Source organism: Paenibacillus sp. J22P143 (assembly GCF_059692035.1).
The window spans coordinates 1-230,686 of the sequence record NZ_JCAUAQ010000003.1 but is presented as its reverse complement, the minus strand read 5'-3'; the positions used below and the strand labels follow the sequence as shown (position 1 = coordinate 230,686).

Below are 230,686 nucleotides of genomic sequence, written 5' to 3'. Positions count from 1 at the left end.
CCAGAGCAAAAAGCGCTTTTTGAGAAAATAACGGCTTTTAAAAAGGGAGACGACTTGCAATGGGCTACTTACCGTCAAGCCGGTCCGACAGAATCCGCGTTCGAGGTGTTGGCGGGTTATAAGGATAAGTTGTTGACGACAGGTTACCTAGGAGCCAATACACCAACAATGGTCGAGAAGCAGGGTGTTTTGGATAAGTTGCAAAATGAAACGTTTACGAAAATTATTATGGGTGCTGCACCAGTAGACGAGTTTGATAAATTCGTTGAGCAATGGAAAAAATTAGGCGGCGATAAAATCACGCAAGAAGTCAATGCCGTGAGCGCAAAATTAAAATAAAACAGGATACAGAAGAGAGAGGGGAGTGCTGCTCTCCTCTCTCTTTATACTAAATACCAAAAATAATTGACCAACGTAAGGAAGGTGCCGTGATGCGTAAAAGGTGGAGACGGGAGCTTCCGCTGCATGCGATGATTTTACCCAGTTTCATTTTAGCCGTACTTTTTAGTTACATTCCTATGGTTGGCGTCGTTATTGCGTTTCAAAAATTTACGCATATACGCGGGAATGGACTCCTGGGTTTTTTCGGAAATAAGTGGATTGGTCTTCAAAACTTTCAATATATTTTTGAGCTGCCAGATACGCTCCAGGCTATTCAGAACACGGTCATTATAGCAGTACTTAAAATTTGTACAGGACTTGTCGTACCTATCGTTATTGCGCTTTTATTGAATGAAATTCGAATATCTTCAATTAAACGCGGCGTTCAAACGCTCATCTATTTGCCTCACTTTTTATCGTGGGTTATTTTAGGCGGGATTTTAATTGATATTTTGTCTCCCGAATCAGGAATAGTGAATCAACTGCTACGGTATATGGGGATTGAACCTATCTTTTTTTTAGGAGACAATCATTGGTTCCGAAGCGTACTGATCGTGTCGGATGTATGGAAGGAATTCGGATTCAGCACAATCGTCTACTTGGCGGCGATTACGAGTGTAAACCCTGCTCTATATGAAGCGGCAGTCATCGATGGGGCATCGCGTTGGAAGCAAACGATAAACATTACACTTCCTACCATATTCCCAATCGTTATCTTAATGCTGACATTGAGTTTAGGAAATGTGCTCAATGCGGGATTCGATCAAGTTTTTACGCTGTACAACTCAACGGTTTACGAGACTGGCGATATTTTGGATACGCTTGTCTATCGAACTGGCGTAGTCAGTGCGCAATATAGTGTCGCAACTGCGATGGGGCTGTTTAAATCTGTCGTGTCCTTGATCTTTATCAGTGTTTCATATTGGTTCGCGTATCGTTTTTCTAATTATCGTATTTTTTAGGGGGGGACCCTCATGTTTCATCGACCTTCGATTCGCTATCGGTTGTTCAGTATAAGCAACTACGTGTTCTTAATATGCGTGTCGCTGCTGTGCCTTGCGCCAGTGGTTCATGTGTTAGCTATTTCCTTCAGCACTAGCAGTGCCGCTTCCGCTGGATTGGTGAAGCTGTGGCCCGTTCAATTCACGCTTGCTTCCTATTCGTTTATTCTGGAAAATTCTCAATTTTTAAAATCCTTCGTCATTTCGATTCAGCGAGCAATTTTGGGTGTATCGATCAGTGTGGCATTATCTATCTTGCTTGCTTACCCACTGTCGAAGGAAGTAAAAGATTTTCGTTTTCGTACGGTGTACGCATGGTTTTTTGTGTTTACGATTCTATTCGGAGGCGGGCTTATTCCGTGGTTTATGACCATTCAAATGTTAGGCTTGATGAACTCCATTTGGGGACTGGTGCTGCCGGGAGCCGTGCAAGTATTCAATTCCATTTTACTGCTTAATTTTTTTAGGGGCTTGCCAAAGGAACTGGAAGAATCGGCTTTCATGGACGGCGCATCCCACTGGACGGCACTGTGGCGAATTATTGTTCCAATCTCAATGCCTGCCTTGGCTACAATTTTGTTGTTTTCATTCGTCAATCAATGGAACTCTTGGTTCGACGGGCTGCTGATTATGAATACGCCGGATAAATATCCACTGGCAACCTATTTGCAAACGATCATTATTAAACCTGATTTTGCCAAAATCAGCATGATGCAAGCAAAGCATTTGTCTGAAATATCAGATCGGACAACGAAAGCGGCACAAATCATTATCGGCTCATTGCCGATTTTATTGGTCTATCCTTTTTTGCAAAAGTTTTTTGTAAAAGGGATTGTGGTTGGAAGTGTTAAGGAGTAATCGACATAACTTGATAGGCTCAAATGCTGAAAGGGGTTCATTACATGCAAAAGATGGCTCGTAAGTGGCAGATTTATGCCATTCATCATTCCCATACCGATATTGGCTATACGGAAAGACAAGAAAGAATAGAGCAATTTCATGTTGATTTTATTCGACAGGCGCTGCGAATCGCAACACAAATTCGAGCGGGACAAAAGGAAGAATGGAAAGGCTTTAAATGGACTTGCGAAACATTCTGGGCTGTCGAGCGATTTTTGGAGGTAGCAAGTGAGCAGGAGAAGCTTGACTTCGCAGAAGCTATTCGCAATGGCGATATTGAGCTGTCAGGAACGTACTTGAACATGACGGAATTGGCGGATTATGACTTGCTGAAAGCAATCCATGCCAAAGCTGCAGCATATGGACGCTCTATCGGTCATCGTGTGGATTCGGCGATGACAGCTGATATTAACGGCTATAGCTGGGGTTACGGTCAAAGCTTACTGGACGCAGGCGTTCAACATTTGTTTTCGTGCATTCATACGCATCATGGCATGTTTGCCTTGGGACGCAAGCAAACGCCCTTTTGGTGGGAGACGCCGAAGGGAGAAAAGCTGCTAGTCTGGAACGGGGACCATTATTTTCTTGGCAATGAGCTTGGCATATGCCCAGATGCAGTAGGCAGCTACATTATTCGCGATGAGTTTCATACACCAAGCATCGTCAACAATCATGATGAAATTATGGCTGCTCGAATCGAACGGTATCTGACTCTGCTTGAGTCGGAGGATTATCCGTATGACTTTGTCCCGGTGACGCTTTCGGGTCTGGCGACTGACAATGGCGCGCCGAACGGAGCGATTATGGATGTGATTGGCAGATGGAATGCGGAATATGGGGAGCAAGTTCAAATTCAGATGGTGACCCTGAGCGAATTTTTCAGCCAACTCAAAGAGCATAGCGCCGATATTCCCGTATATGCAGGAGACTGGCCGGATTGGTGGTCTGATGGCGCTGGTTCGACGCCAATGCAAACACAAATTTTCAAAGATAGCCAACGCACGCTACGCAAAATCAAGCGTCTTGACCCAAATCAGGAAATTGTCAACCGTAAGGAGCTTGATGAGATTGAGTATCAGCTTGCGATGTATGCCGAGCATACGTGGGGATTTCATAGCTCAATTGGTCAGCCATGGCATTGGAACGTTCAAATGTTAGAAGTACGCAAGCTTGCATATGCGGCGAATGGGAGCCGACTCGCTCATTCAGCATTAGATAAAGTGCGTGACGCCAAGGGCGGTTCGCTGTTATACCCAGGACGGCCATTCCGTTATCGTGTGGTAAATACGGAACTTCAGTCTTCCCGTCAGCTTGTTGAATTCGAATGGGACGGATTTGAGAACGAGCGTTTCAAAGATGGGGTTGAAGTAATCGATGAATGCACGTTGCAGGCCGTTCCTCATCAACTGGGCTATCAGAAGGCGACGATCGAAGTCAGTCTGGCTCCCGGAGAGCAAAAACAATATGCGCTCCGACCAGCAAAGCCGTCCAAGGCGAAGACGACGGACAACTTCAAGCTGTTGGCTGTCGATTCGGTCAACGATGTTGAAGATATGTATGATAGCAGCACTGCAAAGGAGCTTGTTGCTGTCACGCAGCATTCCATCACATCACCATTCGTATATATAAGCTGGAATGAGGCGGAAGGAATCGTCTCTTGGATAAACAAGGAAACAGGCAAAGAGCTTATACGTAATGATAAAAAACATGGAGCGTTCACACCTGTCTATGAAAAAACACCTGTAGCCGATCCGAAAAATCAAGGGAATATGTATACGTCAAGGAACCAAATGGGCAGAAATCGCAAGGGCATCAATGTCAAACGCTCATCTGGATGCATCGTGAAAGTGAAGACAGTTGAGACAGGACCTCTATTCGGTATTGTAGAACTGCAGTTCGAACTCCCGGGCACGAGCTATTACTCATTGTTTATCAAGGTGTATGCAACGATGAACCGCGTCGATGTCGCAGTGCGTTTACACAAAGATTCCGTCTGGGAGGCGGAAAATGTATACTTGTCAATCCCGTTTTCAGCCGGAAACGAAATGGATGAGACACTTTGGTTGGAAAAATCGGGCGGATCCGTTCGTCCGTGGGTGGATCAGATTCCAGGCACTCTTCTTGATTTTACGTGCATCCAGGAAGGGATGGCATTTGTAGGAAACAGCGGTTCACTTATAATCGCTACACCGGATACACCGCTTATTCAACTTGGTTCACTCGAATATGGTAAGCGATACCTTCATACCCAGCAGCCAAAAGAGCTGAAGCCGGAACTTTACGTATGGGCGATGACAAATTACTGGGAAACCAATTTTAAAGCTACGCTTGGTGGATTCTACGAATTCCGTTATTGTCTGGAATGGAGCAAAGAGATAACTGTCGCTGAGAAAGCGATCGAACATTGCCATACGCTGAGCGCAGGGCTTACATCATGGCGAATTGGGGAGTGAACAAGAAGTGAGCACAATTAACAAAGTACACGTTATTTTTAAAACACATCTGGATATCGGCTTTACGCATATGGCGCAGGACGTCATCGATCGGTATATGAATGGCTTTATTCCGCAAGCCTTGGACATGGCGGAAAAACTCGCGCATGAAGAGGGGCCGGTCAAGTTCGTATGGACGACAGGCTCATGGCTGATACGGCATTTTTTGAATACAGCTTCGGATCTGATGCGCGAGCGTATGGAGGAAGGAATTCGTCAAGGTCGAATCGCTTGGCACGGTCTGCCGTTTACGACTCATACGGAGATCATGGATGAAAAATTGTTTGAGTTAGGTCTGTCGTTTTCACGTGAACTAGATCAGAAATTCGGGCGAAAGACGATTGCTGCCAAAATGACAGACGTTCCTGGACATACGATCGCCATGGTTCCTTTATTAGCGAGAAATGGCATTCAATATTTGCATTTAGGTGTCAATGTGGTTTCCAAAAATCCGAAAGTCCCCAAAATATTCTTGTGGAAAGCCGCGGATGGCTCGGAAATTATAGTAAATTATGCCGACGCCTACGGCAAGCCTTTTCAAATGGAAGGATTGGAGGATGCGCTGTACTTTGCGCACACAGGTGATAATGACGGACCTTCTTCTTTGGAAGAGGTGCGTGCGCTTTATGCGAAGCTGCAACTTGAGTATCCCGAAGCGGAAATTATTGCTTCAACACTGGATCATTTTGCCGAAAAGCTGCAAGCGATTAAACATCGTTTGCCTGTGATCTGCGAAGAAATCGGTGACAGCTGGATTCACGGCATAGCCTCCGATCCTTGGAAGATTGCTCGCTACAGAGAGCTATTGCGTTTATGCGATAAATGGCTTCATTCAGGGGAAATTGATGCAGATAGCGACACATATGTCAGATTTTGTGAGCGCTTGATGCTTATTCCGGAGCATACGTGGGGCTTGAATGCTTCCGTCTATCTCGTTGACTTCACTAACTATTCGCCATCTGATCTCGCTGCTGCAAGGGAGCGGGATCAGATCGATGACGCGAAATGGAAGAAGTTCGACTATTTACGTCAGCTTGCGATCCCTGTCCGCTCTTTTAGCTACTATGAGAGCTCGTGGAAAGAACAGCGTGACTATATCGAGCAGGCGATTACTGCCTTGCCCAACCATTTGGCAAAAGAAGCTACCGCAGCATTGGCATGTCTACAACCGAATGAACTGAGTTTTTCAGATGAGAGCGCTCATCTCTTGCAGATCGGCGAAAGCTGTGACGTTGGGATTTTTCAGGCTGCTTTCGCTGCTGATGGCTCTATCTGCGCGTTAACGGATAGAACCGGTAAAGTATGGGCGGATGAAGAGCATCGATTGGGAAGCTTTCATTATGAAACTTTTAGTAAGGAATGCTATGATCGATATTTTAAAGAGTATGTAACCAATTTACATATTCATCATAGTTGGGCAGACAACGATCTTGGGAAGCCAGGCATTGAGTATGTCCAACCGAGACCAGAGCATCGGCTTTTTAAGGCGAGAGCTAGGAAAATCGTCTTGGAAAGACAGGGCGAATGTGACGTTGTCATCGCGGACTTACAGCTGCCCGAATACGTTTGTGAGCATCACGGTGCTCCTCGTCAAGTGGCTGTCGTTTACAGGTTTCATAGAGACAATCCACATATCGAGGTTGAGCTGCAGTGGCAAGATAAGCAAGCTTGCCGCCTGCCCGAAGCCAGTTGGTTTTCTTTCGTCCCGCTAGTTGACAACCCGAATATTTGGGAAATGGATAAATTGGGTCGCAGAATATCGCCTCTGTTTGTAGTCAAGGATGGCAATCGAAATATGCACGGTGTCAACTCGGGACTGTACTACGCAGGCGCGGACGGGTCAGCTGTGATCGAGACGTTAGATGCGCCTTTGGTATGCCCAGGAAGCAACAAAATTTTGCAGTTCGACAATATATACGCTCCATTGGAAGACGGATTTCATTTCAACTTGCACAACAACTTGTGGGGAACGAATTTCGTCATGTGGTTTGATGACGATATGAAGTACCGATTCCGGCTTACATTGCAGTCGAATGGCTGTTGAAAAGGAGAGGACGCACAAGTATGAGCGATTTGAACATAGAGGAAATTCTGCAGACTGCACCATCTGAAGCCGAGGTAGTGGAGGAAGGTGTTCACAATTACAGCAGTGAGTCGAAGTGGGTGAAGCCAGATAATCCGATTACTTTGGAACGCCTAGAGTGGTTCAAGGATCAAAAATTGGCTCTCATGATGCACTGGGGGCCATATTCACAAATTGGCATGGTTGAGTCGTGGATACTGAGTGATGAGGATGGAGATTGGGCTCGTCATGATGTGGATTGGACAAACGATTACGAGGAAATGAAACGCGAATATTTCGGATTGGACCGTACGTTCAATCCGTTCCGATTTCAGCCGGAAGTGTGGGCGGACATCGCTGCCGAGGGCGGGTTCAAGTATTTGATATTTACGACCAAACACCATGACGGCTTCTGCATGTGGGATACGCATACGACGGATTATCGAATCACCGGGCAAGACACGCCGTTTCATGCACACCGCTACGCCGACATTTGCAAGCATGTGTTTGATGCTTTTCGCGACAGAGGGCTGGCGATTGCTGCTTATTTCTCCAAAGCGGATTGGCATTCGCCTTATTACTGGGCTCCCGGTATGGAGCGTGGCCGCCAAACGTGGCGGGGACCCTCCTATTGCCCTGAAGATTACCCGTGGTTATGGGAAAAATTCGTGGATTTCACTCATGAACAGATTATGGAGCTGATGACCCGTTACGGCCGAATCGATGTGTTGTGGCTGGATGCAGGCTGGGTGAGAGACGGCGGTCGCGTGAAGCAGGACATTCGGCTGGGTGAAGTTGTGGAGCGTGCTCGGATAACTCAGCCGTGGCTGTTGTCTGCAGATCGCACGGTAGGAGGACCCTATGAAAATTATGTGACGCCGGAGCAGACCATTCCAAAACGTCCGTTGAGCGTTCCGTGGGAAAGCTGCATCACGATCGGCACTTCCTTCTCTTTCAAATATGAGGATCAGTACAAGTCAGCACGGGAGCTGGTCCATATCTTAATGGAGGTTGTTTCCAAGGGCGGGAATTTGGCTCTGAACGTAGGGCCTCAGCCCGATGGCAGATTGCCTGCCGGAGCCGTCAAAAGCATCAAAGAGCTCGGAGCATGGATGAAGGTTTACGGAGAGGCGGTTTACGGAACACGCATCTGTGCGCCGTACTTTACTGGCTCTTGTGCGTTCACAACTAAGGAAGATACCGTATACTGCGCTTATTTATACCCGAGTCAGGATACAGTTGTTGGCGAAGTTGTTCATATTCCTTATGCAGAGCCTGTGACGGGCATTGAGCTTGTCGGAATCGAAGGTCATTTGGAATATGTATGCACGAAAGAGGGGATCGCAGTCACTCTTCCTGCCAGTGAAGTGAATAGGGAAGCCCCGATTACCCACGTATTTCGTCTTCGGAAGAAAGGCTGAAGCATAATGAGACATAAGGATGCGTCGCAGCCGCCTAAGGAACGGGCATTAAGTCTTATAGCTTTGATGTCGGCCGAAGAAAAAGTCGGCCAGCTTCTGCAGCCCTTCGGATGGAAATTCTATGATCCTAATTTTCCCTATGAGGGCGAATGACCAGATGCCTCCACAGTGAAGGCCGGATGAAGTTGTCATTAACGAAAAATAACGCTTGAAGGATGGATGAAGGTTATGAAAATCGGTCTTAGCACTTATAGTTTGTTAAACGCTCTCAATTCAGGAGAAATGACCGTTCTCGATATCATAACTTGGATTGCAGATAATGGCGGAGAGCATATGGAAATCGTGCCGTACGGCTTCACGCTTGTTGACAACTTAGACCTTGCCGATGAGGTCAGGGTAAAAGCCAAGGAAGCAGGCATTGAACTATCCAATTATTCCATGCCCGCCAATTTAGTCCAGCCTTCAGAAGAGGCTTTTCAACTTGAGATTGAGCGGGTCAAGCGGCATGTGGATCTCATCGCACGCATGGATATGAAGCATATGCGCCATGACGTAACTGCATTTTCCCTTCCGAAAGAGCATATGGGCATTGACTGGTTCGAACAAAATCTGGAGTCAATGATTCGGGGCAGTCGTCTGATCGCCGACTATGCGGCGTCCTTTGGCATTACGACGACGATCGAAAATCACGGCTTCAGCGTGCAAGCGAGCGATCGCGTGCAGCGCGTCCTGCAAGCCGTTGATCGTCCGAATTTTCGTACGACGCTGGATATCGGCAATTTCATGTGCGTGGATGAGTCCTCCATTATTGGCGTGATGAACAATCTGCCTTATGCCTCGCTCATTCATTTCAAAGATTTTTATTTCCGGTCTTACGATCAAAAACCGGGTGAGGAAGGATGGTTCCTGACGTCGCACGGCAATTATTTGCGCGGTGCCATCGTAGGTCATGGCGATATTGACTTGCGGCGAATTGTCAAGCTGATCAAAGATTCAGGTTACGACGGTTATATGACGGTGGAATTCGAGGGAATGGAAGAGTGCAGGACGGCATCGAAAATAGGGATGGGCAATTTGCACCGCCTGTGGGACGAGGCCTAGCACGATGGGAATACAAATTCAAGCAGGTCAATTGACGTTTTGTATGAGTGCTCAAGGCAACTTGATGCAGTTTGCGGATGCGGCAACCGGTAGAAGGTACGATCAGCAGTCGTGCCGTTCTCCTTTGCTGCGAATAGTCATTGGACAGCATATCGAGGTGCCGGATTGCGCCGCATTCGATGAAGCTTCGGGGAAGCTGTCGCTTTATTACGAAAGCAGCGGAGCACAGGTGGATGTGAAGGTCGACGAGAAGGGAAAATACGTCACGTTTGAAGTGATCGGGATAAAGGAAACGAATATAAAAGGTGAAATCGATGCGATCATTTGGGGACCGTTTACGACTCAAATTTCAGGTTCGATAGGTGAGTCCGTTGGCATCGTCCACAATGGCGAATGGGCTGTCGGCCTGTTGTCGCTCAATCCCAAAACCATAGGCGGATGGCCGGCTGAGCTAGGGATGTTGGAGTTCGCGAATTTTCCATTCACAGACAGCAAATTCGAATATAAGCTTTGTACAGCTTGGCCGACCCATGAAGGCAGTCTGCTTCAGGCGTATGCACGAAATCGTACGAAAGGCGGGCGGAGACCGGTCTGGCATGTAAAGGAAGTTGATGTAGCTCCGCTAAGCAATGACGATGCGGAAATTCTCGGATCAAAGATAGCGCTGTTCGGCTGCACTGTCGATCGGGTGCTGGAAACGATCGAGGCAGTTGAACTGGGGGAAAATTTGCCACACCCGATGATCGAAGGCGTATGGGGAAAAGCATCGCCCGCAGCGAATCAGTCTTATTTGATCACAGATTTCACCGAAGCGACAATTGATGAAGCTGTGGGATATACAAAGCAGGCAGGGGTGAAATACGTTTACCATCCTGACCCATTCGCGCAATGGGGACATTTTAGGCTGAAGCCGGGAAGTTTTCCGAACGGTGACAAGGGGCTGAGGACTTGCGTTGAGAAGGCCAAACGCGAAGGCGTGAACATTGGTATCCATACGCTTTCCAATTTTACTACCTTGAATGACCCATACGTAACGCCAGTTCCGGACAGCCGGCTGCAGACAGCAGGCGTTACACGTCTAACAGAACCGCTAAGTGAGGTATCGGTTGAGATTGCAATTGATGATCCTCTGCCTTTTCAGCAAAGTTTGTACCGAAAAACAGCGATTCTCGAGAAAGAACTCATCGAATACGAGACTGTTTCGGAGAGCATGCCTTGGATGCTGCTTGGCGTCACACGAGGAGCGAACGGCACGGCCGCAGCCGCCCATGAAAGCGGTTCGGATATCGGCCGTGTTTGGGATCACCCGTACGATGTGTTTTTTCCGAATATGGAGCTTCAGGACGAGTATAGCGATCGTATTACTGAACTTTTCCAAGAAACGGGTTTGAAGCAAATCTCATTTGACGGGCTGGAAGGTTGCTACGCAACCGGTCATGACGATTACGGAGTGAACCGTTTCGTCAAGCATTGCTATGATGGATGGGGCAGTGGCGTCATCAATGACGCGAGCATTGTTGTGCCGAATTACGCGTGGCATATTTTTACACGGTTCAATTGGGGTGAGCCGTGGGGAGTGGCAACTCGCGAAGGACAGCTGGAATGGCGGCTCAGCAACCAACGTTATTTCGCAAGAAATTTTATTCCTCCCATGTTGGGATGGTTTCTGATCCGTTCTGCTTCCAATCGCTTTGAGGCGACGACGCAGGACGAGATTGAATGGGTGCTGTCAAAAGCGGCAGGCTTTAACGCCGGCTTTGCCTTGTCAGCCGATATGGCGGTGCTGCGGCGCAACGGTAATATCGACACACTGCTGAAAGTGGTCCGCACTTGGGAGTGTGCGCGTCAAGCCGGAGCATTCTCATCGGAACAGCGCGACAGATTGAAAGACCCAGCAAGCGACTGGCATTTGGAAATGATAGAAGAAGGAGTATGGAAATTATATCCTGTAACTATCTCGAAGCCGTTCCAATGCAATCCGGAGGAACTGCAGCCGGGACAGCCCGGAGGTGCTGATTGGTTGTTTTACAACAAGTACGAGAGGCAGTCGTTGCGATTTTGCATGTCTGTATCCGCTGCTTACGATAACGAACATAGCGCTGTGAAACGCCCAACCTTTTATACGGACGGAGCGTATATGGTGTTCGATACGGAGGTGAAGGAAGGCGAGTATTTGGTGTGCGACGGCAGTCGAAACGGTCAAATCTTCGATAGAAATTGGAATTTGCTTCGGACGGTTCAAGCTTCCGCAGAGGCTCCGACGGTGCGGGAAGGGAGTCAAACCATCTCGTTCAGTTGTAAGTTTATAGGAGAGCCTAGGCCTTCTATAAAAATGAAGGTGTATACGCGGGGAACGCCGGAATCGGTGCAAGTGCCTTAAGGGAGCAAAGGTTGGCATTGAAAACAAACATAGAAATCCATTTCGTGCGGGCCGCTCTATGAAGGTCCTACTATTTAACTAATAGTTGTCTAACTTTCCTGTGGAGGCTATGATAAATGAATAGTTTCTTACTGATAGAATAGGAGACAGCATAACATGATAAATGCATGGCGGATTTCATTGGTAAAAGTGTTTGTAGCAATGTGCTTATTGCTTTCGATTTTGATCATCCCGGCAAAATCTTCCTATGCGATGTCCTATAGTTATATGACCTTTCCCAAGGGGAATGTAGGAATTCTGAAACCTGAGATCGGAGCTGAAATCCATTTCAGTGAGGGAATGAAGCCAGATAGTTATCAGTTCTTGCTCAATGGACATGAGCAAACAATGACCTACGATCCTGTTTTATCCAAATATATTCATATACCGACTACCGATCTCGCAGCAGGCGAGTATAAGGCTCGAATTACAATTTCATTCAGTGGCTATGAGCCGATTTACATGAATTGGGAATTTACAGTACTGCCCAATGCTTCCTCGATTTCGACCGTTACAACTTCAGAGCAGCAGGAAGGTCTGAGGGCCATCAACGATTATCGGGCCAAACTTGGTCTGCCAGCGGTCAAATTCAGCGACAAGTTGAACACAGCTGCGCAAAAGCATGCGGAATATTTGTACCAAAATAAGATCGATGCTATTAACACAACCATCTCCTTGCATGATGAGAATCCGTCGTTACCTGGTTATATTGGCAAGACATTGACGGAACGAAAGCAATATATCAGCTATATGCACGGAATCGGTGAGGATGTGGCATATAATCATTCATCGCTTGTGGAAGCGATCGATGAGCTCTTTGACGCTCCCTACCATCGTTCCCCGTTCATGATGGTAGGTCTTTTCGAGGTAGGTGTCTATAAAAAAGGTGATTACCATGTTATTGAATTTGGTTCTGAAGAAGGGAAATCTTCTGATCTAGTCGTTTCTCCTAGTAGTAATGATTTTTATGTACCAACCCAGTTTGATGGACATGAGCATCCTGATCCAGTGCGTTTCCATCCAGCAGCTGAATATCCAGTCGGATATCCAATTATGGCTGCTGTGAACGATATAGATGTAAAAAAGGTTAACCTCATTGAAGCGGAGCTACATGACATAAACGGAAACAAAGTCCCAATATGGGTGAACTCCACGGAAAATGATGATCATTTGGATAATGAAATTATGATCATTCCTGAAAAGCCGCTTCAACTGGACACCACATACAAGGCAAAGGTGAGCCTTACAGCTACGATGGAGAATGGCTCATCCAAACCTTTCACCAAGGAATGGACATTCCGAACAGAACCCAAAGAGGGTCTCGGTGTGTTAAAACTACACAGCGATTCAGCGGCGTACGCTAGCACAATGTCTATACTAGGTATGAATCGAAAGCATACAGTTACTTTTGGCTTGAATGCGGATACGTATTACTTGGATTTAATTCCATTTACGATGAAGAAAAAGCCATACATTTCAGAGGGAACGTCCTATCTATACATCAGAGATCTTGCGGCGGCGATCGGTGCTTCTGTTGAGTGGGATGATGCTAGTAAGGCAGCTATTTATAAAAAGAAAGATAAGACAATCATCTTTTATTCGAATCGAAATGCTTTTGCAATTAATGGTAAAGAATATCCGACGGATTCAGCTGCGAAGTTAATCAATGAAACAACCATGATTCCTGTGCGGTTACTATCAGAAACGCTAGGTGCAAAGGTCGATTATGTGGAAAGTTCTCGCACTGTCGTCATCAACTTTTAATCGATAAGAGCTATTCGTATCACAGAGGCTGTCCCTTCGGTCAATAACCGACGGGACAGCCTCTGTTCTTATTATTTTCTAAATAAGGATTTGAATCATTGATGCTGATAAATGAAACAAGACGAAAGATGAAAGCTCTGGTTAGTAGGTGAGAATTGTATTGACAATATGTTACTACAAAAAATATAATATTAAAATAATGTCATTACAAAATTAGATTAAATGGAGGAGGCTGTTGGATTAGTTATTACATAATTGAAAATGAAAGCGTTTAACAAAAAAGGACTACTTGAAAGTTATTCGAAAAGGGGGTAGTAACATGTACAAGAATTTCAAACGCAAGTTGGCTGTACTTGTGACATCGTCATTAGTGTTAACGTCAGTTTCGATGATTCCTCAAATTTCTAAAGCAACACCATCAAGTGAAGAAATCCCGTCATGGGCTGCTGTGGAGATTGCTTATTGGGTGGATGCGGGACTTCTACAAGGCAAGTTAGATGGGATGATTCATCCAGATGACGTTGTTACTAAAGCCGAATTTGTTACATTATTAAACCGCGTATTTAATTTCTCAAAAAAGAGCAACCAAACATTTAGTGATGTGCCTGCTGATGCATGGTATGCAACTGAAATTTCCAAGGCTTTCGCTGCGAATATTTTGGATGGGAATGGAGATGGAACAGCAGGGCCATCTGACACGATGACCAGAGAAAAAGCTGCAGTTGTTATAAGCAAAGCTTTTTCCGTCAAAAACTCCGAGAACTCGTCTTCAAACTTTACCGATGAGAAACAAATTTCATCTTGGGCTCAAAGCTTCGTACATGCATTGAAAGAAGCAGGCTATGTTTCCGGATTTCCAGATGGAAGTTTCAAGCCTGATAAAACGCTGACTCGCGCTGAAGCGATTAAAATGATCAACAATGTGATGGGAATATTAGTGTCTGATGCTGCAACCCATGATCATGTAACTGGTAAAAATGTATTGGTGAATACGGCTGGAAGCTTGTTGTCGAACGTAAAGCTAACTGGTGATCTGTATATTACTCCGGGTGTTGGTGAGGGGAATGTAACGATCACAAATTCTCAAATTGACGGAACGGTCTATGTGCAGGGAGGCGGTCTGCATACGGTTACTTTCGAAGGCAGCACGATCACTCAAATCGTCGTTAATAAGCCTGAGGTCAGAGTCCTTCTAACCGGAAACTCATCCGTACAACATGTAGTGATTCAACAAGAGTCAGTCCTGGAGCTAGGTACAACAGCAACAGTTTCAAATCTGGAAGTAAACGCTCCTGCGGAAATTAGAGGCGACGGTGAAGTCACGAACGCAACAGTTAATGCAAAGGGAACAACATTTGCTAAAGCTCCAGGAGATCTGATCTTGAACGTTGAGAATGCTACGGTTGCTGGAGAAGTAGTGACGAATAAGGAGACTCCAACAGTACCTGGATCTGGACCTATTGGCGACTCAGGCGGTTCGAATACTACGCCTCCAACGCCTCTAACGCCTATCGTGGTATACGGAACGTGGGGAGAATCTTTGGCGGATAATTCCGTGCCTCAGAATGTTAAATCCTACATTACGGAAATTCGCGGCGTTACCAATGAATTGGGAGGCCAGAAAAACATACTTACGGACGATCTGTTCGGAGTGACTCCAAATGTTTTCCCGATCATGCTAGGTGAGAACATAAATACCTCTTATATGGACAGCAATAAGAATTTATGGATCGGGACGAAAACGAACCTGATTTATCGAGACAACGCAACGGGGACATTTAAAGAGTTTGGTGCGGACGTATTGGGTTACGGCAACGTCGATATGATTATTCCGGACAAATCAGGCGGCGTTTGGGCTTTAGTCGGAAGCGCAAAGCACGATACCGCTAATACTCCTGTAGATTACTCCAAAACGAAAGTCATTCACATCACAAAGTCAGCTGTAAGCAACTAACGGAGAGGAGTTAGATTCGGATGAATAGGAAAAAATCAGTTAAATCGATGTTATCGAAGGTCACATTAACTTCTTTGTGTTTTGCCACGGCATTGACGGTTCCTGCCAATGCTTTCGCCGAGCGGAATACGGTTGTTGTACCAGCCCCTGTCGTTCAACAGCTTGCGGCGCATTATACGAAGCAAGTCAACTATTTCAAAACGGGAGATACTCGAATTCCTGGCGGAGCAAATAGCAGATATTCTGCAGACTGGATCACGACTGCGAATCACACGTCGCAAAGCGACTTGTCCAACAACCGTGTGCTTCCTTTTGATTTACCTGATTCCGTACTTGCGGCCACTGGATTGGGCAGTGAAGTTTCCATGGCATTCAAAGATGGGGATGGCGTATATTGGGCTGTCGTTAATCCGAAGGGTCTGGTGAGAATCGACTTCGGCGCTTCCGATGCTAACGATGTATTCCAATATTTATCGGGAAGCCGTTACATATTTGATGCTACCAGCGACGCCAAAAATACGATCACGGGCATCATGTCCGACGGTCATCACGGGATCTGGATTAAAAATAGCGAAGGCGCGACCCACGTGAAGTTCGTGCTGCAAACTTTAGCGGAGCAAGCGGCGAACATGGAGTACACGCGGGGCTTGTTCGACAGTCAAGGCGCGATCGGTGACCAAAGCGGTTTAACCCTGGATTACGGCAACGATACTTCGGACAACGGGCCAGGATATGTATCTACTTTACCGACAAGCCCGCTATTCGGCGGAAAGAATTATTTCCAAGACTTCTCAGGCAGAACGTATGGGGAAACACTGAGACCGACGAATAACTTTGCTTATTGGTCCGGATTCAACAGCATTGGCGAAGGGGCAAGATACGACTATTTAGCCAATTTGCCGAAACCAACGAACAACGAGATTATGGCTAAGCAAGAAGCTCGCTCTAACATCATACGTACGGTATCTATGGCGATGCTGCTTACGAAGATCAATGGACTTAACAACGGTTCTCCGGCAAGAAGCTTTAATGAAATTGGCATTACCAACTTCAATTCTAGCCGAAATGTATACAACTTTGCCAAAGCGCCTGAGAATACCGATAAATCTAAAATTCAAGTCGGAGATGTATTTACTTATGGTCGTGGGTCTGACTTGGATAAAAAGGAAGATCCAATCCAGTGGTATCCGTACACAAGGTTCTTCGGGGACGGACTGCCGGTTCACACGTACAATCCAGATCTTTCGGCTAACAAAGGTTTAACGGATCTACAGTCGCCTAACACGGCTACAACGAACGCTTATGTAAGGGCTAATAATGCACTCGCACCATGGCAAGGGTATAAAGCTGAATCGCTAGGGAATGATGCAGCTAACCCGATTGGCAAAATCTTAGGACCTAACGGACCGTATCCGACGATTGCCAAGAGTGCGCATGCTTCCGCGGGGATCACCACTTATGCTGACAAAAGCTTTAGCTCTGCAACAAGCACGCAAGCTGCAGAGTGGAACTATAAATACCAAGTTACTCAGAATGTTAGTGATCGATATCCAGATCTCATGGCTATGATCGTTTCTCCTGACCCAGTGAATCCAACGCGTCCAACCTATGGCGGCATTAGCGATTTAGCGTTGGGCAGACTTATTACGGCAGGCACAGGCGCCGGCTTAGGCCTTCAAGTTTACAACAATCCTTCTTCCGAAGAGCCCGTAGGCGATTTTGCGCAATACTTCACGCTTTATCATTACATTTTGAAACCGGAGCTCGCTAATCCGAATACGCCTGCGAACATTAGAGAGCAAGACGAAAAGCTTCTTGCTTTGTTAAGAGATTGCGCGATCGTCGAATTGAACACCATTATCGATAACGGCTATATGCTCATCGACCCTCACGGTCAAAACTCGTCTTGGGCAAAATGGTCCGCGGACAATTTCAATACCGATCGCGGGACGAACGAGTATTCCAATAACGATGGTATTCAACAAAACATGTTTTTCGCTGACGCGCCGCTGAATGCAGCGGAAATAACCATGTTTATGCGAGTCACGATGGAGATTCTCGAGGATGTAAAGGCGGATACGACTGATGTGGCCGTATTGCATGATATGGACCCTTGGGTGACTAGAAATGGCGCAGCGGCTCAAGAGCACAATTACGCCTACTTCTATAACAAATTTGCTGCCGAGTATAACAAAATCTTCGTGGGTACGAACTATGCAATGAACGGATATGTGCTTCCTGCGTTCTCGCCGTTGCATACCGCATTCGACGAATCAACGGCAGTCGATCTATCGGGCAATCTGGTTCCAAAAGCGGCGATCAGAAACGGTTCCGGCTTTATTTCCTTTATGCAAAACATTAAGGCATTAAAAGATAAAGAAGCGCAGATGTGGATTAAAGATAATACTTGGTTCATTAAAGCTGCGACAGAAGCATTGAAAGTAAATAAATCGGTTTTGATGTATATTGAATCGCTGCCAGCAGCGGAGCGCAATAAATATTATTTGAATTCGATGCTAATTTTCGGCAATCTGGAGGGCTTGTACGGGGATCCGTTAAATGATACAGGGAAAGACCTGGAAAAACTCATTAGATTAGCACAGATTCAAATCGATTTCTATGATCAATTGACGAACAAGAATGCAATGAGATTAAGCTTTAATCATAGCGACGCGATGATGATGTTTGAAATCTATTACCCACTAGCGATCATCACCAAAAATGATTCACAATACCCGGCCATTCAAAAGGCTTACGGAAATGTGTACAATCAAGTATTAATTAATTCAGATATCCCTGCTTATACGTATTTGCAAAAAATTATGAATCCGAACGATCCTAACATCGATGAACAAGTTAAGCATGATACTTGGATTCTATCTCGCATTCCTCAATACGGTTACGGAAACATGATAACGAATAACTACGCAAGTCGAACTGATTATTTCTACTCCGCAGCTGGAGAAGATATGCTTATCGGCGCTGCTCCAGTGTCCAACCGGGTTTTGCCTTTGGATGAAAGAGGATCGTTCAAGTATAATTCCGTGCAAACGGAAGATGATCGAAATGCGGAATTCTTAGACGATGAGCATCATGTAGACACGCCTTTCGCAACTGGCTGGAACGGCGCACAAACTGGTCAAGTGAAGAGTAATAACTTTGGCTTGCTGTATGATCCGTCTATTTACACAACGGGCTATTGGATCGCGCTCGATAGCGGAATTATTACAGATGCTGCCCCTGTGAATCAAATTCAAGCGCCGTATTCCGTGATGCCGTCGTTTACTGTAACTAGTGTAACCTATGATGTTTACAGTATCGATGTAAATTCGGGACGCGGATCTACAGGTGCATCGTATGTATCTTCGATCACTGCTACCACGGACGCAGGGTCTCAGGTGCTCATCAGCGGTACTGATTTTACGACTGCGTTTACGGCGCCACAGTATTTTGTGAGTAGGAATGGTCTACTCAAGATTAATCTTGCTCCTGCAAAAGTCAAAGCGCTTTCGAGCAATGGCACTAAACAAGTCACGTTCAAAATCGTACTTGGCGGCGCTAGCGGAGTTATAGGCAATGTAACCATACTGCCCAAAAGCAATTAGCTAAAATTATGATTCAAGAATAATTCAGGGCAAAAAACAACAAAGCGGGACGAAGCAGAGAATGAATTCTGCTTCGTCCCGCTTTTGTTTCGTATTATCTAACCATGAGTAAAATGGAAAAATTTTCACCTGTCGCCATACTTTCACCATGTTCGTTCGCATGGAAATAAGCGAAGATAGCTTTAGAAGAAAAACGGAGGTTAACCCAATGGATATGAAAACAATCATACACGGCGGTAATCATTACGAAATGAATCTAGAGCATGGCAATCTTCATGTGTTTGCTAACCCAGATGTGTTCCAATCGTTTGAAAACAGAGTATTTGAAATGGCAGATAATAACCTGCGGATTCCACGTAATATGCATATGAGCTACACCCCTGACGCCCATGTGGGTATTGGTACTTGCATTGGGACAACGGCAGTTTGGAGCATGAAGGATGGGTTCGTTTCACCTTCCATTGTTGGTGTGGACATCGGCTGTGGCATGCGTGTGCATACGACATCCTTGCATAAACGTGATATACAAGACAAGGGTGTTCGTAGAGCATTAATCAAAGCGATCGAGAAATATGTCCCAACCCATGAGCGTACAAATACGAATTATTCAAATATCGATATCATGGACGTCGTTCAAAACGGATTAAAAGGACTTCCTAAGGAATACGTTCCGAATGAACAATGGCTTACCCATGTTGAAGAATCTACATTCAAGTTCGATCACGACTACCTTGAGAAGTTGCCAGAAAAAATCCGCAAATATGCCCACGGGCAGCTTGGGACGCTTGGTGGCGGGAACCATTTTATAGAGATTCAGTATCTAGAAGTGGCAGAAGCACATAAGGATTTGGCGGCAAAATGGGGCTTGTTCGACGGGCAGGTTGTCGTCATGATTCACTCGGGTTCTCGTGCATGGGGAGCTATGCTGGGTCAAGAATTCACCAAGGTTTTCAGAGAAGCAATGAACAGTTGGGGTGTCGTAAATCCGGATCGGAATCTTTTATATGCGCCAATTGCAAGTCATGAAGGGCAAACTTACTTAAATCTCATGTATTCCGCTCTAAACTTTGCAGTAAGTAATCGTCATATGATTGCCTTCGGTGTTCAAGAAGCGTTCCGAGAAGTATTTGGCGAAGACCTGGAAATACCTGTATTGTATGACCTCATGCATAACTATGCGCTAAAGGAATTTCACCGCAATCAACCGATGCTCGTGCATCGGAAGGGAGCGACAAGAGCGCTGCCGCCAGGTCATTTCCTGAATACAGCTGCCTATAAAGAAACGGGTCATCCGGCATTAATCCCCGGTTCCATGGGAACCTCATCCTACATTATGGTAGGGAGAGACGAAGGGCTGAAAAACTTCTACTCCATTTGTCACGGTGCGGGCCGAGCGAGATCACGGAAAGCAACGAAAGAGCTTGTTACTGTCGATCAATTCGCGCAATCGATGAAAGTTGGAACGGATGATGAGATTCTCGTTAATCATCGTTCCTTGCAAACCATTCTTGATGAATGTCCGCAAGCCTATAAAGATGTGGATCAGATTATTGATAGTGTTGTGGGTGCATCGTTAGCTGATGTGGTGGCGACTTGTAAGCCGATGGTTGCGATTAAAGGCGTTTAGGAAATTGTAGTAATGATAGACGTCAATGACGTATATTCATAAATTTGGATGTATGTACGGATGACTTTACCTAGGCTAGGATTTCAAATAGTCCGGCAGTGCTTACACATCTCTATGTGTTTGTATACTGTAATGTTCATTTCGGCGTACATTCCCCTGGTGCAAGGGGTTCGAATCCCCTATCGTGTGAAACGATTAACAGTTTAAAAACAATCCAAATTGATTGTGTACTGGAGTCCAATGTGGCTTTCAAAATTGCACACTGTGCCACGGCTATGCAATCTGCAGATACCGAATGCAAGCATGCTTAACACCATTTGTTAATAACGGGAAGATAGACGGTTTGTGAGTGAAACCCAACATCTCCAACTAATTTCAAATGGCATTATGCATCACTTGCCTTCTTAAGCAGAATTCCGCCCTAATCGCAGGAGGACTCCAACTACGTGATCTATCATTCAAGGAGGTTTAACATGTTTAAAAAAGTGACGATACACAATGACGAACGAGGACTGCTTTTTCGTAAAGGCAGCTACTATAAAAGCTTACAACCTGGCACTTATCGGCTGTCGCCATTTTCGGATGATAGCATTGAGATTTTAAATATCATGCACCCTTTTCTTGTAAAAGGGAAAGAGCTTCCATTGTTCTTGCATGACGAACAACTCATAAAAGAGCTGGATATCATGCAGGTTCAAGACAATGAATATGTTCTTCATTATGAAGATGGCAAATTCGTTGGATTGTTGACAGCTGGAAGCTATGCCTTTTGGAATGTTTTGAAGAAACACACTTATCTTCGTGCAGATCTACGTCATCCTGAATTACCCAATGAAATTGATCCAGCTATTATTCCTAAGTTAAGTGGTTACTATCAAACATTTGATGTGGCTAGTCACGAAAGTGGCGCTTTGTTTTATAACCATGTCATGCAAAAGGAGCTTGCTCCCGGTAAATATTATTTCTGGAAGGGACCGATAGGCGTTTCTGTGAAAACCGTCGATCTCCGTCAACAGCAAATGGATATGACAGGGCAAGAAATGATGACGGAGGATAAGGTAACACTGCGACTTAACTTTGTGAGCCAATATCGCATTGTGAATCCACTTCGAGCGCTTGAAATCAAGTCGTTTGAAGAGCAAATGTACATTCAACTGCAGCTTGTATTGCGTGAGTATGTGGGTACTTTGAGATTAGATGATTTGCTGAAAATGAAACAAGAAATCACCACCTACGTGTTGTCACGCTTGAATGAGAAAAGTCTAGATTATGGCGTACAGTTCTTGTCTGCAGGTGTAAAAGATATTATTTTGCCAGGTGAAATGAAGGAGATCTTGAATACGGTCTTGTTGGCTGAGAAGAAAGCGCAAGCCAATCTCATTACGCGGCGTGAGGAGACTGCTTCTACGAGAAGCTTGATGAATACGGCTAAGCTTATGGATGAGAACCAAACCCTGTACCGGCTGAAGGAGCTTGAGTTCCTGGAGAAGATTTGTGAGAAAATCGGAACGATTTCTTTTCATGGTGGAGGCAACTTATTAGAGCAGTTGAACTCATTTGTTGGAGATAAAAACATGTCTAAGTAATGATAAATTTTATTAATAGGCATGATCATTATAATTAATCTTTCCGCCGTAAACGGATTGACAGTTCTTAGGTTAGACACGTATGATGTTTGTAAATGAATGGAAAGGAGGCCGACGATATGATTCGCAATCAAATTTCTATCAATAACCCGACAATTGAAAAGCATATTATACCATCGGTCTCAACCGGACTTGTGACGAATAGCTAGGTACTCTTGGAGTACGCCTAGTTCAATTTGACATGATTAAGCCGTAGACGATGTTGGTCTATGGCTTTTTTGCGTCCACTGAATAAGGAAATAGAGAGGAACAAAGTGAATGAAAGAAAATTATTATCAAGAGGTCCAGCTCCCATCGGGAGTCGTTCATGTATACGCAGGACCTGAGTTGTTTAAAGCTTTAGATTATCAAGTATTTCAGATGGCCAACAACAATTTGCAGATTCCAAATCAAGTCTATATGGGCTATACGCCTGACGTGCATGTCGGTGTAGGTACTTGTATCGGCACGACAGCAGTATGGAATGCGCATAACGGATATGTATCACCGTCGATTGTCGGCAGCGATATTGGCTGTGGAATGCGCGTGCATATGACGAATTTGCATAAGGATGAACTGAAGAATGTGAAGCTGCGCCGCAAGCTGGTGAAGACGATCGAGAAGTATTTACCCGTTGAAGATCACGCGCGTGGACATTTCTCAGACATCCGATTGGAACACATCGTCACCAAAGGACTGCATGGACTTCCAAAGAAATATATTCCCGACGGTTATACGCCTCGAAAGGCGACATCGCTTACGCATGTCGAGAGCAGTAAATTTACATTGGATGAAAATGCATTGAATCGATTTCCGAGTAATGTTTGGCATCGGTCACATCGTCAGCTTGGGACGCTTGGGAATGGGAACCATTTTGCGGAGATTCAGTCGATAGAAATTGCAGAAGAGAACCGGGAGGTGGCTGAGGCCTGGGGACTATTTGATGGTCAAGTGGTTATTATGATTCACTCGGGCTCGCGTGCATGGGGTGGCTCTGTGAGTCAATATTGCAACAGTGACATGTTAAAGGTGATGCGGATGAACGGATTAGGAACGGCCGATCCTAAGCTGTTATTTGCACCTTTAGAACATTCGGCAGCTCAGACTTATGTAAATCTGATGTATTCAGCGCTCAATTATGCTGTTGTAAATCGCCATCTAATTGCCTATGCCATTCGTGAGGCTGGTAAAGATGTGTTTGGCTCGAAGTTTGAAATGACCACGTTGTACGATCTTATGCATAACTATGCGTGGGAGGAAAAGCATGAAGGGCAGTCCTATTTTGTTCATCGCAAAGGGGCGACGAGGTCGCTTCCGGCAGGCCATCCAAGCAATCCGCAGCCTTATCAACATACCGGTCACCCTGCGCTGATTCCGGGTTCAATGGGGACAGCTTCCTACATTATGGTAGGAGCACCGGGTGGCAAAGCCAACTTTCACTCCATTTGTCATGGAGCAGGGAGAATTCGTTCACGAAGTGCGACGAAAAGATTGATAACGCTGAATGAATTTGCCTCTTCCATGCGAGTGGGTACGGATGAGGAAATTGTCGTAAACCAAAGGTCGTTAGAGTCGATTCTAGATGAATCGCCTCAAGCTTACAAAGATGTTGATCAAATTATTGAAAGTGTCGTCGGAGCGGGGTTGGCTGAAGTTGTTGCTAAATGTAAGCCTATGGCGGCAGTAAAAGGTGCTAAATGAAACTTGTACAAAGCGTAAGGATGGCGTCGGAGTAGAGGATTTTGTTTTTGCTGTGGATGATGCGAGTCTATTGCGTTTTCTAGAACACGCTCGGCAGCGGCGTAGGGATTTAAACCTTCGACAAGTGACCGTTTTCACGGATGGACCTCATGGAATGGAAAAAGAACTGGCTCCTATAACACGTATGGTTGACTGTTCAGAAGTCATCATGAAGGGCGAAGTGAAGACAGATATTTATCGCTCTTTCGATCAGTTTTTTGCTGAGGATCGTGCCTTTTTCAAAGAATATGAGCTTCCGTATAAAAGAGGCATCCTGCTCTATGGGAAGCCTGGAAATGGAAAAACAACGCTCGTCAAATCGATTGCAGGCAGCGTAAAAGCCCCTGTTGCTTATTGGCAAATAACGGAGAACACCGGTAGCGAATCTATTCAAGAGGCGTTTCAAGCTGCGGCTAAAATGGCGCCAATGATTCTTGTGATTGAAGATATCGATGCGATGCCCCAGCGGGCAAGGTCGTACTTTTTAAACATTTTGGATGGTGCGACTTCCAAGGAAGGTATATTCCTCATTGGGACAACGAATTATCCGGAGCAAATTGATCCGGCACTTATGAACCGGGCAGGGAGATTCGACCGTGCTTATGAAATCAAGCTTCCAGACCTAGAGCTGAGACAGATCTATTTGGAGCAAAAGGGGATAGGGAAGCTTCTGAGCGAAGCGTTGATTCTCGTAACGGCGAAGCAAACAGAAGGGTTTACTTTTTCTCAGTTAAATGAATTGTATGTATCTGCTGCACTTCAGTGGCATTATGAGCTAAGCGTGGACATCGAAAAGCTGGTGAAATCGATGAAGTCAGATCTGCATAAAGGGCAGACGATGTCATGGATGAAAGAGGATACGGATGTGAGGGTTGGCTTTTTGGTGTGATATTAAATATGAATTTAATTTTAGGACGTGATTGAGATGTTACAAGAAAACAAACAAACAAAATTAAGTAAGATTATGAGTAAAATACTTCGGCATTCGCCAGAAGAATTCGGACTGAGGCTAGATCCTATTGATGGTTCTTGTGCGGTTGCAGATTTGATAGAAGTCATTCGTGTACAGACGAAATGGTCAGAGATTAGAGTAAGCGATATTAAAGAAGTTGTAGCGCGCTGTGAAAAGCAGCGCTTTGAGATTATCGGCGATCGAATCCGAGCTCGATATGGACATAGCCATGATAAAGTTAATTATCCAGCTGCAAAACCTCCTAACGTGCTCTACCATGGCACAAATGTGCAGGCTGCCCCTTTGATTGTAAAGCAGGGGTTACGTCCCATGCGGCGTCAATATGTCCATTTGTCCGAAGGACTTCATTTTGCAACTCTTGCTGGTAAACGAAGAGGGGAATTAATTATTTTAGCCATAGATACAGAGAAAGCTTCTCAAGCTGGAGTAGTCTTCTACTACGCGGGCAATGAAGTATGGCTTGCAGACGCAGTTCCTGCCGAATTCTGCCGCATCTATGAGCATGCAGAGGAGGGGCAGCACGATGACTAATCAACTTATCGATATTGGTGTTAATTTAATGCATCGCTCTTTTGATCAAGACCGTGACGAGGTGGTTGCAAGGGCGCTTGCAGCAGGAGTGACCCCACTCCTCTTGACTGGCACAAGCATAAGAAGCAGCGAAGAAGCGTCGCAATATGCAGGTAAATTTCCTAGGAAATTATTTGCAACGGCAGGGATACATCCGCACGACACGCGCAATTGCAAGGAGCATACGATTAATAAGCTGCGTCAATTGGCGAAGCTGCCTCAAGTGGTTGCCATTGGTGAATGTGGACTGGACTATAACCGTGATTTTTCACCTCGCGATGTACAGCGGAAATGGTTTGAGGAACAGATTCAGCTTGCCTGCGAGCTGCAAATGCCGCTTTTCCTGCATGAGCGAGAAGCTCATTACGATTTCGTTCGAATCATGAAGCCGTATGTCGGTTCAATCAATAAGGCTGTTGTCCATTGCTTTACGGGATCACTGCAAGAGCTTCGGGTTTATCTACAGCTAGGATTTTATATCGGAATCACAGGCTGGATCTGCGATGATCGTAGAGGCAAGCACCTGCGTGAACTTGTGAAGAATGTACCGCTTGATCGTTTAATGCTAGAAACAGATGCCCCATTTCTTACACCGCGGGATTTGCCCGTAAAGCCGCAGGATGGCCGGAATGAGCCTGTTTTTCTTCCACACATTGCAGAGACAGTTGCTAAATGCCTTGGTATAACTGCCCGGGAAGTTGCTGATTCAACTGCACAAACAACAAAGGATTTTTTTGGATTGCGTTCATTTAGTATGTGAGGATTTCCTCTATGGCTTCAACCTCCTAGTCGTGTAGGTGGTACGAATAGTCATAGGGGGGTTCCTCTTTTTTGTTTTTCTTATCCCTCGTTCTATTTGCGGAGGAAATTCCATACCCATGAAAAAGGAAAATTAGGCATGGTGTGGAAACTGTTTATATAACCAAGTTATGAGGGGTATATGATGAATTATTTAACGGAGTCGTATGTAGATAGTTTGGCGCTAAATAGCGGTGCGATCAAGAACGGCAAGGATTTGGTGAAGAAAAATAGTTTTCCGCTGCTCTGTCAGTCGGAGGACGGGACGATTATTTTTGGGGAGTGTAAAGGTAGTGGAAAGGACCCGTATCAATGTTCGGTCGATGTGGCGAAAGAGGGGAATCCCGTATTCCGCTGTTCATGCCCGAGCCGCCAGTTTCCGTGCAAACACAATCTAGGTTTGATGTATGCCTATACGTCAGGCAAGACATTCATCACTGCACCCCTGCCACAAGATATCGTGGATAAAAGGGAAAAGGCTGAGAAGCGGGAGGAAAAGAAGAAAGAACCTGTCGACCCAGATGCTCCAGTTGTTAAGCGAAAGACGAACAAGTCAGCTTTAATAAAGAAAATAGCTGCACAGCTGGAAGGGATCAGCATTGCTGAGAAGCTTGTCTTGCAGCTTGTACAGTCAGGACTAGGAAGCCTGGACAAAAAGGCGCTGCAAACCGCTGAAGAGCAGGCCAAACAGCTCGGCAACTATTATATCCCGGGGGTCCAAACGGCACTTCGCGATTTGACGCTTCAGTTACGAGCACAGGAAGACCAGGAGACCGTGTATACAAACGTGATTGAGCAGCTTACCACGTTGCAAGCATTGATCAAGAAAAGCGGAGAGTACCTGGGCAGTAGATTTGAAAATCCAGATCATCCTATGGATACGGAATCAACGTTGGAAGAATGGATTGGGCACGCCTGGCAAATCGCAGAACTGAGGGAGCATGGTCGGGTTCGCAGCGAGCCCTCGGAATTATTGCAGTTGTCGTTCCGATCCTACACGGATCAGGCGAGAGGCGAATTCATAGATGAAGGGTACTGGTCGGACTTACAAAGCGGACAGCTCCACTTCACAAGAACGTATCGGCCATTCCGTGCAGCGAAATACATACGTGAAGAAGATTCTGTCTTTCAGGTCGTCGAAGCGAAAGAACTTGCACAATACCCCGGGGAGCTTAACACGAGAGTGCGTTGGGAAGAAGCGACATTCCGCGAAGCCGACTCACAAGATTTTCAGAAAATCCGTTCATCAGCTCACAAGTCATTCCCAGAAATCATTAAACAAGTGAAGAATCAGATTAAAAATCCACTTTCGGACAAGTGCCCTGTCATACTGCTGCAATTTGCTGAAATCAAGAAGACGGAAACTTCCTTTGTGCTAGTAGATGAACAAGGTAAGCAGCTTCCACTTGCAGACATTCCATATCTCAGCGAGCCTTCGACTCATTTGCTGCCTATGTTAAATAAGGCATTCTTACAGAATCAGGCGATTCTGGTTATGTTCGAACACAATTGGAAGCATAACAGGCTTGAGGCGCAGCCGTTAAGCATCGTAACGACCAATGAAGTCGTTCGCTTGCTCTATTGACGAATAAAATTAGGAGACGAACTCATGAGTATAGATCTATTGTTTGAGCTGCAGCACGAGGTGCGGCGCTTATTTATAGCAGGTAGTGGCATGGCGACGGGCGATTTACGTTTGCAAAAAATGCTTCCCCAACTTCAGAAGCTTGGCGAGTCAGCGCCGGTGTTTAACCGAATGGCTCAGGCGGTTAGTCAAGTTCTTGAGGCAGAAAAGAGTGGTTCAGCGAGCAGACTTTTAGAGTTAGGAACCCTCTTGAATTCCGTGCTGTACACGCAAGGGAAAACGGAGACGAAAGAGGAACTCGTACCGGTGGAAGGGACGGAAGTGAAGCTTTCGACGTCAATAACTTACCGCAAGCTGCATCCGCTTATTGAGGCATTGACGCAAAAAGGTCAGGGCCGAATGGAGCAGATTCGTCAAGGGTACGACGATGGCCTTTTTCATGATTTCCGCGTCATACCTGCTGCTGTTTCCGCGCTAGACGATAGTTATGTAGAAATACCCGATTATCTTCATCGAAAGGTGCTGCCCGCACTCGGAATGGAGGCTCTCCCTGCGCTTCGGCAGCAATTTAAGCTGGATGGCGGGAAAGGTGACGCCCGCAGATTGGAACTTATCCATGATTTGCTTGCCCTATCTGCCTTAGATCTCCTTCTTCAAGCTGCCAAACAGGGTTCAACGGAGGTCCGCTCCACGGCGATTGAGCTTCTGGGCGATTATCCGGAGCAAGAGGATTTTATTCTAGAGCAAGCTGATGATAAGAAAAAAGAGATACGCAGAGCCGCCTTATTCGCCTTATCTCGACTTGGAACGGAGCAAGCCATCGTTCGTCTGTACAAGGCTCTGGGTTCGAAGGATCGGGATCTTGCGATAGAGCCCATTCAATTATGCAAGGCCAATGATTTGACGCTCCGTGTCATCGGGCATGCGGAAAGTGTGTTGGAGCGAATCATTCAACGTACAGACGTGGAAAATTCCGCACAACAATTGTTGGCGGACATCCGCAGCTTACAAGGCAAGAGAGTACCGGAAGTCGTAGATTTCCTAGAGAAATTGCTGTCAACGCCTAGTTTTATTGTTCCAGAAACGGAAGCCGTACAGGAGACTTCAGCTGAACTTCTATTGCAATTAGATCTGCCTAAGGCAGACCGTTTTGCCCTTACTTTACATGAGTTGTACAATCGCAAATTGATTGCATACAGCTTTAGAGCGGCCATCAAGATTCTTCCTCCAGAAGACGTCTACGAACGCTTTTGCCATGATCTTAAGGATAAAAGGCAGACGGCGACTAAGGATTTATTGCGCGTCTTGCGTAATCTGTTTCCTTCCTTGGAGCATCAAATGTACGATACTTCCGCCCAGATTGAGGTCGAGCATCAGGAATGGGATCCCAGGTGGGTGCACTTGTTTGTGAAATTGGATGAAACGGAGCTCGTTTGCAGACTTGCGAAAGAAATGGATTCACAAATCGCTTCTTACTTGGCAGAAGCATGCTTGCAAAAGCCTGATTTTTTCAACAGTAGAACGATTCATTGCCTTCTTGCCTTATTCCGTATTGGGTACAAGGAAACCCCTGAGCTTCTAATGGACATATTGGAGAAAGGCAAGAAACAGCTTTATTATTTAAATCATACGCAACATGTGCTCCTGACATTATTACCGCGATCCTATACGGAGAGGATGCAGCTTTTTGCGCAAAATGTCTCAAACGAGTCAATGAAAAATCGACTTGTAGAAATCGCAGAAACGATAGCTGCGAAGCCGGAACAAACCGAACCGTCAGATAACGAAGAGAAGGGACAGGGATTATGGGAATGGATCAAAAGCAAGATGTCGTAAGATTGCCCTCCGAACGGTTATACATAGAAGAGTTAGAAGCATTGAAAAAATTGGATCAGGATGTGAAGCCAGCCGGGTGGCAGCTTTCTCCGAAGGCGGTCCTGACGTTTCTGATTGGTGGGAATGCAAAAGGGGTCGCAATTACCCCGAAATACATTGGCAACAAGCGGCTGGTAGAAATGGCCATAGCTACGCTGTTGACAGACCGAGCTCTCATGCTGATTGGGGAACCAGGAACGGCTAAGTCTTGGCTTTCGGAAAATCTAACAGCTGCGATCCACGGGGATTCTGGCAAGGTCATTCAAGGAACGGCAGGGACGAGCGAGGAGCATATTCGTTATTCTTGGAATTATGCCATGCTGCTGGCGCAAGGGCCCTCAGATCAAGCCATTATTAAAAGCCCGATATTCCGCGCGATGGAAACAGGTGGGATCGCCAGATTTGAAGAGATTTCACGCTGCGCATCCGAAGTACAGGACGCCTTAATCTCCATCCTGTCAGAGAAGACGATCTCGATCCCGGAACTGGGTAGAGAAGTGTTCGCCGCACGGGGATTCTCTATTATTGCAACAGCGAACACGCGCGACCGTGGAGTAAACGAGATGTCAGCCGCCTTGAAGCGGCGCTTTAACATTATTGTGCTTCCATCCCCATCCGATATTGAGACGGAAGTAGAGATTGTTCGCAAACGTGTTAGAGAGATTTCGACGAGCTATGAGTTAAGAGCGTCGCTCCCAGAGGAGGAGGCGGTGCGGAAGGTTGTAACGATTTTTCGCGAGTTGCGCAGCGGGATGACACTCGACGGCAAAGAGAAGGTGAAAGGGCCAAGTGGCGTGATTTCGACAGCTGAAGCCATCTCGCTGTTAACGGGTAGTATGGCGCTTGCAGGAAGCTTTGGGAGCGGACAGATTAGTGAAGAAGATATAGCCGCCGGACTGCAGGGAGCTATTGTGAAAGACGAAGAGAAGGACCGCCTCGTATGGAAGGAATATCTAGAAAATGTCATGAAAAAGCGGGGATCGACATGGAGAAATCTGTACTTCGCGTGCTCGGAGATGAACAACTAGATCGCAGTCAGGGGTTTCATGTTTTCGGTATACGGCACTTATCTCCTGCAGGTGCTTTCCACCTGCTTGCTTTCTTAGATGAAGTGAAGCCTACGGCAGTGCTCGTTGAAGGACCTAGCGACGCAAGCGGTTTTATAGCTGAACTAACCTCTCATGGCGTTGTCCCGCCAATTGCTATTTTAGCGTATACGGATCAACTGCCCGTAAGGACCTTACTGTACCCGTATGCTAGTTATTCGCCAGAATATCAGGCGTTTCAATGGGCTAGCCGCAACGGTGCACAGGCTGCATTTATCGATCTGCCCTCCGAACATGCCTTGGCTCTATACGAGCAAAGGCATGCTCATAGGTTATCTACTACAGAGGGCGAGAGCAATCAGACTGAGGACGACGATTTTCAGACTTATGTCCTTGGACAGAGGACACTGTATCAGCAGCTTGCTGAATTGTCGGAAGAGCCGGATTACGAAGCTTACTGGGAACGGCATTTTGAACATAATTTACAAAAAGACGCCTACCGCCATGGCATTTATCAATTCTCGGCTCAAATGCGGGAGCTGAACGTGCAGCAAGAGTGGCAATTTGCGCCACAAGAAGCGGCTTACAATGAGATTCGGGAAGCTTACATGCGGCGCAAAATTCAGGATACGATTGAAGCTGGGCACGCTCCAGAGAAAATTGTAGTCGTAACCGGCGCGCATCATGCCTCTGCCTTAGATTTCCGTTTTCCGTTGATGACGGACGAAGAAATGAAGGGGCTGCCCAAGACAACAACCAAGCTTACGCTGATGCCTTATTCGTACTACAAGCTGTCTTCACACTCGGGCTATGGGGCAGGGAATCAGGCACCTGCTTATTTCGAATTGTTCTGGCAGTGCCTCCAAAAAGGTGACTTGGGCAGGCTTCCTTCCTTGTACTTTTCTCAGGTCGCTGCCTATCTTAGGGAGCATGGCACTTATAGATCCACAGCTTCGCTCATCGAAGGTGTGAGGCTGTCAGAGGCGCTTGCTGCTTTACACGACGGTCATCATCCTACGTGGAAAGACCTTCGGGACGCAGCCATGGTATGTCTTGGTCATGGGGAGCTTTCGACAATCGCGGAAGCTTTGGCAAGGACTGATGTGGGCACAGCCATCGGCAGATTGCCAGAAGGAGTCAGCCAGACGCCAATTCAAGATGATTTGAATAGAGAACTCAAGCGGCTCAAGTTGGAGAAATTCAAATCTACGGTTGCTGCAACCTTAGAGTTGGATCTACGTGAAAACCGCAGAGTGAAGTCGGAGGAAGCTGCGTTTCTGGATTTGAAGCGGTCTGTTCTCTTACACCGACTGGAACTACTGGGCATTAACTTTGCCAAGAAGCAAAGTGTGCATCAAGACTCCGCATCATGGGCGGAGAATTGGGTGCTGCGGTGGACGCCAGAAGCTGAGATCCAAGCGGTGGAGTCGACCTTGAAGGGGGGGACGATCGAGCTTGCGGCGGCTTTTGTACTGAAGGAGCGGCTCGACGTTTGCAGCGATATCGCGGAAGCTTCGCGCATCATTCGGGCAGCCTGCGATTGCGCATTGACCGAGCTGATGGAGCAAGCCAAATCCACGCTGCAAGGGCTTGCGGTGGATGCCGGCAACTTCGAGCAAGTCGCTGGCGCAGCCTATGAGCTGTCGGTATTGATCCGTTATGGATCGCTGCGCCGAATCGAAACGGATCCCCTTGTTCCGCTGCTCCAGCAGTTGTTCCTGCGCGGAACGCTGCTCCTCGTAGACAGCGCGGGCTGCAACGATGACGCCGCTCAGGGTATGGTTCGAGCGATTCAATCGCTGCACACCATTGCCCAAGACCATTTTGAAACGGTAGACGATGGTTTATGGTTGAATAAACTGCAAGAGCTAGCTTCGCGTGATGATCGAAATGCCAAACTGTCGGGCTTCGCTTTCGCAATATTGCTTGAACGAAATGAAATACCGGTTGAGCGTGTTGCGACGGAAGTTTCGCGTCGCCTGTCACCAGGGATTCCCGTTGATCTGGGAGCGGGATGGTTCGAAGGCATGTCGATGCGCAACCGATACGCGCTGCTGTCTAGGGTATCGTTGTGGCAGCAACTTGATAGATATATCGGATCGCTGGATAAAGAGGCATTCCAACGTTCCCTTGTGTTTCTGCGCCGAGCTTTCGGTTCATTCGAACCGAGGGAGAAAGCATCTGTGGCCGAGATGATGGGCGATATTTGGGGTGTTGGCGAAGATCGTGCTGGAACTGCTTTGCAGCAGCCGTTAACTGAGGAAGAGAAGGAGAAGCTGGATGATCTGGGTGATTTTGATTTTGGGGATTTGTAGCTTATGACAATGATAGATCAAGAACAATTAAAGCGTTGGCGATTAATTCTGGGTGCAGCTTCTGAAGAGAAGCTGCAGTCTTTTGGTGGAGACGGCATGCTTGACGACGAGTCAAGACTCATGGATGAGGCGCTTGCCGCGATCTATGATGAGACATCCGGTAGTAGTGTTGATGATGGATCGAACGTAGGTGGCTCCCGCAAAGCGGGGCTTGGGCCTTCGTCCCCGAAGCTTGCCAAATGGCTGGGCGATATCCGCACCTTTTTCCCGCCGGACGTGGTCTCCGTCATTCAGTCCGATGCCATTGAGCGCAAAGGCTTGAAACAGCTGCTCTTCGAACCGGAGCTTCTTTCCCAAGTGAAACCGGACATCCAAATGGTTGCTACGTTAATGGCGCTCAAAGGAAAAATACCGGAAAAAACGAAAGAAACAGCAAGACAATTAGTGAAGGCTGTTGTAGATGAAATCATGCAGCGGCTTTCGCAGGATTTGCGCCGAGCTGTGACTGGTGCCTTGAATCGCAGGCAGCATTCACTGCTGCCGTCGTCCACGGGACTGGACTGGAACACAACCATCCGCAAAAATCTCAAGCACTATGACAAGGAGCGAGGTCTCCTGTTGCCTGAGAAAGTCTACTTCTTTGACCGAGCACGCCGCAGCAAAGAGTGGACGGTTATCCTAGATATTGACCAAAGCGGCTCGATGGCGGGTTCCGTCATTTACGCGTCCATTATTGGTTCTATTTTCGCCAGTATGCCGGCTCTGGACACACGAGTAGTTGCTTTTGACACCGAGGTCGTTGATTTAAGTGAGCAGTGTGCAGAAGATCCCGTTGATATGCTGTTTGGCATTCAGCTTGGCGGTGGAACAGATATTAACAAATCGATCGCTTACTGCGAGCCTTTTATCACGGAGCCGAAGAAAACGCTATTCATCTTGGTCTCAGACTTATATGAAGGCGGCAATCGGACTGAGATGATTCAAAGGCTTGTCGACATGCATCAGGCTGGCGTGAAGACGATCTGCTTACTCGCTTTATCTGATCAGGGCGTGCCCTCTTATGACGATGCAGTTGCCAAAAAGCTGGCTCAATCCGGTATCCCTTGTTTTGGATGTTCTCCCGAGAAGCTCCCGGAATTGATGGAAGGTGCATTAAAGGGGCATGATCTTGCGTTGCTTGCGGAGAGAGTAAAGCATGGTAAGGGGATGTAGCTTAACCATACATAGGTACTGTTCGCGAAACTGTGTGTGTAGTATACAGAAAAGGTGTAAGAAGTTGGATCATTGAAATGAATATTCGATAAAAGCTCTACGAGATATCGTAGGGCTTTTACTTTTTTTGATCGCCAATTTTGTTGTACCAATTAATGGGATTTATTCTATTTGAAAAGAATGTTTTGAGGTTTACGTAAAGATCTGTTAATGATCTTAAACATTCTGATAATGATATTTGATTCTCCCTGCTGTCCTTCTGTCCTACAATTAAAATATAAAGGGGTTTCAAAATAAACCTAGTGAATGTGTTCTTACCTGTTTTTGGGGTGAAACCATACATTGCACTGAGCGTTGGGTAATGTTTTAAAAAATATACGGGATTCTCTCCAAGCGAGTATAAGAATAGTGAACATTAAAGGGAGAAAAAAGAAAAAGAAGGGATCTCCCGGATTAACCGGAGGATCCCTTTAATGTTACACTCGCCAACGTAAGCGAAACGGAGGACGGGAAAAATGACTTAAACCGTCGTCAAGGCGAGCGCCTTTAACATATTCAATTATAGTTTGTCCTGACTCCGTTCGTCAAAACTTATTTCTACGCCGGAGGCTGTGCGCCACCATCTACGAAATCGCGAGGTAACTATGGGTTGGATTGGGATTCCTGGGATATTGGCAAGCTATGGCATGAGGTGTTGTCCTACAGTCAGGTTTGTACGGCTGAAACACAGGCTTTTTCTCATGCTTATTAGGTTGGCTAAAGGCATTGAAACATTTGTAAACTTATGATATAAATTCCTAGTTGAGTTTGAAGGGGGCATACGAAAAGAAGTTTAGCAATCTCGCTTGCGATAACGATCAGGTTCATCCAAACGATATACCAACAGCAACCGCTCCACAAAGTGACCAGCAACTGGTCTATAGACCTGACTTGTTTCCTGAGAAGACAGTTATTCCCTTCGGCAAAAGTTGGGGACAACCATTAGAGTCAGGCACTCCTCTTACTGATGCGAAGCTTATCAAAAGCTTTGCGCTACCTCGCTCTGAGGCGGAAATTCTAATTTATAAAACTGGTGATACCTCCCCAAAATATATGGGGTATCTCAAGGGTAGGAACTCGGTATCGAAGTTGGGTGACTTGATTGGTTTTAATGAAAACCAATCTTCGATCAATTCGTTGAATTTCCTGACTGGGGATGTGTCTGGCGCGGTTATTGAAATCCCTATTGGTACTATGGGTACATTGAATGTGTTGCTGATCTATCATCACACAACCGATTCATGGAACGTAGTCGATTTTCAAAGACATCCCACCATTCCAATAGATCTCGACAGTGACGGTGTCCCTGAATGGGTCGGTAACCAGACGGATTGGGTGCCGCCTGCTGTGGAGATCGATCGTTGGGTCGCAGAATATGATCGTTTCGAAACGACAGTTCTTCAATGGGATAATAGCCTATTCCCTGATACGGCTAACGAAGAACCTTCTTACTCATCCCTTTTTGTGGAGGAGGGGAAGCCTTTCATTGAAATCGGCAATAAAGATGCTTACGCATTTTTTACATATGACCACGGGTTTTTAAAACAGTATAGACCCGCCGACACCAGAAGCCGCGTCTTGGACATGCAAATGGCCCGACAGCATCATCATTAATTAAAAGAGGGGAGATTGTTTTGAAAATGGCTGGATATCCAACTTGGAAGCTTGGATTAGTTTGCTTGGTGTTGCTAGGAAGTAGCTTACTTACAAGCAGATGCATATGGAACTCACCTCAGACATCTCCCCAAGTTCTTGAACAGAACACCATACCGATCGTTGATCCCACTCCGGAACCAAGTATCTCAATGAAGAAAATCAGGTCAGATTGGGTAGAAGAATACGGACAGCTTCCCTTGGCTGATGCCGACAATCATGGTTCAGTCCTTGGGATTTCTGACAAGCTGGAGTTATGGGGAAATTCCAGTGTAGATCGCGTAGTCTTATTCGGAGAGGTCTCCAAATTTATGTCGATCATCCATGATGAAACTACGTGGTCGTCGTACAAGAAGTATCCCAATCTTATCATTCCTTTTTTCTCTGGTAGATCGGTTCATGCTAAGCACAGATTCCGGTTATGATATGGTAAATGGCGAGCAACAGGCGATTGATGCCATGTATATGATGTTGGATTTATTGAAGGATGATCCAGCGTTGGTGCGAAAGGTAGCTTATGAAAATCTAGATGCATTGATACGTAATCAATCGGCTACCAAAACCCAGAAGAAAATGATTCGAGAATTAAATCAAAAGACCGGCAGCCAGCATGATGTTTCATTGATGTCTAAGTTCGAAGCCGGCCGGATTCTTTATAGTGGGGAATAATCCTATTGAAAGCCTTGCACGAAATCGTAAGGCTTTTTTTCTGTTCTCATAATTTGATCGTTTGTGTTAAAATGAGTAAAAAAATGTTCGAGGTGTAAAAATGCTACCATTACAACGAAAGCAAGCGTTATTAGAGTTTTTGTCGCAACATAAGGTCGCGACCATGAAAGAGCTTAGTGATCAGTTCAACGTGTCGGAAATGACGATCAGACGCGACTTGAACGCGCTGGAGGAAGAGAACCGCGTCCGACGCTCCCATGGCGGCGCGATTTATTGCGATGATGCGATTGTAAGCGAAGAGCCGGATGCGGCGTCCAAACAAGCGCGCAATCGCGACGTGAAGGCCAGGTTGGCCGCTTATGCGGCCGAGCACTTCGTTAGAGACGGGGACGTGCTCATTTTGGAGAACGGGACAACTGTCTCTCGCATGGTTGAGCTGCTCGACGCTTACGCCCAATTAACGATTCTTACTAACGGCTTGGATACGCTTAGCTTATTTCGTCCTCTCGTTACGGACACGCGATCGATCCAATGCTGCGGTGGCATGTTGAGGCAAGTATCCGGAACTTTCGTTGGTCCGACGGCCGAACAATTTTTCGCGAGCTACCATGCGGACACACTCTTTGTTTCGGCATTAGGCTACTCGTACGAGGAGGGCTTCACCGATCCGAACTTACTGGACACACAAGTGAAAAAGGCCATGATCCGCTCGGCGAAAAAAGTGGTCATGCTGCTCGACTCATCGAAAATTGGCAATCGTTACTTTTCGACAGTGGCGAGTTTGGCCGATATTGACGTTTTCGTTACGGATTCTAGAATCCAAGAAGAGGATAAACGATGGATCGAAGCCAGCGGCGTTGAGCTTCATCTAGTCGTATTATCTTAAAATTATGTATGTTCATTTGTGTTAATTTGTGATATATTTTGATAAAACAACACAAAGGAGCTGCGAATAATTATGCGAGGAAACTACAACAAACAGCCGTCAATCCGTATCCATAATCGGGACAATGAGGTTTGGTCGGGTTATGCAGCGATAGGAGCTGCGATAAAGAAATCCCTAGAAGGCAAAGGGCAGCACAAAGCGGTCGTCGTCGTGGAATGCTACCCAGGCGTCAGACAAGATGAAATCATTTCGGGGTTGTCGGCTTCTCTTCTTCCAAGCAGGGTTATCCGTTCGGAAGACGCGGCCATGGAGCCGAAGGAAGTCGACCGTATCGTCGAGCGCTATATGACAGACGACCGGGTATTTGGCTACATGTCGCCATTCGTGATCGATGAGTTTTACGATAAGGATAAAATCGATAGGCTGCGTCTTGAGTTGGAGGAGTCGGATTCCGGCATGACGATCGTAATCGGTTTCGGTGCTTCGCTGATCACGGAAGGTGACGTACTCGTCTATGCTGACTTGGCCCGTTGGGAAATTCAATTGCGGTACCGTGCGAAAGAATATACCAATTGGCGGACGAACCGTGTGGAGACCGATATTTTGCGCCTCTATAAGCGAGGTTTTTTCTTCGAGTGGCGCATGGCGGATCGTCTGAAAAAGTCACTGATGGGCCGTGTCGATTATTATTTGGATACGAATGTGAAAGACGAACCGAAGTTGATCACACGGCAAGCGTTATTCGCAGGCTTGGCGCAGACGGCAAGCCAACCGTTCAGGCTTGTTCCCTACTTCGACCCCGGCGTATGGGGCGGAAAGTGGTTGGAAGCGAACATCGAGCTGCCTAGGCGGGACCATCCCTATGCTTGGGGCTTCGACGGAGTGCCGGAGGAGAACAGCCTTTATTTTCAATTCGGCGAAGTAAGAGTAGAGCTTCCTGCAATCAATCTCGTTTTTTTTCAATCCATTCATCTGCTCGGTGAGAAAGTGTATGCCCGGTTCGGTGCGGAATTCCCGATTCGCTTCGACTTTCTCGATACGATCGGGGGGCAGCACCTCAGCCTTCAGGTACATCCGACGGCCGAGTATATTCGCGAGAAATTCGGAATGCCGTACACGCAGGACGAAAGCTATTATATTCTCGATGCCGTACCAGGGGCGGAAGTTTATCTTGGGTTGAAAGACAATATCGAATCGGACGCGCTGCTTGATGATTTACGTAAGGCTCAAGGCGGTGGATTTACGTTCCCTGCGGAAGAATACGTGAATGTTTATCCAGCCAAGAAGCACGACCACTTCCTTATTCCGGCGGGTACCATACATTGTTCAGGGTCGGGCTGCATGGTGCTCGAAATTAGCGCGACGCCTTACATTTTCACATTTAAACTATGGGATTGGGATCGTCTGGGCTTGGACGGGAAACCGCGTCCGGTTCATGTGGAACACGGTAGCCAAGTCATTCAATGGAACCGTGCAACTGAGTGGACAACCACGCAATGTGTGAATCGTGTTGAAACCGTAGCAGAAAGTGAGGGATGGAAGGAAGAACGCACGGGACTGCATGAACTCGAGTTCATCGAGACGCGCCGTCATTGGTTCTCGGCTCCGGTCCTTCACGAAGCGAACGGCAGCGTACACATGTTGAACTTGATCGAAGGCGAAGAAGCGACAGTCGAAAGTCCGAGCGGTGCATTCGAGCCCTTCATCGTTCGCTATGCGGAGACATTCGTCATCCCGGCGTCAGTGTCCGCCTACATCATTCGGCCAAGTGGGCCAAGCGAAGGCAAGACACTCGGCACGATTAAAGCTTATGTAAGGACTTAGCAGGGGGGGCGCGAAAGTCATGAATTCATCCATTATTCTTGCTCTTGATGTCGGAGGTACGCAAATTAAAGCTGCTGCCGTGATCGAAGGCATGATCGTTGAGAACACTGTCTCCCACTATCCGGCTCATTCCGATCGAAGCACAGACGAAATCATACATCACTTCGCTGAAATTGCCGCGGATCTCGTTGCTAAAACGGGCCGAGACGAGTTGCCGTTCGGGGGGATCGGTCTTGCTTTTCCCGGACCGTTTGATTATGAAAAAGGAATAAGCCATATTCGGGGACTCGACAAATTCGAAGCTTTGTACGGTCTTCCCGTCGGCAAGCTGCTAGAAAACGCCGTAAGATCAAATGAGATGTTGAGCTCGCGTCTTGCTCCGACGTTCGGTATCAAGTTCGAGAACGACGCCGCTTTATTTGGCTTAGGTGAAGCGAACTACGGGGAAGCAAGCGACTCCAAACGCGTCATTTGCCTTACGATCGGCACAGGGCTTGGTTCATGCTATTTGGAAAACGGATGCCTCGTTAAGCATCACGACGGCGTACCGGATAACGGATGGCTGTATTCGCTCCCATACGAGAATGGCATTGCAGACGAGTACATTTCCCGCAGAGGCTTCCTACGGTTGGCGAAAGAAATGGCGTTGTTAGACGCGGATCAGGACGTACATCACTTCGCGGCATTGGCCGGAACTGGGGATGTGAGCGCGATAAGGCTGTTCGAGGCTTTCGGCCGACGCATGGGTGTCATCTTGGCTTCGTCAATCCGTGCTTACGCTCCTGACAGAATCGTCATCGGCGGTCAAATATCCAAGAGTGGACACTTGTTTGTTCCTGCGTTTCTGGCGGAACTCGAGACCAGGGGGATTCGATCAAGTATCAGCCTCAGTAAGGATACGTTATCCAGTACATTTTTAGGAATTTACGACTTCTTTAACAAATAATTGCAACAAAAAAACCTCTTTCTGGTATCATGGTAGTGTTCAGCAACCATTTTAACCTGGAGGGGTTTCTTTGTATTTTCTATATGACTTGGACTATAATTGTTATATCATAATGATAAGGTGAGAAAATGAAAACAAATTACAAGCATTATAGAGACGATATTAGAAAATCATTTATTAGTTATGCGCTTATTCCGGTCATTATCATCGCGGTATTCAGTTATTTCTTGTTGTTCTACAGCTTTTACAGGACGATTGTTTTACGGAACGTTTCGGTCAATACACAAGTAGCAGAAACGGTAGCGCATATTATAGGTAATTACGAGAGGGAGGCGGCTCGATTATCAACAGATGAAAACTTGCTGGCTTATCTAACATCTAAGCATGCAACAAGCGAATTATATGGCGTGTTTTATGACTTTGTAAATAAGATGGAAATCAAGAGTAATTTCTTTGTGTTCGATAATCAGTTGGAGCCCTTAATACAAAGCTCGAATCTTATCCCTGAATATGCCGAAGGTGAAAGCGCTCTCAAGTGGGGGTTCGTTAGTAGAATGCAGGAAATGCCTGACAATGTTATTCTGTCCAGGCCAGCTACAGTGGCAGGTGCCAGACAAACATTGTCGGTTGGTAAAGCGATTGTAAAGAATGGCCACGTTGCCGGATTTATTACCTTTGACTTTGTTGAAAAAGATCTGGTTAATCTTATCAGCAGAAATCTTTCAATTAGTACCGTAATAACCGATAAGTACGGATATGTCATTGCGTGCACCAATGAATTGCTAGTTAACCAATTAGGGAAAATAGACATGAATTTTAGGGACAAGTCTGGGATTATTCAGATGAAAGAAGACAGTCATTATGTTACGATGGCGGAAATACTTGATGGGGAGATCAGTGTTTATACACTTACTTCCATCGGTTATTTTGGCTCGATGCTTATTTTGGCGGGAATATTGTTGATTATGCTTTTTGCTTTGTTGATGCTGACAACGTACTTATTGGCAAGAAAACTAGCAGGCAGTAAAACCAGAGTTATTGATGACATTATCAGGGCCATCGAAAATGTTCAAAACGGCGATCTGGATACCCGGCTCCATGTCAATACGAATGACGAATTCCAGGTTTTTGCGGAAACATATAATCAGATGCTGACCGATTTGAAAAACTTGATCGAAGTGAACAAGGAAAAGGCCAGGCAAAGCGTATTATCTGAAATTAAACAACTGGAATCCCAGTTCAATCCTCATTTTCTATTTAACACGCTGGAAATGATTCGCTATATGGTGAAACTGGATCCGACTTCCGTCATCAAGATTATTGTAGGATTATCTGAATTGTTAAGATATAGCATCAATAATACGATTATAGAGGTTAGCTTGGAGGAGGACGTCGAATATACGAAGAACTATCTTCTCATTCAAAAATACCGTTTCGGTGAAAACTTCAACTACGAGATCCATGTGGAAGAAGAGGCCTTGGACTGCATTGTTCCCAAACTGATCGTTCAGCCGATCATCGAGAATGCAATCAAGTATGGCTTTGCCAATCGTCAGTCCTTGTCTATACAGATTAAGGCTGCCATTGAAGAGGAATACCTGCATGTCATCATAAGTGACGACGGCGTAGGGATGGAACCAGAGGTTCTGGATAAAGTGTTAGATATCCTTGAGGGAAATAATAATCATTCTGTTCATATTGGATTGTTTAATGTCCACAGAAGAGTACAACTCATGTACGGTGAAAAGTATGGAATCGACATATCAAGTCGGCAACATGGCGGAACAGTCGTCAAAATCACATTGCCGGTCGACAGGAGCGGTGGCGAATATGTTAAAGGTGTTCATCGTTGAGGATGAAGAGATTATTCGAAAAGGACTGGTTCATACCATTGATTGGCTGTCGATGGGATGTGCCATCGTTGGAGAAGCCAGTAACGGAGAGGAAGGACTCCAGCGGATTCAGCTGCTTCGGCCAGATCTGGTGATTACAGATATTAGAATGCCTCTCATGAACGGGATCGATATGGTTGAACAAGCTTTGAAGATATATCCATTTCACAGCATTATCCTGACCAGCTATTCCGAATTCGACTATGCGAAGCAGGCTATTTCACTTAAGGTATTTGAATACTTATTGAAGCCTGTCAATGAAGAGAAGCTTGCCAAAATTATCGAGATTATCAAGCAGGAGATCAAACAAGATCAAGTTCTCAACGACATCATCAAAAAAACGAAAACGATCAGTGATATCAATCTGATTGAGTTGGATGTTTATCTTGCCGACGCTAAGCAGAATCACTATGTGAATCAAGCGATTCTCCGAATCAAAAATGATTACCACCAAAAGTTGAGTATTGAACTTATCGCGGATGAGTTAAGTGTTAGTGCGAGTTTTTTGAGCCGTAAATTCAAGGAGATCACTTCACAAACCTTCTTGGATATCCTTAACAAGTATAGGGTCCAGAAGGCTGTAGAACTGCTTGCCGCAGGTAAAAGCCGGATCTATGAAATAGCCGAATTGACCGGCTTCAGCGAATACAAGCACTTCTGTGATGTGTTTAAGAAATATATCAAATCATCCCCTACAGATTTTATAAAATCCGTTAACCGGATTGTCGTTAAGAATCAAACAAAAGAAGAGTGATTGAGTTCACTTTTTCCGATGATTGTATTTTTTTTAGTATGGTTAAACAGAAATAAATTCAATAACATGGATAAATAACACAATTAATTAAGGGGGGGCAACATGAAATATAATTATCATATGCATTCCATCCATTCTGACGCTACCAATACCCCGGAAGAATTAGTTGATTTGGCTAAAGAACATGGTATAAAAAGAATTGCATTGACCGATCACGATACGATTGATGGCGTAGAGGCCTTCATGGCAGCGGCTGCTGGAACGGATCTTGAAGCCATAACTGGTGTAGAGATTTCATCACACATTGGACCAAAGAACGTACATATTCTTGGTTACGGAATTGACATTAAGAATGTTGAACTGATTGAATTGTTAGATTCGTTGACTGCGGAAGCGACGGCATATAGCAAGTATACCTTTGATAAATTTCTAGCTAAAAAGTACAACTATTCTTGGGAACAAGTCATAAGTCATCGGAATAAAAAAGGAATTTACCTCTCTGATATGTTCGCAGCCATGTTAAAAGATGGACTGTTTAGTGACTGGGCACAATACGTGGGATTCGTTGCTTATTGCTTCCAATTAAGTGGGCAAAATTATGGTGCTTCGGTAGAGAAAAGTTTTGATGTTATTCATAAAAGCGGTGGAAAAGTATATCTTGCACACCCTAAACTAATGAAGCTGAGCTTGGATGAAGAATATCGTATCATTAAGCAAATGAAAGAGTTGGGGTTAGATGGTGTTGAAGCCTATTACCCAGAACACTCGCAGAAAGAATCCAATTGGTATGAACTCATCTGTGAGCGATTGGATTTGAAAGTATCAGGTGGAACCGATTGGCATGGCATGGCACGCTTGAAATCCCCTTTATATTTTTATGGAAATGTTCATATCGGCTAGTTGCTGCAGACAGCTCACGAGGTATAGTTGCTTTCGTGAGCTGTCTGCTTTTTTGCTGACTGATCATCATGAAAGGTTAATCTTTTGCTGAGTTCATTTTTACCGATAGTTGTACTTTTTTTCGGATTGTGAACTAATTAGCGATTTATTATTATAGAGATGTAAAGAAGATGTGAACAAGATTTGACAAAATACAACTAATTGGGGGAGAACTAATGAAGAAGACTTTTGTATTATTGCTCGCAGCAACCACGGTATTAATAAGCGCTGCTTGCGGAAGCACAGCACCATCGAGCACGAAGGAAACGGTTCCAGTCAAGGCTGCTGAAGAAAGCAAGAAACCAGAACCTGCAAAGAACGAGTCCAAAAGTCTTGTCGTTTATACGGCTGCAGCCCAAGATGTTATGAATGTCGTTATTCCGGAATTTGAAGCGAAAACAGGCATTAAGGTAGAAGTCGTTACAGCAGGCACAGGAGAGCTACTCAAGAGAATAGAAGCCGAGCAAGCGAACCCACTGGGGGATATCGAATGGGGTGGCACGACATCGGTCACAGTGCCTAAGTCTGCATTATTCGAACCTTATAAATCACCGAATGAAAGCGCTATAGCGAATATTGCCTGGAATACGGAAGGAATGATTACCCGTAATAACATGATTCCGATGGTTCTTATCGTGAACAAGAAACTGATTGGCGATATCAAAATTGAAGGCTATGAGGATCTGCTTAATCCGAAGCTGAAAGGCAAAATCGCATTCGTGGATCCTGCCAAATCATCTACTGGATTAACGCATATCGAAAATATGCTGTTTACAATCGGTAAAGACGATCCGAATAAAGGCTGGGATTACGTAAAAGCATTGGTCAAGAATCTCGATAGAAAGCTTCTTGCAAGCTCATCAGCAGTGCCTAAAGGAGTTGCTGATGGCGAATACGTTGTTGGGCTGACGCATGAAGAGTTGGCATCCGCTGTTGTTAGACAAGGCTCTCCGGTAGAGGTTGTCTATATGAAAGAGGGAGTTATCGTATCTCCTGGTACCGTTCAGATTATCAAGGGTGCGAAAAATATGGAAAACGCTAAAAAGTTTGTTGATTTCCTGACTTCCAAAGAACTGCAAACCATTACAGCGAGCAAACTGAATATGCGTGCTACAAGAACCGATGTACCTGCGCCGCAAGGATTAAAACAGATTTCGGACTTCAAACTTGTCAATGAAGATCTGAAGATGGTACAAGCGAACAGTCAGTCTTGGCTTGACAAGTTTAAAGATGTGTATACAAGCAACTAAGCGGAATTCGGTAACATAGATAGAAAAAATAGGGACTAGGAGCTGTATAAGCCTGTAATCGGAAGAGACTGCAGGCTTATATGGTAAGGAGGAAGCAGAATGAGCGTAGCCATCCATGTTAAACATATTGTAAAAAAATACGATAACGGGAATATTACCGTAATTCCAGATCTATCGATTGATATCAAGAATGGTGAATTTTTCACTTTATTAGGACCATCTGGTTGTGGGAAAACAACGCTGCTAAGAATGATAGCAGGTTTTAACTCGATAGAGGCCGGAGAAATTTCGTTTGACGATCAAGTAATTAACAATATCCCTGCACATAAAAGAAACATAGGGATGGTATTCCAAAATTATGCTATCTTCCCGCACTTGACGGTAAAGCAGAATGTAGAATATGGCTTAAAGCTTAGGAAATTGACCAAAAGCGAGATTCATAAAAAAACAGACGATATGATGAAGGTTGTCAAGATCGAACCGTACAAGGACAGACTTCCGGAGAAGCTTTCTGGCGGTCAGCAGCAGCGCGTAGCACTGGCAAGAGCGATTGTCATTCGTCCTAGTGTTCTATTGATGGATGAACCCTTGTCGAATCTGGATGCTAAGCTCCGAGTTGATATGCGAACTGCCATCAGGGATATACAAAAAGAGGTAGGAATAACTACGGTGTATGTGACTCATGATCAAGAGGAAGCTTTGGCCATATCCGACCGAATTGCTGTTATGAAGGATGGCGTGATTCAGCATGTGGGCAAGCCGAGAGATATTTACACCCGTCCAGCCAACACATTTGTATCCAGTTTTATTGGTCACTCCAACTTCTTTAAGGGTCATATCGAGTTGAAAGCGAACGAAAAATGGATCGTTTTCAAGAATGGCTTGCGGATACCGATGTCTAATTTGGTAGACGATGTGAAAGACGGACAACCTATTATTATCACAGTCAGACCTGAAGAATTCTCTATTTCGGAGAATGGCTTGAGAGTAACAATTAGAAAGAGTACTTTTTTGGGGCAGTATATTAATTATGAGGTAGACTTCAATGAAGGATTGATGATGGAAGCGGGGCTAGCTGGTGAATTCGTTCAGGACCTGGGCAATGCGAGCAAGTTCTATGAATTAAAGGACACGTTGTTCCTTCTTCCAAAGTCTGACAAGATCAATATCTTTACTGAAGATGGTGAAAAGAACTTAATCAAGGATGTGAAGAAATATGACTAGATTCAAGCTGAAACTTGATTTCTGGACAGCTATCACCTTGGTCATAGCCATATTATTCGCGATATTCCTCGTATATCCGTTGTTTTCATTGTTCTTAAGCGGGTTTAAAGATCCAGCAACAGGTGCCTTTACTTTTCATAATTTCACTAAGTTTTTTCAGAAAAAATACTATTATGAGGGCCTCATCAACAGCTTTTCGATTACAATTCTTGTGACCATTCTGTCAGTCTTAATCGGAGCTCCGTTAGCTTATCTGATGACAGCATACAAGGTCAAGGGTAAAGCCCTGATTGAGATTCTGATTATCATATCCATGATGTCTCCACCATTTATTGGAGCCTATTCCTGGGTACTTCTAAGCGGTCGAAGCGGCTTGGTTACGAAATTCTTTCAATCCATAGGGATCCAAATGCCGAGCATTTATGGCTTTGGAGGGATCCTGCTGGTACTAACTTTGAAATTGTTTCCCTTCATATATCTATATGTATCAGGTGCGTTGAAGAAGGTTGACGTATCGCTAAGCGAAGCTGCCGAAAGCTTGGGTTGCAATGCGTTTAAGAAAGTATTTACCATTATGCTGCCGTTGATTGGCCCGACATTGCTTGCCGGCTCGCTCTTGGTATTTATGAATGCAATTGCAGATTTTGGTACTCCAATGCTGATAGGTGAAGGCTTTAATGTTATGCCTGTCATGATCTACTCTGAGTTTATCAGTGAAGTAGGAGGTCAAGCCAATTTCTCAGCGGCTATGGCTACGATTATGGTATTCATTACAGCACTGCTATTTATTGGTCAAAAATATATCGTCAATAAAAAATCGTTTACAATGAGTTCAATGAGACCTATTCAGCCTGCAAAATTCAAAGGAATTGGCGGAGTTCTCGCTCATGCAGCTATTTATTTCGTCGTATTCCTTGCGATTATTCCTCAGCTGACCGTTATTGTTACGTCCTTCCTTGAAACGAAGGGCACTCGGTTTCTTGCAGCTTTTTCGATGGAGAGCTATAGCTTGGTCCTACATACACTTTGGAAATCGATCACGAATACGTATCTTTTTGGATTAGTGGCTATTATTCTTATTGTGTTATTGGGCATGTTCATCGCCTATATTTCCACAAGAAAGAAAAACGCACTCACTTCCTTGATCGATACGATAACCATGTTTCCCTATATTCTTCCAGGTTCGGTACTTGGTATTACACTACTTCTGGCATTTAACAAGAAACCGATCCTGCTAAGCGGAACCGTCATGATTCTGGTCATTGCCTATGTCGTAAGAAGACTTCCTTATACGCTTCGATCCAGTGCGGCCATCCTGTATCAAATAAGTCCTAGCCTAGAGGAAGCATCCATCAGTTTAGGGTATTCGCCAGTGAGAACCTTCTTTAAGGTTACGGCAGTCATGATGATGCCTGGTGTGCTTGCCGGGGCCATCTTGAGCTGGATAACCGTCATTAATGAATTAAGCGCATCGATCATCCTATACACCGGCAGCACCAAAACGATGTCGGTCGCCATCTATGCAGAAGTCATCAGATCCAGTTACGGAACTGCGGCAGCAATATCAAGCATACTTACTGTTACAACTGTAATATCATTATTAATATTCTTCAAACTGACAGGCAGCAGGTCGGTCAGTGTGTAACGGGATATAGTGTTACCTTGTATAATCATATTTCGAGAACTGCGTAGAATTTAATTCTATGCAGTTTTTTTTTGACGAATCTGAATATATGGATTTAAATCAAAAGACCGGCAGCCAGCATGATGTGTCATCAATGACTAAGCTGGAAGCCGGCCGGATTCTATATATGGGGGAACAATCCTATTGATCGGTCATTCTATCTGTTATCTTATCTCAGAACTGTGTATCCTTACTTAGCCGTTTTCCAAGCATCGATCTGCTTTTGCATTTCGGCAATAATTTTATCGGAGCCTGCTGTTTTGAGTTTGGCTACAAACTCATTATATTTATCTTCAGTTGCAACACCTAGATCGATTGATCTGTAATACTCATCATATACAGCACTAACTTTTCCGATTTCACCTTTCACCGGCTCAGCATTGAATGTAAAACCAAGTAGCTTGGAAGGGATTGCGGAATCATTAATTTTCTTGGTGTCTTCCCATACGGTTTTAGGCATTCCTTTCTCTACATTGGCCAGATAGTTGGTAGCAAACATCCAAGGTACCTGCGGGTTATATCCTTTTTGATTGTCTCCAGGAACCATAAATCCGTCAGCGTCGATCTTGTAGTGCTTATCTTTAACTCCGAAGTTCAACAAGTTATAAAGTTCTTTGTCCGTATTCAAAAGCTCAAGCAGCATCATCGCTCTTTCTGGATTTTTGGAGTTGCGATTGATGGCATGCATCGTAGCGACAATGCCGCCGGTAGTCAAGTGAGGAGTTCCAGCAGGAATATCCATCATTGGAAATCCAGCTTGATTAGTAGCGAGTATGTCGCCTCCAGGCTTAAATGCGCCACCGATAACAATAGACCATTTTCCTGCCTTGGCCTCAGCCCAGTCGTCAGCTTTCTTGGAAATACGTTCCTTGGAATTCAGATAGCCCTTTGCATTCCAGTCCCTCATGAGGGCAGCGTACTTTTTAACGCCAGCCGATTCGTATTGATTGATTACTTTGAGGCTATCATCCGAGTAAGCTACAGCTCCAGGGACGTTGATGCCAACAATTGTTTCGAAATCAAACGCATCCTGGTACATGTTTAAACCTGTGATGAATGCTTTGTCAGGAAAATCTTTTTTAATTTTTGCAAGAGTAGGTTCAAGAGCCGTTAAGTTATCAATCGTCAACTTACCACTAAGTGCTTTCGTATCGATACTATACTTATCGATATAATCTTTCGGTATTTCGACAGCAGGGGTTCTGGCAGAGATCTGTTGGTTGACGAACCCGTAAATCTTGCCCTTCACTTTGGTTGCTTCCCAGAATGTTTTCGGAACAGATGCATAAGATTTAGGTGCATGTTTAACGAGTAAATCATCCAGCGGCAGGAAAGCACCTTTGGCAACATTCTGGCTGTAGTTATTCATCCAGTTGGATGTGAATGTAAGATCATAGGGTTCACCGGAAGCGATTACCACTTGCATTTTTTGATCGAACTCACCAAAGCTGAAAGCTTTGAAATCGACTGTCGCATTGATTTTGGATTTGACAATTTTGTTGAATTCTGCAAATACGGCTTCTTGCTCAGGCTGCGGGAAGCTTCCTCCGACATACCAAGTGAGCTTCACTTCCGGAAGCGCTGCTACTGAATCACTCTTATCGGTGTTCTGCGAGCTACTTGATGGGGCTGGTGTTACACTCGGAGTAGTACTTGAGCTAGTAGATCCGCAAGCAGAAAAAATCATACTGCTAGCAAGTAGTACGGTTGTTGCGATGACACCTGTCTTCGTTAGTCGAAGCTGTTGGAACATGTCTAATTCCTCCCTTAAACTGTAATTATATTCTTAAAATGGAATTATCCATGTTTAAGTTAACCTTTCACGGCGCCAACTGTGAGCCCTTTGACAAAGTACTTTTGAAAGAACGGGAATACCAGAAGCATAGGTCCAGCAGCCAGGATAGCCATGGCCATGCGTGCGGACTCAGACGGCAGGACAAAATTATTCATCCCCGGTGGCATCATATTGCTTGAGCTTGTCAGATATTGGATGTTGCTCATCATGCGATATAACATGAACTGAAGCGGGACAAGCGACTCTTTCTCGATATAGAGTAAACTTAGCCACCAGTCATTCCAATATTGCAGTAGTGTAAATAAGGCGATCGTGGCCAATCCGGGCTTAGCAAGAGGCAGAACGATCTGGAAGAAAATTCTGAACTCGGTGGCACCGTCAATCATGCACGATTCGATAACATCTAGTGGGATCTTCTGCATGAAAGTCCTTAAGATCAAAATAAACCAAGGGATAGCCAAGTAGGGGAGAATAAGCACCCAGATCGTATTTTTCAAATGAAGATAATTGCTGATCAGCATGTAAGTCGGAACGAGTCCGCCGTTAAACAGCATCGTAAAGAAAATGTAGAAGCTTAATGAATTTTTGAAGGTATAATCTTCCCGCGAGATGGCATATGCAACCCCGGCCATGATTAACACCGAAAGAAAAGTACCTATCAAACAGACTAGAATAGATACCTTAAACGCATTCAAGATTTGTACAGGATTATATAGCACATATCTGTATGCGTTTAGGTCGAATATACGTGGGAATATGCTGTAACCATTTTTAATAATATCGGGCTCATTACTTACAGAAATGGAAATGATGGACACTAGCGGAATCAAGCAGCTAAGACAGAATACAATAAACAATGCATGGATCAATAGTTGTGGAATAGATCTCTTTACAGTCACGGCTGAGCCCCCCGACCTCTAGAATAATTTGTTTTCTTCGTTTACTTTACTTACCACGTAATTGCTGATCAAGACGACAACAAACCCCATAAGGGACTGGAACAGCCCAACAGCAGATGACATGCCAATATCGCCAGACACTTTCAACATACGGTAAACATACGTATCAATAACTTGAGTCACAGGGAATAATTGTCCGATTTCTCGAGGGACGAAGAAAAACAAACCGAAATCGGAGTAAAATATTTTGCCGATAGACAAAAGGGTCATGATGGTGATCAGAGGCAATAACAGCGGAAGTGTGATGTTGCGAATCATTTGAAGCTTGGATGCACCATCGATCGCTGCGGCTTCGAAATACTCTTGGGAGATGCCCAGAATGCCAGCATAGAAGATAATGCTTACATAACCGAGACCTTTCCAGATATTGATGAATGTTAGAAAAAATGGCCATATCCAGGTTTCTGTGTAAAATTGGAATGAAACTCCTATATGTTCAAGGAAGGTAGTAGCAATTCCGTGAGGACCAATAAAAGAATAAACCATGTATGCGACAATGATCCAAGAGAAGAAGTAGGGAAAGAAAAATATCGTTTGATACGTTTTTAAGATTCTTCTACTGGCGATTTCATTTAATAAAATAGCGAACATGACAGAGAGAAATGTCCCTACCGCGATGAAAATGAAATTGTACGTTAATGTATTTCGGATGACGATCCATGCGTCGCTTGAAGTGAAAAAGAATTTAAAGTTTTCAAATCCTACCCATGGGCTTCGGAATATACCGTCGGTATAATTGATGTTTTTGAAAGCGATGAATATGCCGCCCATCGGTATATAAGAAAAGATGAAAATAACAATGATAGCGGGCAACGCTAGTAATGTAATCTGAAAGTTTTTCTTAGATTGCATCATTCGTTTTTTTGTGCGCTGCAAGTGTCTCACTCCTTCATATCAGTCATGTGTGGTTTCATGCTTTCAATATCGCTCATGTTGATGATAATCCGCAATTCCTCATTTCGTATTGATGTACTAAAAGTGCTAATTTCCCTTGTCCTCATTTAATGATGAATTCTCATTTGACATAATAGAAAGAAAACTGGCTCAAGTTTGAGCCAGTTTAGTGCTTCGCGAGTTGCTTATAGGTGTTCTCATGACGTATATGTATTCTCAAGTGCACTTTTCTTCGTATTTATCGCGTTACTGCGGTATTGATTTGGCGTGACTCCGTGCGCTTGTTTGAATTGGTTGTAGAAGTGGCTGCGGCTCAAAAATCCCGACTTTTCCATGATGACATTAACCGTTTCATCAGAATTCGTAATGAGCTCGCTGGCATACTTCAGACGTAGGTTATCGATATAATCAGAAATCGGAATGAAGCGGTGTTTTTTGAATATATTCCCTAAATAGCGAGGCGATAAATGTATGTGATCAGCAATCGTATTCAGAGATAGTGCAGGGTTTGTGAATTCTTGGTTTATGATCATGATGACTTCGTCTAGAATGTTCAAGTATTTGTTGTCTTTTTTGGCATCCAGTTCAAGCGCTAAATTGTCAAATAGATGAAAGAAGTCGGCCTGCATTTCGTTAAGGGTTTCAATTTTTTGAATGTTTTCTAAGTATTTGTTGAAATTAAAGTCAATTTTCAAACTAAGATTGGTTTCCAAAATTTCTATCGCGTAACGAATGGATAACAATAAACGGATCATAACGGAGTTGATTACCGAATAACTCTGAGTGGAAGCATGTTCAACCATGTTGGTAAAAATGAGTTTCGCTTGCTCAAATTGACCTCGAATGATCGCATCCGTCAATTCTTTATCCTGATCCTGTGGGTATTTATAGGTGTCGATGGGAATCGAGAAGTTATCCAAATAGGTCATTGATTGATGCCCCAGGATCAAGCGATAACGAGATAAATCCACCGTTTTCAAATAAGCGTAATTGAGTCCCGCTAACGTATGAAAGGGTTCGCTGCATGCGATAGAAACAGATATATTCAGGAAAGATTGCAGCTTGTCTTGAAACTCTTGAACGAGCAAAACTAATCGTCGATCTTCGGATGGAGGAAGTGATGCATCTTCTCGACTCATCATGATGACCAAGCGATCCTCTTCCATCTCAATACATTCATGTCGGTAGGATTGAGCTATGATTTCAGAGACAATATTTACCATGCCGAACAGAAGTAAATTGCGGTCTGTGCGTTTGTATGTAGAGATGAAATCTGAAAAATGATCAATTCTAAGCAAAACGATGATGAAACAATCAGACGGCAGGAGTTCAATATTGAACTTCTTAAACTGTTTGTAAAGAAATTCCGATGACGGCAATTCATTAGAACCAATCAATGTTCTTAGGAATTCTTGCTTCCTCGTATAAAAGTCATTTTTCTTCTCGGACTCCATATGGTGGTAGTTTTGAAGCACGGAAGAGATCGGCACGTACAGCCGCCGCGACAAATAGAAAGAGAGCAGGATGCTGCCAATAATGAAAGATATCACAAGCAGGTACGTTTTTTGCTTCATTTTCTCGAGATCATGGATAATGTAGGAATAAGGCGTAATGCTAATCAGCTTCCAGTCGAACACATCAGTCGCAGCAAATGTTACAAAGGAGTCGATTCCATCAATCTCCATCCGAAAGCTTCCCATCTTTTCACTCGAAGATTGAATCTTTTGGATGTAGCTTTCTTGTTTCAATTCACTTAATAAGGGATGTTTCTCATCATCTGATAATAGTAACCCCTCACGATTAATAATAAAGACATGATTATTGGGATCGGATGAACTAATGCTTTTCTTAACCCAGTCTTCCGAAACATTAAGGATAATCGCTTCATTTACTTTGCCGCTCTGCTCTTGGGAATCAAAAAACAAATAGGAATATACGTTTATAGATTCTGAAGCGTTAAAAGTAAGGCCAGATAAGATGTTAGGGATGCGTCTTAATACAATGCTATGGGTCTTGTTGTTATGAATATCATCAAGTATTGGAAAAATACTGGGATCATAAAATGATTTGCGGTCATAAACAAAACTTTCGCTTGGAAGCGTATATATATGTTGGCCGTTATAGATATAAATCGATTGAAGAAAGGGATAGATATTCTTATATGATTGCAATTTGCTTTTGTATTTTACGTAATCTTCCGAATCGACATCGGAATACAAAAGATCAGTAACCATGTTATCGAAAAAAGCGGTAATCGAAACCGTCTTGACCGCTTCTTCCATAACGCTGACATTGCGACTTGTATGCTCTAAATCAGTTTTATGTTGATTATAAACCAAATGAAGAGCATAATCTTCGAAATTGTTGTTTAGAAGGGAGAATTGGACAAATAGGAGCAAGACGGTGCTCACTAGAAAGGGTAATAAAATCGTCAGGAACAGCTGAAAAGGATTTTTTAAAATGAATTTTTTAAGCAATACCTTTCACCCCTCTCCAAACGATACCTGCAATAGTGAGTGGATACATGTAAGGTTTATAAAATTTCTTTTTCGCTGTGTACCTTCACATTTTGTAATCGGTATTCGGTGAGCGAGACACCAAAGTACTTTTTAAAGCTGGTATAAAAGTAGTTTGATTTTTCGATGCCGCATTTTTCTAAAATATCATTGATCGGCAGTTGTGTTTGTCCCAGTAAGTCCTTGATATTCTCCATGCGAACTGTCGTAATGAATTCGGCTACTGATTTACCGGTTGCATTCTTAAACAGCTTGCCAAGGTATACGGAAGAAATGGACATCGCTTCAGCGCAGCTTGTTAACGTAAGGTTTTTATCCGAATAGTTAGCATGGATCATGTCGATGACGGTATCGACGATCATATTTTTTTTCTTATCTTTGGTACCATCTTTTAAAAGAATGATATCATCGAATAACGTGAAAAAGGTTTTTTCGATTTCTTCTAAGGTCTCAAAGCCTGCGACTTTGTTGAAAAAATCGATCGAAATCGCATTGAATGTAGATTGAGAGCCTTCGACGATCCGATTTAGAGAATTATAAATGGAGAAAAACAAATAGATAACTGATGTTAAGATGGTGTCGTAAGATGTATGCTCCATGGCTTTAATGATGTCATTATAGGCTTCCTTCGCAGCTTCACTGTTCCCTAACTTCAGGGAATCAATAAGCTGTTTTTCTTTGGAGGCGGGAAATTGGAAGGAGCTGTCATCCAAGTCATTTAACATCTCAGAAGTAATCATGCTGTGATGACCTAATTTAATTCGATACATGGACAAGTTTAGTGTTTTTTCATACGCGTATTTGATTTGATCCGGCGAATCGATCACATATCCAAGCGTGCCTGTTAATGAAATGTTCAAATATTTGTCGACACAGAATTGAATTTTAGTCACAATGTCATGAAAGATGTCCATGTACGAATCCGATTCCTCAGTAAGTTCTCCCATGTCAACCAAAATAGTAAATTGATCGAATCCAGTCTCGATAACTTCATTTCTGAAATACTCGCTAGTTATTTCCTTGGAAATATTTGAAATCCCAATTTTGTATAAGGAACGATCTTTTTCATTATGCTGATCGACGAAATCCTTATAAAAGTCTATTTTTAACATAAACAAGAACAGATTGTTTTTAAGATTTAGATCGATTTGAAGTTCTTTTTCTTTGGCCAATATTTTTTCAAGAGGTAGATAGGCTTGACCAATGATTAAATTTTTTAGGAAATCATTTTTTAGAAGGGGAGCTGTATTTCGTTTCATATTTTCCAAAAGGATGGTTTTATCGATCATACCATTAAAAGCAGTTGAGAGAAAGCTAACCTCATCGATGTTTTTCTCAGGTTTGCTATCTTGGCCCAGCTTTTGTTTGATCCCTCTCGTCAGTGTCTCAATAGGATGGTAAAGCTTCTTTGATGCCAGAAAGGCGAATAATAGTCCCAATACAAGGACGATTAGACAAAAGGCAAGTGTGATGAAACCATTCTTTTTGACACTCGAAAAAAATGTATCATAAGGCGTTAAGCTTACAAATTTCCATTTCAATTCATCCGAAGAAACATAGGAAACCACGTATTTTTTATTATGCAGTTCTTTAAAAAAGGTGCCAGATGGCGCTGCTGTTTGAAGAACATCGCGAATATAACTCTGATCTGAAATGTTTTGCTTGAACATATCAGGCGAATAGTGGCTTACGATTTCGCCTTTATCATCCATGGCGAAAATTTCATTCCCATCTTTGCCCATTTTGTTATCCAAGGATGAAATAGTTAGTCTTAGCCAGTCCGCATCTACGTTCAATACGATCGCACTGTCGAAGTCGCCTTTGTTATTATTAGTATCGAACAATAGATAAGTGTATACATTGATATCGCTTACTTGTGAACCATTTGTTACTGCGATTTTCCTTGGAATTGGATATAAACTTGGCGATTTGGCTGCTTGAGGACTATTTAACATGGTAACGATTTCTTTATCATAAAAATCTTGACTGTCATAAAACGTTTCCGTAGTAATAAAGGTTTCGATTTTTTTGTTATAAATATAGGTAGAGTAGATGTAGCTGTTGGGGATCGTCAAATTACTCAATGTTTTAATAGCACCGCTGATATTAATGATATCCTGATCCGTGCTATACGCGAATGCCTTAATCGAATTGTTTAGTATTAAGGATTGACAGAATTTCTTGGATATATTATCCATGTAAACGGAGCTGTAGCTGATATTAGATAAAATATTTCCTTTCATCTCTTTTATAGTCTCAATAGAAGATGAGGTGTAGTTGTAGTAAAGCAAGGAGGACAGGATTATTATCAATGTGGTAATACTCGCAACGAAAGTAATTAACAATTTTTTGTACATGCTGCCACCTCTATCTAATGAAGTACGATTCAAATCAATTTTATTATATCCCCAGTAGAAACTCAATTTAAAAGTGTTATTTTTCCATCATAGTTCATTATTTGGAGATTTGAACAGTTTTTGTAGTCCTATTTTTAATAAAAATCGGTGTGATTTTGTTTTTTTTTTCTGGAATCAGATCGTTAGTGTTGTAGAGTTTCAAAAGATAATTCGATTATTTCTGATCATATAGTCCAAAAACTTTGGCATTTAGCACATTCTTTCCGTTAATTAGTAATGTTATCTTAAGTATAAACGATTGCTGTAAGCGCTATCAATCAAGAGTCTTAAAAATTGGCTTTACCGGGTTTCAACTCGTTTAGCATATAAATCAAATATGGAGGTCAAACAATGAACACATCAAAGAAAATGAATCGTTCGCTTGTTATGCTGAGTATTGGTATCTCTGTCGCACTTACGGGGTGCAGCACACCTAAGGCTGAGCCGACAGCTTCAGCACCTGCTCCGAGTACGACGGCAGTACAAACAGCGCAACCAACAGCAGCCCCATTAGCACCAGTTGAACTATCGTACTATTTCCCGGCAGGGCCTCAGAAAGATATGCAGACCGTAGAAGATGCCCTGAATAAGCTCATTAAGCCGAAAATCAACGCGACGGTTAAACTAAAGGGCGTTGATTGGGGGGTTTACGAAGAAAAAATGAAAGTTAGCATGGCTTCTGGTGAATCCTACGATCTCGTCTGGACAGCAGCAGGCTTTAACAATTATTTTCAAAATGTGGCGAATGGCGCTTATGCACCGCTCGATGATTTGATTGCCAAATATCCGGATATGAAGAAAGGGATTCCAGATATGTTCTGGAATGCAGTGAAGGTGAAAGGGAAAATTTATGGTGTGCCCGTCTTCCAACAATCAACAGCAGGTTACGGTTATATCATTCAGAAAGCAGTAGCGGATAAGTACAAAATGGATTGGAAAACTGTGACTAAGCTATCGGACCTGACGCCATTCCTGGAAACGGTCAAGAAGAACGAGCCTAATCTAATACCTTGGGAATATAGTCAGGCAATCGATCCATTCCTAACCGCACCGCCGATGTTCGGCCTTGAGACTTTAGGGGATGCGAAGACGCCTGGAGATCTATATTTAAAAGATGGAAGCAAGGTTGTCAATCAGTACGAGACTCCTGAATTCAAAGCTTACATTACGATGATGAGAGACTGGTTCAATAAAGGATACTTACGTAAAGACGCGTCTACCTTAAAAGAAACTTCGGCCGATCGTAAAGCTGGAAAGAACGCGCTGCAGTTAGGCCAGATTGATATTGACTCCACTGCATTTGCGCAAGCAGGCATGGATGCGCCAGGAAGAATGTCTTATGCCAATCCAGATACAAAGTCTTACGACTTCCAGTTCGTGAAGCCGCTGCTGACAACCGATAAAGCTGCAGCAACCATGACGGCGATCTCTGCGAATTCGCCCAATAAAGAAAGAGCGATGATGCTCCTCAATCTGCTTAACACCGACAAAGAAATTTACAACACACTGGTTTGGGGCGTTGAAGGTAAGCATTACAAGAAAGTCGCGGATAACCGAATTGAAACGATCAAAGACAGCGGCTTCCAAATGGGTTCTCCTTGGGAATTTGGCAATATGTCTCTTACTTATTTGTCTGAGGGTGACCCGAAAGGAAACGATCAGAAGTTTACGCAAATGTGGGTAGATCTCAATAAAAATGCAACACCTTCCAATGCGTTAGGTTTCGTATTTGACTTCACGCCGGTTAAAGCAGAGAAGGCTAATGTTGACGCTGCTATCGATGAACTTTATTATGCGATCGCGAGCGGTTCCGTAGACCCTGAGAAGTATTTGCCACAATTCCAGGAGAAGTTGAAAAAAGCAGGCTCCGACAAAATTATTGCTGAGAAGCAAAAGCAACTGGATGCTTGGAAAGCGACAAACAAATAAGCTGTTTAAAATAAAAAGAACTCCCTAGTATTCCATTCGTAGGACTATTCGGGAGTTCTTTTCTTAAGACATCATGGATGACTTATACGCTCTTGCGATAATTGTGCGGGGAAATCCCTGCATATTTCTTAAATACTCTAGAAAAGTAGTATACATCTTTATAACATAAAGCATCGGATACTTCATGAATCGGCCAATCTGTGTTAAGCAGAAGACGTTTGGCTTCGGCAACTTTTAACCGATGAACATATTCATTAAACGGATAACCCGTATACTGACTAATCATTCTCCTTAGCGTTGGAATCGAAATATGGTTCCGTTTGGCAACGATATTTGCATCTAATGATTGATAAATCGTGCCTGCAATATCATCGACTACTTGATTAATATTTTGTTTTGTTAATTTTTGCTGCGGCTTGTCAGCGAGCAGGATACATTCGAATAGAAGTGATTCCAACATTAATGAACTGCGGTCTACATTTACAGGAACTCCACTCTCAAGTAGCGAGAAAATGATTTCAAGCTTATTGACTACCATTTCAGTCATTCCAACTTGTTTGACAGTATCCGTATCATGAAGCCACCGCTCAAGCCACTCCCCAATTCGACAGCCTTCAAATCGTATATGATATTCGTCCCAATATCCTTGATCTTCAGGTCCATAATGAAATTCAGCACCAGGATATACAAAAAACAGGCTGCCTGCTTCTACTTGCTGCACTGGGCCATCATTCACCTGATAATAGCCTTTTCCACCGACAATATAAATAAATGCCCAACTGTCGAAGGTGGTATTATTTCGCTGCAAAGTCCTTCCTGGTAAATGGCCCATGGCGGTAATGGTCAATGTTGAAATAATTAATTTGGATTTATCAAATTTGAGATCCTCTATGCGTATTGGATTGTTGCTGATCATATAGTCCAAAAACTTTGGCATTTCGCACATTCCCTCCGATAATACGTGGTGTTATCTTAAGTATAAATGATTGTTGTAAGCGATATCAATCCTTGAAAGAAGGTGGTTAGCATTTAATTATTCTTAGGTCGAGGATTTTGGGACTACAGCTAACATAACACATGATTCGCAAAGACGGTAATGACTGCTTATTTTGTAAAAGTTGACTTTCAAATTCAGTACTGAGGTGATCTTATGAGAAACAAATTTTTAGTATATACCTTCCTAGTTGTATTTCTATTTTCGACATTTGGTTATGGAGACGTCAGATCGCATACAGCATCTGCCTCATCGCCTAATCAAATTGACGCGGGTCAATTAATCATCTCATTCAATGACTCAGGACAAATCACAAGCTTAAAGAGCAAGATTGACAATGTCGAGTATGTAGAAAGCAATCATCCATCATATTTGATCAAGCTCGTAGCCGACGGTGCAGAGCAGCTGTCGACTTCCATGAGTTATGAATCATCAACGAGCAGTTATACATTCCAGTTCGATCCCAAAAACATTCAAGTGGTTGTAAAGGCGCAATCTAAATTGGATTACGCTACATTCGAAGTCACTTCCGTTACAGCGCCTACAGGCGTGGATGTAGAAGTAGTGATGTGGGGACCTATTGCGACTACGATCAGTCAAACGGTTGGCGAATCGCTAGGGGCTGCCTACAACGATAATTTTGCAATCGGAATTAAACAGTTGAATATTAAGACAATTGGCGGGTGGCCGCTTGAATTTATGAACCTGACCCATACGTCTATTGGACCAGACAGAATGCCTTTCATGTGGAACAGCGCTGCGCGTACCTCTTGGGGGAGCTTACTACAATCGTATACATACGATCACACGAAAGTTAGATACAGGAATGTTGGATATCAGAAGCCGAACCAACCGGTACAGCCTTTAGCAGGACCGGACGGTCAATTGCAAGGCTCGAAAATTGCCCTGTACGGGACGGCGAAGACGAATATTTTGAAAACGATTTCAAGTATACAGACAGGCGAAGGACTGTTTCATCCAACCCTCGATGGTGAGTGGACAAGACAATCGCAAAAATCGTCCCAATCTTTTTTAGTCTTAGGTGACATCTCTTCGTCCAATATGGCGCAGGCTGCACAGTATGCGAAAAATATGGGATTGAATTATGTCTACTCCCTTGAAGGAGCAGGCGGTCCTTGGAACACAAATGGTCATCTGCAGTTTAAGTCCAAATTAGGCGCGAACGATGCGGGCGTGCAGCAAACCGTCAACACGGCTGCAACTTATGGTATTAAATACGGCGTTCATACCTTGTCCGATTTTATTGATACCTCTGACGGCTATGTGACCCCTATTCCAGATCCAGGACTTGCCATCGCAGGAAGCGCAACACTGACGAGAAACCTGGATGCAACGAGCACGGATGTTTATGTAAGCAGCTTGGACCCTTTTGTCAACGGGGGTGGAAATAAGATTCGGATTAATAATGAATTGCTTAGCTATTCTTCAACAACGCAGATCAGCCAGGCGGAATGGAAGCTAAGCGTAGCTCGTCATATTCATGGAACTTCGGCGTCGTCGTATTCAGCGGGTCAGACGGTATCCAGATTGTGGGTCAACCAATATGGCGGATTGGCTGGCGGGACTGAATTGATTAATTCGATTTCACAGCGCATGGCAACCGCCTATAATAATACGGGAATAAGAGCCATGTCGTTTGACGGTTTAGAAGCTGCAATGTTTTCAGGTTATGATAATTACGGCATGAGTCAGTTGGTTTCCAATATGTATAACAATTTGACGAACCCGAATGATTTCATTACGGAAGCCAGTGGGATGTCAGCTAACCTTTGGGATTATATTACGAGAGTAAGCTGGGGCGAATCCAATACTAGCATCTCGCAGCTATACACCAACATGGAATACATGAAACGTAACTTATTACCTGAGATGATCGGCTGGCTTTATTTGGGCAACTACAATACCATAACACTCGAATATTATTTGTCTAAAATGGCAGGCTGGAATGCAGGTGCCGGCTTCCAAACGAGCGTAAGCGCTTTGGCTAACCAAAGTGTGTTTATAGAAAAAATAAAGCAATGGGAAACAGCTAGAAATCTAGGAGCTTTCTCACAAGACCAACGCGCAAGATTGCGGTCCAAAAATTCTTATTGGACATTGAGTGTTGTGGAGCCAGGCGTCAAATGGCGCTTGCAACAAACGGATAGTTCAGGAGTTTCTCTAGGCGCACCTGAAGACGTATTCGTAGGGAATACGGCCGTTTATACGCCAGACTTCAGTCTTCCAATCAATGTTGCATTGGATAAAATTCCGACATTTAGCGCACCGATTACCCAGGAGGCGGAGAATGGAACCGATGGCGTGAGCAACAATTCAAACGCTTGGGTAGGACTTTCTACGGCAGGACTCGGTTGGATGCAGGTCGATTTCGGTCAAAGCTACGATGTTGATAAAATTAAGCTGTGGCAGTATTACGCGGATCCGAGAATATACCATGACGTCATCGTTCAATTATCTAATGATCCTACATTCAGCAGCGGTGTTACGACGGTGTTTAACAATGATACGGATAATTCAGCAGGTCAAGGCGTGGGTACGGATTCCGAATATGCAGAATCGGCTGCAGGAAAGACATTGACGTTTACAAAAATAAATGCCAGATATGCAAGGTTTTGGGCGAATGGAAACTCAAGAATTAATGCTAATAGTTGGGTCGAAGCACAGGTTTATTCTGCTTCGCAAACACCTGCTTCATCGATCTCTGTAAGTGGCGCTGGCGGCGCGAATACCATCACTGTCAGTGACGGCACGCTTCAAATGCAGGCTGCAGTACAGCCAACTGGCGCAAATAATAATTTCATTTGGCGTGTTTTCGAAGCTGATGGCGTAACGCCAACGGATAAAGCAGTGATTGACGCTAATGGCTTACTTACAGCCAAAAAGAATGGAAAAGTGAAAGTGGTTGCCACTACAACTGACGGAACCGGCATACAGGGCTCCAGTACGATCATCATTAGTTTTACTCCACCTCCAATAAATGTTGCATTGGGGAAAACGCCAACCTTTAGCGGACCCATTTCACAGTCGGCCGCCTTTGCAACGGACGGTTTAAGCAATAATTCTAACAATTGGGTTGGATTGAATACGGCTGGACTGGGTTGGATGCAGATCGACTTTGGACAGAACTATAATGTTAATCAAATTAAGCTATGGCATTATTTCGCCGGTGGAAGAATTTTTCGCGACGTCATCGTTCAATTATCCAATGATCCGACATTCAGCAGCGGAGTTACGACGGTGTTTAACAATGATACGAATAATTCGGCAGGATTAGGAGTAGGTACGGATTCTGAATATGCGGAAACAGCCTCGGGCAAAGTTATTTCTTTTACGAAAGTCAATGCAAGATATGCTAGATTTTGGATAAACGGAAACAACGTAATCAATTCTAATACTTGGGTTGAAGCGCAGGTGTTTACAGCTCCGCAAATAACAGCAATGGAAGTAACAGCACCAGCATCCATCACTGGAGTTGCAAACGGAACGGCGAAGACGGCAGCAGCTCTTGGATTGCCAGCAACGGTCGAACTAGTAACCGATACGGCGGGAAGCCTGAATGCCAGTGTGACTTGGGATGTGTATGCCTCATCCTATAATCCGTCCTCACCAGCAGGCCAGACGTTCACCGTGAACGGAACAGTAACTTTGCCTGACGGAGTTGCAAATCCGAACAATGTGGCACTGACAACAAGTATCAGCGTGACCGTATTACCAGTTCCAGTGGCTGTTTCGCCTCAGGCTACCCTTACTCTTCAACCACAGGTAATAGCTGGAGAAGCATTGGATTTGATGATGGGATTAGTCAACGTTACACAAAGTGAATTCCAGCATATTAATGCGCAAGAGCTGACGCTTACCTATGATGCAGCGAATATGCAGCTGGGTACGGTGACCTCACTTGTTTACGGATTGCAAGTCATCGATCAACAAGAGACAGTCCCAGGACATGTTCAGTTTATTCTTGCAAGCACAAATCCTGATGGATTTGTTCCGCAAGGAGATATCCTGAAATTTAGCTTTACTGCCAAAGCTGTAACCCAAGTTACGCATGCAGCCTTTGGTGTAAGTAGTTTTACAATTGCCAACGGTCTAGGTAACGAATTGCAAATTAACGGAGCCTCTTCCAGCACTCAAATTATTGTACCTGCAGTACCGGTGGATAAAACATTACTGAACGCTCTAATCGTAAGCACTCAGGCGAAGCATGATGCTGCAGTAGAAGGAAATATGGATGGTCAGTATTTGACGGGTTCAAAGGCAATTCTTCAGTCGGCCATAAGTGCAGCGAGTGTGTCAGCTAATGATCCGAATGCAACTCAGGTTGAGGTGGATCATGCCAAAGCTGCACTTGCAGCGGCAGTTCAGGCATTTGAAAACAACAAAATAACAGCAGATGTCAGTGGAAATGGCATTATTACTATTGGGGACTTGGCTATAGTTTCAGCAAGCTATGGTAAGCAAACTGGTCAAAACGGCTGGAATGCCAAAGCGGATGTCAATAGAGATGGTAAGGTAGATATTATAGACTTGGCCATCGTGGCCAAAGCTAAATTGCAGTAAACCGAATCATTGATAATGTGGGGAGAACTCAAGTTCTCCCCCTTATTTAATTAAACATGGTAGAACAAAGAACAAAGGGATGGAAAGTTCATCCCTTTGTTTTTTGCAGATACCCATAGAAACCCATATTTAAATAGCTATTTTTCAATCTTGGTTCATTTTTTAGAGATTTATCAATTATTGTAGCGTATTTTTATTAATATTCGGTGTTTTACTGTTTTTTTTTTGTATTCAGATCGTTAGTATTCTACTTATGATAGGAGCATGTAACCTCCCGCTAAGCATATATAAGCGAGTCCCATTTGTAAACTTTTTAATTTATAAACGAGGTGAATTATATTGAAAAAAGTTAATAAAAATGATTTGTTCAAGCAAGAAAGAATAGAATTTACATTTAAGTCAGAAAACGGGCTTGTTGAATTTAAACTAGGCAGAATTAATCACCTTAAGGCTTCCAAGCCTATTGAAACTCATGTTCATAAAGGCTCGATTGAAGCTACATATCTTGTAAAAGGAAGACAAATATATGAGGTAGAGAATAAAGAGTATGAATTTAATAGTGGAGAGGTTTTAATTGTCTTTCCCGATGAAGTTCATAGCTCTGGGACATATTTCGAGGATAAATCACTTTTTTATTATTTCGTGATAAATATTGAAGAAAGTAATAACTTCATGGGATTCTTCAATGAAGATGGGGGGAAATTGCTAAATACGCTAAAAGAAATAAAAAAAAGGCGGTTTCGTGCATGCTATAAATTCGAAGAATTATTTGACAGAATAATTGAATTGTATTTCACTCAGAGTCCTTACAAGGATTTTCTGATTCGCTGCTGGATTTCTGAATTTATAATAAAGTTGGCAGAAAGCGAAAAATCAATAAATCCTAAAGAACAGGATGACTTGCAGCCGGTACTGGAATACATACAAAAAAACATTTTCAATACAATAATGATTTCTGATTTAGCAGATATCATGCATATGTCAGAATCATATTTTGCAAGGTTATTTAAAGAAAAAACCGGGATTTCTCCACATGAATACATTTTGAGAAAAAAAATAGAATTATCAAAGAACTTAATTATAAAGAATGATAACGGAGTAACACATATAGCACATATGATTGGATTCTCTTCAAGTCAGTATTTTTCTACGGTTTTCAAGAGATTTACAGGGGTTAGTCCGAGCATATTTAGGAATGAAAGGATTAAACAATCATTAACTGAAAACTATATATGATCTAGACCTTCTGTCAAGGACACTTCAAAAACTTGGTTTATACCTAGGCAGCTAAAAAAAGATGACTTCCTGTATGTATTGCACAGGGGTCATCTTTTTTTAATTCCCATTCGTTGATAAATTCATTTGGTCTTTTTCGCATAATGTTTGAATTTCAATTTAGTTAAATATTAAACGCGATTTTTCTACAAATTTGTTTTAATTATTACATAACCTAATATTTTGATAGTGCTTAGCTAGTTAATTTGGAACGCTGGCACGCGGAGGATGAACATGAAACCGGGAAATATTTACACGAAGTCGATGATGGACACTTCCGTTGAAGACAATAACCGTGAGTGGTGCTATCTTGCAAAGTCAACAACAACAATCGGAGTACCATTTCAACCTGATGTAACACAGGTGACCTTCGATGGAGCTCTGTTTACAAAGAATGCAGAATTATGCTTTTTTTACGGTAAACCGTTAAAACCTCTTTTTGCAAGACAAAAAACCTTTCTTGAAGGTTGGATTCCAGTAGTGCTCTATGACTGGACTGAGGGCAATTTGCGTTATGACATCGAGATGTTTGCAGCACAGCTGGATGGCGAGGACGAGAGCAACACGATAAATTTTGTTAAAGTAATGATCAAGAATAAGGGGACAGTAAATACAAAGGCAGCATTTTCTTCTGCAAGCCGTAACACAGGAAAAGACTATAGATTTCAAGACTTGGATTATGTCACTAACGAGTACATAAACATGGATTTTTCGGAAGAATGGATGTACAAAATCCAAGATAATAAAGCTATACGTGATAATAAGATCGTATATACTTTTTCCCCAAGCTCTTATAACGAGGCAATACCGGGAGTACGATATTCAGGAGAGTTTTGCGGCAAGAAATATGACGTTAAAGAGGAGTCAGCCGTATGTCTTGCACATTATGAAAAAGAACTCGGTCCAGGTGAAATCATTACACTGATTTTTAAGATGCCAAGAGTTCCTGTGGGATTATCAGAAGTGGAATTTATTGAGAGAATTGATAAAGCCGATTACGACTTTTATCGAAATAGAACGATTTGTTATTGGGAAAACTTGATGCAGCAAGGCGGAAGCTTTCATTTTCCAGAAAAACGCGTTCAGGGGGCTCACCTTGCGAGCCTTGTCCACTTGTTGCTAGCAACAAGAACAAGAAATGGAGAACGCTTTCAGACAAGCGGGCTGCCTTATCCGAATTTCTTTATGATTGACTTTATCGACATGAGATTGGCTTACGATCTTAAAGGCTGGAATAAGCTGGCAAGAACGAGTTTCGATCAGATTTTTAAAAGGCAGTTGGAAGACGGCTTGTTTTGTGATACAAGCCTATCGCACGGAAAAAAACTGTGGTCTTCTCACGGACATATGCTCTATACATTAGCACATCACTGTTTGATAACCAGGGATGTTAATTATGCAAAAGAAATATATCAAAGTATGAAAGACGCTGTTAAATGGATCGAGATGGCAAGAAAAGAAAATGAGTATGGCTTAATGCCACCGGCATATCCATATGATGCAGAGATGATAAATGGCCATTATACGTCTCATAACCTCCTCTCCCTACTGGGGCTTAGGGCTGCTATCTCCTTGGCAAGATCGTTGGGAATGGAAGAAGATTCAACTGCATGGAAGAAACTTCATGATGAGTATTTATCTTCATTACTTAATGCTATAGAAGCAACCTGCGGTGATGACGGTTATGTTCCACCAGGGCTTTATTCATATTTAACAGGGAAAGCTGCTTCTGAGAAATTTGAAGAATACCAAACCAATTGTGATTGGGAAAATATTCTTTTGGTATATCCAACGGAGATACTTGAACCTGGTGACAAGCGGGTGCAGGCAACATTAAACAAGATGAGAATGGGTTATGCAGAAGGCGTAATGACTTATAGACACGGTCTGTATTTACATCAATATATTACAACAAATCTTATCGAACAGTATATTGTTCTGGGTGAATCTAAAAAGGCTTTGATTGACTTATACCATGTATTAGTACACTGCGGATCAACCCACGAGGGTTTCGAAAATTTGGTATTTCCATGGACGGACCGCCATGTAGAACCCAAATGCCCAGCACCTCATGCCTGGGCTGCGGCCAAAGTTGCTCTCGTGCTTCGTAATATGCTGGTCATGGAGCATGGTGGGGCTTCAGGGCTGGAACCAGATAAAAGAAATTTATACTTATTTAGCGTAATATCCCCTGAATGGGCAAAGACCAATCAAGAGGTTTCATTTGAAAACGCACCAACGGAGATGGGGAATGTTTCTGCAAAAATGGAATTTACCCATACAGGAGCCCATATTGAAATACACAATGAGTTTCATATGCTGCCAGCAAGAATTAAAATCAGAATCCCATATTTCAAAGAATTTATTGCATGCAGGACAGATGCAGCAACATGGGAATTAAATGACAATTGCATTTCTCTAAGTCCGGATGTGTCTTTCGTTGATGTTGATTGGAAAGAAAAAGATGGAGCAGGTTTACATACTTTTGAAGAATTACTAGTAGCTTACCGTTCATCTAACAGCTTTGCAGGAGTGGACGACAATGGATACCCGATTATAAAAGAAGGAGAACCGTTTATTACCGCTGATGAAAAAAGGGAGGATGAACAAATTTTAAACTTTAATCTTGTACTTGAAGCATTTGAGCATGAATATAGCAGAAGATGTAATGAGTTTTTGAGAAATGGGGGAACTCTCAAAAAAGTAGAACCACCTGGTATGGTAACTGGTAATTGCCGACATGCAAAGGAGAATGCTTGTGGAATCGAAAACAATTAATAAACGGCGTGTTCCTGTCATAAGTGAATTAATAAAAAACAAAATCTTTTATCTCATGATGCTCCCAGGACTGATCTTCATCATTGTCATGTATTACCTGCCCATGCTCGGGGTTGTCATTGCGTTTCAACAATATAATCCGATTAAAGGGATTCTAAACAGTAAATGGATTGGTTTCACGAATTTCAAGTTCCTCTTTCAATCCGATGCACTATTCCAAATCACATTCAATACAATCGTCTACAACCTAATCTTCATTATACTCGGTATTGGTTTATCGCTCGTAATTGCGATTCTCATCAATGAAATCGGTAATCGCTTTCTTGCAGGAGCTTACAAAAGCATTTTACTTCTTCCTTTTCTCTTGTCTTGGGTGGTAGCTGAATATTTACTTTTCACTTTCCTAAGTATGGACAAAGGCATTATCAATACGTTACTGGCACAATTCAATGTCGAACCTGTCCAGTGGTATTCCGAACCGTTGTACTGGTGGTTTATTCTACCGGCGAGCTATGTATGGAAGAATGTTGGTTACTTCTCGGTTATTTTTGCAGCTGGGATTGCTGGGATTTCCTCCGAGTATTATGAGGCTGCGAAAATGGATGGCGCAAATAAATTTCAGCAAGCCATCAAAATTACGATTCCGATGCTGGCTCCGATCACAATTACTTTACTGCTGCTACAGGCGGGGAAAATTTTTTACGCCGCTTTTGGGGATTGGGGAATGTTCTATAACCTGCCTAAGGAGTCGGGTGTGTTGTTTAGTGCCACCAACGTCATCGACACTTATGTTTACAGATCTTTGAAAAGTATGAGTGACTTCGGCATGTCGTCCGCTGTAGGACTATACCAATCATGTGTTGGATTTATCCTCGTTATTGTATCGAACTTAGTAATTCGACTTTACGATCGTGACAGTGCATTGTTCTAGGAGGATGACAAAATGATTAAACGGCTTTCGATTCCTAACGTTATTTTAAATGGTATGTTTATGGTGTATTGCGCACTGTGCTTGATTCCTTTGTTTGTAGTACTTTCCGTTTCACTATCCGATGAGCAGTCGATTTTCCAGTCTGGCTATAAGTTGATTCCCATGGATTTTAGTTTAGACGCTTACGCATTCATTCTTAACGGAAATTCTCCTATACTGAGAGCCTATGCCGTTACCATCATCGTGACACTAGTCGGCACTTTATTGCATCTTATGATCTCGTCCTTGTTTGCCTATAGTCTTTCAAGAAAAGAAGTGAAATATAGAAACATCGTGTCTTTCTTGGTTGTATTCTGCCTTTTGTTCAGTGGAGGGTTAGTACCTTGGTATATTCTGCTTTCGAAATACCTTCATCTGAAAGATACGATCTATGTGCTTTTCGTTCCGTACTTGGTTTCATCGGTCAATGTGCTGATTATGAGAAATTTCTTTACGCATACGGTCCCTGAATCGATTATAGAATCTGCAAGAATAGACGGTTCCGGCGAGTTTAATACCTTCTTAAAGCTGGTACTCCCCTTATCGACGCCAGTGCTCGCAACCATCGGTCTTTTCACAGCTGTATTTTATTGGAACGATTGGTTTACTGCTGCCTTATTCGTTGAGAACGGCAAGCTGTATACGCTGCAGTTTCTCCTTCAATCGATCATGAACAACATTGCGTTTCTTCAAGCCAATTCGTTAACAGCGAAAGCCGCACTTGCCCAACCGGATGAGACAGCCAGAATGGCAACATGCGTCCTATCTGTCGGGCCGATTATACTCGCTTACCCTTTTTTACAGAAATATTTCGCCAAAGGCCTTACATTAGGCGCAGTGAAATCGTAAAGATTGGCTTTACCGGGTTTCAACCCGTTTAGCATATAAAAACAAATATGGAGGTCAAACAATGAACACATCAAAGAAAATGAAACGTTCGCTTGTTATGCTTAGTATTGGTATTTCCGTCGCAATTACGGGGTGCAGCACACCGAAGGCTGAACCAACGGCTTCAGCTCCTGCGCCGAGTACGGCGGCAGCACAAACAGCTCAACCAACTGCAGCCCCATTAGCGCCAGTTGAATTATCCTACTTTTTCCCGGCTGGACCTCAGAAAGATATGCAATCCGTAGAAGATGCCCTGAATAAGCTCGTTAAGCCGAAAATCAACGCAACGGTTAAACTTAAGGGTGTTGATTGGGGCGTTTACGAAGAAAAAATGAAAGTGAGCATGGCTTCTGGTGAACCCTACGATCTCGTCTGGACATCGGCAGGCTTTAACAATTATTTTCAAAATGTAGCGAATGGGGCTTATGCACCGCTCGATGATTTGATTGCGAAATATCCGGACATGAAGAAAGGGATTCCAGATATGTTCTGGAATGCAGTGAAGGTAAAAGGGAAAATTTATGGCGTACCTGTTTTCCAACAGTCCACCGCTGGTTACGGCTATGTCATACAGAAAGCAGTAGCCGATAAGTACAAACTGGATTGGAAGTCGATCACTAAGTTATCTGACCTGACGCCATTCCTGGAAACGGTCAAGAAGAACGAGCCCAATCTAATACCTTGGGAATATAGTCAGGCAATCGATCCATTCCTTACCGCACCGCCGATGTTCGGCCTTGAGACTTTAGGGGATGCGAAGACGCCTGGAGATCTGTATTTAAAAGATGGAGGCAAGGTTGTCAATCAGTATGAGACTCCGGAGTTCAAAGCATATATTACGATGATGAGAGATTGGTACACCAAAGGATACTTACGTAAAGACGCAGCGACCTTAAAAGAAACTGCTGCGGATCGTAAAGCTGGAAAGAACGCGCTGCAGTTAGGCCAGATCGATGTTGACTCCGTGGCCTTTGCAGCAGCCGGTATGGATGCTACAGGTAGAATGTCTGGCCCTAATCCTGCTACACAGTCTTACGACTTCCAGTTCGTGAAGCCACTTCTTACAACCGATAAAGCTGCAGCCACCATGACAGCGATCTCTGCGAATTCGCCAAATAAAGAAAGAGCGATGATGCTCCTCAATCTGCTTAACACCGACAAAGAAATTTACAACACACTAGTTTGGGGCGTTGAAGGTAAGCATTATAAGAAGGTCGCGGATAACCGAATTGAAACGATTAAAGACAGCGGCTTCCAAATGGGTTCCCCTTGGGAATTTGGTAATATGTCTCTCACTTATTTATCAGAGGGTGACCCGAAAGGAAACGATCAGAAGTTTACGCAAATGTGGGTAGATCTCAATAAAAACGCAACACCATCCAATGCACTAGGATTTGTATTTGACTTTACGCCAGTTAAAGCTGAGAAGGCCAATGTTGACGCTGCGATTGATGAACTTTATTATGCGGTTGCGAGCGGTTCGGTTGACCCTGACAAGTATTTGCCGCAATTCCTGGATAAGTTGAAAAAAGCAGGCTCCGATAAAATTATTGCTGAGAAGCAAAAGCAATTGGATGCTTGGAAAGCCGCTAAATAAGTAACAAAAGCTTCATTACTAAGGTATGTAAGTTCGTATTTGGGGAACTTTGGATGTCATCCTACTTGTAGTGAATGCATGCAAAGTTCCCTTTTTCTAAAGACGCTACTTCCGGGAATGCGCACCTATTCTAAAAATTGGAGGTTATTAAATGAAAACAAGAAAGTCTATACTTTCAATCATCATGGCAGTTTGCATGATTGTTACATCGCTTGTTCCATTATCATCAGCTAGCGCTGCAACTCAAACGCCTGCTGGCAATCTTGCTTACGGAATAACACCTACGTTTGGCAATTTCAGCGGTACTCTTTCAACCTCTAACTTCCAACAAGCAGGCAATATACCGCAATTGACATCCGGTTCGCTCAATAGCAATAACTGGGTTTCAACGGCACTCGCCACAACGGGTGCTGCTTACATGCAGATCGACCTTGGCAGCGTTAAAGCGGTGAACGACATTAAAACATGGCAGTATTATAATAGTGCACCTCCTCATGCAAGAGATTTTTATCAGGCTGTCCAGATTTCAACTGATGCCACAAACTGGACAACCGTTTATAACAATGACTCAACCAATGCGGGTGGCATAAAATCGCTGGGCACAAATCTCAGCAGCAGTTACAACACCCTCACTTATGAAACTGTGAACGGCAACGACATCCCGATTCCGATGACAAATGTGCGGTATGTTCGTTATTGGAGTGCCGGATTTATCTGGGACGACACCAAGGCATACGGAGGAAATCAGCCGCTTTGGGTTCAACTTCAAGTGTTCAGCATGTTAAACGTAACGATTGACCCGAACTATGCAGGCAGCACAACATCTTCAGTATCAGTTCCCAATGGTACTACTGTCTCAGTTCCGGCAGCACCGGTTCATCCGAATCCGGGATATGTGTTTACCGGCTGGACATTAAACGGCAGTCCATATAATTTCACTACGCCAGTAACATCGAATATCACATTGCAAGCCAGCTGGAATAATGTCGGTAGCAGCAATGTTACATTCAACTATAACGATGACGTTACAGCTCCGTCTGTTGTTCAGGTTACCAACGGCAACCTAGTAACTATGCCGCAGAATCCTACAAGAAGCGGATACAACTTTGCCGGCTGGAAATTGAACGGCGTACCCTATAACTCTACAACGCCAATTAGTTCGGATATTACGCTTACAGCACTATGGGTTCCGACTCAAACTGCTGATGCCTTTAAAATCAGCATGGGTGCGGTAAATATGTACCTAAATGGTCAAGGGCAGATTACAAATATTGTAAGCGTTATCAACGGTCAAGATTATGTTCCTGCCGGACATGGTGACGCCTATCTACTTTCTTTGATTGCAAACAATGCATCTCAGAAACCAACTTCTCTGACATATGACAGTGCAACAAGCACATTGAAATTTACCTTTGCAACGATCAATACACAAGTAGATGTTAAGGTTGTAGACAAAGGTGATTACTCAACATTTACAGTATCTAACCTTATTGCTCCGCCAAGTGTTAGTATGGAAACACTGCTGTGGGGCCCTCTTAAAACGACCATTTCAAGTGTCGTGGGTGAATCTCTGGGAGTGGTGTATGACCACAACTTCGCTATCGGTATTCACGACCTCAACGACAAAACCATTGGCGGCTGGCCGCAGGAATGGGCTAGCCTCACCTATCCGCCAGGATACACACATCAAGATAATACATACTTAAGCGGCATGTCTTGGCAAACTCAGGCAGCAGTGGTTGCTCCTTTTGGTAGCTTTCTGCAGTCTTTTACAAACGATTACACACATCCAACAGATCGTATAGTAGGCGGTTTCGCGTGGGTTAATAATGATAAAGTTAACCAAACTGACTTCACAATGAATTCATTTGGTGTCATTGCCAAAGAGCGTGTTCCTGCACTTACCAATTCCGCTTACCCGCAGGATGCCAGCATTGTCGGTTCTTCCATCGCTCTGTTTGGCAGTAAGGCAACCAATATCTTGAATACAATTGAGGATATTGAGCTTGGCGAAGGCTTGCCTCATCCTACAGTTAACGGACAGTGGCAAAAAACCGCTTCTGCTGCGCTGGGTTCCGAAATAAGTACAGGTAGCCTTAGTACCTCTAACGTAGATTCAGTCACTAAAGCTGCGTATGCTGCAGGTATAAATTACGTTTATAACATTGTAGGCGCAGTCGGTCCGTATGATCACAACGGTTCTTATAGATTTAATAACAGTTGGGGTCATTCCGATCAAACAGCTAAAGCCCAGATGTCTGATGTTGCCGCCAAATATGGTGTGTACCTAGGCACACACACTATGGCGGATTACATCGGAAATGGTAGCGATAATGATTCGCTTTATCTAACTAGCTATGGTGCAAATCCCGATCTTGCATACGCACAAACAACCGTGCTAACACGTCCGGTATCAGCATCCGACACAACCATTTACGTTGCAGACGCTTCGCTGTTTGGAAACATTGTCAGAGATGCTCCTGGGAAGTACATGCGCATTGGTTCGGAAATCGTCCAATATACCGGGGCTACTCGGATTGGTCCAAATGAGTGGGAAATTACCGGTTCTACACGCGGTGCAAGAGGAACAGGTCCATATGTTGCTTCGTACTCCGCAGGCGCAACTGTAGCAAGACTTTGGCTCTCACAATATAGTGCTTTCTTGGGTGGCGAAAGTATTTCAAAACAAATTGCTATGCGTGCCGCACAAGCATTTAATAACTCCGACATCAGAGATATCTCTGCCGATGGTCTCGAGGATATTTACAAAAACGGATATATGCAGTTGGCATTAAATCAGTTTTATTCCACTATCTACAAAAATTTAATCAACAAAGACAATTTCTACCTCGTTAACAGTATAATGACTGCCAACGCGTGGGATATCATCGCCCGCGAGGGTTGGAACGGCTCAGTAACCGTTAACATCCCGAATTTCAATTTATCCGCACCATCCGACCAAGCCGATCCTGTTACAGACTCCAGAGCTTACATGATGCAGCGTAACCTGTTGAATCAAAAGTATGGAGTTGGAATCGGAAGCATACAACAAACAGGCAGAGAACTTTCACTCGTAGCAGCACTTGATGCCGGCTTTGGCATGGGGTCAGTCGCAAGTCTTAGTCCTGCACATTTGGCGAGCATCAAAGCATGGAAAGACGCCATGGTTAACCGCGCATTCAGCGAACAACAAAAGCAAAACTTCCTGAACGCATACGTGGCAAATAATACGAACTCATGGTTGATGACCACCGTAACACCGGGCAAAGCGTGGACATTGCAACAAACAACCAGTAACGGTACTGCTATTGGTTCGCCGATTGCCTTATATGCAGGTGGCAATATCAACATCGCAAACAGTTCAAACGGCAATGTTGCAACAAACGTTTCCACAGCAAACGTAACCGGTATCAACCCAGCTCACACGAATAAATTGGCAGCATCCTTCGCGGGTGAAGTAGCTTTCGCAGCACAACCGGGTGAAACAGTCATCGTTAGCCCACAAGCTAATAATGGATATGTACTTAGCTCTTTGACTGTAAAAGATGCAAGCGATAACAATGTTCCTGTACCATTATCCGATGCAACATTTGGCAATTACGCCTTCATCATGCCTGCCGGCGATGTTACAGTTACTCCAGTATTCACACGTGCAGCAACTTACAATGTAATTGCTGACAACAGCGTAAGCAATGGCATCATCACAACGGATTTGACAAGTGCATCCAACGGACAAATCGTTAGTGTTATTGCAACTCCGGCTGCAGGCTACAAACTCGTTCCAGGTTCAGTCGTTGTAAAGGATGCTTCAAACAATGCAGTTACAACCGTCGCTGCCAACCAGTTCATTATGCCAACAAGCCATGTAACCGTAACAGCACAGTTTGCCCCTGTATCGTCATTCAACATCACAATCGATGCTGGTATTCAAAATGGCTCAATTAGCGTGGCACCATCTGCTAAAGAAGGTGATAAGGTCACAGTTACTGTAACACCGAACGCTAATTATAGGTTCCAACAAGTTACCGTATATAATGCAAGCGGCGATGTAATTATTGTTGATAACCATGCAAGCGATGCTACATTCACAATGCCGGCTAGAAACGTAACCGTTACAGCTTCTTTCATTCCGACAAATACGGTAACCATTGCCTCTGGTATCACAAACGGCACACTAACCGTAAATAAGGCAAACGCAGCAAAGGGCGACAATGTTGTTGTCTCCATTACGCCTGCACAAGGTTATAAAATGATTCCGGGTTCACTCATTGCTCTTGATGCAACCGGTGCAGGCGTTCCACTAACCGTTACTGCCGATCAGTCAAAGTATGATTTCACAATGCCGGCTTCCGCAGTGACAGTGACAGCACAGTTTGTTACATCGGTAAGTCGCACTCTCACAACTACTGTGTCAAACGGAACAGTTACACTCACCAAGACAACTGCAAATGTTAATGATCCTGTTTCATTCACAGTAACTCCAAATGCGGGCTATGATATCGTTTCTATTTATGTTCTTGACTCAGCAGGTGACCCGGTTGCTCTGACAGACAACAGTGCATTCCAGCACAACAGCAACTTGGTCGCAAATCCCTCTGCCCCTTCTGTAAGCGGCACATTTACAATGCCGGATGCTAATGTTTCGGTATTTGCGTACACAGTGGCAATGATTCCGACGATTACAGCAAATAACATGACAAAAACTTACAATGGATCAGCAATTGACCTTACCCCAATGTTCACAATTGATCCGAATGCGGGTGCCCCAACGTACGCAATCGGTTCAGGCTCAACAGGCGTGGGTTCAATCAGCGGCAGTATGCTGACGGTTACAAAAGCAGGAACATTCACAATCAATCTTACAACTTTGGCAACAGGTACTTATTTAGCGGGTGCTGCATCAGCTACCTTAGTGGTAAATCCTACTACACTTGCTGGAATAACAGCACCGGCATCCGTTACTGGGGTTGCAAACGGAACGCTTAAGACAGCTGCGGCTCTTGGCTTGCCAACAAATGTCAAAGTGGTAACCAATCCGGCGGGTAACCTAGATGCCAATGTGGCATGGGATGTAGATTCTTCATCCTACGATCCGTCCTCACCAGCAGGGCAGACGTTCAGCGTTAACGGAACAGTAACTTTGCCTGACGGAGTCGCAAATCCGAACAATGTGGCACTGACAACAAGCATTCATGTGACTGTTTTGGAGGCAATATCGGTAGCACCAAATGTTGTGAGAATAGCAGCACCCGTATCAATCACTGGAGTTGTATACGGAACTGCGAAGACGGCATCAGCTCTTGGCTTGCCGACAATCGTTGAACTAGTAACCGATACGGCAGGAAGTCTGAATGCCAATGTGGCATGGGATGTGGATTCTTCATCCTACGATCCGTCCTCACCAGCAGGGCAGACGTTCAGCGTTAACGGAACAGTAACTTTACCTAACGGAATTGCAAATCCGAACAACGTGCCACTGACAACAAGTATCAGCGTGACAGTATTGCCTGTGCCAGTGTCGCCGCAGGCTACCCTAACCAATCAACAGCAGGTAATAACTGGGGAATCATTAGATGTGACGTTGGGACTCCGTAACGTTACACAAAGTGAATTCCAACTTGTAAATGCTCAAGAGCTGACGCTTACCTATGATGCGTTGAATATGCAGCTGGGTACGGTAACCTCTCTTGTTTACGGATTGCAAGTCATCGACCAGAACGAGACAGAGCCAGGACATGTTCAAATTATTTTTGCAAGCACAAACCCTGATGGATTTGTTCCGCAAGGAGATATCCTGAAATTTAGCTTTACCGCCAAAGCTGTAACCCAAGTTACGCATGCAGCCTTTGGTGTGAGCAGTTTTACAATTGCCAACAGTCATGGTAACGAATTGCAAATTAATGGAGCCTCTTCCAGCACACAAATTATTGTACCTGCAGTACCGGTGGATAAGACATTGCTGAACGCTCTAATCGTAAGCGCTCAGGCGAAGCATGATGCTGCAGTAGAAGGAAATATGGATGGTCAGTATTTGACGGGTTCCAAGGCAATCCTTCAGTCGGCCATCAGTACAGCGAGTGTGACAGCTAATGACATGAATGCTACTCAGGTTCAGGTGGATAGTGCCAAATTTGCGCTTGCAACGGCAATTCAGGCATTTGAAAACAAGAAAATAACAGCAGATGTCAGTGGAAATGGCATTATTTCTATTGGGGACTTGGCTATAGTCTCAGCAAGCTATGGTAAGCAACCTGGTCAAAACGGCTGGAATGCCAAAGCGGATGTTAATAAAGACGGTAAGGTTGATATTAGCGACTTGGCCATCGTAGCCAAAGCTAAATTGCAGTAAACCGAATCATTGATTATGCGGGGGGGGGGGGGGGGGACGCAAGTACCCCCCCCAAACATAAAATTATTTTTTGTACGGCAAGGGAATGAAGAAAGGGTGACTTATCCGATGAAGAAAACACTGCTCGCCTATATGCTGGCATTACTTTTGATTGTGTCTATATTTCCCAAAGATAGCATTCATGCAGCTGCAGGTCCGCAGTTGTTCTTGTCTATCTCTAACGAAAGCCCGACAGCAGGTACCAGCTTTCAAGTAACGGTGAATGGAAAGCAGTTAAGCGACTTGTACGCGTATGAGGTTAATGTAACTTACGATTCTAGCAAGATAGAGTTTGTGAGCGGTGTCAGCCAAAGCGGTGGCTATGCTATAAAACCGATTGTGAATGGGAACAACATTCAAATCGCACATACGCAAACTGGAAATACGCCTGGTCAAAGCGGAGACGCGAAATTGGCAGAATTAACCTTTCGCGCAGTAGGTGAAGGAACGGCCGATATTGTGCTGGACAGCGTGAAATTAGTGAACTCGCAGTTAGATGCTACTCTGAATTCAGTCAACGGGAAAGTATCAGCCAATATACAGCCTACTTCTACAGGAGGCGGAAATGGCGGAACGAAATCAGAGCCGATCCTACTCTTACCTGAAGTGAAGGTTGACTATGTAACAAACTTAGTAACGTCAATTGTTGATGCAGCTTCATGGGAACAGGCTCAAAAACAAGCCGAATCTGATCCAAGTGGTAAAGGAACGATCAGCCTTGAATTTCCACAAACAGCCGAAGCAAAAACCTTTGTGCAACAGATACCTTCTTATATAATTTCGAGCGATAAGAAACAATATCAAATTGAAATTAAAACACCGATCGCCTCTATTGTTATTCCAAGCAATATGTTCCGAGAAGGTGATTTGACGGATAGCCAGACAGAGCTTCTTATATCTCGAGCAGATACCAGCAAGTTAGACACAAGCGTACAGAATAAAGTCGGATCTCATCCGGTCATTGAGCTCACCGTTCAATCCGGCGGCCAAACCATTGCCTTCAATAACCCGAAAGCCCCTGTTATCGTGAGCGTGCCTTATTCACCTACAATGGAGGAAAAGAATAATCCAGAGCATATCGTCGTCTGGTATATTGACGGAGAGGGCAACATTCATTCCGTACAGAATGGAAAGTATAATGCCGCCACAGGTCTAGTTACGTTCTCGACGACACACTTCAGCACGTATGCGGTATCGTTCGTTCAAAAGACATTTGGTGATATCGCTTCCGTGGACTGGGCCAAGCATGCTATTGAAGTTTTGGCATCCAAAGGAATTATTAATGGTACGACAGACAGCGAATTTAATCCGTTGCAACAAGTAACCCGAGCTGATTTTCTATTGCTGTTAATGCGAACGCTTCATTTGCAAGGGCCTATGGGCGATCGATTCGCAGATGTTAACGATGGCGAATATTATGACGAAGCAGTTAGGATTGCCAGAGGCTTAGGCATTGCGGGCGGTGTCGGAAATAACCAATTCCAACCGCAGGCTTCCATTACAAGAGAGGATATGATGGTACTCACGGAAAAGGCGCTTAGAATAAGCGGGAACCTGACAATCGATGCTTCGGAAGCCGAGCTTGGCTCATTTACGGATACTCCAGAAATTTCGAATTATGCTATAAACAGTATCGCTGCTCTTGTTCAGTCAGGGTTAATAGGCGGCTACGATAACAAACTTTACCCAAAAGGAACAACGACTCGCGCGGAAGCGGCGCAATTCATGTATAACATTTATAACTATTAAGCCTAAATGTAATAGAGAAGAACGGAAATAGGGATGAGAAGTTTCATCCCTATTTCCAACGCCCACTCGAGATTGGTCAGGCGATCAACACAGGTACTATCGTTTATCGGACTATAGAATGTTCATATTTATTAAAATCATTTTATTTCGGAGCCTGTTTTCGCTAGAAATCGAAGAAATTTCATTTTTTTATTGTTTTCGAATGTGGGGCCAACATGTATGATCAGGTCAATAAGTTGACTTATCCATAAAAGGAGACTATCAAAATGACATCTATGACAGCAGTATTAATTGGAGCGGGACAACGAGGTGCCGATGCTTACGCTTCCTATGCACTCGACTACCCGGATGAAGTGAAATTTGTAGCAGTCGCCGAGAAGGACCCTGTAAGAAGAGCGCGATTCCAGCAGGCTCATGCTATTGATGATACAAATGTTTATGAAAGCTGGGAGCGGCTGCTTGAAGGGCCGAAACTCGCAGATGCGGTTTTAATTTGCACGCAGGACCAAATGCATTTTGAGCCGGCAATACAGGCATTGGAGAAAGGGTATCATGTCCTGCTCGAAAAGCCGATGTCACCAAGCCCGGCTGAATGTGTCCAAATGGGGGAATACGCCGAAAAATATAAACGCGTGTTTTCCATCTGCCATGTACTTAGATATACCGAGTTCTATAAGAAGCTAAAACAATTGCTCGTCGATGGAGCGATAGGCAGACTTATTTCTATCCAGCATACGGAAAATGTGGAGCACCGACATCAAGCGCACAGTTTCGTTAGAGGAAACTGGCGAAACTCCGAAACTTCTAGTCCGATGATTTTAGCGAAGAGCTGTCATGATATGGATATTTTATCGTGGCTGGTGGATGCCGATTGCACGAAAGTGTCCTCATTTGGCGCGTTAACACATTTTCGCTCAGAAAGTGCTCCGGAAGGTGCGCCATTGTACTGTTTGGATGGTTGCCCCGCCCAGAACGAATGTCCTTACTATGCTCCTAAAATGTACTTGGAAAGAGAGGACTGGGTAGGTTCTGTGCTGCGAAAAGTTGTTAGCAACGATGACAGTAAAGAAGGTGTCCTTCAAGCTTTGAAAAATGGGCCATACGGCAGATGCGTTTATCACTGCGATAACAATGTGGTCGATCATCAGGTCGTCAATCTGGAGTTCGCGAACGAGGTAACTGTCGCCTTTACGATGTGCGCCTTCACCAAAGAAGGAGGCAGATCGATGAAGCTGATGGGAACACGAGGTCAGATCAGAGCCGATATGGAGAAGAATGTCATTGAAGTAAGCAGCTTTATTACAGGTGAGACGCAAACGATCGATATTGACGCTCCATTGGATGGACATGGCGGCGGCGATCACGGAATAATGCGGGATTTCGTTCGGTTGGTGAGCCGTGATGGGGAAGAAGCTGGACTTACTGGTGCACGGGCTTCTGTGCAGAGTCATCTGATGGCATTTGCCGCCGAGAAGTCGCGATTGGAGAGTCAGGTTATTAGCATCGGCGATTATTTCAATGTGTTGAAAGAAAGTATTCATAATTAATGGTAGGAGTGGATATCACTCTACCTATAAGAGGTGATTTGTGTGAAAGATCTGAAAGGGAAAGTGGCTCTTGTAACCGGATCAACGAGCGGTATCGGTAAAGCAGCAGCGATTGAGCTGGCTTCCTTTGGTGTAAAAGTGGTCGTTCATGGGATGAACGAAGAACGTGGACGTCAAGTGGTGGATGAAATCCGCTCGCTTGGAGGCGAAGCCATTTTTGTACAGATGGATTTGTCTTCTCCCGAAGCCCCAAGGCAGATAATTGAGCAAACGACGCAGCACTGGGGGGCACTCGACATTCTTGTCAACAATGCGGCGCTCATCTGCAACAAACCGCTGGAAAATATCGAACACCCAGATTGGGATTCGCTGTTTGCAGTGAATGTGAAGACACCGTTTTTCCTTGTTAAGGAAGCACTTCCATGGCTTAAAGGAAGCGGCGTTGTTATCAATGTCAGCTCGATCAATAGGCTTGTGAACAGCCGCAATAATCTGGTTTATGACGCGATGAAAGCTGCTTTAAACCATATGACGCGCGGCCTTTCGCTCGATTTGCGCGAGTCAGGCATTCGGGTGAACGCGATCATGCCTGGGGGAACAGCAACACCGCTGTTAAACAAATGGTTCGATATGACGAACCATACCCCTGAACAAGCGGAACATCTATTAAAGACGGCGCCTAACATTACTACCCCGGAACAAATCGCACATGTGATCGTCTTTTTGGCAAGCAGCCAATCGGCGTGGATTAACGGTGCGGAAATTCCGTTGGACGGCGGTTATTTCATCGGTTGAAAGAAGGCGGACGTATGAGTGAAATGTTTTTCCAAAAGAGCCTGGCAGTCGGTGTCGATATAGGCGGAACCCATATCAAGATGGGATTAATCAATGAGCAAGGCGAAGTCATCGACCAGTATTCCGTGAACTTGCACCGAGACGAGGCGAAGATAGCCGATATCACGTTAATTACCCAAGAAGTTGCGAGGTTTATTGAAAGGTTGAATGTCCGGAATCAGCTTGCTGGTGTTGGTGTCTCATGTCCGGGCATTCTGGATACAAAACTCGGCATCGTAAAATTTGCTGTCAATCTGGGCTGGACGGATATTCCGCTGGTCGAGATCATGCAGCATCAGCTGGAACTACCTGTTAAATTGGAATGCGATGCAACAGCTGGCGCAATAGGTGAATGGCGATATGGCGCGGGAATCCATCAAACCTCTTTTCTATATATTTGTTTAGGCACCGGAGTCGGCGCAAGTTTAGTGGTTGATCAGCATATCTATCACGGGGATCTTGGTCCAGCAATCAATATCGGACATACAAGTGTTATTCCAGACGGTAAACCTTGTAAATGCGGAAATCGCGGCTGTCTGGAGACTTACGTTTCGGCTACTGCGATCTTTGATCGAGTTCAGATGGAACTTGGATCGGCAAATTCAATCTTATCAACGTGGGTACAATCGCGAACCTTGGACTCCTTGCTTGTTTATGAAGCTGCCATGCAAGGTGATCATTATGCCAATGAAGTATTCCAGGATGCGGGGAAACTTCTCGGCGTCAGCTTGGTCAATTGTCTGCATCTGTTTGGTGTCAGGACTATCATTATCGGCGGCGGGTTTAGTCAATCTGGCGATCTGCTGTTGGAATCAACAAGAAATACCGTGAGGGAAAGATACCTGAGTGAAAATGTGAGTATTTTACAATCAAAATTACCGACAACTGCTGGCATTTTAGGGGCAGCGGCTAACATTTTTCAAAATAATAATAGAAGGTGAATATATGCTGCTCGATCAATATATCAGAAACATTCAAGAGCAAATTTCCAACATTCAAACGACGCAGAAAAATGCCATTACTGAGGTCTCCTGCAAAATTGCGGATTCGATTGAGAAAGGTGGCATTATGCACGTTTTTGGAAGCGGCCACTCTCATATGATTGCGGAAGAAGTATTTCATCGCGCTGGCGGACTTGCTTGCGTGAATGCGATGCTTGAACCATCGTTGATGGAACTCAACGTAGGCCGGGCTACACTGTTGGAGAGGTTGCCTGGCTATGCGGAAGTATTGCTGACTGGCTACGATTTGCGACCGGGCGAAGTTATTATAGTCGTTTCCAATTCCGGTATTAACGCCGTCCCGATCGAGGTTGCACTGGAGAGCAAAAAGCGGGGATTGTTCGTCGTTGCGATAACGAATATGGATCATTCTTTAAAGACGGCGTCGCGTCATCCGAGCGGAAAAAAACTGTATGAAGCAGCGGATATCGTATTGGATACTTGCGGGGTTCACGGTGATGCCACCTTGTCTTATGACGACAGTTTGAATAAAATAGGGCCGACTTCAACGATTGGCGGCATTGTGGCGATTCAAGCATTAACGGTGGCGATCGTGGATGAATTGACGCAAAGAGGAACAGTTCCTCCGGTATTGGTTAGTGCCAATCGGGACGGAGGAGACGGGCATAACAGAGAGTTAATTGATCGGTATAGACAACGGGTTAGGTATTTATAAGGGGGATAAAGAATGAAGAGTATGGCAAGTATCACCGCCTCTGAACGTGTGGTCCCGCCGCAGTGGGCGTTGCAGGAACAGCTGCTATTTGACACGTTAAACAAAGCGGCAATAGAATTCGTCGCCCGCTATACACGTCCAGACGGAACGCTCATTTGGTTTGATCATTGGCCGGGAATGGACGGATCGGATGATCCCTATGAAGGTTTCATGAATTTGGCGCTTCTATATATGCTTGGGGGGAGCAGCGAACTGCATGAAGTATCGCGCCGAATTTACGACGGCATCACTTGGCAATGGACGCAGTACGGCCAAATTCACCGGGAGTTTGACGCTTATTACGACTGGATGCATCATGGCGAAGGCTACTTATATTTGTACTTTCTCGGGCTAGCGGGACCTGCAACACTGAAAGACCGCCAACGCGCAATTTCCTTCGCAAGGATGTACACGGGTGACGATCCGGAAGCGCCTAATTATGACAAGGAGCTGAAGCTGATCCGTTCGCCGCTCAACGGCAGCCGCGGTCCGCGGTTTGTTGTGAACGAGGAGGACTGGAGCACACACCGGGGCATTTTGGATGATTATCTCGCGCCATATGAGGACGTTCCCGGGGTTGATTTCGCCAGTGGCAAATGCGCTTGGTCAAACGACGAGGTGTATAAACACCTTATCGCCATGATGAACGAACGTATGAATCGCGGAGATGTGCCGTTGAACTTGAACGCAACTGGCCTGGTCACGCATGCGTTCATGCAAAACGGAGACGAAAACTTGCGAGATTGGGTTGTCGACTATTTGGAAGCCTGGCAGGAGCGAAGCAATCGCAATGGCGGCATTATCCCCGACAACGTCGGATTAACTAATCAAATCGGGGAGTACAACGATGGTAAATGGTGGGGGGGCTACTACGGGTGGCGCTGGCCGCACGGGTTCATGACGATTATCGAGCCGTTGACGAACGCTTGTATGAACGCAGCGATGCTGAGTGGTGATTTGAACAAGCTTCAGCTTGCGCGAGAACAGCTTGATCGGAACTGGGAATTGGGTAAGGAGCAGGATGGCAAGTGGCTCGTGCCGTACAAGCATTTTGACAGCGGCTGGACGGATTACCGTGAAGCGCTCCCGAAATATCCGATTTACTTATGGTCGTTATCGATGTCGGATGAAGATTTGGATCGCATCGAGCGAATCCCGCAAGATCACAATTGGAACGAAGTGATCGTACCCCAGTTTTCAGGCCGCGATCCGAAAACAGGAAGGGAAACGAAGCATTACATCGGCAACACACAGCCGTGGTATCAGTACATTCGCGGGCTGAATCCTAGCTATCCAGAGCAGATCTTAAGCGCCAACTACGAAATGATTGGCAATCAATTAGCGAAAATGCGGGCCCCAGATGGCGATCCGTACACATGGACGGAGCATTATAATGAAGGCATGTATTCCGCCATTCATATTTGGCAAGAAATGTGTCCTGTTTACTTCGAAGGTCTCGTGCAGTTGACGTTAGGTGGACCGATGCATATTTCGCACGGAGGTCTGCAGCACGGCCGCGTTCGCTATTTCGATGCGGTTCAGAAGCGACCAGGGTTGCCGCAAGGCATTTCGGCTCTCGTCGAAAAGCTAACGACTGACTCCGTAATTATACAGCTCGTGAACACGAGCTTGTTCGATGCGCGCGAACTCATCATTCAAGCTGGCGTGTTCGGCGAGCATCAGTTTACGAACGGCGAAATCCTCGGCAGTAATGGCGAAGTTATTGGGACGACGGTGGTGAACGGAAAGTGGCTGCATGTGGAATTGCCGGAGGGGACGGGCATTACGCTTCGTCTAGACATGAAGCGATTTGCCAATACGCCAACCTACGATATGCCATGGCAGGAAGATGACAAGCAGCTTATTCAAGGGCGGGCTAATTCATAATTATTGATGAACCAGACAACAAGTAAAGGCTTTTAAACTGCGACCGTTTCCCGGAATTGTATTGGGGAGCGGTCATTTTGCTTTTTCAGATATCCGCTATGATTGGATTTTTGAATGATCATATAGTCCAAAAACTTTGGCATTCAGCACATTCCTTCTAATAATAGGTGATGTTATCTTAAGTATAAATGATTAACTGTTACATGAATGGGCTCCTCACGGTAGGAGCAGTTAAGGGCTAGCTTAAACATGGATGGATATCCATTTTAAGAATAAATAACAAAACTAAGGGGGGATTTACGTTAGACGCTGAGCATATAAAAGCGGCAGGCGCAGACAAAATTTATGCCGAAAATGCAAAAACAAATTGATGCTTGGAAAGCTGCCAAATAAATTGGATATTGTTAGGAGAGAAGAACATGTCGAAAATCAAAGACGTACTCATTCTGCACCACAGCCACTTGGATATTGGTTATACGCATGCGCAACCGATTTTATTGGAATTGCAAAAAAAGTACATAGATCAGGCGCTGCAAATGTGCGCGCTAACTGAGGATTGGACAGAGGAAAATCAATTTCGCTGGACGTGCGAATCCAGCTATCCGGTTCTTCGCTGGTTAGAGACGGCTAAGGAGAAACAGATCGAGCAATTTGGTCATTACTTACGCAAAGGCCAATTAAGTGTATCGGCTTCTTACCTACATACATCTCCGCTCGTATCTGCAGAGCAATCTGCCCGCATGTTGCAGCCTATTCGAGAGTTGCGCAGCAGGTTCGGGGTTCCGATCAACACGGCGCTTCATCACGATATCAACGGTCAGCCATGGACATATAGTCAATTGCTCCTCGATGCTGGAGTTGAGTTTTTTATTATGGCTATTAATTCGCATTTTGGAGGCGTCCCTTTCAAAAGGCCGGGGGCCTTTCATTGGCAAACGCCGGATCATCGTAAGCTGCTGACGTTTAACGGTGAGCAATATGCGCTGTTTAGTGAAATAGGCAAAGTGAATGAGCGAAATACGGATCTAATGGCGGAAGGATTAGCGAAGTACTTAAAGAAAATAGAGGCCGATCCGGATTATCCATTTGATTTTATTTATTTGTCGGCGACCAACTTGCCGCTTTGCGACAACAGTCCTCCCGATCGGGATCTGCCGGAGTTGATTAAACGCTGGAACGCGGAGCAACGCGGATTGACGATTTCATATGTCACGCCAGAGCAGCTAATGGCCCGTGTGCAAAAGCAAGCCGACCAACTGCCAGTTCACGGCGGTGATTGGACGGATTATTGGAACTTTGGTTCAGGCAGCTCCGCCAAGGAAACGAGGTTGAATCGTCACACGAAGCAAGGGATGAAAGCGGTCGAGCTATTAAGTGCCTTTCAAAGCGAGACGAATGTCGCAGACTCCGGGCCACAGAAGCAAGCGTTAGAAGGGATCGATTTATACGATGAGCATACGTGGGGTGCCTTCAACTCGGTGACGCAGCCTGATCGTCAGAACGTGGATATTCAATGGATGCATAAAGCTCATTATGCGTATATCGGCAATAGCTTGACCGGTTATTTGCTTGGCGATCGGATGGAGAAACTGGCGAATAATCCCTTGCAATCGCAAGAGCCTGAAGGCTTGCTCGTGTTTAACCCTTCTTCGGTTACTGTTAAGCATCCGATTCGCATACCGTCCAGCTTCAGAGTGAAAGGAAAGCATTTGAGCGCAGACCGTATGCGTCATGTGCTTATGAACAATGAAGTCAACCATGCCGATGTCAGCTATGGGGTTGTAGAGCTCCCGCCGTTCAGTTGGCGTAAAATTCCGCTTCAAACACGAAGTGAGGCGTCTTTCGATGACACGATAACCATGGAAGCTGACCGTATTGAGACACCGTTCCATCGGTGTACTTTTGATCCGTCGACTGGACAAATCACGAGTTTGTACGACAAAGTGCAAAACTGGGAAGTCATGGATCAAAATAGTCCGTGGAGTCTATTCCAATACGTGCAAGAAACAATTGATACGACAGACCAGCCGAATCATCGGAGTGTTTTCTTTCAAGCCGATCAGGAGAAAGTACACAACAGCATCAGCTGTTGGAATCACGAATGGAAGGCGCTTAGACGAAGCTACGCAGCGATGACGTCTTGCCGTATCGAACGCAGTGCGCATTCCGCTTCGCTAATCGCCCAGTTCGAAGCGCCAGGCGTCGACCAATTGGAGCAAACCTTCACGTTTTTCAGCTATCGACCGGATATCGAGATGAAAGCTTCTTTCTACAAGCAGGACATTACGACGCCGGAAGGCACGTATTTTGCCATTCCTCTAAACGTCAAGGTGTGGCGCTGCCACTATGATACGGCCGGAACGCTCGTCGAATTGGATGCTGAGCAGTTGCCTGGCGTCAGTCGCGATTATATAACGATTGATAAAAGCGTTTCGGTTTATGACGGCGAGCATGGGGTTACGTTAGTTTGTCCGGATGCGCCTCTCGTTCAGGTGGGGGATTTTAATTTTGGCAAAGAACAACAAAGCATTCTGAAGAACCCGAACCCTCTTTTGCTGGCGTGGCCGATGAACAACTACTGGGAAACGAATTACCGGGCGCGTCAGCCAGGATTTTCGACTTTCACTTACAGGCTTTCAACGTTCCAAAAGTTCGACTCTGCGGCTGTTATGGAAACCGCCGTACAGGGCGTTTCGCAGATATACACGATACCTGCTGTTCATTGCAGCGAAGAGGAAGCCGCTCAGCTGCTGCAAGTTGACGGGGAAGGCGTCCAAGCGTTTCATGCGGGACTGTCGAGAGACGGTACAGGGGTCGTGCTGCGGCTGAGCAATTGTATGCAAAAGGCAGTAGAAGCTCAGGTTCGTTTCCCATCCTCTTCAATTAAATCCGCCTATCGTACAAATGTTTTGGAAGAAATTCAAGAAGAGCTGGTCGATGTACAACAAAGCACGCTAAACATTGTGCTAGCGGCGAAACAAATCATGCATCTGCTGGTTGTACCGAATCGTTAAAACAAAACATACATATGCAGAAGGAGAACAATTCAAAATGAACATGATTACTGCAGCCCTGATCGGCGCCGGAAACCGTGGTGCAGATTCGTATGCTACTTATGCATTGAAACATCCACAAGAAGTGAAATTCGTAGCGGTGGCCGAAATGGATCAGGTCCGAAGAGAAAGGTTTCAGCAAGATCACGGCATTGCAGATTCGCAGGCATTCGCAAGCTGGGAGCAACTGCTCTCCGGACCGAAGCTGGCCGATGCCATTCTCATTTGCACACAAGACCAAATGCACTTTGAACCGGCTATTAAAGCGTTGGAGAAAGGCTATCACGTGCTGTTAGAAAAGCCAATGTCTCCGGATCCGCAAGAATGTGTCATTATGGGCCAATATGCAGAGAAATACGATCGCGTGTTTTCCATTTGCCACGTGCTGCGGTACACACCTTTTTACCAAAAGGTGAAGCAACTACTGGTAGATGGCGAGATAGGACAACTCGTCTCCATTCAGCACACCGAAAATGTCGAGTATCGGCATCAATCGCACAGCTTTGTGCGCGGCAATTGGCGCAACTCGGAAACGTCCAGTCCGATGATCTTAGCAAAAAGCTGCCATGACATGGATATTTTGCTCTGGCTAGCGGGAGCTGAATGCACGAAAGTGTCCTCGTTCGGATCGCTGACGCATTTTCGTTCTGAGAGTGCGCCGGAGGGAGCACCGACGTTTTGTTTGGACGGCTGCCCGGTGCAGGATGAATGTCCGTACTATGCGCCCAAAATTTATCTGGAAAAAGAAGACTGGGAAACGATGATCCGGCGCCGGATCATTAGCAACGACGACAGCTATGAAGGCGTGCTAAAGGTGCTGAAGGACGGTCCGTATGGCCGATGTGTCTATCATTGCGACAACAACGTTGTGGATCATCAGGTAGTCAACTTGGAGTTTGCCAATGAAGTGACGGTAGCCTTCACGATGTGCGCGTTTACGAAAGAAGGCGGTCGATCGATGAAGATAATGGGTACACGAGGTCAAATTCGCGCTACTATGGACAAAAACGTAATTGAACTGAGCAGTTTTATTACGGGAGAGACCAAGATAATCGAAATAGACTCGATTACCGAAGGGCACGGAGGCGGCGACGACGGTATTATGCGTGACTTTGTGCGGCTGGTGGAAAGTGACGGCAAAGAAGCCGGCCTAACAGGCGCACGGATTTCGGTGCAGAGCCATCTGATGGCGTTCGCCGCAGAGAAGTCGCGTTTGGAAAGCAAGGTCATTCATCTGTCCGACTATATGGAGGAGTTGGCATCACGCAGCTAGTTCATAATATCTAAGAAGGCCGCCGATAGGGTTCCGATAGGGTCGGCCTTTTTTAGTTGAAATGTCTAATAAAGGACTGAGCGTCTTTAGAAAGGAATGACCAAGGTTATGTCGATTCAATATGTACAGAGGTGATTGCATCCGTGAATCAATTAAATAAATCCCCTATTTTCAGAAGCCTTCTCATTTCTTACATCCTCATTTGCAATATGCTAGTCAAGTTGCGTACCCATATCTGATCGAGGTGGCTAACTTTTGGGAGGATTATTTGGTAATCGAAGATAACCGTTACGTCATTTATCGTGATGCGATTCACGAAGTCCCAACATTTACAGATTCACATCCCAATGATGAGTGGCTGCATGAGTTCGAGGATATGAATCCCATCCTTTCATTAGGGGTTGTCTGGACGGTATTTAAAGGGCTGCTCGATATCTCAAAAGAACTAGGCCTCGACGCGAATCGATGGGAAAAGTGGTCGCATATCTTGGAGCATATTAGCGACTTTCCGACGTTTGAGCGCGATGGGAAAACGATATACCGATTAACGGAGCAAGGACGTGACTGGTGGGATGACAATACACTTGCCATTCAGCATATATGGCCGGCCGGAGCGATCGGTCTTGATTCAGATCCGAAGCTTCTTGAAATTGCAAAAAACACAATTTCTGTCATAAACCGTTGGAAGGATTATAACGGCTTTCCAACGATTTTTACCTCCGCAGCGCGTGTTGGTTATGATCCCGAGATCATTTTGCACGAACTTCGCCGTCAGTGTTTAGAGCATAGCTTCCCAAATCTCTTTATCTTCTTTGGCGGAGGCGGCATTGAGTGTTGTAGCGGGGTACCTTCGGCAATCAATGAAATGTTGATGCAAAGTCATGAGCATGTCATTCAATTGTTCCCTGTTTGGCCTCGAGCAAGAAATGCTCGATTTATGAACCTAAGAGCCGTTGGGGCCTTTATTGTATCAAGTGAACTATCAGATAAAACGATCAGGTACGTTGACATCAAGAGTGAGAAAGGAAGAATATGCAAACTCGTAAACCCGTGGCCTACTGGTGAAATCAGCATAATGGAAATAGACGGAAACATGCGAAGGGAAATCGAATGGCAATTGTCTGAAAACGTCATAACTTTTGCTACAGAACCAGGTAAGAATTATCACTTACAGCATCATTTGAAGGACAGCTAAGCCATGAAATGTACGCCTCGAGACAATGGAGCATTCACCGTGTATTTCGGTAAATGCTCTTTTTTGCATGAACTTTTCCCATCTTTATTCATTTTTCAGAGATTTAATCAGTTATTGTAGTCACATTTTGATTAAAAATCGGTGTTTTGATGGTTTTTTTCTCTATTCAGATCGTTATTTTTCGATATATGATGGGGACATCAAATTCATAGCTGCCACGCAAAGGAGAATGCTTGTGGAATCGAAAACAACCCCAAATAAGCGAGCGCCCGTTATACCAATCATCAGTGAACTGATAAAAAACAAAATCTTTTATCTCATGATGCTTCCAGGACTGATCTTCATCATTGTTATGTATTACTTACCCATGCTCGGCGTTGTAATTGCGTTTCAACAATATAACCCGATTAAAGGGATTCTAAAGAGTAAATGGATTGGTTTCGAGAATTTCAAGTTTCTCTTTCAATCCGATGCACTGTTTCAAATCACTTTCAATACAATCGCCTACAACCTGATCTTCATTATACTTGGCATTGGTTTATCGCTCGCTATTGCGATTCTCATCAATGAGATCGGTAACCGCTTTCTGGCAGGAGCCTACAAAAGCATTTTGCTGCTTCCTTTTCTCTTGTCCTGGGTCGTCGCTGAATATTTGCTTTTCTCATTCCTAAGCATGGACAAGGGCCTATTAAACAGTCTACTCGCACAGTTTGGTGTTGATCCTGTTCAATGGTATTCCGAACCGTTTTATTGGTGGTTTATATTACCAGCGGGCTATGTATGGAAGAACGTCGGTTACTTCTCGGTTATTTTTGCAGCAGGAATCGCAGGGATTTCCACGGAGTATTATGAGGCTGCAAAAATGGATGGCGCAAACAAGTTCCAGCAAGCGATCAAGATTACGATTCCGATGCTGGCTCCGATCACGTTCACCTTACTGCTGCTCCAGGCGGGGAAAATTTTCTACGCTGCTTTTGGAGATTGGGGATTGTTCTATAATCTGCCCAAGGAGTCGGGCGTGTTGTTCAGTGCAACGAATGTCATCGACACATATGTATACAGATCTCTGAAAAATATGAGTGACTTCGGCATGTCGTCCGCTGTTGGACTGTACCAGTCTTGTGTTGGATTTATCCTCGTACTTGTATCGAATTTTTTGATTAGACTATACGATCGTGACAGTGCATTGTTCTAGGAGGATGACAAAATGATTAAACGGCTTTCGATTCCTAACGTTATTTTAAATGGTATGTTCATGGTGTATTGCGCACTATGCTTGATTCCTTTGCTTGTTGTACTTTCCGTTTCACTATCGGATGAGCAGTCGATTTTCCAGTCCGGCTATAAGTTGATTCCCATGGATTTTAGTTTAGACGCTTACGCATACATTCTGAACGGAAATTCCCCCATACTAAGAGCCTATGCCGTCACCATCATCGTGACACTCGTCGGTACTGTATTGCATCTTATGATCTCGTCCTTGTTTGCCTATAGTCTTTCAAGGAAAGAAGTGAAGTATAGAAACATCGTGTCCTTCATGGTCGTATTCTGCCTTCTGTTTAGTGGAGGGTTAGTACCGTGGTATATTCTGCTTTCGAAATACCTTCATTTGAAAGATACGATCTATGTGCTTTTCGTTCCATACTTGGTCTCATCGGTCAATGTGCTGATTATGAGAAATTTCTTTACGCATACGGTCCCTGAATCGATTATAGAATCTGCAAGAATAGACGGTTCCGGCGAGTTTAATACCTTCTTAAAGCTGGTACTCCCCTTATCGACGCCAGTGCTCGCAACCATCGGTCTTTTCACAGCTGTATTTTATTGGAACGATTGGTTTACTGCTGCCTTATTCGTTGAGAACGGCAAGCTGTATACGCTGCAGTTTCTCCTTCAATCGATCATGAACAACATTGCGTTTCTTCAAGCCAATTCGTTAACAGCGAAAGCCGCACTTGCCCAACCGGATGAGACAGCCAGAATGGCAACATGCGTCCTATCTGTCGGTCCGATTATACTCGCTTACCCTTTTTTACAGAAATATTTCGCCAAAGGCCTTACATTAGGCGCAGTGAAATCGTAAAGATTGGCTTTACCGGGTTTCAACCCGTTTAGCATATAAAAACAAATATGGAGGTCAAACAATGAACACATCAAAGAAAATGAAACGTTCGCTTGTTATGCTTAGTATTGGTATTTCCGTCGCAATTACGGGGTGCAGCACACCGAAGGCTGAACCAACGGCTTCAGCTCCTGCGCCGAGTACGGCGGCAGCACAAACAGCTCAACCAACTGCAGCCCCTTTAGCGCCAGTTGAATTATCCTACTTTTTCCCGGCTGGACCTCAGAAAGATATGCAATTCGTAGAAGATGCCCTGAATAAGCTCGTTAAGCCGAAAATCAACGCAACGGTTAAACTTAAGGGTGTTGATTGGGGCGTTTACGAAGAAAAAATGAAAGTGAGCATGGCTTCTGGTGAACCCTACGATCTCGTCTGGACATCGGCAGGCTTTAACAATTATTTTCAAAATGTAGCGAATGGGGCTTATGCACCGCTCGATGATTTGATTGCGAAATATCCGGACATGAAGAAAGGGATTCCAGATATGTTCTGGAATGCAGTGAAGGTAAAAGGGAAAGTTTATGGCGTACCTGTTTTCCAACAGTCCACCGCTGGTTACGGCTATGTCATACAGAAAGCAGTAGCCGATAAGTACAAACTGGATTGGAAGTCGATCACTAAGTTATCTGACCTGACGCCATTCCTGGAAACGGTCAAGAAGAACGAGCCCAATCTAATACCTTGGGAATATAGTCAGGCAATCGATCCATTCCTTACCGCACCGCCGATGTTCGGCCTTGAGACTTTAGGGGATGCGAAGACGCCTGGAGATCTGCATTTAAAAGATGGAGGCAAGGTTGTCAATCAGTATGAGACTCCGGAGTTCAAAGCTTATATTACGATGATGAGAGATTGGTACACCAAAGGATACTTACGTAAAGATGCGGCTACCTTGAAAGAAACTTCTGCCGATCGTAAAGCTGGAAAGAACGCGTTGCAGTTAGGCCAAATCGATGTTGACTCCGTGGCCTTTGCAGCAGCTGGCATGGATGCGACAGGTAGAATGTCTGGCTTTAATCCGGAAACACAGTCCTATGACTTCCAGTTCGTGAAGCCGCTGCTTACAACCGAAAAAGCTGCAGCAACAATGACGGCGATCTCTGCAAATTCGCCAAACAAAGAGAGAGCGATGATGCTCCTTAATCTGCTTAATACCGACAAAGAAATTTACAACACACTGGTCTGGGGCGTTGAAGGTAAGCATTACAAGAAAGTCGCTGAGAACCGAATTGAAACGATTAAAGACGGCGGCTTCCAAATGCTTTCCCCTTGGGAATTCGGCAACATGTCGCTTACCTATTTGTTTGAGGGTGACCCGAAAGGAAACGATCAGAAGTTTACACAAATGTGGGTAGATCTCAATAAAAATGCAACACCTTCCAATGCTCTAGGTTTTGTATTTGACTTTACACCGGTTAAAGCAGAGAAGGCCAACGTTGACGCTGCCATCGATGAACTTTATTATGCAATCTCCACTGGTTCCGTAGACCCTGACAAGTATTTGCCGCAATTCTTGGATAAGTTGAAAAAAGCAGGCTCCGATAAAATTATTGCTGAGAAGCAAAAGCAACTGGATGCTTGGAAAGCGACAAAATAATTAATCTCCAAAGACGACCTCCAATCCCAGTTTTTTTGGGAAAAGGGTCGTCTTTTCATAGTCATAAGACCCAAAATCTGTTTTAATAAAATAACAACAGGGAGGAAATAAGAATGAAAAGGGTAAAACAGTACAAAAGCGCATTGGCATTAGCCAGCGCAACGTCTGTCATACTTTCGCTAAGCGCATGCGGTGGTGGAAATGGCACTCAGAATTCTGCGGGTACGGAAGCCAACACGCAAATGGCATCCGCAACGAAGCTAGCATCCGCTTCTTCCGACGCGAGCGCCAGAGAACCGATCACGCTTACGTTTTGGGTTATTCCAGGGAATATGCCTGAAGGAGAACAGACCGATGCGATCGCGATGGAAATAAAGAAAAAGTTCAACGTAACATTGAAAGTCGTTGGCGTAGACGATACAAAAGCAAAAGTTTTGATTGCGTCCGGCGATCTCCCTGACATCATAAGTGTTAAACCGATCTGGAAAGAACAACTCATGAACGCCAAAGATCTTATTCCGCTAGATGATTTGATTGCGTCTCACGGTCCGGACATCGCAAAAAACCTTAGCAAATCGGTCGAATATTATAAAAAGTTCTTGAGTCCCGACGGAAAAACTTATGCATTGATTCAGCACGCGGCTAGCTCTTTCGATCAATTAGTAAACGCTCCGGCTCCGTTCGATTACTATTATGGCGCCTTCACGAGATGGGACTATTACAAGGAACTGGGCTATCCAGCATTAAAAAACACGGACGACTTCCTCAATCTGCTTTCGGAGATGGTAAAGAAACACCCTACAACATCCGATGGCAAAAAAGTTTACGGTATATCTATGAATACAGACTGGGGTCTATGGCCTTACGACTTGCTTGCATATAATCTAGAAGGATACTGTCAAATTGGACCACCAAACAATATAGCTGCCGATAATGACGGCAACCTCATCGACGGCCTTGCCGACGAGAATGCCAACTTTTTCAGCAAAAGTCTGAAATTCTACAATAAGGCTTACCAAATGGAGCTGCTTGACCCGGAAAGCTTCACTCAGAAAGCCGATGCAGTTAAGGCGAAAATCATAAACGGACAAGTACTCTCCTGGTCAAATCCTTGGTATAATACTGAGATTAATGGTGCACTGCAGAAGATTAATCCGAGCGCTTCAATGGTGCTGATTCCTGGAGTTTATAAAAAGACGTTAAAGGGCGGCGCTTCGTCTGTAGGCTGGGTTGCCGCAGGTGGGATTGGCATCAGCGCTACAAGCAAATATCCGAAGCGAGCCATGGAAGTATTGAATTATTTCGCGACATATGAAGGCAGCAGAGCGGCCGTATCCGGCTTGAAAGGCGTTCATTGGGACATCGTAGATGGCAAATCTGTGATGAGGCCCGAAGTATTCGAACAAAAGAAAGCAGACCCCGACTACGTAAAGAAGAATGGTTTCGGCTACGGTATGTACGAGCATATGATGTTGTTGGATGCGTCGATTAAAGATCCATCGGATAACTCTCCGCTCGATCTTTCGTTGACCCCGCAAGCATTGGAATCTCAAATGAACCCGGCCCAGAAAGAATACGCCGACTATTATAAAGGGGCATATCCTGGAGACGCATTCGAGCAGGCTGCCGGAAAGAGCGCAGTTTATTATGCGGATACGACAGCCATTGGCGCAATGCCTTCGCTTCCGGAAGAGATCAAGAGAATTAACGATGCGGTTACAAACTCCTTGATCAAGAGCTTACCTAAGATCATCATGAGCAAGACCGATGCCGACTTCAGCAAGAACGTAAAAGAGGAAATCGCGGAATTAAAAAGTCTTGGAATCGATAAATCGAACGAATGGTTCAAATCGGAATACGCAAAAGCACTGGTTGCCACGGTTGGAATTAATTAAGGTCAAGGTTTCAATATAATAACGAAGAAGCATAGAGGTATGGGGAGAGATGAATGACATCCTCAGGAAGGGAGATCGGATGTTTAAAGTCATGATCGTTGAAGATGAAAAACTTGTAAGGATCGGACTGAAAAACTCAATCGATTGGGCAAGCCTAAATATGAAAGTGATTGCCGACGAAGCCAATGGTCAAGCGGCATGGCAAACCTTTCAGAAAGAAAGCCCGGATATCGTCATTACAGATATTGTGATGCCTATTATGGACGGAATTCAACTCATATCGCAAATCAGAAAAGTGAATAATAAGACGAAGATCATCATCTTGACTTGCATGGAAGACTTTAAAACGGCGCAAGCGGCGGTAACGATGGGTGTATCGGGATATATCGCAAAATTGGCCATGACGGACTCGGAAATCGAAGAAGTGCTTATCAAAATCAAAAACGAGCTTACTGAAACTTACGGCAATAAAGACGATAGGGATATCACCGAAAATAACTCCCAAATGAACGAACAGTTATTCAAAAATTATTTGTACTTGAGTCTCTATACCCATCGTGAATTCGTGGCTAAATTAAAAGAAAGAAATCCGCATATCGAAGAAGGAAGGTCATTTCTTTGCATGCTGGAAGTGGATCAATTATCCAGTGCGCTTAACCGATTCAAAGATGAAAACGGATATCTTCTAAAAAATATATTAACCAATGTTTTAGACGAGATCATGGATAATCATAAAAGAGGTATAGCGATCTTCGACAAAGAAAACCGATTCGTTCTCTTGCTGAGCTTCCATCATATTGTAAGCACGAAAAGAATCCATGAAGAGCTGGCTTCGATATTGCTTCACATTCAACAATCGATCCTAAGCTATTTGAAATTTTCCATTTCCATCGGGATTAGCGGGATGCATAACGAGTTTAAAAATCTGAAATCGATGTACAAAGAATGCGAGACCGCCTTGCATGCCAAATTTTTATCAGGTCACGGCAAGATTCATTTTTACAGCAAACAACAAGACTCGCTAAAGCCCGCACACGAAAAAGCCGTTTTCGGAATCCGAAAGCTGTCCGAAAAATACATTTCGCTTCTAAAGGATGATAGATGTTCGAAAATGGTCAGCGAATTCACGGAGCTGGATTATGCGAACGAAGATTACAAGAAAAAAGCGATCAACCTTGCCGTAGATTGGCTGAGAATCCCTTTGGCAAACTTGCCATATCAAGGAGAAAAGTTCGCCGCTCTTCAATTCGTAATTTCCGAATCGATGAAGCACTGCGAAACGCTGGAAGACGTTATGACCGTACATGAGGAATATATCGAAGAAGTGACCGCGCTTTCCGAGAAAGGAAAGCTAAGCGTTGAAATCATTAGGACGAGAGAATTTATCCATCAACATTACGCGAATGAGATTTCACTTGAACAAACGGCGAAGCACGTTGGGCTTAGCAGCAATTATTTGAGTTACTTGTTCAAAAAGGAGCTTCATGTCAATTTCGTCGATTACGTCCTGGACGTTCGAATCGAAAAAGCGAAAGAGCTGCTCCAAAGCACGAACCTCAAAACGTATGAGATCGCCAAAAGAGCTGGTTTTAACGACCACACCTATTTTTGCAGGGCGTTCAAGAAGATTACCGGCTTATCTACAAACGAATACCGGAAAAAACAGGTAGATCATGAAAATATTTAAATACAAGCTCAAAACCCAATTAGTGCTCTCCGTTATAATCATTAGCACGGTTATCTTGGTAATAAGCTTGGTGGTTATATATTTCAACATGCTTTCTACCGTTCAGAGGTATAATCGTGAATCCACTTTGATGAAGTTCCAAAGCGCGGAAGACGTCATCGATAACGTCAAAAACGAAGTTGAAAAAATTTCCATGCGCGTTTACTTCGATAAGGACGTTCAGGAATATTTGAATGGGGGAGCCTACCTAGACTATCAGATCATCGAACAGAAAATCAGGATTTTCGACGAGTTAACGAAAATAAATGAGGAATTCGGCTATATTGAATCGATTTATTTGATCAAAAATAACGGCGATATTCTGGGGTGGAACAAAACAAACAATTATTTTTTCACTTCTCCGACGGAGACTTTCCCGTTTTTCAAAACTGGTATCTATAAGGATATCTCGAATCAAAAGAATACGTTCTGGTACGGCGACATCGACGAAAACGAGATCGGTTTGGATCTGGGAGCGGATCATCATAGCTTGATCGCCGCCGCAAGAAGCCTGAGATCGTTTTACGGTATCAATATGGCGAACCTCATTATTTGCATCGACGAAGAAAAGATCAACTCTGTTTACAAATACTTTAAAGGCTTTAATAACGAAAAACTGTATATTTCCGATCAGAACGGTCGAATCATTTCCGCTTCGGATAAGAACGAAATCGGCAATGTGATCGAATTCTCAATGAAACAATTCGTGGCCGATAATGGAAGCTTCGTCGCGACTATAAAGGGCGGTAACTTTCAATTCGTTTATTACAAGATCAAGAATACCGACTGGGTGATGATCAACCAAATTCCGACGAAGGAATTTGTCAAAGACGCCTTCAATTTGGTGAAAACGCTGATATGGATATTTATTATCGGTTTGATCATAGCTGTCGTTCTTTCGGTTTTCTGGATGAGAAAATTGATTAACCCTTTGCTGCGTCTCATAAAGGCGATGGAAGAAGTGCGTCGAGGCGAAATCGGCAAGGTGATCGAAGAACAATCGAATAATGAAGAAGTCGGGCTGCTTATCAGCCGATTTAACGAGATGTCGTTGAGCATTTCGGAACTGATCAAGAAGAACAAAGAGGAAGAAGAAAGAAAGCGGTTTTACGAAATCGAAGCTTTAAGGGCCCAGATCAATCCACACTTTCTTTTCAACACGTTAAACAGTGTCAAGTGGATGGCCAAAATCATCAAGGCGACCCCTATCGAAAACACGATGACCTATTTAGCGAACATCTTACGGCCTTTATTCAAAAGCAATAGTGTCGTTTGTACGGTCGAGGAAGAGATTGAATATGCGCAAAATTACTTGAAAATCATGAACATGCGCTTCGATGAAAACATTAAAGTGACCTTTCATACTGACGATCGGTATTCGAACTATCCCATCGTCCGGTTTATTTTACAGCCTCTTCTTGAAAATGCCATACTCCATGGCTTCGAACATCGAGAGTACGTAGGGGAAATCAATGTCGAGTTCATCCATTCGGACATGTTCCTTATTCAAGTGACCGATAACGGTTGCGGAATCGAGGAAAGCAAGCTGGAACAATTACAAAATAAATTAAATGCATCCGACGACGAGATGGAGCCGATCGCTGGAATCGGGCTCCTAAACGTCAAGCAACGGATAAAGCTTCACTATGGTTCCGAATATGGAATCCGGATCCGAAATATGAGAGACGGGAACGGACTTATCGTAACTTGCGTACTGCCTGCCATCTCATAAAGTACGCTTAACCGTGACGCCGCTTTCGTAATCGAAAGCGGTTTTTTCGTGGAAAAGTTCAACATTCGTAATTTTGTCCAATGCGGGTCGGCAATCGCCTATCAAGTTCGTAAATAAGTCAAGGATAACTTTGAATCGTTCACTTTTTTGTACAGCAAATAGCGGTAAGATTTAACTATGTATGGGGGCTTTCGCTTTGGGCGAAGGACATGCTGCTGCTTAACATTGAGTTGAGTAAACTAATCAGGGAGGTGAAAATGAATAAACAGAAAAACCGAACGCTTTAAGAATTGGAAGGACGCAGGATCCGACGAGATCAACATCAAGATGATTAGTAACTACGACAGAGAGCTCCTCTTACCAACGTAAATAAAGGGGGCTCTCTGCTTTTCGTAAGGCTTGGCAAGAACGCAGCAATTACAATATGAAAAGGTAAGGGAGACAAATGAATGAGCAGCTTACGCAAAGTTCTATCGATTGTTACCGCTACTGCAATTGTAAGTTCAGGCTTTGTAGCCAATGATGTTCTCTTTGGACCTCATGTATATGCGGCACAAACGAACGGCACCGCGCCCTATATTAACCAGTGGGCTGTTTCTGGTCCTTTTACAAGTCCAGTCATTGATAATATTTACGGATTGGTGCCGCCAACCGGCGGACCAATAGCTTCACCGCCATTCAGCCAAACTCAGCCGATTTGGTCTTACGTTTCTGGGAGTGTTTCTATAAAGCAAGGGTCGTCTAAAGGGATTGTTGTGGACGGAGACCTGAATACAGCTTGGCAATCCAACTTGAGTGGAACCAACAATACAACAACACAAAGTAAAGTAATGCTTGAATATCCGGGAAATGTAACATCTATCAGGCTTTATGGATATTACACCTCATCTGCGACACCGTCAACAGATCCGTATACCGTGAAATATGAAGTTTATAACACTTCGGGAACAAAGCTTACTTCAGGTACGGTTAATAATGTAACAAATGACATTAATGACATGAAAGTAATTGATTTTCCGACGGTACTCCAAAATGTTTCTTATGTTATGTACACGCTTGACTTCACAAGTGCAACGAATGGCAGCGCTCGAACTGGTACATTCTACGGTATGCGTGAAGCTACTGTGTATGCTTTGCCACCTTCACCACCGGATTTGTCCGGTAACAATGTTACCTACATAACGGGTGTTACAGCATCTGCGAGCTCGACAAGCAATACAAACGAAGCCGTATATGTGCTGGATGGAAATACAAGCACATACTGGCAGTCGGGCACCCCGCTAGGTTCAAACACAACAGGGTGGGACAGCAATCCAACATTAACACTGACACTGCCGCAGCCTGAAATTATTACATCAATTCCATTTGTGGCATACGAAAACTCGGGCACGTATAAGTTCGCGGTTAACTACAAGCTTTATGATGCTGCTAATAATGTGCTCGCTAGCGGTACAAAGTTAGATGTAACCGGTTCTGATACTGACAATCAGAAAATCGACCTTTACTATGGTTTGAGTAATGTCAGCAAGGTTACACTGTCTATAGACCCGAGCAATGGCGGCTCCAGCACGCTTGACCCCACAAAGAACGGCTTGTTCGGATTTAGAAATGCCCAATTGATTGGCACGCCGTTGTTGGAAAGCGTGACGAATATTACTGGTCTTACCGGAATTACGGCATCATCCACCTATCAAACAAATACGGCATATCTTGCGTTTGATGGTAATGTAAGTACCGCTTGGAAATCTAATGATAAACAGGGTGTTGCATGGGCTGATGACAACCCATTTATCACAGCCAACTTGCCGCAAATTTCGATGGTAAATTCATTCACATTCAATATGACGGAGGCATCTGGAACAAAGCCTTTCCATGTTAGCTATCAGTTGCTCGACGCTAACTCCAAAGTGCTTTATTTTGGAGATACTGCGGTAACAGGCGCGAATGTCGATCGTAGAATTGATCTTGGCGTTGGTGTAAACAATGTTTCTAAAATTAAGATGGCAATTAACACTGCGCCGGCAGGAAGCCCAAACGAATTGTTCGGTTTCAGAGAAATCTCGCTTACCGGCAAGGCAATGCCTGATCAGACACAGCAACCTCTTGGAAACATCGTTCCTGTCATTGGCGAGTCTATTGCCGATCCGAACAGCACGGAAACAACCACCTGGCAATATTTCGATGACCGGATCTTCAACCGCAACTACGACGATTACAATGACCTGATGGGTTATTTTGATGTCAAGCAGGGGAAGGCAACAAAAGACAAGTGGGTAGTTGCCTCAACTTATGTTTACAGTCCCACAGCGCAAACGGTTCAGTGGCAGGTAGGCGGCTCAGGTCTTTATAAACTTTATGCCAACGATATTCCCAATGGGGAACAAGTGGATATTGCATCTCGAGTGAGCAAGACCGGCACAAACTATCAAGTCAAATTAAAACAAGGCTGGAACAAGCTTCTCATTGAAATGCAACATAAAAACACAGGCACTAACATGAATTTCCTCGGATTTTACACAAGGCTTAGCGACAGCGATGGAAACACAATTCCCGGTCTCACATTCTCACTAACGGGACCAAATGTAGCAAACAACCAACTTACAATTGATACAAAGGGCCTTACTATTGATAAAAATGCCTTTGATGCCCGTAATGCAAATACGCCAGCGAATGATTATCCTTCCAATACATTGCCGTATGCTTACGATGAAAACCCCTATGTATGGATGGTTGCAAAACTGGGCGGCAATCTGAATACATCAGGTGTTGCCCCTCAGTCGTCTCCCTTTACATTCCAGGCTGCAGGCGGAAATCCCGTCTATACCTGGGCAATGGATGGCGGTCAGTTGCCCCCCGGCTTGACATTGGCAGAAGACGGTCACATTGAAGGGATTGTTTCTGACGGCGCCCACGGCGTATCACAAAAGGATTACACCTTCACAGTGAAGGTAACAGACGCTTTAGGCTTTACTGCAACAAAGGATTATACCATAACGGTCAAACAAAACCCGGTTGATTGGTTTATAGATGGCAAAATGTCGGCTCTGTCACACACAACAGGAACTATGCCGAATCTTTATGACCCGAACTTCAACTATGACGAGTGGGCACAGACGGCTAAAGAAATGGGTATGACCTTGCTGTCAACAGAAAGCGTTCAAAACTCAATTTACTACTGGCCGTCATCCAACGCAAACTTAACCCCGAGCGTCAGCAATAACATGTTTAAATACAACGCTTTGTACCAGTCTGAGGACGGAACATGGCATGTAAAAGATAGAGTTATGCAGGCGAAGCAGGCAGCAGAGCGTTACGGTTTGAAATTCGGTGTGTATTTGTCGTCTCAATACGGTGGCATGAACATTATTGAAAGCGATATCCAAGGATTGGTAGCAAGATACAACCCATGGTATGTCTTTGCCGATGGTAACCCTCAGAGTTATGGCAATGTTGACGTGGCATGGAGTTCTGCCCGCAACTATAACGATCGTGTGTTAATTGACGCAAACCCCGATCCCGAAACCGGTGACCAAGATATTACACTTCACGAGCGTCCATTCTGGAACAGTGAACCATATAACACAGGGTGGGGAAATAATGTTTTGCCGCAAACAAGAAAAGTGGCACATGAGGAATGGAACGACCCGTATACAACTGCATTGGACGTTTGGACCATCTACGCTGGCGGCAACGAACGTGATTCTTGGCCTGAAGCGACTAAGGAACTCATTAACCAATACGGTCATGGTTATGTAATGAATTATGACTCGTCCATTACGGTTACCCGCGGTATGGATAACCTGAGCAGCAATTTGGATAATACCAATATTTACTCAATGGTGCCGATTTCATCGCAACAATTGTCGGATATGCGTACTTCCATAATAAACTGGATGGTAAACGCCAGCGGTCCCGACCTGCGTGAGTCCATGTACGGCACTACACCATACACAATGGATTACACGGTTAGAGCAGGTTGGTATACAGACCCTAAGCAAGCTATCGCTCACGGTCAGGGTCCTGACTGGGGATACGCAATGTCCCGTGACCAGTATGTGTATATGCACATGATCAAAAACCAAATTCCAGGTGTGAGCAAAACAGGATTTACCGGTCAAGCCTCGATGAGCGGAATTGGTCCTTTCAATTATCCGGTTGATAAAGTCGAGTGGTTGAACAAGGGTATTTCTTTACCATTCACAACGCAACAAAACAACGGCAAGTACTATATTACAATCAACACATCAAGTGTTGCTGCCGACTCAATCGACACAATCTTGAAGATTACGACCCAAGACCAAGCGAGAACCTATGCGATGACGAGCGTGAAGTTGTTCAGCAGCCAGACATCCGCTGACAAGCTGCAACTTAAAGCAGAGACTTATATGAACAACTTAACCAATGTTTTCGCACCTGCAACACTTCAATACACAAGTGATAACACAAGTGTTGCAGCTGTAAATTCTGCAACAGGTTTGGTAACAGCCGTTGGTGACGGTTCAGCTACCATCACGGTCACTGCAACCTATAATGATGGCGTGAACGCACCACAAGAAAAGACAGATACCTATCCTGTTAAGGTAGCAGGCGGCAAAATTTCCGCTAATCTTCCGCTTGTAGGTGTGAATATGTTCACAGACGGCGATTTGTTCTGGGGTCAATACGCAACAAACAAAGACCTTCCTGTGACATTCAAAGGCTTTACAGAAAAGGGCGGTCAGGTTGATATTCTTGGCGGCACCAATATCACGTACCACTATGCAACGGTTGACGGTAAACGTAACAACGCTGAAGGTAAAATCATTGTAACTGAAGTGCCTGCCACTGAAGTGCCATTTACTGTAAACGACAATACGATGAGCTTTACAGGTCAGGTTTCCGCCTCTACGATGTACTGCTATTGGGCTGATATCACTATAGATGGAAAAACCTATACGTCAACCCGCAACTACATTAACCTGATCCCGGATGCCAACGTTGCAGCGGGAATTACGCCTACGGTATCAAGCAATAGCAGTAACGCAGCGAAACTGTCCGATGGCGTAATCAACGATGCCACCGGCGGCGCAATCTCCAAATGGGTAGCACCAGCAAGCGACACGAATCCAAGCATCACCTATGACTTGGGCAAGCTGCAAGATTTGACCCGAGTGAATGTCTTTTTCAATAACCATATGCCGAATGCTAACAACGTCACTTACTACAATGTGCCGAAAGTGGTAAAGATTGAGTATAGCGTTGACGGCACCAATTGGATAGCAGGTAACCAAACCAATACATTGTCAAGCGGAGGATTACCGACATCGAGAAACACGCTGGCCGTTCCGAAAAGCGATATAACCTTGTATGGTTGGGAGCAGGATGGCTTGTATTACAACTATCCAGTTGATCCTGCCAAGTCAAGCGTGGAGGGGCGGTATGTAAGAATCTCCTTCCCTGGCGGCGGTCAAAACAGCAGCCCGATCGATATTTTGGAAGCTCAGGTGTTCTCGTTAACTCCGATCATTCAAGCAACGCCAAATGTCGTGGGAATAACGACACCGGCATCCATCAGTGAGGTTACAAACGGAACGGAGAAGACGGCAGCAGCTCTTGGCTTGCCAGCAACCGTCGAACTAGTAACCGATCCTGCGGGAAGCCTGACTGCCAGTGTGACTTGGGATGTGTATGCTTCCTCCTATGATCCATCTTTACAAGCAGGTCAGACGTTCAACGTGAACGGAACCGTAACTTTGCCTGATGGAGTTACAAATCCGAACAACGTGCCACTGACAACAAGCATCAGCGTGACAGTATTACCAGCGCCAGTATCCGTATCGCCTCAGGCTACCCTCACTAGTGGGCAGCAGGTAATAGCTGGGGAAGCATTGGATGTGACTATGGGACTGAGCAATGTTACACAAAGTGAATTCCAGCTTATCAATGCGCAAGGGCTGACGCTTACCTATGATGCGGTGAATATGCAGCTGGGTACAGTGACCTCACTTGTTTACGGATTGCAAGTCATCGTTCAACAAGAGACAGTGCCAGGACATGTTCAGATTATTCTTGCAAGCACAAACCCTGATGGCGTTGTTCCACAAGGAGATGTACTGAAATTTAGCTTTACAGCCAAAGCTGTAACACAAGTTACGAATACATCCTTTGGCGTAAGCAGTTTTACAATTGCCAACGGTCAAGGACACGAATTGCAAATTAACGGAGCCTCTTCCAGCACACAAATTATTTTACCTGCAGTGCCAGTGAATAAGACATCACTGAACGCTTTAATCTCAAGCGTTCAGGCGAAGCATGATGCTGCAGTAGAAGGTAATTTGAACGGTCTGTATTTGATAGGTTCAAAGGCAATCCTTCAGTCTGCCATCGATAACGCGAGTGTAACAGCGAATGATCCGAATGCGACTCAGGTTCAGGTGGATCAAGCTCTAGCTGCGCTTGAAGGGGAAGTTCAGGCATTTGAAAACAAAAAAATAACAGCAGATGTCAATGGAAGTGGAACTATTTCTATTGGTGACTTGGCTATGGTTTCTTCCAGCTATGGCAAACAACCTGGTCAGTCCGGATGGAATGCCAAAGCGGATGTCAATAAAGACGGTAAGGTAGATGTTATAGACTTGGCAATCGTAGCCAAAGCTATCATACATTAACAGATCGTTGATCATGTGGGGAGAACTCAGTTTCTCCCCCTATTCAAAATATGCTTGCATGGCGTGAAGAAAGGATGACATCTCTGATGATAAAAAAACTGCTCGCCTATATGCTGGCATTGCTGTTGATTGTGACTACATTACCCCAAAATGTCATTCATGCAGACGCAGGCCCGCAGTTTCTATTGACCATCTCTAATGATAGGCCGAAGGCAGGTAACAAATTTCAAGTAAAGGTGAATGGAAAACAGTTAAGTGACCTGTACGCGTATGAGGTTAATCTAACTTTCGATTCTAGCAAGATGGAGTTTGTGAGTGGTGACAGTCAAAGCGGCGGCTTTGCTATACAACCTATAGTGGACGGGAATAACATTCAAATCGCACATACGCAAATTGGAGATACACCTGGTCAAAACGGAGATGTGCTATTAGCTACACTCACATTTCGCGCAGTGAATGAAGAAGCAGCCGATATTGTGCTGAACAGCGTGAACCTGGTAAATTCGCAGTTAAATGCTACACGTAAGTCAGTTGGCGAGAAGGTATCGATATATGGCGGTAATGGCAAAAAAGAGCGGATCATCCTCACACCTGTAGTGAAGGTCGACCCTGCATCAAACATGGCAACGTCCACCGTAGATGCAGCTGCATGGGAACAAGCTATAAAGAAAGTCGAGTCTGATCCAAGCGGAAAAGGAACGATCAGCGTTGAGTTTCCACAAACAACCGATGCAAAGACCTATGTGCAGCAGATACCTTCTTATTTAATGTCAAGCGATAAGAAACAATATCAAATTGAAATTAAAACACCGATCGCCTCTATTGTTATTCCAAGCAATATGTTCCGAGAAGGTGATTTGACGGATAGCAAGACAGAGTTGCTTATTTCTCGAGCAGACATCAGCAAGCTAGACGCAAGCGTACAGAATCAAGTCGGATCTCATCCGGTCATTGAGCTCACCGTTCAATCCGGCGGCCATACCATTGCCTTCAATAACCCGAAAGCCCCCGTCATCGTAAGCGTACCTTATTCTCCTACCATGGAGGAACAGGAACATCACGAGCATATCGTCGTCTGGTATATGGATGGAGAAGGCAACATTCATGCCGTGCAGAATGGAAAGTATAATACTGCCACAGGTCTAGTCACTTTCTCGACGACACACTTCAGCACGTATGCAATTGCGTTCGTTCAAAAATCATTCGATGATATCTCTTCCGTGGACTGGGCCAAGCATGCTATTGAAGTTTTGGCATCCAAAGGAATTATTAATGGTACGACAGACAGCGAATTTAGTCCGTTGCAGCAAGTAACCCGAGCAGATTTCCTATTGCTGTTATTGCGAACGCTTCATTTGCAAGGGCCATTGGGCGATCGATTTGATGATGTTAACGAGGGCGTATATTATGACGAAGCAGTAAGGATTGCCAGAGGCTTAGGCATTGCAAACGGGATCGGAGATAACCAATTCCAACCTGAGGCTTCTATTACAAGAGAGGACATGATGGTGCTGACGGAAAAAGCGCTTAGAATAAGCGGTCAACAAACAATCGACGCTTCGGAAGCCGAACTTGGCTCATTTACGGATACTCCTGAAATTTCAAATTACGCTGCAAGCAGTATCGCTGCTCTTGTCCAGTCAGGTTTAATCAACGGCTACGACAACAAACTTTACCCGAAAGGAACAACAACTCGGGCGGAAGCGGCACAATTCATGTACAACATTTATAACTATTAAGCCAAGATTGGAATACCTGTAGAAACTCAAATTAGGTGTTTTACTGTTTTTATTCTGTATTCAGATCGTTCGTATTCGACTTATGATAGGCGCATCAAATCATTGCTGTCATGCAAAGAGAATGGCTTGTAGATTACAAACATATGGAGGTCAAACAATGAACACATCTAAGAAAATGAAACGTTCCCTTGTTATGCTGAGTATTGGTATTTCCGTCGCAATTACGGGGTGTAGCACACCGAAGGCTGAACCAACGGCTTCAGCTCCTGCGCCGAGTACGGCGGCAGCACAAACAGCTCAACCAACAGCAGCCCCATTAGCACCAGTTGAACTATCGTACTATTTCCCGGCAGGGCCTCAGAAAGATATGCAGTCCGTAGAAGATGCGCTGAATAAGCTCATTAAGCCGAAAATCAACGCAACGGTTAAACTTAAGGGTGTTGATTGGGGCGTTTACGAAGAAAAAATGAAAGTCAGCATGGCATCTGGTGAACCTTACGATCTCGTCTGGACAGCGTCAGGCTTCAACAATTACTTTCAAAATGTAGCGAATGGCGCTTATGCACCGCTCGATGATTTGATTGCCAAATATCCGGATATGAAGAAAGGGATTCCAGATATGTTCTGGAATGCAGTGAAGGTGAAAGGCAAAGTTTATGGTGTGCCAGTCTTCCAACAATCAACAGCTGGTTACGGTTATATCATTCAGAAAGCAGTAGCGGATAAGTACAAAATAGATTGGAAATCCGTGACCAAGTTATCTGATCTGACGCCTTTCTTGGAAACGGTCAAGAAGAACGAGCCCAATTTAATACCTTGGGAATATAGCCAAGCTGCCGATGCTTTCCTTACCGCTCCGCCAATGTTCGGCCTTGAATCTTTAGGCGATTCGAAGACGCCTGGAGATCTGTATTTAAAAGATGGCGGCAAGGTTGTCAATCAGTATGAGACTCCGGAGTTCAAAGCCTATATTACGATGATGAGAGACTGGTTCACGAAGGGATATTTACGGAAAGACGCTGCGACCTTAAAAGAAACCTCAGCAGATCGTAAAGCTGGAAAGAGCGCCCTATCTTTAGGTCAGATTGATATTGACACTACAGCCTTTGAGCAAGCTGGCATGGATGCACCAGGAAGGATATCATACGCAAACCCAGATGTAAAGTCTTACGACTTCCAATTCGTAAATCCGCTTCTGACAACGGATAAAGCTGCAGCCACCATAACGGCGATCTCTGCGAATTCGCCAAACAAAGAAAGAGCAATGATGCTCCTCAATCTGCTTAACACCGATAAAGAAATTTACAACACACTTGTCTGGGGCGTTGAAGGCAAGCATTACAAGAAAGTCGCGGATAACCGAATTGAAACGATTAAGGACAGCGGCTTCCAAATGAGTTCTCCTTGGGAATTTGGCAACATGTCACTCAGCTTTTTATCTGAGGGCGACCCGAAAGGAAACGATCAGAAGTTTACACAAATGTGGGTAGATCTCAATAAAAATGCAACACCTTCCAATGCGTTAGGTTTCGTATTTGACTTTACACCAGTAAAAGCAGAGAAGGCCAACGTTGACGCTGCCATCGATGAACTGTATTATGCGATCGCGAGCGGTTCCGTTGACCCTGACAAGTACTTGCCGCAATTCTTGGAGAAGTTGAAAAAAGCAGGCTCCGATAAAATTATTGCTGAGAAGCAAAAGCAATTGGATGCTTGGAAAGCTACAAGTAAGTAATTGAAGTAAAGTAATTCTGTACATTAGTACTAGGGGAACTTTCGATGTAATCCTACTTGTAGGGAATACATGCAAAAATTCCCCTTTCAACTCAAAAAGGTAGTTCCCACAACGAGCGGGAACTACCTTTCATTTATTCTATAAAGTTGATTAGTTGAAAAAAGCTTCTTATATTTATTTTGGCTCCCTATTCAATTGTACACCTGTTTTGTAAAGTTAAAGTAACGTTTTCTGGAAATGTGGAATTAAATAGAGGCCATAACAGGTATTGCATGTTATGGCCTGTTTGTTGTCCTGAAGCCATTTGAATCCATTGCCCAAAATAAAGGAGGCGTAATCGTGCAACCATTGGATAGGATGACTCCGAAGGAATCATTGCCGTATTTGAAACATTTGTCTTACCCGCCTTACACTACGCTCGCGCACATTTTTCATGCCAAAGAAGGGTGGGAGCAACCAAGACGCCAATTTTTGCAATATCAATTTCAGTATGCCGTGCAAGGATCTGCCGTATTTGAAATCGAGGGCCGCACGTTCACGACGAAGAGGGGGGATTTGGTCGTTGTTTACCCCTATCAATCTCACAGTGTCACGGCGATTCCGGGGGATCCTTATGTGTGTCTTTCACTCGTTTTTCATTTCGGGGAAACCGATTTTCCGCTGAAAGAGCTTCTGAAAGGAACGAATGACGTCGGAACATTTCTGGATGAGCCCATCGTGCAGTATTTGAGTCAAATTCCGGCCCTTATTCGCCAATCAAGCCATTCGAGTCATTTGACAGCGCAAGGTTTGCTCTCTCTCGTTATTGCACAGCTTATTCGGCATGCCGAGAAACCTAAATCTCCATCGCCCAAAAAACTCAAGAGCAAGACCAACATGCAGCAGGTCGAGCACTTTATTCAGCAGCATTATGCAGAAGAGATCACGCTAGAACAATTGGAGCAGATTGCCGGGTTTAGCCGGAATCATCTCATTAACCAATATAGAGAGCTATTTCAGGTTACACCTTTTGAACATATTCGGTTGCTCCGAGTCCGCAAAGCAAAGCAGCTTGCGTTGGAGTCAAAGATGTCCATTGGTGAAATTGCTGAAGTCGTCGGATATCAAAATGTGCACGCTTTCAGCAAAATGTTCAAGAAGGAGACCGGCATCAGTTTGAGCCAATTCTGTTCTTCCTTAGTGATTAATAAACCAGATTAAACCATATTTCATTTTAGTGGGATTTTGGATACTAAAAAGAGTTACCGTCTAAATACTTCTGACGCACTTCATTCTATACTGATGATAGACAATAAAGGAAGGAAGTCAGGGAATGAAGCTGCGTGTGGATATGGAAGCATTGGCGTTGCCAAATGTACAGCTTAAGTTCGGAACGGGGGAGCAAGTGATTGAAGCCTCCACGTTGCTGGACGGATTTACCGTTACAACTTCGGAAAGTTGGACAACGTCAGGAGGCGGGATCATCCGCAGAAGAACGTTTGCAGATGTTGCAAACAAACGTGATGTTCAAATGACCGAACGGTTTCAGCCCTCCAGCTCAGGGGTGCGATGGGAAACGGAGTTGTGGACGGACTGTGAAGAGCCATTTACGACGCCTGTTATTTCGGAAATTCGCTGCGATTCAGTGGAGTGGCCGAATTATTGGACTACATGGGCCGATCATCGTCCAGACGGTCCAGACACAATAGGCGATCCGTGGGCCGTTGCCAACGCCGATTTGGACGCTGTCAAAGATTTGCGCTTTTCGTGGCAGGATCCGCTTATTCCGAGGAAAGCGGAAAGTCGCCGCTTTTGGTACGGCGCTCCCTATTTTGAAGAAGATAACCCGCGTCTCGGATTCAGTCCATTTATGAACGATCTCATTTGCATGCCACTCGTTTGCGCTTTTCACGCATCTTCTGATTTTGGTTTGACGTTCGCGCTTTCACCGGAAGAACCGCTGTTGGATGTGTTTTTGGATACTGACGATGAAGGCACTTACCGATTTACGCGAATGTTTTATCGCTTTGAAAAGGGGCGTCCACTTCATTTTTCAGCCGATTTGTTTACGCACGAGAACGATTGGCGGGGCAGCTTGCGCAGGATGACCGAGCGATACCCCCAATACTTTCATTCACCACTGTCAATTACGCAAGATATAGCCGGAACAGGCGCCTATTCCACGCACGAAATCGAGTTTGATGAAGCGAAAATGCAGAAAATGGCTTTTAAAGTGAACTGGAAAGCTAGTTTCGACTTCCCTTATATGGGAATGTTTTTGCCTGAAGTGTCAAACGATGAGGAATGGATGTCCTATGGCAAGTACCCGCAAACGATTGCGCGCATGCGCCAGTATTCGGCCAATATGCATAGCCGTGGGTTTCATGTGCTCAGCTACTTCAACGTCACCGAATTTGGTGCGGATGTGCAGTTTCCATTGCCCGATGTGCAGTCACAGGAAGGCTCGGAAACCGATCAGCTTTGGAAAGACTGCTCGCTTTATTTAAGCAAAGAACTAAAGGAAGCGCTTTTATTGGATGGGCAAGGCCAGCCGTACTGGTCATGGGCAAACGCGGTAGTTATGGATCCGGGCGAGCCGGTATTCCAACAATTTTTGCTGGATCAAGCACGCAGACATTTGGAGCTTATTCCAGAATCCAGCGGCATTTGCATCGATCGGTTGGATTGGACACGCTTTTACAACGATCGCGGAGATGATGGCATCAGTTGGTTCGATGGGAAACCTTGCCGTTCGCTACAATTGTCCTGGCAACAGATGTCGGAGCAGCTAGGGGAATTGTTTCATGCTCATAACAAAGTGGTTTACTGCAACAATCATACGAAACGGTTGGAACAGTTGCTGCATGTCGATGGCATGTTTGATGAGTTCACCTATGCGGCGGCAGCTTTAAACTTGAGCGCGATGCTTGGGATCTTTAAGCCGGTTCTAGGCTGGATCGCGCATGCCGGCCAAGTGTTGCCGGATTACGATGCTTTTTTTCAACGGTTTTTATATATGGGCGTATTTCCGATGGCTCCTTTTCCTGGAAACGACCATTCCTTGCTTCCGAGTCCGGAAGTGGATGAAGCTTTTCTGGCGTATGGTCCACTGCTTGCGCAACTGCGAGGCAAGAAATGGACGCTGTCTCCTCGCCCGGTTTCGGTAGAAGATGATGCTGCGATTGCCAATGTGTTTGAAGTGCCGGAAGGATACGTTGTTCCTGTCGTGTTTGCGAAGGCGGAAACGGTTCGACTTGTTCTTCGACTTCCTGAGTTCGAAATGAAGGATCGGCATGCCATATGTGAAATTTTGCATCCTGGAAGCGAAGTTGCGTTACATGTTCATTCCGAACGCCGTGAGGGGAGTTTGGAGTTAGAGGTCGATGTGCGGAATGGTTGTGCAATGGTGATCGTACAAATTCGAAGCGATAGCTAAATAGGCGCATTGGCCCCTTGCCTATCGTAAGGGGCCATATCAAGACTCCAAATGTAAGCGCGTACAATCTGCTGTAAATGAATGGTAGTTACTGTGATATTTTTGAGAGGCGGTGTTGCACAAGTAAATTAATTTGAATTTTCAGTATTTTCTGGCTAGGTAATGGATGACAACAAGTGGCAAGATCATGAATAAATAGGATGATAACAATGAAATAGCTCGAAAACACAATGGTGGTGTGGCTAACGAGCAAGTCATACGAGCACAGATGGTTCCACTCCTGTTGATTTTAAATTTTTTAATAAAGGGACTGGTAAATGAAGCAGAGGGCTTTATAAATGCGGATAATGCTAAGATGCCGCAAAGCGATTCGAGTATTGTTCTGGCAGTTGGAGTATCCACAACCAGAACAATTATACCGACTACGGCAGGAAAAGTTAGTTTTACTATCGTTAAATTTAAAGGAGGATAAACTGAAATGAAACGATTTAAAAAGGCATTAAGCCTATTTCTTGCAGTTATAATAGCTGTATCTATGTTATCCACAATACAGGTTGTAAATGCTGAAACACCACCTGATGGAGACCTGAATGCAAATTTAGCTAAAAATAAAACCGTAATAATGAGCCCTCATATGGCACAGAAAGATACGCAGGCAGCAAGTCGTCTTCAGACAGTTACAGATGGTATTTTGACATACCAATGGACAAACGCTTTTTACTATCGTCAAGGTTCAGAAGCACATGATGTAAATGAGAAAGCCTGGATACAGATTGATTTGGGTGCAGAATATGATCTTGGCAAAATTAAATATTTTGGTATAGTACCTACTACTTCTGGATATACGCACACTTCTCATAAAATGGTATTCAAGGTTTCCAACGACCCAAGCTTTGCAGATGCCTCAACTAAAACCGTTTTCAATACAGACAGTGAAAACTTCTGGGGATTTGGTGCTGGTAAAGATATAGAGGAACCAAACATACAAGGGGGACGTTTAATTAATTTTAATCCTGTTAAAGCACGCTACGTACGATATTATCAGCATGGTTTATCACAAGTGCCTTCACCTGGTCAAAATTATGCACCAAACGGTCTTGTAGCATGTGAAATAGAGGTTTATCGTTTTACAGGCAAAACAATAACATTAGATTATAACGATGGTACAGGTAAAAGGGAACAACTCGGAGTTGATGCAGGCGGAAAATTACTTCGTCCCCAAAATCCAATTCATCCCCAATTAGATAAACGCTTTGTTAAATGGACTGTAGATACAGTTGGCGGTAATGAATGGAATTTTAACGATCCTGTAACAGCGGATATTACACTTGTTGCTAACTGGGCGGATGCAGCAATCCGCACCGTTACATTTGACAGCAATGGCGGTTCTGCAGTTGAAACTCTACAAGTCACAGACGGCTTAACTATTGCACGTCCTGAAAACCCTACAAAAGAAGGCCACGTATTTGCAGGCTGGCGCTTAAATAACAACCCATTCTCATTTAATTCTGCAGTAACAGGCGATATTACTCTTACTGCTAACTGGGTAAGCTTGCCTGAAGAAAGGGCAGTTGTTCTTCATGCGGCAATGCTTGAAATAGTAATGGACAGCCACGGCAAAATTACAAATTTATTCAGCACATTAGACGGCAAAGATTATTCTACAGCAATGCCTGATAATCGTCAGCGTACACTTGTTTCTTTAATCGCTGAAAACAAATTTGTAGAGCCAACAAACGTAAGCTACGATGAAACAACCGGCAATTTGACATTTGATTTTGCATCTATAAACGTACAAACAGTTGTTTCTCAACGTGATGAAGGCAACTACCTTGCACTTACATTAGAAGAAGTTAATAAGCCCGATAATATTTCTGTACAGGCTATTTTATGGGGACCGTTAAAAACTTCTATTAACGACGGTGCTATTTCAACAGGTACAGCTTATAACAAAGATTTTGCTATTGGTATGCATATGCTTAATTCCAAAACAGTTGGTGGCTGGCCAATCGAAATTAAGGAGCAATTTTACCCGAGTTTGCTGAGCGGAGTAAGAAACGGTTTCCAGGTAGATTATGCAAACTCTGCTGCATTTAACCAATGGGGCAGTGCAACAAACGGATACACGTGGGATTATACCCAAGATACAATGCGCACGGTTGCATTTTATTCTCCAACACCGATGCTTGTACCTTCCATGCTTGGTAAGCATATGTACACTGATTACCGTGTAAATGAAAACGCAAGCATGATAGGTTCGTCAATTGGTTTATATGGTACAAGACCTGAAAACATCTTAAATGTTATATCTAATATTGAATTAACAGAAGGCTTACCACACCCAACAATTGACGGGGAATGGCAAAAAACTTCAATAAAATCTGGACAAGACTTTTTAGTGTTTAATGATGGGTTGTGGGATGCAAACTTGTCTATAATTGACAATGACATACAAATGGCACAGAATTCCGGCATTACAATGCTTTACGGACAATATGGTGCAGGCGGCCCTTGGACAGCTGAAGGTACGTATGAATTTAACAATCTTTTTGGTGGATCGGACGCAAATGCAAAACGTATGGTTGAAAGAGCTGCAGAATCCGGAGTATCTATAGGCGCTCATACACTTACAAATTTAATTCAATCTGGTGCAAAATATATTACACCGGAGGCAACACCGGCTCTTGCATTTGTTGGCTATGCAGAGCTTACAAGAGATGTGTCTGCTACAGATACTGAAATCTACGTTGCAGACGGAAGTCCGTTTTCTGATAAAGTCAGAAATCATGAAAACAGAATAAGTAGTATTGACAAACGTATACGCATAGGAAAAGAAGTTCTCAGCTATTCAGGCATTGTACAGGTTAGCGATAACGAATGGAAGCTAACTATAAGCGGACGTGGATCATATGGCACACCAAAAGCCGCTTACAGTGCAGGTGAAACTGCATATCAGCTTTGGAACTATTACAATTCACCGTTTGTAGGAGGCTGGGAATCAATAGAGCCTATGGCTGAACGTATGGGAATAGTTTTGGGCGATGTAGGGTTACGTGCACTTTCAACAGATTCATTTGAGTCAACTAAAATGACCCCGTACGGTTCTATTATGCCGGGTGAATTTAAAACTGCACTTTATAATGAGCTTGTCAAAAAAGGTAAAATGGACGGATATATGAACGAATCCAGCAATATCGATACAAATAGCTGGGGCTTGATTACCCGTGTAAGCTGGGGCGAATCAAATACACCTATTTCGGTATTAAATACTTCCTTAAATTATTACAGAAAAAACTTCTTACCATCTATGTTGGGATGGATATATGACAGCGGAAATCACGGCGGGTATGGTAAGGCGAACCTTTTAATGAATCTTTCCATGAAAGGCGGCTGGGAAGCCGGTGCCGGATGGTATGTTAACCGAAATACATTCAAGAGTTACACCTATATGGCTGATTGGATGAAGACATGGAACAATGCAATTCAGCATGGCGCGTTTACATTGGGAGGAGAATTTACCTCTGAAATACAGGATGCTATGCGCAAGGCATGGACAAATAATCGTATCTGGACGCTGACCGAGGCTGTACCAAATCAGCAATGGACCTTGCAAGAGGTAAACAAAACTAACCTAACGCCTATCGGAAGCCCTATTACCCTGAAAGCAACAAACAATATTCATGTTGTGCAATCTGCAAACGGTGATATTGCCACCAGCACAAGCCTTAACTACTCAAGGGCGCACAGCAGCGACACGGTGAAGATTTACACCCAGGCAAATTCAGGATCTCAGCTTGACGCAGCTACTTTGAAGGTTAAAGGCGCGGATAACACCGAATATCCGATAACGGCAAACGGAACTGGTACTTACACATTCCAAATGCCGTCGCAGGACGTGACAATAACGGCACAGTTTCCGGAAACAAAGAATGTTGTGGAAATAAAAGCGCCAGCCTCTAAGACTGGGGTTGCAAACGGAACGGAGAAGACGGCAGCAGCTCTTGGCTTGCCAGCAACCGTCGAACTAGTAACCGATTCTCCGGGAAGCCTGAATGCCAGTGTGACTTGGGATGTGTATGCTTCATCCTACGATCCGTCCTCACCAGCAGGGCAGACGTTCAACGTGAACGGAACAGTAACTTTGCCTGATGGAGTTGCAAATCCGAACAACGTAGCACTGACAACAAGCATCAGCGTGACGGTATTGCCAGCGCCAGTATCAGTATCGCCTCAGGCTACCCTCACCAGTGGGCAGCAGGTAATAGCTGAGGAATTATTGGATGTGACTATGGGACTGAGCAACGTTACACAAAGTGAATTCCAGCTTATCAATGCGCAAGGGCTGACGCTTACTTATGATGCGGTGAATATGCAGTTGGGTACAGTGACCTCACTTGTTTACGGATTGCAAGTCATCGTTCAACAAGAGACAGTGCCAGGACATGTTCAGATTATTCTTGCAAGCACAAACCCTGATGGCGTTGTTCCGCAAGGAGATGTACTGAAATTTAGCTTCACCGCTAAAGCTGTAACGCAAGTTACGAATACATCCTTTGGCGTAAGCAGTTTTACAATTGCCAACGGTCAAGGACACGAATTGCAAATTAACGGAGCCTCTTCCAGCACACAAATTATTTTACCTGCAGTGCCAGTGAATAAGACATCTTTGAACGCTTTAATCTCAAGCGCTCAGGCGAAGTATGATGCTGCAGTAGAAGGAAACATGGATGGTCAGTATCTGTCAGGATCCAAGGCAATCCTTCAGTCGGCCATTAGTGCAGCGAGTGTGGCAGCGAATGACTCGAATGCTACTCAGGTTCAGGTGGATCAGGCAGTAGTTGCACTTGCGGCGGCGGTTCAGGCATTTGACAACAACAAAATAATAGCAGATGTCAATGGAAAAGACGGTGTAACCATTGGGGACTTGGCTATGGTTTCGGCAAGCTATGGCAAGCAACCGGGTCAAAGCGCTTGGAATGCCAAAGCGGATGTCAATCATGACGGTAAGGTAGATATTATAGATTTGGCCATCGTAGCCAAAGCTATGTTGCAGTAAATCGATTATTGATATTGTGGGGAGAACTCAGGTTCTCCCCCTTATCCAATTATGCTCGTCTGGCAAGGTTATGAGAAAGGATGACTTATCCGATGAAGAAAACACTGCTCGCATGTATGCTGGCATTCCTTTTAATTGTGACTACATTCCCCCAAAATGTCATTCATGCAGACGCAGGCCCGCAGTTTCTATTGACCATCTCTAACGAAAGCACTGCGGCAGGTGACAGCTTTCAAGTAACGGTGAATGGGAAGCAGTTAAGCGACATGTATGCGTATGAGGTTAATCTGACATACGATGCTAGCAAGATCAGGTTTATAAGCGGTGACAGCCAAAGCGGTGGCTATGCAATAAAACCTATTGTGGACGGGAACAACATTCAAATTGCACATACGCAATTTGGAAATACGCCTGGTCAAAACGGCAACGCGAAATTGGCCGAAATAACCTTTAGCGCAGTGGTGGAAGGAACGGCCAATATTGTGCTGAAAAGCGTGAAATTGGTGAATTCACAGCTAGATGCTGACCTTATTTCAGTCAATGGGAAAGTATCAGCCCATATACAGCCTGCAACCTCTACGGGAGGCGGCAAAGGCGAAACGAAATCAGAGTCGATCATCCTCAAACCTGCAGTGAAGGTTGACGCTGCTTCTAAAGTTGTAATGTCCACCGTTGATGCTGCTGCATGGGAACAAGCTCAAAAACAAGCCGAATCTGATCCAAGTGGAAAAGGAACAATCAGCCTTGAAATTCCGCAAACAGCCGATGCAACGACCTATATGCAACAGATACCTTCAAATTTAATGTCAAGCGATAAGAAACAATATCAAATTGAAATTAGAACACCTATCGCTTCTATTGTTATTCCAAGCAATATGTTCCGAGAAGGTGATTTGACGGATAGCCAGACAGAGCTGCTTATCTCTCGAGCAGACATCAGCAAGCTAGACGCAAGCGTGCAGAATAAAGTCGGATCTCATCCGGTAATTGAACTCACCGTTCAATCCGGCGGTCAAACCATTGCCTTCAATAACCCGAAAGCCCCCGTAATCGTGAGCGTACCATATTCTCCTACAAGCGAGGAACAGCTTAATCCAGAGCATATCGTCGTCTGGTATATAGATGGACAAGGCAACATTCATACGGTACCGAACGGCAAGTATGATGCAGCCACAGGTCAAGTTACGTTCTCGACTACACACTTCAGCACGTATGCGATTGCGTTCGTTCAAAAATCATTCGATGATATCTCTTCCGTGGACTGGGCGAAGCATTCGATTGAAGTTTTGGCATCCAAAGGAATTATTAATGGTACGACAGACAGCGAATTTAGTCCGTTGCAGCAAGTAACTCGAGCCGATTTTCTATTGCTGTTATTGCGTACGCTTCATTTGCAAGGGCCTTTGGGCGATCGATTTGCAGATGTTAACGAGGGCGAGTATTATGACGAAGCAGTAAGAACTGCCAGAGGCTTAGGAATTGCGGATGGAAGTGGAAATAACCTGTTCCAACCTGAGGCTTCCATTACAAGAGAGGATATGATGGTGCTGACGGAAAAGGCGCTTAGAATAAGCGGGCAGCTGGCAATCGATGCTTCGGAAGCCGAACTTGGCACATTTACGGATACTCCAGAAATTTCGAATTACGCTGCAAACAGTATCGCTGCTCTTGTCAAGTCAGGGTTAATCAACGGCTACGACAACAAACTTCACCCGAAAGGAACAACGACTCGGGCGGAAGCGGCGCAACTCATGTATAATATTTATAACTATTAAGCCAAGATTGGAATACCTATAGAAACTCAAATTAGGTGTTTTACTGTATTTTTTCTGTATTCAGATCGTTCGTATTCGACTTATGATAGGAGTATCAAATCATTGCTGTCATGAAAAGAAAATGGCTTGCGGAATTCAAAACATATGGAGGTCACACAATGAATAAATCAAAGAAAATGAAACGTTCGCTTGTTATGCTAAGTATTGGTATTTCCGTCGCAATTACGGGGTGCAGCACACCGAAGGCTGAACCAACGGCTTCAGCTCCTGCACCGAGTACGGCGGCAGCACAAACAGCTCAACCAACAGCAGCCCCATTAGCGCCAGTTGAATTATCCTACTATTTCCCAGCGGGGCCTCAGAAAGATATGCAGACCGTAGAAGATGCTCTGAATAAGCTCGTTAAGCCGAAAATCAATGCAACGGTTAAACTTAAGGGCGTTGATTGGGGCGTTTACGAAGAAAAAATGAAAGTCAGCATGGCTTCTGGTGAACCCTACGATCTCGTTTGGACAGCGGCAGGTTTTAACAACTACTTTCAAAATGTGGCGAATGGAGCATATGCGCCATTGGATGAATTGATTGCCAAATATCCAGATATGAAGAAAGGGATTCCAGATATGTTCTGGAATGCAGTGAAGGTGAAAGGGAAAACGTATGGTGTGCCCGTCTTCCAACAATCAACAGCTGGTTACGGTTATATCATTCAGAAAGCAGTAGCGGATAAGTACAAACTAGATTGGAAATCTGTGACCAAGTTATCGGACTTGACGCCATTCTTGGAAACGGTAAAGAAGAACGAGCCTAATCTGATACCTTGGGCATATTCTCAACCGGCCGATCCATTCCTTACGGCTCCGCCGATGTTCGGACTTGAAACTTTAGGCGATTCGAAGACGCCAGGGGATTTGTATCTCAAAGATGGAAGTAAGGTTGTCAATCAATACGAAACGCCAGAATTCAAAGCGTATATCACGATGATGAGAGACTGGTTCACGAAAGGATATTTACGGAAAGACGCAGCTACCTTGAAAGATAATACGGCAGATAGCAAAGCTGGAAAGAGCGCCCTAGCTATAGGCCAGATCGATATTGACTCCGTGGCCTTTGCTGCAGCTGGCATGGATGCGCCAGGAAGGATGTCTTACGCCAATCCAGATACCAAATCATACGACTTCCAATTCGTGAAGCCGCTTCTGACAACGGATAAAGCTGCAGCCACCATAACGGCGATCTCTGCGAATTCGCCAAACAAAGAAAGAGCGATGATGCTCCTCAATCTGCTTAACACCGACAAAGAAATTTACAACACACTGGTTTGGGGCGTTGAAGGTAAGCATTACAAGAAAGTCGCGGATAACCGAATCGAAGCGATCAAAGACAGCGGCTTCCAAATGAGTTCTCCTTGGGAATTTGGCAATATGTCACTCACTTATTTGTCAGAGGGTGACCCAAAAGGAAACGATCAGAAGTTTACGCAAATGTGGGTAGATCTCAATAAAAATGCAACACCTTCCAATGCGTTAGGTTTCGTATTTGACTTTACACCGGTTAAAGCAGAGAAGGCCAACGTTGACGCTGCCATCGATGAACTTTATTATGCAATCTCCACCGGTTCCGTAGACCCTGAGAAATATTTGCCGCAATTCTTGGAGAAGTTGAAAAAAGCAGGCTCCGATAAAATTATTGCTGAGAAGCAAAAGCAATTGGATGCTTGGAAAGCGACTAAGTAAGAAACTAAACCCAAAGTAATCATGCACTTTAGTAACTGGGGAACTTTGCATGTAATCCTATTCGTAGTGAATACATGAAAAAAGTTCCCCCTTTTGACTCATTATTTGCGAGATAACTGCCTTCTTCAAGAAGAGCGGTTATTTCCGTTTGTGTGGGGAATGTCATTTGAAAATTCAATTATAAGTTCCTCTATTCCGTGTTTGTTCATCTTTTTGGAGATATGTCCAGACTTTGGAGTTCAAGTTGTTCAAAAATCTGTGTTTTTCATTTTTGTTCTTCTATGCAGTTAATTGAAATTCGGATTAAGATATGTCTAGCCCACCTAATCACATGGTAAGAAGCGTAAAATAGATCCCACTTACCGGTGTGTTTGTTTTTTATGGAAATAATTTGAAAGGATGGATATCTTACATTTTTATGGCGTTGCTTAAGTTAAAGAATACTTACTTCAAATGTTGAAATTTAAAGGAGTGTTTATGGACTATGCAAACCAAATTAAGATTTTTATCAATTATTCTAAGCTTATGTTATTTCATAACAGTATCGCTTCCAACCTATGTTACGGCAGCGATGGCACCGGGTACTTCTCCAGGAAATCTTGCGCTCTTGGCCTGAAAGCCTGGTGCTGCTGGTCGTCAAAACTAGGACATGTCCTCTCTGCTCACCAACACTTTCTTCTCCCATGCTCTGCTTCTCCAGCGGAATAATAACACAATTCCTCTAATTGCTTCGTCCATGATGAACACGCACCACATACCTACCAACCCGTACCCCAAATGCACGCCTATCCAATAAGTTAGCGGGACACACAGCCCCAATATGACACACATGCCCATTAGGAGTATAAATCTCGCGTCACCCGCAGCTCGAAGAGATTCGCCTATTACAATGTTTAAACAGCGTACTGGCTCTAGGAGAAAACCATACGTCAGTAAAATAGCCCCCAATGTAATAATTTCTACGTTGTCCGTAAACATTCCGATTAACTGTTTTCTGAACAAAACGGTTAAAGTGACCGCTGTAAGTGAAAGTAATAAACTAAGCAGCAAGCTGCGAAATAACTGCTTGTAAGCTTCTTCCTTTTCACCTGCACCGATTAGTCGTCCAATGATGATTTGAGTTCCCCGTCCTAAGGAAATGGCCAGGACCATGATGAACGTCATTATATTTTGTGTATAAATCCGAGTGGAAAGCATCTCAGCACCCAGCTGAGTGATAAAATATGTCGTCATAAGCTGGCTTACCGAATATACAAGCTGACCCCCAGCTGTTGGAATCCCACTTGCGTATCCGAGGTACGCATAAACATAAGAAGTGACGATTCAATAAATAAAGGCCATGTAATGGCAAACAAACCTAGTTTCTTCGGATTCGTCATGGGGAAGAACTCCTTCGATACTGCTCGATATGGATCTCCTCTTTATCTTGGGGTATGGCGAAAACGTTTTCATTGCATAACTTGAGCAAATGTTTGCTTATATTGACTCCGATTGTGGCATAAGAAGTATGAAGCCAGTAGAACTGCCACAGGCAAAGCCTGTGGCAGTTCTACTGGCTATTTATTTGCTGTGGACACTTCAAGCGTTACTTCGTTCCATATGGTTTCAGCTATTTCTTTGAATAAAAGTGCTTGCTTCCAACGATCGGAGGCCTCCAACTCTCGCCCAGAAGCATCCCGATACGTCATGGCATAGTTGCCGGGAGGTCCCAGCTCCGTTACGAAAGGTAAAGCAGCGCCGGGGCGAGCGTTGGCGATCCAGTTCTGCATCCCCTTTCGCCACCATCTCTTGAAATGGCTGAGCATCGGGTGATCACCTTCCGCGCCTACATCGATTTGTACTTTCTCACCATCGGATACTCTGGCATGAATGCAAGTCGTCTGCAGGAGCAGTCGATTGAATAGTACCTCGGCGTTATCTGAGGTGCCGTTCATTTCTCCTGCAACGACATAATGTGAAAGATCGATAGTCAGCGGCAAATGGGGGATCGAATTGCAATAACCAACCGTTCGAATTAAATCCTGTGTGACGGTCCCACGGTGTGTCTCGATATAAACTGGCAGGGCAGCCTTTTCAGAAGCAGCCAAAATCCCCTCGAGCAATCGAACAGCTTCGTTATCAACGACGAATGCGTCCATAACTTGCGCGTTGATATAAGAAACACGGCCAAAGGCTTTTGCAGCATCCAGTGTATCTACGATATCCTTCACGTTACGCGGAAAGGCTAAGGCACTAAACCCTAGCTTGTAGTTATCCAGAAGCCGATGCCAATCGTCCATGTCTTGTTTGGCGGGAATCCAACCGCATATGCTAGTATAACCGGCTTCTGCGATTTTTTCGAATCGTTCTTCCGTCGACCATTCTTTGCCATTAGTGCCTAGTCCGCCCATTGCCCACCAGGACTGCTGCATATCCAAACGAAAATTATTCATCTTTATCTTCTCCTTTTGCTAGTACAATGGGTATTTCTGACGCAGATCCTCGCGGAACAGGATATTGGAGTCTTCTCGAATATAGTGACACACATAGGATCGGCGCCAGCGTTCCTTACTGCGGTTCTTCGTGGAGGAGTGAATGAGCAGCTCGCTGAAAAATAAAATGTCGCCCTTTTCCATGATAACTGGAATCTGGTTACTGGTATCGATTCCCTCGGTTTCCTCGGTCCAATGTTCGTGTTCTTCGAGATTTTTGACGGCACCATGAGGCAGCAGGCCTAGTTTATGCGTGCCGGGCATCACCCATAAGCAGCCATTCTCTTTGTCTACGCTTTCTTCCATGGCCGTCCAAGCTGCAATCATGGTCATAGGATCGTTCTTAATATAATAGTAGTCTTGATGGGCTGCTTGTCCTGGCGATCCAGGCTCTTTATAAAAGTACATACTTTGTACGCATACCGCTTCCTTGCCCATCAGTTGGGCTAATACGCCTCGAACAATGGTGTGCTTCATCAATTGACGAGAAAAACTGTCGTGTTTATGCGGATTGAACAAGCGAAGCGAGAACTTTTTACTTTCTTCACAGTCGGCCCATTGGGGAACAGACTCTTGGTGGCGGATATCATATATGTGTCCGTTAAAGGCATCAACTAAATCGTCACTCATACCTTTTTTAAATAGGAAATATCCGTTTTCTTTGAAAAACTCAATTTGTTCCTGCGTAAGCGGTGTTATAGGTGATGTGAATGTCGTATTCATGGCGCACACTCCTTATGTTTCATACTGTTTGTTCCTTCTCCTTTAGATTACGACGATTAGGATCTATCGACAATGGCTGAGGTTAACGAATATGTATCTGCAATTGATATTTATTGGTTTGAGAGTATACTATATGGAAAGGGGGGATTCGTATGCGGGAAGCGGATGGCACGATCATCTCATACAATATGATAAAATCAGTAACAGCTGGCTCCATTGTATATCCGCCTGGAGGCCGATTTGGTCCGCGCATCCAGCAGGATATTCAGCTTGTTATGCTATATTCCGGAGAAATGGATGTATCCATAGGTGATCGAACGATTCATGTCAAGCCAGGACATCTCATTATGTTAATGCCTGGGCATGAGGAATATTTTACATTTTCCAAAACAGAGGATACCTGGCATCGCTGGATCGCCGTTCATGTGCTCGATTTGGACAGAGAAGTCCTTGAGCAGCTTTCCGCACTGCCTGAGTGTCTTCCGTTGTCTGAGAATATGAATCGTCTCTTAGATCTGATGCTGCGGATAGAACAGCAAACAGCTGCTACCGCCCCTTTGCTGATCAGCTTGGGACTTGCCGCTTTGCAGTTGTATCCCTCAGAATCCAAAGATGCATTGCAAAAGCAAGAAAAGCATCCTGCTGTATATGCTGCGATTTCCTGGATATCCGAGAATTTCGCGAATGAGTTTACGCTGAATGAATTGGCAGAGTTTGTAGGCGTATCTTCCGAGCACTTAGTTCGCTTGTTCAGACAACACGAGCATACGACGCCGATTCAGTACGTATGGCGTTATCGCGTGAGCCAAGCCGTGGGACTGCTGACCAATACGGGCCTCAGCATTACCGAGATTGCGTATCGTTGCGGCTTCAAGACCTCACATCACTTCGCTCGTCTAGTCAAAAAGACGACAGGGCAAACCGCATCGGAGCTTAGGCAGCTATCGTGGAGTGGGCTTCGAGGCAGGTCATGACGGACTTTTGTTGGGGAGATGGACAATGAACATAACGAAGCTCATTGGTTTACTAGCTTCAGCTGCTTCGATGATACTTTGGATGATATGTATTTTTTACAATCCATACACGCATGAGCGTGCTGACAATGACGTTTTGTTAAATACTTTATTTACGCTTTTTATTCCAGCTTGTGTAGCATTATTAGCGTCCGTTATTAAAAAGCATTCCCTTATGTTTATTGCATTTGTGTGTTCACTTCCGATAAGCCTGTATATGGCCATGACCCCGGGTATTTTTAAATGGTTTGGAATTACTTCATTTCTGTACCTTGTATCGGGTATTTTGATGATTAGGGAAAAGAGGTCTCGAGTAATAGGCTAGCCGGGACTAAAATCCGTTGAGCTAAGGAGAGAACTATAGTGAAAAAACAAATGCTGCCACATTGGCAGCATTTGTTCGAGTAAAGGGAATGCCACTCCAGCCAATGGAGTGGTTTCTTTGGATAGAACTTCTCATTTATTTCATTACACTGGATAAGATAATACGTCTTATTCGCAAATTTTACACACTCCTTCAAGTGCATCAACATTATTCTCTTCATAACAATCTACCATCTTTCGTGTATAAAATTGCTCTTTTAAAATCACTTTGAAAAGTGCTTGTATTACCCAGATACCAGCCAAACCACACCAATTATGATACGCTAATTATTCTATAAAAAGGGGTTTTGTGGTTGGTTCACGAATACTTAAAATTAAATTTTTTAGTAAAGTTCGAATTCACGTGAACATTCATAAAGAAAAATCACAATACTCTGTCGAAGAAATCATATTTCATGTAGATAATTTCCTGCCAAGTCAAAACTGCGAAGGTGCAGCTCTTGGTAATTTCTCTATTATTGCACATATTTGCTACTATAGATCTGATCTCGAAAAATCATTAATGAAAATTGCAGTTAAACCTTTATATTATCTAGGAATATCAGATCCAGAAAATGAAATTAAATGGGTTCAGGCATATGTTAGTAGAGGTAATATACAGTCAAGAGGTGAGATTACTGAAGCAATTTGATGTAGTAAGAATTACGAAAGATCATCATGAATATGAACTCCAAAAGGGGCAATCAGGAACAATTGTAGAGATTTATGATAAAAACAATTTTGAAATTGAAATATGCGATGAAAATGGCATTACACTTTTCTTAGGTACATTATCAAGAGAATGGCTTGAAACTGATGAGGAGCGAGAGAAACGTCAATGCAGGAGAACTGGTTCTACTGTTGGCGTCATTGCCTCCTTAACTTATATCGTGATAATAGCCTGTTTTGCTAACGGAATTGGAACATTTAATTTGTATTTTATGTTACTACCTTCTTTACTTGGATTGCTCGGTTCACTTTTAACCAAGCCACTGTTAAATATACTAGCGATGGTATGGTTAGTTCCGGCTAGCCTTTATTTTACTTTCGGTCCGTTTACATTTTTCTTACATCTTGCAGCAATTATTTTTATGCTAATAGGAAAAAGGACTACGCAAAAAAGTAGTTTAGTTTAATCCAAACGACTTCATATTCTAAAATATGGTGGTGACTGATCTGCGAATTTGGGCATATTTTATTTTTTTAACGATCTGTGTACTTGGAATTACAACGAATACTGAAGCCACAACCTATCCTTCGGATCGAGTGTTGTGGAACGACAACATCTACGACACGCTGAAAGAAATAGTTCCTTTGGATCAAATTGGACAACAAATTGGCGAAGTAAAACGCAATGTTCATCCAATGCCGAAAAGAAACGGAGATTCTAATACCATTCCTGTTGGAACGAAATTATTTGAGATAAAAGGGATGAGTACGAAAGAAGCGATTGCCGTTCAAAGAGGCGTAGAATATAACAAAGCTTTAAATCATGGTGAGTTTACAAGTGAAGAGACTTCTGTAACAATGCGGTATTTAAATATTCTACTTACGGTTTTTGTTATTCTAGGTTTGGTTTCTTTTATGATTCGTCGGTTTCGTAAAAGGTAAATCATTCAACAGTGACATCGTTGCGTGGTTCACATGGACCGATTCAATCGTCATAGCCGAGATCATGCGCCGCGGCGATATATTAAAAAAGGCTGCCATAATCGGCAGCCTCTTCGCGTAAGCGTGAATTCAACACATTCAACTCAATTTATTATTCTCCCTTAACATTGTTCAATAACTCAGGAATAACCCAACCTTGAATCAATTCCAGCATATCCTGTTTAGCGCTATCCTTCTGCCCGATTACAATCCCGCTCAGCGTATACTCTATTCTGCTATCTGGCTCTCCTGGCATTGGTCGGAGTAGGGTGACCACATACATCGTATGCTGCTTGCGTTCGGGATCATCTACAAATGTAAACTGTCTCTCAACCATTGAAGCGGGTCCGTGCGGAGTTGAGATCGCCTCCTTCGAGACCTCAACATCGTCCGGTTGTCGTACAATTACTGCGCCCTTTCTTTCAATGGACATGTAGGCTTGCAGGGATACATTTTTGTAGGTTACCGGCTTACCGTCTTCCAGAAGATATTGTCCTTCCGGGGTGACAACATATTGGGTTGATTTTGCATTGGGATCGGCTTTGGTAATAAAATTCACTTGAATGCCTGATATCGACGTATGGATATAAACGTCCATCGATGAAAGTGAGAGATGGCTCGATCTGTTGTAATCAAGTTCGGGGTCCCCTCTCCTAAGATCCCAATCTTGAACTTGGGATTGGTCATGTACGAGAATCTTCATCTCGTCCACTAAGGAATTACTGATCAGCATACCTTCATTCTCACCAAGAATACTGATCAAGGAGTTTCGAAGTTTGTTGATGTAATAGTCATCGAATTGCGTGGTCTTCATCTGGTTTCCCCATAAGCGGGAAATGTACAACTTCATCGTATTATTCTGGGAATGATCCAGCTCCTCGAAAACCTCAAATTCGAATGGTTTGTTGAAATAGGGCAGACCCGTTGACTGTAAACTCATATCGTACGTACCAAACGTGATTGAGACGGCAGCATTTCCTTTTCGACTATAGCTCAAGTTCAATTTCTCCCGATCTGGATCATACAAGCTGTTCGCGATGGAATAGACATAATCATTTATATGCGGATTGTATTTCTCTTTAAGGCGGACTCTATAAGCCGGATCATCGGGACCCATTGTATTATTGGTGAACACCACATTTCCGTTCTCAACTTCGTATGTAAAATAAAGGACGGGACCAGACTGTCCTTTGCTGGTCTGATATCCCTTCAGCTTCTCGCCTGGGAGGCTGGTTAGCTCTGAGGGATCCGAAGGGGTTTTCGGTCGTACTTGCACCGTTGTCCAACCTTTTTCTTGAAGCCCTTTGACGAAAGTCAACGCTTCAGCTCGGGTCAAGTTCTCTTCCCCTCGATACGCATACACCGTAATTCCAGAGTAATCTTCACTGATTTTCCCTTGAGCATAGCCCATCTGGAGCAAATACCTTACAGCATCTTGACCTGTGTAATGTTTGCCATCTGCACCCGACACCAACTCGGCAACCTTTGTCCTGCTAATAGGCTTGTCCCGCTCTTCAATCTGATTGGCTCCTCTAACAGGCAAGTTATAACTCTGTGCAGTCTCGTAGTAGGGGGAGGACCATGCTACTTCGGGATCCATGTTCTGTTGCGCACCAAAGCTTCTAAGAAACAAAGTCACAAACTCCGCTTCCGACATAGTCCGGTCAGGCTGGAACGTCTTGTCGTCGTAACCGTCTATTAATGCTCGCTCTGCTCCCCACATAATGGCTGTTTCTGCCCAATGGCCTGCTGTATCCGTAAACTCGGCATTAGCTTCACCAGCCTTCATTCCAGATGAAACTAGTAGGCATAGTCCAAAACCTAGAGTTAATCGGAGTGCTGTTCTCTTACTCATCAGAATCCATCCTTAGTAAGTTTATAGTAAATAAAGGGAAATATAATCTATTAAACTGTATTTCATTCTTCTAACTAAATAAAGAATTATTTTTAATGGTTCTTTGTATCCAATCAAACCTAGAACGACTGTAAAGTAACGACTATTCCTTTAGAGGTGAGATCATGAATTCGAAGTTTTTCTACATTATATTGACTTTAATAATAATCTTTTCAGGTTGTTCTTCAGCTCCACAAACCGAGAGTCGTAAAAATGAATTGGAGTACGGTAAAACAGTACGTGTAACTTTGGCTTGGAATGACATTATTTATGAGTTGGTTACCGAGTCTGTACCAATCGATAAGATTGATAAAGAAATAGGGGTAGTGAATAATCAAGTAAGTCCGTACCCAACCTATAATGGTGAGGTGGGTAGAAATACACCTGAAGGACCTATGATAATCCGTAATGGTGGAGGCAAATTATACGCAATAAAAGGCGTAAGTCAGCAAGAACAAATAGCTTTTGAACTCTCAAAAGATGAATACAAAAAGTGCAACTTTTTCACTAAGTTACTAGAATAGGAATAATTATGTGAAAGTTTATAATAACTTGGCGAACAAGCGGTAGATATCCTGAATACAAGAAGAAAGTCAATCAAGAGCATCTTAACCGGGACCCGATTCTGGTGGATGCTCTTTTACTTGTAATCATAGGTGTCTTTATATTGTATTCTGCACAAATTGCCCTATTATACAGGCTTTATTACAAAAATGTTAAGAAATGATTATATCTGTTATTCTCCGAAATTGATTTAATGTAGCTATACATATTAGCACTCTAAATAAATAGGGGCGGGAATTGTGGGGAAATGAAAACCACTTTCCCACAGTACAGGATAGAGGCTAAAGGTAAATGCTTTAGGTTTTAACAACAGGAGGAAATCTAAATGAAGAAGAAAGCTAATATTTTTTACAGTTTCATGCTCTCACTGGCTCTGTTGGTTGGATTATTTCCAGCAATGCCTGTTCATGCGGTGGGCGGCTATTCTATGGCGCCGCAAAACTTATCCGTACCTCCATTAGCATTTGATGAATCAAAAATTGTACTTATCTGGGAGAAGCCGGACGACTATTACGAGAGTACAGAAAAAATCGTGGACTATGAGGTATTCCAGGATGGAATCAGCCTCGGACTTGCCAGCGATAATTTTAAAAAGAATTATTCCTATGTTAGTGCGTATATGGACGCATTTTACGAGAAATTAGACGCGAATCATCATCGGATCAGCAACCTTTCCTTTATGGCGACCGGTCTGGAACCCGAGACGATGTATGAATTTAAGGTGCGGGCCGTTTACGCCGACACTACAAAGTCTGACCTTAGTGCGCCGCTTATCTTTTCAACCGCGTCTACACCTATCGTAATCGACGCCGCTGACCATGGCGCAACCTATATTACCGATAAGTCTGGCGACAATACAATTCGTCGCGCAAACAATAATGCAACGGTTATTAAAAAAATCGAAGACAACACCGCCGCGATTCAGGCTGCGATCGACGTCACCCCTGCGGGCGGCAAGGCTGTATTGAAGGGAAGCGGAAACAATGCGGCGCCTTGGTATTATACAAGTGGATCATTGTTTCTACACAGCAATATGACCTTCGAAATTGAAGAGGGGGCTGTGCTGCTCGGTTCTCCTGTTTTTGACCACTATCCGCGCAGCCTTCTGGTCTATCCTTATTCACAGGATATCCGGACATATGGCCTGTTGAATGCTATATCCTGGGACCATGGCTCCTTGGAGAACATTCGCATCGTCGGTAAGGGCGCAATTGACGGTAACGGATGGAAGAATACCACCTCCGGAAGCGGCTTACAGAACAAAACGGCGGTGGATCCAACTCCAGGCTTCGATGATCCTTCCGGAAATGGTTGGAGATTGCCGAACTACCAGGCAGGCAGCAACTCCACTGTTGATAATAATAGCGCATCTGATTCCGCCGCGGTAAGAGGCATCCTCGCTGCTGATGCGATGTGGCAGTCGCGTCAGGATCAAACACCGAATGCCGGTACCTCGCAATTCTACAATGCCCGCCCCAACCTGACGGTAGCGCGCGGCGTGCATGGTCTGTATTACGAGGGGCTCACCTTCTATAATCCAGCATTCCACGGAATTGTCAACTATCAGTCCGAGCAGATTGCTGTGAACGGCGTTGTTACAATGATGTTCGACGCCAACAACGGCGACGGTGTCGAGTTTGGCGACAGCCTTGATCTTATGGTCATGAACAGCTTTTGGGATACCGGCGACGACGCCATCAACTTTGCAGCCGGTCAGGGCACGGCAGTACGCAATTTGACTGACAAAGTGGCAAGCGGAGAGGGCAGAATTTTCAATAACTTTGTGCGTAACGGCCATGGCGGCCTGTTGGCGATGGGTAGCCATACCGGCGGCTGGATCGGCGATATGGTCGCGGAAGAGAATGTCTATAATACGAGCGAAACAGGAAGTAATGGCGTCTTGCGTATGAAATCCGGCGCTACTACCGGCGGAGGTATCCGCAATATTGTCGTGCGCGACAATGCGGTCAATTATATGCTCAGTGGAAACAACGGTACGATTGTGATTGACACATCCTACAGCGACGGCAACGCCAGCACAGCCTTCGGCCCGGAAAGCGAGCTTCCGCTGACCTTCGAAAACATTTTAGTACGCAATATGACGGTGTCAAACTCTATCGTACCGCTGATTAACACAGCGGCACCCGGCAGCTCCGCCTATGCTAAAAGCCCAGTGCTGCGCAATTTCACGTTCGAAGATATCAAGATCTTTTCTTACTTAGGAGCAAACGCTGGTACGATTGCGATAAATGGCATGTCGGATGTTACCTTTCGCAACATTACAGGTCTTCAAAGATCCATTTCCACCACCAACAGCAAGAACGTCACGATCGAGAATTGCGTTGGGACCACAAACCGCAGGCCGGATGCGTTGAATGGAAGTGGCGCACTCACCGTGACGGCCAATACTTATAAGGTCACTTTAGATTGGCCCGCCATCGAAAATGCGACGCAGTACGTCGTTTTGGTTGATATGCAGGATGGTCATGGCTATCAGCAAAAAGAGATTGTAATGAGTTCTGGATCGGTGTCGGAATCCACGGAAATTGCGTTGCGCCCAAATACCTCTTACAAAGTTGCGGTCCGAACGGAGACGACAGGTGCAAACGCTTCGATTGGCGAACTGCTGGAGAACTTGGTAACTACGGGTGATGCAACGCTTGGTGCATCCACAATCTCGACTGCATCGCCGGATTTTAAAGTTAAAGCTCCAGACATTACGGGCATTTCCTGGCAGGATTTCGCTTGGAATGCCGTTACCGATGCTGTCTACGGCGTGCATTATTACGAGTTAACGGCAACGCCGCAAGATCCCAAATACGCTACCCGCACATTCAAAGCCTATTTTGACAATTCCAGCCGGAAAGGTTACTCGCTGTGGGGGTTGGAAGATGGCGTGACATATGATGTTAGGATGAAGGCCGTCAACTGGATTGGACAGGAAGGGCCTGTGGCAGGTCCGATTACGATCACCACCGTTCCCGGCACCTTAATGCAGCTTCCGCAGTGGGCTCCCGATAGCAATCTAACCGTCAGCGGCGGTAGGTGGATTGGGGAAGATATGACCCTCACATGGAACGAAAACGACGTAACGGATTATTCCAATGGCGATACCGCGCGATTTGCCGGCTACCGCATCATGATTAACGGCGTGCCGGTGGACGGTGGAGCAGTTCAAACAAACGCGAAACCAACCGTTCAACCGGGTCAAAATACTTATGTGCTTTCAACTGCCGGATTTCTTCCCAATATTCCTTATACAATCTCTGTGGAAGCGGGAAGTGTGATTCTGAAATATGCGTCCGGCGCAGGCGGACTTGGCGGCTCCACAGGCTTTACCGGTAAAAATAATACCGAACTACCTCGGAACCAGGTGGCCATTGGAAAATGGACCGGGCACGGGCCGAGCGTAACGCACACATTATTATCAGGACCAGCCTCTGATGCCAGTGTTACAAGTGTAACTGTCGCTGGAGTAGCGGCCACCGTTTCTGGCAGCGATAATACTGTCTATAACGTAGTACTTCCGCACGATACAGTATTAGCGAACCTTACAGCCTCTGATATCGTGGTAACTACCACTGATGTTCATACAACTGTAGGTACTGCCACGACAACCGATGGGGGTAAAACCTGGAATGTAGTAGTAACCGCAGAAGACGATGCAACTGAGGTATCCTATACCATCAACGTATCGGTAGAAGCAACACCGGTAGCTCCAACTATCGGAAGTAGCAGTACCTCTACAAGTTATTCCGTGTCGATAGGTGCCAAGGCGGAAAACGGTTCGGTTTCTTATGACAAAACCCAAGCAACTGCCGGAACCAAGATTGCCATTACCGTTACACCCGATAAGGGCTATAAGTTGGATGATATTAAGGTATTCGATCAAAACGGTAAGGAAGTAAAAATCACTAAAAATGCAGACGGCACCTATAGCTTTATCATGCCTGTAGGCGGGGCTAAAGTTGAGCCTACATTTATTAAGGAAAAAGAAGTAGGAATTCCGGGGACTGCAGAATCTATCAAAAAATTCATCGATATAAAAGAAGATGATTGGTTCTATGATGGTATAAAATTTGTGAGCGAAAAAGGGCTTATGATAGGAACATCCGAGAACAGCTTCAGCCCAAATCAAAATACCAGCAGAGCCATGATAGTAACTATTCTTTATAGACTGGAAGGAAATCCGTCAGCTTTAGAAAGCAGCTTTACAGATGTTAAGACAGACACATGGTTTAGTGACGCCGTTGCATGGGCTTCATCAAACAACGTTATAAGTGGCTATGGAAATGGGCTCTTCGGACCGAATGATGACATTACAAGAGAACAACTATGCACTATACTATACAATTATGCAAAGCATAAAGGATATGACATTTCTAGTGCCAAGAACGTGGATGCCTTTACTGACGGAAATAAAGTATCAAGTTGGGCTAAAGAACCCATGGAGTGGGCAATAGGCTCAGGGCTAATCAGCGGCTATGGAAATAATATTCTTGCTCCGACAGATACAGCAACCAGGGCACAATTATCCATTATCATCCAAAGGTTCATTGAAAAGGTTGTAAAATAAAATATAAAAAAAATAATAATAAGCAGCTGACTTTGAGGAGTCAGCTGCTTATAACCAGTTGGTTCCATACAGTGAATATTCCCTAAATCCCCTCATTGTGATACTCTGTTTTGAGTATCCATTTCAAAAAAGAATGGATGCTGGATCGGGGGATAATATGCAAGAAAAAATTGATGTGATCGTTCGTAAATACTTTGAGGATTCTACATACAATATCGATCCAGTACCATTCGGTCTGACTAACCTAACGAAAATTTTAACAATGAATGATCAAAAATATGTCATTCGAATCTACAATCGTCATACTAAAAATGTAGAAAGCATTATATTTGAAGATCAAATAACAATGTATTTGAGTAAACAGAATCTTTCATTTGTCGTGCCAGTATTCTTGAATACGAATGATAGCGAACATTACGTACACTTTTCCGATGGAACATTAGGTGCGATCGTTTCGTTTGTTGAAGGGGCAGTTCCGGAGCTATCTAATGTTCAGCAAGCCACAGAGTTTGGTTCTGTTGTAGGTGAAATCAGTTCAGCACTTAGTCAATGCGCAGCAGAGTTTAAATTTGAAGGGGTTCCTTTCACAGAAATTTATAGTCTGCATCCATTAGCCGGTTATGATGCTATTGCATCTTTTATCAAGGCTCCACCTTTTGAAATTCCTCAAACAGCACTTAACTTTTATAAAGAAACGATCTACTTTGTGGAACAAAATAAAAATGAATTAATAAAATTGCCGAAGCAACTAGTTCATCATGATGTATTAATCTACAACTTACTCTCAAAAGGGAACAAAATTAACGGTGTTTTGGATTTTGATTTTACTTCACTTGATATTAGCTTTATGGAATTTACCATTTCCCTTAATCACATAATTCAATTGACAAACGGATCATGGGATATGACGGAGGCATTTATAAGAGGCTACTCTAAATTTAGAAAATGTACTTATCAAGAAATGAATCAACTGCAGCTTTTGACTCAAATTTACCATGTTGCTGTACTTCACATTTACATCGGTCAGCATTATTCCGGTAAAAATATCGAGCGAAACTTTAATTACATCCTAAGTCAATTTCAAACAAGGAATGACTGGCTGAATAAACAGCTCTCTTCAATCAATCAACTGATTGAAGATTACTTACTTTGATCCATTAATGTTCAATCGATTTTAAAGACTCCTTCCCTCAAATAGAACGTCCTAGACAGCATGGAGGAAACAGTGAAAATTAAGAAAAAACTTTACGTTCGCATGGCCCTTGTGATTGCCACATTAATAATTTTAACGGGAGTGTATGTAGGATGGATGAGCAGTCGGGTGATGGGCACCTGGAAATCCTCCCATGGCAAACCGAGCGACTGTGCCATTGTCCTTGGAGCAGCCGTTTGGGAAGGCAAGCCAAGTACCGCGATGCGTGAAAGACTTGATATCGCCCTTCAAGTCTACCGTAACAAGCAAACTGACCATTTGATTCTGTCGGGAGGCATTGGGGCGGGGGACTCACTTTCCGAAGCCCAAGTGATGAAAAGCTATCTGGTGGAGAAAGGAGTGCCAGAGACTTCTCTGATACTAGAAGAGCAGTCCCACTCGACCATGCAGAATCTACTCAACAGCCAAACAATTATGAAAGAGCACGGGTATTCCAGTGCCATATTGGTTACTCATGGCTTTCACGCTCTCAGAGCTAGTCTAATGGCAAAAAGCATCGGTATAGAGACGAGTGTAGAGCCCGTTCAAATTCGGCCCATCGATCTCAGGTATTACGTGCTTCGGGAGGTCGCCGGTATTACGTTCTTTGATTTAACTCATTAAAAGAGTTAAATATTAACCTTCACAAACGAACGTATATTCGGTATCATAGAATAGGTTATTATTCCAAGGTGAAATGGAGGCTCCAATATGATTAGCTTGGGTAAAAGAACGATTCTACGGTATAAAGAATTTACAGAGTGGACGGATACCTTACATGACGAACACGGGAGCATCTGGTTACAACCTATCGCTGAAAGAAAAGCATCAATAGGAGAAATTATTTCGCATCTTAAAAATTGGGATACTTACCTCATCTTGACGATTATACCAGCGATTAAAAATGGAGAAGGAATGGTATTTCCGGATTTCGATTCATTTAACAAAATAGCTTATGAATATGCCAGATCGGGAGTATCTAAAGATCGCCTGCTCAATGAATTTAAGCAAACCCGACTTCAACTGGCTGAAATACTGTTAGCCGATACAGACGTGGTTTCTAAACATGTTACCGTGAACGGAGTAGAATCTTGCCCACACACGGGCACACCCTATTCCTTGCTTTACATCATTCACGAATTTAACGATCACGACAACCATCATAAAAATCAAATTTTAACGGTAATATAATTTTTTTAGCTAACGGGCGTTGAACGTCTTCTTTTTTCTCACCTGCAGCAATTTTATTTATTGATACTTAAAAAGGGATCATTTCGGTTAAGGATGATTCTTTTTTCTATTTATTAATTTAAATGGTCGCAATAACTAATTAACATGATCCAATAACGTGTGAACAACAAATAAACGAGTTTAAAGAGAAATTTATGAATAATTGTTTTGAGACGTTTTTTGAAAGTGGACAATATGTTAGAGTTGAAGAACCTGAAAAATATGCAGAAGTTGTAAAGCAATTTATTATGAATAGTCGGAATCTTTGAATTTGCACTTGCAAGAACTCATGTAAATATGAATTAGGAGCAACTCGCATGCGAAAGAACTGCAAATTGATTTTGGTTGAAGGGCTGTGCGGAACTGGCAAATCGACGTTAGCAGAACGATTGCATGGCTACCTGGTACAGCAAGGTATTTCTTCCCGTTTCTATGACGAAGGTGCAAAAGGGCATCCAACGAGTTTGAATTGGCACGCTTTCTTTCGCGAAGAGGAATATAAGGAACTTCTGATGCGGTATCCAGACACCGTAAATGAAATTCGTTCATGGGCCATAAAAAATGGCAGCAATTATCTGATTCCTTATCGTGAAGTTAAGGAATTTAACGAGTTGGATGCGCTCTATTCCGAACTGATGTCCCGTGAGCTATGCTGGACGGATTCACCCGTTGCTGAAATATCAGAATTTACCTATTCGATTCAGCGGCAATGGGCACGTTTTGCTGAGCTTGCCAACACTTCAGAAGAGGTATATGTGTTCGAAGCCGTGTTTTTTCAGCATCAGATTCATGATTTGTTAGGTCATTATCAAGCTGTAGATCATCATATCGAACAGCATATTCAGGGAATCGCCGATCAGATTGCTGCTTTGCATCCTGTGGTGATTTATTTAACTCAGCCGGTTGTGCGGGATCAGCAGGTTTGGATTTCTTCCATCCGTTCAAGCCCCCACTTCGCGACGGAACAAAATATTGGGTTTATGGAAAATCGCAAGCGGATCGAATTGAGGCTGCTTGATATGCTGCCATTTCCAGCGTATACAATTGAAAATGTAAACCTTGACTGGGAAGAGGTCTTTAGTGATATGGTCGGGGCCATAGGTCGGAAAATCGGATAATGGAATTGAAACGAAACGGGCTGATTCGCTTATCAACACAAATGAGCTGAAAGAATGCTAGGCACAAATTTTTAGGTATTGTATTTAGTGACGTATCATATTATGTTTTGTAGGAAATTCTATCTAAATCAGGAAGGAGTGGGTAGGATGAATATTAAGGAAAATAATGAAGAATCAATAACTGAAAAGGGATCAATGGATAATAAAGAGGATTACGATTTGATTCGCGGATATGCTCAACAGCTCAATGGGGGAATAGATGCTTTTGATGAGGATTCGGAAGTTACAAGTCACCAGTCAATTGATGAATATAATCATATTTAAAGAGTTATTCCCAGCTGGTTTCAACTGAAGGACACAGCTGTTTACAAAGTCTTCAATAAACGCCGATGATCCACTACAAAATATAGTGGTTCATCGGCGTTTGTAATTCTATGGTTCTAGTCGATAGGTACGAATGCGATTGCGGCTTGGCTCGAGATAAGGTGATGGCATCATCATATTTCGGGCTTTTTGCTACCACATAAGAATTTATAAGTTTCCGGTACTCGGAAGAACAAATTCTTATTGGCGATAAAAACTACATCTAAAACGCGGTCGCTCTTCCTCGAATTACTTCGATATAAGTTTTTCTCATTCAAGCTAGAAATAAAGTGATGGCTGCAACGCTATTGTGATTAAACCTGAGGAAACATCAATTTTTGGCGTTATTAGCGTTATCGCGTAACGCTAATTTGCAAATGGGGGCCCCTTGGTGCCGAATAGCGAATTGGCACAGGTGATCAAATTATAAATTGAATTGTTTTGTCTATGTAGTAAAGGTTCACTTTGTTTCCCTAGGACAGAGTGTGCTAAAATAGGGGTAGGCAGATTCATACTCTGCGTAGGCAAGCGCACAGAGATTTCCAAAATAATAATCTGGGAGGTTATCGTATGGATGATTACTTTTTGGTTAAGGACGGTAAAATTGTACGCTGGGACGGGCTAACACTAGGGGGAACCAAAATCCGAGCCGATGAGCTAATCGAGTCTTTTGGACACAAGGCTATTGAAGAAATCGAACGGTTTGGATCTTACACCATAAAGAAATCTTAACGAATTTCCCGAAATTGATGCTATAGGTTTTATCACGGCAAAAAGCTATGCAGCCTGCATGGCTTTTTTTCATATTCAATTTGTGGGGAAAATGGGGGGGAGCACAGGAAGATTTCTTGCGATATGGGAAATTACCGGAAAGCGCTGACTGGGGGAAGATAAAGTGGTTGAATTAGTGAAAATAGTTCTGGTCTTAACCTTTGCACTTCGCACATACGCCATAAAACTCTACCTGATAGTTGTCGACCTGGAACGAACCGTTATGTGTACCGACTGCCATCAGTGCTTCGCTCTTACTCGGCTCCAAATCGAAGATCTCCCCGCAAACCTTACAATTAAAATGCCAGTGTTCCGCTTCGTTCACTTCAAAGTTGCTGGACTTGTCGCCATTCGTAAGCTCTTTGACGACACCGATTCCCTTTAGTTTTCGGAGCGTGTTGTAGACTGTCGCTTGACTCACATAAGGAAATTTCTCGGTAATCATGGAATAGATCCGTTCCGCTGTCGGATGGGACAATTCGAATAGGAGTTCGACGATATGAATACGCTGGGGAGTAAGACGCAGCCCTTCTTCTTTCATATGGTCTAATACTGTATCCTTATTCATTATGATCACCTCATTTCGTGTTTTTTTCTGATTTAATTTTAGTACAACAAAGAGCAGTATGTAACGATAATACTGCTCAATGTTATACAAAGTATTACGTTTTTAATTCAAATCATAACGATCTGCATTCATTACCTTGACCCAGCTAGCTACAAAGTCACGCACAAACTTTTCTTTGTTATCGTCTTGCGCATATACTTCTGCAATGGCACGCAGAATGGAGTTTGATCCGAATACAAGGTCAACTGTAGTTGCTGTGCGAATGACTTGACCCGTCTTGCGATCGCGTCCTTCAAATAAATCGCGGCTTATAGGGTTCCACTGTACGCCCATATCGAGCAAGTTAACAAAGAAGTCGTTCGTGAGTGTGCCGACACGATCGGTGAATACGCCGTGCTTGGTGCCACCGAAGTTCGTACCTAGAACACGCATGCCCCCAACAAGAGCTGTCATCTCCGGTGCAGTCAGGTTTAGCAGGTGAGCCTTATCGATTAGAAGCTCTGCTGAGCCTACGCTTAAATGCTTCTTCAGATAATTGCGGAAACCATCAGCGACCGGCTCAAGCACTGCGAAGCTTTCTACATCGGTTTGCTCATCTGTTGCATCACCGCGTCCAGGAGTAAAAGGAACCGTTACATCAAAGCCTGCGTCACGCGCAGCTTTTTCCACCGCGGCGCTGCCACCTAGTACGATCAAATCAGCGAGGCTTACTTTGACATCTAGGTCTTCTTGAATGCCTTCTAGGATCGTAAGCACTTTGATCAGTTGATCGGGTTGATTCGATTCCCATTCGTTCTGTGGTGCAAGTCGAATGCGAGCACCGTTCGCGCCGCCGCGCATGTCCGTACCACGGAAGGTGCTAGCCGAAGCCCAAGCCGTAGTTATCAGTTCACTGACAGTAAGGCCGGAGTTTAGAATCTTTATTTTAAATTCTTCTATATCTGCGTCTGTTAATGCGTAATCTACAGTTGGCACTGCATCCTGCCAGATTAGTACTTCTTCAGGAACTTCCGGCCCCAGATATCTGGCTAGAGGACCCATGTCACGGTGCGTGAGCTTAAACCATGCACGAGCAAAGGCATCTGCAAACTCTTCTGGATTCTCATAAAAACGACGAGAGATTTTCTCGTATGCTGGATCTACACGTAATGCCATATCCGCGGTAGTCATGATCGTCGGAATACGAATGGATGCATCTTCTGCGTCTGGTGCGAGATGCTCTGCAGCAGGATTTACTGGAGCCCATTGTTGTGCGCCAGCAGGGCTCTTCGTAAGCGTCCATTCGTAACCGAATAGGAGCTCGAAATAACCATTATCCCACTGGGTCGGATTCGCAGTCCATGCCCCTTCAATACCGCTGGTAATGGTGTCGCGACCTTTGCCTGAGCCGTGTGTGCTGAGCCAACCTAAGCCTAGTGCTTCGACAGGAGCGGCTTCCGGCTCTGCACCCACATTCGCAGCATCGCCTGCCCCGTGGGCTTTGCCGAATGTATGTCCACCGGCTACGAGAGCAACGGTTTCTTCATCGTTCATACCCATCCGTTTGAAGGTATCGCGGATGTCGCGTGCACTTGCAAGCGGATCTGGTTTACCGTTCGGACCTTCTGGATTCACATAGATAAGACCCATTTGAACGGCGGCAAGCGGATTCTCAAGCTCGCGATCGCCGGTATAACGCTTATCCCCCAGCCACTCTGTTTCTCCACCCCAGTAGATGTCTTCTTCTGGGTGCCACACGTCCGCACGTCCTCCGCCGAAACCAAATGTTTTACCGCCCATCGATTCAATAGCGACATTACCCGTTAGAATGAACAAGTCGGCCCAAGAGATTTTGTTGCCATACTTTTGCTTAATCGGCCACAGTAGTCGGCGAGCTTTATCTAGGTTGCCGTTATCAGGCCAGCTGTTAAGAGGAGCAAAACGCTGCGTGCCGGTTCCAGCCCCACCTCGGCCGTCACCTGTGCGATATGTACCTGCGGAGTGCCAAGCCATACGTATAAAGAAGGGACCATAATGTCCGTAGTCAGCTGGCCACCAATCTTGACTGTTTGTCATGAGATCACGAAGATCTTGCTTAAGTGCTGGATAGTCTAATTTTCCGAATTCCTCTGCATAATCCAAATCGTCGCCGAAAGGGTTAGTTTTGCGGTCATGTTGATGGAGAATGTTCAAATTCAATTGATTTGGCCACCAGTTTCTATTCGTCGTACCACTAGATTGGTGACTTGTAGCGCTTCCATGCGAGAACGGGCATTTTCCTGAGTTAGCAGAATCCATTGAGTTCATTTCTACCTCTCCATTCAATTTAAAATTAGTTTTAAATAATAATTATTATAATTTAAGTTATAATACAAATTAGGATAGAAATCAATGTTTTTTTGTACAGTTAATATATGCAGGGGTTTAGAGAAATTGGACAAATTATTAGTAGGCGAAGCGGCGAGTGGAATTATTGTAAAGCAGTTAAAAACAAAACCCACAACAGTAGACTGCTGTGGGTCTTTGGGTTATTTCCTCATCCGGACGATCATGCTTCCTCCGGTTACTCCAACAAAGAATAATGAATAATTGTCGTTGATAGTTGCCTTAAAACCATCGAAACACCTCCGTGAGCAATACCGAGCTCTCCTAAATCCGAACAGTAAATCTCTAGATTTTGTAGAAACCTCTGCCGAATCATTTCATGAAGTGTATGCCATAAGGAGTTAATCAGAGCTGGACCAAGCAAGGCAAGAAGTCCTTCAATGCAGATCACTCTAGGATTATATGCATTAATGACGTTAGCCAGTCCTATTCCTTCAAAATGGCCAATCTCATGCACAGCGCTTGTTATTCTTGAATCCCCCGATTGAATCCCTTGGACAATTTCCGAAAAGGGGAGGAGCTGCGGGGTTGTTTCTAGCAGGTCATACAGCGCCTTGATGGACGCATACATTTCCCAGCATCCTCTGCTGCCGCAGGTGCATTTCTTGCCGTTCATATGAATGGTAGAGTGTCCCAATCTGCCAGCTCCTCTTTTGTTTTTAACCGGACAGGATAGCGAAAACACTTCTCGAATACTTCAAATATGGGGAATTTTGGGAGTTTCAAAATACGACGTGTACGAATTGTGAACGAAAATTGAACGTTGGTAAATTATTGATGAAAAATTGCAGAGATCGACAAATTTCGAGAATGATCTATTTTATTATATGTTTGTAAGTCACAAATTCTGCAATTAAAAAGGAGTAAGATATTATTGCAACAAATATCTGATTATCTGTTTATGGGCTCATTAATTCTATTGGTAGTAACTTTACTTTTTAAAGGATTAGGTTCAACTGGAGCTTCTAACGCTTTAGGAAATATTGATTTGCACATGCAGCAAAACCACAAGAATGACTTAGTGAAGCAGGATTCCATTATTTCCAGGATTTATAAATCTTATTTCGTATGGATTTCAATTGTAGGAATTGTAATTTCAATAGTCATATCTAAAGTTTAAAATGATTGATTTATAGTTTCATCCAAGATTAACGCAGAACTATAGTTCGTTACGATTTGAAGGCAGTAGATCACTATGGATCGACTGCTTTTTTCTTTGAAGGGCAGGCGACCGGATCGTGTGCATTTTTCTGAGTTATACGCAACTATCAATGTATGTGCAGCGTCTGAATATATGGGATTATTTGTTAGTGTCGGTAAGGAGTGTGATGTTTTTATGCTCATGGAAGAAGAGGTCATTTTATATCTGAGAGTAGGCTTACTAATTGTAATGATTCCTATTTTAGTGCTAGTGATTAGTTTGATGGTTAAATTTAAGAAGATTGGCTATGGGTGGTTTTTGAGTCACCTAATATTGTTTACCTTTGGTGCATTATCGTGGATAAGAATACTTGAAACTAGGGCTTTCACAAGTTCGATATCTAACTCTTTAACTATTGCCTGGATAGGTGTTATCTGGGCTATCAGTATGGTCTGCTTTGTGAAAGGTTTATTGTCTTTAAGTTATTTGAAGAAGAGGACAGTTTAGTAATTGTCAGTAAGACATGAAAGATAAAAGTGAAAGGACTTAAAACAATGAATTCAAGGACTACAAAGTCGCTTAAATTATCACTATTTAGTTTAATAACATTTTCTTTTATTACTTTAGTACAAATATTCGTGAATATCATTGAGCAGAGACCTATTTGGTTGGTCACTCTACTTATTCTGAGTCTCCCAATTTTTATATTCACAATAATTATGATAAGTCTTGATCTAATTAAACAGGATCATATAACTGTAGTAGGAAGATTTATTGAAAAGAAAGATATCAATAAAGGATATAAAATTAAAGCGAGAATGAATGATGGCAACGTGAAGAATTTTAGAATTAATCATGATTTTGATGAAGTTATTAAAGACCTCGAGTTAGATCACAGTATTGAAATGACATACTATAGAAGAACTAAAGCAGTAACCAGTATGAAGAGAATCTAATTTAACCGAGAAAACAAAAAAAGAACCTGGATAGTTTTATCAGGTTCTTTAACATTGCATATATACAGACACGATGCTATAATCGGATTACGACTCCATTATTATAACTAGACATAGTAATTTCATCTTACAATAATATTGTAACATCGCCTGTGCACTCTTGTCAAATGTTTTTTAATTTAATGGTTAGGGGAGATTTGGAATGAGTTCTTTGGTTCTCGGTTTTCAGGAAATGGAAAAAACGCAGCGTATGCTCGTAGGTGGAAAAGGGTTAAATTTAGCAGAATTATCAAAAATTGAAGGCATACATGTACCAGAAGGATTCGCTGTCACAACATTAGGATATCAAAGAGCCGTTGATCAAATCGAATCTTATCCTGCATTGTTGGCACAACTAACTATGCTAAAAGCAGAAGATCGAGATCAAATTGGCGAAATCAGCAGGAAGATTCGAGAGGTCATTATGGATGTGGAAATTCCTCCCGATGTAGTGGAAGCAGTTACGCACTATCTCTCCCAGTTCGGTGATGAACATGCTTATGCGGTGCGTTCTAGTGCGACGGCAGAAGATTTACCACATGCCTCTTTTGCTGGTCAACAAGACACGTATTTAAATATCATCGGCGTTGATGCCATCTTGCAGCATATCAGCCAATGTTGGGCTTCCTTATTTACGGATCGCGCGGTTATCTACCGTATGCAAAATGGGTTTGACCACCGTCACGTTTATTTATCCGTGATCGTTCAGAGGATGGTTTTCCCGCAGGCTTCGGGAATTTTATTTACCGCGGATCCCATGACGTCCAACCGAAAGTTGCTATCCATCGATGCTAGTTATGGACTTGGAGAAGCACTGGTCTCTGGCTTGGTATCTGCCGATTGTTATCAAGTACAGGATGGGGAAATCGTTAGTAAGCGAATAGCAACCAAGAAATTGGCAATCTATGGACATAAAGAGGGCGGAACTGAGACACATCAGCTCGATCCTGATCAGCAAAATACTCAAACACTAACTGAACAACAAATTTTACAACTTGCAGGTATTGGAAGGCAGATTGAAGCTTATTTCGGTTCCCCACAAGATATCGAATGGTGTTTGGCCCATGATACATTTTATATTGTTCAGAGTCGGCCAATCACGACCTTATTCCCCATCCCTGAAGCAAATGATCAAGAAAATCACGTCTATCTATCTGTTGGTCATCAACAAATGATGACAGATCCCATAAAACCAATGGGATTGTCTTTATACCTGTTAATTACGCCTGCACCTATGCGTGAAGCCGGTGGGAGGTTGTTTATTGATGTTGCACCTAGGCTGGCTACACCTGTCGGCCGGGAAACTTTATTAACTACCATAGGAGCTGATCCGCTCATAAAAAGCGCACTCCTGACCATAATAGAGCGAGATTTTATAAAATTGTTACCCATTGATCAAACAGCACCGATTCTGGGCAGAAGTCATACAGATATGCTGGCACAAATTGAAAGCAATCCGAACATCGTTTCTGATTTGATTAAGAGTAATCGCGCATCGGTAGAAGAGTTAAAACAAAACATCCAAAGCAAGTCAGGATCCCATGTATTTGATTTTATTCTGGAAGATCTCCAGCAATTAAAGAAGATCTTATTTGACCCACAAAGTACGGCTGTGTTTATGACGGCCATAAATGCTTCATTATGGATCAATGAAAAAATGAACGAGTGGTTAGGTGAAAAAAACGCAGCAGATACGCTTTCTCAATCGGTACCGAACAATATTACTTCAGAAATGGGTCTGGCATTAATGGGTGTCGCAGATAGGATTCGCCCTTATCCGGAAGTCATCGATTATTTACAGCGTGTAAAAGATGATAATTTTTTGGATGAACTGATTAAGTTCGAGGGTGGACAGGAGGCTCATGACGCAATCTATGCTTATCTCCATAAATACGGAATGCGATGCGCCGGAGAAATCGATATTTCTAGAACGCGTTGGAGTGAAAAACCAATTACACTGGTTCCCATGATTCTGGGTAACATCAAAGCCTTTGAGCCTAATGCCGGCCATCGAAAATTTGAGCAAGGGCGCCAGGAAGCTTTGGAAAAAGAACAAGAGTTATTAGCTCGATTAATCCAATTGCCGGATGGTGAACAAAAAGCTGAAGAGACAAAACGAATGATCCGCCGAATTCGGAATTTCATCGGTTATCGAGAATATCCCAAATACGGTTGGATTAACCGCTATTTCGTTTATAAGCAGGCATTACTGAAAGAAGCCGAACAGCTCGTACAAGCGTGTGTCATTCTTGAAAAAGAAGATATATTCTATCTCTCTTTTGAAGAGCTTCGCGAAGTCGTACGCACAAATACACTTGATTATCAGATCATCAGCAAACGTAAAGACGATTACAAATTATTTGAGAAACTACTTCCCCCGCGTGTTATTACGTCTGATGGTGAAATCATTTCGGGTACATACAACCGAGAAAATCTCCCGGCCGAAGTTCTTGTAGGTTTACCCGTTTCTTCAGGCGTGATAGAAGGACGTGCACGTGTCATTTTAAACATGGAAGATGCTAATTTAGAAGATGGAGACATATTAGTCACCTCCTTTACCGACCCTGGCTGGACACCCTTGTTTGTATCCATTAAAGGACTAGTCACCGAAGTTGGCGGCCTAATGACCCATGGGGCTGTTATCGCGCGGGAATATGGTTTGCCAGCAGTTGTCGGGGTGGAGAATGCTACCAAACTGATTAAAGATGGTCAACGAATTCGCGTGCATGGCACAGAAGGATATATCGAAATATTGGAATGATTGCATACATCAAGTAAAAGCGTTTGGATGGAATAGCGAATGTTAAGTGGAAACCAACGTGGGTTCCATAACCGTAAAACGGTTGTGGTGATCTTCATTTTCTTGGTTTTCTCTTGACAATAGTTTTATGTAAAACTATAATAAGCGCATGAACACAAACTTGAGCCCAGACAGAATTATTTCTAATTTAGCAAAGATCATACGAAGCTCTAACAAGTGGATTGATGAGGAGCTCAGTAAAGCAGGCGTCCAAGGCTTGGCGCCGTCCCATGGTGACATTTTGTTTCGTTTGTACAAAAGTGAATCGTTGCAAATGAACCAAATCGCAAGCTTCATACACCGCGACAAATCAACGGTCACTGTACTCGTAAACAAACTAATCAAGCTTGGTTATGTAAGCAAGCAGCAGGATGTAACAGATTCACGTGTATTTCATATTAACTTGACAACGAGAGGAAAGGAACTCGAACCGATTTACGAAGACATCTCGCGTCGATTAATCGATAAGGTTTATGAAAATTTCAACGAGAATGAAAAACATCAACTGATGAGCCTGCTTAGCAAAATTGAAATGTAGGAGCGGGTTCATTTTTTTAAGTAAATAGTTTTATGTAAAATTAATAATTCAAATATATTCCAATCTATTGCATGATTTGGTATAAGTGCGAAGTGTAAATGAATATACTTTGTTGGAGGTGAGGGTTGAACATTCGTACATACCATTGCACGCATTGTGGAAAGCCGATCTTTCGTAAGAAGAGCATCATCGAAGAAGTGAATTTGTGGGATTTGACAGAGTACCAAGCGCATTGCTATGCGATCACCGAGGCGATTGAGCTTGAAAGCTTCAGGCGCTATGATGCATCTCTTCATGAAGGGTGGTACTGCTGCAGATTTATTATGATGCGGATGATCGATGACAAGTTCGGCACGGGAGACAAGCTTCTCGTGTATGCCGATTCGGTGGTAGAAGTGCAGGATGGTGATCCTGTCACTAAGAAGCTGGCGAATACCCATCAAATCAAGCTTGGCAAGAACGATTTTGATCATGTTGTTCATTTCCCAGAAGCAGCGAATCTTAAAGACAAACTCATCGCCGTGAAGCTAGGAGCAATTTGGTGCCCGCCATGCCGATTAATGGACCGCGTAATCGATTCATTGAAAGGGAAAAATGATTTGCCTGACGTGGAATTTTTCGAAATCGACGTAGATGAAGAAGAAGAGCTTGCATCCAGATGGAGAAATCAAAGTATTCCTTATTTCATCTTCTTTTACAACGGTCAGCAAGTTAGAATCACAAGTATGGCAATGACCATTGTTGATGGCGGCATCGTTGGTGCAATGCTGGAACAGCATTTGCGGTCACTGCTCAATTTGCTGCTGACTTCATGCAGAGCAGGAACATATGAAGTGCGTATCTAAGTGACATGGGAGGAAAGTTTATGTCAGCCAGGAGATATGAAAGATCGAATTTTGATCAATATGTGCTTAATCACTGTTCGAAGTACTTGGCACGTGAAAATGAAACACCGCGTCACAATTACAACATGGCATACACGAATGACGATCCGAAAGCATTCATATCTGAAAACTGGCGTTTTCCAATTGTCGATAGCTCGAATGTCCCCAATCACAATGCGGTAACATTCGTTTATGCGGCACCAACAGCATACCCTGCATTGAACGTAAGTGTTGTTGGTACATGTAGTGATTTATTTGACGGAGTACCGCTTCAGCAAATTGTATGTAACGGTGAATCGACGCGCTATTATGCATGTTCAGTGCTTGTCCAGATTGGAGAAGTACACACCTATAAGTTCAACGTAAACGGACAGTTCAAACTTGATCCAATTAACCCTCAGATGATAACCCTCGACAACGCAAAAGCATGGTCCCGCTTCTTCACACAGTTCTGTACGACTCCAATCAGTTTTCAGCGATGGGAAAGAAAAATTTTAGATCGATTTGCTGAGCATATACTACCCTTTCGCACAGAGGAAGGCAGCAAATTCCTTCAAAACTACTATAACTACCTCGACCGCGGTACGAAAGAACGCGAGTATAACGAAGTGTACCAGCTCGATGAGCAGGTCGGTGTGTCTAATTTCATCGATAAGCTTGTTGCTAAGGAAGAATTTCATCGTTTGCAAGATTATCGAATTTGCTTATCGATCATCGATGGCCTGCTTCGAAAGCGCAGACCTGAACAAGAACCGAGTGCCATGTCACGTGAGGTGTATGTGGATTTGTACAATGAGATGGCGCAAGGCAACGTTGACGGCTGGGATTACACACGATACGGTAATCCAAAGTTTTTCCTTCAACTTGTGCGACGTCATACCATTATTGGCGCATTTGCTCATCCGAAATACGGCGGCAACATTGGGGCAGCAGGCTGGTCATTCCTAGGCGAGACGTTCCGTGACGATGCTGGCAATCAAGTGTTCAATTGGCAGCAGGCTATTGAAGAGCCGCTTGGCAATAACAACGAATACGTGGGTTGATAGGAGAGAGGACAATTGGCGAACTTCCAAGATCAATTTGATGTCGTAATTATCGGCAGCGGTGCCGGCGGAGCTCCGATTGCACACACACTTGTGAAAGCAGGCAAGTCCGTTCTTATGTTGGAGAAAGGCCCCTTATTCCTCCCTCAATATCAAGCACCCGACGGAATAAGTGATTTCAAGCGCGATGAGCTTTTTGCAACGGGGTCTGAGAAATTGATTACCCATGATGTATCCAATAAAGGTCAATCGTATTATTCAAGCCATGTAGAGCCTGATTTGAACGATGAACCGCATATATATCGTGAGACGGGTGAGAACCACACGCGTGCAGCAGGTGATTATGCAACGATTGAAGGCTACACGGCTCAGGTTGTTGGAGGCGGAACACAATTGTATGGTGCGGTATCGTTCAGATTTTCGGAGAATGACTTCCGATTACAATCGTTTAATGAAAATCGAAGAGATTTATTGAATGACCCTAACGATGAGGTTCGCCGCAATGCTCGTGACTGGCCGATTTCGTATCAAGACATGCTGCCTTGGTACGAGAAAGCAGAGACGCTTGTTGGTATTAACGGTACAGCGCAGAATCAGAAAAAACCATTCGTTAATCATTGCTACCAGACGCCGCTTGAGCCCAACCCGATTTCCAGCTATGCAGCGAAGGGAATGGATGCACTCGGCATGACGAGATTCCGCACCCCTCTTGCTGTCATTACTCAAGATCATTTACCTAGCGGTCGTAAAGTGCCAACTGATCCGCAATCGGCGAAAACAGGATATGTGAATCGATACGGCGATCCGCTCGGACTGAAATCAAACACTTGGGTGTCGCTGCTTTCACCAATTAAAGATGAGGCGAACTTTGAGCTTCGTCCGAACTGTACGGTGACACATCTTGAGTGTGATAATCAAGGGAATATCTCGAAGGTATTCTACAAAGATCCATCTGGTGAAACCAAATCGGTTAGCGGCAAAGTTACCGTTGTTGCTTGCTCGGCCATTGAATCCGTGCGTCTTCTCAAAATTTCGGCACAGCACGATGCTAACTTCGACCGACGCATTCATCATAATGATTTATTAGGTAAATATTTCTTAACACATTGCTTTGGTGGTGCAAATGTCATCGTACCGGATCGATTCGACAAATCGATTTCACTAGATAGTGACTGGGCGACTGAGTTTTGCGCGACCGATGAGTTTCTTTATAACAACCGTCTATGGGCGGGTGCAGCCATTTACAACAATACGTCTGACGCTGCGCTGCCAATTTCGCTTGCTCGCACGATGTATGCACAGGATCTCGATACGATTTGGAAAGGTTTTACTGAAAGCACGAACTTAACAGGCGAGGCGCTGCTCGAGTGGCTGAATAAAAACTTCGGTACGACACTTTCGGTTGCGTTCATGGCAAACCAGGTACCACTTGTTACAAATCGTATCGAACTTCATCCTTCGATTAAAGACAAATGGAATCGACCTGTTGCCTATATTATTAAACGCTGGCACGATCACGACAAAGCTCTTATGGACATTGTTGCAAATCAATGTGCACGCATCCTTGAAAAGGGCTGTGGAATGCCTGAAGGTTCGGTACATGGCGGTGGTGTGTACAGCGCAGAGAATGGTTTAGCGCGAATCGCGAATCACATCCTTGGCGGCGCAAGATTTGGTGCAGATCGTAACGACTCTGTGCTCGATGTGAATTGCCGAGCATGGGAGTTTGGTAACTTGTACGTCACAGACGGCTCGTTCATGCCAACGTCTGGCGGAGGGAATCCAACATTAACGATTCAAGCAAATGCATTCCGTGTTGCGGAACATTTAAAGGAGGTGCTGTAGTAATGGAGCCGAAATTTGAAGAAATTTTTACTAGTCCCGAAAATTCGGTTTTTCAAGTCGTATTTTTCCCGGATCGTATCTATCATGCGCAGTACTTGAATGCAACTCGGTCCTCTCGTTATCGCTATAACGTGCAAGAAGTACGTACGAAAGGCGACGCTAACATACTAAAAGGTGAAGTTTACCTAGATGGCCGTTACTTAACGAATTTCTTGCGAATTGAATATCACCCTGCGCGATTGACTGAAATTACTCGTCTGAAATCCAGGTTTCTTGGCCATAAAATCAATACGTTCATTAAGTTGCTTTGTGGTGATTCGAATGACACACAAGAAGCGAATGTTACGATGCATTATTGCGATTGGATCAGCGCGTATCAAGTAGAAATTTGGGAGTCGCTTGAAGCGCCCCAGGGTTCAAGACATGATTTTAAAGTCATCTCACAAATGGGTAAAGAGATGCCGATTACACGTGTTCCTCAGTTCTCCTTACCTATTCATGACATTAAACACCTCAAGAAACTTCAGCTCGCTTTCAGTGAATTCCATATTGATTTGCCATTTGGCAATGAAATTGACGACCCTCAGTGGGATAATAACTTCTTCCGTTCACATCAAGAACCTCGCACGGACGAACCTAGCTCGCAGCAAAACACGATAAAAGATTGGAACTATGAAGTGAACTTCCAACGTGGTTGGTTTATGAATTCTCATGATGTTCAGCCAGTTCGCTACGTGAACGCAATGATGGAAGCCCAAAAGAATGAAGATGCACGTCCAGACAACATTATCGAGATGCGCTGGATCTTGCAGCGTGAGTTTGGGGGCAAAGTGGCGTACTTCCATGAAGTGAACATTCCTCCAGGCAAGGTTGAAGGAACACATCATCATATCGGTTCAGAAGAGCTGTATTATATCGTTGAAGGTGAAGGCATTGGCTATATGGCCGTAGGCGATGATCCTGCACTTGATGCAATCGATCCCGTGACGAATAGGCCGAAGTATCCGACAGTAGAAAGAGAAATTTTCGGTATTGGACGTAAAGCATGCAAAGAGCTGCCGATTAGTCCTGGGAACGTGATTTACACGAAAAGCGGTGGATTCCATGGTATTCGCAATACAGGCGACAAACCGCTGAAATTCGTTGCTTTTTTATACCACTGCAATTAATGGAGGGATAACCAAGATGACCGTGATTTTGACTCAGCAAGACGAAGTCATTCGTATCAATCAGCCGAATTATAATGATCTTAATCCGGTTATGAAGCTGCTGCAGCTTGTAGAAAGTACCCATTTTGCTGCAGGACTTGAGTTTTATAACACAGTGTCTATTCAATACTTGTTTCCGTTCGAAAAGCTTGTGCTTTACGCGCCGAATCAGGAGGATCCCGCTCGTGATCAGCTCGATTTCCGTGGTCAAGACAACAAAACTGACTTCCAGAAGCAAAACATTCAAAATTTTATTACGACAGATACGAGCCTCGTTCGCGGTCTCGTGACAGCTGGTAATTGGACGGGGCCATTCCTGCGTCTATCGTATCGCGGGGGTCCGGATTCCAAGCTTTCGCAGGCTGCGAATCATCAGCTTGGCGACCGTATTAAGCTATACTTGAACGTGCAGGGCCGAGCAACGGCGGAGCAAATAACCGTATTCTACAATCAGGCAACAGATTGCTACGATGTAGAATTTTGGGGTTACGAAGGCGGTTATGAGGATCTGCTGCACGACTTAGATGAAAAAGGGAAAGCTGCACTGCAAAGCGGACAGTTGCAAATTCGCTCCGACCTCATTCAAGGACACCCTAACGACTTCAAACGTGAGTCCGTTGATAGTCAAAACATGTTCAACGTCGCTTCGCAAAGCGAGGTTCACCCACTTATTCAGTTGCACATCGAAGTTGCGTGGAGCGATGCATCCGGGAAGTTCTGGGATTCCCAATTCGGTGCGAATTACCACTATGAATTTAACATGCGCTTACGCGGGTGGAACAATTTCTTAGCGGTTGGTTCCAGCTCGAATCCGCATGGCGGCGTGGGGTCGCTGGAATATCGAAACCTTTTCTCCAATTACGGTCAATATATGGGCACGCGCGAGCTTGGTCGTCAGTTAGATTCTTGGAACTTCGACGCGAATGGTCGCAAAGTAGGCGGCACGCGAAGTGAGTCGTTTATGGCCGTTGATTACATGGATTTGCATATTTTACGACCGAACTGCAGCATTGGCATTCATCGACATCGAGACAATCAAGAGGCGTTCTTCCTAATGGAAGGGTGTGCTTACATGGTCGTTGGCGACTGGTTGAAACACGATGATCGCGAGCGTTGTTTGGAGGTTCGGATGATGCAAGCCGGTGACATTGTGCTTCTCAAAAATGGTGAGATGCACAGCTTAATTAATACGACAGATGAAAATATCAAGCTGCTTATGTTCGGAGGTTACGATTGATCACTATTCAATGCAATCGTAATCGTGCTTCTCATCAATTGTTGGTCCTGATCAACCAAATAACTATTCTTAATTTTAAAGGAGTGTATGAAAATGGCTAAAATAGCAGTAATAGGTACAGGTAATATGGGGAAAGGTATCGCATCCTCTTTCGCTCGAGCAGGTCACAAGGTTTTACTTGGTTCACGCAGCCAAGAGCAAGCACAGGAAATTGCTGTGCAATTAAATCAAGCTAACATTCAAGGCTTGAGTAACGCTGACGCCATTCAAGGTGCAGAGATCATATTCTTGGCAGTACCATTCCAAGCAACGCAAGAAATTATTGAGCAAAATGCTGCTGAGTTAAATGATAAAATTGTTGTTGACATTACAAATCCACTTAATGCCTCGTATGACGGATTAACAACAAGCGCAGACACTTCTGCAGCAGAAATTATTGCTCAGAAGCTCCCGAACTCTCATGTTGTTGGCGCATTCAAAAACACATTCGCTGGCGTATTTGCAAACCCGAGCTTCGAGAATGAACAAAAATCAGCCGTACTCGTTATCAGCGACAACGAAGTGGCGAAAGCTCAAGTAATCAAGCTGATTTCCGAGCTTCCATTCGAAGTGCTTGACGCTGGCTCGCTGAACAACGCACGTACGATCGAGCAAATGACAGTTCTGCTAATCGGCCTTTCCGCGAAGCACAACTACAACTGGCATGCAGGCTTTGCAATTGTTTCTTAATATCTGGTTTATATAAGTTAAAGCACGATAAAGCAGCGGCGTCGCATAGAGCCGGCTTTATCGTGCTTTTTTATTGATGTCTGAACGCATCGCATTCGTAAGTTGGAATATCAAGTGCGGACTTGTTATACTAATTTATTACACCTTACTATCTTGAACAGGAGTGAATCTTATGGAAATGTATATATCTAATGAGAGGAATAATGACGACAAGTCCTATGTAATAAACAAATTGATTGAATTTAATCTGAGACATTTCCCTGATGACTTGAAGGGCAGGCATCAAGTGGTTAATCTGTTTCTAAAAAGTGCTGACAATAAAACTTACGGTGGGCTTATTGGTGAAATATTTTTGAATTTTTTAGAGGTAAAGTATCTTTTTGTGGAAGATGAATTTCGAAAATTAGGATATGGAAAGAAACTACTATCAGAAGCTGAGAAATTAGCTAAAGCAAATTCGTGTGAATTTATCAAGTTAGATACCTTGAGCTTTCAAGCGCTAGATTTTTACAAAAACCAAGGCTTTGAAGTGTTTGGGACCTTGGAAAATGTTGGTGGACATGCGCATTATTATTTGAAAAAGGACCTTTAACGTGGATATGGCTACACGGAGGGTAAAAAAGGCTAGTAGAAGTTTTTATTTTAAATTCGTCAATAATGGCTTTTACTCTATTTCTTGCCTCAACTAGAACATCGTTTTTTTCTTTTTCTAATTTAATTAACTCATTTGTTAAAATAATTGTTTCTTGTTGATCGTGATGAATCATAGTGCACAATGGTTTCTGATACATGGTAATATAGAAATGGGAAAATCTTTACAAAATACCTTTAAATCTTCGAGAAACGGAATACATCAGGAGTGATATTATGTTGAAAAATCTTGGGTTTGTCCTACTACTTTTTTCTACGATTTCTACAGGACAAGCGTATGCATCAGAGACACCACCAACTGTATATTTGGATGGTGGGAAGCTAGAGTTTGAGGTTCCACCCACAATCGTTGACGGGAGTACATTAGTTCCACTTCGAAAAATTTTCGAAGAACAAGGTGCACGAGTTGCATGGAATGGTGATACTCGAACGGTAACGGCTGTAAAGGGTGACATAACCATTGTTTATCAGCTTGGCTCTTTAACCGCAAAAAGGAATCAGGAGCAACTAAAACTATCGGTACCAGGTCAAATCGTTAGTGGATCTACGTTAGTACCACTTCGTTTTGTATCTGAGGCCCTCGGGAACACGGTTGGCTGGGAAACTCACTCAAGGACTATCATAATCAGTTCAGCAAAAAAAATCACAGCAAAAGTTACACATATTGTAGACGGGGATACAATCGAGGTGGTTGATCTCGAAGGAAAAACAGATAAGGTTCTCATGATCGGAGTGGATACTCCTGAATCTGTTCATCCTGATGCAACTAAGAACTCCGAATACGGAAAGGTTGCTTCGGCCTTTACAAAAGATCAGCTTGAGAATAAAACAGTCTATATTGAAACAGATATAGGTGAACGTGATCAGTATGGTAGATTGCTTGGATACGTATATCTGGATTCAGGGATGATGTATAATGCCTTACTCGTTGCTGAAGGGTATGCGAAGCAGCTGACCTATCAACCCAATGTACGATGGGTAAATCTATTTGGTGCATTGGCAGCAAACGCTCGTAGCACGAATCTCGGCGTATGGGCTTACGACAATGAAAGTGATTATGGTACTAACGGAAAAATAACGATTGTAGCGTTGGATTACGGTGCTGAGATCGTTACGATTCGGAATGATGATTCCAAAAATGTGAACATGACAGGTTGGAAGCTTGTTAGCGTTAAAGGAAATCAAGTCTTTAATTTCCCGGATGGATATATATTAAAAACGGGATCAACCGTATTAATAACCAGCGGAGCAAAGTCAATAGAAGCTGATGGTGTTTTAAAATGGACCACAGCAAATGTTCATAATAATACTGAGGACGATCCAGCAGAATTGTATGATATTAATGGTAATAAGGTCAGCTCATTTAAATAAACATCTTCGGTATGACAAAGTACTATAGTGGGGAGTTGGAATAGGTTATATGAGTAATATTTCTATGATGAATTTATTTGTTTTACTTGCAATGGTATTTGCTTTCTTTTTTATATTACGAGAACTTTTTACATGGTATTGGAAACAAAACGAAATCGTGAGCACACTAAAGAAAATTGAAGGTCATCTGGAAAAATTATGTCGGCAAAATGAAGGTAAGAGTGTTCCAGAGAACAAGAACTTGGATGATAATGACAAAATAAATGTTTAAATGAAAGGCCTTCGTTGGTGTGTCTTGTATCAAATAATTCCAATGCAGAGACCGCGAAAGCTGTTGCATGTATCTCGTGAAGAGCAAGGCTATGAAATATTCCCGTCTTAGGATCCTGTGAAGACATAATCGCTTGGACCCAAGCCTTTTTTTATGCTCATCGGTAGGAGTTCCTTTCAGACATATTTTAGAGAGATTCCGTGGATATGACAATGTTCACAAAGATGTTGTTTATGTCCTAATGTCTGTTATGGAAATCGATTTGGAAATCGAAAACCGGTTAGTCACTAAAGCGCCTAAAGGCGTCAATTAAATTGAAGAAATCGACTTCGTAGTTCGTAGTCGAAGAAATCGACTAACTCGTGCGCCGCAGACGAATGTAGTCCAAAGAAACGGAAAAAGGCTGACCCAGAAGTGAACTACGGTCCCAATTGTTAGTATCTAACAATCGGGGACGGTTCATCTTCAGATCAGCCTTTAGTTAATCCATTCAGCCGCAATAGCGCATGCTAGTTCTCTTACCTAGCAGCATGCCTTTGGCGTACTAGATAACACCTTGTGCAATCATAGCGTCGGCCACTTTGGTAAAGCCTGCGATATTGGCGCCTACGACGAGATTGCCCGGATGGCCATATTCCTCTGCTGCTTGGACAGCGCTTCTATAGATATTTTTCATAATAGCATGGAGCTTGTCGTCTACCTCATGGAACTGCCAGGAGTATCTCATGCTGTTTTGAGACATTTCCAGTGCGGATACGGCAACACCGCCTGCATTGGCTGCCTTAGCCGGCCCAAATAACACGCCTGCCTGCAGGAATACATCGATCGCTTCCAACGTAGATGGCATATTCGCGCCTTCCCCGACTGCTTTTACCCCGTTGCTTACAAGGATCCTCGCTGAAGCCTCATTAATCTCGTTCTGTGTTGCGCTCGGAAGTGCGATATCACATGGAATGGACCAAATGCCATTACAACCTTCATGGTAGGTCGCGGACGGATGCTCTTTGACATACTCGCTGATTCGCGTTCGTTCCACTTCCTTCAAACGGCGAACCGTCTCTAGGCAGATTCCGTTTTTATCATAAATATAGCCGTTGGAGTCGCTGCAAGCTACGACCTTAGCGCCTAACTGCACAGCTTTTTCAATGGAATATGTGGCCACGTTGCCGGAGCCGGAAACGACCACAGTACTTCCCTCGAAGCTAAGCCCCTTGGATTTCAGCATCTCATTCACAAAGTAAACACAACCATAACCAGTCGCCTCGGTACGTCCCAAGCTACCGCCATAGATAATCCCTTTACCCGTAAGTACACCAGCTTCATAAGCTCCTTTAATTCGCTTATACTGACCGAACATGTAGCCAATCTCGCGTGCGCCTACGCCAATGTCACCAGCGGGTACGTCCGTGTCTTGACCAATATATTTATAAAGCTCTGTCATGAAACTTTGGGTAAAACGCATGATTTCGTTATCCGACTTTCCTTTTGGATCGAAATCGGAGCCGCCTTTACCGCCGCCGATTGATTGGCCTGTAAGGGAGTTTTTGAATGTTTGTTCAAATCCAAGAAATTTGATAATACTTGCATTAACGGAAGGATGAAAACGCAAACCACCCTTATAAGGCCCAATTGCACTGTTAAATTGAACACGGAAACCGCGATTCACTTGTGTTTTCCCTTGGTCATCTACCCATGGTACTCGGAAAGTGACTAAACGCTCCGGCTCCACGAGTCGCTCAAGAATACCGTGTTTCATATACTTCGGATGCTTGGACAGAACTGGAATCAATGATTCGATAATTTCTTTTACAGCTTGATGAAACTCAGACTCATTCGGATTACGTTTGACTACGGTTTCGTAAATGCCATGTACGTATTCCCTTGCAACTACATCATTGTCTACTTGAACTAACACCATGTCATCCACCTTCGCGATTCAAATATAATAAAAAAGTTTATTAGTATAGTTTTACCTTATTCCGGCCATTTGGGCAACTAAAACTTACATGTCATGTAAGTTCACAAATTTGTGTTATTAAAGTGCCCATCGAAAATAGGGGATGTTACTTTTGCAATTATATATGGATAATCGAACTCCACGCTAATGGAAAACTATGGTATGATTTTGAAAGAAAATAACATCGATCTCCGATAACTGCCACGGTTCCATCTGAGAATTTGGATATTTTGGAACGTAGAGCTTTATCCCTTGATCCGCAGGACATGTATCAGAAGATCGTCATGCGCAGCGTGGTGGGTACTGTTTCGAGTCAAATGGATTATTCGGTTGGCTGCTGCGGGAACTTGGTTCAGCTCGCGTAGACTGTAATTGAAAAAGGATCGGAGGACAGCTGAGATGAAACATTTGGTAGCTATGTGTCTTTTATTGTTCATACTAAGTGGATGTAGGGAATCTTCCCAGAGTTCCTTATCCGTTGCAACGAGTTCACCATCTCCAACACATCTTGCGGAGGCAACGCAGCAGACAAAACCTCAATCTCAGGAATCTCTGCCAAGCAGGATCTCCACGGTAGAGGAAATCGCGGAACAGTCCTTTCATGTGGATTTGGAATCTTGGGGGAAAGTTCGATTCATTTCTGCCAAACGTGTTAATGGGGATGGTACTACTGACCTTCAGCTCACTTTAAAGGATTTAGAAGGGAATCAACTATATACGTTCCCAATTCCAAAGCTTATTGAAGGGTGGGATTTCTATTCCGTAAAAGCTATTTCCTTCAAAGATGTCAATCAAGACGGAAAAAAGGATGTTATCGTTTTGGCTGATTACCTAACAGGCATAGGTTCGGAGGGAAGTATTCCTTTTACGGTTCCAACTATTTATATTCAGAAGGTCAAGGAATTTCTTTCGGATTACAATGTGGATAACAGTTTGTACACATCTGGAAAAGCAAGTACGATCGATGACGTTGTCACATACTTTAAAATGAATTTGCAGTCCAAAGTTACGCCATCACCTTTGTCAACAGTTCAACCAATAGAGGAAGTAAACAAACAGTTGTGTAAGTATGTTCTCGCTGCTAACTTGACCGAAGATGAGATCATCCATGCTTACTATACGGCGTACACCAATCAAAAGTTTGATCAATCCGAGGCTGGACAGGACCAGATGTTTGGATATTTAGGTGAGTGCTTTGAACAGGAAATGGATAAACGACTTGCAAATAATAGTGAATTGACTAGCAAAGTGACAACTATTTATAAGTCACTTGCGGAATCCATTGCGCAACTTTCTACGATTGATTCCATTCGTAATGGCGGTGGTACCATGTGGGGGCATAATGGGAATAGAGAATTAGGTTTGTATAAATATTACATGAATATGTATGCGGAAATGAAGCAAAAAGGTTCTTCAGCAACACCTGGAAAATATGAGCAACTTGCTAACACGCTGGACTCTCAAATGGAAAAATTAAAGTCTCAAGGAGTTAAAGGTTTGGAAGCGTTTGTAGAACCCAAGAAGGTGAAAGAAGCAGAAAAAGATTTTGAGACAGCGTTCTTGCGTTTAAAAGAAGTTATTCAGAGATTCAAAGAACAGACAGCAGAACAAGACGAGGCTTGCTTATTTTTATTACAACATGTAGTGGACCGCGTGGGTTATTCAATCACGTTAACTGGACAAAACCCTATATAATAAGGCGCCCCCCTTTTAAAATATAAACCTTAAGACCCTCAGCCCGTTGCTGAGGGTCTCTTTGTGCTAATAAACGAAAAGGAATGTGTAAGCATAGTAGTACCGGACTTTTTCTCAAAGGGAACCGCTGGGTCATTGGGTCGGAGGTAGCTAAAGAAGTAGGTTGGTACTCTTCAGTCAAAAGAATCTTTGAATTAAGGATTTAGCGGGCTATCAAAGGGGAGTTGCATACGATACCACAAAGTCTTATTTAGAAGAAGGATCCGCAAATGATATTGACAATCATTATCAAGCAATTGATATTGACAATCATTATCAATCGATGCTACGATGCTCCTAGTTAAAAAAAAGAGAATTGATTTTATAAGTATCAGCCCCTGAACCCCAAATTGGTTGTTGGTTCATCTAGCCAGTACATCGTTACAATCGCACTTTTGGTTGGGAAATCTAAACGATGGGAAAGCCTTCGAAGAAATACAACACACACCATAGGTGTCAGAGGTACAAACATCAAGGAGGAACGAAAGGCATGAGAAAATTAATATGGACGAGTTGTATAGGTATTGGGGTATTAACTTTAGTAGGTTGCTCAAGCACGAATGATAGCCAGAAGGATAAGGGAAGTGCAACTGCAACCGCATCTACAACTGCAACTGCAACTAGTAGCAGTGGACCTGTAACAATCAAAGACGGTAGAGGCAAAGAGGTTGTTCTCGAGAAGGGATATGCCAAAAAATTCGTGATGTTTCAAAACGAGGGTACTGAAATGCTCTCTATAACACAATCCGCTGAACCATTTATAGGCATGGTGAAAAATGATCAAGATAAGAATATCGCTGGCAGTATCGTTGCCAAAAAATATCCAGATATTTTGAAAGTGCCGTCTAATATTATGGATGGTGAATATAAAAAGCCAAATGTCGAGAGTATTTTAAAGATGGCTCCTGATGTCGTTTATCAATGGAATTTTGGAGATGAAGGAATTAAACCGCTTGAAGCTGCCGGCATCGATGTTGTAGCTGTAAACTGGGGTAAATATGCGGATGATATTGAAAGATATACCTTATACGGTAAAGCTCAAGGAAAGCAGGCTCGCGTAGATGAGGTTTTCGCACACCACGAGAAATCTAAACAAGCCGTTCTTAAAGTAACCGAAAGCCTAACCAAAGAAGAGCGACAAAATCATGTATTTATTGGCGCTGTGGATGGCAATAAAATTACAACATGGGGGACAGAACTCCCTCACACTGCTGTCCATAAAGTAGAGAATCTTACCTATACAGTAGGGAAATTTAATACACCAAATGCTGATATCAATGCGGAAACCTTGCTTCAATGGGATCCTAAAATGATCGTTATTGGGCCTTTCCTAAAAGATATCACGCCTGAATATTTCTTTAATCATCCTGTCCTTAAAAACCTGACAGCTGTTAAAGAAAAAAGAGTTTACAAAGCTCCAAAAGCATCACAACTTGACAATCCAGGAATTAGCTGGTATTTCTATGCCGCTTTAGCGACGCCAGATAAGTTCAAAGGCTTTGATATGCGCAAACAAGTCCGCGAAGATTATAAACTTCTATACAACATCGATGTAACCGATGAAGATATTGATAAAGTTCTAAATGTTGAAGAAAACAAAAACAGTAAATACTTCGAAATGTTTATGAAGAAATAGGAGAGATTTTGATGGTTACAGCTAGGCAAAAGCATCTTAGGAATTTTTACGTAGTATCCTCTCTTTCATTGTTTATTTTGATGGTGGCGGCGATTTGTATCGGAAGATACACAATCGCCCCGCTAGATGTTCTCTCTTCAATTTTTAATCCAGATTCTTTTTCAGACCCGAAGATTTCAGTAGTCGTGCATGAAGTTAGACTTCCTCGTGTACTGTTAGCTGTCGTTATAGGAGCTGGCATTGCCGTTTCTGGAGCTGCTTTACAGGCTACTTTCGGGAACCCGCTCGTAAGCGAGCATATATTGGGTGTATCGTCGGGAGCTAGCTTTGGTGCAGCTCTGGGCATTATATTAATCGGAACAACACTTGGTACGCAGGCTTTGGGCGTACTCTTTGCATTTTTAGCCATGTACCTAACCTATGTAGTCGCAAAAAGACGTGGGCGTCTTACTGTACTCATGCTCGTTCTTTCGGGAGTTATGACAAGCGCATTATTCGAATCTGGCGTTTCCATACTAAAGTATATTGCCGATCCCAAAAATGAGCTTCCAACGATCACTTTTTGGTTGTTGGGCTCACTTGCTGGCCCTTCGAAGGAAACCATTATGAGAACGATGCCTAGTATTTTGATTTCTTTAATTGTCCTCTATAAATACAGATGGCAATTAAATCTTCTTTCTCTAGATGAAGATGAAGCGACTTCGCTGGGCATAAATGTAAGAAGAGTTCGTATTATTATCATATTTTTTACAACAGTCATAGTTGCAGCGATTGTATCTATTGCTGGTGTTATTAGTTTTGTTGGGCTAATTGTACCGCATTTTACTCGGATGCTCGTCGGAACCGATAATAAGCATGTAGTGCCAGCTTGTATGCTTACTGGTGGAATCTTCTTACTCATAACAGATACGCTTGCAAGATCCTTAACAGGAGCGGAAATTCCACTATCGATTGTAAGCTCACTTATCGGTGTCCCATTCTTTATCTATCTGCTTAGAAGAACAGGAGGAGTATGGGATGATTAGAGTTGAAAATCTTCTTTTTCAGTACCCTGGCTCAGATAGACAAGTATTTAAAGATTTATCCTTTAACGTGAAAAAGGGCGAAACATTAGCCATTTTAGGTGCAAACGGGATTGGAAAGACAACATTTTTGAAATGTTTATTGGGATTTTTAGAATTTAAATCAGGGAATATTTTAATAAATGATGAGTCTGTTAAACAAATGGCTGCTAATAAGTTTTGGAAGTTGGTAGCCTATGTTCCGCAGTCTAAAAAAATGGCATTTGGGTTTACAGGGCTTGAAATGACGGTTATGGGCCTATCTCCTCATGTGAAAATGGGAAGGCTACCTAAAAAAAAGGATTATGAGAGAGCCTACGAGCAATTAAAAAAGCTGGGTATCGAGTATCTAAGTGAACGAAATTGCAATAATATGAGCGGCGGAGAGCTGCAAATGGTCTTAATTGCAAGAGCCCTGATCAAAAACCCTAAAATACTTATCATGGACGAGCCTGAATCTCATCTTGATTTGAAAAATCAACTAAAGGTATTGAATGTTGTCGAAGAGTTAAATGAGCAAGGGGAATATTCGATTATTATTAACACGCATTTCCCTCAACATGCCTTTCGTATCGCACAGTCAACGTTGCTCTTGGGAAAAGATGGATATGTTTTCGATAAAACGGAACATGTCGTTAACACAACTAATTTACGACATTATTTTGGTATTAATTCTGAAATATTATCGTATGAACTAGCAGAGAAATCCTATTCAACAATATTACCTATCGATCTACACAAATTCGAAGAGGTTGTAAAATGAAAAGTATTGCTTATGTGACAACGGGAACAAGTGCGCAGTTAATCAGCTATTGGGATTTTGCTCATCACATGGATCAATTCATATATGCGGAGGACCTGTCTAACTTTAACTTGGAGGAATTTGGTGCAGTCATTATTTCTTGTCACAGTCATAGTGACCGCATTCTGCTTCATAAAAAGCAGCTTAATGATTATGTAAGAAATGGCGGATTTCTCCTTGTTTTTGCACTTGATAAAGCCGATCAGTTATTAGACGTTGTAAATATAGAGTGGGTTGATTGTAAGACGAAGGATTGGCTATGGTGGACGAAACCAGAACGTAAAATAGAGCTATATGTTCCCGATCATGGAAACAACCACTCCTTATTTGAATATGTGAAGCCTGAGCATTTACATTGGCACTGGCATGGTGCATACAAGGGAAATCATAACGGGACGGCATTGCTTGCGATAGAAGATACGCATGAGTCTGTTGTCATTGATTTTAAGGATTTAGAAGGCGGGGGTAGAGTTTTTATCACAACACTTGACCCTCATAGTCATAACGGTCAACGATTTATGCCGGCGACTACGAAAATGCTTCAAGGATTGTACCCGTGGCTTAATCACGAGCTTGGAATTGATCGAAATCAGATACAACCGTTTAAAATGGCTTATTTACAAACGTCTGCGTATGACTCCGAGAATACGCCTCCAAATTTAGCGAAAACCTTTGAAGGCACAGGCGGACAAATCGAATACTATGGCATTCGTCCTATTCCGGATGAGGTTTGGGACTGTGCTATCATCTATATCCCTGGTCATTATAGCGACCAAATATATATGCAAAAATGTTCGGATAGAATGATGGAGTATGTTAAAAATGGCGGACAACTCATATTAAATATAGAAGTTGCTGTATGCGTGCTTCCATTTTTAAAACCATCCCAAACGGTATCGCCTGTTCCCTATACGAATCTCAAGGTAAGAGTAGAGAACGATCCCTTTGAATTTTTCAAGAATATGCCAGAAGACTTTGATGGCTGGCAAGGGATACTCGGGACGTATGCAAGAGGATTTACTCCATTGCCTGAACATGCTTTAGGTCTTACATCCATAGGGACTGAACATGCAAAATACGCAGCCGATTATCTATGGCAGTATCCTACAATAGATGGAACTGGCGGGAAGGTCTTCGTGCATAACGGTGGTGATTTGATGCGATATCCTGATCACGGCGAGCAAAAAGAACGACTTTTACGCGATATTTGTATCGGTCTTATGAAATACCGCAGAGCGGTTGTGCCAATTGCTGGGGCACAAGCGAGTAACATTTTCTAAGAACATCTTGTGTCTGAAATCACAACTAGTTGATGAAGGGACTTTCAACTTATGAAGAAAATCGCCTATGTTACAACGGGAACAAGTGCGCAGTTAATCACCTATTGGGATTTTGCTCATCACATGGATCAATTCATATATGCGGATGACCTGCCTAACTTTAACTTGGAGGAATTTGGTGCAGTCATTATTTCTTGTCATAGTCACAGTGACCGCATTCTGCCTCATAAAAAACAGCTAAATGATTATGTTAGAAATGGCGGATTTCTACTCATTTTTGCACTTGATAAAGCGGATCAGCTATTAGACGTTGTAAATATAGAGTGGGTTGATGGTAACACAAAGGATTGGCTATGGTGGACGAAGCCAGGGGGAAAATTGGAGTTATACGTTCCTAGTAATACAAATCATTCCCTTTTTGAATATGTAACGCCTAAGCATTTGCATTGGCACTGGCATGGTTCATTCAAGGGGAATCATAACGGGACGACATTGCTTGCAATAGAAGATACTCATCAGTCAGTTGTCGTTGATTTTAAGGATTTAGAAGGTGGGGGTAGAGTTTTTATTACAACACTAGACCCTCATAGTCATAACGGTCAACGATTTATGCCGGTAACGACTAAACTACTTCAACAATTTTATCCATGGCTTAATCACGAGCTTGGAATTGATCGAAATCAGATACAGCCCTTTAAAGTGGCTTATTTACAAACGACTTCGTTTGAATCCGAGAATATGCCTCCCTATTTAGCGCAAACCTTTGAAGGGACAGGTGGACAGATCGAATACTATGGTGTTCGTCCTATTCCAGATGAAGTATGGGACTGTGATATCATCTATTACCCTGGTCTTGGTGACAATATCTATATGCAACGATACTCGGATAGATTGATGGAATATGTTAAAAATGGTGGACAACTCGTATTAAATATAGAGGTTGCTATATGCTGGCTTCCATTTTTAAAACCATTCCAAACGGTATCACCTGTTCCCTATACGAATCTCAAGGTAAGAGTAAAGAACGATCCCTATGAGTTTTTTAAGAATATGCCAGATAACTTTGATGGTTGGGACGGTATTATAGGACAGTATGCAAGAGGATTTACGCAATTGCCTGAAAATGCTTTGGCTCTTACATCCATAGGGACAGAAAATGAAAATTACGCTGCCGATTACATATGGCAGTATCCGACTTTAAATGGAAGCGGTGGAAAGGTGTTCGTGCACAACGGTGATAATATGGTAAGGTATCCTGACCACGGTGAGCATCAAGAATGCCTTGTTCGTGATATTTGTGTCGGTCTTATGAAATACCGCAGAGCGGTTGTGCCTTTTGCAGGGGTACAAGTTTAAGAGTGAATATTCATAGAAATGGGACCTTATGTCCCAGCGGCGATCGCTTCCCTGAATTCAACAGGGGGCGATCGCGTAGCTTTTTCTGGAACCTTTCATGGTTGTAGTAAAGATTATTAATTTTCGAGGTGTGTTTTGAAATGACTTCAGAGAAATTCTTTAAGCACCCTGTAGGCATTATGTTCGCTGCAACATTAGCGTCACTGCTGTGGGGGAGTGTTTTTCCGTTTATTAAACTTAGCTATGGGGAACTGGCGATTGGCAAAGAAAATTGGTCCGAGCAGCTTTTGTTTGCAGGTTACCGTTTTGTCCTTGCTGCTTTGCTCATCCTTTTGTTCACCAAATTAATCCGCAGGAAGGCAGGGTATCAGCGAGGGACGTTACCCAAGGTCAGTAAAATCGGACTTTTTCAAACATTTCTTCAGTATGCCTTTTTTTATTATGGCTTGGGTATGATCACAGGTATTCAAGGTTCCATTATCGCGGGGACGACCTCGTTTTTTCAGATTTTGCTTGCTCATTTTATGTATAGGAACGACCGTTTTAATTTGAGGAAAATCACTGGAATAGCGCTAGGTTTCGGGGGAGTAATTGTGGCGAACATGACAAAAGGAGAGATGGCCTTTCATATGGGCGTTGGGGAAATCTGCTTACTGTTTGGCATGTTTCTCGGCGCGTTGGGTAATGTTCTTTCCAAAAATGAAGCGAAGGAGCTAGATGTACTATACATGACGGGCTGGCAGATGCTGCTTGGCGGAAGTGCTTTGTTTGTTGTAGGTGCGTCTTTTGCAGGGCCTTTTCCGTTTGTGTTCACATGGCATACGGTACTGATGATGCTGTATTTGTCATTTCTGTCTGCCACAGGCTTTGTGCTTTGGAATAATGTTATGAAATACAACAAGGTCGGAAGTGTTTCGATGTATTTGTTCTTGACGCCGGTTTTCGGTGTTGTGTTGTCAGCGTTGATGTTAGGTGAAGTGATGCATCTAATGGTGCTTGCAGCGCTAGGGTTGGTCGTATCAGGCATTGTGATAGTCAACCGACCGAATAGGAATGCGACAAGTTAAAGTAAAGGTGGAGACTGTTCATGTTAAAACCAGAGCGGAGCGATCCCGCAAGGCATACAATTGCAGCAGTCAGACGATAAGATATCTCGAAACCCAAATAATGCCCTCAATCGTTCCTACTGGAGCGACCAAGGGCTCGCCACTACTAACTACTCGATCCAATGTCCTCGGTTACTATTCTTTACATTTAACGCCTGCTCTCCTGATGCTCAATCAGATCCCGATACCAATAACCGCTGTCGCGGACGGTTCGTTGCTGTGTCTTGTGGTCGACCTTTATGATGCCCATGGGGCAGGATAAGCCGGAGCTCCACTCAAAGTTGTCTATCGTCGCCCAATGGAAATAGCCCCGAATATCGGAACCCTCGTCAATCGCTTCTTTCAGTGCTTTTAAGTAATAGGACATGTATTTGATGCGGTTTTCGTCGTCGGTTCGACTCGTTTCCTCCAAGGTATTGCCTGGTTCGGTCGTACCGTTCTCTGTGATGTAAACTACGGGATTTCCGTATTCCTCGCGGTATCGTCTTGCTAGCTCTTTAAACCCGTCAGGATACCCTTGCGTACCGAGTACGGGATGAGCATACCGCTCATCGGAATAATTTCGGTCGACCCAGGTTTTTAAGAACGGAATATACCACTTTCTTGTCGCGAACAATCGACTGTAATAATTGACGCCGAGAAAATCAATGGGCTGGCGAATGGTTTGCATATCCCCTGTTGCAATCTTCGGTACGATCGGCCACAGTCGGGAAAACAGCTTCTCAGGGTAGTTACCTTTGTACACACCATCCAGATAGAAGCGATTCACGAACATGTCCGCCATTTCGACCGAATCCAATTCTTTTTCATTTGGATGAAAGCTCGCGGGGTAGACTGGGAATTGACTTAGCGTGATGCCGATATTCAAATCGCTACGTTCGCTCCGCATCGCCTGCACCGCAAGGCCGTGACCCAGAAGCTGGTGATGCGCCACCTTGAAGTAAGTCCACGGATTTTTGATGCCTGGTGCGTGCTCGCCTAGGAAGTGCCCGAACATGGCATGCTCCCAGGGCTCATTCAACGTGATCCAGTCTTTGACGCGGTCGCCGAGCCTGTCGACGACAAGCCTCGCGTATTCTGCAAAGTACTGGGCAGTCTCTCTGCCGGCGAACCCTTTGTATTGTTGAAATAGCGCATAGGGTGTGTCCCAATGGAATAGTGTAATAAATGGCTGGATACCCTTTTCAAGTAGGGAGTCGACTAAACGATCGTAATAATCTAATCCCTTTTGGTTGACCGCACCCTTTCCTTCCGGCAGCACTCGTGACCAGCTGACGGAAAACCGGTATGCATCCATCTTCAGGCTGCTCATTAAGTCGATATCGGTCTGAAAATCGTGATACGTATCGCAGGTTACATCTCCCGTGCTGCCGTCGCGAATCTTCCCTTTGGTATGGGAGAATACATCCCATATAGACAGCCCTTTGCCATCCTCGTTCCAACCACCTTCAATCTGATAAGCAGCCGTGGATGTTCCGAATATAAAGTCCTTTTTAAATTGAGTAAACATATTCGCACCGCTTTTCTAAACAGGATTGGTAGTTTATTATAACATTTTAAAGAAAACGCTTTCAATAAATTATTGTCATATATATAATATTGTATATCAACGCTTGTGCGAGATGGAAAGCAAGTATAGGAGGCATTCTATGGGGACAATCGCAAACAATAACTCACCTGGGTTAACGGGATGGCAGAAATTTCTGATTTCCTTCCCTACGATGCCCGGTAATTTGAGCACGGTACTGATTCACAACGCGTTTTTGAAATACTATACGGACATTGTGGGTCTTGATCCGAAGTATATCGGTATCATGTATGCGATCTTCGGGATCTGGAACGCAATCAATGACCCGGCCATAGGCGTGTGGCTAGACAGATTTAAGTACACTAAAAAAAAGGGCAAATACGTCTATGTGATGCGGCTAAGTGCACCTGTTACGCTAGTTGCGTCCATTTGTATGATCTTCGCTCAGCCCTCCTGGAGCCAATGGGTTATATTCGCCTTTATGCTTATCTTGCTTTTCATTTACGATACGTCAATGACCGCCTTCAATATCGCGCACGCCAACTACAAGCTGCTTGCCGCCAAGACCAGCGAGGAGCGAGTGGATGTGTCCGTATACACCAGCTATATTGCTAACATCGGAGGCTTTTTGGGTACGCTGATACCGACATTGCTATTGGTAGGCGATAGCGATAAAACCTTAACGACCATTCTGTTCTGCGCTGTTCTGGCAGTGAATGCGATTCTATATTTTATAGCGCTCAAGCCTTTGAAAGACACGGAGCAAATGTATGTGAAGGAAAATATCCAGATTTCGGAAAGAAAAGGCATCTTCGGGGACGTTTTTGACAATGTAAGAGAGGCTGCGAAATCGAGAGCATTCGTGACCTTCGTTCTCGTACAGATCCTGGTCGGCGGTCCAAGCGCCTTCTACTTTACTCCATTTCTCTACATGTCTGATTACGTGTTAAAGCTGCAGGGGATACAAGCGACCCTTATGGATGTGCTTATGGGACTTTCCTTGTTTGCGGCGGCACCATTTTTAGGCAAGTTTATTAAAAAACGAGGTATGAAACATGCCATGCTCTTGGCGTTGGTTCCAAGCGCGTGCGGTTTTTTACTTCTGGCTTTTGTCCATAATTACTACCAGGCCATCGCGGCGTATATTATTATGTACGTGTTTACTCAAGCCGTTAGCATTGCGAATAGTCCGATGCTAGGTGCCATTATTGACGAGGATGAACAGCGCACTGGTCTGCGAAAAGCGGGCATGTACACCGGGTTGAACGCGCTTTTGACGATCCCGATGTCCGGCATTCAGGCTTCGCTCTTCATGGGCATCATTAGCTATTTCGGTTTCCAGGCAGGCTCTGATGCGCAGAGCGCAAATGCATTGCTTGGAATCAAAATCGGCGCGGGTGTATTACCGTTCGCTTTCATACTTCTGGGGATCATCCCGCTTTTGTTTTTCCCGATTAACAAGAAAAAGGAAATGGAGCTCTCGGAGTTTTCAAAGAATAGGCAAATCGAGCTATCCTAAACATGAGTGCAGCCGGACAAGTGATCGGTTGCACTTTTTTGCTATGTACAAAATGAACTTTTCCCAATATTTGTACCAGTATTTTGAAGATTTGTCGGGGAGTATCATATGTATCGACGATAATCATTATCTCAGAAAAACGGGTGATATGTTCTAATGATTGTTTCGGAACCACATACAAAGCTGATAAGCTGATGTGGCTGTTGGAAATATTTGTTCAGATTGAGGCTAGATGATGCGAAGGGGGGGCGAAGTGAATTTCTTAGGAGTTGAAAGCGGTTTCGAAGGTATTTGAAGGTATCACAACCACTTAAACACGGGAGGAATTAAATTGAAAAAAAGGATTGAAAAGGTAACGAGTTACGTTTTATTGTTTGCTATCGCGCTATCTGTCATCGCAAGCGGAATGTTCAATACGGCAGCACATGCTGCTGCACCTTCATTGTCCAACAGTGGTGGTTGGTTTGAAACTGCCTATGTAGAATGGGCACCTGTAAGTAATGCGACGGGGTATAATGTATTTGTTAAACCAGCAAGTGCAGCAGATTCTCAATATGTACAAATTGATACTCAATTAATCCGACAATACCCTTCAAAATGGAGAGCTGATGCTGTAGGGCTTGCAGCTGGAAACTATGTAATGAAAGTCGAAGCCGTACTGTCAGGTGGTTCAAAAGAAAGTACTGTTTCCAGTGCGATATCCGTAAAGGCACATGATAGATCTGGATTTGCTTTTGCCAATCAATCAACATTTGGCACAGGTTCAGGTGCTTATAATGAAGATGGTACACTTCCGAGTGGTGCTCAAGTTATTTATATAACATCTGCGACTGCACAAACAGTATCTCTTGATGTGAAAGTCGATAGCGCAGGTACTAAACAAACAGCTGTTGGTGTAGGTGCAATTCTGGCACTAAGACAAAAAGGCTATGATCAAACACCACTTGCCATCAGATTTATTGGAAAAGTGACAGATGCTAACATGGGTTCATCAATTAACAGCAGCGGATTTCTTCAAGTAAAAGGTGCTTCAGCTTATACGCGAATGAATACGACAATTGAAGGTATCGGAAATGATGCTACTGTTTATGGATGGGGATTTCTACTTAGAAATGTCGGTAATGTAGAAGTAAGAAACCTTGGTATTTTGTTATTCCAAGACGATGCCGTTTCTATGGATACGGGCAATGTTAATATTTGGGTGCATAATAATGATATTACCTATGGAAAAGCCGGCGGAGATGCTGACCAAGCAAAAGGTGATGGTTCAACTGACCTTAAAGGCGCATCAACGTATACGACAATATCTTATAATCACTACTGGGATTCCGGAAAAGCTGCTCTAATCGGTTTGAGTGAATCAACAGAATTCTTTGTAACCTTCCACCATAACTGGTTTGACCATTCAGACTCGCGTCATCCACGTATAAGAAAAGGAACTATTCATATCTATAATAATTTCTTTGATGGCGTCTCCAAATATGGTACGGGTATTACAACAGCAGGTTCGGCCTTTGTAGAATCCAATTATTACAGACATTCTAAAAATCCTATGTTGATTTCCTTACAAGGTACTGATATTGCAGGTGGGTCAGTAGGTACATTCTCCGGTGAGAATGGTGGTATGATTAAAGCATACGATAATAGTATCGTAGATCTTGTTGGAGGTCTTATTTATGCAAATTCCGATGCAGGATCAGCTCCAGCTCATGCAACATCATTTGATGCGTACTTAGCTTCGACAAGAAATGAGGCAGTTCCAAGTTCATACAAAGCATTAGTAGGTGGAACAGCTTATAATAACTTTGATACTACGATCGATACGGGAGTAAATGTAGCTGACATTGATAGCGTAAGCACTGTTGAACAAGTTGTTACGGCAGAAGCTGGACGCCTAGGTAATGGAGACTTTACATGGGCATTTAATGATTCAGTTGATGACACATCGTCTGACATTAATTCACCACTGATGACTAAAATTCTAAATTACACAACTCAACTTGTATCTGTAGGTGGTAATTCAACAGAACCAACATCACCACCACCAACATCACCACCACCAACATCACCACCGCCAACATCACCACCACCAACACAACCGCCTACATCGACAATTGTTCATAACTTTACGAGTGATGGAAAAACAAGCAGCTTCTTCACGATTGTAGGGAACCTTTCAACAAGTAAGGGGACTGTGGTATATAATGGTTTAACACTAACGCAATGTTTAAAAATGGAGAGCTCAACGAATATTGGGTTTACCACAACAACAGCCAAAACATTAACATTAGTGTTTAATCCAGCAAATGGACTGAAAATCAAGATAGATGGAACAAGTTATGCAATGACGGATGGCATTGTCAGCGTATCACTTGCGCCTGGCGCACATACCATTACGAAGGAAGATGTTACAAATCTTTATTACATGAAACTAGAATAAATAGTTTTTGTTCTTAGTAAGTCCCAGTGAGCTAGTACAGTCACCGGGACTTTTTCTGAACAAATGAATATAGACGGATATTTCCTACGCTCATTAAAATAAAGCCATAAACGTTTAACGATTGCCTAGCTACGAGAAGTCATAATGTGGATATAAGTGTTTATGTGTCAAGATCCATTCTTTCATCTCAATAATCATTTCTTCATAACTTGGCACTTCAAATGAAAAATCTTTTCGGTTATTGATCAATGTTTTATTAACATTAACTGAGTTGCACGGGGAAATACTTATTTCTCTTACTTTAAAATGTTCATTAAATAGTTTTAATAAGTCAAACTTACTTATACTCATATTATTAACAAGATTATATATCCCGGTTACTTTCTCAATTGCAGCTCTTTCCATTGCTTTAACTAAAGTTAAAGTAGTAACACCAGTCCAGATAGCTCCTGTGTATCCGTTAATAGTTCCTTTTTGTTTCATAAACCAATTGAATAAACCAATTCCATCTTTATTCATATCTGGACCAATTATTGAATTTCTAAAGGTCAAGCTGTTGGTATCATCAATTTCGCCCAAAGCTTTTGTTCTATCATAAAAAGTTTCACCATCACGATTACTATTTTCAGAATACGGTGCTGATTTTCCTGAGAAAACACAATCAGTACTCATATGAATGAGTCTAGTATTCGTGTTTTTCAATATATCAACAATAGAGTGTGGTAAGTAACTGTTTAGATAGACAGCTCTTGATCGTTCTAAATCACACTCTTGGTTTAAGATACCTATGCAATTTATGATAAAATCATAGTTTTTTTTTAGAAGGATTGAATGTAATAAAATCTTTTCCGAAATATCACCATTTATGTTCTCGCCATAAGGAAATGGTGTTCTAGAAAAGGTTGTGACTTCATGACCCTTTTCACACAAATATAAGGAGATGGTGTGACCGGCCATTCCAGTCGCTCCAAGGACTAAAAATTTCATTTTAATCCTCCATTCCATTTTTGCAACTCATCTTTAATGAAAGTAAGCTGTAACAACCTCTCTTTTATTTCTTCTACTGAGAGTATTTTTGTATTATTCGAGTTATATTCACTTGTTAAAGTAATTTTAGGAGATCCTTCTTCCAGATATTTTCCATAATTCAGATCTCGGTTATCTGCAGGAATTTTATAAAAATTGCCCATATCAATCGCTTTTGCCGCTTCTTCTCTAGTAAGAAGTACCTCGTAAATTTTTTCTCCATGCCGAGTACCAATAATTTCAATTTCATTGTCCACTTCAAATAATTCTATTAGGGCTTGTGCTAAGTCTCCTATATAAGAAGCTGGTGATTTTTGAACCATGATGTCACCGTTAGATGCATTTTCGAAGGCATATAAAACCAATTCGATTGCTTCTTCAAGGCTCATAATAAAGCGAGTCATTTTGGGATCAGTAATCGTTAATGATCTTCCAGTCTTAATTTGTTCTATTAACAAGGGTATTACCGACCCGCGGGAGGCCATAACGTTTCCGTACCTAGTTCCACAAATTAACGTTTTGTCAGGAGTGATCATTCTAGACTTGGCGATGAAGGTTTTCTCCATCATAGCTTTTGAAATCCCCATTGCATTTACAGGGTATGCTGCTTTATCGGTTGAAAGACAAATAACTTTTTTTACACCTGCGTTTATCGCTGCAGTTAACACATTGTCTGTGCCAAGTATATTCGTTTTTACGGCCTCTATCGGAAAAAATTCGCAAGAGGGAACTTGTTTAAGGGCAGCAGCATGAAAAACAAAATCAACATCATGCATAGCATTATTTAAACTACTAATATCACGGACATCCCCAATAAAAAATTTGATTTTATTATTCTGATATAAAATGCGCATATCATCTTGTTTTTTTTCGTCTCTTGAAAATATTCTGATTTCCTTGATATCTGTATTTAAAAATCGTTCTAATACTACATTTCCAAATGAACCAGTGCCACCTGTGATTAGCAATGTTTTATCTATAAACATATTAGTAGATCTCCACACCTCTCTTTGCGTGGTCCATTCCCCAATAGGCATATTTCATTTATAGTAGCCCTCTTTGACGTAAATCGGATACAGAATTCTTTCTAGGAAAGTTATACCAATAGGCAAATAGACCCGTGTATTTGCATGTAGGATTTTTATCAATTAGTGCTATATTAAAGTCATAATCACCAGCACTATCTTTTCTATTTGTGAATTTTGCATCACCTATAAAACTTCTTCTAATAATTTTAAACTGCCCAGGCCAGTCTCCATAACTATCTGTTTCTCTTTTTATAAATTGTTGCCCAATCTTTGTAAGCATATTGTAATAATAGATGTCATACTCTCCATCAATTTGTGCTAATACTTCGCTAATTGGAGGCAAATATTGATCATCGCTATCAATGATTGCTACATAATCCCCTGTTGATTCAGCAATACATCTATTATAGGATTCACTAGCACCCATATTTTTTTCATTCGATAAAATTTTTAATTGTGGGTATGTTTTTTTGTACTCTTCCAATATTTCTAATGTTTTATCAGTAGAACAATCATTACATACTATAATTTCATAAGCATATTTTTTCGGAATACTATTTAACATGTTCTCGATCCATTCTTCACTATTATAAGTTGGTGATAAAAAACTGATTTTCATAAAACACCTCATTTCTATAATCATCTGAAATCAAGACATCATTCAAAGCCAGTGAAGCATGAATAAATTTCCATTAATGTTCGCATTTTCCTCAAATACTATATGCGAATTATCGTTTAAATGTTCTGAGGGCTATTGTCACTATAGGATAGGGATGCTCATTAATCAGGGTGTCCTAAAAATTCACCGCTTGAATGTTACGGTGAACCATACCATAAGTGAAGACGAAAAATGTTCTTGGGGGATGTGACCTAACAATAAATAAACATTAAATAAAAACCGCTAAGTTTTATCCGACCAACGAGCCATCATGGTCTTCGGTTCTTAATGCAACCCGGAATATGGGGCAGACCATTCTGCTCGGTCAGATGACACCTAAGCAAGCGCTTGATAAGTTGCAGCAAATCGCTATAAATAAAAGCCGCTGAAAATGATCTGGACCCTTTGTCAAGGACACTTAAAAAGAGAGACCTTAAATTTAAGAAGCAGATAAGAGATGATTCCTGTGTACTCTACAGGAGTCATTTTTTTTAATCCCCACTGATACCTATGGTTATTGTAGTAACGGATGTAACGGTCAATTTCTCCTTGTAGTTCAGAAAGAGAAGAACATTTACGGTTATCTACATGATCTTTCATATGGCCGAAAAAGGACTCTTGCGGAGCATTGTCCCAGCAGTTGCCACGTCTAGACATGGACTGACCAAATCCCTTCTGCTTGAGTAGTTCTTGGTATTTTGGACTGGGTAATGACTTCCTTGATCCGAATGGATGAATGCATCCTTGTGGAGCTTGAGGCGCTTTTGTTTCATGAGTCCGTTAATCGTATCCGTGACGATGGGAAGTGTGAGCTCAGTGGAGACGTTATGGGAGAGGATTTCACCTGTAGATGCATCTAATATGGTGGACAAATAGGCCGTCTCTGTACGACCGTAAGGCAGGTAAGTGATGTCGGTAAGCAAGGCTAGACCAGGCGTGTTTTTTCTGAAATCCCTTTGCAGACGGTTAGGAAGTGTTCGATGCTCTTTTGTTGCTTTTGCCAAACATTTGTAGGGGTTAGGTTTTCTATGTGGACATACAAGGTTAAATTTCTTCATTAACCGCCGAATTTTCTTTAAGTTGTAACAGACATTGAACTTGTTCTCCAGGGTCGGTAGCGTGTTATACGCCCCAGACCTTGATTCGCGGTATTCTTAATTAATTCAAATAACTTATCCTTACGATGAACAACCGTTTAAATTTTCACTAAATCTCTTTTTGCTCATAAAATCCCCTCCGCTGCTTACTCTAGTATACAAAAAGGTACCCATAGCCTAAACACCTTTTTTCAAAGTGTCCAGTCTATGGGTACCAGTGTAAAAGTCAGTACTATTTTAATACATTTACAGGACGAAATTCAATGGTGAAATCTATTGCTTAACTCTATGATCAAGGTGTAGGAAGACGGCAGGCGAAATTTCCAACTACTCGAAGCATGCGTCGACAGCGGCGAAGGAAATTGCTGTCGCGACGACCGATATTTCCGATGGTGCTGCGGGTCTTGCCACTCAAGCTGAACACGGTAACGAATTAACGATACATATTGGGCACCAAATTGCGACTGTTGTACGGGCCAATGAGGAAATGGGGGCTTCCGCTGAAGAAGTACAGCATTCTAGCCGATCAGGTATTCAATATATGGAAGAGCTTATTGCTAAAACGAGTGTGACCGAAGCCATGACGCAAACGATGGTCAGTAAGGTAGATAAGTTGAATGACAGCACGCATTCTATACGCATGGTGCTTTGTATTTTGAGTAAAATGACGAAGCAATCGAATATTCTTTCACTAAATGCGAGCATTGAAGCGGCGCGGGCTGGATCAGCAGGAAAGGGCTTCATGGTCGTCGCGGATGAAATTCGCAAGCTGGCGGATCAGTCTAAGCAATCTATTGATTTTGTTGGGCAAATCACGGAAACGATTCAAAAGGAAATTGAAGATACGGTTTCTGTTATGTCCGAGGCATATCCAATTTTTCAAGAACAAATTCATTCGGTCAAAGAAGCAGATCTTCTTTTCAAACAGGTGCAGGAACGAATGGGCAGCTTCATCTCGCAATTAGGTGCCTGTTAGTCAGACTGTTTTGAGGTTGGAAGAGTCACAGATCATACTCAGTGACACGATGATGAATGTTAACGCCGTTTCTCAGCAGTCGCTGGCATCCTCGGAACAGGTAGCCGCATTAAGCTCAGAGCAATTACGGATTAGCGATGGTCTGGTAGCTGGTAGGTCTATCCTCTAAGTTAGAGGAGCTTTCCAAAGCACTTCAAACCTCCTTGTCCAATTTTAAAGTCTAAGCGGACATGGGAGATGACTTTGTGGAAGCGTTCTATTGAAGGAATGTTTCTTGGGGGAGGGAGGGGAGATTCTAAATATGTTAAGCATATTCATAACTAGGACAAGAAGTCATAGAAAGTACCTCCGGTTCAATTGTTCCGCAACAAATTGACGATATTCATCGAGTGATAGAGCTAGTGCGGAATCTTTGATTCCAAGAGTCTTAAGATTTTGAAGGGGGGTGAGCTTAGACGAGACATGGAATTTCATAGTTCTTGGACAGAGTGAATTTTAGGCCAATCCATTTCATTTGAAGCGAATGCAATCGGTGACAAGTTGGAGTTTTCCGTCGTTGCACCCATTCCTGGGAATTACAACTTGAAGGTACGGCACAAAACAGGTACTTCTCGCAGCAAGTATCAACTGTCCATAAACGGAGTAAATTTTGGTGGGGTTCAAGACATTTATACCACAAGCTTTCAATATCTAGATTTCGACCTTGGTACCGTGTCATTCAGCACGCCAGGTACGAAAAAAGTCTCATTTACGATCGTGGTGGCCAAAAGCTGCCCACAGCAGCGGACGGTGCTTCGGTCTGAATGCCGACGGCGAATGGCCGACCCAACGCCGCTGCCTAGAGAAATGGCTGGCAGAATGGAAGCCCGCATTAGCGATGGTCTGTTAGTTCTATCCTCTAAAATAGAGGAGCTTACCAAAGTACTTCAAATCTCCTTGTCCAATTTTAAAGTCTAAGCGGAAATAAAAATAAGAGAGACCTTTTTGGAAGCGCTCCATTGAAGGAACGGTTCTTGGGGGAGGGACCCCAGCGATAGCACCCGGATACAAGCCAGTGATCGTGATGCGCTCATTGCAACATCGGATGAAACGAACTTAAGGTTGTATGTTTTCTATGTTTAAATTACCTTGTATTTGACAAGGTAGATGAAAGGTGGAGTATTGTAAATGTTCAAGAAAACAATTGTTGTAATGATAGCCTTACTATTTACATTAGGCGGCTTAATTCCATATGGTAAGTTAGAGTTTGGAAGCAAGGTTTACGCTGCAAATGCTGCGCCAAATGTGATTCCAAGCCTTAGAGAGTGGACAGGCGGCACAGGTAACTTTACATTGACTACGAATTCAAGAGTAGTCGTTGACAGTGTATATGCTTCACAGCTTTCGAGTGCTGCAGCATCGTTTAAAGATGATTTGAAACAGATTACTGGCAAAGACCTGCAAATTTCCAATTCTGCAAGCGCTTCATCTGGAGATATTTTTCTGTCCATGAACAGTACAGATACGAGCTTAGGAAATGAAGGTTATCTATTTCAAGTCGGAGATGTTGTATCGATTAACGCAAATACTCTGAACGGAGTCATCTATGGCACGAAGACGGCCCTCCAGATTCTTGCACAAGACCCTCTAAAGTCAAACATACCAAAAGGGAATGCAAAGGATTATCCTCGCTATGCGGAACGGGGATTTATGGTTGATATCGGAAGGAAATTTTATCCGATACAATATCTGAAAGATTATATTAAAATCATGTCCTATTTTAAATTGAACGATTTTCATTTACATTTAAGCGACTATAACGGGTTCCGGATAGAAAGCACGACCTACCCCGGAATTGAATCCAAAGACGGTTATTATACAAAGGCTGAAATCAGAGATTTGCAGGATTTGGCTAAACAATATGCCATTACGATTACGCCTGAAATCGATTCGCCAGGGCATGCAACGCCTATTGTTAGCTACAAACCAAGTATTGGAGTAGCTGGAGATTCTACCCAAATAAATTTAAGCAATTCGGAAACCCTTCCATTTATTTATGGTTTACTTGATGAGTATGCGCAATTATTTGACGCTCCTGACTTTCATATAGGTGCGGACGAATATAGCGGGTCATCGGATCCCAATGCTCTTGTCTCTTATGTGAATAGTTTGAATGCTCACTTGAAATCCAAAGGGAAAAATACACGAGTATGGAATGGCATGAGCACAAGCAGCAGTGTAAGACCAGATAAAAGTGTGATTATGGACACATGGAGTGGCGATTCAGCCTACTATGCGAATAACGGATACAAGATCATAAATGCGGCAAGAGATTATTTATACATTACACCAACCTATACCAATGATGACCCAACGCAACCACTTACAATCTATGATAATCCTAAAAGGGTATACGAAACGTGGAATGCAGGAATGACTAGAACATACCTTACGCCAATCTCACCGGACAATCCGAACTTGCTCGGTTCCAAACTACATGTTTGGAATGACGGTAATTCGAAAGGATGGAGCTTGTTTGAAATGGATAACTCTTGGGTTGAACCCTATCTAAGAGTGACGTCAGAAAAACTTTGGGGAGGCCCCCTCTCTGCAACGTATGAAGATTTCCAAGTTCGCTCGGAACAAATAGGCGTTCCTCCTGGTCTGTCTGAAGTTGGCGGATTGAATATACCTGCCTTAGGCAACCTTGCACAAGGTAAACCAATGGTTGCTTCTTCGTCACTAAATTCATCCTCAACTCCAGAAAAGGCTGTAGATACTAGCTCTTTAACGGGATGGATCAGCGGGGCAAACAATTCAGAATGGATTTATGTTGATTTAGGCGCAAATTTCAATGTTAATCGAGTCGCATTAAATTGGGATAATACGTATTATGGAAAATCATATCAAATTCAAGTGTCCACCGATGCAACGAATTGGACCACTGTATTCACAGAAGCATCAGGGAGAGGACGCGTTAGGGACATCAAATTTACTCCTACTTCTGCAAGATATGTAAGAATGCTAGGGGTGACCCCAGGAGTTAATAATAGCTATGGACTTAAAGATTTTGCCGTCTATAAGTTTGATCTATTTGCAGGTTATACGAAAATACCACAGTCACGAATGACAGCAACGGCGACAAGCGAAGAAACCGGTAAAGATATTGCCTCCAATGCGATTGATGGAAACCCGCAGACGCTTTGGCATACAAAGTGGAATAAATCTGACGTTCTCCCCCAATCGATTACCTTAAACCTTGGAAGAACCTACAAGATCAATACAGTCGCGTATTTACCAAGGCAATCAGGAACCGGAATTATTACAGGCTATAACGTATATGTAAGTACGGATGGGGTATCCTTTACTAAGGTTACAAGTGGATATTGGGAAAGCAACAGTGCGGAAAAATTCGCGACATTTACTGCGACCAATGCATCCTATGTCAAGCTCGAAGCAACAGCAGGCGTTAGCGGATTTGCATCGGCTGCGGAGATTAATGTACTTGCGGAATTGCCACCATCGAATCTCACGAGCATCACAGCGCCGGCAGCCATTACAGGAGTGACCATCGGAACGGCCAAGACAGCAGCAGCTCTTGGATTGCCTGTAAATGCAGTGCTTGTAACCGATTCAGGAAATATGGATGCCAGTGTGAGTTGGGATTTAAGCAACATTAACTACGATCCAACGATTAAGACGGCGCAAATCTTCACGGTACCAGGAACGGTAACCCTGCCTAGTGGAGTCGCAAACCCGAACAACGTGCCATTGACAACAAGTGTTAGCGTAACTGTTAATAAGATCCCTTCATCCCAAATGACGGCAACGGCGACAAGCGAAGAAGCTGGTAAAGATATTGCCTCCAATGCGATTGACGGAAACCCGGGAACGGTTTGGCATACAAAATGGAATAAATCCGATGTTCTCCCCCAATCGATTACCCTAAACTTGGGAGGAACTTATAACATCAATTCTATTTTGTATTTGCCAAGGCCATCAGGCACCAACGGAATTATTACAAGTTACAACGTATATGCAAGTACGGACGGTGTATCCTTTACTAAGGTTGCAAATGGAAATTGGGCAAACGACAATACAAAGAAAATCGCAACGTTTGCTTCGACAAATGCATCCTATGTCAAGCTCGAAGCAACAGCGGGTGCTAACGGATTTGCATCGGCCGCGGAGATCAGTGTAACTGCGGAACCATCGGTAGTGCCGAATCTCATGAGCATCACAGCGCCTACAGCCATTACAGGAGTGGTGAGTGGTACCGCGAAGACAGCGGCGGCCCTAGGATTACCTGCAACCGCCCAAATGGTAACCGATAAAGGAAGCATGAATGCCAATGTGACATGGAATGTAGACGGTTCAAGCTATGATCCGACTGTACGTACGCAGCAGACATTCACCGTAAGTGGAACTGTAACGCTGCCTGCAGGCGTGGTAAATCCGAACAACGTAGCTTTGACAACAAGCATCAGCGTGACTGTGCTGGCGGCACCAGCAACACCAAAGGCTACATTGACAGGTGTACAGCAGGTGGAATCTGGCCAAACCTTGACTCTGAAGATGGGACTGGCCGATGTTACACAAAGCGTATATCAGCAAGTGTACGCCCAGGAATTCACACTACGGTATGACCCTGCAAGTGTGCAATTCGATTCGGTGACATCCTTGAAAGAAGGATTCCAAGTTTTCGATCCTAAAGAAACGGCTCCAGGACAACTCCGTTTTGTGGCTGCAAGCGCGGGCGTGAACGTACCTGCCCAAGGCGATTTGTTCGCAATTAAATTTACGGCCAAATCTGTAAATCAGGCAACCAATACGACAATTTCTGTTGACCAGGTTAAGATTGCCAATGCAGAGGGGAATTTACTGCAGGTTGGCGGTGCTTCACGTGAGATCCAAATCACTGTACCTGCTATACCTGTAGACAAGTCGCTCTTGAACGTGGCAATTGCAAGTGCGCAGGCGAAGTACAATGCAGCAGAGGAAGGCGGCGGAGACGGACAGTATGTAAGTGGCTCCAAAGCGCTATTGCAGTCGGCTATCGATGCAGCCAATGCGGCAGCAAACAACTCGAATGCGACTCAGCAGCAGGTGGATAGCGCGAAAACCGCATTGGAAGCGGCGATTCAAGTGTTCACAAGCAAGAAAATAACCGCGGATATCAATGGAGGCGGTGTCTCAGTTGGTGACTTGGGTGTGGTTGCAGCTGCTTTCGGCAAACAACCAGGCCAAGCGGGCTGGAATGAGAAAGCGGATGTCAACCATGACGGCCGTGTAGACATTACAGACCTTGCCATTGTAGCTAGAGCGATCTTGCAATAAACAACTTTAATTGAAGGTAAGAAGAATCTCATAGTCGCTATACAGTACCTAGACGATAAGTGCTGTATAGCGACTGTTTTTGTTTCTCATCAATTTATTTCTTTATGTAATTGTTACTGGTTCCTGTAATCTTCGCACTTTGTAGCGATTCTAATAGTATGTTACTTAAGAGATACACTTTTTTCTCGAACGCAGGAAGGTGCCGTACTGTGCGTATGTCATTGCTTCCTTTCAGAATGACATATTCATCCGATTGGCAAATTGGGCAGCATTGCTTTAGAGCTACTGGCACTGCTTCTATGTAAATCTCATCTTCACCGATCGGCATAATATGGAGAACATGTAGCTCTGGTATGTTGAGCATTTCATTGAGATACTGTAATGGCATCTGTCTATTCCTTTTTGTTGTTTGGTAGGACTTACAACAATACAGGATTGGCAGATGTTTTTCCATTTTCAACCGTAGTTTATATCGTCAAGAACTGATTTCTGTTTTGAGCCTAAATTAACTATGAACGAAAATCAGACCTACACCGTTTAAAGGTTGTAAGTCTGATTTTTCTTATATTAAAGGGTCTAATTCAGCTCTCTAAATCGCTCCGGCGTAAACCCGATTTGCTTTCGAAAGCTGGCAATAAAGTGGCTCGTGTCTCGAAAACCTACTCGCGCCGCAATCTCTTTAATGGCTTGATGTCTATTTCTCAGCAGCATCTCTTTGGATTTGCGCAAGCGCATCATGATGAGGTAAGCATAAGGTGATAGGCCAAAGGCATGCTGAAATAACGTATTGAGATGCCTTGGTGTGACTTCAAGGATTGCTGCCATTTGTTCGATCCCGGTATCCGGGTTCGGATAGTGAGCTTCTAGCCAGTCCGTAATGGGCTGTAAGTGAAGCATTTGACTCGTAATTGAGGTGCGGTTGTTAATTTGAGCGTGTTTTTTTATCTGAATCAAGAAATGATACAAGTCAGCAGATGCATCATAGCCAGAATAATCGCTTAGTGTCTCCAACCTTTTTAAAATATGTGTGAGTGCTAGGTTTAATTGCGCCTCTTCCTCCCAACGGAAAACGGCGGACTCGAAAATCTCTAATGTACTTAATATGGTGTGCACATAATTGCCCCCAAACGTGACATATTGTGTGCACCAAGTATCGGTAATCATCCTGTTCTATTTTCTTATATAGGGGTGAAAATATATTATATTTTAACATGATTATGAATCAAATATAATGTATTTATTCTTATATTAAAAAATATAGAGGTGTACATCATGATTAATACGAAGCTGCCTAAGATTTGGTACGGTGGAGATTATAACCCAGAGCAATGGGATAAAAAAGTGATGGATGAGGATTTACGGATGTTTAAGCTTGCCGGTATTGATGTGGCGACAATTAATGTATTCTCCTGGGCGCTCTCACAACCGAATGAAGATACGTACGATTTTACGTGGCTGGATGAGACCATCGACCGTCTCTGGGCTAATGGAACTTATGTGTGTTTAGCGACAAGTACGGGCGCACACCCGGCCTGGATGGCACGGAAATATCCGGATGTTCTGCGAGTGGATTTTGAAGGTCGTAAGCGTAAATTTGGCATGAGACATAATTCTTGTCCCAGCAGTCCAACATTTCGCACGTATTCGGAGCGTATGGCAGATAAATTAGCCCAGCGCTATAAAGATCATGAAGCCATTCTGATCTGGCACGTTTCCAATGAATACGGCGGGTATTGTTACTGTGATAATTGTGCGGACGGCTTCCGTACTTGGCTGCAAGAGCGATATACAACATTAGATCAGTTAAACAAAGCTTGGTATACAGGCTTCTGGGGTCATACCTTCTACGATTGGGATGACATCGTTCCGCCTAATGCACTTTCTGAGGAAACGGCCGGCGATCGTTCACGCTTTCAATCGATTTCCTTAGATTACCGCCGGTTTATGTCCGATAGTTTACTAGACTGCTACAAATTGGAGTATAACGCGATCAGACGGCATTCCCCTCAACTGCCAATTACGACGAATTTAATGGGACTGTACAAAGAATTAGATTATTTCAAATGGGCTCCCTATTTGGATGTGATCTCGTGGGATAATTATCCTTCCTTGGATACGCCAGTGAGCTTGACCTCTATGACGCATGATCTCATGCGCGGGTTGAAGGACGGTCAGCCGTTCATGTTGATGGAACAAACACCAAGTCAGCAGAACTGGCAGAAGTATAACTCGTTGAAACGTCCGGGTGTCATGAAGCTTTGGAGCTATCAAGCGGTTGCTCATGGCGCCGATACGATTCTGTTCTTCCAGCTTCGCCGATCGGCAGGCGCTTGTGAGAAATTTCATGGGGCTGTCATTGAGCATGTCGGTCATGAGCATACGCGGGTATTCCGCGAGTGCGCGGAATTAGGCCATGAGCTGGGGCGATTATCCGATAAAGTGCTCGACGCTAGAGTGAAAGCACGTGTCGGCATTGTGTTCGATTGGGAAAATCGCTGGGCGGTTGGACTCTCGAGCGGACCGACTATTGCGCTTGATTATGTAGATGAAGTTCATAAATATTATGACGCCTTATTCCAGCAAAATATCCAAGCTGATATGATCGGTACGGATACGGATCTCTCTGGCTATGATATCGTCATTGCACCGGTTCTATATATGGTGAAAGAGGGATATGCCAAACGCGTGGAAGACTTCGTTCGTGCCGGGGGAACCTTTCTTACGACTTTCTTCAGCGGCATCGTGGGCGAGGATGACCGCGTAACCCTTGGCGGTTATCCAGGTGAATTACGTAGTGTTCTCGGTATTTGGGCGGAAGAAATCGATGCGCTCTTTCCCGATCAGAGCAATGAAATTCAATTGAATGAGCAATGGGGCGGGCTTGAGGGCAACTACCAATGTGGCATTCTGTGTGATTTAATCCATGCAGAGGGCGCAGAAGTGAAAGCTGTCTATGGCAAGGATTTCTATCAAGGTATGCCTGCGCTTACGGTTAATACATACGGGGCGGGTCAAGCTTGGTATGTAGCCACAAGTCCAGAACCGTCATTTTTACAAGGATTGCTTGGTAATTTGTGCCGAGACAAAGGGATTACTGCGCCCATCCCGTATGTGCCTGGTGTTGAGGTTTCGACTAGGACCAATGAAAATAACGAGTCATTCTTCTTCTTTATTTTAAATCACAATGATCAAGCAACTTCTATTTCATTAGGGGACTTGAAGGGAACGGATTTATTATCAGGGAAAAGAGTGGAATATGAAGTTACACTTTCACCTAAAGATGTGATTATTATTGAGAAGTAACTAATATTAATATAGTTAAAATGACCCCTAGTAAAGGGGTTGTTGTGGTGTAATATGAGAAGGGGCTGTTCTACAAAGGTTTAAAGACCTTTTGTGAAACAGCCTTTTTCGTATTTAATTCCCCGGGTAATAATGAATGGTTTGAAAAGAGGAATAAATGTTGTAAACGAACATTGTCTGTCATAAGATAACATTAAAATACGTGAGGTGAATCCATAAGATGTCATTAAAACCTAGACTTAACCGGATGTTCAGCAAGCAATTGAAACGATTGTGGAGGCAGGCTTTTGGCATTCCAACGATTTGGACCCTACGAAACCGATTAATTGGAAAAGGCAAATTGCCACGAATGGCGAATATGGATGTATGGGAGATTTAGGCATGCATGTCCTGCATCTGCCAATGCGTTTTGGCTGGAAGCATTTTCGAATTCGGCTTCTCCGATTCGATTCTCCAAATGTGGGCAGCCTTCTGCGATGAACTAGTTCACAATAAGGCTGTTCAGCAGCCTTTTCACTGCGCTACCCCTGAGGAAGCAGGATATAGCCATATCATCTTTACCGCGGCATTGGCATCGCATCGAACAGGTCAAACGATACCCATTGACTGGAGGAACTAAACTTGCCCAAGCAGAGTCAAGCGGAAGTGATTGTAGCCAGACATATTTGTTTGGATTCACCGCCTCGGCAGCAAAGTTAGTCTAATGGGCAAAGTGGGTAATGATTTATTTGGCGAAGTCATATTATCTATTCTTGGCGAGCACAATCCAGCCTTAGCCAAGGGCATGATCATAGTTCCAGGTGAGCAGTATACCATTGCGCCTGGCATTAAACATTGGTTTCAAGCAGGGGATCAAGGCACGGTTGTTTCTGAATTTTCCAGCACCAGTCGCGTTGAATTTGATATATTCACCGACCCGCGTATTGAGTGGATCGGGAATGATAGTACACTGCTCGAACGGTCCGGTGTCTTTATTGAAGAGAAAATGAGGATTGGCAAACTAGCCGCGCAGACCTGATCAGGGGTTAGAGGCAGCTTTCAACGAAGAAGCTGTGAACATAATGACAAGTATCTGATGAGATAGAAAATTATTCGGATGTCAGGCGGGGTGTCATGGTCATTCAAACTAGGTTTCCTGTCAAAACAATGTTTGCCAAGTTTTTCTTCGCGTATCTTCTTTTGTTAACGCTTGCCATTGCAGGGATCTCAATTTGGTTGTTTCACATTTTTTCAAATAGTGCTATTCGCCAAATCAATGAACTCTCAGAACGGACACTGATGCAAGGCCAGAATTCTACCGAGTATCTGATGAACCAAGCGATGCAAGTATCCGCACAACTATCCTTCGATTATCCGATCATTCAACAAATGAATACGGCTGAGAGTGATCCCATTGTAGAAAATAATTCATTGAAAAAGCTGAACGACATCATCTTCATCAATGAAAGTATTTATTCGATCGGTATCTACAATGGGAATACTGCTTCATTTTTGACAAGCGACTACCCGAATATCGATAACGAAGCGATCGAGATGTTGAATCATTCTGACCCCACATCGATAATCCGCCTTATCCCGCGGAAATTAAAGCTGATTTCTAACAAGAATCATGAAGAAAATGTGTATTCCATTTTTTATTACAACAGAGACAGAACAACCCATGCCGTTCTCAATGCGCTAATTGTAAATGTGAAGGAAGAAGCTGTTCGTAAAGGCATTAACCCGGATGAAAGGCTAGATCAAGGTAACATTCTAATTGTAGATTCAGAAGGCAAGGTTATTTCGGATTCGACTGGCGACGAATTTTTGAAGGACTACGCCACAATAGGCTCAATCCGAAAGATGCTGGCCGAGTCAGCTACTAGCAGTTTCGTTGACACTAGCTTTAATGGTGAGAAAATGTTGGTAACACATAGTTTCTCTACGAAATTAGGGTGGCATTTTCTTCATGTTGTTCCGTATCAAACAGCTGTCATCAGTATCAGCAAACTTAGAAACACAGTGATCTGGATAAGTTTGATACTATTTGCTTTTAGCGGGATAGCCGCCTTGTTTGTGAGCGGAAAGCTTTCATCACCGTTACGCGGACTTGTTGAAACCTTGGAGCTAATGAAAGAGAAATCAAAGAACAATCTGAAGGTCGATTATTTAAAAGAGATCCTACACGGCGTGAAAGTGCCGCAACCTTCCAGTGAACTCGAATTTTCATTGCGTGTTGATTTATATGAGGGTACGAGCATCCTGATCCTTCGAATTGATGAGCTTTGTGATGCAATTACTTTAGAAGTAGAAGAGCATTCGGAAGATAGTCAGAAACAAATGAGGCAAAGCTTATTGAATTTGGTATACGAGCTTTTGCACCCGTACTATGCCTATGAATCCCTTGAAATCAATAAAGATGTTGTTCTGCTGATTAATAATGACAACGCTTTCAATGATAAACAGCTTCTAGCGGGTATATTGTCTAGGCTGCAAGAACAGTTCAAGCAATCTATGGACACTACCGTCACAGCAGTATGGGGGACATTCGTGAATGATGCAACGAATTATCACGCCTCCTTTCAAGAAGCGTTAGAAGTAGCTGAGTATCGCATTGTGTACGGCTTAGGCAGCATGCTAACGTATGAAACCGTCTTTGCCAATTTGAAGCATGAGTTTGATTATCCGCATCAGCATTTAAAAACGCTTTTGGAAGCAATCAAACTAGGTAAAGAGGAGCATATCTGGGGAGCACTGGATGATATTTTTAATGCTTTAAAAGAATGTCAATTCGAATTGATTAAGCTATCGGTCAATCATCTATTGCTGACGGTGTTTATAACGACGGAGCTTTCGATCCATGATGTAAAAGATGACCTGCTAACGAACTTTAACAATGCAGTTAGTAAACTGAGGAAATTAGAGACGTTAGAGCAGATGAAGCTTTGGTTTGCACCCTATATTCTTCATGAGATGCAACGAATTAAGGAAAAAAGAAAGCACCTCAATTCTGACCTCCTAGAGCGAATTCGTGGTTTTGTTGAAGGCTGCTACGCCAATACGGAGTTGTCCGTTGAGATGGTTGCGAATCATTTTGACTATAATCCGATGTATTTCGGGCGTCTCTTTAAGGAGCTATTTAACCAATCCTTCTCCGAATACATCACCGAAATGAGATTAAATAAGTCGAAGACCTATTTGGAACAAGATCAAATCGCCATCAAAGAAGTGGGCATGAAAGTTGGCTTTAATAACCCTTCCTATTTCGTCACGTTATTCAAAAAGCATACGGGAATGTCCCCGACTGAATATCGAAATAAACATAAAATCTGAAAGCTATATATGTTTTTGCAACCCTGGTATGTAATTTAGCGACGTAGAAGTATGCAAATATAAACCATGTATAGTCTTTTAACTTCAACATTTGCTCGAATGCTTATAGACTAACGGTGTAAACAGCCAAGCAACAAGAGGCCGGAGAAAGGTGGAGAGCTAAATTAGAAAAAGAAAATTCATCGCAATTGAATTTCTGATCGATATTTCTAAAAACAAAATGCTATACCTTTTTATGTTGCCTGGGTTGTTGTATTTCCTCTTGTTTGCTTATCTACCTATGGCCGGCATCATTGTAGCTTTTAAAGATTACAAAGTAAATTTGGGTATCTTGGGCAGCAAATGGGTGGGGTTTGATAATTTTAAATTCCTATTCAGCAGCGATAAAGTGCTTCGAGTTACATGGAACACGGTATTTTTGAATGCGATGTTTATCTTTTTTCAACAAGCAATCGCCATTGTCACAGCACTGTTTCTCAATGAAGTCAGTTCCAAGTTGTTTAAAAAGGTGACGCAATCCTTTATCTTTTTGCCATACTTCATCTCATGGATCGTTGTAAGTGTGTTTGCGTACAATTTGTTTGCTTCGGAAGGTGGCCTGCTCAATAGTATTCTGGCGTATCTCCATATTCCCCCAGTAGCTTGGGGTCAGCGCGCGGATTTATGGCCGGGAATTCTCGTATTATTTTCAATTTGGAAATATGCAGGTTTTCTGACTGTGATCTACATTGCCGCGATAACGGGCGTGAACACGGAGTATTTTGAATCCGCAGCATTGGATGGCGCTACGAAATTACAACAAATTCGGTATATTACGCTGCCTGTTATTTCACCGACCATAACGATTATGGTGCTTTTATCAGTCGGGAGGATCTTTTATGGCGATTTCGGCATGATCTATGCGCTCGTAGGTGATAATGCGAGTTTGTATGCCACCACAGATGTCATTGATACGTTCGTTTATCGATCGTTACGAACTATTGGAGATGCAGGCATGTCATCAGCGGCGGGGCTTTATCAGTCCATGGTAGGATTTATCCTGGTGCTAGGATTCAATGCGCTTGTCAAAAAGTACAGAAGCGAAGGCTCATTATTCTAACTACATTTAGGAGATTGTGCATGAAAAATAACTATGTGCAGGATAAAATTGTGACGTATTCCGCTTATACGTTTCTATCATTGCTTGCCTTGGTCTGCGTCATTCCTTTCTTCATCATGTTCTCAGGATCCATTACGGATGAGAAATATTTACAGCTGCATGGTTACAGCATTCTTCCTCATGTATTTTCCTTAAAGGCATACGCATACATTTTCTCGGGACATTCATCGATAGGGAAGGCGTATTGGGTGACTATTTTTGTAACCTTATTTGGTACCGCTTTCAGTATGATCATAACGGGATTACTTGCGTATTCACTGTCCAGAAAAGAATTGAAATTTCGTAACAGCTTATCATTCATAGTCTTCTTTACGATTCTTTTTAATGGGGGGCTAGTGCCATGGTATATCGTGACGACGAAATATTTACATCTTGGCGACTCGATTTGGGGACTCATTCTGCCCTACACAGTGAACGCTTGGAACATGTTTCTGCTGAGGAACTTTTTCCGGGCGATTGACGATGCGATGTTGGAATCAGCACGAATAGACGGTGCTAATGAAGTCAACATTTTGTTCAGAATCGTGTTCCCGCTAGCCCTGCCTGGCGTTATGACAGTCGGATTGTTCTATGCGCTGCAATATTGGAATGATTGGTGGCTTCCGCTCTTGTTGATCAATGATCAAAAGCTGTATCCGATGCAATATTTGCTTCGCATGGTCTTATCTAGTATGCAGTACATCTCCTCAGGCGGTGCTGGAAGTGCCTATGCAGCTTCAGCTGTACCCGCAGAATCGATCAAAATGGCCATTACGATTGTGACCATCGGGCCGATCATCTTTGTTTACCCCTTTGTGCAAAAATATTTTATTAAGGGCTTAACGGTTGGAGGCGTAAAAGGTTAGAACGTTAGAACGTTAGCTCGGAGATGCGATATATGCGGTTAATGACCGTTTATATATAAAGATTTCACCCCGATACAATAAAAAATGGGAGGTTCTAACCATGTCAGGACAAAAGATGAAAGGTTCCAAGATATTGGTATCCACGATGATGATTACAACGATGGCCACACTTGCAGCCTGTTCTTCCAATTCGACTGAATCCACTCCTGCACCAGCTACACCTGCCGCCAGCACGGTTGCAAAGGCGACAGATCAGCCTGCAGCAACAGCAAAGCCGCTTGATCAAGTTACGTTAAACATTGTATTTCCGGGAGATCCGCAGCCTGATCAAGCGACTGTCAACGCTGCGATTGAGAAAGCTGTCAAAGAGGAGCTTAATGTTAAACTCAATTATACGTACGTGCCATGGGGCGATTATGCAACGAAAGTCAAAGTGATGACTTCGACGGGTGAAAATGTAGATATTCTCTGGACGCATCCAGAGCTCCTGGCTCAACTGATCAGCTCCAATTCCGTCGCAGCCCTTGATGATGCGATCGCGAAGGTAGGTAAAGATTTAAAAGCGAATATTCCAGATTACTACTGGCCTGTCGTTCAAGTGAAGGGTAAAACCTACGGTGTGCCAGCAGCTCAGATCGGCACAGCAGCCGGCTATGCGACATTCACGGTTAGAAAAGATTTAAGAGAGAAATACGGATTGCCGGAAATCAAATCCTTGGATGATTTGTTAGCCTTCTACGCAGCAGTGAAGAAAAACAATCCTGAAATCATACCATTGAGCCAAGGCAACACTTCCTTCGACTTAAACTTCAAAGAAGAATTTGTTCGCGGATTGCCAAGCGGTGTTGGGATCGATATGAACACGATGAAGGCCGAGAATATGCTGGATACGCCTGCGTACAAAAAAGGACTGGACTTCCATAGGGAACTGTTCAACAAAGGGTATATTTCGAAGGATGTCTTATCGATCAAGGATTTCCGGGCAGCTTTTGCCGCAGGTAAAGCCGCTTCCGTAATAGGCGATCTGCCGGAGTACAATATCAATGCGAGGACGGTATCCGCTATTCCAGGTGCGCAAGTCGAATTCGTTCGAATTCAAATCACGCCTAAGGTTTTCCAAGAGGTAACCACCTGGAACTACCAAAGTATAGCGGCCGGAAGCAAGAATATTGAGAGAGCGGTTGCGTTCCTCAACTGGTTCCAAAAGAATCAGCAAAACTATGACCTCTTAACTTTAGGTGTTGAGGGCAAGCATTATGTCATCCAAAACGGTGCAGTGAACTTCCCAGCGGGCGTTGATCCTGCTAAACCTCCATACTTGCCATTTGAATGGATCTGGCAAAATCCGAAATTTATGAAGTCCAAAGGCACAGATGTGAAAGGGTTCTTCGAAGCCTATAAAGACTATGACAAGGATGTTACATTGAGATTCCCTGCGATGGGCTTCCTCTTCGATACGAGTCCGATTAAAACCGAGGTAGCTTCACTTGATAGCGTAAATGCTGAATTTGGAACGGTCTTAAAAAGCGGTACTGCCGATGTGGATAAAGTATTGCCGCAATTCAAAGAGAAAATGAAACAGGCCGGCATCGATAAAGCGATTGCTGAAGTTCAGAAACAGCTGGATGCGTTTATGGCAAGTAAAAAATAGGCATGCAACGATAAAGAATCAGGCGGGCAATCTGTAAGGGGATTGTCCGTCTGATCTTGTATAAAGGAGATCGGACAATATGCCTCAAAAAATAGAAAAGGTCTACGTGATTTCTCATACCCATTGGGATCGCGAATGGTATCAGGACTTTCAGGGCTACCGCACAAGGCTTGTTTATTTGATTGACGAGCTTATTGAGAAGCTGGAGCAAGATCCGGCATATCGCCATTTTATGATGGACGGTCAGACCATTGTCTTGGACGATTATTTAGACATAAGACCAGAGAATCGAGAGAGGCTTGTGAAGCTTATCCAAGCGGGGAGAATCAGCATCGGTCCATGGTATGTCATGCCTGATGAATTTCTAGTCAGCGGGGAGGCTTTAATACGAAATCTTCAAATCGGACACCGTCGATCGCGCTCTTTCGGTGTTGAGCCGATGAAATCCGGGTATATCACCGATCTATTTGGTCATAACAGCCAGTTTCCACAAATCTTGCAAGGCTACGGCATTGATAATGCCGTATTGTTTCGTGGATTTTACGGAGATGCAGACGCATCGGAGATTTGGTGGGAAGCTGCTGACGGCAGCCGGGTATTGGGGCTTAAACTGGATGAGGATCGCTCCTATGGTGACTTTTACTTTTTTATCCGATGGCCGTTTGCAGATCGGGAATTTCAGTATGATCGCGAGGAGTTGATCACGCGGGCAAAGGGGATGCTGGATTACAAATCCAAACGAGCTACAACCTCTATTATTGCTGGGTTTGACGGAGTTGATCATATTGAGATCGAACCTCATTTGCCATGGATACTGGAAACGTTGAATGATGCTGACATAGATGCCAAATTTACACATTGTTCTTTAGAAGATTATGTCAGAGATTTGCGTGAAAAAATAGGTGAGCTGGACACGTATAAAGGCGAGCAAAGATCACCTGGGTATAACGGCGTAAATAATTGGGTGCTCGCGAATGTGCTTTCTTCTCGGATTCATTTGAAAATGAATAATCAGGCTTGTGAAGTGCTCCTTGAGAAATGGGCCGAGCCGTGGGGCGTATTCACGTCGCTGCAAGGGCGGGTATATCCCAAGAGCTTCTTAGCGAAGTCTTGGGAGTATTTGATTCAGAATCATCCTCACGATTCCATCTGCGGCTGTTCGATCGATCAAGTCCATCGCGATATGATGTATCGCTTTGATCAGAGCAGACTCCTTGCTGAAGGCATGGTTAGAGAGCAACTCCTATTTATTTCCAATCATCACGGGTTATCCGATGTCGATGGAGATCAAGTCATCACGGTATTTAACGCTTCTCAAACCGACATAAATGGCGTTATTGAAGTTGAGTTCGCCATGCCTGCCATGTCAGACGCCGTTACGACGATGTTTCACTTAGGCGGCACTTCATTCCGTCTATATGATCATGAAGGAAAAGAGATTCCCTATCAGCTGCTGGAGCTGCGCAAAAATAGTACTCGCATGTGGAGGCCGTATCGGGATATTCCTTATTCGGAGAATGTGGATCGGTGCCGCATAGCCTTCCAGGCCCACGTTCCGTCTTATGGATATGCCGTTTACGTTACTAAAAAGAAGCCGTTAACCGCCCCTGCTCCTGGTGAATACCATGCTCCTACCTTAACGGCACCCGTACGTTTACTCGGTTCCATGGGAAGGACCGCCAATACGTGGGAAAATGGGCGATTGCGAGTGACAGTCCGTCCGAATGGCACCATTGATGTAACGGATGTACAAACGGGGCGGTGCTATACTGGCTTGCTGCTCCTTGAGGATGAAGCGGATATCGGAGAAGGATGGAATCATGTGAGCCCGGTAACGAACGAAGTCTTTACATCCTACGGTTCGAGCGCACAAATATCGGTTGTCTATGACGGACCGCTGCAGACACGTATTCGAATTCACACTTCGATGAGCATCCCATATGCCATTCATCCGCAAGAAACGAGAAGAAGTGAAGAGGTAGTCGCGATCGAAGTCACGACCTTTTTGGAATTACGGAAGAATGATCCGATCCTACGATGCCGAACTGTGGTTAACAATCGAGCACGCGATCACCGACTACGGCTTTTGTTTCCTTCGGGGCTGCAAACCGAGCATTTTCACACCAATACGCCGTTTGATTATGTGAAAAGAAACATTAAACCGCCTGACTATTCGGGCTATATGGAAAAGGCAAGAGACGTGGTCCCGCATCAAGGTATCCTTGCCATCGATGATGGCAAATGTGGTTTAGCTATCTACAGCAAAGGTTTATATGAAGCAGCAGTACGCAATGATGAACCGAAAACCGTAGCTCTGACGTTATTTCGCAGCACAGGCAAAGAGGTCCTCTCGGATGGCGGTGATGGTGGTCAGCTTCTCACAGAGCTTGAGTTTCATTACGCGATCAGCCCTTTTACGGTTAACGAGTCTCATACAAGCCGCATTTGGCATGATCATCAGCAGTATATGGCGGGAATCCGTTCAGTGGACAGACAACTAGGAAAAGTTGTTTATGAATCATTGCAGCGGCGCGAAGCTGATTTATCACTTAGCCATTCATATCTTCAAGTGCGTCCTGCTGAGCTTATCGTCAGCGCCATCAAGGCGTCCGAAGATCAGAACGATAGCTATGTGATTCGTCTCTTCAACATCTCGGACGAATATGTAGAAGGATCAGTCATGTTTGATCGAAAAGTGGTATGCGCGCATTACGTTAATTTGGATGAAAAATGGCAAAGTGAGGCGCCTTTCACAGAGGATGTCATCTCCGTTGCAGCGAAGCCGAAACAAATGATTAGCATCCAGATTTCATTCCAATAAAGACTAAATTCTACCAATATCGTATAATAGGGGGGATCTACATAAGGAGAGGATGATTTCGGTGTTTAAAAAGTTTGCTGCAGATGCCTTAGGTTTAAGCGATATCGGTAAAGTGATTAGTCCAGCTGATTTCGACAAGGTCGATTCAGATGATTATGTTATGCATGAGGATGGCGAGAAGATTTTCTTCATCATCAAGTCCAAGAAGGACGAATACTGCTTTACCAACCTTGCCCTGATCCATCTTGATGGTGATAGTGCGATTAGCAGCAAGCGTGTGCTGAAACGGTACAGCTACCATACAAATGCCATTTCTGAAGTGTATATGGAAACAGCTGGAACCATTGATCTTGACGTTGAGATCAAGTTCATTATTGGTCGCTCTAACTTCTCAATCGATGTGGATAAGAAGCAAATTGAGCAGATCAAAGACTTATACAAGGCCTTAATTAAGATATCTGAAACAGTAGCGCATAATGATGAGCTATTTGAATACGCCAAGCAAAGCGTAGTTATTGCGAAGGAAGCTACTGGTCGTATCTCAACCCAGACGACTTCCCCTGTAACGCAATTCGATGCCATCAACGAGTCAACTTACAATTGGTTGAAGGGTAAGCATACGGAGTTAAAGGTTAAGGATTTTGGATTTATTTTTGAGCGTTACATTAACAACTAACAATCTGGAAGTTAACAAGAGATGATTCCTGTCGTGCACATTGCACAGGGGTCATCTTTTTTTTATACCAATATATAGAAGGTTTTCTCATAATGGCCACATTCCTTGAATAGATATGTGTAAAGTGATGTGCATGTCCAACCAAGAAATATAGGAGCGAAGGGGTTGCGTAGTCGAAATGAAACAAGAAGATGAGATCATTGCAATTCTTGGAATAGGCACAGCTGTGCCTGAATTCCGTTTAGATCAAGCAGATACGTCTGGGCGATTAACGGAAGCCTTACGTGATACGCCGAACTCTGCGCGTTGGGCTAAGAAAATTTTCAAGCAATGCGGTGTAGAAACCAGATACACCTGCGAACCGAACCTGCTGGAAACAGCTGATAATTGTCGTTATTTTTCACAAACGAATCAACATGCGCCATCGACTTCCGATCGAATGGCTACGTATAAGCGCGAGTCTGTGCCATTAGCTTTGTATGCGGCCGAGAAAGCCCTGAACGATGCTAAAGTTGACGTGTCTGATATTACGCATCTGATCACCGTAAGCTGTACAGGACAGTTCCTTCCAGGACTAGATGCCGCATTGACGCATCAATTGGGACTAGCCGCCAATGTCAATCGAATCCCATTCAATTTCCTCGGCTGCGCTGCTGGATTGAAGGCGGTTTGTTTGTCCCGCCAAATCGTCTCTAGCAATAGGGCAGCCCAAATATTAGTCGTCTGTGTTGAGTTATGTACCCTTCACATTCAGCCTTCAAGTGATCGTGAGGCTTTATTTGGTGCCTCCTTTTTCGGAGATGGTGCCTCAGCCTGTGTGGTCGGTGTCGCGAATGATAACCATCATCACATTTTCCAATTAGGTAACGATCATTCGATTCTTTTACAAGATTGTGCGGATGAAATGAAATGGGATGTAGGGAATCACGGCTTTGATCTGTATCTTTCTCCGAACATTCCTAAATTGATAGGCACCTGGATTCCAGAACAAATCGAGCATTTGCTTGATGGTGGTCCTAGGCCGGAGCTATGGGCGATTCATCCTGGGGGGAAAGGGATTATCGATACGTTGGAGGAGGTTTACGGACTAACTTCTGAAGAAACCCGGCCGAGCCGCACGGTATTGCGTAATTATGGCAATATGTCCTCGGCAACGATTCTTTTCGTATTAGATGAAACCAGGCAGCAACTGGCGAATCGCGGAGCTGGACCGACAAGCGGGATCTCCCTTGCATTCGGACCAGGACTTACGTGTGAGATGATTCAAATCACCTATTTAGGTGTTGCTTCCATGCATGAAAAGAAGTTAGATGAATCCTATGTTTAAGGGGCTCAAACAACGGGCTGTGCAGCATGAACTGATGGATGATTTCTCGTCAGGAGGCCCCGAGCTTCGGCAAGCCTTGCAGCATTTGCGCTTACTTAATCGCATTTTTGGCGCTGCAGGGCCCACATTATTTGGTTTTAAGCGCTTATGGTTGCAAGCAGGCAAACCCAAGACCTTAACGATTCTGGATATTGGATCTGGTACCGGAGATATCAATCGTCAGCTTTTACGCTGGGCAGATGCGAATGGCATAGAGCTTAGCATTACGCTAGTTGATATTACCGAGGAAGCTTGTGAAGAGGCGAGAGAGTTCTTTCGTGCTGAGCCACGCGTGCGTGTGATGAGGAGCAGTTTATTTCAGCTTCCGGAAAATGGGGTCGATATCACGACTGGCACACAATTTGTGCATCATTTTACAAACACGGAACTTCCTCAGGTTGTGAGGTGCATGCTGAAGGCATCCCGATTAGGTGTCGTTATTAATGATATCCATCGGCATTGGATCGCTTGGGCTGCTGTGTGGGTAACGGCTCGAATCATCTCCAAGAACCGCTATATTTTGAATGACGGCCCCTTATCCGTAGCGAAAGGCTTTCGTGCTGGGGATTGGACTACCCTGCGATCATCATTGGGTATCTCAGATATGTTGGTTTCTTGGAGACCTCTGTTCAGGTATGCTGTCGTGATTAGGAAAGGGAGCAGACGTGATGACTCACATCTATGATGTTGCCGTTATCGGTGCAGGTATAGCGGGAAGTGTGATGGCCAAGTCCTTAGCTGATCATGGTTGGGACACGGTGTTGATCGATCGAAAAGCATTCCCAAGGCATAAGGTATGCGGGGAATTTCTGTCTCCTGAATCTCTCGCGATGTTTAGAAAGCTAGGTCTGCGCGAAGCAGTGATATCCCTTAAGCCAAGTGCCATCCATCGCACACGCTTGATCCTTTCTCGGGGAAAACCCTTGGAGATTACGCTCCCAGGAACAGCTTATGGCGTTAGCCGATACCAACTTGACTCCGCGCTGCATCATGCGGTTGTGCGTGCAGGCGTGGAGGTGGAGACAGAAACAACGGTGACTTCCGTGAAGCCCTGTGATCAAGGATATCTCATTGAAACTAAGCAGCATGGGGTTGTTCACGAATACGAAGTACGAGCAGTGATTGCTGCTTGGGGAGCAACGGGTCTCCCCGGTCTTCAAAGTCAACATCCGCGTGCTGCTAAATCCGTCAAAGGGGCGCATCTAGGTGTGAAATCCCATTATAGAGGGATAGAGATGGATGGCGTTGTCGAGCTCTATTTCTTCGAAGGCGGCTATCTAGGTTTATCACCGATTGAAGATGGGTTCGTGAATGTGGCAGCTTTGCTGGAGCGAGAAGCCTTCCAGCACACAGAGAAATCTATTCTTGGGTTGATCGAAGCGGCTAGCCATAGAAACCCGAAGCTTGCCGAGAGGCTGTCTGCTGCGCATCCCGTTATTGGCACGCAAGCGGCTGTTGCACCCGTAAAGTTAACCCGTAAGCCCCTTACGTGGGACATGTTTCCACGCCTTGGAGATGCGGCTATGATGTTACCGCCGCTCTGCGGTGACGGAATGTCGATGGCGCTGCGCTCCGCAGGGTTATGCGCGCCACTCGCATCCCGTTATCTAAAGGGTGAAATCACCCTAGCTGATTGGGAGCGGGACTATACGAAGGCCATTCACCGGGAATTCAATGGTCCCTTGAAGTGGGGACATCTGTTGCAGGGGATGTTGGCCATCCCGTATCTGCCGCATATCATGCTTGCTGCAGCTAAGTTCACGCCTGGATTAGCCGATAAATTTGTTCAAGCGACTAGGCTCAAAGAAACCGAGTTTTAAGGAGAGGGTCATGACCTTGCATAAACTTGCCATGATATCCCTTCGTTATCCCAAAACCATCCTCCTATTCTGGGTCTTGTTCTTCCTCTATTTTGGATTTTACGCCCCTAAGCTGCCTACCGTTCTGAAGGATCATGGGTTGATTTCGGACGGCGCTTTCGCCAAGGTTGAACAAACTTTAGCCTCTGATTTTCACATACCAGCGAACCCCGTCATTCTTGTATTTGAGAATAAAAAAAAGTTGGATCCCCAGCAATTTGAGCGGTACATTCAGCAAACTTTGTTAACATTGCGCGGCATGCAAGGGTTGAGTGAAATCGTATCTCCGCTCGAGAGAGAGGGGATGATGCAAGGGGATTTCGCGTATGCGCTGCTTGGATTCCAGCAAAGTCCACACGAAATGAAACCAGTCTTGAGTGAGCTTCGAACACGTTTACCCAAGCATAAAGATATGAACGTGCAATTGACAGGAAAGTCTGTTGTGCAAGAAGACGTGAATCGAGCAAGTCAGCATGATTTGAGAAATGCGGAAAGCTTAGGCCTTCCAGCGGCCTTTCTGATCCTTTGGCTGGCTTTTGGCGGCATGACCTCCGCTCTGATTCCTATTATTGTTGGTGTTATCGGTGTTACAAGCTCCATGGGCATTATCTATTGGATGGGAACTAGAATGGATTTATCTAACTTCGTATTGAATGTTATTCCGATGGTGGGACTGGCCCTCAGCATTGATTTTGCTCTGATGATGGTTAGTCGTTTTCGCGAGGAGATCCATGCGCGCCCAGCGGGACATGCCATCCTGACAACGATGACAACAGCGGGAAGAGCCGTTTTATTCTCGGCGCTTAGTGTTTTCTTAGGCCTCATGGGAATATTATTCATACCGCTTCCTATATTTTCGACCATTGCTTTAGGTGCAATGACGGTTGTATCCGTTTCCGTTTTACTTACGTTAACATTAGTGCCAGCGCTGCTGACCCTGTGGTGGCCTGTCATTCGAGCCGAAACTAAACCGCTTTATACAAACAATACAAAAAGTACAAATAATTTCTGGTTTGCCATGTCACGCTTCGTGATGCGCAGACCTGTCCAAATGAGCCTGCTCGCTGCCTGTATCCTCATCTGTTGTTTCTTGCCGCTAACGAAGATGCATGTGGCGATTCCAAACGCAACGTCATTACCGGAGGGCTATGCTTCCCGTGCAGCTTTCGAGGCTTATCAAACTCACTTCGGTACTCGAACGAGTTCGGATGTCTATCTAATTACCAGTGGGAAAACCACATCTTTTACTAAAAATGATAGGAAGAACGCCTCGTCGCTAATACAAAAATTAGAGAACGATCCGCTCGTTGAAAAGGTCGATTCGGTTTTTTCGAGCATGCATATGCTCATTCAAGTTCGATTAAAGGGTGAACCCACGTCGCATCAAGTGATGGACTGGCTGAGAAGCAAGGAACAAGAGGGGGCTTCAGGACCACTACCATTCCATCTGGGTGGCGAAGCGAAGTATCAGCAGGAGATTTTCGATGACATTTTTGACAATTTACAATATGTGCTTCTGTTTATTCTCATTTCTAATTATGTGGTCTTATTTATCGCATTCCGTTCCATTCTCATCCCATTAAAAACAATTCTTATGAACCTATTAAGCTTAGGTGCTTCTTTCGGAATTCTAGCGTGGCTATTTGAGGAGGGGCATTTCGGCTTGGAACCAAGCAGGGTCGCTATCATGATTCCCGTGTTTATCTTTGGATTGGCGTTCGGGATCTCGATGGATTATGGCGTTTTCTTAGTATCGCGTATTCATGAGGAGTACCAACGTACACAAGATAATTATCGCTCTGTGCTTGTTGGTTTGGCGTCCATAAGTAAGATTATCAATTCCGCTGCAGCTATCATGATTGCGGTTACATTGCCGTTTGCATTCGGAGACGTGGTTGGTGTAAAACAGCTAGGCATTGGGATTGCAGCTGCGATTTTTATCGATGCCACGGTGATCAGGTTGGTGCTTGTACCAGCTTTAATGGTCATCCTTGGTAAGTGGAACTGGTGGGGGCCCCGAACGAAGTAGATTCATGTAAAAAGTGTCAAAAGAAATAAACCATTAGACTGGTGAGCAGGCACTCAACTGACGGGCAGATTAGCTTGGTGATTGACATGCTAATTATGGTATAATATTCCATAAGCATTAAGTTGAGAGGGGATATGGAATGAGCACAATTAATATCCACGAGACCCAGCCTGAGAATGAAAGATTATATAACAACGATAATTTTGTTGATGAGGACCTTCGTTCTATTCAAAATATTGAGGGTGGAGGACCAATTTAAAAAATTGATTTAAATACAATGCCTCGTCCTCTAAAGGTATTGGGATACTTCTTCTTCTCTATCTTAGTGTTATTTGGTGCGACAACAGGTTTAATCAGTTTTTTACGTTAAATACGACTACCAACATTCTTTAGGGTGTGGACATCGTAGGTACAGAACATAAAGAATTTGACAGTAAGAGGAGCGCTGCTATTATGCCGATGGGGTTTGATGGACCGCCGTTTATTTTTAAAGCGATGTTTGTGTTGATTCCGTCACTGATACTTGGAATGATCGTCTTTGCCGTGATAAGCGGGATCAATACCTGGGCGCGAAATAATGCGTCTCCAGTGCTGAGAAGGGATGCGACAGTTGTCACGAAACGAACGAAAGTGTGGGGCGGATCCGAAGATTCAAGCGCGAGTACTTCTTACTTTGTGACATTCGAGTTCGACGACCGTTCGCGCCTGGAGATGCAGCTGAGCGGCTCGGAGTACGGTCTGATCGCAGAAGGAGACAGGGGAAAGCTGACGAATCAGGGGACGCGGTTTAACACTTTTCAGCGGTGAAGACCTTTTGACAATTAGATCATGTCCGAAGTAGTGATGACATAAACGAAAACGCGAAGCTGCCGGAACGGATCGGCGGCCTCGTTACGTTTTCTGGAGGATACTGCAACAAAGTTTTTTAATAGTACGTTTAAGAAAACATATTGTTTTGCTAAAGGAGAAGATGATTTTGAAAAGAAATATTGTTTCCTTAACAGCAGTCACAATATTGTTAATGAGCATGTATGCAGGAATCGCTTCCGCTGATACGCCTTACGGCACATTAGATGAAAACGGAAGTCTACATATCTTAGCTGGTGCAGTTACTCCAACTGATTTAACTGTTACTTTTACCAGCGAAGAAGAATTGTATGATTTACCATCAGAAGATGCGAAAACAGGCATTTCCCTTGCTCCTCAAACAGTTCATGCTGTTGCTGTAAATGATTCTTTCCTCAAGATTAACACCTGGCTTGGGGATAAGTGGATTTCCCCTAAAGGTATCAGAATCTACAATCTTGAACTTTCGCAAACTGAACTTACATTATCATCGATCACGCCAATATACGATTTCCCAATGGGTTACGGAAACCCTGTAGCGGAACTATCTCCACAGAAAATTAAGTCTTTTGAAAAGGCGGCTGGTGGATGGTATCACATTCAAACATGGTTAGGGAATAAATGGATAAATCCCAATATCGCTCTTCCGAATGATGTAGAAAAAGTGAACATTAGCTTTGAACTTGTAGCAGGAGCAGTTCTATTACAATATCCCAGTGCAAATTCACAAGTTTTGGGAGAAGTTCCGCAAAATCCGATACAAACAGTAACGGCATTTGAAAAGGTAAAGGGATGGTATCATATTCATTGTTCTGTTGGAGATGGATGGATTCTTGTTGATGAAACATCTAATGCACCATCAAATTATCTTGTAAGGCTTCCACAACAAGTTGATAAAGTAATCAATCTTAAAACAGAAACTATCATGTATTCAAATCCAGCTACAGCGCAATGGCTTGCAAAAATTTCACCCCAACAAGTACAGGCAATCGAAGTGTGGAACAACTACTGGTATAAAATCCACACATGGCTTGGTGATGCTTGGATTATTGTGGAGGAATAGTTATGGTTACTACGAGGTTATACTAGATAATTAATTTCCTATTTATGGTAAAATTACATTACGCTCTAACGGAAACCGATTGTTGAGGGGCTGCTTTGAGGCAGCTCTTCTTTTGTTTATTAAAATAACGGGCAGCAATGTTAAACAATTTTATTGACTCCAATCAGAGTCGGGAGTATAATTCATCCAATTTAACATTTGTGGGGGTAATGAAATGTCAGTTAATAATTATGTGTTTAACATAGAAACACCTTCGAATATAAGTGTAAATTATCAATTGTTTCTACCACATGATTATGGATCACTATCAGACAATAACTATCCGTTAATTTTGTTCCTTCATGGAATTAAAAAACGAGGAGAGGATATTAGTTTGCTAAATGATTATGGGCTTACTTGGATTGCAGAAAGTAAACAAGACTTTCCTTTTATTGTAGTTACTCCTCAATGTCCTTCCGATTCTAATTGGGTTTTGGAATATCATTCGATCATAGCATTGGTTAATGAAATAAAAACAAATTATCGAATTGCTTCTGACAGGATATATGTTACTGGGTTTAGTATGGGTGGAAACGGAACATGGGATTTCGCAACAAGATCGCCAGAGATATTCTCGGCTGTAGTTCCAATTTCAGGGTGGTTTGATTCGGAGAAGGCTCAGTTACTAAAAGATGTACCTATTTGGGCTTTTCACTGTGAAGACGACGATATTGTCCCTGTTTCAGGAACAAAGGATATGATTGAGGCGTTAATTAGTATTGGTGGCAATGTAAAATTCACTTATTATTCTGGACTAAAGCATGATCACAGAGTAATGCTCGAAACATTCAATAATGCAGAACTATATACTTGGATGTTGAATCAAAATAGGAAAATATGATCGTTTGTAAAATTTGTGCAATTAAACAACACTTTATTACATTTAAGCTAAACTTTAAGCATCTATAGTAAAGTATAATTATTTAATTAAAAACAAGGGTTTGCTCAAATATGAATTTATATTTCGATTTTATTTACAAGGAGGCCTTTCTATGCAAGCAAAAGTAAAAAGACACCTTCGTCTAATGCAACATCATTCGGCACAGCGAAGTATCAGCTTATGAGAATTTATGGATGGACGCTCACCTATTTAAATCCGTACAAATGGCAGGTTGTTCTACTTATTGTGTATGCCGTAATGATTACTATAGGAGAGATGGCATTTCCTAAATTTATTGCCTACGTCATCGACTATGCTGCTCCACAAAAAAAGGTGGATCTTTTTCGTAATGCGCTTCTCATCCTGCTCGGCGTTATGATGATCATGTTCACATCGAAAGCCCTACAGAATCAATTGATGCGCTCCGTTAGAGAGAAGGCGAGTCGAGATCTGCAGTATGACATGTTCGAGCACTTGCGTAAGTTAGGCTTCGCCTATTATGAGCAGCATCCAGTCGGTGAAACGCTCTCTTTATTGAATACAAATGTCGCTGCCGTGCAAACCATTTACACGCGATTTTTGCCCGATTTGATTAAGCTCTTTCTGACTTTGATTATTCCACTGACACTCATCATATCGATGAACTGGAAACTCACATTGTTGATTATGCCTTGCTACCTCCTGTATTATCTCGGAGGTCCATACATCGATAAGCAGTCCGCTTTATTTCTCGAGCTTCAAACGACAACGAGAGAAGTATTGAACAAAAAAACGTATGACACGATCTCAGCGATCTCCGAGGTTCGAGCATATGGTGCGGAAGCGTGGGAAATGGAACGGTTTCTAGAGAAGTTCCAAATTTGGAAAAAGGCGCGTGTTACCTCGTTGCTTTACCGCCATCTGCGATTTTCCCTGCGTTGGGTTTCGATAAGTGTCGGTATTCTGGTGTTGTATATATACGGCGCAAAGTTAGTTCGCAGCGGTACACTCCAAGTTGGTGAGTTTACTGCATTCTCGGTCTATTGCACGATTGTCATGAACAGTATCGGTCGCATTTCTTTCACGATGATGGAGCAATCCTATGTGCTTCGGCAGGCGAGATTACTTTATGATTTTATTAAAACAGAGCCTGCAATTCGGCAAGTGAATAATCCGGTCTACCTTGATAAACTGCTCGGTGAGCTCCAATTTCACAATGTTCATTTCAACTATACATCCCGTTCGAATGTGTTGAATGGATTTACCGCTCAGGTGAAGCCTGGCCAAAAAGTGGCACTTGTGGGCACCAGTGGCGGTGGAAAGTCGACACTAATCAAACTGATTGGTCGTTTCTATGACCCTACAGAGGGCGAAATCAGCTTGGATGGCGTCTCGCTGAAGGAACTATCTTTGCAACAACTTCGTGAGTCTGTAGGCTATGTCTTTCAAGAACCATATTTATTTGGTACGACAATTCGTGAGAATATTCGTTTCGGGAGACCAGAGGCCTCCGATGAGGAAATTGAAATGGCAGCGAAGGCAGCGTTTGCACATGAATTCATAGTACAAATGAAGGATGGGTACGAGACGCAGGTCGGAGAACGCGGCATCAAGCTATCTGGAGGGCAGAAACAGCGGATTGCCATTGCTCGGCTTTTTATAAAGAACCCCGCGATAATTGTACTCGATGAAGCAACTGCTTCCTTGGATAATTCCAGTGAACAAGCCGTTCAAGATGCACTGGATGCGTTGCTCGCAGGGAGAACTACAATAACAGTTGCCCATCGACTAACTACCATTCAGCACTATGACGTTATCATTGTCCTTGACGAAGGTCGAGTGGCTGAAATCGGCACCTATGAGGAACTCATCTCTCAAAAGGGGCTGCTATATCAATTGGCGGAAGGAGAATATAGCCGTGCATAGCATAAGGTGGATGGGGACTTTCTTACGCAATTACAAATGGTCCTTTGTATTAGGGGCATTTTGCTTGATGCTGGAGACGATAACTGGCTTAACAAGGACTGCTTTGCAAAAATGGATTGTGGATGATGTTTTGCTTGATGGCATGTATGAGAAGCTGCCCTTTTATTTAACCTTGTTCGGAGCTGCTCTCGTATTGCCGCCCCTACTCTTCACGTTAAACGCGATGATTCATCATGTAATTGGTCACAACTTGAGAGTCGAATTAGGACGTTTCGTCTTAAGCCGTGTACAGCACCTTCCGATTAAAGTTTTTCAAAATGAACGCATCACTCGGTTTGTGGATTACATTAATAAAGATGTCCATGCTGTTGGAGAAAGTGTTTCCTACCAAATCCCAAAGGGTTTTCAACAAATATTCACAGCGCTGCTGCTGATTGCAGCCATTGGCTATATCAGTCCAATCATCCTACTTGCAGTTACAGTAGTAAGTGTTACTTATATTATGATGGGACGATATTTCGCAGTGCGGGCTCGAGCTACCGCCAGAGAAGTTCAAGACAGCAAGACGGAATTGCTTGTCCATATTGAAGAAGGAATTTCTTCTACCCGTGAAGTTATTTCATTCCAGCGTCAAGCTTGGGAAATGCGGATTTACGATACATTGTTTAAGCGATACTTTGAAAAGGTGATGAAGGAAGGGAGACTGGTAAACCGTCAGTTGCTAGTAAGTGATCCATTACGTTGGAGTGCAGATCTAATCGTCCTCATCTATGGCGGATATAAAGTGGTACAAGGCACAATGACGCCAGGTGAGTTGCTGATTATATTCCAGTTCAGTCATGATCTGTTGGGGACGTATGAACAAATCTTTCAGTATTACATGGAAGGCGCTCGAACGCTAGCTAATATTGATCGACTGAGAACAGTGACAGATAACGAGCAGATACAAGATGGAACTATCAAGATGAAGGATAAGTTACAAAGCCTACAGCTACAGGATGTCCTATTTCAATATCAAGAAGACAGCAGACCTATTCTGAAGGGGCTAAATCTTGATATTCCAATTGGGGGCAAACTTGCTATTGTGGGAACGAGCGGAGGGGGGAAGTCAACGATTTCGAAACTGCTCATTCGTTATTATGAACCCACTTCAGGAGGTATTCTAGTCAACGGATCATTACTGAGTAAGTTCACAAGGCAAAGCTGGGCTTCAAAGGTTGCTATTACTTCACAGGAGCCCCACATGTTCCCAGATACAATCCGCAATAATATAACATTCGGTCGAAGTGGCGTTTCGGAAGAGCAATTGATTAACATTTGCAAGCTCATGTGCATACATGACGACATTTGTAGACTGCCCAATGGCTATGAAGAAGAGATTGGTGAACGTGGGGTAACGCTATCTGGGGGCCAGAAGCAACGAATTGCTTTAGCAAGAGCTCTATTAAGCGAGCCTGAGATACTGATCCTCGATGAGGCTACCTCGTCACTTGATCTAGAGACAGAGCGACAGATTCAATGGAATCTCGATCAGATGAGGCAAGGACTCACAACAATCATCATTGCTCATAGGCTTTCGACAGTCCAGAATTCGGACCTCATATGTGTTATGGACCAAGGCGAGATTGCGGAAAAAGGAACACATAAGCAGCTTATGTCCAAGGTAGATTCCTTGTATAAACGGCTAGTTCTTGCACAGGAGCAGAGTACCGAGTATTCATCATGGGTTTATAAATATGAGGTTACAGAAATCCAAAGATGAACCAACTTAAAAAACATCAGGAGAAGGCTGCCGACAGCATAGAACGGCAGCCTTCTCAACGGGCAGCATTCCTATATGTGTTAATATAGTTTATGTAAGACCAATAAATTAACACTGGCTAACCCAGGTGATTTGTATTAGTTTAACCCACGAATTTTTCCATCTAAGCAACGATTTTGATTTGAATGACAGATATGTGATTATACGGGGTGTAAAAAAACGCCGGTGACCTTAAGCAGGTGACCGGCGTTTCCATATTAGCGTTTCGGCATTTTGCTCTCATCCATGTACAGCAGGTTCCATCGGTGACCATCCAGGTCGGCAAATCCTGCGCCGTACATCCAGCCTTCAATTTCACTCGGCTTGCCAAAGATGCTTCCTCCGGCAAACTCTACTTTTTGAATAAAGGCATCTACTTCTTCTCTGCTTTCAGCGCCTATGGAAAATATTACCTCAGCGCTATGGGAAGTATCTGCGATTTTTGAACCTGTAAATTTCTCAAACGCCGCAATCGGGAACAGCAGAATCGTTGTGTGGCCAATGGCAAGCTTGGCTCTCTCGTTACCAACGCTCACCGCATGGAATCCAATCTCATTGAAAAAGGCAGTTGACCTCTCAACATCTTTGACCGGCAGGTTAATCCAAATCTGCTGTGACATGGCTGTAGCCTCCTGGAATATATTTTCAACAACAACTACTACATATACTCTACTTCTGGCAGCAGAAGCGAATCTTTTCCTATGAAATACGCTATGCTGAACTATGGTGGTATCAATCTCACAGGCTTAGAGGAAGCACCTAAGTTTAGAAAAGATAGCTAGGTTGTAAGGGACTTGGAAAGCAAGGGACATTGTAACAAGGGCTGTTACCCGAAATGGTTGTTATAAGGCGCATGCCGAAATACATAAATCCTTGTGAGGGTAGGGGCATGACTGGTGAAACTCCTGTAATGAGAGTGGAGGAACAGCCCCAAGTCTAACTGAAAGAAAGATTGTTTTCCAAGCGTGAATTGCACCGATCAGGTAAGAACGTGGGGACATCAATGGATGCCACAGTGCAAGCTACTGGGATGACTTAACAGTCCATATCCTAGAGTAACGAGGAACTTATGATCTAGTAAAGTCAGTTAGAGGGAACGCGGAGTGCGGTGAAAGTCGCACGCTCCGTGTGGCGCAGGGGAAAAGCTGGAGATGACATCAAATGCTTACCTATTGCAACCGATAGCTTAAGAAAATCGAATTAAATTTATATGGGGGAGTGGTTGAAGACGGAGATTTTAAAGGACAGAGCCTATGTATATTTATTTTATTGTGTTCTTTTAGATATTCGGAGCGCTTCTTATACTCATCGTATTAAATGGTGGAATCCTGCATCTTGGGTCCAGGCTAAAATTAATATGATTGAAATAAACAATATTGCGGATGTGTTCCATAACTTACCTGATTTTCTTGCTAACCGACCAGATGAATTTGATGCAAAATGGTTTTGGAATTACTTAAAAGAGCGACTTTCAGAGAAATATGAGCTTTATTACCAAGTATTCAATGAAAAGATAAACGAAAAGATCTGATTGCTTAGAGCTGACGATCAAGTTTCCATATGCTTTTCCAATCGACGGAGAACAGTCGTACATTTCTGAACAAACCCCATGCCCGTTTAAAGAAAGTGAACTGGAATTTATTCGTCAGAACCTTTACGGACGACTGTAATGAGTACTGAGGTTCGGTTTTCCTCCTCCATCTGCTGAATAATCTCGAGCAAATAAATGGCAGCACTATAGTTTGCCCGATCAATGCATTCGCGGATGAGTTCAATAACGTCTTGCTTGGATGCTAAATAGTATAGCTGCAAATGACCACTTCCCTTAACGAGTACTTGCAAAATAATTTATGCAAAGCATTCATTCCGGGTATGGGCGTCGGTTGACTAAATTTTTTATGAGCTGAATAATTAGTTACTCAAGTGGTGCAGGGAGTATGAATTCCCCAAGAATCCAAAGCCCAAAGAACAACATAGATATTGTTACAAGCAATGCACCTAAGATTATTCGTTTTATCTTATACTTTACAAATCACCACCACTTATGAATTTTGAAACAGCTATAGACATGATTAAGAAAATAGAAAACAGAAAACAGAAAACAGAGAAGAACGAATTAACATTATTAGAAGAGCAGGGATTTTATCGGGGCATCTCAAAGAAGAGGGCAACAGCAGATAACATCCTGTTCCCACTGCTGTCCAGCTCTAAACGGATAACTATAGTTCAATCACCAACACAACGGCAGCCGGCACATGATCGGCTGTCGTTGTTCGTTAAAGTAAAGGGCAGTAGTGTTTGATTTGTAAAATCATGGAACTTTTGTGAACGTTGAACGTCTAATTGAATAGTTAAACCTTGCTGGAAGGAGACAAACCAAAGAGGTATTGGGAAAAAATAAATACAAAGGATACAAGGGATATGGTGTTTGTGAAAAATTAAAATAACAAATAGCGGAAAGCCGATTGCATTTTGCTCCTTTAATGTTGCTTGATAAAGACATATATCTGGAAGGTGAATAAAAAATGAGATGGAAGAAAATTGCGGTTATAAGTGCTTGCAGTATGGCATTTGGGTTTACCAGCTATGCATCGGGAGGTGTGGAAAGCATCCAGTCCTACTTAAACCATGATTTCAAATTTACGCTCAACAATAAAGCTTGGACACCCAAAGACAGTGATGGCTCCGTACTAACTCCTGTTATTATTAATGGCACATCGTATCTGCCAGTTAAAGCAGTCGTTGAGGCAACTTTATGCTAAGGTTTGTGTCCCCACACAAAAACTAGCAGAAAGTAGGAAGGAGAAAGGATGATCGAAGTGGCTCAGTTTTATCTTATCAAACAGCCTTACGAGCGGGAAGGATTGTCGCAAAGAGAAATCGCGAAACGACTAAAGATCTCGCGTAATACCGTCAGCGTCTTATCTTCAGAGTGGTCAAGTACCAACAACTGCTACAAGATAGGAATCCTACGGTAAGCGCGTCCTATCGCCCGAAACAGAACGAGTGCTCATAACCGGCTACAGCAAGAAGGGACATTCATGGTTGATTGGTTATCACGACGATGGCCGCATACCGTTGATGGATCCATAACCTCTCCATTACGGAAGATATCCACCTCACTAGATTGTTCTTTCAATTGGTTTGTAAAGTATGGTGCCCAGGCTATTACTGTTAAAGTTATTGACTGTTCTTAAAACTTAAATTCAAATATTTCCTCAAAATTCTTCATTTTATTACTCCTCTCTTCATTCTTTGAAATAAAAAAACACCGTGTTGAAACCTCTAGGAGGTATTCAACCGTCTATACAACGCTAAATAAATGGATAAACACATTAGAAAATATGGTTTATTTTTCACGCAGGATTTACAAAAATTAACACAGAATTTACAAAAATTAACACATAATTTACAACTATAAGTTATTATGGAATGAATCCCCCTTCCGGTCGCCGTTCTTAAATGTAAAAGGAGATGATTGAAATGCTTTCCCCTCGCGATGCGCTGCCTGTAAGAACATCGACATCGATCTCTGAAACCATGAAACTGTTGTTTTTGCAGTTACGCCCCAAGCAATGGAGCAAAAACCTGCTCGTATTCGCCGCACTCATCTTTTCCATTGACAAAGTACAAGTCACAAACTGGCAGCTGGCCTTTGGCGCTTTTCTCCTCTTTTGCTTCGTCTCGGGATGCGTGTATATTTTGAATGACTTTATGGATCGTGAGGCCGACAGGCAGCATCCTGAGAAACAAAAGCGCCCCATGGCTTCGGGTCTGCTTCATCCCGGTTTGGCACTCACTTTTGGAGCCATCCTGCTGATAAGCTCCATGATTGCCGCTTTTGCTATGCATCCCTTATTTATGCTGCTGCTCGCCCTTTATTTTGTTGTAAACATCGCCTATTCCATGAAACTCAAGCATGTCGTGATCCTTGATCTGATGGTATTGGCTTCGGGCTTTGTGATTCGAGCGCTCGGCGGGGGGATTGTTGTCGGCTCGACATTCACGCCGTGGTTCCTGCTATGTATTTTTGTGCTTTCTTTATTTTTGGCGATCGGCAAGCGCCTGCATGAATTACTGCTGCTTCAGAGTAACAAAGGTTCACACCGCAAAGTACTCGAATTTTATTCTGAGCCACTCCTCAATCAGATGTCGATGATCGTAACAACAATGGCGATAATGTGTTATTCGATGTTTACATTTCTATCCGGGCATTCCATCTATTTGATGTGGACGATACCTCTGGTTATTTATGGTATTTTCCGCTATTTGTATTTGATACATATTCTTGGAAAGGGCGGCAAGCCCGATGCGCTTCTTTTCGAAGATAAAGGCATTTTATACTGTGTCCTGCTGTTCGGTGTTTCTGTCATAGTAATTTTAAAGTTGTTTGGTTGAACCTAGAAGAGGGGCTGTGCCGATGCAGGCTTATTTATTCGTCTTAATTTCGATTGTTCTTGGTGCGGTCGGGCAGGTGCTAATGAAGCTAGGAGCTACAAAACTGAATACAGCCGAATCAAAGACGCTGGCATCAACGCTATTAAACATGTTTATGCAGCCTTTCATCATCGAAGGCCTGATTTGTTATGCTTTGTCTGCTGTGTTTTGGATCTTCGGCTTGCAACGCCTCCCGCTATCTCAAGCTTATCCGATGGTCGCTGCTGGATATGTCATTGTGTTTATTTTAGCTGTACTACTATTTAAAGAAACCGTCTCACCCGCGAAAATAGGCGGTTTACTAATGATTGTTCTAGGAGTGATTGTACTTGCAAAATCCTAACGCTTTACTAGCCGCCGAACCTGCCCAAAGCTTACGTATTAGGACCAGCTTCGCTGATTGGGTGCTTGGCGTCTCGTTAGGTTTGATAGGATGTCTTGGAATCTTATATCTCGCCGCTCAGTTGATTCTTCTTATGCGAATTCCTTTTAAGCAATTACCGATAATAGCCTTATGCGTAATCATAACAGGCGTGCTGATTCTGTGGAGAAGACACACGAAACGTATTCATTGGCGATCACTGTGGTCAAGCTTTCTGCTTGCCGGGGTTATCATTGCCTTTTCCGTTTGGGGTGCTGGAGTTATTTATGATACGTCATTCGATGGACAAGGATATCACGAATTGGCAGCATCCAGCCTCCATGACGGCTGGAATCCGCTTTATAACTCGGAGTTTCCAAATTCACTTTGGGTTGAAAATTATCCCAAAGGAGCTTGGCTGCTCTCAGCGTCCATCTATACATTGACCGGACATTTGGAATCGGGTAAAGCCATCAATCTTATTGCCATGATCGCTGCGTTTTTTTCAACTATAGGGGTACTGTTGAAAATAGAGTCCCTGTATCAGATGAAAATGACGGGGTGGTCGAGAATATGGATGAGCATCCTTAGCCATACCCTAATGATCCTCATAGCGGCTTGCGCAGCTTGCAACCCGATTGCCATTGTACAGTTATTTACGAATTACAACGATGGACTTATTGGCAGTCTTTTGCTGACGTTGCTGTGCGTATGCACTTATTATGCTTTGACCCATCAGCTTAGAGCTCTTAGTATAGCGGCAGTTTGTGTCGTATTGCTTGTTAATATTAAATTTACGGCAATTGCATACGCCGGATTAATATGCGGCGGGCTGATTGTCGCACTGATGATCATTCACTGGAGAAAGCATGGCAGGCGCAATTGGAAATCAATCCCTGCTTATCGCGCAATAAGCGTATTGCTGTGCAGCGCAGTGATCGGTATTTTATTCTTCGGTTGGAACCCTTATGTGTTTAACACCGTTAAGCATGAGCATCCTTTTTACCCGCTTGCTGGCAAAGACGCTATTGATATTATGACCCTTAACTCTCCTGACAACTTTATTGGTCATAACCGATTCCAGAAATTCTGGCTATCCTATTCATCGAAAACGGAAGATGCCGTGACGCCGATGCGTTCTACCCGCACCGAATTATGGCCGATCTCATGGGATGATTTTCGCAAAGTAAATGTCGATACCCGGGTGGCAGGTTTCGGCCCGCTTTCTCTTTGGATTATGGTCGTATCCGCTTTGCTTTGGATGCTTACCTTGGTTCTACGTTGGAAAACGGGTGTCATTTCCACGTTACTCGTTGTAGCGCTGTTAACGACTGTATTCATCAATCCTGAGCCTTGGTGGGCCAGATATGTACCTCAGCTTTGGTTGGCGCCTATGATCCTCATAGCTGCGGGATGGATGTCCAACCGACGCATCGTTCAGACGCTGGCCTGTTTCCTATTGATTATTTGCGGCACGGATGCCCTAAAATCCGCTAATTCTATCTTTGATAGACATGTTGAACAAAGCGCGCTGGCCCAAAAGCAGCTGACAGAGCTTGACGGCAAGAAGTTGACTGTCTATCCGAAGGGCTTCATTTCCCCAATAGTCCACTTGGAGGAACGTGGAATCGCATATACAGTAGACAACAATGAACCGGCTTGCAAGAATCCTACTGCCTTTGTTTTTACCATGTCTCTTTATTGCGAACAAACAGGAGAGTGAACTCAATGTATGCGATAGCTCCATTTGTTGCCTGGTTGTGTGCGGGCATTCTCAAATTCATTATCAATCACATTCGTTACGGGAACGCCAAGGCTCGTATCGGCAATGGCGGATTTCCCAGCAACCATACAACGATCATGACAACCATCGTCATGCTGATCGGGTTTCGCGAAGGATTCAGCAGCGCATTATTCGGTCTTGGAGCTGCTATAACATTCATCGTTATCATTGATGCGATGGGACTCCGTCGTCATGTCGGCCGACACGCCGAACGTATTAATACACTGCATCAAGAGGGGCCATTGCTTCGGGAAAGCATGGGCCATACAAGGATAGAAGTTTTAGGGGGATTGGCGCTTGGAAGTATACTTGGATATATATTGAGTCTAATCCATGTGTAAGCTCAACCAATTGAGATGCCTAAATTTCACGTTTCACTTGGAAACATCTAATAGAGGTGGTCACGATGGATAAGGCTGTTGTCGTTCGTCAATGCGCCTATTCAAGCTTGGAGAAGGAGCCAAAGTAATGAATCTATTAAAGAAAGAAATGACTGCTTTACTAGCCCTGCTCGTATTTCTTGTCAGCACGATCTCAGCACCAGCCGCGCATGCGGTATCAACAAGCGCGTCCTATATTTTACTTTATATCGATAAGTCAGAAGCTTTCGTGAATGAGGCGCAAGTGCACCTCGAATCCCCATCTACCATTATTGATGGCAGCACGTTCGTTCCAGCCAAGTTTCTAGGCGATAGCATGGGTTTTCAAGTGGAGTGGAACAATTTATCTCGTACCATTCAGATGGCGCCTCCAGGCTATGACATCGTACTGGATTCCGATCATAAGACGGTAACAACGAACGGGGTCGACATTCCGTTTAACTCCGTAGCGGCGATCGTGAACGGTAAGCTTCTGGTGAAGCTAACGTGGCTTGCTGATTACATGGGGGCCAAGTACACGTACAATAGCGAACTAAGACGCGTGGAAATTGTTCATATTAAAGCGCCAGAGGGGATCAAAATGGATCAGGATAGTAATTCTCGTCCTGTTGCAAAGTTTTCCACGGCGAAGCCTTCCTACAGATTAGGGGAACCAGTTAAATATGTGGATTTGAGCTATGATCCGGATGCTGATGGGATTGACTCCTACGATTGGACAGGTAACCAAGAAGCGTTCTTCAAACCTGGTAGCTATCCTGTGAAACTTACTGTTACGGATCGCCAAGGGAATGTGAGTAAATTGTTCAAAGGCTTAGTCAATGTTGTGAATGAGCCCTATTTAAGCGAAGTGGAATATCCGATTTATATGAAACCGGTTGGCGGGCTTATCAAATCGAATTGGACGACGATTATCTCGAAGTTTGGGGAATTGCCGCTGCTTCCGAAGGAAGTCAAAGAAGTGCAAGGACGCACACTGCTTGTGAGCGACAGCCCGGAAGAATTTACTTCTAGCGGGATTCTATATCAGGACAACATCAATGGCAAAGCGCGATTATACGCAGACCATATCAACGGTACCAAAAAGAATATGACATTTGCGATCTTTGCAACGAACAATACGGATAAGCCGATTACGATAAAAACGACCAACAAAGGCGAGGTATATCCTTCAGTTTACGCGACTTTGATCGGTGATAAAGCGTCTGTGGATTTCCTTCTAAACAATGTCTACTCTGAAGAAATGACGGTACCGCCGCATGCTAGCTATGTCTATGCGAAGCTGCCGGAATTCTACCCAGGTCAGGGTGTAAATTGTTTCTATGATGTCGAAACGAACGGGGAGCTGCAGATGTCATTTATCACAACGGATCAAATGCTGACTACCACCACGGTGAAGGAACTGCCGCTGCTCTCCTTTAATGGGAATGTCCGTGGGACATTTCCTGTGTCAGAGATTCAATGGCAAGTGGATGCCTCTAGCTTTACGAAAAAATCCGTACTCACGATCGGGGATAATATAACGGATCCGTTCGTAAAGGGTTATGATGTCATGCGGAAGCATGATGTGATCAATGGCGGGAATTATGGCGTCGTCTACAAGATCCATGCAGATAAACCGCGCAAGATGGCAGTAATGGTCATTGCCAGAGGTGGTGTATTCAATGGGCCATTTAAGATCAACGGTGAAATGATCCCTGTATTGTATTCCGGTGTCCTCTTAGCTTTTGATGGCATGGTAGTATTAGCGCGTACGACGGGCACAGAAGATGCCCTAGATATTGAGTTTACGCCTCCAGCGGGCTCAGCATTCCCTATTGATTTGATCTTCTATCCGTTAGAAGAGAAGAAATAAAAAAAAAGCTGGTCTTCTGGCGCTCACAGGAGTAAGGAGGATCGGCTGGTGCGCTCGAAAAGTAGAAGTCCTCTAAATCGGTGGACTTCTTTTCAGTTACATCTAATAACTGAAGTGACCATGAGCGGGCACGCCACTATTAGAGAATGATGAGGGTATAAAATAATAAACGGGCCCCATGGAGACAGGGATATTTATCATTTGGCGCGGAGTTGCTGTTTCAATTCCTATCTGGAAGATATGAACGAGCTAGTACGATTCTGACGAGCAATCTGGAGTTCCAAGATTGGATTCAAGTATTCGGTGATGAGAAGCTTAGCACAAGGTGGGAATTCGATGTTACTCAATCCATCATTAACGATTTTTTTTCAGGCTACCCTCTCTGAGACAGCATTGAAAGAGTTTCAAAAATAGAATCAGAAGGGCTGCCGAAAGGATTAATGACGATGTTCAAATACTGGTGCTCATCCAGAAACTGAACAATGGGGCTATGATAATGGCCTGTTGCTTCCATAACAATGGAGGGACGAATCCCTGCAGCTGATTCCACACCTTTAATATAATTTAGAAAAGACGCTAACCCTTCAAGATCATGATTAAACCTAAAGATATTCCTAAGAGGTACTCCACGGTCTAAAAAAGCTTGTGCATGGCTCTCGCCCTTTGATACATCCAAACCAATGACTGGATTCATGACATCACTCTGTAGTATTTTCACCGGCAACCCCTAACCTTCTTGTCTTCCGCACTATCGCATGTGATACGGGATTCATGTCCCAACCAGCCTAACCATGGTTGAACAAGTAGGGGGATGAACTGAATAGCTCTCGGGATCCAAGTCCCACGGGCAGAAATGTTCGATGCAGTCTGGTTCTCAAATGTTTCGGATACATTCGTCATTGGCGATAAAGTTAAAGTGTGGTCAAAGCATGGAAATTATATATTACCTTACCCAGGCCAGCGAATAGCCCACAAAGTGATAGAAGAATACTCGGCTCTTCCTGAAGGAGCCGATCGTACAGAGGAATATATGCTGCAAATAGCACTTCAAGATGATAAATTAAAGCATATGCACAAGATAATTGCAGTGAAATCTATTGAATATAATGCGTAGGAAGACACGTGGTATTTACATCTTAAAGATGCTGGATTGCAAGAAGATAAAGAAGATTTTTACTTTCATTTGGATGATAAATAAGAATTATAAACTCTCATGAATTTCTCACAGAAAGATAATAGAGAAGCTTGCTTCGCGTCATTTCCTCTATTGGTTTATTGAAGTACGGATAAAGATAGTTCAATCGCAACATGACGGCAGTTAGTATATAATCGGCTGTCGTTTTCAATTAAAGTAACGGGCAGGTTAGTGTATTCTTTTTTATATAACTTGACTAAATACATTCTGATAATTACGGAAGTTCAGTAAAATGTTGGAATTTACTGGAGAATTCTCCGTTTTAATACGTATAATTAAAATGGGGGGATTCCAATGAAAAAGTCATTAGCGATTGTATTCTTTTTCCTGTTCGTTCTTGGCTGCGAAGAGCAAAGCATTACTGACTTAATCACGCCAGACTCGCCAAAGGTAGTTGAAATGAAACAGGACCTAATCGCTGTTGATAATCATAACGATGGAATGGCGCGTAGGAACCTAGAATACATCTCCGAAGACAAAGGGAAGATAGCTGTCGACCCGAATTATTTCAATCAGCATGAGATCAAGCGCGGCAATGTAATTTACTATAAAACTCCTGAAATTGATAAGAACAAATATCCACAGTTAAGTCCGCCCGAGTATAATATTGCCAGGGTTATAGCTCTTCCAGGCGAAGAAATTGAGATAAAAAAAGGTCAAGTCTATGTTAACGATAAAAGGTTAGATACCTTCTATGGCAAGGCTCTCAGTTGGGGACTCGAAGAAGAAGAGTATTTTAAGACAGTCAATAATCCAGGTTCAGCTCATTGTGATGTATCATGCCAGAAAACTATGAAAGAGTACTTTAACATGGCAATGGATAAGGTTAAAATACCTGAAGAACATCTCTTTGTTATGGGCGATACTTGGTGGAGAAGTATTGACAGCCAAATCTTTGGTTCTTTACCTATCGCTATGATAAAGGGAATGATAGTGGGATATGCTAGTGCGGACCAACTTTCGGAATCAAAAATAACAAATAGTAATTGATTGAATTAAGAAAGAACAAAAGCTCCATGACGACGGTAGCAAGCATCAACAGTAGCCTGCAGAAGTATCGGGCGTTAATGTGTAAAGGAAATTTTTAGGGAACTGTAATGTAGGAAACCTGCAAATAGAGTTTAACTCATGAAATGGAGAGAACTAATGAAAATACTCAGATATATTTTGTTGCTAATTGTATTTTCACTTTCTTACTGGGCTGGTTTTTTTTCTTACGAGAGCACCCTTTGGTTAGTTTGGGAACAGACTCTTGGGGGTGATAAGCGAGCGGTAGTATATTGGTCCTTATTGGCTTATTTAGTAATATTAGTACCGTTGTATCTACTAATATGTTACACAATCGAAACTAAAATTAAGCATAAATCAGCACATATGTTTTGTTATCCTATTTTGTGTGCGCTTACCTTTATTTTACCTACAGCCTTCATTATGAACGCTTTTGGTGGTGGGAGCTTTTTCTCACCCGAATCTCAGTTATTTAACTCGTTTTTTGCCTCATCTGGTATAGTATTTGGTATAGGTTACGGGTTGATTTCAAAAGTGTTTGAATCCAAAATTCTCAAGGTGTTACGGTGAACTATAGTTGAGGGGCTTGCAGCAGCTCCTTTTTGTTTGTTGAGGTAACGGGAGGATAGTTTAATTCAGTTCACGAATACCTTAATTATGGAAGTTTGCGAAGTTCGTAATTTAGAGTTAACCAGCGAAGGCAGGGAAATAAGAATTAACATTTGTGAGGTGTTATAAAATGAAAAATAAAAATGAAATTTTGTATAAAGAAGTGCAACGTCTCCCAAAGTGGACAATGGTTTTCTTCATAATTCCAGCTATTCTTTTTTGGGGAATCGCATATGTGCAAATCGTATTAGGTGATACTGTAGGGAATAACCCGATGTCTAATTCAAGCGTAATTTTAATGGCTTTGCTTTTTGGACTTCTATTACCAGCAATATTTATATTTATTAAAGCTAAAGTAATAGTAACAAAGCAAGAAATAATTATAAGCTTGTTCCCTATATTTAGGAAAAAAATTCTATATGAAAAAATTAAAGTGATAACAAAGATTGGGATAAAACCAATTCAAGAATTCGGCGGCTGGGGAATACGCTATAATGGGAAAAAATGGGGTTTAATTATAGAGGGAAATGAAGGGATTGAACTCCAATTAAATAATGCAAAACCATTTGTAATCAGTACCAAGAACGGTGATAAGTTATTTAATTCTGTGAAAGAGAACTTAAAGACAGGTTGATGGAATATTTGAAGAAGATAGATTATTACGGGTAACGATAGTTAAATTAACCGCCTTTTCAAAGGGCGGTTTTCTTTAGGGGTAAAAACAACATTAAGATTTAACATAGCCAAAATTTAAAATAAGGTAAGACAGCAGGACATATAAGAATAGCCCAATAGAATCAATACGTTTATTGTCTTACTTCTGTCTTACTTGTCCTACTTTTATAGCATCAAAAAAACAACAAAATAAGCCCTCCGATCACATGGAGGGGTTAAGTGAATCGTTAAGTGATGTCATCCAAGCATATGTAAATGCTGAAGACGGAGGTCTTGAGCACATCGTTTAAAGAATAGGTACACTTGCTTTGTTGCCACAAGTTGAATAAATAATCGCTTCTGAAGTAAATAAATCGACTTGATCGATAGATTTAATGAGATTGATCATTGTCAATCTGTTATGACTTAGTGCTTTCAGTAATGAGGGAAGCAACTTTCGGTCTGTACCAATGAAATTTACTAAGATGGATTTCTTATTAAACAAAATACTGATGCTCAATTAATATCATCTCCTAAGAAGTTTTATAGTTGCCCCATGAAAAAACACAACTTCGTAAGAATATCATGGAGGCGATGAAAAGTTACTCGAATTTCGGTGTCGAATTATAACTTTTTTATTTTTGGTGAGGAGAGTTATTGTATAAATATGTCCTGAAGTTCCAGTGTCTGATCTTTCCGCACGCAACCAAAAGGATGTGTCTTGGGCAGCCGGCAAACGAATCGATTGCCGTCGTCCATTGAAGTAACGGGCAGTTTTAGTGGAACTAAATTCTAATTTTTGCGTCAATAGATACAGATATGAAAAAATAATAATCAAGAATAAGAGGTGATTGCTTGGACGATTACGTTGGATTAATTCTTGCGTTGTTGCTAGGGTTTGGATTTCTGTTTATACGTAAATCTAAACTGTATAAAAGGAATTTGACAGCAAGATTGACAGGCTATGCACTTATAGTAATGAGTGTAATGCTTGTTTTTGTTGTCATAATAGCGTATTTCTCTCAAGCATCACACGGATATGGACACTAGATGATATTCGCTAACGAGCAACGATAATCAAACATCTGAAGGGATGCAGCCTGGTACCCTCCACTGCGCTAAAGGGCAGTTTTGAACGGTAGCCTTCTCAGCTAACTGGCAGTTTTACGCAACAATTTGAGTTCCAAGTTCGTCACTGAATATATAGAAGTTATTAAATTGGAGATGTCACTCATGAAAAAATGCGGATTGTTCATAATTGCGTTGTTATTTCTTCTACTGCCATTTAGTAAAATAACTGAAGCAAAATTAACAATTATTCCACCGAAAGAAATGATTGAGCAATCAAGTCTTATTGTAATTGGTACTGTACTGAAAAAAGAATACTCCGAAGAACAAAGGCAAGTCGGTATTTTAGTTGAAAAAGTTGTAAAAGGAAAAATTCAGCAAAAAGAAATTTATTTAAAGCGTGATAAACCACCAATGTACGGATGGCTTGGATTCGATTTTCCCGAAACAGGAACAAGAATTATGGTTTTATTGCAACAAAATGACCAATTAACTTCTCTTACGGGAGATACCAACGCAGTTGCAGTTTTGGATGGAAATAATATTAAGTTATATAAGGGGTCAACAATGGGACAGTGGACACCTGAACAATATGAAGAGACCTTTAAAGCTTACTTAGTTGAACAATCCCAGCAAAATACAGGTGATAAACTGAATAATAACGGGGAAACAATGCCATTTGTTGAAGCAAAACAGCAAATGTTCACAACTTTAATAATCACATCTATTATTTTTGGGTGCGTTGTTGTTACAATGTTCTTTATCTACCGTATCATAAAGCGTAAAAGACAAAATTAACTTGCCTCTATCTTGTTCGTTCCACTCTAACGAGGAACTATAGCTCAACCAGAAACGAGGCTGCCGGTATGATTCGGTGGCCTCGTTAAGCTATCGGGCAGTTTTCTTCAACATGGTGTGTTAAGATATTAATGCTTTCATTTGATTTAAGGGAGGAAAGGTCTTGAAGCTCATAATGAATACTTCTCCATTTCGCTTGGAGCAAGGTTATGATTTGGGGTTTGGTCCAAGTGTTTTTGATACAATGGCGGAGGTAATTCTGGCATTTCAAAACCCGAATGAGGATATTCTTTTATCGTATGCAAATTGGGATATAGAATTGGATCCACATAAAGACTACTTTATTAAAGAATCAGCGTGCTCTTTCCACTTTGGAATAATCCATGACCCCGATCAAGCAATAGCCCAAAAGGTGAAAGAGGTACTCTTGCATCATTATGAGCCTAAGTCCGATCCGAAATCCAATATGGCTTTGCTGGATCAACTGATGAATCAGTTTAAGGAAACCCCCTTCAATGAGTTGAATGAAGAGTTAATTAGAATAATTGGCAATACCGTGCACGAAATGCAAGCGATCTACACCCTTGAGGATCGCGACGAGAAAACTCAATCATTTGTTAATCACCGTTTAGTCAATACCACTTCCACCTGGCCGCTCTCTTATGACAGACCCGTTAATTTAAAAAACTTATTGTGGTATCGAGCTAACACGAAGGAAGACATTCTGAGGTCTTTTGATCTAACTGATTGGTGGTTTACCTGTGCGATCGTGACCAGGAACACGAATGTTGAAAATTTTAACTATTTTCTAGATTATACCGAAGAACATGGAGAGGAACATGACGGTATGGTTCTCTACATTACGGCCAGTAAAAAGAGGCATTTTAAGGACACAGTTCTTCCACGACTGATGGACCTTTTAGGCGATAAACTCGAAGTCGTAGGTTAATACACAACCCTAAATGCCACACTTGTTCCAAGAGTGAATTTTACTTCTAAGGTACTTTCAAAAATTAACAGTTATTGATTAAGCTAACGGGTAATGTTCGTTGAATAACTACAAAATGATGCTGCCGCGAAATAGAGCGGCAGCATCATTAAGCTAAAGGGCAGTAGAGTTGAATAAACAATCTTAAAGTAAGTTAAAAGGGGGAGTTGCAGCATTAAGTATAGAAAATATAAAGGGGATACAAAAAAACAGTAGATTTGTTGAACTTGAAAGTTGTAAATCTGTTATTTGGGGAGTATGAGTGAATTGGGTAAGATGCGATTGATGGTGTATTATGCGGTCAACCAGGCTTTCGTTATTTTTGTTGTATATACAATACTTTATTCACTCACGTTAGGACTCTTTGGCCTTGGTAAGATGCTTGGAGGTGTAAGCACAGAAATTTACAATGCCAAGCTCGAACATCTTCAATCATTAAATTGGTATAGAAACATATTGTTTATTATCGTCTTGGTGGTCAACTTCATTGCAATTAGGAAATTAAGGGAGCTCAAGTCTTACTTCTTGTATTGCTTATTATTACCGATCTTTATTCCTTTGGGAATCATTATCTTCATTGTCTTGGCTCAGTCTTTGAAGTAGGGTCGAGGGATTTAAAACCATTTTCGTCATTGAGAGCAAAGCTTATAAGAGGTTATTTTCGCAATCGTTGTCTCGGTTTCTCTTTTTTCTTAAAATACATGAACATTCTCGTGAACCTTGACTAACGGGCAGTTTACGCAACTAAATACTTCAATTTTCGTTTATTAGTATGAGGTGAAAATAAGTTATGAAAAGGTTTTCTTTATTATTGATAATAGCTGTAAGCTTGTTTGCAATTTATCAATTTCAAAAACCCATCCTTACAGAGAATAATGCTACTATTAAAGCAAAAGAATATGTAAAAGTAATCAACGAAAAAATGAACGGTGATTTTGATACGGAGAAACAGGCTGAATATTGCTTACTTAGAAATGATACGTTTTTGAATAAAATTATAGGGAATAGGCAATGGTCTGTCATGATTGATGGTCTTGCAGTTGATATCAAAGCTGATACAGGAGAGTTTGTGGAAATGGTATTTCCTTTGGATGGAGTGATTAATGAACTCCCAAAGTAATGGTTCACCATTAAACTGAGAACGTTAGTTCAACATCTAAAGGGCTGCCGTCGCGTGGCAGCCCTTCACTCTGTTAACGGGCAGTTTAGTACAGTAATATACAGTGTTATAATGAAAATGTTACAACTGACATAAGGGGCTGGATAAAAGCGTGAATTTAGATTTATTACGAGAAGCAATATTAAGTAACAAAATGGATACAGTTGAAATCATGTTTGAGGAGATAAGCAGAAATAAATTACAAGAAGCCATTCCCCTACTTATAGAATATTTAAAAAGCACCGAGAGCAACATTTTGAGAAATTCAATTGCAATTACATTAAGTGATATTGGTAATGAGAAAGCCGTCGAGCCATTGATAGATATGATAAATCACCCAAAAACTTTGGGGGCAAGAGGTACATTATTATCTGCACTGAAACCCTTTGATTGTTCTTCACATTTAGAAACACTGGTTTACCATTTGATAACAGGAAATTTTGAGGTCCAACTTCAAGCTTACGAACTCATTGAGAAGATTAATTTAGGGGTGTCGGATGAAGTATTATTAAGATGTATCCTAAAAATAAAGGATGGAATTAACGAAATAGAACGCCAACACGATATACTTTCAGATACATTAGAAAGGCTATTTACCCTCAAGAAGATATAACATCAACTACATTTCTTATTGTGCTAACGATAAACGATAGTTGAACAGAGCGGATCACAATGGTGGTCTGCTTTTTCATTGAATTAACGGGCAGGATACAACAAAAAAATGGTATAATTTGAAAAAAAAGAGTATTTCCGTTATTGGCTCCAATAATCGAAAGGTTGGTAACCGCTGTGGACACATTATTAAGAAAAGATATTCGTTCAAATATAAGCCGCTTTGTATCAATCCCCAAAAAAGTGACTTCCATCCTGATCAGCTGCCTGTTGATCCTCAGTATGACAGGCTGTACTTCAGACGAAACGAAAATTACAGAGCCATTACCAACAACATCGAATCCTTCAATTGTGAAAACAGAGTTTGAAACCATGGCCCCCCCATTTGCTGTTCGCTATATCCGTTCAGTAATGAGACCAGGCATGCTTCCGGAAGATGTAGTGAGATATCTTGGCAATAAGCACAAAGAAGTTCAAACTCATTCTGAAACTAACACAGTGACTTTATGGAGATATGATATCGGAGTTAAAGAGGGATTTAATCCGACTGTAACTCGGAATGTTCAAGACTGGGCTGATGAAACAGGTATACAAGATGGTAGCGTATACGCTCAGTTCTTAATCCGATGGGAAGAGGGTAAGGGCGAAAGCTTCTGGTTAGCTTATCGAGGGGCTGATAAAGGAATCAAATTTGAGGAAGTAACAGGGGAGTTTTGGGGACCATTAGGTGCTCAGGCTCCAAAAGACCCACCCGAATTATTCCTTAACGAAATCTTTGGCTATAGCGATATGATTGACATCAGCCATGGTTGGGCAGCTGGTAGAAAAGTATGGAAAACAATGGATGGAGGAGTATCATGGGTCGATCGTTCACCTCCTAAGGAAGGGGGATCCTTCAATTTTCTTAATATCGTTGATCAAAACACGTTGTTGACGATCTTTCATCCGAAAGAGTTTGGAGGGGAGATCTCAAATGCTAATGCTGAATTGGGCCTGAGCCAACAAACCGTATATCTCACTTCAGACGGTGGGGATACCTGGGAGCAATTAGAGCATCCTCTAAAAGGTCACTGGGGCGTTCACCCCGCGATTACAATGTACGGGGCACAATTTGTTGATAAAAATGTTGGATACCTTTATGCATATACCGAGCCGGGTACGGTGGGGGAACGTAAAAGTTTATTTATGATGACCACAGATGGCGGACGACATTGGACTGAACTCAGCAAAGATATAACGAATCAAGAGGATATCGAGTTTGTTATGCCTAACGGTATGGTTCTCCGAGATCTCAAAGAGCCCTGGATCACTTACAACAATACGGGTAACGGAAAACCCATGATATTTAAATCCAATACCAATGGTCGTTCTTGGGAAAGAGTAAAATTGGAATTACCAGTGCAGGCATTAGACACAACCACTTATCCGTTAACAAGACCGATGTTCTGGGGACCGCATCATACCAATGGGCTTATGGCCTTTTCATTCAGCAAAGACAATAACTTGGAAGGGATAATTTGGTACAAAACTACGGATGGAGGGATTAGCTGGACAAGTCAAGTTTCAACTTATGAAAGTATAGTAGGTAAGCAGTCTTCAGTGGGGCAGAAAAGGGGTAGTTTTTCAATGTTCGCCTATGATCTCAACACCCTATGGATCCTTAATAATGAATCAGGTGAATTGTATCGTTCTATAGACGGCGGTGAGAAATGGAAGTTTCTTGGTTCATCTCCATCTTTTCAAAATGTTCATGGGCTAATTTTTACAAGTCCGGATGAGGGAAGGGCTTATTCTCGTTATATCAACCTATATACCAAGGATGGCGGAGCAACTTGGATGGAACAACAATAGCAGATTAGAGGCTAAATTGTCGATTAGACTGAGCTGCACGGCATTAAGCTAACGGCGAACGATTGTTCAATGATCAGGGAGCAGTTTGCTGCGGCAGATGCTCCCTTTTCCTATTAAGCTAATTGAACTATGCAATAAATATTATGTTGCATGATTGGATTATCGTTGAAAATGACAAGGTGAAGGATAGCAGCGCTGTCAAACGAGAAAGTGCGTGCGAGGTTTGAATATTGAGGTAAATAAAAGAACACCCCCGCAGGTTAGAGGTGTTCAGAATGATAAAGCGATAGTAATGAAGGAAGTGATACATAATATTCGAATTTTTCCAATTGGTTCTAAGCTAAATTGTGGATTTAATTTCGATTAACACTGAGTTTGCATTCTCATGTTCCATATTCTGTAGAAGCTCGATTAACTTCACTGCCGCATTCCATTGTCTATTCTCAACACAAGCATGTATGATCTCAATAAGTTCCTGCTGAGTTGTCATTTGAAACTGTTTCGTCATGGTAGAACAATTTCCCCCTCCTTTTTAATCAATTTATATCCATAGTTCAAAGGCTATATGCTAATCCATGGCAAGAATTCATTAGAAATTCATTAGAGATGAGTCTGCCGGGCAACAATCGGCAGACTCATTGAAGTAAAGGGCAGCTTAGTTGAATCCTTATTGAATATAATATAGTGTTAGTTTGTGAGGAGATGAAAAAATGAAGATAGAAATTGAAGTCAGAGCAATTGGTAAAGTTGAAGTCAATGGAACAGAAGATGCTTATAAGAGCACTGAATTAGTGCGTGTGCATAAACTTCCAAAAGACACTACATTAGCCGCGTTATTCAACGAAGTAGAAAGTGGTTATGATGATCCAGAGCAATGCTTAGGAAAAATCACAATTCGCGCAAAGAAAGATAATGGTGAAATTCGATTTTTAGGTTAGACTCTTATAGCGTTAGTTTACTTAACTAACGAGAAATGTTACTTAAATAGGGATCGCCGGCTGCCGCACCAGTCTGGACGGTCCCTATTTTATTGAAGTAAAGGGCAGCAGTTGAATAATAATTCCGGTGAACCTTATCTCAAGTAGTGGTAAAGCAGAGAGTTGAAGTTGCAGTTGATCGTAATGCCATTAAAAGAAGCCTTTCTCTTATAACTACCGATACGATAACTAATTGAAATGATGAGAAGCCTCTTCTAAGGGGCTTTTTTACGTTAAGCAGTAATATCTTATATCTTGTCATTCAGAAAAGAGTTCTATCAATATCCTTAATTTGTAAGTTGGTGATATAATAAAGAGGTGGCGAAAGGTAGCTATAAGTGGTTAAGAAAAGAATTGATTTTATTTTGCTGTGGGAGAGTTGAACATTGAGATACAAAAAAACACTAATTTTCTTAGGGATAATTGCAATTGCTGGGTTTGGTTATTGGGGTTATAAATTTTATGTAACTAACACACTTGCCAAAGCTATTTCATCATATTGTTACTGCTAAACCATACCGTCCGCCAATTGACGGCGTAAGTTGTCCTAGCCCTGACGGACAAGCTGTCCAGTCGGTGGTTCGAAAAAAGGGAGAATCAAGAACATTCTCCCTGGATGACGCGTTTGACCATGTGATCATCTATGATGCGATGCCCATTCTGAGCTCCGTAGATTAAACTGTGCGTGCAAACC

Annotated in this window: 161 protein-coding genes and 3 pseudogenes (1 of these 164 cut by a window edge); 139 read left to right on the top strand and 25 right to left on the bottom strand. The window is 43.4% G+C overall.

All coding sequences use genetic code 11. The features are described from left to right. From AC58PQ_RS08125 to AC58PQ_RS07955, 35 genes are all read left to right on the top strand, one after another. A protein-coding gene (locus AC58PQ_RS08125; RefSeq protein WP_497241461.1) for an extracellular solute-binding protein crosses the window boundary here: on the top strand, positions 1-339 show its end. The gene continues 1,335 nt to the left of window position 1, outside the view; only the last 339 of its 1,674 coding nucleotides appear in the window; its start codon lies off the left edge, out of view; the stop codon is at positions 337-339. Positions 340-428: 89 nt separating this feature from the next. After that, positions 429-1,343 (top strand): ABC transporter permease, encoded by a 915-nt coding sequence (locus tag AC58PQ_RS08120; protein ID WP_497241460.1) that lies wholly within the window; start codon positions 429-431, stop codon positions 1,341-1,343. Positions 1,344-1,355: 12 nt separating this feature from the next. Next, complete coding sequence (locus AC58PQ_RS08115) at positions 1,356-2,240, top strand: carbohydrate ABC transporter permease (RefSeq protein ID WP_497241459.1); 885 nt, start codon at positions 1,356-1,358, stop codon at positions 2,238-2,240. A gap of 44 nt (positions 2,241-2,284) precedes the next feature. Next, positions 2,285-4,735: a glycoside hydrolase family 38 N-terminal domain-containing protein gene (locus tag AC58PQ_RS08110; protein ID WP_497241458.1), complete on the top strand. Its 2,451-nt coding sequence runs from the start codon at positions 2,285-2,287 to the stop codon at positions 4,733-4,735. A gap of 7 nt (positions 4,736-4,742) precedes the next feature. Further along, the gene (locus AC58PQ_RS08105; protein ID WP_497241457.1) at positions 4,743-6,818 is read left to right on the top strand and encodes a DUF5054 domain-containing protein; all 2,076 of its coding nucleotides are present in this window, start codon (positions 4,743-4,745) and stop codon (positions 6,816-6,818) included. 20 nt (positions 6,819-6,838) lie between these two features. Further along, positions 6,839-8,257 carry an alpha-L-fucosidase gene (locus tag AC58PQ_RS08100; protein ID WP_497241456.1) on the top strand — a complete coding sequence of 473 codons (1,419 nt, stop codon included), beginning with the start codon at positions 6,839-6,841 and terminating at the stop codon, positions 8,255-8,257. Between the two features lie 6 nt (positions 8,258-8,263). Next, on the top strand, positions 8,264-8,410 hold the full coding sequence (locus tag AC58PQ_RS08095; protein WP_497241455.1) for a hypothetical protein: 147 nt from the start codon (positions 8,264-8,266) through the stop codon (positions 8,408-8,410). Positions 8,411-8,485: 75 nt separating this feature from the next. Continuing rightward, the gene (locus AC58PQ_RS08090) at positions 8,486-9,358 is read left to right on the top strand and encodes a sugar phosphate isomerase/epimerase family protein (RefSeq protein WP_497241454.1); all 873 of its coding nucleotides are present in this window, start codon (positions 8,486-8,488) and stop codon (positions 9,356-9,358) included. Positions 9,359-9,362: 4 nt separating this feature from the next. Beyond that, positions 9,363-11,738, top strand: coding sequence for a hypothetical protein (locus tag AC58PQ_RS08085; RefSeq protein WP_497241453.1), 2,376 nt, complete (start codon positions 9,363-9,365; stop codon positions 11,736-11,738). A gap of 156 nt (positions 11,739-11,894) precedes the next feature. Further along, the gene (locus tag AC58PQ_RS08080; RefSeq protein WP_497241452.1) at positions 11,895-13,541 is read left to right on the top strand and encodes a stalk domain-containing protein; all 1,647 of its coding nucleotides are present in this window, start codon (positions 11,895-11,897) and stop codon (positions 13,539-13,541) included. 319 nt (positions 13,542-13,860) lie between these two features. Beyond that, positions 13,861-15,495, top strand: a complete 1,635-nt coding sequence (locus AC58PQ_RS08075; RefSeq protein WP_497241451.1) for an S-layer homology domain-containing protein — start codon at positions 13,861-13,863, stop codon at positions 15,493-15,495. 20 nt (positions 15,496-15,515) lie between these two features. After that, the gene (locus tag AC58PQ_RS08070) at positions 15,516-19,100 is read left to right on the top strand and encodes a hypothetical protein (protein WP_497241450.1); all 3,585 of its coding nucleotides are present in this window, start codon (positions 15,516-15,518) and stop codon (positions 19,098-19,100) included. A gap of 214 nt (positions 19,101-19,314) precedes the next feature. Further along, positions 19,315-20,727, top strand: a complete 1,413-nt coding sequence (locus AC58PQ_RS08065; protein ID WP_497241641.1) for an RtcB family protein — start codon at positions 19,315-19,317, stop codon at positions 20,725-20,727. A gap of 473 nt (positions 20,728-21,200) precedes the next feature. Beyond that, positions 21,201-22,313, top strand: coding sequence for a slipin family protein (locus tag AC58PQ_RS08060; protein ID WP_497241449.1), 1,113 nt, complete (start codon positions 21,201-21,203; stop codon positions 22,311-22,313). A gap of 318 nt (positions 22,314-22,631) precedes the next feature. Next, positions 22,632-24,053 carry an RtcB family protein gene (locus tag AC58PQ_RS08055; RefSeq protein WP_497241448.1) on the top strand — a complete coding sequence of 474 codons (1,422 nt, stop codon included), beginning with the start codon at positions 22,632-22,634 and terminating at the stop codon, positions 24,051-24,053. Further along, complete coding sequence (locus tag AC58PQ_RS08050; protein WP_497241447.1) at positions 24,043-24,981, top strand: ATP-binding protein; 939 nt, start codon at positions 24,043-24,045, stop codon at positions 24,979-24,981. The genes AC58PQ_RS08055 and AC58PQ_RS08050 overlap by 11 nt, the downstream gene beginning before the upstream one ends. A 36-nt stretch (positions 24,982-25,017) precedes the next feature. Then, on the top strand, positions 25,018-25,596 hold the full coding sequence (locus tag AC58PQ_RS08045) for an RNA 2'-phosphotransferase (protein ID WP_497241446.1): 579 nt from the start codon (positions 25,018-25,020) through the stop codon (positions 25,594-25,596). Continuing rightward, entirely contained in the window at positions 25,589-26,395 is an 807-nt protein-coding gene (locus AC58PQ_RS08040) for a TatD family hydrolase (RefSeq protein WP_497241445.1), read from the top strand. The genes AC58PQ_RS08045 and AC58PQ_RS08040 overlap by 8 nt, the downstream gene beginning before the upstream one ends. Before the next feature lie 180 nt (positions 26,396-26,575). Then, positions 26,576-28,018 (top strand): SWIM zinc finger family protein, encoded by a 1,443-nt coding sequence (locus AC58PQ_RS08035; RefSeq protein ID WP_497241444.1) that lies wholly within the window; start codon positions 26,576-26,578, stop codon positions 28,016-28,018. 24 nt (positions 28,019-28,042) lie between these two features. Next, positions 28,043-29,854, top strand: a complete 1,812-nt coding sequence (locus AC58PQ_RS08030; protein ID WP_497241443.1) for a HEAT repeat domain-containing protein — start codon at positions 28,043-28,045, stop codon at positions 29,852-29,854. Beyond that, entirely contained in the window at positions 29,830-30,921 is a 1,092-nt protein-coding gene (locus tag AC58PQ_RS08025; protein WP_497241640.1) for an ATP-binding protein, read from the top strand. The genes AC58PQ_RS08030 and AC58PQ_RS08025 overlap by 25 nt, the downstream gene beginning before the upstream one ends. Continuing rightward, positions 30,879-33,254, top strand: coding sequence for a DUF5682 family protein (locus tag AC58PQ_RS08020; protein WP_497241442.1), 2,376 nt, complete (start codon positions 30,879-30,881; stop codon positions 33,252-33,254). Before AC58PQ_RS08025 ends, AC58PQ_RS08020 begins: the two co-directional genes overlap by 43 nt. A gap of 3 nt (positions 33,255-33,257) precedes the next feature. Beyond that, complete coding sequence (locus tag AC58PQ_RS08015; protein ID WP_497241441.1) at positions 33,258-34,466, top strand: VWA domain-containing protein; 1,209 nt, start codon at positions 33,258-33,260, stop codon at positions 34,464-34,466. Between the two features lie 801 nt (positions 34,467-35,267). Further along, positions 35,268-36,119: a hypothetical protein gene (locus AC58PQ_RS08010; protein WP_497241440.1), complete on the top strand. Its 852-nt coding sequence runs from the start codon at positions 35,268-35,270 to the stop codon at positions 36,117-36,119. A 20-nt stretch (positions 36,120-36,139) separates the two neighbouring features. Continuing rightward, entirely contained in the window at positions 36,140-36,583 is a 444-nt protein-coding gene (locus tag AC58PQ_RS08005; RefSeq protein WP_497241439.1) for a hypothetical protein, read from the top strand. Continuing rightward, positions 36,558-36,827 carry a hypothetical protein gene (locus AC58PQ_RS08000; protein ID WP_497241438.1) on the top strand — a complete coding sequence of 90 codons (270 nt, stop codon included), beginning with the start codon at positions 36,558-36,560 and terminating at the stop codon, positions 36,825-36,827. The genes AC58PQ_RS08005 and AC58PQ_RS08000 overlap by 26 nt, the downstream gene beginning before the upstream one ends. A 100-nt stretch (positions 36,828-36,927) precedes the next feature. Beyond that, positions 36,928-37,713 (top strand): DeoR/GlpR family DNA-binding transcription regulator, encoded by a 786-nt coding sequence (locus AC58PQ_RS07995; RefSeq protein WP_497241437.1) that lies wholly within the window; start codon positions 36,928-36,930, stop codon positions 37,711-37,713. 72 nt (positions 37,714-37,785) lie between these two features. Then, positions 37,786-39,537, top strand: a complete 1,752-nt coding sequence (locus AC58PQ_RS07990) for a class I mannose-6-phosphate isomerase (protein WP_497241436.1) — start codon at positions 37,786-37,788, stop codon at positions 39,535-39,537. A gap of 19 nt (positions 39,538-39,556) precedes the next feature. Beyond that, complete coding sequence (locus AC58PQ_RS07985; RefSeq protein WP_497241435.1) at positions 39,557-40,483, top strand: ROK family protein; 927 nt, start codon at positions 39,557-39,559, stop codon at positions 40,481-40,483. Positions 40,484-40,611: 128 nt separating this feature from the next. Continuing rightward, the gene (locus tag AC58PQ_RS07980) at positions 40,612-42,336 is read left to right on the top strand and encodes a sensor histidine kinase (protein ID WP_497241434.1); all 1,725 of its coding nucleotides are present in this window, start codon (positions 40,612-40,614) and stop codon (positions 42,334-42,336) included. Further along, positions 42,314-43,129 (top strand): response regulator transcription factor, encoded by an 816-nt coding sequence (locus AC58PQ_RS07975; protein ID WP_497241433.1) that lies wholly within the window; start codon positions 42,314-42,316, stop codon positions 43,127-43,129. The genes AC58PQ_RS07980 and AC58PQ_RS07975 overlap by 23 nt, the downstream gene beginning before the upstream one ends. 102 nt (positions 43,130-43,231) lie before the next feature. Then, the gene (locus AC58PQ_RS07970; RefSeq protein WP_497241432.1) at positions 43,232-44,029 is read left to right on the top strand and encodes a PHP domain-containing protein; all 798 of its coding nucleotides are present in this window, start codon (positions 43,232-43,234) and stop codon (positions 44,027-44,029) included. A gap of 215 nt (positions 44,030-44,244) precedes the next feature. After that, a complete protein-coding gene (locus AC58PQ_RS07965; RefSeq protein ID WP_497241431.1) occupies positions 44,245-45,318 on the top strand; it encodes an ABC transporter substrate-binding protein in 1,074 nt (357 codons plus the stop codon). 99 nt (positions 45,319-45,417) lie between these two features. Continuing rightward, on the top strand, positions 45,418-46,542 hold the full coding sequence (locus AC58PQ_RS07960; RefSeq protein ID WP_497241430.1) for an ABC transporter ATP-binding protein: 1,125 nt from the start codon (positions 45,418-45,420) through the stop codon (positions 46,540-46,542). Continuing rightward, positions 46,535-48,187: an ABC transporter permease gene (locus tag AC58PQ_RS07955; protein ID WP_497241429.1), complete on the top strand. Its 1,653-nt coding sequence runs from the start codon at positions 46,535-46,537 to the stop codon at positions 48,185-48,187. The genes AC58PQ_RS07960 and AC58PQ_RS07955 overlap by 8 nt, the downstream gene beginning before the upstream one ends. Before the next feature lie 229 nt (positions 48,188-48,416). Here AC58PQ_RS07955 and AC58PQ_RS07950 read toward each other — a convergent pair whose 3' ends face one another. The 5 genes from AC58PQ_RS07950 to AC58PQ_RS07930 form a co-directional block, all read right to left on the bottom strand. Continuing rightward, positions 48,417-49,979 carry an ABC transporter substrate-binding protein gene (locus AC58PQ_RS07950; RefSeq protein ID WP_497241428.1) on the bottom strand — a complete coding sequence of 521 codons (1,563 nt, stop codon included), beginning with the start codon at positions 49,977-49,979 and terminating at the stop codon, positions 48,417-48,419. Positions 49,980-50,038: 59 nt separating this feature from the next. Continuing rightward, positions 50,039-50,920 carry a carbohydrate ABC transporter permease gene (locus tag AC58PQ_RS07945; protein ID WP_497241427.1) on the bottom strand — a complete coding sequence of 294 codons (882 nt, stop codon included), beginning with the start codon at positions 50,918-50,920 and terminating at the stop codon, positions 50,039-50,041. An 18-nt stretch (positions 50,921-50,938) separates the two neighbouring features. Next, complete coding sequence (locus tag AC58PQ_RS07940; RefSeq protein ID WP_497241426.1) at positions 50,939-51,865, bottom strand: ABC transporter permease subunit; 927 nt, start codon at positions 51,863-51,865, stop codon at positions 50,939-50,941. Positions 51,866-52,071: 206 nt separating this feature from the next. Then, positions 52,072-54,351 (bottom strand): AraC family transcriptional regulator, encoded by a 2,280-nt coding sequence (locus tag AC58PQ_RS07935; protein ID WP_497241425.1) that lies wholly within the window; start codon positions 54,349-54,351, stop codon positions 52,072-52,074. 56 nt (positions 54,352-54,407) lie between these two features. Beyond that, the gene (locus AC58PQ_RS07930) at positions 54,408-56,747 is read right to left on the bottom strand and encodes a helix-turn-helix domain-containing protein (protein WP_497241424.1); all 2,340 of its coding nucleotides are present in this window, start codon (positions 56,745-56,747) and stop codon (positions 54,408-54,410) included. A 390-nt stretch (positions 56,748-57,137) separates the two neighbouring features. Between AC58PQ_RS07930 and AC58PQ_RS07925 the strand changes: the two genes are divergently transcribed. Then, on the top strand, positions 57,138-58,715 hold the full coding sequence (locus AC58PQ_RS07925; protein WP_497241423.1) for an ABC transporter substrate-binding protein: 1,578 nt from the start codon (positions 57,138-57,140) through the stop codon (positions 58,713-58,715). Between the two features lie 82 nt (positions 58,716-58,797). Here AC58PQ_RS07925 and AC58PQ_RS07920 read toward each other — a convergent pair whose 3' ends face one another. Further along, positions 58,798-59,652, bottom strand: coding sequence for an AraC family transcriptional regulator (locus tag AC58PQ_RS07920; protein WP_497241422.1), 855 nt, complete (start codon positions 59,650-59,652; stop codon positions 58,798-58,800). Between the two features lie 213 nt (positions 59,653-59,865). On the opposite strand from AC58PQ_RS07920, the gene AC58PQ_RS07915 reads away from it, so the two are divergent. The 30 genes from AC58PQ_RS07915 (at position 59,866) to AC58PQ_RS07770 (ending at position 122,612) form a co-directional block, all read left to right on the top strand. After that, positions 59,866-64,290 carry a dockerin type I domain-containing protein gene (locus tag AC58PQ_RS07915; protein ID WP_497241421.1) on the top strand — a complete coding sequence of 1,475 codons (4,425 nt, stop codon included), beginning with the start codon at positions 59,866-59,868 and terminating at the stop codon, positions 64,288-64,290. Positions 64,291-64,629: 339 nt separating this feature from the next. Then, positions 64,630-65,526 carry a helix-turn-helix domain-containing protein gene (locus AC58PQ_RS07910; RefSeq protein ID WP_497241420.1) on the top strand — a complete coding sequence of 299 codons (897 nt, stop codon included), beginning with the start codon at positions 64,630-64,632 and terminating at the stop codon, positions 65,524-65,526. Between the two features lie 273 nt (positions 65,527-65,799). Further along, entirely contained in the window at positions 65,800-68,343 is a 2,544-nt protein-coding gene (locus AC58PQ_RS07905) for a hypothetical protein (protein ID WP_497241419.1), read from the top strand. A 55-nt stretch (positions 68,344-68,398) separates the two neighbouring features. Beyond that, a complete protein-coding gene (locus AC58PQ_RS07900) occupies positions 68,399-69,274 on the top strand; it encodes an ABC transporter permease (protein WP_497241639.1) in 876 nt (291 codons plus the stop codon). Positions 69,275-69,286: 12 nt separating this feature from the next. Next, on the top strand, positions 69,287-70,162 hold the full coding sequence (locus tag AC58PQ_RS07895) for a carbohydrate ABC transporter permease (RefSeq protein ID WP_497241418.1): 876 nt from the start codon (positions 69,287-69,289) through the stop codon (positions 70,160-70,162). Positions 70,163-70,223: 61 nt separating this feature from the next. After that, positions 70,224-71,798, top strand: a complete 1,575-nt coding sequence (locus tag AC58PQ_RS07890) for an ABC transporter substrate-binding protein (protein WP_497241417.1) — start codon at positions 70,224-70,226, stop codon at positions 71,796-71,798. Positions 71,799-71,949: 151 nt separating this feature from the next. Continuing rightward, positions 71,950-78,147 carry an InlB B-repeat-containing protein gene (locus AC58PQ_RS07885; protein WP_497241416.1) on the top strand — a complete coding sequence of 2,066 codons (6,198 nt, stop codon included), beginning with the start codon at positions 71,950-71,952 and terminating at the stop codon, positions 78,145-78,147. A gap of 108 nt (positions 78,148-78,255) precedes the next feature. Next, positions 78,256-79,935 (top strand): S-layer homology domain-containing protein, encoded by a 1,680-nt coding sequence (locus AC58PQ_RS07880; protein WP_497241415.1) that lies wholly within the window; start codon positions 78,256-78,258, stop codon positions 79,933-79,935. Between the two features lie 266 nt (positions 79,936-80,201). Continuing rightward, a complete protein-coding gene (locus AC58PQ_RS07875) occupies positions 80,202-81,482 on the top strand; it encodes a Gfo/Idh/MocA family protein (protein WP_497241414.1) in 1,281 nt (426 codons plus the stop codon). Positions 81,483-81,524: 42 nt separating this feature from the next. Then, complete coding sequence (locus tag AC58PQ_RS07870; protein ID WP_497241413.1) at positions 81,525-82,277, top strand: SDR family NAD(P)-dependent oxidoreductase; 753 nt, start codon at positions 81,525-81,527, stop codon at positions 82,275-82,277. 14 nt (positions 82,278-82,291) lie between these two features. Then, on the top strand, positions 82,292-83,257 hold the full coding sequence (locus AC58PQ_RS07865) for an ROK family protein (protein ID WP_497241412.1): 966 nt from the start codon (positions 82,292-82,294) through the stop codon (positions 83,255-83,257). Between the two features lie 4 nt (positions 83,258-83,261). Next, positions 83,262-83,993, top strand: coding sequence for a sugar isomerase domain-containing protein (locus AC58PQ_RS07860; RefSeq protein WP_497241411.1), 732 nt, complete (start codon positions 83,262-83,264; stop codon positions 83,991-83,993). A 12-nt stretch (positions 83,994-84,005) separates the two neighbouring features. Further along, positions 84,006-85,919 (top strand): DUF8034 domain-containing protein, encoded by a 1,914-nt coding sequence (locus AC58PQ_RS07855; RefSeq protein ID WP_497241410.1) that lies wholly within the window; start codon positions 84,006-84,008, stop codon positions 85,917-85,919. Between the two features lie 419 nt (positions 85,920-86,338). Further along, on the top strand, positions 86,339-88,933 hold the full coding sequence (locus tag AC58PQ_RS07850) for a glycoside hydrolase family 38 N-terminal domain-containing protein (RefSeq protein ID WP_497241409.1): 2,595 nt from the start codon (positions 86,339-86,341) through the stop codon (positions 88,931-88,933). A 37-nt stretch (positions 88,934-88,970) separates the two neighbouring features. Next, positions 88,971-90,245 carry a Gfo/Idh/MocA family protein gene (locus tag AC58PQ_RS07845; protein WP_497241408.1) on the top strand — a complete coding sequence of 425 codons (1,275 nt, stop codon included), beginning with the start codon at positions 88,971-88,973 and terminating at the stop codon, positions 90,243-90,245. Between the two features lie 268 nt (positions 90,246-90,513). Further along, positions 90,514-91,440 carry a glycoside hydrolase family 95-like protein gene (locus AC58PQ_RS07840; RefSeq protein WP_497241407.1) on the top strand — a complete coding sequence of 309 codons (927 nt, stop codon included), beginning with the start codon at positions 90,514-90,516 and terminating at the stop codon, positions 91,438-91,440. Positions 91,441-91,759: 319 nt separating this feature from the next. Then, entirely contained in the window at positions 91,760-92,635 is an 876-nt protein-coding gene (locus AC58PQ_RS07835) for an ABC transporter permease (protein ID WP_497241638.1), read from the top strand. A 12-nt stretch (positions 92,636-92,647) separates the two neighbouring features. Beyond that, positions 92,648-93,523: a carbohydrate ABC transporter permease gene (locus tag AC58PQ_RS07830; protein WP_497241406.1), complete on the top strand. Its 876-nt coding sequence runs from the start codon at positions 92,648-92,650 to the stop codon at positions 93,521-93,523. Positions 93,524-93,584: 61 nt separating this feature from the next. Beyond that, positions 93,585-95,159 (top strand): ABC transporter substrate-binding protein, encoded by a 1,575-nt coding sequence (locus AC58PQ_RS07825; protein WP_497241405.1) that lies wholly within the window; start codon positions 93,585-93,587, stop codon positions 95,157-95,159. A gap of 113 nt (positions 95,160-95,272) precedes the next feature. Next, a complete protein-coding gene (locus tag AC58PQ_RS07820; RefSeq protein WP_497241404.1) occupies positions 95,273-97,054 on the top strand; it encodes a type 2 periplasmic-binding domain-containing protein in 1,782 nt (593 codons plus the stop codon). A gap of 79 nt (positions 97,055-97,133) precedes the next feature. Then, positions 97,134-98,741, top strand: a complete 1,608-nt coding sequence (locus tag AC58PQ_RS07815; RefSeq protein ID WP_497241403.1) for a response regulator transcription factor — start codon at positions 97,134-97,136, stop codon at positions 98,739-98,741. Between the two features lie 88 nt (positions 98,742-98,829). Beyond that, positions 98,830-100,512 carry a sensor histidine kinase gene (locus AC58PQ_RS07810; RefSeq protein WP_497241402.1) on the top strand — a complete coding sequence of 561 codons (1,683 nt, stop codon included), beginning with the start codon at positions 98,830-98,832 and terminating at the stop codon, positions 100,510-100,512. A 449-nt stretch (positions 100,513-100,961) separates the two neighbouring features. After that, positions 100,962-107,159 carry a dockerin type I domain-containing protein gene (locus tag AC58PQ_RS07805; protein ID WP_497241401.1) on the top strand — a complete coding sequence of 2,066 codons (6,198 nt, stop codon included), beginning with the start codon at positions 100,962-100,964 and terminating at the stop codon, positions 107,157-107,159. 86 nt (positions 107,160-107,245) lie between these two features. Then, positions 107,246-108,898: an S-layer homology domain-containing protein gene (locus tag AC58PQ_RS07800; protein ID WP_497241400.1), complete on the top strand. Its 1,653-nt coding sequence runs from the start codon at positions 107,246-107,248 to the stop codon at positions 108,896-108,898. A gap of 157 nt (positions 108,899-109,055) precedes the next feature. Next, positions 109,056-110,633, top strand: coding sequence for an ABC transporter substrate-binding protein (locus AC58PQ_RS07795; protein WP_497241399.1), 1,578 nt, complete (start codon positions 109,056-109,058; stop codon positions 110,631-110,633). A 339-nt stretch (positions 110,634-110,972) separates the two neighbouring features. Then, on the top strand, positions 110,973-111,833 hold the full coding sequence (locus AC58PQ_RS07790) for a helix-turn-helix domain-containing protein (protein WP_497241398.1): 861 nt from the start codon (positions 110,973-110,975) through the stop codon (positions 111,831-111,833). A gap of 112 nt (positions 111,834-111,945) precedes the next feature. Continuing rightward, positions 111,946-114,048 carry a hypothetical protein gene (locus tag AC58PQ_RS07785; protein ID WP_497241397.1) on the top strand — a complete coding sequence of 701 codons (2,103 nt, stop codon included), beginning with the start codon at positions 111,946-111,948 and terminating at the stop codon, positions 114,046-114,048. Positions 114,049-114,526: 478 nt separating this feature from the next. Continuing rightward, positions 114,527-119,104 (top strand): InlB B-repeat-containing protein, encoded by a 4,578-nt coding sequence (locus tag AC58PQ_RS07780; protein WP_497241396.1) that lies wholly within the window; start codon positions 114,527-114,529, stop codon positions 119,102-119,104. A gap of 92 nt (positions 119,105-119,196) precedes the next feature. Then, complete coding sequence (locus tag AC58PQ_RS07775) at positions 119,197-120,879, top strand: S-layer homology domain-containing protein (RefSeq protein WP_497241395.1); 1,683 nt, start codon at positions 119,197-119,199, stop codon at positions 120,877-120,879. A gap of 158 nt (positions 120,880-121,037) precedes the next feature. Next, complete coding sequence (locus AC58PQ_RS07770; RefSeq protein WP_497241394.1) at positions 121,038-122,612, top strand: ABC transporter substrate-binding protein; 1,575 nt, start codon at positions 121,038-121,040, stop codon at positions 122,610-122,612. Between the two features lie 642 nt (positions 122,613-123,254). Here the strand turns inward: AC58PQ_RS07770 and AC58PQ_RS07765 are convergent. From AC58PQ_RS07765 to AC58PQ_RS07750, 4 genes are all read right to left on the bottom strand, one after another. After that, a complete protein-coding gene (locus AC58PQ_RS07765) occupies positions 123,255-123,845 on the bottom strand; it encodes an MATE family efflux transporter (protein WP_497241393.1) in 591 nt (196 codons plus the stop codon). A gap of 8 nt (positions 123,846-123,853) precedes the next feature. Continuing rightward, positions 123,854-123,991, bottom strand: a complete 138-nt coding sequence (locus AC58PQ_RS07760) for a hypothetical protein (protein ID WP_497241392.1) — start codon at positions 123,989-123,991, stop codon at positions 123,854-123,856. Positions 123,992-124,168: 177 nt separating this feature from the next. Next, positions 124,169-125,044 carry a sugar phosphate isomerase/epimerase family protein gene (locus AC58PQ_RS07755; RefSeq protein WP_497241391.1) on the bottom strand — a complete coding sequence of 292 codons (876 nt, stop codon included), beginning with the start codon at positions 125,042-125,044 and terminating at the stop codon, positions 124,169-124,171. A gap of 18 nt (positions 125,045-125,062) precedes the next feature. After that, positions 125,063-125,806: a phytanoyl-CoA dioxygenase family protein gene (locus AC58PQ_RS07750; RefSeq protein ID WP_497241390.1), complete on the bottom strand. Its 744-nt coding sequence runs from the start codon at positions 125,804-125,806 to the stop codon at positions 125,063-125,065. Between the two features lie 152 nt (positions 125,807-125,958). Here AC58PQ_RS07750 and AC58PQ_RS07745 point away from each other — a divergent pair, with 152 nt between their 5' ends. The 3 genes from AC58PQ_RS07745 (at position 125,959) to AC58PQ_RS07735 (ending at position 128,793) form a co-directional block, all read left to right on the top strand. Beyond that, the gene (locus AC58PQ_RS07745) at positions 125,959-126,780 is read left to right on the top strand and encodes a helix-turn-helix domain-containing protein (RefSeq protein ID WP_497241389.1); all 822 of its coding nucleotides are present in this window, start codon (positions 125,959-125,961) and stop codon (positions 126,778-126,780) included. A 1,001-nt stretch (positions 126,781-127,781) separates the two neighbouring features. Then, positions 127,782-128,318: a DUF4926 domain-containing protein gene (locus AC58PQ_RS07740; RefSeq protein ID WP_497241388.1), complete on the top strand. Its 537-nt coding sequence runs from the start codon at positions 127,782-127,784 to the stop codon at positions 128,316-128,318. Positions 128,319-128,496: 178 nt separating this feature from the next. Further along, entirely contained in the window at positions 128,497-128,793 is a 297-nt protein-coding gene (locus AC58PQ_RS07735; protein ID WP_497241387.1) for a hypothetical protein, read from the top strand. Positions 128,794-128,944: 151 nt separating this feature from the next. Here the strand turns inward: AC58PQ_RS07735 and AC58PQ_RS07730 are convergent, their stop codons facing one another. Then, complete coding sequence (locus AC58PQ_RS07730) at positions 128,945-130,687, bottom strand: S-layer homology domain-containing protein (RefSeq protein ID WP_497241386.1); 1,743 nt, start codon at positions 130,685-130,687, stop codon at positions 128,945-128,947. 164 nt (positions 130,688-130,851) lie between these two features. On the opposite strand from AC58PQ_RS07730, the gene AC58PQ_RS07725 reads away from it, so the two are divergent. The 8 genes from AC58PQ_RS07725 to AC58PQ_RS07690 all read left to right on the top strand — a co-directional run bounded on the left by AC58PQ_RS07725 (position 130,852) and on the right by AC58PQ_RS07690 (position 140,501). After that, the gene (locus AC58PQ_RS07725; RefSeq protein WP_497241385.1) at positions 130,852-131,250 is read left to right on the top strand and encodes a hypothetical protein; all 399 of its coding nucleotides are present in this window, start codon (positions 130,852-130,854) and stop codon (positions 131,248-131,250) included. A gap of 398 nt (positions 131,251-131,648) precedes the next feature. Next, positions 131,649-135,866, top strand: a complete 4,218-nt coding sequence (locus tag AC58PQ_RS07720; RefSeq protein WP_497241384.1) for an S-layer homology domain-containing protein — start codon at positions 131,649-131,651, stop codon at positions 135,864-135,866. A 157-nt stretch (positions 135,867-136,023) separates the two neighbouring features. Beyond that, positions 136,024-137,019, top strand: a complete 996-nt coding sequence (locus AC58PQ_RS07715; RefSeq protein WP_497241383.1) for a phosphotransferase — start codon at positions 136,024-136,026, stop codon at positions 137,017-137,019. A gap of 156 nt (positions 137,020-137,175) precedes the next feature. Continuing rightward, entirely contained in the window at positions 137,176-137,682 is a 507-nt protein-coding gene (locus tag AC58PQ_RS07710) for a YdcF family protein (RefSeq protein WP_497241382.1), read from the top strand. An 87-nt stretch (positions 137,683-137,769) separates the two neighbouring features. Next, positions 137,770-138,249, top strand: a complete 480-nt coding sequence (locus tag AC58PQ_RS07705; protein ID WP_497241381.1) for a DinB family protein — start codon at positions 137,770-137,772, stop codon at positions 138,247-138,249. Positions 138,250-138,605: 356 nt separating this feature from the next. Continuing rightward, entirely contained in the window at positions 138,606-139,406 is an 801-nt protein-coding gene (locus AC58PQ_RS07700) for a P-loop NTPase family protein (protein WP_497241380.1), read from the top strand. Positions 139,407-139,553: 147 nt separating this feature from the next. Continuing rightward, entirely contained in the window at positions 139,554-139,730 is a 177-nt protein-coding gene (locus tag AC58PQ_RS07695; protein ID WP_497241379.1) for a hypothetical protein, read from the top strand. A 609-nt stretch (positions 139,731-140,339) separates the two neighbouring features. Beyond that, positions 140,340-140,501, top strand: coding sequence for a hypothetical protein (locus tag AC58PQ_RS07690; RefSeq protein ID WP_477594521.1), 162 nt, complete (start codon positions 140,340-140,342; stop codon positions 140,499-140,501). A 193-nt stretch (positions 140,502-140,694) separates the two neighbouring features. Here AC58PQ_RS07690 and AC58PQ_RS07685 read toward each other — a convergent pair whose 3' ends face one another. From AC58PQ_RS07685 to AC58PQ_RS07675, 3 genes are all read right to left on the bottom strand, one after another. Further along, on the bottom strand, positions 140,695-141,108 hold the full coding sequence (locus AC58PQ_RS07685; protein ID WP_497241378.1) for a Fur family transcriptional regulator: 414 nt from the start codon (positions 141,106-141,108) through the stop codon (positions 140,695-140,697). Between the two features lie 102 nt (positions 141,109-141,210). Then, positions 141,211-143,394 (bottom strand): catalase/peroxidase HPI, encoded by a 2,184-nt coding sequence (gene katG / locus AC58PQ_RS07680; protein WP_497241377.1) that lies wholly within the window; start codon positions 143,392-143,394, stop codon positions 141,211-141,213. Between the two features lie 256 nt (positions 143,395-143,650). Beyond that, positions 143,651-144,157, bottom strand: coding sequence for an ROK family protein (locus AC58PQ_RS07675; RefSeq protein ID WP_497241376.1), 507 nt, complete (start codon positions 144,155-144,157; stop codon positions 143,651-143,653). A 510-nt stretch (positions 144,158-144,667) separates the two neighbouring features. Between AC58PQ_RS07675 and AC58PQ_RS07670 the strand changes: the two genes are divergently transcribed. From AC58PQ_RS07670 to AC58PQ_RS07615, 12 genes are all read left to right on the top strand, one after another. Further along, positions 144,668-145,120, top strand: a complete 453-nt coding sequence (locus tag AC58PQ_RS07670) for a hypothetical protein (protein ID WP_497241375.1) — start codon at positions 144,668-144,670, stop codon at positions 145,118-145,120. Between the two features lie 651 nt (positions 145,121-145,771). Further along, on the top strand, positions 145,772-148,369 hold the full coding sequence (ppsA, locus tag AC58PQ_RS07665; protein ID WP_497241374.1) for a phosphoenolpyruvate synthase: 2,598 nt from the start codon (positions 145,772-145,774) through the stop codon (positions 148,367-148,369). A 160-nt stretch (positions 148,370-148,529) separates the two neighbouring features. Beyond that, positions 148,530-148,946, top strand: a complete 417-nt coding sequence (locus tag AC58PQ_RS07660) for a MarR family winged helix-turn-helix transcriptional regulator (protein ID WP_497241373.1) — start codon at positions 148,530-148,532, stop codon at positions 148,944-148,946. A gap of 125 nt (positions 148,947-149,071) precedes the next feature. Next, entirely contained in the window at positions 149,072-149,791 is a 720-nt protein-coding gene (locus AC58PQ_RS07655) for a thioredoxin family protein (protein WP_497241372.1), read from the top strand. A gap of 20 nt (positions 149,792-149,811) precedes the next feature. Next, on the top strand, positions 149,812-150,873 hold the full coding sequence (locus AC58PQ_RS07650) for a gluconate 2-dehydrogenase subunit 3 family protein (RefSeq protein ID WP_497241371.1): 1,062 nt from the start codon (positions 149,812-149,814) through the stop codon (positions 150,871-150,873). 15 nt (positions 150,874-150,888) lie between these two features. Continuing rightward, the gene (locus AC58PQ_RS07645; protein WP_497241370.1) at positions 150,889-152,718 is read left to right on the top strand and encodes a GMC oxidoreductase; all 1,830 of its coding nucleotides are present in this window, start codon (positions 150,889-150,891) and stop codon (positions 152,716-152,718) included. Positions 152,719-152,720: 2 nt separating this feature from the next. Then, positions 152,721-153,887: a cupin domain-containing protein gene (locus tag AC58PQ_RS07640; protein ID WP_497241369.1), complete on the top strand. Its 1,167-nt coding sequence runs from the start codon at positions 152,721-152,723 to the stop codon at positions 153,885-153,887. A 16-nt stretch (positions 153,888-153,903) separates the two neighbouring features. Further along, on the top strand, positions 153,904-155,163 hold the full coding sequence (locus tag AC58PQ_RS07635; protein WP_497241368.1) for a cupin domain-containing protein: 1,260 nt from the start codon (positions 153,904-153,906) through the stop codon (positions 155,161-155,163). A gap of 93 nt (positions 155,164-155,256) precedes the next feature. Further along, complete coding sequence (locus tag AC58PQ_RS07630) at positions 155,257-155,892, top strand: NADPH-dependent F420 reductase (RefSeq protein WP_497241367.1); 636 nt, start codon at positions 155,257-155,259, stop codon at positions 155,890-155,892. 172 nt (positions 155,893-156,064) lie between these two features. Next, a complete protein-coding gene (locus AC58PQ_RS07625; protein ID WP_497241366.1) occupies positions 156,065-156,484 on the top strand; it encodes a GNAT family N-acetyltransferase in 420 nt (139 codons plus the stop codon). A gap of 275 nt (positions 156,485-156,759) precedes the next feature. After that, entirely contained in the window at positions 156,760-157,914 is a 1,155-nt protein-coding gene (locus AC58PQ_RS07620; RefSeq protein ID WP_497241365.1) for a stalk domain-containing protein, read from the top strand. Positions 157,915-157,963: 49 nt separating this feature from the next. Continuing rightward, positions 157,964-158,185 (top strand): hypothetical protein, encoded by a 222-nt coding sequence (locus AC58PQ_RS07615; RefSeq protein WP_497241364.1) that lies wholly within the window; start codon positions 157,964-157,966, stop codon positions 158,183-158,185. Between the two features lie 544 nt (positions 158,186-158,729). Here the strand turns inward: AC58PQ_RS07615 and gdhA are convergent. Beyond that, positions 158,730-160,103, bottom strand: coding sequence for an NADP-specific glutamate dehydrogenase (gdhA, locus tag AC58PQ_RS07610; RefSeq protein ID WP_497241363.1), 1,374 nt, complete (start codon positions 160,101-160,103; stop codon positions 158,730-158,732). Positions 160,104-160,455: 352 nt separating this feature from the next. Here gdhA and AC58PQ_RS07605 point away from each other — a divergent pair. From AC58PQ_RS07605 to AC58PQ_RS07570, 8 genes and pseudogenes are all read left to right on the top strand, one after another. Then, positions 160,456-160,518 (top strand): annotated as a pseudogene (locus AC58PQ_RS07605) (hypothetical protein); the annotation flags it as partial. 227 nt (positions 160,519-160,745) lie between these two features. Next, the gene (locus AC58PQ_RS07600; protein WP_497241362.1) at positions 160,746-161,837 is read left to right on the top strand and encodes an FG-GAP repeat domain-containing protein; all 1,092 of its coding nucleotides are present in this window, start codon (positions 160,746-160,748) and stop codon (positions 161,835-161,837) included. Positions 161,838-162,366: 529 nt separating this feature from the next. Beyond that, positions 162,367-163,512: an ABC transporter substrate-binding protein gene (locus AC58PQ_RS07595; protein ID WP_497241361.1), complete on the top strand. Its 1,146-nt coding sequence runs from the start codon at positions 162,367-162,369 to the stop codon at positions 163,510-163,512. Positions 163,513-163,523: 11 nt separating this feature from the next. Beyond that, positions 163,524-164,537, top strand: a complete 1,014-nt coding sequence (locus AC58PQ_RS07590; RefSeq protein ID WP_497241360.1) for a FecCD family ABC transporter permease — start codon at positions 163,524-163,526, stop codon at positions 164,535-164,537. Beyond that, positions 164,530-165,336: an ABC transporter ATP-binding protein gene (locus AC58PQ_RS07585; RefSeq protein ID WP_497241359.1), complete on the top strand. Its 807-nt coding sequence runs from the start codon at positions 164,530-164,532 to the stop codon at positions 165,334-165,336. Before AC58PQ_RS07590 ends, AC58PQ_RS07585 begins: the two co-directional genes overlap by 8 nt. Further along, positions 165,333-166,655, top strand: coding sequence for a hypothetical protein (locus tag AC58PQ_RS07580; RefSeq protein ID WP_497241358.1), 1,323 nt, complete (start codon positions 165,333-165,335; stop codon positions 166,653-166,655). Before AC58PQ_RS07585 ends, AC58PQ_RS07580 begins: the two co-directional genes overlap by 4 nt. 51 nt (positions 166,656-166,706) lie before the next feature. Then, positions 166,707-168,011 carry a hypothetical protein gene (locus tag AC58PQ_RS07575; RefSeq protein ID WP_497241357.1) on the top strand — a complete coding sequence of 435 codons (1,305 nt, stop codon included), beginning with the start codon at positions 166,707-166,709 and terminating at the stop codon, positions 168,009-168,011. 140 nt (positions 168,012-168,151) lie between these two features. Next, positions 168,152-169,078 (top strand): DMT family transporter, encoded by a 927-nt coding sequence (locus AC58PQ_RS07570; protein ID WP_497241356.1) that lies wholly within the window; start codon positions 168,152-168,154, stop codon positions 169,076-169,078. Between the two features lie 187 nt (positions 169,079-169,265). Here AC58PQ_RS07570 and AC58PQ_RS07565 read toward each other — a convergent pair whose 3' ends face one another. Further along, entirely contained in the window at positions 169,266-170,627 is a 1,362-nt protein-coding gene (locus tag AC58PQ_RS07565; RefSeq protein WP_497241355.1) for a GH1 family beta-glucosidase, read from the bottom strand. Positions 170,628-170,766: 139 nt separating this feature from the next. Here AC58PQ_RS07565 and AC58PQ_RS07560 point away from each other — a divergent pair, with 139 nt between their 5' ends. Both AC58PQ_RS07560 and AC58PQ_RS07555 read left to right on the top strand, forming a co-directional pair. Next, positions 170,767-172,164: an MFS transporter gene (locus AC58PQ_RS07560; protein WP_497241354.1), complete on the top strand. Its 1,398-nt coding sequence runs from the start codon at positions 170,767-170,769 to the stop codon at positions 172,162-172,164. Between the two features lie 331 nt (positions 172,165-172,495). Beyond that, a complete protein-coding gene (locus AC58PQ_RS07555; RefSeq protein ID WP_497241353.1) occupies positions 172,496-174,604 on the top strand; it encodes a pectate lyase family protein in 2,109 nt (702 codons plus the stop codon). A gap of 129 nt (positions 174,605-174,733) precedes the next feature. Here the strand turns inward: AC58PQ_RS07555 and AC58PQ_RS07550 are convergent, their stop codons facing one another. From AC58PQ_RS07550 to AC58PQ_RS07535, 4 genes and pseudogenes are all read right to left on the bottom strand, one after another. After that, positions 174,734-175,591 (bottom strand): SDR family oxidoreductase, encoded by an 858-nt coding sequence (locus tag AC58PQ_RS07550; RefSeq protein ID WP_497241352.1) that lies wholly within the window; start codon positions 175,589-175,591, stop codon positions 174,734-174,736. Further along, on the bottom strand, positions 175,588-176,616 hold the full coding sequence (locus AC58PQ_RS07545) for a polysaccharide biosynthesis protein (protein WP_497241351.1): 1,029 nt from the start codon (positions 176,614-176,616) through the stop codon (positions 175,588-175,590). The genes AC58PQ_RS07550 and AC58PQ_RS07545 overlap by 4 nt, the downstream gene beginning before the upstream one ends. Positions 176,617-176,674: 58 nt before the next feature. Then, positions 176,675-177,277 (bottom strand): glycosyltransferase family 2 protein, encoded by a 603-nt coding sequence (locus AC58PQ_RS07540; protein ID WP_497241350.1) that lies wholly within the window; start codon positions 177,275-177,277, stop codon positions 176,675-176,677. A gap of 478 nt (positions 177,278-177,755) precedes the next feature. Then, a pseudogene (locus AC58PQ_RS07535) lies at positions 177,756-178,467 on the bottom strand (IS3 family transposase); the annotation flags it as partial. Positions 178,468-178,900: 433 nt separating this feature from the next. Between AC58PQ_RS07535 and AC58PQ_RS07530 the strand changes: the two are divergent. The 3 genes from AC58PQ_RS07530 to AC58PQ_RS07520 all read left to right on the top strand — a co-directional run bounded on the left by AC58PQ_RS07530 (position 178,901) and on the right by AC58PQ_RS07520 (position 184,705). Further along, the gene (locus tag AC58PQ_RS07530; RefSeq protein WP_497241349.1) at positions 178,901-179,389 is read left to right on the top strand and encodes a methyl-accepting chemotaxis protein; all 489 of its coding nucleotides are present in this window, start codon (positions 178,901-178,903) and stop codon (positions 179,387-179,389) included. 492 nt (positions 179,390-179,881) lie between these two features. Beyond that, positions 179,882-180,346, top strand: a complete 465-nt coding sequence (locus AC58PQ_RS07525) for a carbohydrate-binding domain-containing protein (RefSeq protein WP_497241637.1) — start codon at positions 179,882-179,884, stop codon at positions 180,344-180,346. Between the two features lie 210 nt (positions 180,347-180,556). After that, a complete protein-coding gene (locus AC58PQ_RS07520; protein WP_497241348.1) occupies positions 180,557-184,705 on the top strand; it encodes a discoidin domain-containing protein in 4,149 nt (1,382 codons plus the stop codon). Between the two features lie 576 nt (positions 184,706-185,281). Here the strand turns inward: AC58PQ_RS07520 and AC58PQ_RS07515 are convergent. Beyond that, a complete protein-coding gene (locus tag AC58PQ_RS07515; protein WP_497241347.1) occupies positions 185,282-185,818 on the bottom strand; it encodes a helix-turn-helix transcriptional regulator in 537 nt (178 codons plus the stop codon). 159 nt (positions 185,819-185,977) lie between these two features. On the opposite strand from AC58PQ_RS07515, the gene AC58PQ_RS07510 reads away from it, so the two are divergent. The 19 genes from AC58PQ_RS07510 (at position 185,978) to AC58PQ_RS07420 (ending at position 210,221) form a co-directional block, all read left to right on the top strand. After that, positions 185,978-188,008: a beta-galactosidase gene (locus AC58PQ_RS07510; protein WP_497241346.1), complete on the top strand. Its 2,031-nt coding sequence runs from the start codon at positions 185,978-185,980 to the stop codon at positions 188,006-188,008. Between the two features lie 220 nt (positions 188,009-188,228). Further along, positions 188,229-188,387, top strand: coding sequence for a hypothetical protein (locus tag AC58PQ_RS07505; RefSeq protein ID WP_497241345.1), 159 nt, complete (start codon positions 188,229-188,231; stop codon positions 188,385-188,387). A gap of 6 nt (positions 188,388-188,393) precedes the next feature. After that, the gene (locus AC58PQ_RS07500) at positions 188,394-188,627 is read left to right on the top strand and encodes a hypothetical protein (RefSeq protein WP_497241344.1); all 234 of its coding nucleotides are present in this window, start codon (positions 188,394-188,396) and stop codon (positions 188,625-188,627) included. A gap of 84 nt (positions 188,628-188,711) precedes the next feature. Then, the gene (locus AC58PQ_RS07495; RefSeq protein WP_497241343.1) at positions 188,712-189,026 is read left to right on the top strand and encodes a hypothetical protein; all 315 of its coding nucleotides are present in this window, start codon (positions 188,712-188,714) and stop codon (positions 189,024-189,026) included. 95 nt (positions 189,027-189,121) lie between these two features. After that, positions 189,122-191,320: an AraC family transcriptional regulator gene (locus AC58PQ_RS07490; protein ID WP_497241342.1), complete on the top strand. Its 2,199-nt coding sequence runs from the start codon at positions 189,122-189,124 to the stop codon at positions 191,318-191,320. A 262-nt stretch (positions 191,321-191,582) separates the two neighbouring features. Then, the gene (locus tag AC58PQ_RS07485; RefSeq protein ID WP_497241341.1) at positions 191,583-192,419 is read left to right on the top strand and encodes an ABC transporter permease; all 837 of its coding nucleotides are present in this window, start codon (positions 191,583-191,585) and stop codon (positions 192,417-192,419) included. Between the two features lie 20 nt (positions 192,420-192,439). Beyond that, the gene (locus AC58PQ_RS07480; RefSeq protein ID WP_497241340.1) at positions 192,440-193,324 is read left to right on the top strand and encodes a carbohydrate ABC transporter permease; all 885 of its coding nucleotides are present in this window, start codon (positions 192,440-192,442) and stop codon (positions 193,322-193,324) included. Positions 193,325-193,424: 100 nt separating this feature from the next. Then, positions 193,425-194,975, top strand: coding sequence for an ABC transporter substrate-binding protein (locus AC58PQ_RS07475; protein WP_497241339.1), 1,551 nt, complete (start codon positions 193,425-193,427; stop codon positions 194,973-194,975). A gap of 79 nt (positions 194,976-195,054) precedes the next feature. Further along, complete coding sequence (locus tag AC58PQ_RS07470) at positions 195,055-197,796, top strand: alpha-mannosidase (RefSeq protein ID WP_497241338.1); 2,742 nt, start codon at positions 195,055-195,057, stop codon at positions 197,794-197,796. Between the two features lie 61 nt (positions 197,797-197,857). Beyond that, positions 197,858-198,472, top strand: coding sequence for a PH domain-containing protein (locus AC58PQ_RS07465; protein ID WP_497241337.1), 615 nt, complete (start codon positions 197,858-197,860; stop codon positions 198,470-198,472). A 178-nt stretch (positions 198,473-198,650) separates the two neighbouring features. After that, complete coding sequence (locus tag AC58PQ_RS07460) at positions 198,651-199,799, top strand: type III polyketide synthase (RefSeq protein ID WP_497241336.1); 1,149 nt, start codon at positions 198,651-198,653, stop codon at positions 199,797-199,799. Beyond that, on the top strand, positions 199,792-200,523 hold the full coding sequence (locus AC58PQ_RS07455; RefSeq protein ID WP_497241636.1) for a methyltransferase domain-containing protein: 732 nt from the start codon (positions 199,792-199,794) through the stop codon (positions 200,521-200,523). The genes AC58PQ_RS07460 and AC58PQ_RS07455 overlap by 8 nt, the downstream gene beginning before the upstream one ends. Further along, the gene (locus tag AC58PQ_RS07450) at positions 200,507-201,658 is read left to right on the top strand and encodes an NAD(P)/FAD-dependent oxidoreductase (RefSeq protein ID WP_497241335.1); all 1,152 of its coding nucleotides are present in this window, start codon (positions 200,507-200,509) and stop codon (positions 201,656-201,658) included. The genes AC58PQ_RS07455 and AC58PQ_RS07450 overlap by 17 nt, the downstream gene beginning before the upstream one ends. 10 nt (positions 201,659-201,668) lie before the next feature. After that, the gene (locus AC58PQ_RS07445; protein WP_497241334.1) at positions 201,669-203,726 is read left to right on the top strand and encodes an MMPL family transporter; all 2,058 of its coding nucleotides are present in this window, start codon (positions 201,669-201,671) and stop codon (positions 203,724-203,726) included. Positions 203,727-204,179: 453 nt separating this feature from the next. After that, positions 204,180-204,533, top strand: coding sequence for a DUF2500 domain-containing protein (locus AC58PQ_RS07440; RefSeq protein ID WP_497241333.1), 354 nt, complete (start codon positions 204,180-204,182; stop codon positions 204,531-204,533). A 169-nt stretch (positions 204,534-204,702) separates the two neighbouring features. Further along, positions 204,703-205,635: an SH3 domain-containing protein gene (locus AC58PQ_RS07435; RefSeq protein WP_497241332.1), complete on the top strand. Its 933-nt coding sequence runs from the start codon at positions 204,703-204,705 to the stop codon at positions 205,633-205,635. 214 nt (positions 205,636-205,849) lie between these two features. Beyond that, positions 205,850-206,515 (top strand): carboxylesterase family protein, encoded by a 666-nt coding sequence (locus tag AC58PQ_RS07430; RefSeq protein WP_497241331.1) that lies wholly within the window; start codon positions 205,850-205,852, stop codon positions 206,513-206,515. Positions 206,516-206,734: 219 nt separating this feature from the next. Next, positions 206,735-208,459 (top strand): ABC transporter ATP-binding protein, encoded by a 1,725-nt coding sequence (locus AC58PQ_RS07425; RefSeq protein ID WP_497241330.1) that lies wholly within the window; start codon positions 206,735-206,737, stop codon positions 208,457-208,459. Further along, positions 208,452-210,221 carry an ABC transporter ATP-binding protein gene (locus AC58PQ_RS07420; protein WP_497241329.1) on the top strand — a complete coding sequence of 590 codons (1,770 nt, stop codon included), beginning with the start codon at positions 208,452-208,454 and terminating at the stop codon, positions 210,219-210,221. Before AC58PQ_RS07425 ends, AC58PQ_RS07420 begins: the two co-directional genes overlap by 8 nt. Positions 210,222-210,478: 257 nt before the next feature. Here the strand turns inward: AC58PQ_RS07420 and AC58PQ_RS07415 are convergent, their stop codons facing one another. Beyond that, positions 210,479-210,880, bottom strand: a complete 402-nt coding sequence (locus AC58PQ_RS07415; protein WP_497241328.1) for a VOC family protein — start codon at positions 210,878-210,880, stop codon at positions 210,479-210,481. Between the two features lie 602 nt (positions 210,881-211,482). On the opposite strand from AC58PQ_RS07415, the gene AC58PQ_RS07410 reads away from it, so the two are divergent. Then, the gene (locus AC58PQ_RS07410; protein ID WP_497241327.1) at positions 211,483-211,791 is read left to right on the top strand and encodes a hypothetical protein; all 309 of its coding nucleotides are present in this window, start codon (positions 211,483-211,485) and stop codon (positions 211,789-211,791) included. Between the two features lie 107 nt (positions 211,792-211,898). On the opposite strand, the gene AC58PQ_RS07405 is transcribed toward AC58PQ_RS07410, so the two are convergent. Next, the gene (locus tag AC58PQ_RS07405) at positions 211,899-212,072 is read right to left on the bottom strand and encodes a hypothetical protein (protein ID WP_497241326.1); all 174 of its coding nucleotides are present in this window, start codon (positions 212,070-212,072) and stop codon (positions 211,899-211,901) included. A 713-nt stretch (positions 212,073-212,785) separates the two neighbouring features. Here AC58PQ_RS07405 and AC58PQ_RS07400 point away from each other — a divergent pair. The 8 genes from AC58PQ_RS07400 (at position 212,786) to AC58PQ_RS07365 (ending at position 219,459) form a co-directional block, all read left to right on the top strand. Further along, a complete protein-coding gene (locus AC58PQ_RS07400; RefSeq protein ID WP_497241325.1) occupies positions 212,786-213,022 on the top strand; it encodes a hypothetical protein in 237 nt (78 codons plus the stop codon). A 48-nt stretch (positions 213,023-213,070) separates the two neighbouring features. Then, entirely contained in the window at positions 213,071-213,238 is a 168-nt protein-coding gene (locus AC58PQ_RS07395; RefSeq protein WP_497241324.1) for a helix-turn-helix domain-containing protein, read from the top strand. 562 nt (positions 213,239-213,800) lie between these two features. After that, entirely contained in the window at positions 213,801-214,658 is an 858-nt protein-coding gene (locus AC58PQ_RS07390) for a decaprenyl-phosphate phosphoribosyltransferase (RefSeq protein ID WP_497241635.1), read from the top strand. Between the two features lie 22 nt (positions 214,659-214,680). Next, on the top strand, positions 214,681-215,040 hold the full coding sequence (locus AC58PQ_RS07385) for an EamA family transporter (RefSeq protein ID WP_497241323.1): 360 nt from the start codon (positions 214,681-214,683) through the stop codon (positions 215,038-215,040). Continuing rightward, a complete protein-coding gene (locus AC58PQ_RS07380) occupies positions 215,027-216,781 on the top strand; it encodes a hypothetical protein (RefSeq protein WP_497241322.1) in 1,755 nt (584 codons plus the stop codon). Before AC58PQ_RS07385 ends, AC58PQ_RS07380 begins: the two co-directional genes overlap by 14 nt. A 5-nt stretch (positions 216,782-216,786) precedes the next feature. Further along, a complete protein-coding gene (locus AC58PQ_RS07375) occupies positions 216,787-217,182 on the top strand; it encodes a divergent PAP2 family protein (RefSeq protein WP_497241321.1) in 396 nt (131 codons plus the stop codon). A 127-nt stretch (positions 217,183-217,309) separates the two neighbouring features. Further along, the gene (locus tag AC58PQ_RS07370) at positions 217,310-219,073 is read left to right on the top strand and encodes a stalk domain-containing protein (protein ID WP_497241320.1); all 1,764 of its coding nucleotides are present in this window, start codon (positions 217,310-217,312) and stop codon (positions 219,071-219,073) included. Between the two features lie 212 nt (positions 219,074-219,285). Next, positions 219,286-219,459: an ATP-binding protein gene (locus AC58PQ_RS07365; protein ID WP_497241319.1), complete on the top strand. Its 174-nt coding sequence runs from the start codon at positions 219,286-219,288 to the stop codon at positions 219,457-219,459. Between the two features lie 47 nt (positions 219,460-219,506). Here AC58PQ_RS07365 and AC58PQ_RS07360 read toward each other — a convergent pair. Then, positions 219,507-219,767 (bottom strand): annotated as a pseudogene (locus AC58PQ_RS07360) (IS110 family transposase); the annotation flags it as partial. A 159-nt stretch (positions 219,768-219,926) separates the two neighbouring features. Between AC58PQ_RS07360 and AC58PQ_RS07355 the strand changes: the two are divergent. From AC58PQ_RS07355 to AC58PQ_RS07320, 8 genes are all read left to right on the top strand, one after another. Further along, entirely contained in the window at positions 219,927-220,187 is a 261-nt protein-coding gene (locus AC58PQ_RS07355; protein WP_497241318.1) for a hypothetical protein, read from the top strand. A 375-nt stretch (positions 220,188-220,562) separates the two neighbouring features. Beyond that, positions 220,563-221,258, top strand: coding sequence for a signal peptidase I (gene lepB, locus AC58PQ_RS07350; RefSeq protein WP_497241317.1), 696 nt, complete (start codon positions 220,563-220,565; stop codon positions 221,256-221,258). A gap of 757 nt (positions 221,259-222,015) precedes the next feature. Then, positions 222,016-222,519 carry a DUF6141 family protein gene (locus AC58PQ_RS07345; protein WP_497241316.1) on the top strand — a complete coding sequence of 168 codons (504 nt, stop codon included), beginning with the start codon at positions 222,016-222,018 and terminating at the stop codon, positions 222,517-222,519. Between the two features lie 1,253 nt (positions 222,520-223,772). Further along, positions 223,773-224,405 carry a hypothetical protein gene (locus tag AC58PQ_RS07340; RefSeq protein WP_497241315.1) on the top strand — a complete coding sequence of 211 codons (633 nt, stop codon included), beginning with the start codon at positions 223,773-223,775 and terminating at the stop codon, positions 224,403-224,405. Between the two features lie 163 nt (positions 224,406-224,568). Next, positions 224,569-225,354: a hypothetical protein gene (locus tag AC58PQ_RS07335; protein WP_497241314.1), complete on the top strand. Its 786-nt coding sequence runs from the start codon at positions 224,569-224,571 to the stop codon at positions 225,352-225,354. Positions 225,355-226,183: 829 nt separating this feature from the next. Next, a complete protein-coding gene (locus tag AC58PQ_RS07330; RefSeq protein ID WP_497241313.1) occupies positions 226,184-226,513 on the top strand; it encodes a hypothetical protein in 330 nt (109 codons plus the stop codon). Positions 226,514-226,664: 151 nt separating this feature from the next. Beyond that, the gene (locus tag AC58PQ_RS07325) at positions 226,665-227,165 is read left to right on the top strand and encodes a HEAT repeat domain-containing protein (RefSeq protein ID WP_497241312.1); all 501 of its coding nucleotides are present in this window, start codon (positions 226,665-226,667) and stop codon (positions 227,163-227,165) included. Positions 227,166-227,341: 176 nt separating this feature from the next. After that, positions 227,342-229,015, top strand: a complete 1,674-nt coding sequence (locus AC58PQ_RS07320; RefSeq protein ID WP_497241311.1) for a WD40/YVTN/BNR-like repeat-containing protein — start codon at positions 227,342-227,344, stop codon at positions 229,013-229,015. A 340-nt stretch (positions 229,016-229,355) separates the two neighbouring features. On the opposite strand, the gene AC58PQ_RS07315 is transcribed toward AC58PQ_RS07320, so the two are convergent. Beyond that, a complete protein-coding gene (locus tag AC58PQ_RS07315; protein WP_497241310.1) occupies positions 229,356-229,523 on the bottom strand; it encodes a hypothetical protein in 168 nt (55 codons plus the stop codon). Between the two features lie 202 nt (positions 229,524-229,725). Between AC58PQ_RS07315 and AC58PQ_RS07310 the strand changes: the two genes are divergently transcribed. Next, on the top strand, positions 229,726-229,953 hold the full coding sequence (locus tag AC58PQ_RS07310; protein ID WP_497241309.1) for a hypothetical protein: 228 nt from the start codon (positions 229,726-229,728) through the stop codon (positions 229,951-229,953). The last annotated feature ends 733 nt before the right edge of the window (positions 229,954-230,686 follow it).

What these genes read in the sequence shown, in the direction of transcription:
- AC58PQ_RS07725 (WP_497241385.1), top strand. Translation starts at nt 130,852, where the DNA reads ATGAATTCGAAGTTTTTCTACATTATATTGACTTTAATAATAATCTTT.
- gdhA (WP_497241363.1), bottom strand. Translation starts at nt 160,103, where the DNA reads ATGGTGTTAGTTCAAGTAGACAATGATGTAGTTGCAAGGGAATACGTA.
- AC58PQ_RS08065 (WP_497241641.1), top strand. Translation starts at nt 19,315, where the DNA reads ATGAAAACAATCATACACGGCGGTAATCATTACGAAATGAATCTAGAG.
- AC58PQ_RS07885 (WP_497241416.1), top strand. Translation starts at nt 71,950, where the DNA reads ATGAAAACAAGAAAGTCTATACTTTCAATCATCATGGCAGTTTGCATG.
- AC58PQ_RS07710 (WP_497241382.1), top strand. Translation starts at nt 137,176, where the DNA reads ATGAGCAGTCGGGTGATGGGCACCTGGAAATCCTCCCATGGCAAACCG.
- AC58PQ_RS08115 (WP_497241459.1), top strand. Translation starts at nt 1,356, where the DNA reads ATGTTTCATCGACCTTCGATTCGCTATCGGTTGTTCAGTATAAGCAAC.
- AC58PQ_RS07720 (WP_497241384.1), top strand. Translation starts at nt 131,649, where the DNA reads ATGCTCTCACTGGCTCTGTTGGTTGGATTATTTCCAGCAATGCCTGTT.
- AC58PQ_RS07630 (WP_497241367.1), top strand. Translation starts at nt 155,257, where the DNA reads ATGGCTAAAATAGCAGTAATAGGTACAGGTAATATGGGGAAAGGTATC.
- AC58PQ_RS07470 (WP_497241338.1), top strand. Translation starts at nt 195,055, where the DNA reads ATGCCTCAAAAAATAGAAAAGGTCTACGTGATTTCTCATACCCATTGG.
- AC58PQ_RS07960 (WP_497241430.1), top strand. Translation starts at nt 45,418, where the DNA reads ATGAGCGTAGCCATCCATGTTAAACATATTGTAAAAAAATACGATAAC.
- AC58PQ_RS07880 (WP_497241415.1), top strand. Translation starts at nt 78,256, where the DNA reads ATGAAGAAAACACTGCTCGCCTATATGCTGGCATTACTTTTGATTGTG.
- AC58PQ_RS07495 (WP_497241343.1), top strand. Translation starts at nt 188,712, where the DNA reads ATGGGCAAAGTGGGTAATGATTTATTTGGCGAAGTCATATTATCTATT.
- AC58PQ_RS08110 (WP_497241458.1), top strand. Translation starts at nt 2,285, where the DNA reads ATGCAAAAGATGGCTCGTAAGTGGCAGATTTATGCCATTCATCATTCC.
- AC58PQ_RS07930 (WP_497241424.1), bottom strand. Translation starts at nt 56,747, where the DNA reads ATGTACAAAAAATTGTTAATTACTTTCGTTGCGAGTATTACCACATTG.
- AC58PQ_RS07585 (WP_497241359.1), top strand. Translation starts at nt 164,530, where the DNA reads ATGATTAGAGTTGAAAATCTTCTTTTTCAGTACCCTGGCTCAGATAGA.
- AC58PQ_RS08000 (WP_497241438.1), top strand. Translation starts at nt 36,558, where the DNA reads ATGCTAAGCACAGATTCCGGTTATGATATGGTAAATGGCGAGCAACAG.
- AC58PQ_RS07695 (WP_497241379.1), top strand. Translation starts at nt 139,554, where the DNA reads ATGAATATTAAGGAAAATAATGAAGAATCAATAACTGAAAAGGGATCA.
- AC58PQ_RS07980 (WP_497241434.1), top strand. Translation starts at nt 40,612, where the DNA reads ATGAAAACAAATTACAAGCATTATAGAGACGATATTAGAAAATCATTT.
- AC58PQ_RS08015 (WP_497241441.1), top strand. Translation starts at nt 33,258, where the DNA reads ATGACAATGATAGATCAAGAACAATTAAAGCGTTGGCGATTAATTCTG.
- AC58PQ_RS07850 (WP_497241409.1), top strand. Translation starts at nt 86,339, where the DNA reads ATGTCGAAAATCAAAGACGTACTCATTCTGCACCACAGCCACTTGGAT.
- AC58PQ_RS07430 (WP_497241331.1), top strand. Translation starts at nt 205,850, where the DNA reads ATGTCAGTTAATAATTATGTGTTTAACATAGAAACACCTTCGAATATA.
- AC58PQ_RS07500 (WP_497241344.1), top strand. Translation starts at nt 188,394, where the DNA reads ATGTCCTGCATCTGCCAATGCGTTTTGGCTGGAAGCATTTTCGAATTC.
- AC58PQ_RS07780 (WP_497241396.1), top strand. Translation starts at nt 114,527, where the DNA reads ATGAAACGATTTAAAAAGGCATTAAGCCTATTTCTTGCAGTTATAATA.
- AC58PQ_RS08040 (WP_497241445.1), top strand. Translation starts at nt 25,589, where the DNA reads ATGACTAATCAACTTATCGATATTGGTGTTAATTTAATGCATCGCTCT.
- AC58PQ_RS07855 (WP_497241410.1), top strand. Translation starts at nt 84,006, where the DNA reads ATGAAGAGTATGGCAAGTATCACCGCCTCTGAACGTGTGGTCCCGCCG.
- AC58PQ_RS08090 (WP_497241454.1), top strand. Translation starts at nt 8,486, where the DNA reads ATGAAAATCGGTCTTAGCACTTATAGTTTGTTAAACGCTCTCAATTCA.
- AC58PQ_RS08070 (WP_497241450.1), top strand. Translation starts at nt 15,516, where the DNA reads ATGAATAGGAAAAAATCAGTTAAATCGATGTTATCGAAGGTCACATTA.
- AC58PQ_RS07900 (WP_497241639.1), top strand. Translation starts at nt 68,399, where the DNA reads ATGATGCTCCCAGGACTGATCTTCATCATTGTCATGTATTACCTGCCC.
- AC58PQ_RS07395 (WP_497241324.1), top strand. Translation starts at nt 213,071, where the DNA reads ATGATCGAAGTGGCTCAGTTTTATCTTATCAAACAGCCTTACGAGCGG.
- AC58PQ_RS07865 (WP_497241412.1), top strand. Translation starts at nt 82,292, where the DNA reads ATGAGTGAAATGTTTTTCCAAAAGAGCCTGGCAGTCGGTGTCGATATA.
- AC58PQ_RS07400 (WP_497241325.1), top strand. Translation starts at nt 212,786, where the DNA reads ATGAGATGGAAGAAAATTGCGGTTATAAGTGCTTGCAGTATGGCATTT.
- AC58PQ_RS07740 (WP_497241388.1), top strand. Translation starts at nt 127,782, where the DNA reads ATGTTAGTAGAGGTAATATACAGTCAAGAGGTGAGATTACTGAAGCAA.
- AC58PQ_RS07895 (WP_497241418.1), top strand. Translation starts at nt 69,287, where the DNA reads ATGATTAAACGGCTTTCGATTCCTAACGTTATTTTAAATGGTATGTTT.
- AC58PQ_RS08035 (WP_497241444.1), top strand. Translation starts at nt 26,576, where the DNA reads ATGATGAATTATTTAACGGAGTCGTATGTAGATAGTTTGGCGCTAAAT.
- AC58PQ_RS07385 (WP_497241323.1), top strand. Translation starts at nt 214,681, where the DNA reads ATGCAGGCTTATTTATTCGTCTTAATTTCGATTGTTCTTGGTGCGGTC.
- AC58PQ_RS07800 (WP_497241400.1), top strand. Translation starts at nt 107,246, where the DNA reads ATGATAAAAAAACTGCTCGCCTATATGCTGGCATTGCTGTTGATTGTG.
- AC58PQ_RS07570 (WP_497241356.1), top strand. Translation starts at nt 168,152, where the DNA reads ATGACTTCAGAGAAATTCTTTAAGCACCCTGTAGGCATTATGTTCGCT.
- AC58PQ_RS07765 (WP_497241393.1), bottom strand. Translation starts at nt 123,845, where the DNA reads ATGACGACATATTTTATCACTCAGCTGGGTGCTGAGATGCTTTCCACT.
- AC58PQ_RS07505 (WP_497241345.1), top strand. Translation starts at nt 188,229, where the DNA reads ATGTCATTAAAACCTAGACTTAACCGGATGTTCAGCAAGCAATTGAAA.
- AC58PQ_RS07775 (WP_497241395.1), top strand. Translation starts at nt 119,197, where the DNA reads ATGAAGAAAACACTGCTCGCATGTATGCTGGCATTCCTTTTAATTGTG.
- AC58PQ_RS07860 (WP_497241411.1), top strand. Translation starts at nt 83,262, where the DNA reads ATGCTGCTCGATCAATATATCAGAAACATTCAAGAGCAAATTTCCAAC.
- AC58PQ_RS07340 (WP_497241315.1), top strand. Translation starts at nt 223,773, where the DNA reads ATGAAAAAATGCGGATTGTTCATAATTGCGTTGTTATTTCTTCTACTG.
- AC58PQ_RS07490 (WP_497241342.1), top strand. Translation starts at nt 189,122, where the DNA reads ATGGTCATTCAAACTAGGTTTCCTGTCAAAACAATGTTTGCCAAGTTT.
- AC58PQ_RS07950 (WP_497241428.1), bottom strand. Translation starts at nt 49,979, where the DNA reads ATGTTCCAACAGCTTCGACTAACGAAGACAGGTGTCATCGCAACAACC.
- AC58PQ_RS07820 (WP_497241404.1), top strand. Translation starts at nt 95,273, where the DNA reads ATGAAAAGGGTAAAACAGTACAAAAGCGCATTGGCATTAGCCAGCGCA.
- AC58PQ_RS07975 (WP_497241433.1), top strand. Translation starts at nt 42,314, where the DNA reads ATGTTAAAGGTGTTCATCGTTGAGGATGAAGAGATTATTCGAAAAGGA.
- AC58PQ_RS07845 (WP_497241408.1), top strand. Translation starts at nt 88,971, where the DNA reads ATGAACATGATTACTGCAGCCCTGATCGGCGCCGGAAACCGTGGTGCA.
- AC58PQ_RS07955 (WP_497241429.1), top strand. Translation starts at nt 46,535, where the DNA reads ATGACTAGATTCAAGCTGAAACTTGATTTCTGGACAGCTATCACCTTG.
- AC58PQ_RS07920 (WP_497241422.1), bottom strand. Translation starts at nt 59,652, where the DNA reads ATGCCAAAGTTTTTGGACTATATGATCAGCAACAATCCAATACGCATA.
- AC58PQ_RS07455 (WP_497241636.1), top strand. Translation starts at nt 199,792, where the DNA reads ATGTTTAAGGGGCTCAAACAACGGGCTGTGCAGCATGAACTGATGGAT.
- AC58PQ_RS07805 (WP_497241401.1), top strand. Translation starts at nt 100,962, where the DNA reads ATGAGCAGCTTACGCAAAGTTCTATCGATTGTTACCGCTACTGCAATT.
- AC58PQ_RS07690 (WP_477594521.1), top strand. Translation starts at nt 140,340, where the DNA reads ATGGATGATTACTTTTTGGTTAAGGACGGTAAAATTGTACGCTGGGAC.
- AC58PQ_RS07640 (WP_497241369.1), top strand. Translation starts at nt 152,721, where the DNA reads ATGGAGCCGAAATTTGAAGAAATTTTTACTAGTCCCGAAAATTCGGTT.
- AC58PQ_RS07705 (WP_497241381.1), top strand. Translation starts at nt 137,770, where the DNA reads ATGATTAGCTTGGGTAAAAGAACGATTCTACGGTATAAAGAATTTACA.
- AC58PQ_RS07715 (WP_497241383.1), top strand. Translation starts at nt 136,024, where the DNA reads ATGCAAGAAAAAATTGATGTGATCGTTCGTAAATACTTTGAGGATTCT.
- AC58PQ_RS07345 (WP_497241316.1), top strand. Translation starts at nt 222,016, where the DNA reads ATGAAAAATAAAAATGAAATTTTGTATAAAGAAGTGCAACGTCTCCCA.
- AC58PQ_RS07460 (WP_497241336.1), top strand. Translation starts at nt 198,651, where the DNA reads ATGAAACAAGAAGATGAGATCATTGCAATTCTTGGAATAGGCACAGCT.
- AC58PQ_RS07625 (WP_497241366.1), top strand. Translation starts at nt 156,065, where the DNA reads ATGGAAATGTATATATCTAATGAGAGGAATAATGACGACAAGTCCTAT.
- AC58PQ_RS07915 (WP_497241421.1), top strand. Translation starts at nt 59,866, where the DNA reads ATGAGAAACAAATTTTTAGTATATACCTTCCTAGTTGTATTTCTATTT.
- AC58PQ_RS07540 (WP_497241350.1), bottom strand. Translation starts at nt 177,277, where the DNA reads ATGAAAATCAGTTTTTTATCACCAACTTATAATAGTGAAGAATGGATC.
- AC58PQ_RS07545 (WP_497241351.1), bottom strand. Translation starts at nt 176,616, where the DNA reads ATGTTTATAGATAAAACATTGCTAATCACAGGTGGCACTGGTTCATTT.
- AC58PQ_RS07750 (WP_497241390.1), bottom strand. Translation starts at nt 125,806, where the DNA reads ATGAATACGACATTCACATCACCTATAACACCGCTTACGCAGGAACAA.
- ppsA (WP_497241374.1), top strand. Translation starts at nt 145,772, where the DNA reads ATGAGTTCTTTGGTTCTCGGTTTTCAGGAAATGGAAAAAACGCAGCGT.
- AC58PQ_RS07510 (WP_497241346.1), top strand. Translation starts at nt 185,978, where the DNA reads ATGATTAATACGAAGCTGCCTAAGATTTGGTACGGTGGAGATTATAAC.
- AC58PQ_RS08075 (WP_497241451.1), top strand. Translation starts at nt 13,861, where the DNA reads ATGTACAAGAATTTCAAACGCAAGTTGGCTGTACTTGTGACATCGTCA.
- AC58PQ_RS08085 (WP_497241453.1), top strand. Translation starts at nt 9,363, where the DNA reads ATGGGAATACAAATTCAAGCAGGTCAATTGACGTTTTGTATGAGTGCT.
- AC58PQ_RS07620 (WP_497241365.1), top strand. Translation starts at nt 156,760, where the DNA reads ATGTTGAAAAATCTTGGGTTTGTCCTACTACTTTTTTCTACGATTTCT.
- AC58PQ_RS07990 (WP_497241436.1), top strand. Translation starts at nt 37,786, where the DNA reads ATGCGAGGAAACTACAACAAACAGCCGTCAATCCGTATCCATAATCGG.
- AC58PQ_RS07770 (WP_497241394.1), top strand. Translation starts at nt 121,038, where the DNA reads ATGAATAAATCAAAGAAAATGAAACGTTCGCTTGTTATGCTAAGTATT.
- AC58PQ_RS07700 (WP_497241380.1), top strand. Translation starts at nt 138,606, where the DNA reads ATGCGAAAGAACTGCAAATTGATTTTGGTTGAAGGGCTGTGCGGAACT.
- AC58PQ_RS07480 (WP_497241340.1), top strand. Translation starts at nt 192,440, where the DNA reads ATGAAAAATAACTATGTGCAGGATAAAATTGTGACGTATTCCGCTTAT.
- AC58PQ_RS07520 (WP_497241348.1), top strand. Translation starts at nt 180,557, where the DNA reads ATGTTCAAGAAAACAATTGTTGTAATGATAGCCTTACTATTTACATTA.
- lepB (WP_497241317.1), top strand. Translation starts at nt 220,563, where the DNA reads ATGAAAAAGTCATTAGCGATTGTATTCTTTTTCCTGTTCGTTCTTGGC.
- AC58PQ_RS07475 (WP_497241339.1), top strand. Translation starts at nt 193,425, where the DNA reads ATGTCAGGACAAAAGATGAAAGGTTCCAAGATATTGGTATCCACGATG.
- AC58PQ_RS07445 (WP_497241334.1), top strand. Translation starts at nt 201,669, where the DNA reads ATGACCTTGCATAAACTTGCCATGATATCCCTTCGTTATCCCAAAACC.
- AC58PQ_RS07370 (WP_497241320.1), top strand. Translation starts at nt 217,310, where the DNA reads ATGAATCTATTAAAGAAAGAAATGACTGCTTTACTAGCCCTGCTCGTA.
- AC58PQ_RS07580 (WP_497241358.1), top strand. Translation starts at nt 165,333, where the DNA reads ATGAAAAGTATTGCTTATGTGACAACGGGAACAAGTGCGCAGTTAATC.
- AC58PQ_RS08025 (WP_497241640.1), top strand. Translation starts at nt 29,830, where the DNA reads ATGGATCAAAAGCAAGATGTCGTAAGATTGCCCTCCGAACGGTTATAC.
- AC58PQ_RS07330 (WP_497241313.1), top strand. Translation starts at nt 226,184, where the DNA reads ATGAAAAGGTTTTCTTTATTATTGATAATAGCTGTAAGCTTGTTTGCA.
- AC58PQ_RS07745 (WP_497241389.1), top strand. Translation starts at nt 125,959, where the DNA reads ATGCGGGAAGCGGATGGCACGATCATCTCATACAATATGATAAAATCA.
- AC58PQ_RS07795 (WP_497241399.1), top strand. Translation starts at nt 109,056, where the DNA reads ATGAACACATCTAAGAAAATGAAACGTTCCCTTGTTATGCTGAGTATT.
- AC58PQ_RS08045 (WP_497241446.1), top strand. Translation starts at nt 25,018, where the DNA reads ATGTTACAAGAAAACAAACAAACAAAATTAAGTAAGATTATGAGTAAA.
- AC58PQ_RS07760 (WP_497241392.1), bottom strand. Translation starts at nt 123,991, where the DNA reads ATGACGAATCCGAAGAAACTAGGTTTGTTTGCCATTACATGGCCTTTA.
- AC58PQ_RS07985 (WP_497241435.1), top strand. Translation starts at nt 39,557, where the DNA reads ATGAATTCATCCATTATTCTTGCTCTTGATGTCGGAGGTACGCAAATT.
- AC58PQ_RS07670 (WP_497241375.1), top strand. Translation starts at nt 144,668, where the DNA reads ATGGATCGACTGCTTTTTTCTTTGAAGGGCAGGCGACCGGATCGTGTG.
- katG (WP_497241377.1), bottom strand. Translation starts at nt 143,394, where the DNA reads ATGAACTCAATGGATTCTGCTAACTCAGGAAAATGCCCGTTCTCGCAT.
- AC58PQ_RS07550 (WP_497241352.1), bottom strand. Translation starts at nt 175,591, where the DNA reads ATGAAATTTTTAGTCCTTGGAGCGACTGGAATGGCCGGTCACACCATC.
- AC58PQ_RS07440 (WP_497241333.1), top strand. Translation starts at nt 204,180, where the DNA reads ATGCCGATGGGGTTTGATGGACCGCCGTTTATTTTTAAAGCGATGTTT.
- AC58PQ_RS07530 (WP_497241349.1), top strand. Translation starts at nt 178,901, where the DNA reads ATGGGGGCTTCCGCTGAAGAAGTACAGCATTCTAGCCGATCAGGTATT.
- AC58PQ_RS07650 (WP_497241371.1), top strand. Translation starts at nt 149,812, where the DNA reads ATGTCAGCCAGGAGATATGAAAGATCGAATTTTGATCAATATGTGCTT.
- AC58PQ_RS07755 (WP_497241391.1), bottom strand. Translation starts at nt 125,044, where the DNA reads ATGAATAATTTTCGTTTGGATATGCAGCAGTCCTGGTGGGCAATGGGC.
- AC58PQ_RS07615 (WP_497241364.1), top strand. Translation starts at nt 157,964, where the DNA reads ATGAGTAATATTTCTATGATGAATTTATTTGTTTTACTTGCAATGGTA.
- AC58PQ_RS07815 (WP_497241403.1), top strand. Translation starts at nt 97,134, where the DNA reads ATGTTTAAAGTCATGATCGTTGAAGATGAAAAACTTGTAAGGATCGGA.
- AC58PQ_RS07315 (WP_497241310.1), bottom strand. Translation starts at nt 229,523, where the DNA reads ATGACGAAACAGTTTCAAATGACAACTCAGCAGGAACTTATTGAGATC.
- AC58PQ_RS07825 (WP_497241405.1), top strand. Translation starts at nt 93,585, where the DNA reads ATGAACACATCAAAGAAAATGAAACGTTCGCTTGTTATGCTTAGTATT.
- AC58PQ_RS08055 (WP_497241448.1), top strand. Translation starts at nt 22,632, where the DNA reads ATGAAAGAAAATTATTATCAAGAGGTCCAGCTCCCATCGGGAGTCGTT.
- AC58PQ_RS07415 (WP_497241328.1), bottom strand. Translation starts at nt 210,880, where the DNA reads ATGTCACAGCAGATTTGGATTAACCTGCCGGTCAAAGATGTTGAGAGG.
- AC58PQ_RS07685 (WP_497241378.1), bottom strand. Translation starts at nt 141,108, where the DNA reads ATGAATAAGGATACAGTATTAGACCATATGAAAGAAGAAGGGCTGCGT.
- AC58PQ_RS07635 (WP_497241368.1), top strand. Translation starts at nt 153,904, where the DNA reads ATGACCGTGATTTTGACTCAGCAAGACGAAGTCATTCGTATCAATCAG.
- AC58PQ_RS07565 (WP_497241355.1), bottom strand. Translation starts at nt 170,627, where the DNA reads ATGTTTACTCAATTTAAAAAGGACTTTATATTCGGAACATCCACGGCT.
- AC58PQ_RS07995 (WP_497241437.1), top strand. Translation starts at nt 36,928, where the DNA reads ATGCTACCATTACAACGAAAGCAAGCGTTATTAGAGTTTTTGTCGCAA.
- AC58PQ_RS07310 (WP_497241309.1), top strand. Translation starts at nt 229,726, where the DNA reads ATGAAGATAGAAATTGAAGTCAGAGCAATTGGTAAAGTTGAAGTCAAT.
- AC58PQ_RS07375 (WP_497241321.1), top strand. Translation starts at nt 216,787, where the DNA reads ATGTATGCGATAGCTCCATTTGTTGCCTGGTTGTGTGCGGGCATTCTC.
- AC58PQ_RS07590 (WP_497241360.1), top strand. Translation starts at nt 163,524, where the DNA reads ATGGTTACAGCTAGGCAAAAGCATCTTAGGAATTTTTACGTAGTATCC.
- AC58PQ_RS07730 (WP_497241386.1), bottom strand. Translation starts at nt 130,687, where the DNA reads ATGAGTAAGAGAACAGCACTCCGATTAACTCTAGGTTTTGGACTATGC.
- AC58PQ_RS07835 (WP_497241638.1), top strand. Translation starts at nt 91,760, where the DNA reads ATGATGCTTCCAGGACTGATCTTCATCATTGTTATGTATTACTTACCC.
- AC58PQ_RS07355 (WP_497241318.1), top strand. Translation starts at nt 219,927, where the DNA reads ATGTTCGATGCAGTCTGGTTCTCAAATGTTTCGGATACATTCGTCATT.
- AC58PQ_RS08100 (WP_497241456.1), top strand. Translation starts at nt 6,839, where the DNA reads ATGAGCGATTTGAACATAGAGGAAATTCTGCAGACTGCACCATCTGAA.
- AC58PQ_RS07965 (WP_497241431.1), top strand. Translation starts at nt 44,245, where the DNA reads ATGAAGAAGACTTTTGTATTATTGCTCGCAGCAACCACGGTATTAATA.
- AC58PQ_RS07785 (WP_497241397.1), top strand. Translation starts at nt 111,946, where the DNA reads ATGAAGCTGCGTGTGGATATGGAAGCATTGGCGTTGCCAAATGTACAG.
- AC58PQ_RS07875 (WP_497241414.1), top strand. Translation starts at nt 80,202, where the DNA reads ATGACATCTATGACAGCAGTATTAATTGGAGCGGGACAACGAGGTGCC.
- AC58PQ_RS07890 (WP_497241417.1), top strand. Translation starts at nt 70,224, where the DNA reads ATGAACACATCAAAGAAAATGAAACGTTCGCTTGTTATGCTTAGTATT.
- AC58PQ_RS08030 (WP_497241443.1), top strand. Translation starts at nt 28,043, where the DNA reads ATGAGTATAGATCTATTGTTTGAGCTGCAGCACGAGGTGCGGCGCTTA.
- AC58PQ_RS07925 (WP_497241423.1), top strand. Translation starts at nt 57,138, where the DNA reads ATGAACACATCAAAGAAAATGAATCGTTCGCTTGTTATGCTGAGTATT.
- AC58PQ_RS07450 (WP_497241335.1), top strand. Translation starts at nt 200,507, where the DNA reads ATGACTCACATCTATGATGTTGCCGTTATCGGTGCAGGTATAGCGGGA.
- AC58PQ_RS07830 (WP_497241406.1), top strand. Translation starts at nt 92,648, where the DNA reads ATGATTAAACGGCTTTCGATTCCTAACGTTATTTTAAATGGTATGTTC.
- AC58PQ_RS07595 (WP_497241361.1), top strand. Translation starts at nt 162,367, where the DNA reads ATGAGAAAATTAATATGGACGAGTTGTATAGGTATTGGGGTATTAACT.
- AC58PQ_RS07970 (WP_497241432.1), top strand. Translation starts at nt 43,232, where the DNA reads ATGAAATATAATTATCATATGCATTCCATCCATTCTGACGCTACCAAT.
- AC58PQ_RS08095 (WP_497241455.1), top strand. Translation starts at nt 8,264, where the DNA reads ATGAGACATAAGGATGCGTCGCAGCCGCCTAAGGAACGGGCATTAAGT.
- AC58PQ_RS08080 (WP_497241452.1), top strand. Translation starts at nt 11,895, where the DNA reads ATGATAAATGCATGGCGGATTTCATTGGTAAAAGTGTTTGTAGCAATG.
- AC58PQ_RS08020 (WP_497241442.1), top strand. Translation starts at nt 30,879, where the DNA reads ATGGAGAAATCTGTACTTCGCGTGCTCGGAGATGAACAACTAGATCGC.
- AC58PQ_RS07810 (WP_497241402.1), top strand. Translation starts at nt 98,830, where the DNA reads ATGCTTTCTACCGTTCAGAGGTATAATCGTGAATCCACTTTGATGAAG.
- AC58PQ_RS07425 (WP_497241330.1), top strand. Translation starts at nt 206,735, where the DNA reads ATGAGAATTTATGGATGGACGCTCACCTATTTAAATCCGTACAAATGG.
- AC58PQ_RS07560 (WP_497241354.1), top strand. Translation starts at nt 170,767, where the DNA reads ATGGGGACAATCGCAAACAATAACTCACCTGGGTTAACGGGATGGCAG.
- AC58PQ_RS07390 (WP_497241635.1), top strand. Translation starts at nt 213,801, where the DNA reads ATGAAACTGTTGTTTTTGCAGTTACGCCCCAAGCAATGGAGCAAAAAC.
- AC58PQ_RS08060 (WP_497241449.1), top strand. Translation starts at nt 21,201, where the DNA reads ATGTTTAAAAAAGTGACGATACACAATGACGAACGAGGACTGCTTTTT.
- AC58PQ_RS07905 (WP_497241419.1), top strand. Translation starts at nt 65,800, where the DNA reads ATGAAACCGGGAAATATTTACACGAAGTCGATGATGGACACTTCCGTT.
- AC58PQ_RS07575 (WP_497241357.1), top strand. Translation starts at nt 166,707, where the DNA reads ATGAAGAAAATCGCCTATGTTACAACGGGAACAAGTGCGCAGTTAATC.